The 229,010-nt window shown below is 71.8% G+C and carries 187 protein-coding genes, 7 tRNA genes, 3 rRNA genes, 2 pseudogenes and 1 riboswitch (1 of these 200 running past the window's edge); of the genes and pseudogenes, 76 read left to right on the top strand and 123 right to left on the bottom strand.

What is annotated here, in order from left to right:
• Positions 1-12: 12 nt before the first annotated feature.
• From ACR68M_RS23325 to rimP, 7 genes are all read right to left on the bottom strand, one after another.
• Positions 13-1,113, bottom strand: a complete 1,101-nt coding sequence (locus ACR68M_RS23325; RefSeq protein ID WP_441246053.1) for a DHH family phosphoesterase — start codon at positions 1,111-1,113, stop codon at positions 13-15.
• 2 nt (positions 1,114-1,115) lie between these two features.
• The gene (rbfA, locus tag ACR68M_RS23320; protein WP_441246052.1) at positions 1,116-1,556 is read right to left on the bottom strand and encodes a 30S ribosome-binding factor RbfA; all 441 of its coding nucleotides are present in this window, start codon (positions 1,554-1,556) and stop codon (positions 1,116-1,118) included.
• 150 nt (positions 1,557-1,706) lie between these two features.
• On the bottom strand, positions 1,707-2,000 hold the full coding sequence (locus ACR68M_RS23315; RefSeq protein ID WP_441246051.1) for a DUF503 domain-containing protein: 294 nt from the start codon (positions 1,998-2,000) through the stop codon (positions 1,707-1,709).
• Positions 2,001-2,131: 131 nt separating this feature from the next.
• The gene (gene infB, locus ACR68M_RS23310; RefSeq protein ID WP_441246050.1) at positions 2,132-5,335 is read right to left on the bottom strand and encodes a translation initiation factor IF-2; all 3,204 of its coding nucleotides are present in this window, start codon (positions 5,333-5,335) and stop codon (positions 2,132-2,134) included.
• Positions 5,336-5,543: 208 nt separating this feature from the next.
• Positions 5,544-5,837 (bottom strand): YlxR family protein, encoded by a 294-nt coding sequence (locus ACR68M_RS23305; RefSeq protein WP_441251692.1) that lies wholly within the window; start codon positions 5,835-5,837, stop codon positions 5,544-5,546.
• Positions 5,838-5,904: 67 nt separating this feature from the next.
• Positions 5,905-6,921, bottom strand: coding sequence for a transcription termination factor NusA (gene nusA, locus ACR68M_RS23300; RefSeq protein WP_441246049.1), 1,017 nt, complete (start codon positions 6,919-6,921; stop codon positions 5,905-5,907).
• Positions 6,922-6,973: 52 nt separating this feature from the next.
• Positions 6,974-7,522 carry a ribosome maturation factor RimP gene (rimP, locus tag ACR68M_RS23295; RefSeq protein ID WP_441246048.1) on the bottom strand — a complete coding sequence of 183 codons (549 nt, stop codon included), beginning with the start codon at positions 7,520-7,522 and terminating at the stop codon, positions 6,974-6,976.
• Between the two features lie 288 nt (positions 7,523-7,810).
• Between rimP and ACR68M_RS23290 the strand changes: the two genes are divergently transcribed.
• Positions 7,811-8,764 carry a ferritin-like domain-containing protein gene (locus tag ACR68M_RS23290; RefSeq protein WP_441246047.1) on the top strand — a complete coding sequence of 318 codons (954 nt, stop codon included), beginning with the start codon at positions 7,811-7,813 and terminating at the stop codon, positions 8,762-8,764.
• A gap of 191 nt (positions 8,765-8,955) precedes the next feature.
• Positions 8,956-9,855 (top strand): aminoglycoside phosphotransferase family protein, encoded by a 900-nt coding sequence (locus tag ACR68M_RS23285; protein WP_441246046.1) that lies wholly within the window; start codon positions 8,956-8,958, stop codon positions 9,853-9,855.
• Here ACR68M_RS23285 and ACR68M_RS23280 read toward each other — a convergent pair.
• The 11 genes from ACR68M_RS23280 to ACR68M_RS23230 form a co-directional block, all read right to left on the bottom strand.
• Positions 9,828-10,394 (bottom strand): GNAT family N-acetyltransferase, encoded by a 567-nt coding sequence (locus ACR68M_RS23280; protein WP_441246045.1) that lies wholly within the window; start codon positions 10,392-10,394, stop codon positions 9,828-9,830. The genes ACR68M_RS23285 and ACR68M_RS23280 overlap by 28 nt on opposite strands.
• A gap of 32 nt (positions 10,395-10,426) precedes the next feature.
• Entirely contained in the window at positions 10,427-11,302 is an 876-nt protein-coding gene (locus tag ACR68M_RS23275; protein ID WP_441251691.1) for a GNAT family N-acetyltransferase, read from the bottom strand.
• A gap of 120 nt (positions 11,303-11,422) precedes the next feature.
• Complete coding sequence (gene ispG / locus ACR68M_RS23270) at positions 11,423-12,583, bottom strand: flavodoxin-dependent (E)-4-hydroxy-3-methylbut-2-enyl-diphosphate synthase (protein ID WP_441246044.1); 1,161 nt, start codon at positions 12,581-12,583, stop codon at positions 11,423-11,425.
• A 142-nt stretch (positions 12,584-12,725) separates the two neighbouring features.
• Positions 12,726-14,030 carry a M50 family metallopeptidase gene (locus ACR68M_RS23265; protein ID WP_441246043.1) on the bottom strand — a complete coding sequence of 435 codons (1,305 nt, stop codon included), beginning with the start codon at positions 14,028-14,030 and terminating at the stop codon, positions 12,726-12,728.
• A gap of 37 nt (positions 14,031-14,067) precedes the next feature.
• A complete protein-coding gene (dxr, locus tag ACR68M_RS23260; protein ID WP_441246042.1) occupies positions 14,068-15,297 on the bottom strand; it encodes a 1-deoxy-D-xylulose-5-phosphate reductoisomerase in 1,230 nt (409 codons plus the stop codon).
• Positions 15,298-15,352: 55 nt separating this feature from the next.
• Entirely contained in the window at positions 15,353-15,718 is a 366-nt protein-coding gene (locus ACR68M_RS23255; RefSeq protein ID WP_441246041.1) for a hypothetical protein, read from the bottom strand.
• 108 nt (positions 15,719-15,826) lie between these two features.
• Positions 15,827-16,237, bottom strand: coding sequence for a hypothetical protein (locus tag ACR68M_RS23250; protein ID WP_441246040.1), 411 nt, complete (start codon positions 16,235-16,237; stop codon positions 15,827-15,829).
• Between the two features lie 14 nt (positions 16,238-16,251).
• A complete protein-coding gene (locus tag ACR68M_RS23245; RefSeq protein WP_441246039.1) occupies positions 16,252-17,229 on the bottom strand; it encodes a hypothetical protein in 978 nt (325 codons plus the stop codon).
• 229 nt (positions 17,230-17,458) lie between these two features.
• Positions 17,459-18,901: an aldehyde dehydrogenase family protein gene (locus ACR68M_RS23240; RefSeq protein ID WP_441246038.1), complete on the bottom strand. Its 1,443-nt coding sequence runs from the start codon at positions 18,899-18,901 to the stop codon at positions 17,459-17,461.
• A 194-nt stretch (positions 18,902-19,095) separates the two neighbouring features.
• Positions 19,096-20,661 carry a PucR family transcriptional regulator gene (locus tag ACR68M_RS23235; protein WP_441246037.1) on the bottom strand — a complete coding sequence of 522 codons (1,566 nt, stop codon included), beginning with the start codon at positions 20,659-20,661 and terminating at the stop codon, positions 19,096-19,098.
• Between the two features lie 163 nt (positions 20,662-20,824).
• Positions 20,825-22,999: an ATP-binding protein gene (locus ACR68M_RS23230; RefSeq protein ID WP_441246036.1), complete on the bottom strand. Its 2,175-nt coding sequence runs from the start codon at positions 22,997-22,999 to the stop codon at positions 20,825-20,827.
• A 282-nt stretch (positions 23,000-23,281) separates the two neighbouring features.
• On the opposite strand from ACR68M_RS23230, the gene gabT reads away from it, so the two are divergent.
• Both gabT and ACR68M_RS23220 read left to right on the top strand, forming a co-directional pair.
• The gene (gabT, locus tag ACR68M_RS23225; RefSeq protein ID WP_441246035.1) at positions 23,282-24,622 is read left to right on the top strand and encodes a 4-aminobutyrate--2-oxoglutarate transaminase; all 1,341 of its coding nucleotides are present in this window, start codon (positions 23,282-23,284) and stop codon (positions 24,620-24,622) included.
• 300 nt (positions 24,623-24,922) lie between these two features.
• The gene (locus tag ACR68M_RS23220) at positions 24,923-25,570 is read left to right on the top strand and encodes a phosphatase PAP2 family protein (protein ID WP_441246034.1); all 648 of its coding nucleotides are present in this window, start codon (positions 24,923-24,925) and stop codon (positions 25,568-25,570) included.
• On the opposite strand, the gene ACR68M_RS23215 is transcribed toward ACR68M_RS23220, so the two are convergent.
• The gene (locus ACR68M_RS23215; protein ID WP_441246033.1) at positions 25,571-25,933 is read right to left on the bottom strand and encodes a DUF2218 domain-containing protein; all 363 of its coding nucleotides are present in this window, start codon (positions 25,931-25,933) and stop codon (positions 25,571-25,573) included.
• 167 nt (positions 25,934-26,100) lie between these two features.
• Here ACR68M_RS23215 and ACR68M_RS23210 point away from each other — a divergent pair, with 167 nt between their 5' ends.
• Positions 26,101-26,562 (top strand): MarR family winged helix-turn-helix transcriptional regulator, encoded by a 462-nt coding sequence (locus ACR68M_RS23210; RefSeq protein WP_441246032.1) that lies wholly within the window; start codon positions 26,101-26,103, stop codon positions 26,560-26,562.
• Here ACR68M_RS23210 and ACR68M_RS23205 read toward each other — a convergent pair.
• Positions 26,544-27,530, bottom strand: coding sequence for an EamA family transporter (locus ACR68M_RS23205; RefSeq protein WP_441251690.1), 987 nt, complete (start codon positions 27,528-27,530; stop codon positions 26,544-26,546). The two genes, ACR68M_RS23210 and ACR68M_RS23205, sit on opposite strands and share 19 nt — an antisense overlap.
• 115 nt (positions 27,531-27,645) lie before the next feature.
• On the opposite strand from ACR68M_RS23205, the gene ACR68M_RS23200 reads away from it, so the two are divergent.
• Entirely contained in the window at positions 27,646-28,539 is an 894-nt protein-coding gene (locus tag ACR68M_RS23200; RefSeq protein ID WP_441246031.1) for a LysR family transcriptional regulator, read from the top strand.
• Positions 28,540-28,573: 34 nt separating this feature from the next.
• Here the strand turns inward: ACR68M_RS23200 and ACR68M_RS23195 are convergent, their stop codons facing one another.
• The 14 genes from ACR68M_RS23195 to ACR68M_RS23130 form a co-directional block, all read right to left on the bottom strand.
• A complete protein-coding gene (locus ACR68M_RS23195; protein ID WP_441246030.1) occupies positions 28,574-29,332 on the bottom strand; it encodes a ZIP family metal transporter in 759 nt (252 codons plus the stop codon).
• A gap of 128 nt (positions 29,333-29,460) precedes the next feature.
• The gene (locus tag ACR68M_RS23190; protein ID WP_441246029.1) at positions 29,461-31,227 is read right to left on the bottom strand and encodes a restriction endonuclease; all 1,767 of its coding nucleotides are present in this window, start codon (positions 31,225-31,227) and stop codon (positions 29,461-29,463) included.
• A gap of 179 nt (positions 31,228-31,406) precedes the next feature.
• Complete coding sequence (locus ACR68M_RS23185; protein WP_441246028.1) at positions 31,407-33,299, bottom strand: hypothetical protein; 1,893 nt, start codon at positions 33,297-33,299, stop codon at positions 31,407-31,409.
• A gap of 205 nt (positions 33,300-33,504) precedes the next feature.
• A complete protein-coding gene (locus ACR68M_RS23180) occupies positions 33,505-33,855 on the bottom strand; it encodes a cupin domain-containing protein (RefSeq protein WP_441246027.1) in 351 nt (116 codons plus the stop codon).
• A 134-nt stretch (positions 33,856-33,989) separates the two neighbouring features.
• Positions 33,990-34,637, bottom strand: a complete 648-nt coding sequence (locus ACR68M_RS23175) for a YigZ family protein (RefSeq protein WP_441246026.1) — start codon at positions 34,635-34,637, stop codon at positions 33,990-33,992.
• Between the two features lie 102 nt (positions 34,638-34,739).
• The gene (locus ACR68M_RS23170; RefSeq protein WP_441246025.1) at positions 34,740-36,029 is read right to left on the bottom strand and encodes a DUF6986 family protein; all 1,290 of its coding nucleotides are present in this window, start codon (positions 36,027-36,029) and stop codon (positions 34,740-34,742) included.
• Between the two features lie 123 nt (positions 36,030-36,152).
• Positions 36,153-37,676, bottom strand: coding sequence for a DUF2637 domain-containing protein (locus ACR68M_RS23165; RefSeq protein ID WP_441246024.1), 1,524 nt, complete (start codon positions 37,674-37,676; stop codon positions 36,153-36,155).
• 155 nt (positions 37,677-37,831) lie between these two features.
• A complete protein-coding gene (locus ACR68M_RS23160; RefSeq protein WP_441246023.1) occupies positions 37,832-38,482 on the bottom strand; it encodes a response regulator transcription factor in 651 nt (216 codons plus the stop codon).
• Positions 38,434-39,771 carry a sensor histidine kinase gene (locus ACR68M_RS23155; RefSeq protein WP_441246022.1) on the bottom strand — a complete coding sequence of 446 codons (1,338 nt, stop codon included), beginning with the start codon at positions 39,769-39,771 and terminating at the stop codon, positions 38,434-38,436. The genes ACR68M_RS23160 and ACR68M_RS23155 overlap by 49 nt, the downstream gene beginning before the upstream one ends.
• A gap of 245 nt (positions 39,772-40,016) precedes the next feature.
• Positions 40,017-40,133 (bottom strand): 5S ribosomal RNA (gene rrf, locus ACR68M_RS23150).
• An 83-nt stretch (positions 40,134-40,216) separates the two neighbouring features.
• Positions 40,217-43,339: ribosomal RNA gene (locus ACR68M_RS23145) — 23S ribosomal RNA — on the bottom strand.
• A gap of 287 nt (positions 43,340-43,626) precedes the next feature.
• Positions 43,627-45,146 (bottom strand): 16S ribosomal RNA (locus tag ACR68M_RS23140).
• Together the 16S, 23S and 5S rRNA genes form the textbook arrangement of a ribosomal RNA operon.
• A gap of 530 nt (positions 45,147-45,676) precedes the next feature.
• The gene (locus tag ACR68M_RS23135) at positions 45,677-46,390 is read right to left on the bottom strand and encodes a nucleoside/nucleotide kinase family protein (protein ID WP_441246021.1); all 714 of its coding nucleotides are present in this window, start codon (positions 46,388-46,390) and stop codon (positions 45,677-45,679) included.
• 33 nt (positions 46,391-46,423) lie between these two features.
• Positions 46,424-47,368: a S66 peptidase family protein gene (locus ACR68M_RS23130; RefSeq protein WP_441246020.1), complete on the bottom strand. Its 945-nt coding sequence runs from the start codon at positions 47,366-47,368 to the stop codon at positions 46,424-46,426.
• Positions 47,369-47,730: 362 nt separating this feature from the next.
• On the opposite strand from ACR68M_RS23130, the gene ACR68M_RS23125 reads away from it, so the two are divergent.
• Positions 47,731-48,468, top strand: coding sequence for a hypothetical protein (locus ACR68M_RS23125; protein ID WP_441246019.1), 738 nt, complete (start codon positions 47,731-47,733; stop codon positions 48,466-48,468).
• Positions 48,469-48,510: 42 nt separating this feature from the next.
• Here ACR68M_RS23125 and ACR68M_RS23120 read toward each other — a convergent pair whose 3' ends face one another.
• On the bottom strand, positions 48,511-49,011 hold the full coding sequence (locus ACR68M_RS23120) for an NUDIX hydrolase (RefSeq protein WP_441246018.1): 501 nt from the start codon (positions 49,009-49,011) through the stop codon (positions 48,511-48,513).
• 128 nt (positions 49,012-49,139) lie between these two features.
• Between ACR68M_RS23120 and ACR68M_RS23115 the strand changes: the two genes are divergently transcribed.
• Positions 49,140-50,018 carry an ATP-grasp domain-containing protein gene (locus tag ACR68M_RS23115; RefSeq protein WP_441246017.1) on the top strand — a complete coding sequence of 293 codons (879 nt, stop codon included), beginning with the start codon at positions 49,140-49,142 and terminating at the stop codon, positions 50,016-50,018.
• A gap of 9 nt (positions 50,019-50,027) precedes the next feature.
• Here the strand turns inward: ACR68M_RS23115 and ACR68M_RS23110 are convergent, their stop codons facing one another.
• From ACR68M_RS23110 to ACR68M_RS23100, 3 genes are all read right to left on the bottom strand, one after another.
• The gene (locus ACR68M_RS23110; RefSeq protein WP_441246016.1) at positions 50,028-51,314 is read right to left on the bottom strand and encodes an MFS transporter; all 1,287 of its coding nucleotides are present in this window, start codon (positions 51,312-51,314) and stop codon (positions 50,028-50,030) included.
• 161 nt (positions 51,315-51,475) lie between these two features.
• Positions 51,476-55,432 carry an ABC transporter ATP-binding protein gene (locus tag ACR68M_RS23105; RefSeq protein WP_441246015.1) on the bottom strand — a complete coding sequence of 1,319 codons (3,957 nt, stop codon included), beginning with the start codon at positions 55,430-55,432 and terminating at the stop codon, positions 51,476-51,478.
• 183 nt (positions 55,433-55,615) lie between these two features.
• The gene (locus tag ACR68M_RS23100) at positions 55,616-56,266 is read right to left on the bottom strand and encodes a TetR/AcrR family transcriptional regulator (RefSeq protein WP_441246014.1); all 651 of its coding nucleotides are present in this window, start codon (positions 56,264-56,266) and stop codon (positions 55,616-55,618) included.
• Positions 56,267-56,395: 129 nt separating this feature from the next.
• On the opposite strand from ACR68M_RS23100, the gene ACR68M_RS23095 reads away from it, so the two are divergent.
• The 4 genes from ACR68M_RS23095 to ACR68M_RS23080 all read left to right on the top strand — a co-directional run bounded on the left by ACR68M_RS23095 (position 56,396) and on the right by ACR68M_RS23080 (position 62,779).
• Positions 56,396-58,117: a carboxyl transferase domain-containing protein gene (locus tag ACR68M_RS23095; RefSeq protein ID WP_441246013.1), complete on the top strand. Its 1,722-nt coding sequence runs from the start codon at positions 56,396-56,398 to the stop codon at positions 58,115-58,117.
• A 110-nt stretch (positions 58,118-58,227) separates the two neighbouring features.
• Positions 58,228-60,510: an acetyl/propionyl/methylcrotonyl-CoA carboxylase subunit alpha gene (locus ACR68M_RS23090; protein WP_441246012.1), complete on the top strand. Its 2,283-nt coding sequence runs from the start codon at positions 58,228-58,230 to the stop codon at positions 60,508-60,510.
• On the top strand, positions 60,507-61,493 hold the full coding sequence (locus ACR68M_RS23085) for a hydroxymethylglutaryl-CoA lyase (RefSeq protein WP_441246011.1): 987 nt from the start codon (positions 60,507-60,509) through the stop codon (positions 61,491-61,493). Before ACR68M_RS23090 ends, ACR68M_RS23085 begins: the two co-directional genes overlap by 4 nt.
• 92 nt (positions 61,494-61,585) lie before the next feature.
• Positions 61,586-62,779 (top strand): acyl-CoA dehydrogenase family protein, encoded by a 1,194-nt coding sequence (locus ACR68M_RS23080; RefSeq protein ID WP_441246010.1) that lies wholly within the window; start codon positions 61,586-61,588, stop codon positions 62,777-62,779.
• Positions 62,780-62,809: 30 nt separating this feature from the next.
• Here the strand turns inward: ACR68M_RS23080 and ACR68M_RS23075 are convergent, their stop codons facing one another.
• The 3 genes and pseudogenes from ACR68M_RS23075 to ACR68M_RS23065 all read right to left on the bottom strand — a co-directional run.
• A complete protein-coding gene (locus ACR68M_RS23075) occupies positions 62,810-63,634 on the bottom strand; it encodes a hypothetical protein (protein WP_441246009.1) in 825 nt (274 codons plus the stop codon).
• Between the two features lie 50 nt (positions 63,635-63,684).
• The gene (locus tag ACR68M_RS23070; protein ID WP_441246008.1) at positions 63,685-63,834 is read right to left on the bottom strand and encodes a hypothetical protein; all 150 of its coding nucleotides are present in this window, start codon (positions 63,832-63,834) and stop codon (positions 63,685-63,687) included.
• Between the two features lie 1,625 nt (positions 63,835-65,459).
• Positions 65,460-65,894, bottom strand: a pseudogene (locus tag ACR68M_RS23065) (universal stress protein); the annotation flags it as partial.
• Positions 65,895-66,763: 869 nt separating this feature from the next.
• Between ACR68M_RS23065 and ACR68M_RS23060 the strand changes: the two are divergent.
• From ACR68M_RS23060 to ACR68M_RS23035, 6 genes and pseudogenes are all read left to right on the top strand, one after another.
• Positions 66,764-67,534, top strand: coding sequence for an HAD family hydrolase (locus ACR68M_RS23060; protein WP_441246007.1), 771 nt, complete (start codon positions 66,764-66,766; stop codon positions 67,532-67,534).
• A 993-nt stretch (positions 67,535-68,527) separates the two neighbouring features.
• Positions 68,528-69,523 (top strand): annotated as a pseudogene (locus tag ACR68M_RS23055) (helix-turn-helix domain-containing protein); the annotation flags it as partial.
• Between the two features lie 545 nt (positions 69,524-70,068).
• Positions 70,069-70,671: an oligoribonuclease gene (orn, locus tag ACR68M_RS23050; RefSeq protein WP_441246006.1), complete on the top strand. Its 603-nt coding sequence runs from the start codon at positions 70,069-70,071 to the stop codon at positions 70,669-70,671.
• Positions 70,672-70,807: 136 nt separating this feature from the next.
• Positions 70,808-70,883, top strand: a tRNA-His gene (locus ACR68M_RS23045).
• Positions 70,884-71,073: 190 nt separating this feature from the next.
• Positions 71,074-71,520, top strand: a complete 447-nt coding sequence (locus tag ACR68M_RS23040) for a DUF4442 domain-containing protein (RefSeq protein ID WP_441246005.1) — start codon at positions 71,074-71,076, stop codon at positions 71,518-71,520.
• A 251-nt stretch (positions 71,521-71,771) separates the two neighbouring features.
• Complete coding sequence (locus tag ACR68M_RS23035) at positions 71,772-72,533, top strand: hypothetical protein (RefSeq protein WP_441246004.1); 762 nt, start codon at positions 71,772-71,774, stop codon at positions 72,531-72,533.
• Positions 72,534-72,569: 36 nt separating this feature from the next.
• On the opposite strand, the gene ACR68M_RS23030 is transcribed toward ACR68M_RS23035, so the two are convergent.
• The gene (locus ACR68M_RS23030) at positions 72,570-73,508 is read right to left on the bottom strand and encodes a spermidine synthase (protein ID WP_441246003.1); all 939 of its coding nucleotides are present in this window, start codon (positions 73,506-73,508) and stop codon (positions 72,570-72,572) included.
• 108 nt (positions 73,509-73,616) lie between these two features.
• Entirely contained in the window at positions 73,617-74,018 is a 402-nt protein-coding gene (locus ACR68M_RS23025; RefSeq protein WP_441246002.1) for a hypothetical protein, read from the bottom strand.
• A 306-nt stretch (positions 74,019-74,324) separates the two neighbouring features.
• Between ACR68M_RS23025 and ACR68M_RS23020 the strand changes: the two genes are divergently transcribed.
• Positions 74,325-75,908 (top strand): tetratricopeptide repeat protein, encoded by a 1,584-nt coding sequence (locus tag ACR68M_RS23020; RefSeq protein ID WP_441246001.1) that lies wholly within the window; start codon positions 74,325-74,327, stop codon positions 75,906-75,908.
• A gap of 45 nt (positions 75,909-75,953) precedes the next feature.
• Here ACR68M_RS23020 and ACR68M_RS23015 read toward each other — a convergent pair whose 3' ends face one another.
• Positions 75,954-76,598, bottom strand: coding sequence for a histidine phosphatase family protein (locus ACR68M_RS23015; protein ID WP_441246000.1), 645 nt, complete (start codon positions 76,596-76,598; stop codon positions 75,954-75,956).
• Positions 76,599-76,809: 211 nt separating this feature from the next.
• Here ACR68M_RS23015 and ACR68M_RS23010 point away from each other — a divergent pair, with 211 nt between their 5' ends.
• From ACR68M_RS23010 to ACR68M_RS22980, 7 genes are all read left to right on the top strand, one after another.
• Positions 76,810-78,069 (top strand): hypothetical protein, encoded by a 1,260-nt coding sequence (locus tag ACR68M_RS23010; RefSeq protein WP_441245999.1) that lies wholly within the window; start codon positions 76,810-76,812, stop codon positions 78,067-78,069.
• Entirely contained in the window at positions 78,066-79,751 is a 1,686-nt protein-coding gene (locus ACR68M_RS23005; protein WP_441245998.1) for a hypothetical protein, read from the top strand. Before ACR68M_RS23010 ends, ACR68M_RS23005 begins: the two co-directional genes overlap by 4 nt.
• A gap of 4 nt (positions 79,752-79,755) precedes the next feature.
• Positions 79,756-81,099: an AAA domain-containing protein gene (locus tag ACR68M_RS23000; protein WP_441245997.1), complete on the top strand. Its 1,344-nt coding sequence runs from the start codon at positions 79,756-79,758 to the stop codon at positions 81,097-81,099.
• 188 nt (positions 81,100-81,287) lie between these two features.
• Positions 81,288-81,695: a hypothetical protein gene (locus ACR68M_RS22995; RefSeq protein ID WP_441245996.1), complete on the top strand. Its 408-nt coding sequence runs from the start codon at positions 81,288-81,290 to the stop codon at positions 81,693-81,695.
• Positions 81,696-81,834: 139 nt separating this feature from the next.
• Positions 81,835-82,395, top strand: coding sequence for a bifunctional DNA primase/polymerase (locus tag ACR68M_RS22990; RefSeq protein WP_441245995.1), 561 nt, complete (start codon positions 81,835-81,837; stop codon positions 82,393-82,395).
• Between the two features lie 66 nt (positions 82,396-82,461).
• Positions 82,462-82,535, top strand: a tRNA-Lys gene (locus ACR68M_RS22985).
• A gap of 144 nt (positions 82,536-82,679) precedes the next feature.
• A complete protein-coding gene (locus ACR68M_RS22980) occupies positions 82,680-83,729 on the top strand; it encodes an aldo/keto reductase (RefSeq protein WP_441245994.1) in 1,050 nt (349 codons plus the stop codon).
• 63 nt (positions 83,730-83,792) lie between these two features.
• Here ACR68M_RS22980 and pgi read toward each other — a convergent pair whose 3' ends face one another.
• Both pgi and ACR68M_RS22970 read right to left on the bottom strand, forming a co-directional pair.
• Positions 83,793-85,454: a glucose-6-phosphate isomerase gene (pgi, locus tag ACR68M_RS22975; protein WP_441245993.1), complete on the bottom strand. Its 1,662-nt coding sequence runs from the start codon at positions 85,452-85,454 to the stop codon at positions 83,793-83,795.
• A 210-nt stretch (positions 85,455-85,664) separates the two neighbouring features.
• Entirely contained in the window at positions 85,665-87,245 is a 1,581-nt protein-coding gene (locus ACR68M_RS22970; RefSeq protein WP_441245992.1) for a Na+/H+ antiporter, read from the bottom strand.
• 182 nt (positions 87,246-87,427) lie between these two features.
• Between ACR68M_RS22970 and ACR68M_RS22965 the strand changes: the two genes are divergently transcribed.
• The 3 genes from ACR68M_RS22965 (at position 87,428) to ACR68M_RS22955 (ending at position 89,716) form a co-directional block, all read left to right on the top strand.
• Entirely contained in the window at positions 87,428-88,348 is a 921-nt protein-coding gene (locus ACR68M_RS22965; RefSeq protein WP_441245991.1) for an NADP-dependent oxidoreductase, read from the top strand.
• Between the two features lie 52 nt (positions 88,349-88,400).
• Positions 88,401-88,474, top strand: a tRNA-Lys gene (locus ACR68M_RS22960).
• Between the two features lie 162 nt (positions 88,475-88,636).
• Complete coding sequence (locus ACR68M_RS22955; RefSeq protein ID WP_441245990.1) at positions 88,637-89,716, top strand: acyltransferase family protein; 1,080 nt, start codon at positions 88,637-88,639, stop codon at positions 89,714-89,716.
• 56 nt (positions 89,717-89,772) lie between these two features.
• On the opposite strand, the gene ACR68M_RS22950 is transcribed toward ACR68M_RS22955, so the two are convergent.
• Positions 89,773-91,440, bottom strand: a complete 1,668-nt coding sequence (locus ACR68M_RS22950; RefSeq protein ID WP_441245989.1) for a chitinase — start codon at positions 91,438-91,440, stop codon at positions 89,773-89,775.
• 231 nt (positions 91,441-91,671) lie between these two features.
• Between ACR68M_RS22950 and ACR68M_RS22945 the strand changes: the two genes are divergently transcribed.
• Positions 91,672-94,887: a S41 family peptidase gene (locus ACR68M_RS22945; RefSeq protein ID WP_441245988.1), complete on the top strand. Its 3,216-nt coding sequence runs from the start codon at positions 91,672-91,674 to the stop codon at positions 94,885-94,887.
• 128 nt (positions 94,888-95,015) lie between these two features.
• Here the strand turns inward: ACR68M_RS22945 and ACR68M_RS22940 are convergent, their stop codons facing one another.
• Positions 95,016-95,219 carry a hypothetical protein gene (locus ACR68M_RS22940; protein ID WP_441245987.1) on the bottom strand — a complete coding sequence of 68 codons (204 nt, stop codon included), beginning with the start codon at positions 95,217-95,219 and terminating at the stop codon, positions 95,016-95,018.
• Between the two features lie 305 nt (positions 95,220-95,524).
• Here ACR68M_RS22940 and adhE point away from each other — a divergent pair, with 305 nt between their 5' ends.
• Together adhE and pflB are read left to right on the top strand one after the other, a co-directional pair.
• Positions 95,525-98,149: a bifunctional acetaldehyde-CoA/alcohol dehydrogenase gene (gene adhE / locus ACR68M_RS22935; RefSeq protein ID WP_441245986.1), complete on the top strand. Its 2,625-nt coding sequence runs from the start codon at positions 95,525-95,527 to the stop codon at positions 98,147-98,149.
• Between the two features lie 61 nt (positions 98,150-98,210).
• Positions 98,211-100,478 (top strand): formate C-acetyltransferase, encoded by a 2,268-nt coding sequence (pflB, locus tag ACR68M_RS22930; RefSeq protein WP_441245985.1) that lies wholly within the window; start codon positions 98,211-98,213, stop codon positions 100,476-100,478.
• Positions 100,479-100,671: 193 nt separating this feature from the next.
• Here pflB and ACR68M_RS22925 read toward each other — a convergent pair whose 3' ends face one another.
• The 4 genes from ACR68M_RS22925 to ACR68M_RS22910 form a co-directional block, all read right to left on the bottom strand.
• Positions 100,672-102,726 (bottom strand): phosphocholine-specific phospholipase C, encoded by a 2,055-nt coding sequence (locus ACR68M_RS22925; RefSeq protein ID WP_441245984.1) that lies wholly within the window; start codon positions 102,724-102,726, stop codon positions 100,672-100,674.
• Between the two features lie 179 nt (positions 102,727-102,905).
• Positions 102,906-103,568 carry a pentapeptide repeat-containing protein gene (locus ACR68M_RS22920; protein WP_441245983.1) on the bottom strand — a complete coding sequence of 221 codons (663 nt, stop codon included), beginning with the start codon at positions 103,566-103,568 and terminating at the stop codon, positions 102,906-102,908.
• 53 nt (positions 103,569-103,621) lie between these two features.
• Positions 103,622-104,812, bottom strand: a complete 1,191-nt coding sequence (locus tag ACR68M_RS22915; protein WP_441245982.1) for a low temperature requirement protein A — start codon at positions 104,810-104,812, stop codon at positions 103,622-103,624.
• 391 nt (positions 104,813-105,203) lie between these two features.
• The gene (locus ACR68M_RS22910) at positions 105,204-106,904 is read right to left on the bottom strand and encodes an ABC transporter family substrate-binding protein (protein ID WP_441245981.1); all 1,701 of its coding nucleotides are present in this window, start codon (positions 106,902-106,904) and stop codon (positions 105,204-105,206) included.
• A 371-nt stretch (positions 106,905-107,275) separates the two neighbouring features.
• On the opposite strand from ACR68M_RS22910, the gene ACR68M_RS22905 reads away from it, so the two are divergent.
• The 4 genes from ACR68M_RS22905 to ACR68M_RS22890 all read left to right on the top strand — a co-directional run bounded on the left by ACR68M_RS22905 (position 107,276) and on the right by ACR68M_RS22890 (position 111,872).
• Positions 107,276-108,259, top strand: coding sequence for an ABC transporter permease (locus ACR68M_RS22905; protein ID WP_441245980.1), 984 nt, complete (start codon positions 107,276-107,278; stop codon positions 108,257-108,259).
• 14 nt (positions 108,260-108,273) lie between these two features.
• The gene (locus tag ACR68M_RS22900) at positions 108,274-109,206 is read left to right on the top strand and encodes an ABC transporter permease (RefSeq protein ID WP_441245979.1); all 933 of its coding nucleotides are present in this window, start codon (positions 108,274-108,276) and stop codon (positions 109,204-109,206) included.
• Positions 109,203-111,218, top strand: coding sequence for an ABC transporter ATP-binding protein (locus tag ACR68M_RS22895; protein WP_441245978.1), 2,016 nt, complete (start codon positions 109,203-109,205; stop codon positions 111,216-111,218). Before ACR68M_RS22900 ends, ACR68M_RS22895 begins: the two co-directional genes overlap by 4 nt.
• A 580-nt stretch (positions 111,219-111,798) precedes the next feature.
• Positions 111,799-111,872 (top strand) — tRNA-Lys (locus tag ACR68M_RS22890).
• Between the two features lie 93 nt (positions 111,873-111,965).
• Here ACR68M_RS22890 and ACR68M_RS22885 read toward each other — a convergent pair.
• From ACR68M_RS22885 to ACR68M_RS22875, 3 genes are all read right to left on the bottom strand, one after another.
• Complete coding sequence (locus ACR68M_RS22885) at positions 111,966-112,856, bottom strand: hypothetical protein (RefSeq protein ID WP_441245977.1); 891 nt, start codon at positions 112,854-112,856, stop codon at positions 111,966-111,968.
• A 199-nt stretch (positions 112,857-113,055) separates the two neighbouring features.
• A complete protein-coding gene (locus tag ACR68M_RS22880) occupies positions 113,056-113,511 on the bottom strand; it encodes a hypothetical protein (RefSeq protein WP_441245976.1) in 456 nt (151 codons plus the stop codon).
• Positions 113,508-115,412 carry a thiopeptide-type bacteriocin biosynthesis protein gene (locus ACR68M_RS22875; RefSeq protein ID WP_441245975.1) on the bottom strand — a complete coding sequence of 635 codons (1,905 nt, stop codon included), beginning with the start codon at positions 115,410-115,412 and terminating at the stop codon, positions 113,508-113,510. Before ACR68M_RS22875 ends, ACR68M_RS22880 begins: the two co-directional genes overlap by 4 nt.
• Positions 115,413-115,911: 499 nt before the next feature.
• Between ACR68M_RS22875 and ACR68M_RS22870 the strand changes: the two genes are divergently transcribed.
• Together ACR68M_RS22870 and ACR68M_RS22865 are read left to right on the top strand one after the other, a co-directional pair.
• Positions 115,912-116,592, top strand: a complete 681-nt coding sequence (locus ACR68M_RS22870) for a sensor histidine kinase (protein ID WP_441245974.1) — start codon at positions 115,912-115,914, stop codon at positions 116,590-116,592.
• A gap of 18 nt (positions 116,593-116,610) precedes the next feature.
• Positions 116,611-117,216, top strand: a complete 606-nt coding sequence (locus ACR68M_RS22865) for a response regulator (RefSeq protein WP_441245973.1) — start codon at positions 116,611-116,613, stop codon at positions 117,214-117,216.
• 34 nt (positions 117,217-117,250) lie between these two features.
• On the opposite strand, the gene ACR68M_RS22860 is transcribed toward ACR68M_RS22865, so the two are convergent.
• The 6 genes from ACR68M_RS22860 to ACR68M_RS22835 all read right to left on the bottom strand — a co-directional run bounded on the left by ACR68M_RS22860 (position 117,251) and on the right by ACR68M_RS22835 (position 123,743).
• A complete protein-coding gene (locus tag ACR68M_RS22860) occupies positions 117,251-117,901 on the bottom strand; it encodes a response regulator transcription factor (RefSeq protein ID WP_441245972.1) in 651 nt (216 codons plus the stop codon).
• The gene (locus tag ACR68M_RS22855; RefSeq protein ID WP_441245971.1) at positions 117,901-119,127 is read right to left on the bottom strand and encodes a sensor histidine kinase; all 1,227 of its coding nucleotides are present in this window, start codon (positions 119,125-119,127) and stop codon (positions 117,901-117,903) included. Before ACR68M_RS22855 ends, ACR68M_RS22860 begins: the two co-directional genes overlap by 1 nt.
• Before the next feature lie 123 nt (positions 119,128-119,250).
• Complete coding sequence (locus ACR68M_RS22850) at positions 119,251-121,533, bottom strand: TOMM precursor leader peptide-binding protein (protein WP_441245970.1); 2,283 nt, start codon at positions 121,531-121,533, stop codon at positions 119,251-119,253.
• Positions 121,530-121,988: a hypothetical protein gene (locus ACR68M_RS22845; protein ID WP_441245969.1), complete on the bottom strand. Its 459-nt coding sequence runs from the start codon at positions 121,986-121,988 to the stop codon at positions 121,530-121,532. Before ACR68M_RS22845 ends, ACR68M_RS22850 begins: the two co-directional genes overlap by 4 nt.
• Positions 121,989-122,149: 161 nt before the next feature.
• A complete protein-coding gene (locus tag ACR68M_RS22840; RefSeq protein ID WP_441245968.1) occupies positions 122,150-123,010 on the bottom strand; it encodes an alpha/beta fold hydrolase in 861 nt (286 codons plus the stop codon).
• Between the two features lie 13 nt (positions 123,011-123,023).
• The gene (locus ACR68M_RS22835) at positions 123,024-123,743 is read right to left on the bottom strand and encodes a DUF998 domain-containing protein (RefSeq protein ID WP_441245967.1); all 720 of its coding nucleotides are present in this window, start codon (positions 123,741-123,743) and stop codon (positions 123,024-123,026) included.
• A gap of 102 nt (positions 123,744-123,845) precedes the next feature.
• Here ACR68M_RS22835 and ACR68M_RS22830 point away from each other — a divergent pair.
• Positions 123,846-123,919 (top strand) — tRNA-Lys (locus tag ACR68M_RS22830).
• 116 nt (positions 123,920-124,035) lie between these two features.
• Here ACR68M_RS22830 and ACR68M_RS22825 read toward each other — a convergent pair.
• Positions 124,036-125,991: a phosphocholine-specific phospholipase C gene (locus ACR68M_RS22825; protein WP_441245966.1), complete on the bottom strand. Its 1,956-nt coding sequence runs from the start codon at positions 125,989-125,991 to the stop codon at positions 124,036-124,038.
• A gap of 286 nt (positions 125,992-126,277) precedes the next feature.
• Here ACR68M_RS22825 and ACR68M_RS22820 point away from each other — a divergent pair, with 286 nt between their 5' ends.
• A complete protein-coding gene (locus ACR68M_RS22820) occupies positions 126,278-127,267 on the top strand; it encodes an EamA family transporter (protein ID WP_441245965.1) in 990 nt (329 codons plus the stop codon).
• On the opposite strand, the gene lepB is transcribed toward ACR68M_RS22820, so the two are convergent.
• Positions 127,230-127,889 (bottom strand): signal peptidase I, encoded by a 660-nt coding sequence (lepB, locus tag ACR68M_RS22815; protein WP_441245964.1) that lies wholly within the window; start codon positions 127,887-127,889, stop codon positions 127,230-127,232. The genes ACR68M_RS22820 and lepB overlap by 38 nt on opposite strands.
• A 159-nt stretch (positions 127,890-128,048) precedes the next feature.
• Positions 128,049-128,384, bottom strand: coding sequence for a chorismate mutase (locus tag ACR68M_RS22810; RefSeq protein WP_441245963.1), 336 nt, complete (start codon positions 128,382-128,384; stop codon positions 128,049-128,051).
• A 243-nt stretch (positions 128,385-128,627) separates the two neighbouring features.
• Between ACR68M_RS22810 and ACR68M_RS22805 the strand changes: the two genes are divergently transcribed.
• Positions 128,628-129,053, top strand: a complete 426-nt coding sequence (locus ACR68M_RS22805) for an OsmC family protein (protein WP_441245962.1) — start codon at positions 128,628-128,630, stop codon at positions 129,051-129,053.
• 226 nt (positions 129,054-129,279) lie between these two features.
• Positions 129,280-131,289 (top strand): putative bifunctional diguanylate cyclase/phosphodiesterase, encoded by a 2,010-nt coding sequence (locus ACR68M_RS22800; protein WP_441245961.1) that lies wholly within the window; start codon positions 129,280-129,282, stop codon positions 131,287-131,289.
• A 22-nt stretch (positions 131,290-131,311) separates the two neighbouring features.
• Here the strand turns inward: ACR68M_RS22800 and ACR68M_RS22795 are convergent, their stop codons facing one another.
• Positions 131,312-132,442: an LLM class flavin-dependent oxidoreductase gene (locus ACR68M_RS22795; RefSeq protein WP_441245960.1), complete on the bottom strand. Its 1,131-nt coding sequence runs from the start codon at positions 132,440-132,442 to the stop codon at positions 131,312-131,314.
• Between the two features lie 491 nt (positions 132,443-132,933).
• On the opposite strand from ACR68M_RS22795, the gene ACR68M_RS22790 reads away from it, so the two are divergent.
• From ACR68M_RS22790 to ACR68M_RS22775, 4 genes are all read left to right on the top strand, one after another.
• The gene (locus ACR68M_RS22790) at positions 132,934-133,533 is read left to right on the top strand and encodes a DedA family protein (protein WP_441245959.1); all 600 of its coding nucleotides are present in this window, start codon (positions 132,934-132,936) and stop codon (positions 133,531-133,533) included.
• A 331-nt stretch (positions 133,534-133,864) separates the two neighbouring features.
• Positions 133,865-135,145 carry a hypothetical protein gene (locus ACR68M_RS22785; RefSeq protein WP_441245958.1) on the top strand — a complete coding sequence of 427 codons (1,281 nt, stop codon included), beginning with the start codon at positions 133,865-133,867 and terminating at the stop codon, positions 135,143-135,145.
• A 396-nt stretch (positions 135,146-135,541) separates the two neighbouring features.
• Positions 135,542-137,437 carry a glycosyltransferase family 2 protein gene (locus tag ACR68M_RS22780; protein ID WP_441245957.1) on the top strand — a complete coding sequence of 632 codons (1,896 nt, stop codon included), beginning with the start codon at positions 135,542-135,544 and terminating at the stop codon, positions 137,435-137,437.
• Entirely contained in the window at positions 137,434-139,389 is a 1,956-nt protein-coding gene (locus ACR68M_RS22775; protein ID WP_441245956.1) for a galactose oxidase-like domain-containing protein, read from the top strand. Before ACR68M_RS22780 ends, ACR68M_RS22775 begins: the two co-directional genes overlap by 4 nt.
• A gap of 3 nt (positions 139,390-139,392) precedes the next feature.
• Here the strand turns inward: ACR68M_RS22775 and ACR68M_RS22770 are convergent, their stop codons facing one another.
• The 4 genes from ACR68M_RS22770 to ACR68M_RS22755 form a co-directional block, all read right to left on the bottom strand.
• Entirely contained in the window at positions 139,393-140,364 is a 972-nt protein-coding gene (locus ACR68M_RS22770) for a glycoside hydrolase family 6 protein (RefSeq protein WP_441245955.1), read from the bottom strand.
• Between the two features lie 135 nt (positions 140,365-140,499).
• A complete protein-coding gene (locus tag ACR68M_RS22765) occupies positions 140,500-141,231 on the bottom strand; it encodes a uracil-DNA glycosylase (RefSeq protein WP_441245954.1) in 732 nt (243 codons plus the stop codon).
• Between the two features lie 82 nt (positions 141,232-141,313).
• Complete coding sequence (locus tag ACR68M_RS22760; RefSeq protein WP_441245953.1) at positions 141,314-142,426, bottom strand: low temperature requirement protein A; 1,113 nt, start codon at positions 142,424-142,426, stop codon at positions 141,314-141,316.
• Between the two features lie 120 nt (positions 142,427-142,546).
• On the bottom strand, positions 142,547-143,326 hold the full coding sequence (locus ACR68M_RS22755) for an HAD-IIA family hydrolase (RefSeq protein WP_441245952.1): 780 nt from the start codon (positions 143,324-143,326) through the stop codon (positions 142,547-142,549).
• Between the two features lie 290 nt (positions 143,327-143,616).
• Between ACR68M_RS22755 and ACR68M_RS22750 the strand changes: the two genes are divergently transcribed.
• The 4 genes from ACR68M_RS22750 (at position 143,617) to ACR68M_RS22735 (ending at position 146,832) form a co-directional block, all read left to right on the top strand.
• Complete coding sequence (locus ACR68M_RS22750) at positions 143,617-144,543, top strand: lytic polysaccharide monooxygenase auxiliary activity family 9 protein (protein WP_441245951.1); 927 nt, start codon at positions 143,617-143,619, stop codon at positions 144,541-144,543.
• Positions 144,544-144,580: 37 nt separating this feature from the next.
• Entirely contained in the window at positions 144,581-145,654 is a 1,074-nt protein-coding gene (locus ACR68M_RS22745; RefSeq protein ID WP_441245950.1) for a Gfo/Idh/MocA family oxidoreductase, read from the top strand.
• A gap of 95 nt (positions 145,655-145,749) precedes the next feature.
• The gene (locus tag ACR68M_RS22740; RefSeq protein ID WP_441251689.1) at positions 145,750-146,037 is read left to right on the top strand and encodes a DUF6412 domain-containing protein; all 288 of its coding nucleotides are present in this window, start codon (positions 145,750-145,752) and stop codon (positions 146,035-146,037) included.
• Between the two features lie 72 nt (positions 146,038-146,109).
• Positions 146,110-146,832, top strand: coding sequence for a YidC/Oxa1 family membrane protein insertase (locus ACR68M_RS22735; protein ID WP_441245949.1), 723 nt, complete (start codon positions 146,110-146,112; stop codon positions 146,830-146,832).
• A gap of 21 nt (positions 146,833-146,853) precedes the next feature.
• Here the strand turns inward: ACR68M_RS22735 and ACR68M_RS22730 are convergent, their stop codons facing one another.
• The 7 genes from ACR68M_RS22730 to ACR68M_RS22700 are packed head-to-tail and all read right to left on the bottom strand — an operon-like array spanning position 146,854 to position 154,451.
• Positions 146,854-147,891, bottom strand: coding sequence for an adenosine deaminase (locus ACR68M_RS22730; protein ID WP_441245948.1), 1,038 nt, complete (start codon positions 147,889-147,891; stop codon positions 146,854-146,856).
• 54 nt (positions 147,892-147,945) lie between these two features.
• Positions 147,946-149,259 carry a DUF445 domain-containing protein gene (locus ACR68M_RS22725; RefSeq protein ID WP_441245947.1) on the bottom strand — a complete coding sequence of 438 codons (1,314 nt, stop codon included), beginning with the start codon at positions 149,257-149,259 and terminating at the stop codon, positions 147,946-147,948.
• A gap of 36 nt (positions 149,260-149,295) precedes the next feature.
• Positions 149,296-150,585 carry a nucleotide sugar dehydrogenase gene (locus ACR68M_RS22720; RefSeq protein WP_441251688.1) on the bottom strand — a complete coding sequence of 430 codons (1,290 nt, stop codon included), beginning with the start codon at positions 150,583-150,585 and terminating at the stop codon, positions 149,296-149,298.
• Between the two features lie 5 nt (positions 150,586-150,590).
• Complete coding sequence (locus tag ACR68M_RS22715) at positions 150,591-151,718, bottom strand: glycosyltransferase family 2 protein (RefSeq protein WP_441245946.1); 1,128 nt, start codon at positions 151,716-151,718, stop codon at positions 150,591-150,593.
• 52 nt (positions 151,719-151,770) lie between these two features.
• Positions 151,771-152,730 (bottom strand): ABC transporter ATP-binding protein, encoded by a 960-nt coding sequence (locus tag ACR68M_RS22710; RefSeq protein WP_441245945.1) that lies wholly within the window; start codon positions 152,728-152,730, stop codon positions 151,771-151,773.
• Positions 152,731-152,761: 31 nt separating this feature from the next.
• Positions 152,762-153,625, bottom strand: a complete 864-nt coding sequence (locus ACR68M_RS22705; protein WP_441245944.1) for an ABC transporter permease — start codon at positions 153,623-153,625, stop codon at positions 152,762-152,764.
• Positions 153,618-154,451 carry an ABC transporter permease gene (locus ACR68M_RS22700; protein ID WP_441245943.1) on the bottom strand — a complete coding sequence of 278 codons (834 nt, stop codon included), beginning with the start codon at positions 154,449-154,451 and terminating at the stop codon, positions 153,618-153,620. Before ACR68M_RS22700 ends, ACR68M_RS22705 begins: the two co-directional genes overlap by 8 nt.
• A 240-nt stretch (positions 154,452-154,691) precedes the next feature.
• On the opposite strand from ACR68M_RS22700, the gene ACR68M_RS22695 reads away from it, so the two are divergent.
• Both ACR68M_RS22695 and ACR68M_RS22690 read left to right on the top strand, forming a co-directional pair.
• Complete coding sequence (locus ACR68M_RS22695) at positions 154,692-157,016, top strand: transglycosylase domain-containing protein (RefSeq protein WP_441245942.1); 2,325 nt, start codon at positions 154,692-154,694, stop codon at positions 157,014-157,016.
• A 90-nt stretch (positions 157,017-157,106) separates the two neighbouring features.
• Complete coding sequence (locus ACR68M_RS22690; RefSeq protein WP_441245941.1) at positions 157,107-159,950, top strand: AfsR/SARP family transcriptional regulator; 2,844 nt, start codon at positions 157,107-157,109, stop codon at positions 159,948-159,950.
• Between the two features lie 9 nt (positions 159,951-159,959).
• Here ACR68M_RS22690 and ACR68M_RS22685 read toward each other — a convergent pair whose 3' ends face one another.
• Positions 159,960-160,313 (bottom strand): GroES family chaperonin, encoded by a 354-nt coding sequence (locus ACR68M_RS22685; protein ID WP_441251687.1) that lies wholly within the window; start codon positions 160,311-160,313, stop codon positions 159,960-159,962.
• Between the two features lie 118 nt (positions 160,314-160,431).
• A complete protein-coding gene (locus tag ACR68M_RS22680; RefSeq protein WP_441245940.1) occupies positions 160,432-160,770 on the bottom strand; it encodes a DUF3618 domain-containing protein in 339 nt (112 codons plus the stop codon).
• Positions 160,771-160,916: 146 nt separating this feature from the next.
• On the opposite strand from ACR68M_RS22680, the gene bcp reads away from it, so the two are divergent.
• On the top strand, positions 160,917-161,390 hold the full coding sequence (bcp, locus tag ACR68M_RS22675; protein WP_441245939.1) for a thioredoxin-dependent thiol peroxidase: 474 nt from the start codon (positions 160,917-160,919) through the stop codon (positions 161,388-161,390).
• 82 nt (positions 161,391-161,472) lie between these two features.
• Here the strand turns inward: bcp and ACR68M_RS22670 are convergent, their stop codons facing one another.
• From ACR68M_RS22670 to ACR68M_RS22655, 4 genes are all read right to left on the bottom strand, one after another.
• The gene (locus tag ACR68M_RS22670; protein ID WP_441245938.1) at positions 161,473-162,528 is read right to left on the bottom strand and encodes an ABC transporter permease; all 1,056 of its coding nucleotides are present in this window, start codon (positions 162,526-162,528) and stop codon (positions 161,473-161,475) included.
• A complete protein-coding gene (locus ACR68M_RS22665; protein ID WP_441245937.1) occupies positions 162,525-164,066 on the bottom strand; it encodes a sugar ABC transporter ATP-binding protein in 1,542 nt (513 codons plus the stop codon). Before ACR68M_RS22665 ends, ACR68M_RS22670 begins: the two co-directional genes overlap by 4 nt.
• 15 nt (positions 164,067-164,081) lie before the next feature.
• Positions 164,082-165,131, bottom strand: coding sequence for a substrate-binding domain-containing protein (locus ACR68M_RS22660; protein WP_441245936.1), 1,050 nt, complete (start codon positions 165,129-165,131; stop codon positions 164,082-164,084).
• A gap of 304 nt (positions 165,132-165,435) precedes the next feature.
• Complete coding sequence (locus tag ACR68M_RS22655; protein WP_441245935.1) at positions 165,436-167,928, bottom strand: chitinase C-terminal domain-containing protein; 2,493 nt, start codon at positions 167,926-167,928, stop codon at positions 165,436-165,438.
• A gap of 304 nt (positions 167,929-168,232) precedes the next feature.
• Between ACR68M_RS22655 and ACR68M_RS22650 the strand changes: the two genes are divergently transcribed.
• Together ACR68M_RS22650 and ACR68M_RS22645 are read left to right on the top strand one after the other, a co-directional pair.
• Positions 168,233-169,078, top strand: coding sequence for an HNH endonuclease signature motif containing protein (locus ACR68M_RS22650; protein WP_441245934.1), 846 nt, complete (start codon positions 168,233-168,235; stop codon positions 169,076-169,078).
• Positions 169,079-169,152: 74 nt separating this feature from the next.
• Positions 169,153-169,226 (top strand) — tRNA-Leu (locus tag ACR68M_RS22645).
• 69 nt (positions 169,227-169,295) lie between these two features.
• On the opposite strand, the gene rdgB is transcribed toward ACR68M_RS22645, so the two are convergent.
• The 4 genes from rdgB to ACR68M_RS22625 form a co-directional block, all read right to left on the bottom strand.
• On the bottom strand, positions 169,296-169,907 hold the full coding sequence (rdgB, locus tag ACR68M_RS22640) for an RdgB/HAM1 family non-canonical purine NTP pyrophosphatase (RefSeq protein ID WP_441245933.1): 612 nt from the start codon (positions 169,905-169,907) through the stop codon (positions 169,296-169,298).
• A gap of 37 nt (positions 169,908-169,944) precedes the next feature.
• Entirely contained in the window at positions 169,945-170,334 is a 390-nt protein-coding gene (locus ACR68M_RS22635; protein ID WP_441245932.1) for a hypothetical protein, read from the bottom strand.
• 165 nt (positions 170,335-170,499) lie between these two features.
• A complete protein-coding gene (gene rph / locus ACR68M_RS22630) occupies positions 170,500-171,231 on the bottom strand; it encodes a ribonuclease PH (RefSeq protein ID WP_441245931.1) in 732 nt (243 codons plus the stop codon).
• A gap of 102 nt (positions 171,232-171,333) precedes the next feature.
• The gene (locus ACR68M_RS22625; RefSeq protein WP_018517946.1) at positions 171,334-171,567 is read right to left on the bottom strand and encodes a glucose PTS transporter subunit EIIB; all 234 of its coding nucleotides are present in this window, start codon (positions 171,565-171,567) and stop codon (positions 171,334-171,336) included.
• Between the two features lie 351 nt (positions 171,568-171,918).
• Here ACR68M_RS22625 and ACR68M_RS22620 point away from each other — a divergent pair, with 351 nt between their 5' ends.
• The 5 genes from ACR68M_RS22620 (at position 171,919) to ACR68M_RS22600 (ending at position 179,211) form a co-directional block, all read left to right on the top strand.
• Positions 171,919-173,208, top strand: coding sequence for a PTS transporter subunit EIIC (locus ACR68M_RS22620; protein WP_441245930.1), 1,290 nt, complete (start codon positions 171,919-171,921; stop codon positions 173,206-173,208).
• Between the two features lie 264 nt (positions 173,209-173,472).
• Positions 173,473-174,720, top strand: coding sequence for a PTS transporter subunit EIIC (locus ACR68M_RS22615; protein WP_441245929.1), 1,248 nt, complete (start codon positions 173,473-173,475; stop codon positions 174,718-174,720).
• 251 nt (positions 174,721-174,971) lie between these two features.
• Positions 174,972-176,246: a PTS transporter subunit EIIC gene (locus ACR68M_RS22610; protein WP_441245928.1), complete on the top strand. Its 1,275-nt coding sequence runs from the start codon at positions 174,972-174,974 to the stop codon at positions 176,244-176,246.
• Between the two features lie 157 nt (positions 176,247-176,403).
• Positions 176,404-178,557: an RICIN domain-containing protein gene (locus ACR68M_RS22605; protein WP_441245927.1), complete on the top strand. Its 2,154-nt coding sequence runs from the start codon at positions 176,404-176,406 to the stop codon at positions 178,555-178,557.
• A 66-nt stretch (positions 178,558-178,623) separates the two neighbouring features.
• Positions 178,624-179,211, top strand: coding sequence for a hypothetical protein (locus ACR68M_RS22600; RefSeq protein ID WP_441245926.1), 588 nt, complete (start codon positions 178,624-178,626; stop codon positions 179,209-179,211).
• 15 nt (positions 179,212-179,226) lie between these two features.
• Here the strand turns inward: ACR68M_RS22600 and ACR68M_RS22595 are convergent, their stop codons facing one another.
• Together ACR68M_RS22595 and ACR68M_RS22590 are read right to left on the bottom strand one after the other, a co-directional pair.
• On the bottom strand, positions 179,227-179,973 hold the full coding sequence (locus tag ACR68M_RS22595; RefSeq protein WP_441245925.1) for an MBL fold metallo-hydrolase: 747 nt from the start codon (positions 179,971-179,973) through the stop codon (positions 179,227-179,229).
• Between the two features lie 172 nt (positions 179,974-180,145).
• Positions 180,146-180,340, bottom strand: coding sequence for a MarR family transcriptional regulator (locus ACR68M_RS22590; RefSeq protein WP_441245924.1), 195 nt, complete (start codon positions 180,338-180,340; stop codon positions 180,146-180,148).
• A gap of 214 nt (positions 180,341-180,554) precedes the next feature.
• Between ACR68M_RS22590 and ACR68M_RS22585 the strand changes: the two genes are divergently transcribed.
• Positions 180,555-180,986: a type II toxin-antitoxin system PemK/MazF family toxin gene (locus ACR68M_RS22585; protein WP_441251686.1), complete on the top strand. Its 432-nt coding sequence runs from the start codon at positions 180,555-180,557 to the stop codon at positions 180,984-180,986.
• 132 nt (positions 180,987-181,118) lie between these two features.
• Here ACR68M_RS22585 and ACR68M_RS22580 read toward each other — a convergent pair whose 3' ends face one another.
• The 7 genes from ACR68M_RS22580 to clpS form a co-directional block, all read right to left on the bottom strand.
• The gene (locus ACR68M_RS22580) at positions 181,119-182,087 is read right to left on the bottom strand and encodes a PLP-dependent cysteine synthase family protein (RefSeq protein ID WP_441245923.1); all 969 of its coding nucleotides are present in this window, start codon (positions 182,085-182,087) and stop codon (positions 181,119-181,121) included.
• Positions 182,088-182,165: 78 nt separating this feature from the next.
• The gene (locus tag ACR68M_RS22575; protein WP_441245922.1) at positions 182,166-182,444 is read right to left on the bottom strand and encodes a MoaD/ThiS family protein; all 279 of its coding nucleotides are present in this window, start codon (positions 182,442-182,444) and stop codon (positions 182,166-182,168) included.
• Between the two features lie 116 nt (positions 182,445-182,560).
• Positions 182,561-182,677, bottom strand: a complete 117-nt coding sequence (locus tag ACR68M_RS22570) for a putative leader peptide (protein WP_441245921.1) — start codon at positions 182,675-182,677, stop codon at positions 182,561-182,563.
• Between the two features lie 171 nt (positions 182,678-182,848).
• Entirely contained in the window at positions 182,849-183,280 is a 432-nt protein-coding gene (locus tag ACR68M_RS22565; protein WP_441245920.1) for a Mov34/MPN/PAD-1 family protein, read from the bottom strand.
• A gap of 43 nt (positions 183,281-183,323) precedes the next feature.
• Positions 183,324-184,769 carry an amino acid permease gene (locus ACR68M_RS22560; RefSeq protein ID WP_441245919.1) on the bottom strand — a complete coding sequence of 482 codons (1,446 nt, stop codon included), beginning with the start codon at positions 184,767-184,769 and terminating at the stop codon, positions 183,324-183,326.
• A 185-nt stretch (positions 184,770-184,954) separates the two neighbouring features.
• On the bottom strand, positions 184,955-185,530 hold the full coding sequence (locus ACR68M_RS22555; protein ID WP_441245918.1) for a DUF2017 domain-containing protein: 576 nt from the start codon (positions 185,528-185,530) through the stop codon (positions 184,955-184,957).
• Between the two features lie 48 nt (positions 185,531-185,578).
• The gene (gene clpS, locus ACR68M_RS22550; RefSeq protein ID WP_441245917.1) at positions 185,579-185,872 is read right to left on the bottom strand and encodes an ATP-dependent Clp protease adapter ClpS; all 294 of its coding nucleotides are present in this window, start codon (positions 185,870-185,872) and stop codon (positions 185,579-185,581) included.
• Between the two features lie 151 nt (positions 185,873-186,023).
• Between clpS and ACR68M_RS22545 the strand changes: the two genes are divergently transcribed.
• Both ACR68M_RS22545 and ACR68M_RS22540 read left to right on the top strand, forming a co-directional pair.
• On the top strand, positions 186,024-187,337 hold the full coding sequence (locus ACR68M_RS22545; protein ID WP_441245916.1) for a nicotinate phosphoribosyltransferase: 1,314 nt from the start codon (positions 186,024-186,026) through the stop codon (positions 187,335-187,337).
• 124 nt (positions 187,338-187,461) lie between these two features.
• Positions 187,462-188,052, top strand: coding sequence for an isochorismatase family protein (locus tag ACR68M_RS22540; RefSeq protein ID WP_441245915.1), 591 nt, complete (start codon positions 187,462-187,464; stop codon positions 188,050-188,052).
• On the opposite strand, the gene ACR68M_RS22535 is transcribed toward ACR68M_RS22540, so the two are convergent.
• Positions 188,042-189,067 carry a hypothetical protein gene (locus ACR68M_RS22535; protein ID WP_441245914.1) on the bottom strand — a complete coding sequence of 342 codons (1,026 nt, stop codon included), beginning with the start codon at positions 189,065-189,067 and terminating at the stop codon, positions 188,042-188,044. The two genes, ACR68M_RS22540 and ACR68M_RS22535, sit on opposite strands and share 11 nt — an antisense overlap.
• A 315-nt stretch (positions 189,068-189,382) precedes the next feature.
• Between ACR68M_RS22535 and ACR68M_RS22530 the strand changes: the two genes are divergently transcribed.
• The 3 genes from ACR68M_RS22530 to ACR68M_RS22520 all read left to right on the top strand — a co-directional run bounded on the left by ACR68M_RS22530 (position 189,383) and on the right by ACR68M_RS22520 (position 191,652).
• Positions 189,383-189,904, top strand: a complete 522-nt coding sequence (locus tag ACR68M_RS22530; protein WP_441245913.1) for a hypothetical protein — start codon at positions 189,383-189,385, stop codon at positions 189,902-189,904.
• Between the two features lie 149 nt (positions 189,905-190,053).
• Positions 190,054-190,491, top strand: coding sequence for a hypothetical protein (locus tag ACR68M_RS22525; RefSeq protein WP_441245912.1), 438 nt, complete (start codon positions 190,054-190,056; stop codon positions 190,489-190,491).
• 90 nt (positions 190,492-190,581) lie between these two features.
• Positions 190,582-191,652, top strand: a complete 1,071-nt coding sequence (locus ACR68M_RS22520; RefSeq protein WP_441245911.1) for a DUF2332 domain-containing protein — start codon at positions 190,582-190,584, stop codon at positions 191,650-191,652.
• Here the strand turns inward: ACR68M_RS22520 and ACR68M_RS22515 are convergent.
• The 6 genes from ACR68M_RS22515 to ACR68M_RS22490 all read right to left on the bottom strand — a co-directional run bounded on the left by ACR68M_RS22515 (position 191,649) and on the right by ACR68M_RS22490 (position 196,751).
• Positions 191,649-192,191, bottom strand: a complete 543-nt coding sequence (locus tag ACR68M_RS22515; RefSeq protein ID WP_441245910.1) for a DinB family protein — start codon at positions 192,189-192,191, stop codon at positions 191,649-191,651. The two genes, ACR68M_RS22520 and ACR68M_RS22515, sit on opposite strands and share 4 nt — an antisense overlap.
• A gap of 144 nt (positions 192,192-192,335) precedes the next feature.
• The gene (locus ACR68M_RS22510; RefSeq protein WP_441245909.1) at positions 192,336-192,506 is read right to left on the bottom strand and encodes a hypothetical protein; all 171 of its coding nucleotides are present in this window, start codon (positions 192,504-192,506) and stop codon (positions 192,336-192,338) included.
• Positions 192,507-192,611: 105 nt separating this feature from the next.
• Positions 192,612-193,838 (bottom strand): S8 family serine peptidase, encoded by a 1,227-nt coding sequence (locus ACR68M_RS22505; RefSeq protein WP_441245908.1) that lies wholly within the window; start codon positions 193,836-193,838, stop codon positions 192,612-192,614.
• An 82-nt stretch (positions 193,839-193,920) separates the two neighbouring features.
• A complete protein-coding gene (locus tag ACR68M_RS22500; RefSeq protein ID WP_441245907.1) occupies positions 193,921-195,303 on the bottom strand; it encodes a WXG100 family type VII secretion target in 1,383 nt (460 codons plus the stop codon).
• A 61-nt stretch (positions 195,304-195,364) separates the two neighbouring features.
• Positions 195,365-195,874, bottom strand: a complete 510-nt coding sequence (locus tag ACR68M_RS22495) for a hypothetical protein (RefSeq protein ID WP_441245906.1) — start codon at positions 195,872-195,874, stop codon at positions 195,365-195,367.
• Positions 195,875-196,007: 133 nt separating this feature from the next.
• Positions 196,008-196,751: an endonuclease V gene (locus tag ACR68M_RS22490; protein WP_441245905.1), complete on the bottom strand. Its 744-nt coding sequence runs from the start codon at positions 196,749-196,751 to the stop codon at positions 196,008-196,010.
• Between the two features lie 187 nt (positions 196,752-196,938).
• Here ACR68M_RS22490 and ACR68M_RS22485 point away from each other — a divergent pair, with 187 nt between their 5' ends.
• Complete coding sequence (locus tag ACR68M_RS22485) at positions 196,939-197,187, top strand: hypothetical protein (protein WP_441245904.1); 249 nt, start codon at positions 196,939-196,941, stop codon at positions 197,185-197,187.
• A 17-nt stretch (positions 197,188-197,204) separates the two neighbouring features.
• Here the strand turns inward: ACR68M_RS22485 and ACR68M_RS22480 are convergent, their stop codons facing one another.
• Together ACR68M_RS22480 and ACR68M_RS22475 are read right to left on the bottom strand one after the other, a co-directional pair.
• A complete protein-coding gene (locus tag ACR68M_RS22480) occupies positions 197,205-197,900 on the bottom strand; it encodes an RDD family protein (RefSeq protein ID WP_441245903.1) in 696 nt (231 codons plus the stop codon).
• 62 nt (positions 197,901-197,962) lie between these two features.
• Positions 197,963-199,177 (bottom strand): RDD family protein, encoded by a 1,215-nt coding sequence (locus tag ACR68M_RS22475; protein ID WP_441245902.1) that lies wholly within the window; start codon positions 199,175-199,177, stop codon positions 197,963-197,965.
• A 216-nt stretch (positions 199,178-199,393) separates the two neighbouring features.
• Between ACR68M_RS22475 and ACR68M_RS22470 the strand changes: the two genes are divergently transcribed.
• Positions 199,394-199,810, top strand: coding sequence for an SsgA family sporulation/cell division regulator (locus ACR68M_RS22470; RefSeq protein WP_441245901.1), 417 nt, complete (start codon positions 199,394-199,396; stop codon positions 199,808-199,810).
• Between the two features lie 36 nt (positions 199,811-199,846).
• On the opposite strand, the gene ACR68M_RS22465 is transcribed toward ACR68M_RS22470, so the two are convergent.
• From ACR68M_RS22465 to ACR68M_RS22450, 4 genes are all read right to left on the bottom strand, one after another.
• A complete protein-coding gene (locus ACR68M_RS22465) occupies positions 199,847-201,208 on the bottom strand; it encodes a glycosyltransferase 87 family protein (protein ID WP_441245900.1) in 1,362 nt (453 codons plus the stop codon).
• 131 nt (positions 201,209-201,339) lie between these two features.
• Positions 201,340-202,878, bottom strand: coding sequence for a glycoside hydrolase family 18 protein (locus ACR68M_RS22460; protein ID WP_441245899.1), 1,539 nt, complete (start codon positions 202,876-202,878; stop codon positions 201,340-201,342).
• 152 nt (positions 202,879-203,030) lie between these two features.
• Positions 203,031-204,392, bottom strand: a complete 1,362-nt coding sequence (locus ACR68M_RS22455) for a HAMP domain-containing sensor histidine kinase (protein ID WP_441251685.1) — start codon at positions 204,390-204,392, stop codon at positions 203,031-203,033.
• Positions 204,393-204,406: 14 nt separating this feature from the next.
• Positions 204,407-205,159 carry a response regulator transcription factor gene (locus tag ACR68M_RS22450; RefSeq protein WP_441245898.1) on the bottom strand — a complete coding sequence of 251 codons (753 nt, stop codon included), beginning with the start codon at positions 205,157-205,159 and terminating at the stop codon, positions 204,407-204,409.
• 133 nt (positions 205,160-205,292) lie between these two features.
• Between ACR68M_RS22450 and ACR68M_RS22445 the strand changes: the two genes are divergently transcribed.
• Positions 205,293-205,823: a hypothetical protein gene (locus ACR68M_RS22445; protein ID WP_441245897.1), complete on the top strand. Its 531-nt coding sequence runs from the start codon at positions 205,293-205,295 to the stop codon at positions 205,821-205,823.
• 22 nt (positions 205,824-205,845) lie between these two features.
• On the opposite strand, the gene ACR68M_RS22440 is transcribed toward ACR68M_RS22445, so the two are convergent.
• On the bottom strand, positions 205,846-206,388 hold the full coding sequence (locus ACR68M_RS22440; RefSeq protein WP_441245896.1) for a VOC family protein: 543 nt from the start codon (positions 206,386-206,388) through the stop codon (positions 205,846-205,848).
• 180 nt (positions 206,389-206,568) lie between these two features.
• Between ACR68M_RS22440 and ACR68M_RS22435 the strand changes: the two genes are divergently transcribed.
• From ACR68M_RS22435 to ACR68M_RS22425, 3 genes are read left to right on the top strand one after another with little or no spacing between them, the layout of a single operon-like run.
• A complete protein-coding gene (locus ACR68M_RS22435) occupies positions 206,569-207,051 on the top strand; it encodes an Lrp/AsnC family transcriptional regulator (protein ID WP_441245895.1) in 483 nt (160 codons plus the stop codon).
• Positions 207,052-207,068: 17 nt separating this feature from the next.
• Entirely contained in the window at positions 207,069-207,473 is a 405-nt protein-coding gene (locus tag ACR68M_RS22430) for a helix-turn-helix domain-containing protein (protein WP_441245894.1), read from the top strand.
• A 17-nt stretch (positions 207,474-207,490) separates the two neighbouring features.
• Positions 207,491-208,276, top strand: coding sequence for an IclR family transcriptional regulator (locus ACR68M_RS22425; RefSeq protein WP_441245893.1), 786 nt, complete (start codon positions 207,491-207,493; stop codon positions 208,274-208,276).
• Between the two features lie 9 nt (positions 208,277-208,285).
• Here ACR68M_RS22425 and ACR68M_RS22420 read toward each other — a convergent pair whose 3' ends face one another.
• The 4 genes from ACR68M_RS22420 to ACR68M_RS22405 all read right to left on the bottom strand — a co-directional run bounded on the left by ACR68M_RS22420 (position 208,286) and on the right by ACR68M_RS22405 (position 211,588).
• A complete protein-coding gene (locus tag ACR68M_RS22420; protein WP_441251684.1) occupies positions 208,286-209,077 on the bottom strand; it encodes a hypothetical protein in 792 nt (263 codons plus the stop codon).
• 69 nt (positions 209,078-209,146) lie between these two features.
• The gene (locus ACR68M_RS22415; protein ID WP_441245892.1) at positions 209,147-209,797 is read right to left on the bottom strand and encodes an IclR family transcriptional regulator; all 651 of its coding nucleotides are present in this window, start codon (positions 209,795-209,797) and stop codon (positions 209,147-209,149) included.
• 304 nt (positions 209,798-210,101) lie between these two features.
• Positions 210,102-210,746, bottom strand: coding sequence for a response regulator (locus ACR68M_RS22410; RefSeq protein WP_441245891.1), 645 nt, complete (start codon positions 210,744-210,746; stop codon positions 210,102-210,104).
• Between the two features lie 56 nt (positions 210,747-210,802).
• Positions 210,803-211,588, bottom strand: coding sequence for a sensor histidine kinase (locus ACR68M_RS22405; RefSeq protein ID WP_441245890.1), 786 nt, complete (start codon positions 211,586-211,588; stop codon positions 210,803-210,805).
• Between the two features lie 242 nt (positions 211,589-211,830).
• On the opposite strand from ACR68M_RS22405, the gene ACR68M_RS22400 reads away from it, so the two are divergent.
• On the top strand, positions 211,831-212,337 hold the full coding sequence (locus ACR68M_RS22400; RefSeq protein WP_441245889.1) for an SsgA family sporulation/cell division regulator: 507 nt from the start codon (positions 211,831-211,833) through the stop codon (positions 212,335-212,337).
• 21 nt (positions 212,338-212,358) lie between these two features.
• On the opposite strand, the gene ACR68M_RS22395 is transcribed toward ACR68M_RS22400, so the two are convergent.
• On the bottom strand, positions 212,359-214,182 hold the full coding sequence (locus ACR68M_RS22395; protein ID WP_441245888.1) for a DEAD/DEAH box helicase: 1,824 nt from the start codon (positions 214,180-214,182) through the stop codon (positions 212,359-212,361).
• Between the two features lie 351 nt (positions 214,183-214,533).
• Here ACR68M_RS22395 and ACR68M_RS22390 point away from each other — a divergent pair, with 351 nt between their 5' ends.
• Positions 214,534-214,965, top strand: a complete 432-nt coding sequence (locus ACR68M_RS22390) for an SsgA family sporulation/cell division regulator (protein WP_441245887.1) — start codon at positions 214,534-214,536, stop codon at positions 214,963-214,965.
• 41 nt (positions 214,966-215,006) lie between these two features.
• On the opposite strand, the gene ACR68M_RS22385 is transcribed toward ACR68M_RS22390, so the two are convergent.
• From ACR68M_RS22385 to ACR68M_RS22370, 4 genes are read right to left on the bottom strand one after another with little or no spacing between them, the layout of a single operon-like run.
• The gene (locus ACR68M_RS22385; protein WP_441245886.1) at positions 215,007-217,532 is read right to left on the bottom strand and encodes a phosphatidylglycerol lysyltransferase domain-containing protein; all 2,526 of its coding nucleotides are present in this window, start codon (positions 217,530-217,532) and stop codon (positions 215,007-215,009) included.
• Positions 217,529-218,848 (bottom strand): alpha/beta hydrolase, encoded by a 1,320-nt coding sequence (locus ACR68M_RS22380; protein WP_441245885.1) that lies wholly within the window; start codon positions 218,846-218,848, stop codon positions 217,529-217,531. Before ACR68M_RS22380 ends, ACR68M_RS22385 begins: the two co-directional genes overlap by 4 nt.
• 40 nt (positions 218,849-218,888) lie before the next feature.
• Positions 218,889-219,509: a class F sortase gene (locus ACR68M_RS22375; protein WP_441245884.1), complete on the bottom strand. Its 621-nt coding sequence runs from the start codon at positions 219,507-219,509 to the stop codon at positions 218,889-218,891.
• 30 nt (positions 219,510-219,539) lie between these two features.
• Complete coding sequence (locus ACR68M_RS22370) at positions 219,540-222,101, bottom strand: phosphatidylglycerol lysyltransferase domain-containing protein (protein ID WP_441245883.1); 2,562 nt, start codon at positions 222,099-222,101, stop codon at positions 219,540-219,542.
• 272 nt (positions 222,102-222,373) lie between these two features.
• Between ACR68M_RS22370 and ACR68M_RS22365 the strand changes: the two genes are divergently transcribed.
• A complete protein-coding gene (locus tag ACR68M_RS22365) occupies positions 222,374-223,678 on the top strand; it encodes a hypothetical protein (protein ID WP_441245882.1) in 1,305 nt (434 codons plus the stop codon).
• On the opposite strand, the gene ACR68M_RS22360 is transcribed toward ACR68M_RS22365, so the two are convergent.
• A complete protein-coding gene (locus tag ACR68M_RS22360) occupies positions 223,658-225,100 on the bottom strand; it encodes an MFS transporter (protein ID WP_441245881.1) in 1,443 nt (480 codons plus the stop codon). The genes ACR68M_RS22365 and ACR68M_RS22360 overlap by 21 nt on opposite strands.
• An 89-nt stretch (positions 225,101-225,189) precedes the next feature.
• A complete protein-coding gene (locus tag ACR68M_RS22355; protein ID WP_441245880.1) occupies positions 225,190-225,504 on the bottom strand; it encodes a DMT family transporter in 315 nt (104 codons plus the stop codon).
• A 63-nt stretch (positions 225,505-225,567) separates the two neighbouring features.
• A riboswitch (guanidine-III (ykkC-III) riboswitch) is annotated at positions 225,568-225,624 on the bottom strand.
• A 223-nt stretch (positions 225,625-225,847) separates the two neighbouring features.
• Between ACR68M_RS22355 and ACR68M_RS22350 the strand changes: the two genes are divergently transcribed.
• Positions 225,848-225,922: transfer RNA gene (locus ACR68M_RS22350), tRNA-Cys, on the top strand.
• A 132-nt stretch (positions 225,923-226,054) separates the two neighbouring features.
• On the opposite strand, the gene ACR68M_RS22345 is transcribed toward ACR68M_RS22350, so the two are convergent.
• The 3 genes from ACR68M_RS22345 to ACR68M_RS22335 form a co-directional block, all read right to left on the bottom strand.
• Positions 226,055-227,566 (bottom strand): WXG100 family type VII secretion target, encoded by a 1,512-nt coding sequence (locus ACR68M_RS22345; protein ID WP_441245879.1) that lies wholly within the window; start codon positions 227,564-227,566, stop codon positions 226,055-226,057.
• A gap of 1 nt (position 227,567) precedes the next feature.
• A complete protein-coding gene (locus ACR68M_RS22340; protein ID WP_441245878.1) occupies positions 227,568-227,903 on the bottom strand; it encodes a hypothetical protein in 336 nt (111 codons plus the stop codon).
• Between the two features lie 143 nt (positions 227,904-228,046).
• A protein-coding gene (locus tag ACR68M_RS22335) for a S8 family serine peptidase (RefSeq protein WP_441245877.1) crosses the window boundary here: on the bottom strand, positions 228,047-229,010 show its 3' portion. It continues 398 nt past the right edge of the window; only the last 964 of its 1,362 coding nucleotides appear in the window; the start codon falls outside the window, past its right edge; its stop codon occupies positions 228,047-228,049.

The raw sequence follows: 229,010 nt of genomic DNA, 5'->3' as shown, positions 1-229,010 counted from the left end.
GGGCAGCGGGAGTCAGCAGGACGGCAGCGCCGCGCGGAACCGCCCGACCACCGCCGGTACGTCCTCGCGGACGGCGAAGCCCGCCGCGAACTTGTGGCCGCCGCCGCCGAGCTCGGCGCAGACGGCCGCGACGTCGACGGCGCCCTTGGCCCGGCAGGAGCCGCGCAGGGTGCCGTCCGGGTCCTGCTTGAGGACGAGCGCGACCTCCGCCTCGGCGGGCCTCCGCAGGACGTCGATCAGGCCCTCGATCTCCTCGACGGTGACGCCGAACAGCGCCAGGTCCTGGTAGGGCACCCAGGTCCACACCAGGCCCCGCCCGCCGGCCGCCTCGGGCTCGTACACGGCGCGCTCCAGCGCACCGGCGAGCACCTTGAGGTAGCCGAAGGAGGAGGTGTCCCAGAGCTGTCGGGAGATCAGGTCGTGCCGGATGCCGGTGGCCAGCAGGCGCCCGGCGAGTTCGTGGGTGGCGGGGGTGGTGCCCGCGTACTTGAAGGAGCCGGTGTCGGTGGCCACGCCGGTGTAGAGGCAGGTGGCGAGCGCCTGGTCGAGCGGCACCTGGAGGCGCCGCAGCAGTTCGTCGACCAGGACGGCGGTGGCGGGCGCGCCCGGGTCGATCAGGCGGTGGGTGCCGAAGCCGGGGTTGGAGGCGTGGTGGTCGATGACCACCAGCGCGGGGGCCGCGAAGGCCTTCGCGTGCAGCAGGCCGAGCCGCGACTCGGCGGCGACGTCGAAGCAGAGCACCAGCTCGGGCCGGTCCGGCACCTCGGCGGCGGGCACGATCAGCTCCTGGCCGGGCAGGAAGGCCAGCGACTCGGGGATGACCTGCGGGTCGTCGCCGAAGGAGACCCGCACCCGGTGGCCGAGCGAGCGCAGTGCCAGCCCGGCCGCGAGCGCGGAGCCGAGGGCGTCGCCGTCCGGGTTGATGTGGCAGATCAGGTCGATCTCGGAGGCCGAGCCGATCAGCGCGACGACGCGCTGCCACTCCAGCTCGAAGCCTTCCGAGGAGTGGGCGAGGGGTGACTCGCTGCGAGGCCCGGGAAGCACCGCGAGGGCACCCTCCACCGTGTCGGTGGAAGATGCCCCCTGGCCGGTCCGGGCCGGCTCCGCGGTCATGCTTACTCGTCCCCGTCTTCGGCTTCACCGGGGGTGCGGTACGGGTCCGCGTCCCCGGCGTAGGTCGCGCCGGCGGCGGCCGTGCGGACGGCGGCGTCGGAGAGCCGGGCCTTGTCCAGCAGGTCGTCGATGTTCTTGGCGTTGTCCGGCAGGGCGTCCGCGACGAAGGTCAGCGTCGGGGTGAAGCGCACCCCGGTCTGCTTGCCGACCTCGGAGCGGAGCACGCCCTTGGCACTCTCCAGCGCGGCGGCCGTGGCCTGCCGCTCCAGGTCGTCGCCGTAGACCGTGTAGAAGACGGTGGCCTCGCGCAGGTCCCCGGTGACCCGGGTGTCAGTGATGGTGACGTAGCCCAGGCGCGGGTCCTTGACCCGCCGTTGCAGGGTCTCGGCCACGACCACCTTGATGCGGTCGGCGAGCTTGCGCGCCCTTGCGGTGTCGGTCACGTTGCCTCCTCGTGCAGTGAGCGCGGTACCCGGGTCACGTACGCACCCGGTGGGGCCCATGCCCCAAAATACCTGCCCGCGCCCAGCCTTGTGGGCGCTCTCGGTCCTCGTCGGTGTGACGGTGATGACGTACCACCACCGCCCCCGCTCTCAATCATCGTCGCCGTGGTAGCGCCTCCTCGCGGAGAGCAACTGCACCTCGGGGCGGCCGGCGACGAGCCGCTCACAGCTGTCCAGGATCTCGGTGACGAACCCGGCTTCGCCGGACACCACCGCCAGGCCGATCTCGGCCCTGCGGTGCAGATCCTGGTTCCCGACTTCCGCCGCGCACACGCTGTACTTGCGCTGCAGCTCGGCCACGATGGGCCGCACGATCGAGCGCTTCTCCTTCAGCGAGTGGACGTCGCCGAGGAGCAGGTCGAAGGTGAGTGTTCCTACGAACATGTGTGACAGGTCTCGCCGACCTGAGGGCCTCGTAGAGATCCCCTACCGGGGAACGTACGGCGACCCTACACAGCGAGACCGGGGCCGGTCGACGGGAATTCCCCCGTCGACCGGCCCCGGGCAGCCGACGCTTACGCGCGCGGCTTCTCGCGCATCTCGTACGTCTCGATGACGTCGTCGACCTTGATGTCGTTGAACGACCCCAGGGTCACACCGGCCTCGAAGCCCTCGCGGACCTCGGTCGCGTCGTCCTTGAAACGACGCAGACCCTCGATGGTGAGGCTCTCCGTGATGAGCTTGCCGTCACGGATGAGGCGCGCCTTGGCGTTGCGGCGCAGCAGGCCCTCGCGGACGATGACACCCGCGATGTTGCCGAACTTGGAGGAGCGGAACACCTCGCGGATCTCTGCAGAACCGAGGCGCACCTCCTCGTACTCCGGCTTGAGCAGACCCTTGAGGGCCGCCTCGATCTCCTCGATCGCCTGGTAGATGACCGAGTAGTACCGGACGTCCACGCCTTCCTTGTCGGCCGCAGTACGGGCACGGCCTTCGGCGCGCACGTTGAAGCCGATGATGATGGCGTCCGAGCCCATCGCCAGGTCCACGTCGGACTCGGTGATCGCACCCACACCGCGGTGCAGGATGCGGAGCTCGACCTCCTCGCCCACGTCGAGCTTGACGAGTGCGTCTTCCAGGGCCTCGACGGAACCGGAGACGTCACCCTTGACGATGAGGTTGAGCTGCTGGATGCCGCCCGCCGCGATCGCCTGGTCCAGGTTCTCCAGGGAGACCCGCATCGGACGCTTGGCGAACATGGCGTTGCGGTCACGCGCCGAACGCTTCTCGGCGATCTGACGCGCGGTGCGGTCGTCGTCGACGACGATGAAGCTGTCGCCGGCGCGGGGCACCGAGGTGAGACCGAGCAGCAGGACGGGACGGGACGGACCCGCCTCCTCCACGTTGTTGCCGTTCTCGTCCAGCATCGCGCGGACGCGGCCGTGGGCGTCACCGACGGCGATCGAGTCGCCGACGCGGAGGGTACCGCGCTGGACGAGGACGGTCGCCATGGCGCCGCGGCCCTTGTCGAGGTGGGCCTCGATGGCAATACCCTGCGCGTCCTGGTCCGGGTTGGCGACCAGGTTGAGCGAGGCGTCGGCGGTGAGGACGACGGCCTCGAGCAGCGAGTCGATGTGCAGACCCTGGCGCGCGGAGATGTCGACGAACATGGTGTCGCCGCCGTACTCCTCGGCCACCAGACCGAACTCGGTCAGCTGACCACGGACCTTGACCGGGTCCGCACCCTCGACGTCGATCTTGTTGACCGCGACCACGATCGGCACACCGGCGGCCTTGGCGTGGTTCAACGCCTCGACCGTCTGCGGCATGACACCGTCGTTGGCCGCGACCACCAGGATCGCGATGTCGGTGGACTTGGCACCACGGGCACGCATGGCGGAGAACGCCTCGTGACCCGGGGTGTCGAGGAAGGTGATCCGACGCTCTTCGCCGTTGACCTCGGCCGAGACCTGGTAGGCACCGATGTGCTGGGTGATGCCACCGGCCTCGCCGGCCACGACGTTGGACTTGCGGATCGCGTCCAGCAGTCGGGTCTTACCGTGGTCGACGTGACCCATGACGGTGACGACCGGCGGGCGAGGCATGAGCTCGTCCTCGTCGCCCTCGTCGGCACCGAAGTCGATGTCGAACGACTCCAGCAGCTCGCGGTCCTCGTCGTCCCGGCTGACGATCTCCAGGATGAAGCCCATCTCCTGGGCCAGCATCTCAAGGGTCGCGTCGGAGACCGACTGGGTCGCGGTGACCATCTCACCGAGGTTGAACATCACCGAGACGAGCGCGGCCGGGTTGGCGTTGATCTTCTCCGCGAAGTCCATCAGCGAGGCACCACGCGACAGGCGCACGGTCGCACCGTTGCCGCGGGGCAGCATCACACCGCCGACGGACGGAGCCTGCATCGACTCGTATTCCTGACGACGCTGGCGCTTCGACTTGCGGCCACGCGCCGGGCGACCACCCGGGCCACGACCGAAGGCACCCTGCGTGCCACCACGGGCACCCGGGCCGCCGGGACGGCCGCCGAAGCCACCGGGACGCGGGCCGAAGCCACCGCCGCCACCGGCGCCGCCACCCGGACGGGGGCCGCCGAAGCCGCCGCCACCGGCCGGACGCGAGCCCGGACCGGCCGGACGACCGGCGAAGCCGGGACGGGCGCCACCGGCACCAGCGCCGGGACCACCCGGACGGCCACCGGGGCCACCCGGGCCACGGCCGCCGGGGCCGGGACGCGCGCCGGGGCCCGGGGCGGGCCGCTGCGGCATCATGCCCGGGTTCGGGCGGGGCATACCGGACGGGCTCGGGCCACCGGGGCGCGGGCCGGCCGGACGGGGCATGCCGTCGGGGCGCGAGGCACCGGCGGGACGCGGGCCGCGGTCGGCACCGGGGGCACCGGCGGGACGCGGACGGTCGCCACCGGGACGCGGAGCGCCACGGTCAGCACCCGGAGCACCAGCCGGACGGGCCGGACGGTCACCACCGGGACGCGGAGCGCCACGGTCAGCACCCGGAGCACCAGCCGGACGGGCCGGACGGTCACCACCGGGACGCGGAGCGCCACGGTCAGCACCCGGAGCACCAGCCGGACGGGCCGGACGGTCACCGGCACCGGCAGCAGCCGGACGGCGCTCGCCGGGGCGGCCCATGCCGGTCGCACTGCCCGAGGTGAACGGGTTGTTGCCCGGACGCGGGCCGGCCGGACGCGGGCCCGGACGGGCACCCGAGGACGGCGCGGCGGCAGCCGGACGGGCGGCCGGAGCAGCAGCCGGGCTCGCCGCAGCGGGCTTGGCCGGAGCGTCGGCGGCCGGAACGGCCGGGGCCGGGGAGGAGAACTCGGCGGCCGGAGCAGCCGGAGCCGGCGCAGCGGGACGCGCGGCCGGGCGGGGGCCCGGGGTCGCGGCGGCCGGCTTGGCGGCGGCGGGGGCGGCCGGAGCGGCGGGAGCCGCAGCGGCCGGGGTCGGACGGGGACCCGGGGTCGCGGCAGGGCGCGGACCCGGGGTGGGGGCACCCGGCTTGGGTGCGGCCGCACCGGCGGCAGCGCCACCGGTGGGCTGGGGCGCCGCGGGCTTCCGCGGGCCAGGCTTTGCAGCGGAACCACCCGTAGGTGCCACTCCAAGAGCGTCAGTCAACTTGCGCACGACCGGCGCCTCGATCGTCGAGGACGCCGAACGGACGAACTCACCCAGCTCGGTCAGCTTGGCCATGACGGCCTTGCTCTCCAAGCCAAGTTCCTTGGCGAGCTCGTATACCCGGACCTTAGCCACTTCACTCCAGTCTATGAGTCCGGGGCAATCGTCCGCCGGACTGTCGCTACTTCATGGGCGAACCCATCGCGTACTCATCGCGTACTCATCGAGGGGTGCTCATCGCAATCTCGACCTACTTCCAACTCGCGAGGTATTTGATGTGGCGCACGGCGCGTGACGATGCGCACGCCGTGCTGTCTTCTACGGTGGTGCCGCGCCTGAAAGCTCAGGGCGCAGGTGTGCCGCCTGCCGTCGCCTCCACGAACGAACGCAGAGCGTCCGTGCCGAGCGCTCCCTGGAGCCGGAAGGCCCTGGGGAACGCCTTGCGGCGGACCGCGAGGTCGAGACAGGCCAAGTCGGGGTGCAGATGTGCGCCCCGGCCGGGCAGTGCGCCGCGAAGGTCGGGGACGCACTCGCCCTCGACCGCCACGACACGCAACAGCTGGTGCTTGGCCGCTCGCTTGCGGCAGCCCACGCAGGTGCGTTCAGGGCATGCTCGGACATGCGTCCGGCCAGACAACCTCAAGTCTACCCCTCCGGAGGGACCTGGCGCCGCCCTGCCTGATCCGGCAGGACGACGGACCGGGTCAGTAGTCGTTGTCCGACCGGTCGTCCCGGTCACCCTCGGGGGCCTCGGTGTCCGGACGGATGTCGATCCGCCAGCCCGTCAGGCGGGCGGCGAGGCGGGCGTTCTGGCCCTCCTTGCCGATCGCCAGCGAGAGCTGGTAGTCCGGCACGATCACCCGGGCGGAGCGCTGGGCGTAGTCGACGATCTCCACCTTCGTCACCCGTGCGGGGGACAGCGCGGCGGCGACCATCTCGGCCGGGTCCTCCGACCAGTCGACGATGTCGATCTTCTCGCCGTGCAGCTCGGCCATCACGTTCCGCACCCGGCCGCCCATCGGGCCGATGCAGGCGCCCTTGGCGTTCAGGCCCTGACGGCGGGACCAGACGGCGATCTTGGTGCGGTGACCGGCCTCACGGGCGATCGAGGCGATCTCGACGCTGCCGTCGGCGATCTCCGGGACCTCCAGCGCGAACAGCTTGCGCACCAGGTTGGGGTGCGTCCGGGAGAGCGTCACCGACGCACCACGGACACCCCGGCGGACGGCGACCACGTAGCAGCGCAGGCGGGTGCCGTGGCGGTAGTCCTCGCCCGGGACCTGCTCCTGCGGCGGGAGGATGGCCTCCAGCTTGCCGATGTCGACCAGGACGTTCTTCGGGTCGTTGCCCTGCTGGACGACACCGGTGACGATGTCGCCCTCCTTGCCGGCGTACTCGCCGAAGGTCTGGTCGTCCGCGGCGTCCCGCAGGCGCTGCAGGATGACCTGCTTGGCCGTCGAGGCGGCGATCCGGCCGAAGCCGCTCGGGGTGTCGTCGAACTCCTTGGGCTCGACGCCCTCCTCCAGCTCGGCGGCGTCCTCCAGCGCCCAGACCGTCACGTGACCGCTCTTGCGGTTCAGCTCGACGCGCGCGCGGCGGCGCGAGCCCTCGGTGCGGTGGTACGCGATGAGGAGGGCCGACTCGATCGACTCGACCAGCAGCTCGAACGGGATGTTCTTCTCGGTGACAAGCCCACGCAGGGCGCTCATGTCGATGTCCACAGCTACGCCTCCTCTTCTCTCTTCAGGTACTTCAGGTACATGGTGCAGATGATCATTCGTCGTCGTCGTCGGAGTCGTCGGAGGCGTCGACGATGTCCTCGGTCAGGTCGAGGAGTTCCTCGTCCTTGCGGTTGAACTCGACCTGGACCCGGGCACGGGCGACCTCGGTGTAGGCCAGGCGGCGCTCCTTGGGCTTGCCGCGGCCCTTCACCGGCTGCACCTCGATCAGCGCGCCGTCCTCGTCGCTCTCCAGCACCCGGGCGACGATCTCCCCGCCGTCCACCAGGTGGATCTTGGCCAGTCGGCCCTCGGCCCGGTGCCAGTGCCTCGGCAGCGACAGCAGCCGCTCGGCCCCCGGCGAGCCGACCTCCAGCACGTACGGGGCGCTGCCCATCACGTCCGACTCGTCGAGCGCCTGGCTGACCAGGTGGCTGAAGTCGGCGATCGCGTCCAGGTCCACCCCGCCGTCCGCGTCCACGTCGACCTGGACCTGGCGGCGGCTGCCCTGCTGGGTGACCTTGATCTCTTCCAGATCGAGCCCGGACTCCGTGGCCAGCGGCTCCAGCAACTCGCGCAGCCGGTCGGTGGGGTTGGTGCTCATCCGGGTGACTCCTCGGCGCCGCGTGTGCTGTTGTCGGAAGGTGCTGGCCGCCTGCCCCTCCGGGGCCGATCACGGGGATCGCACGGCACAGGGGTCACAGCGGCTCGGCCGAAATCCTAACCGGTCAACCCCCGAACCGCCGATTCCAGGCGAGTCGGACACCGCCCGGTGGGCTGCTCGCCCCGGTGAGCCGCCCCGTCGGTGCTTTCTGTAATGATTCACGGCAGCGGGGGCTGGCCGGCCACCGCCTTCCCGTGGCCCCCACGCCACCTCTCTCCGGAGCGTTCGATGCTGTCGCCCACCCGGCGGACCTTCCTGGCCCTCGGCGCGTTCACCGGTGCCCTGCTGGTCTCCGGCTGCACGGACGACAGCGGCCCCGCCGCCGCCGACCACAAGCGACCCGACCCGGATCTGCCGCTGCGCACCCGCGCCGTCGCCACCACCGACCAGCTGCTGGCCGCCTACGACGCCGCCATCGCCGGGCCCGGCGCCGCCCAGGCCGCACTGCTGACGGCCCAGCGCGCCGACGTCGCCGCCCACCGCACCGCACTCGCCACCGGCCTCCCCACCCCGTCCGCCTCCCCCTCGGCCCCTGCCACCACGTCGACCGTGTCCACGGTCGCGGCGCTGGCCACCGCCGAACGGGAGGCCGCCGCCGCCCGGCTCGCCGACCTCGACGCCGCCTCCCCCGCCCTGGCCAAGCTGCTCGCCGCCGTCTCCGCCTCGGACGCGCTGCACGCGGCCGCCCTCGGCGACACCGGCCCGATCACGGCACCCACCGCCTCCGCTTCTCCCTCCGCGTCGCCGTCGTCCTCGCCCTCCCGCCCGCCCTCGGGCTCCACGGCCGTGCAGAGCGCGCTCGCCGCCGAACACGCCGCCGTCTACGGCTACGGCGTCATCGGCGGCCACCTGCCCGCCGGCCCCCAGCGCGAGGACGGCCACGCCTCCTACGCCGCTCACGAGGCCCGCCGCGACGCCTGGCAGCGCCTGCTCGCCACGGGCGGCGCCACCCCCGCCGCAGCGGCCGCGGGCTACCGCCTCCCCTTCGCCGTCACCAACCCCGCCACCGCGGCCGACCTCGCCGTCCACATCGAGGCCCAACTCACCGCCGTCTACGCCGACCTGGTCGCCGCCACCACCGGCCCGCTCCGCAGCACCGCCGCCGAAACCCTCCGCGACAGCGCCTTCCGCGCCCGCCACTGGGGCGGCACCCTCCCGGCCCTGCCCGGCATCCCGGCCTGAGGTTGCACCATCCAGGGGCGCGAGGAACTGCGCGCTGCGGAAGGCACCGGACCGTCTCTCCCGTTTCGCGCACGCAGTGAATCAAGCAGAGCCCCGCGCCCCTGGGCTCACCTGTTGCGTGCGCCTGACCAGCGGGTTCCGGCGGATGGCTGACAATGGGCGGGCACGGAACGACCGATCGAAGGGCCAGCATGCCGGCTGCAGGGCAGTTCACCGTCCCCGACCGTCTTGCGGCGCACGTCCGTGAGGACTCCCGGGGCGCCGCCTGGCTCGCCGCGTTGCCGGAGCTGGTCACCGAGCACCTCACGCAGTGGGGCCTCACGTTGGAGCGGGTCTGCCTGCCGGGCGGCCGCCGCAGCTTCACGGCCTGCGTGCGCCGGGCCGACGGCAGCCCGGCCGTGCTCAAGGTCACCCCGGACGGCGCCGCCGCCGAGGCTGCTGCGCTGGACCGCTGGGCCGGCCAGGGCGCAGCCCAGCTGCTGGCCGCCGACGCAGCAGCAGGGGTGCTGCTGCTGGAGCGCCTGCACGGCGACATCCCGCTGCGCTCGCTGCCCGAGGCCAAGGCGATGCTGGAGGCCACCAGCCTGCTCCGCCACCTGTGGGTGGCGCCGGCCGACGGCCATGCCCTCCCCCGGCTCGCCGACCGCGTCGCCGACGCCACGGCGATGCTGCGGCAGACCCCTGCGCTGCCCGAGGCCGCGCCGCTGGTCGACGAGGCGCTCGAAGCGGCCGCCGGGCTGCTGGCCGACCAGCCGGAGGAGCTGCTGCTGCACGGCGACTTCCACCACGGGAAGGTCCTCGCGGCGGAGCGCTCGCCCTGGCTGGCGGTCTCCCCCGAGCCGCTGGTGGGCGAGCGCGCCTACGACCTGGCATGGCTGGCGCGGGACCGGCTGGACACCCTGGCCGGGTCTCCCGGGCCGAAGGGCGCCGCCCGCAGGCGGCTGCACCGGCTGGCCGACGACGTCGAGGTGGAGCACGACCGGCTCCGGGGCTGGACGCTCTTCCGGGCCGTCGAGGCCGGCCTGCGCAGCTTCGCGGCGGGTGACGGCGCCACCGCCGAGCTCTACCTGGGGTTCGCCGACTGGCTGTGACCGCCGAGCAGCGGCAGCCGGGCCCCCATCACGGCGTACGGGCGCACGGTGTTGGGGAAGCGCACCGGGCGGGCGAGGTCGCGGTAGCCGAGCGAGCGGTAGAGCCGCCGGGCGGGTGTCTCGGCGTCGATCGCGGAGAGGATGCTGCGCGGGCGGCCCGAGCGTTCGCAGAGGGTGCGGATCAGTGAGCTGCCCAGGCCGAGGCCCTGGAACTCGGGCAGCACGTGCAGCTCGGTGACGGCGAAGACGTCGTCCAGCCAGTCACCGTGGCCCTGTGCCTCCAGGTGCGGCTGGATGACGGTGCTCCACCAGTGCTCGCGGCGGTTGGGCATGCCGTAGCCGAAGCCCACCAGCCGCCCTTCGCTCAGCGCGCCGAGCGCGATCACACCGGGCTGGAGCGCGTGGCGGACGACGATCTGCAGACGGACGGCCACCTCCTCCGGGGTCAGCCCGAAGGCGACCGCCTGGACGTCCAGGGCGTACGGCGCCCAGGCCGCGAGGTCGATGGCCTCGATCGTCACCTCGGTCAGCTGCTCCATGCCCCCGGACGTTACTACTCCGGGGCCCGCCACTAGAACAGGACGCTCATGAAGGCGCCGACCTCGCGGAAGCCCACCCGGCGGTAGGCGGCGCGGGCACGGACGTTGTAGTCGTTCACGTATAGCGAGACGACGGGGGCGACATCGGCCAGCGCGAAGTCGAGGACGGCCGCCATGCCCGCTTCGGAGATCCGCCGCCCCCGGTGTTCCGGGGCCACCCAGACGCCCTGGATCTGGCAGGCGCCGGAGGTGACGGCGCCGATCTCGGCCTTGAAGACGACCTGCCCGTCCTCGTCGAAGCGGGCGAACGAGCGGCCGGCGCCGATGAGTTCGGCGACCCGGGCCTGGTAGAGCAGGCCGCCGTCGCCGGCCAGCGGGGAGATGCCGACCTCCTCGGTGAACATCGCCACGCAGGCGGGCATCAGTGCATCGATCTCGATGCGCCGGACGCGTCGCACCAGCGGGTCGGGGGCGACCTCGGCGGCGGAGGTGGTGGTGGAGAGCAGCGGCTGGTGGGCCCGCACCTCGCGGGCCGGGCCCCAGCTGCGCTCCAGCAGGGCCCAGAGGGTCGCGGTGGCCTCGGCCGGGCCGACGATCGAGGAGCAGCGGCGGCCCTGGCGGCGGGCCCGCTCGGCGAACGCCCGGACCGCCTCGGGGCCGGCGTTGACGAGGACGAGGTTGGCTCCGGCGTAGCAGAGCGACTCCAGCCGCCCGTCGGCGTCGAACCAGCCCCACATCTCGCCGCCGAGCCGCCACGGGTCGAGCCCGACGGCCTCGACCCGGGTGGCGACGAAGGCGTTGGCCACCGGGTCTCGGTGGAGCACCTCCAGGGTGTCGGCCAGATCCGGGCTCTCGAGCACCCGGGTGGTTGCCAGGGCGCGGGCGACCGCGAAGGGGCCGGGCAGCATCACACCTCGATCGAGCACAGACACCTCACCAATCGGAACTCCTGCCGCACCCTACTCCGCCCCTCCCCGGGAGCAAGGTTCGAGGCCGTCCGCTCACGGACGGCCTCGGACGAGCCCTGATCAGTCGGCGGCGACGACCGTCGGCGCGCCGGCCTCGACGCCCTCGGCCTGCATCTGCTCGGCGAGCTTCAGGGCCTCCTCGATCAGCGTCTCGACGATCTTCGACTCGGGGACGGTCTTGATGACCTCGCCCTTGACGAAGATCTGGCCCTTCCCGTTGCCGGAGGCGACCCCGAGGTCGGCCTCGCGGGCCTCGCCGGGGCCGTTCACGACGCAGCCCATGACGGCGACGCGCAGCGGCACCTCCATGCCCTCCAGGCCGGCGGTGACCTCCTCGGCGAGCTTGTAGACGTCGACCTGGGCGCGGCCGCAGGACGGGCAGGAGACGATCTCCAGGCCGCGCTGGCGCAGGTTCAGCGACTCCAGGATCTGGTTGCCGACCTTGACCTCCTCGGCCGGCGGGGCCGAGAGGGAGACCCGGATGGTGTCGCCGATGCCCTCGGAGAGCAGCGCGCCGAAGGCGACGGCGGACTTGATGGTGCCCTGGAAGGCGGGCCCGGCCTCGGTCACGCCGAGGTGCAGCGGGTAGTCGCAGGCGGCGGCGAGCTGGCGGTACGCGTTGATCATCACGACCGGGTCGTTGTGCTTGACCGAGATCTTGATGTCGCGGAAGTCGTGCTCCTCGAACAGCGAGCACTCCCAGAGCGCGGACTCGACCAGCGCCTCGGGGGTGGCCCGGCCGTACTTCTCCAGCAGCCGCTTGTCGAGCGAACCGGCGTTGACGCCGATCCGGATCGGGACACCGGCGTCCTTGGCGGCCTTGGCGATCTCGCCGACCTTGTCGTCGAACTGCTTGATGTTGCCCGGGTTGACCCGGACGGCCGCGCAGCCGGCGTCGATCGCCGCGAAGACGTACTTGGGCTGGAAGTGGATGTCGGCGATCACCGGGATGCCGGACTTCTTGGCGATGATCGGCAGCGCGTCCGCGTCGTCCTGGGTCGGCACCGCGACCCGGACGATCTGGCAGCCGGAGGCCGTGAGCTCCGCAATCTGCTGCAGTGTGGCGTTGATGTCGGCCGTCACCGTCGTCGTCATGGACTGGACGGAGACCGGGGCGTCACCGCCGACCAGGACACTGCCGACCTTGATCTGCCGGGAGACCCGACGGGTGGCCAGCGGCTTGAGCGGCAGGGACGGAATACCGAGCGAGATCGCGGTCATGTGCGCAGGGTTCCCCAAGTGAGGTGAGTGGGCCGGCCGACGGGGCCGGGCGGGCCGCCTACTTCAGGCTCGGCCCGGCCTCCAACGGTACGCCACGGCCGGTGGGCCGAGCACACTCGGCCGACCCGCCACCCCGTCCGGGTCAGTTGATCTTCACCGGGTTGACGACGTCGGCGACCATCACCAGCGCCGTGAAGCAGATGAAGATGCCCGCCACCACGTACGCCACCGGCATCAGCTTCGCGACGTCGAACGGGCCCGGGTCGGTGCGGCGGAAGATCCGGGCGGCATGGCGGCGCAGCGACTCCCAGAGCGCACCGGCGATGTGGCCGCCGTCCAGCGGCAGCAGCGGCAGCATGTTGAAGAGGAAGAGCGAGAGGTTGATGCCGGCGAGCAGCTGGATCATGAAGGCGAGCTGCTGGGTGGCCGGCAGGTCCATCGCGAACACGTCGCCGCCGAGGCGGGCCGCGCCGACCATGCCCATCGGGGAGTCCACCGGGCGCGGGTCGTGGCCTACGATCGCGTGCCACAGGCCCGGGATCTTGCCCGGCAGGGCGGCCAGCGAGGAGACGCCGTGCTCGGCCATGTCGTACATCTGCGAGGCGCTCTCGCCCAGGCTCAGGTGCACCACGCCGACGGCCGGGGAGAAGCCGAGGAACCCGGCGGTGACGGGCGAGCCCGGGACGGGGCGGCCGTCCTTGTCGACCCGGCTGACGGTGTTGCTGGTGATGTTCGCGGTCAGCGTCTGCTGCTGTCCGCCGCGCTCCACCACGATCGGCACGCTCCGGCCGGGCGACTTCCGGATGTCCGCCTGGAGCTGCTTGTAGCTGGAGATCGAGTCGCCGTCGAAGGAGACGATCCGGTCACCGGCCCGCAGGCCCGCCGCGTTGGCGGGCGACGGGGCGGCGCCCGTCGGGCAGGTGTCGGTCGCCGTCGCGGCCGGGACGACGCACTGGCTGACGGTGGAGACCGTCGGCACCGACATCTGGAGGCCGATGCCCATGAACCAGCTCAGGTAGAGCGCGACCGAGAGGATCAGGTTCATGAACGGCCCCGCGAACATCACGATGACGCGCTTCCAGGGCTTCCGGGTGTAGAACAGCCGGTGCTCGTCGCCGGCCTGGAGCTCCTCGTAGGAGGCCTCCCGGGCGTCCTCGATCATCGAGCGCCAGGGCGAGCTGCTGCGCTTGGCTATCCGGCCGTCCGCACCCGGCGGGAACATCCCGATCATGCGGATGTACCCGCCGAGCGGGATCGCCTTGATCCCGTACTCGGTGTCGCCCTTCCGGCGTGACCAGACGGTCTTCCCGAAGCCGACCATGTACTGCGGCACCCGGATGCCGAAGAGCTTGGCCGTCGAGAGGTGGCCCAGCTCGTGCCAGGCGATCGAGAACAGCAGCCCGACCAGGAAGAGCAGGATGCCGAGCACCCACATCAACGTTGACACTGCTCGTCCTCCGTCATACCGCTCCTAGTCCGTCCGGTCAGCCCGCCGCGAGCTGCCGTGCCCGAGCACGGGCCCAGCCCTCCGCCTGGAGGACGTCCTCCACCGTGAGGGAAGTTCCCGGCGCCGGGCGGCCGTGCTCGGCGACCACCTTCGCCACAGTGTCCACGATCGCCGTGAAAGCGAGCCGCCCGTCCAGGAAGGCGTCGACGCACTCCTCGTTCGCGGCGTTGAACACGGCGGGTGCCGTCCCGCCGAGACTACCCACCTCGCGGGCGAGCGAGACGGCCGGGAAGGCCTCGTCGTCCAACGGGAAGAACTCCCAGGTCGCGGCCTTCGTCCAGTCGCACCCGGGAGCGGCGTCCGGGACGCGCTCGGGCCAGCCGAGGCCGAGCGCGATCGGCATCCGCATGTCCGGCGGGCTGGCCTGGGCGAGGGTTGAGCCGTCCGTGAACTCCACCATCGAGTGGACGACGGACTGCGGATGGACCACGACCTCGATCCGGTCGAACGGGATGTCGTAGAGCAGGTGCGCCTCGATCACCTCGAGGCCCTTGTTGACCAGGGTCGCGGAGTTGACCGTCACCACCGGGCCCATCGCCCAGGTCGGGTGCGCCAGCGCGTCCTCGACCGTCACCGCCGCCAGCTCGTCCCGGCTGCGGCCCCGGAAGGGCCCGCCGCTGGCCGTCACGACGAGCTTGCGGACCTCCGCCCGGGTGCCGCCCATGAGGGCCTGGAAGAGCGCGGCGTGCTCGGAGTCCACCGGCACGATCTGGCCGGGCTGCGCGACGGCCCTGACCAGGGGGCCGCCGACGATCAGCGACTCCTTGTTGGCCAGCACCAGCACCCGGCCCGCGCGCAGCGCGGCCAGCGTCGGGCCGAGGCCGATCGAGCCGGTGATCCCGTTCAGCACCGAGTGGCACTCCAGCCCGGCCAGCTCGGTGGCCGCCTGCGGGCCCGCCACGATCTCCGGCAGCAGCCGGCCCGCCGCGCCCTGCGCCAACGCCTCGCGCAGCGCCGGGACGGCGGCCTCGTCGGCGACGGCGACGGTGTGCACGCCGAGCGTCAGCGCCTGCTCGGCCAGCAGCCCGACCCGGCCGCCGGCCGCCGACAGGGCGACCACCTTGAACCGGTCCGGGTTGCGCAGCACCACATCGATGGCCTGGGTGCCGATCGATCCGGTCGAGCCGAGGATGACCAACTCCCGGGGGCCGCCGGGGGCCTTGACCTTCGGGGTGAAGCGAGTGTGGGGGTGGGCGAGCTCGTTCATGGGCTCCATTGTGGCGTGCCCGGACGGCCTTGGTGCACTCCCCCACGGATCGGGCCTACCGCCAGGCCCAGATCTTCCCGTCGACCGTCCCGTCCGCACCGTTCTCCCACTCGAAGACCCCGACGAGGCCCCGGAGCCCGGCGAAGGCCGGCGAGTCCGACTCGTAGACGATCGAGCCGACCCAGTGGATCGATCCGCCCTCGCCGAAGGTGCCGACGGCCTGGCCCCGCCAGCTCGCGTTGGCGCCCGTCGGACTCATCAGGATGCCCTGCCCGGCGCCGGTCAGGGTGCCGTCGGCCCGCATCCGGCCCTCGTACGTCCCTCGGTCGAACAGCTCGACGCCGAGCAGTTCGCCGGTGGCGGTGTACGTGCTCTCGATCCACGGGGGCAGGCCGTGCTCGCCCGCGATAACCCGCTGCACCGCTACCCGTCCATGCTCCTGGCCTATGAGGTCACCGATGGCCATGACACTCTCCGTTCCTCGCCCCCTCCCCCCTTCCCTCCGGACTACGCCCGGCCCGGCGCGATGTCAATCCACCACCACCGTCACCCGCCAGCTCCGCCCGGTGGCGTCCTGGCTGCTCAGCTCGGCGGTGCCCCGAGCGGCGGCCCGGAACTGACCCGGGGTCACCCCGACCGGCGCGGTGAGCCGGGCGGTGGAGGCCGTTGCCAGGACGGCGGGCGCGGAGCTGACGACGCCCGCCCACCGGCCCGGCCCGTCTGCGTGCAGGAAGACCGCGAGCTGCGCGCCGACGGCGAGGCAGTACGCGCCGGAGTCGTTCTCCCCCAGCGTGCCCGCCGTCTGCGGGACGACGGCCTCGGCGAGGGCCCGGCAGGCGGGCGGCGGCGGGGCGGCCTGCGCGGCCGGGGCAGGTGCGGCACAGCCCGCCGCCGCGAAGGGGAGGAGGAGCAGGGCGGGGAGGGTCGGGCTGCGCCGCACGTCGTCGCCTTTCGTCAGTGCTGGTTGGCGGCGCTCGTGTACGAGATCACGCAGCCCCCGGCGTTGCTGTTGAAGTTGTTGCTCCACAGCGACTGCACGGCGTAGTTGGCGCCGTTCATGGCGACCACGGCGGAGGCGCCCTGACCGCTGGAGACCCAGGCGCACTTGTCGCCGTTCTCCGCCCCCACCGAGTCGAGCCAGCCGCTGCTCGGGGCCGGGTCGCTGACCGTCTCGGCGTACTCGTGGCCGCCGACGATCGTCACGCCCTCGGTCGCGCCGTTGACCCCGCTGCTGCCGGTGGCGACGAAGTTCGCGCCGCAGCCGGCGCCCGCGTCGGGGACGTACGGCATGTTGGTGTAGGGCAGGTCGGCGCCACCGGCGGTGGTGGTGTGGTCGTGCCAGGCGCAGTACTGCGTCTTGAAGCCCTGCGGGACGATGCCGTGCGGCACGTCGACGATGATCTCGACGTTGTCGCCGGAGACGCCGAAGTGGGCGGCCGCCTTGACGGCCTCGGCGGCGATGGACGACTGGTTGGGCTTGCTCGGCGTCTTGACCGAGCTGTCCAGCCAGGTGCCGCCCACCGGGTCGGCGGCCGGGTGGCCGACGTGGGTGCCGGAGCTGCCGCACTGGGTGGTGCCGACGGCGACGCCCTGGCAGTACTGGGTGACGGAGTTGGACCAGGTGTCGCCGCTGCCGTAGGCGTGCTGGAAGAAGGAGAGCTGGAGCGGCACCTCGCCCGAGGGGTCGTTGGTGACGGTGGAGCCGGTGCCCCACTGGTTGCCCCAGTAGACGATGTAGATCTTCGGGTTGGTGACGACGTTCCCACCGCCGTAGGAGAGGTTGCCGCCGGTCACGGCGGGGGACGCCGCGCGGCTGTGCATGGCGTGGGTGGCCGTCTCGGGGGTGTGGGCCATCGCCGGGGAGGCCGTGAGCAGCGCGGCGGCGGCCAGCGCGGCGGCGGGCCCGGTGAGGTGCTTGATCGGACGCAGCAAGGGAGTGCCCTTCGATGAGGGGGTCGACGGGACTTGCGAGAGGCGCTGATCCGTGGGGGTCACGGGCCCGGTGGTGCCGAGCCGCCGCGAGCGTAGTGAAGCTGACGCGAGAGGGTCAATAGAACCAACGAGTAGGGAAATTCCGGGAGTTGGAGCCGTCCGGGCATGACAGGACCCCCGCCTCCGAAGCCGGTGGCGGGGGTCCTGGGTGAGCTGGGTCGGGCTGAGGTCAGAGGTCGAGACCGGTCAGCACGAGCACCCGCTCGTAGGTGAAGTCGTCCATCGCGTACTTGACGCCCTCGCGGCCGACGCCGGAGTCCTTGACGCCGCCGTACGGCATCTGGTCGGCGCGGTAGGACGGGGCGTCGCCGATGATCACGCCGCCCACCTCCAGCTCGCGGTGCGCGCGGAAGGCCAGCTGCACGTCACGGGTGAAGACGCCGGCCTGGAGGCCGAAGTTCGAGTCGTTGACGGCGGCAAAGGCCTCGTCGGTCGAGTCGACCTTGTGCAGCGACAGGACCGGGCCGAAGACCTCGGCGGTGGCCAGGATCGCGTCGTCCGGCACCTCGGCGAGCACGGTCGGCGCGTAGTTCGCACCGTCCCGGGTGCCGCCGGTGAGCACCTTGGCGCCCTTGGCGACTGCGTCCTCGACCCAGGCCTCGACGCGCTTGGCGGCGTTCTCGTCCACCAGCGGGCCGACGTCGGTCGCGTCGTCGGCCGGGTTGCCGGTGACCTGCGTCTGCACCTTGGCGACGACCTTCTCCGCCAGCGCGTCGTAGACGGACGCGTCGGCGATGACCCGCTGCACCGAGATGCAGGACTGGCCGCCCTGGTAGTTGGAGAAGGTCGCGATGCGGGTCGCGGCCCACTCCAGGTCCGCCTCGGAGGACCAGTCGGCGAGGACGACGGCCGCGGCGTTGCCACCGAGCTCCAGCGTGACGTGCTTGCGCGGCACCGAGTCCATGATCTGGTAGCCGACCTTGTCCGAACCGGTGAAGGAGATCACCGGCAGGCGGCTGTCCTGGACGAGCGCGGGCATCTTCTCGTTCGGCACCGGGAGCACGCTCCAGGAACCGGCCGGGAGGTCCGTCTCCGCCAGGATCTCGCCCAGCACCAGCGCCGAGAGCGGCGTCGACGGCGCGGGCTTGAGGATGATCGGAGCGCCGACCGCGATCGCCGGGGCGACCTTGTGCGCGACCAGGTTCAGCGGGAAGTTGAACGGGGCGATGCCGAGCACCACGCCCTTCGGGAAGCGGCGCACCACCGCGAAACGGCCCACGCCGCCCGGGTCGGTGTCCAGCCGCATGGTCTCGCCGTTGGTGCGGCGCGCCTCCTCGGCGGCCCAGCGGAAGACCGAGGCGGCCCGGCCGACCTCGCCACGGGCCCACTTGATCGGCTTGCCGTTCTCGGCGGTGATCAGCTGGGCGATCTCCTCCGCCCGCTCGGTCAGGCGCTTGGACACATGGTCCAGCGCCGTCGCACGGACGTGCGCCGGGGTCGCGGCGAAGGCCGGGGCGACGGCGACGGCGGCGTCGAGCGCCTCCTCGACCTGCGCGTCGGTCGGGATGCTCACCTTGCCGACCAGGCGGCCGTCGAACGGGTGGTGGACCTCGAAGTCCCCGTCGCCGCTCGCGCGGCGGCCGGCCAGCCAGAAGTCATGCGTGGTGGTCACGGTCTTACCGGCCCTCTCGTCGTCGCTACGCCCCCCGGAAGCGTGGAGGCTCGATCACCACGGTAGGGCGCCCCGGACCCGAAACGGATTGGCCACGGCGTAGGGGTCGGTCGATTCACTTCTACACCTTGGCCATCCGGAGCGCGGTCCGTCGAGGCGTGGTCCGAGGGGCGCGGTCCGAGGGGCGCGGTCCGTCACTCCTCGCCGGCGCGGAGGGCGAGCCAGAGCTCCATCCGGACGTCGGTGTCGTCCAGCGAGCGGCCGAGCAGCTCCTCGACCCGCCGCATCCGGTAGCGCAGGGTGTGCCGGTGCACGCCGAGATCGGCGGCGGCCGCGTCCCACTGGCCGTGTCTGGAGAGCCAGGCCCGGAGCGAAGCGACGAGATCGCCGCGCGAGGTCCGGTCGTGGTCCCGCAGGGGCCGGAGCAGGCCCTCGGCGAAGGCCGTCACGGCCTCCTCCCCGAGCAGCGGCAGCAGCGAGCCCGCACCGACCTCCTCGTGGTCGACGCTCCGCCGACCGCCGCGGAGCGCGACCGCCAGGGCCCGCTCGGCCTGGGCGGCAGCGACCCCGGCCTCCTCGGGGTTCGCGGGGGCGGAGACACCGAGCGCCAGGCCCTCGTGCTCCTCGACGGCACCGAGGCAGGCGCGGTGCGCGGCGCCGTTGTCGACGGCCAGCACCACCAGCCGGGCCCCCTGGGCGCCCTCCTCGCGGGAGACCAGCACCCGCTCGCCGACCCGCCCGGCCGCCTGCTCGGCGCGGTCGCCGAGCTCACCGACCGCCTCGGTGGCGTCCGTCCCCGGCGCCGCCCCGGCGACCAGCACCCGGACGGTGCCCTCCGGCAGACCGCCGAACAGCCCGGCCGCGACCTGCCGCGCGGTGGCGACCTCGCCCGCCAGCATCATCTTGAGCAGTGCGGCGCCCATCCGCTCCTCCGCCTGCCGCAGCTCACGCGAGCGCTCCAGGGTGAGGGTGAGCAGGGCGACGGCGGCGTTCAGCACGTACCGCTCGGTCGGGGTGATCCGGTCCTCGGTACCGACCGCGAGGAAGCCCCGGGCCCGGCGGTCCGCGCCCAGCGACTGGACGACGACGTAGTCCTCGTCCGCCGTGTCGATGCCCGGCGCCCGGCCCTGGAGGGCGGCGCTGGAGGGGGCGGGGCGGCGGCGCAGCCGGTCGACCTCGGCGGCCAGCCGCCCGGCCCGGCGGGCGGCCCAGTCGGGTGCGACGGCGGAGAGCGCGCCGGAGCCGTCGTACAGCGCGGCCCAGCCGCCGAGGCGGGCCGCCAACTTGCGGACCACGGCGGTGGTGCCGTCCTTGCCGAGGGCGGCCCGGGTCAGCTCCTCCTGGGCCTCGAAGCTGGTCGTCACGGCCTCGTACTGCTCGGCGGCGAGCGAGGCCGAGACGGACTTGCTGATCGCGATGAACGGCGTCGCCTCCGGCACCCGCAGCAGCGGCAGCCCGCGCTGCGCGGCGGCGTCGACCAGCGGCTGCGGCACCTCGGTGTGCGAGAGCCCGACACCGAGGGCGAGCCCGACCACGCCGGCGTCGGCCAGCCGGTGCACGTAGGCCTGCAGCTTGGCGGCGGTCTTGCCCAGCTTGATGCCGGTGGTGAGCAGCAGCTCACCACCCTCGAGGAAGGGGGTGGGATCGTCCAGCTCGCTGGTGTGCACCCAGCGGACGGGCCGTTCGAGGTGGTCCGCGCCGGCGAGGACCGTCAGGTGGAGCGAGCTGTTGCGGACGACGGAGGCGAGAGTGGGGGGCATGGCACCTTCGTTGGTTCGACCTGGTCGCCCCGTTGCGACCGGCGAGGGCAGAGCATCTCACCCCATTATGTACGCGCCGGACAACCCGCAAGACCTAATCCACCGCTGCGTCAGGCTGGGCAGCGGCGCTGCCCTGCCCGAAGGGCGTACCGACCGGGCGGGGTCAGGACCGGAGGTCCACCAGGACGGGCGTGACCTGCTCGCCGTCCACCGTGGTCAGGGAGATGACCGCGTGGCCGGTCGGGAGGGCGTGGGCGAGGTCGGAGGGTGACCAGCGGTGCCGTTCGACGTCGCGGGTGGTGATGCTCGCGGTCTGCGCGGTGGTGCCGGAGAGCGCCTTCCGGCCGGCCCGGCCCATGCGGCGGAGCAGCCCGCCGGAGGTGTCCGGGGCGTGGGTGACGGCGGTCTCCTGGACGAGGTGGGTGCCCCAGGCCTCGGAGAACAGCCTGCCGTCCCAGGGGGCGATCCCGGGGAAGGCCATCCGGCAGCCGACCGCGCCGAACAGCGGCGTCCGCAGTGCCTCGGGCAGGTCGACCAGCGTCCGCAGCAGCAGCACCGCGCCCGCGTTTCCGCGCCGCATCCGCTGCAGCCCCCGCACGGTGTGCGCGTCCAACGCCGCCGAGGCGTCGTCCACCACCAGGCCGGCGAACAGCGCCCGCTCCTCCCGGACGGCGGTGGCCTGCACGAACTGGCCGACCACCAGGCGGGAGAGGATGCGGGCGGCCTCCGGGTGGCTGCTCTCGGGCAGCTTGACCCGCACCCGCAGCGGGTGGTCCAGGGCCCGCATCGCGAACGCGGGCTTGGCGCCGGTGCCGGGCGCGGTGTCGTTGGCGGTGACACTGGCGGTGACGTTGCCGGTGTCGTTGGCGGTGTCAGGCCCGGGGAAGCAGCCCGCGAAGGCCGGGCGGTCGAGCAGCGCTAGCCGGTCCGCGAGCAGCGCGCCGGGGTCGTCCGCGCGGCCGTGCTGGCGCTCCCGGTGGCGTAGGTCGGGCTCGTGAGCCGCGTCCTTTCCGGCCTCCCGCAGGGCGGCTTCGAGCGCCGCCCAGCTCCCGGCGTCACCGCTCAGCAGCGTGCGCAGCTCGCGCACGCCCGGGTAGCGGCGGTACGCGGCGTGGAAGGGGCCGACGGTCTGCTGGAGGGCGATCCGGGCGCTCTCCGCCCTGGCCGCCAGCTCGTCGGGCAGCAGGGCGTCGGCGAGCCGGGCGGCGGCCTCGTCCACGTCCTTGGCCGCCCCGCACAGGTCCAGCCCGTAGGCGGTGCCCGGGTCTCCGGGGGCGATCACCACGTCGTACCACTCGTCCGGGCCGAGATCCGCGTCGGCGGAGCCGATCACCACGGCGCAGGCGGTGCCCGCGAGCGCCTGGAGACAGAGCGCCTCGGCGACCGGGCGAGCCAGCCGGGTGGTCTTGCCGGTGCCCGCCGGGCCGACGGCCAGCAGCGAGGTCCCCAACAGCGCCGGGTCGAGGGCGAAGGCGGCCGCACGGTGCGCGAGCGGGTTCTTGACGACGTCCTGGGCCGTGCCGAGCCGAACCTGCCGCGTCAGCAGGTCGTGCCGGGCGCTGCGCCCCGGCAGGTCGCGGGCCTCGGAGGGGTGCGCGCAGGCGGCGCCGCCCCGGGCGGTGACCTCCTCGGTGAAGGCGGGCAGCAGCGCCGGGTCGGCCTGCACCGTCTCCCAGGCGCGCTGGATGCGGACGTAGTCGACGTCCCCGACGGCCGCCGCGTCGAGCCCGGCCGCAGCGAGGTGGGCGCCGCCGTGGCGCAGCCCGGACCAGGGGTCGGCGTGCGCGGGGGCGGGCTGCGCCCCTGCCTTGGCGCCTGCCTGGGCCCCTGCCCTGGCCGCGGCCGCCGTCGGCTCCTCGTGGGTGACGGTGCGGGCGAGCAGCGGGGCGACCCAGCGGCGCCAGACCTCGGCCCAGCGGCCCATCCGGCCGAAGAACCGGATCGCCAGGGTGAGCGCAACGGCGTGCAGCAGGAGCAGCAACAGCAGCGCCGGGGCCTCGGTGCTGGGCTTGGGCAGGCCGAACAGGTCGATCAGGTAGTAGGCGAGCCAGACGCCGTAGATCTCCGCGGGCCAGGCGACCAGCAGGTTGAGCCCGGCGCGCAGCAGCAGCGGCCCGGCCGGGACGTCGGCGTCCTTGGTGCGGGCCGGGTCCAGCGGGCGGTAGCCGTAGCGGAAGACACCGGGCGCGGCCTCCGGGCGCGGCTCGTCCACCCAGGCCGCGAGGTCGAAGGGGACACCGCGCTGCGGCGGGACGGCGGCGCTCCGACCGGCCTGCGCGGTCCGCTGCTGCCCGTACGTGCCGTCCAACCCCATCGTGGCCCCGTTCGCTACGCCCACCCGGCACATCGTCGTCCGATGCGGCAGATACCCATGCCACCCGTCCGGCGACACGCCCGCGCTCAATGTAGTGGAGCGTGGGCCCTCGGTAGCCGACCCCTGCTGCTGGCCGTGCCGGACAAGTCGGACGGCGCACTGCTACCGAGTGGCGCATGCCCGGCCGCAGCCCGCCGCCGTAGCCTGCGAGGACCGCGCCTTGACACTGTGCAATGACATCCTGAACCGCCAGCACGCCGGTGCAGTACCTGACGAACCGCGCCTTGTTAGAAACTGGAGAACGCCATGAGCGCTGTCACCCCGCTCCCGCAGGAGCGCCGCCTGGTCACCGCCATCCCCGGCCCGAAGTCGCAGGAGCTGCAGGCCCGCAAGCTCGGCGCGGTGGCCGCCGGTGTCGGCACCACGCTGCCGGTGTACATCACCCGCGCCAACGGCGGCGTGCTGGAGGACGTGGACGGCAACTCGCTGATCGACTTCGGCTCCGGCATCGCCGTGACCAACGTCGGCAACAGCGCCGAGGCCGTCGTCGCCAAGGCGAGCGAGCAGCTGGCCGCCTTCACCCACACCTGCTTCATGGTGACCCCGTACGAGGGCTACGTCGCCGTCGCCGAGCAGCTCAACGAGCTGACCCCGGGTGACCACGACAAGCGCACCGCGCTGTTCAACTCGGGCGCCGAGGCCGTCGAGAACGCGGTGAAGATCGCCCGCGCCTACACCAAGCGCACCGCCGTCGTGGTCTTCGACCACGGCTACCACGGCCGCACCAACCTCACCATGGGCATGACGGCGAAGAACATGCCGTACAAGCAGGGCTTCGGTCCGTTCGCCCCCGAGGTCTACCGCGTGCCGGTGGCCTACCCCTACCGCTGGCTGACCGGCGCCGAGAACTGCGCCGCCGAGGCCGCCGCGCAGGCGATCGACATCATCAACAAGCAGATCGGCGCCGACAACGTCGCGGCGATCGTGATCGAGCCGATCCAGGGCGAGGGCGGCTTCATCGAGCCGGCCAAGGGCTTCCTGCCCGCGATCGTCGAGTACGCGAAGGCCAACGGCATCGTCTTCGTCGCGGACGAGATCCAGACCGGCTTCTGCCGCACCGGCCAGTGGTTCGCCTGTGACGACGAGGGCATCGTCCCGGACCTCATCACCACCGCCAAGGGCATCGCCGGCGGCCTGCCGCTGGCCGCCGTGACCGGCCGCGCCGAGATCATGGACGCCGCGCACGCGGGCGGCCTGGGTGGCACCTACGGCGGCAACCCCGTCGCCTGCGCCGCCGCGCTGGGCTCGATCGAGACGATGAAGGAGCTGGACCTCAACGCGAAGGCCCGGCACATCGGCGAGGTCATGCTCGGCCGTCTGTACGCCATGGCGGAGAAGTTCGACATCATCGGTGACGTGCGCGGACGCGGCGCGATGATCGCCGTCGAGCTGGTCAAGCCGGGCACCAAGGACGCCAACCCCGAGATCACCGCCGCCATCGCCAAGGCGTGCCACGCCGAGGGCCTGGTCGTGCTGACCGCCGGTACGTACGGCAACGTGCTGCGCTTCCTGCCGCCGCTGGTCATGCCGGAGCACCTGCTGGCCGAGGGCCTGGACATCATCGAGAGCGCCTTCGCGGCGGTCTGATCGCGCGTCCTTCTCTACGGCACCTCGCGTCTCATGTGCGGGGTGCCGCACAGGGTGAAGATGCTGTGCGAAACCTTTGAAGTCGCTGGGAGTCACCGGGCGACTGACGTAGTGTCGTCACAGATGGACAGCGAGCTGACACCCTCAGCGACACCCGCCGTCACTCCGCGAGGAGCGACGGCAGCCGAGGACCGATCGGCCGACCGTCCGGCCCACACCCCCCGGGCCGCCCGGACCGGCGATCTTCCCAGCCGCCCTGGAGCAATCCCCCCTGCTCCGGGGCGGCTCTCGCATGCCCGGGTGCCGGTGGCACTGCTCGTACCGCTGACGCTGCTGGCTCTTCTCGCCGTGATCTCCTGGCAGGTCGCCGTCGACGGCCCCCTGCTGGCGGTGGACACCGCCACCCGCTCGGGGGTGCACAGCCTGCGGCACTGGCTGTCGAGCCCCGCCCTGGACGCCTTCGCGCGGGCCCTATCCGATCTCGGCGGAAGCGTGCCGGCCATCCCCGTCCTGCTGGGCGCGGGCGCCCTGGCCGCCTGGCGGGAGTGGCGCGAAGGCGGGCGCCGTTGGTGGCTGCCACTGCCGACCGCCGCGCTGACGGCGCTGCTCATCCCGCTGCTGGTGCTCCCCGCCAAGTACTGGTTCGCCCGCCCCGGCCCACTCGGCGACCCGCTGCTCCCCGGCCAGTGGGGCTGGTACCCCTCGGGTCACACCGCCACCTCCGCCATCGCGTACGGCACGGCGGCCCTGCTGCTCGGCCGGACGCTCCCCCGGGCCCGCCGGCCGCGCGCCATGTACGCCGCCACGGCAGTGGTCTGCCTGGGCGTCGGGGCCGGGCTGGTCTGGAGTGACTACCACTGGCTGCTGGACGTGACGGCCAGCTGGTGCCTGGCCGGGCTGGTGCTGTGGTGCCTGGCGAGGCTGCGGCGCCGGCCGACGCCGGCCTGACTACTTCTGCGCGCCGGACTCGGTGTCGGGCTCGCTTTCGGGTTCTTCGTTGCGGTGGACGAGGCCGGGCTCGCCGTTGTCGCGACGCCACTCGACCACCAGCTCGTCGCGGGCACCGAAGCGGACCAGGTGACGGCCCACCACGTCCTCCAGGCCCGCCAGATCCTCGGCCGCGCCCTCGACAGTGAGCAGCAGAGCCCCGGGCTCGGCGACCAGCGTCGCCGTACCCGCGCGGAAGGCGAGCTCGCCACGGCCGGTCTCCTCCGACCAACCACCCTCCACCTTGCGGCTCATGTGGGCGGCGAGCTGCTTGCCGTAGCGGGCCGGGCGGTCGGTGCTGACGCGTGCTTCGGAACGGGACATGTGCACTCCTGGGTCTGATGGTCCGGCTGAGGCCGATGGTCCGGCCTCCACCGTAGTCCTAATGCTGAGCTAAGCTCAAGGTGTTACTGGATCTGTACTTGGTCGGGCCATGGCCACCCCGGACCCGGGCGATAGCCTTGGCCCACCTACTGCCCAGGAGCCCGCCCATGACCACCCCGTCGACCGAAACCGCCGCGGAGCTCGCCGACGCGCTGACCCGGGCGATGAAGCGGATCCGACGGCAGACCATGCAGCGCCTGGAGCCCTACGGCATCACCCCCGGCCAGGCGCGCGCCCTCCGCACGCTCGGCCACGCCCCCGGCTGTGAGGGCCCCGAGGCCATCCGGCTCAGCGACCTCGCCGAGCGGCTGCACATCGCCCCCCGCTCCGCCACCACCGTGGTGGACGCCCTGGAGGAGGCCGGTCTGGTCGAGCGGACCCCCGACCCGGCCGACCGCCGCGCTGTCCGCGTGGTCCTGACCGCCGCCGGGCACGCGGCGCTCGAACGGATCAGCCAGGTCCGCCACGAGGTCGCCCAGGAGTACTTCGGCCCGGTCGACGCAGGCCAGCAGGAGGCCCTGCTCCGCGCCCTCCGCACTGCCGAGCAGTCCTACGAGGGCTGCCGCTGACACCACCCGCTCCACCGGGCCGCCGCCCACTCCGGCCCGGTTCGGTCGGCGAGCCCGATGCTCCTGGCGGGCCCGGCGCTCCCGCCGGGCATGGTGCTTCCGGCGGGCCAGAGACGCAGCCGGGGCAGTGCCGTGAGGCCGATCCCGGCGATCACCAGGGCTGCCGCCGCACCAGCCGACGAGGTGATCCGCTCGCCGAGCAGCAGCCAGGACGAGGACATCCCGAACACCGGGACGAGCAGCGAGAAGGGCGCAACTGCCGAGGCGTCGTAGGTGCGGAGCAGAAAACTCCAGGCAACGAACCCGAAGAGGGTGGCACCCAGGCCGACGAAGGCGATCGCGCCGATGCCCGAGGCCGTGATCCCGGCCAGCGCGTGCAGATCGGCCGACGGGCCCTCGACCAGCAGCGAGAGCGCCAGCAGCGGCAGCGGCGGGACGACGCTGACCCAGACCATCCAGCGCAGCGCGTCCGGCGGGGACGCCTTACGGGTCAGCACGTTGGACAGGCCCCAGAACGCCGCCGAGACGATCACCAGGGCGAACGCCCCGATCGGCCCGCTCGTCCCCCGGGCGAAGGCCGCGAGGCAGATGCCGCCGAAGGCGATCGCCAGGCCGGCGATCCGCTGCCCGCCCGGCCGCTCACGCAGCATCAGGGTGGCGAACAGCGCCGTGAAGATCGCTTGGCTCTGCAGCACCAGCGAGGAGAGCCCGGCAGGCATCCCCGCGTGCATCCCTAGGAAGAGCAGCCCGAACTTCACCACGCCGAGCGTGCAGCCGACCAGCAGCACCCACCGCCAGGCGACGCGCGGTCGGCCGACGAAGAACACCGCCGGCACCGCCACCACCGTGAAGCGCAGCGCGCAGAACAGCAGCGGCGGGAAGTTCTCCAGGCCGACGTGGATGACGACGAAGTTCAGGCCCCAGACGGCGGCGATCAGCACGGCGAGGGCGATGTGACGGGGCGACATGGCGGCGGAGGCGGCCGTTGCGGGAGCGGTTCTCAGTGGCATGGGTCGAGCATGGCCGAGGCTTATCGTGTAGCACCAGCGACGAATACTGAAGGCCATGGTTTAGCATTGCTACATGATGGATCTGGGGCGGTTGCGGGCGTTGCGCGCGGTGGCGGTGCACGGTTCGGTCGGCGGGGCGGCGGCGGCGCTCGGGTTCACGCCCTCGGCGGTCTCGCAGCAGATCTCCAAGCTGGAACGGGAGACCCGCACGGTGCTGCTGGAACGCCAGGGCCGGGGGGTGGTGCTCACCGACGCCGCCCGCCAGCTCTCCGAGACGGCGCAGCGGGTGCTGGCGCTGGTCGAGCAGGCCGAGGTGACCTTGGAGGAGCAGCGCGGGCAGGCCGTGGGCCGGCTGCTGATCGCGGCGTTCGCGACGGGCGCGCGCGGCCTGCTGCCCGGGACACTGGCCGACCTGCGGGTGAGCTGCCCAGAGCTGGACGTACGGCTGCTGGAGACCGACCCCTACCTCGCGGCCGACCTCGTCGCCCGCGGCGAGGTCGACCTCGCCCTCGTCCAGGACTGGCCGACCGTGCCGCTGCCCGTCCAGGACGGCCTGGCCCGGCTGGATCTCGGCCTCGACCCGGTCGACCTGCTGCTGCGCGAGGAGGATCCGCTGGCGGCGCTCGCGGTGGTGCCGGTCGCCCGGCTCTGCGGGCAGCGCTGGATCAGCGTGCCACCGGGGAACATCTGCCACGACTGGCTGGTGCGGACGATGCGGGAGGCCGGCGAGGAGCCCGACGTGCACTACCAGGTCGGCGAGTTCGAGACCCAGATCGCGCTGATCGAGGCCGGTCTCGGCGTCGGCCTGGTGCCCCGGCTCGGCCGTGGCCCGCTACCGCCCGGCGTGGTCGCCCGGCCGGTGGTGCCCGAACCCGCGCGCCGGGTCTTCCTGCTCTGGCGCACCCAGGCCTCCCGACGGCCCGCGATCACGGCCGCCCTGGCGGCTGTGCAGGCGCGCTGGTCCTAGCGCGCTCGTCCTGGAGTCCGGCCGTGCGGGCGGTTCAGCCCGCAAGGCCGACCACCAGCCACATGAAACCGACGCCCAGGAGCGTGCAGAGCAGCGTGGTGCGGGACGGGTGCGGACTGTGCGCCTCGGGCAGGATGTCGGAGGTCGCCAGGTAGAGCAGGAACCCCGCGAAGAAGCCGAGATACAGCCCGAGCACCTGCTCCGGGATGGTGAACAGCAGGGTGATCCCGGCCCCGGTGACGGGCGCCAGCGCGTCGGCCCCGAGCAGGGTGAGGGCGCGGCGGCGGTCGTTCCCGTACATCCGGGTGATGGTGTACGTGTTGAAGCCGTCCGCGAAGTCGTGTGCCACGACGGCGATCGCCACCACTGTCCCGACGGTACTGCCCGCCTGGAAGGCCGCGCCGATCGCGAAGCCGTCCATCAGGCTGTGGCCGACGAGTGCCGAGGCGGCGGCCAGACCGACCCCCTCCCGGCCGGGCCCGTGGTGGTGCGCGTGCCCGTGGGTGTGGGTCGCGTACTCGCCCTCGTGGCCCCGGTGGATGGCCACCGCCCGCTCCACGATGTGGATCGTCAGAAAGCCCGCCGCGAACATCAGCAGCGCCTGCGGCACGCCGTGCAGTTCGTCCGGCGCCGCGTGGATCGCCTCGGGCAGCAGGTCGAAGGCCACCACACCGAGCATCAGCCCGGCGGCGAAGCCGAGCACCAGATGCCGCCGGTCTCCCGTGCGCTGGGCGACGAAACCGCCGAACAGCGTCATCAGGAAGGCCCCGGCGGCGACGAGTATCGCGGTCATCGACATCCCTCCCGGGCCCGGTCACGGCAGGCCCCCGGTCACGGCAAGCCTCTGCGGGCGGGCCGCCGGACGCGCGCGGGCAGGGCCGACAGGGTGACGGCCGGGCGGGTGGACGCCCTGCCCCGGGGTCAGTCCTTCGCGGTGAACGCGAGGCCGAGATGGGTGCGGGTCAGCTCCTGGACGCCGTCCCCGTCGACCAGGTGGATCTGCGCGTACGCCGCCTCGCCCGCCAGGTCGAGCGCCGCCTCCGCGAACCGTCCGCAGGTCAGCCGCAGGCCACGGTCGGCGCCCTCCTCGCGCACCGCCTCGGCCAGCGTCCGGAGCTCCTCCGCACCGACCGGCTCGGCCCCGCGCGACGCCCACACCACCCAACGGCCCGGCAGTGCACTGCCCGGCCCGCCCTCCCCCGTGGCCACCAGCCCGGCCGGGCCGCGAAGCCGGACGCTCCACTCCGCCAGACCGCCTCGGGTCAGCAGCTCCCGGACCAGTTGGAGGAACTCGTTCGAGGACAGCTCCGCCGCCACCGGGACGGCCAGGCTCGCCGTACCACTGGGCTCCACGCCCACCGGCGCGTACGGGTCCGGCGTGACGACCGCCGACAGCTCGCGCAGGCGGACGAGTGCCTCGTCCTGCTCGGCGTCGGCGTACACCCCGTCGCCGGACCGGTCTGCGGGCCGTTCAGCGGACGGCTCGCCGGGGTCGGAGATGGGTGCGGCGGGTGACTGGGGCGACTGGGGTGACTGGGGCGAGGGTGACTGGGGCGGCTCGGGCGGGAAAAGGCGGGTGCGGGCGAGGGCGTTGCGGTCGGCGTCCACGCTGAGCAGGCAGAGGGGTTCCGTGGGGGCGCTTGAGGTGGACGGCTCCGTCAGCCAGCCGTTGAGGACGACCCCGGCCAGGACGCCGTCGGTGTCGACGGCGTCGGCGGCTTGCAGGGCTCGCAGGGCCAGCCGGGCGGCGAGCCGGAGATAGTCGGCCGCGCGGTCCGCCGGCGGGCGGGGAACCGGGGAGATCTCGCCGTCCGGGCTGAGGCGGTAGCCGGAGAGGGAGGGCACCACGTCGAGCGGCGGCAGGTCGAGGTCGAGGATCGCGGTGCGGGTGAGCGGGCGGAAGACGGCACGGCACGGTGCCGGGAGGTCCTGGGTGGCGCCCTCGGCGGCAGCGAGCGCCCGTTCGAGCAGCGACTCGACGGCGGCGGGCTCGGCCAGCCGGTACGCCCGGCGGCACTCCTCCAGGCTGTCGTTGTACTCACGGACGGCGCGAGCCCGCGCCTGCTCCGTCTCCTCGTGCGCCTGGCGAGCTGCCAACAGGCCGGAGTCGGCAGCCTCGGCCTGCTTTGTGCGCCATTCGCGAAGGTCGCGCTGGTGGCGCAGCCGGGCCTGGGCCAGCTCCCGCTGGTACCCCGAATCCAGCAGCCGCCGTGACGGCGCCTCGGGGTCGGCCGTCTCCGGCCCGGCCGGCGCGTAGTCAACCCAACGGGGCTCCGGGCCGTCGGGCGCCGTGTCGTCACCGACCGGGTACGGGCGAGGCTCGTAGGCGCGCAGCTGGCTCTCGAAATCCATCGCGGACACGGGCAGCGCGGACCGCCGCAGCAGGTCGGCGAGCCGCTCGTGCTCCGCCTGGACCGTCAGCGTCCGATGGTGTGTCAGCGCGGCCGCCCGGCCGTGGGCCGCCACGCTGTCGTCAGCCTCGTCCGGGTCGTCCGTCCCACCGGTGCCACCGGTGCCACCGATCCCGCCCATCCCGCCCGTCCCGTCGGCGTCGGCGGCCTTCATGCTGTCCGACGCCGGACGCTGCTCCGGGACGTCCGCTCCGAGCTCGCGGAAGAGCGATGCCAGGAAGCCGGGTTGGGACACCGTGGCTGCGCCGTCCGCCTGACCCTCGGGTGAGTGCTGCATCGGCGGTCGTTCCCCCATGCTCGTCCGGTGTGCTCGGCGGGTCGGCTCGCCCCCGCCCGGCATCATTGTCCACCGTGCGGGCGTCCCCGGTCTGCCAAGCTCCGTAGTTGGGTCCGCTGGGCTGCTCCTTCCGCTCGCCGCAGTAGTTCTGACGGCCTGTCGGTCAGTTGGTCAGTTGGTCAGTTGGTGCGGGTGTTGGTCAGGTGCAGGCCGATGTAACCGACGTAGATCCGGCCGCTGCCGGAGCAGTCGTCGAGGTAGTGCAGCCGGGGCGCCGTGCGCCCGCCGCCGATCCTCAGGTGCGCCCCCATGAACGCGCGCCGGGAGGAGTCGACACACTCCGGCACCGGGAGCATCCGCTCGCGCTTCCACTTGGTGTGGCTCTCCACCGTGCGGGACTCCCCCCGGACGGCTTTGCGCGGCGGGAAGCGGTGGCAGCCGGGCGGGGTGTGCTCGCACCACTGCTTGAAGTCGCCGTGCGCCTCGCCGCGCACGGACGCGGCCGCGTACTCCTGAAGGGCCGTCAGCCCCTCCCAGGTCAGCTTCGCCCAGCCCGTGCCCGCGAACTGGCCGTCGAGCGCGAGGGTCTCCTTCTGGTCCCCGGTGAACTCCAGCAGCGGGAACTCGTCGAAGCGGTGGACCAGATCCCCGAAGTTGACCGGCGCGGCGGCCTCGTCGGCAAGGACGTCGGCCGTCAGCCGCACGAAGTCCACGGCATCCGGGCCGGCCACCGCGCGGAGCTGCTCGGTCAGCGCCCGGACCTGGGCATTGACGTGGCGCAGCGCCGCGTACTGCTCGTCGTTCTCCGCCAGCAGGCGCCGCTCGCGACGACGGGCGTGGTAGAGGCTGCGCCTGATCCGCTGCAGCTCGTCGGCCCGGGACTGACGCTCGGCCTGATCGGTGGCCTCGGTTCCGGCTCCGGCCCCTGCTCCGGGCCTGGCTCCGGCTTCGGGGGTGGTGGAACGCCGGGCGGGTACGGGGGTGGGCTGGGCCGTATCGGTAGGCGGCGTGCGGCGGGGCCGGTGCTTGGCCTCGGACGGCAGCTGGAGGACCGGCACGGCGGCCAGCGGTGCCGGGAGCGGCAGCTCGGCAGCCGCCTTGCGGGGCTCGCGGGAGATCAGGGCTGCGGCCCGGCGGACATCCTCCTCGATCCGGTGCCGGGGCATCACCGGGTGCCTGGCACTGTCGCTCCGGGACGCGGGGTCGACCTCGGGGAGGTAGGTGCGGACTGCCCCGCCGTAGACCTTGTGGTACTCCAGCGCGACGTTGAAGAGCGGCAGTGCGGCGTGGTCGAGCACGTACAGCACGGCCAGGCCGGTGAGCTGGCGCATCAGGGGACGGACGGTGTCGGCCTGCCAGCTGTCCAGCGGGGCGGACGGCGGCACGCTCGCGACGACCACCGGCAGGCTCCGGTCCGGATCGCAGAGTTCGTCGATCAGGGTGTCGACGTCGGCGGCCGCGACGAGCCTCGGCAGCGGACCCACGGCCGCGGAGCCGTCGGTGGCATCGATCAGGGCGAACAGCGCACGGGCAAGGTCGGGCACCGGGACTCGCCCGGCCGGACGGACACCCGCGCCCGCAGCGAGGTACTCGGCCTCCAGCCGGACCCAGGTCTGCCCCGCTCCGCCGCCAGGGGACGGATCGGCGACCGGGGTGGTGTGCCGGGCGGCGACCGGGGTGGCGATGGTGACGGTCAGCTGGTGGGTGCCGTGCGGCACCGGCGTCCGGAGGCGGCGGCGGCTGTAGTGGCCGGGCTCGGTTGGCAGGCCTGCGGGCGGATCGTCGGGCTCGGGGCGGTTCGCCCGCAGCGGGCCGTTGTCCCGGTCGAGCAGGATGCGCGGCCCCAGGCGGAGGCGCTCGGCTCCTGGACCGGCCCCGGCCGGCGGGGGCTCCTCGCCGCCTTCCTGTTTGAGCCAGGCGGTGAGCAGCTGGTCGACCAGGGCGACGACGTCCTGATGCGGGCGGGCGGTGGTGACCGTCGTGCGATAAGGCTCGGAACAGCCGAACTGGCCTGTCAACTGCCCTGTCGTGTCGAAGGTCTGACCATGGGACGAGGTGTACTCCGAAGTCATGCGCGGTACCTCCCGTGGGGCGGCGGTGGGGTCTGAAGTCCTCCATCGATGGGTCGGGTCGGTCGGCCCCGCCGGGCTCACGCCGAGCGGGATTCCTTGTCCGGGAAAACGCAAGAGCCCGGAGTGGAAGTTCCAACTCCAGGCATGGTTAATTCGTTCGAGTGTCACTCGGGCTTCGGAAACCCCGTTTCGACGCCTCCGGCGCTCAGCAGCCGCCGCACCGCGACGGGCCGGGTATCTCGGCCACGGCGGTGCGCTGCGGCGCGATCCGCGCCCAGCGGGGTACCGGCACCTCGACCGCCAACGGTCTGCCCTCCGGGGCCTGGTACGTCGCGACCAGCACCACCGGCTCTACGCCGAGATTGCGCCCGACATGGACGAACTCCGGTCCGCCCTCCTCGACCAGGCTCTCCCCCGCGCCGCTCACCACGACCGACCGGTCCGCCAGCGTCCGGGTCAGGACACCGGAGAGCACCACCACGTCGACCCTCCCGGGGTGGTAGTGCCAGCCCGTACTGACCCCGGGTTCGAGCGTGATGGTCTGGACGACGGGCATGTCAGTTCCGCCTCCTGAGTCGATGGCGGGCCAAGGCTATCCAGGGGCCGGACCACCTCGAAACCTCGGAGACCGGCTTGCCGATATTTGTCCGACTATTGCTCGTCCAAGACCCGGTAGACAGCCGAGAACGGTCAGACCGGCACCTCGACGAACGTGCGCCCGGACGCCACGGCCTCGGCGCCCCCACCCGTCGCCTCCGCCAGCCAAGCCTGAAAGGCCGTCACCTCAGTCTCCGGCACCCCGACTTCGATCAGCACACCGCTCGCCTCGTACGTCAGGCCGCGCACCACGTACCCGGCCGCCCGCAGATCGTTCTCCAGCCGCCCGGCCCGGGTGTGGTCGGCGGAGACCACGAGCAGCGCGACCGGCTGCCGCTCCAGCAGCCCGACCGCGTCCACCGCCTCGGACACCGCGCTCCCGTACGCCCGCACGAGCCCGCCGGCGCCGAGCTTGATCCCGCCGAAGTAGCGGGTCACCACGGCGGCGGTGTCGGTCAGCCCACGGCGGCGCAGCACCTCCAGCATGGGAACCCCGGCCGTGCCGCCCGGCTCACCGTCGTCGCTGGACCGTTCGCGCGGACTCTCCCCGCCGACCACGAAGGCCGTGCAGTTGTGGCGGGCGTCCCAGTACTGCTTGCGGACTCCGGCGATGAAGGCCTGCGCCTCCTCCTCGTCCACGACCCGCGCGAGATGGCAGATGAACCGCGACTTCTTGATCTCGATCTCGTGGCTGCCGGAGCTCCGGATGGTGAGGTACGGCTTCGCGCTCGGCTCCGACATGGCGCGGTGACTCTCCAAACATGCGGAAGGCTGGCGGGGTCGTGATCGACCCCGCCAGCCTAACCGCCGTCAGCCTGACAGCCGTGACTGCACGCCTTCCGGTCAGCGCCCGGCGAGCGCGTCGAGCTGCGCCCGGCTCAGGCCGGTGAGCCCGGTGACCTCGGCCAGGTCGACGGCGCCGCAGTCGAGGCCGCGCAGCACGTACCCGCTCAGCGCCTTGGCGGTCGCGGGCTCGTCCATCACGTCCCCGCCGGCCTTGGCGACGTAGGCCGCCAGGCGGGCGGACGCGGCCTGAAGGCCCTCGCGGTAGAAGGTGTAGACGGCGACGTACCGGGTCGGCAGGTGCGCCGGGTGCATGTCCCAGCCCTGGTAGTAGGCGCGCGCCAGCGAACGGCGGACCAGGTCGTGGTGGAGCTTCCAGGCCGCGTGCACCTGCTCGCGGGTGCCGGTCGGGATGACGTTGGTGGAACCGTCCGAGAGGCGCACACCGGTGCCCGCCGCCGCGACCTGCATGACGGCCTTCGCGTGGTCGGCGACCGGGTGGTCCATGCTCTGGTACGCGGCGCTGACGCCGCAGGAGGCGCTGTAGTCGAAGGTGCCGTAGTGCAGGCCGGTCGCCCGGCCGTCGGCCGCCTCGATCATCCTGGCCACCGTGGCCCGGCCGTCGGCGCCCAGGATCGCCTGGGTGGTCTCGATCTGGATCTCGAAGCCGATCCGCTTCGCCGGGAGCCCGGCCCGCTGCTCGAAGTCCTCCAGCAGCTGGACCAGCGCGGTGACCTGCTCGACGTAGGTGACCTTTGGCAGCGTGAGCACCAGGCCGTCCGGCAGACCGCCCTCGGCGATGAGAGTCGACAGGAAGAGTTCGAGGGTGCGGATGCCCCGGTCGCGGACCGCGGCCTCCATGCACTTGATCCGGATGCCGATGTACGGCGGCGCCGTACCGGCGGCCACGGTCGCGGCGACCAGCTGCGCGGCCCGGACGGCGGCGGCATCCTCCTCCGCGTCCGTACGCGGGCCGTAGCCGTCCTCGAAGTCGATCCGCAGGTCCTCGACCGGCTCGCGCTCCAGCTTGGCGCGCACCCGGGCGTGGACGTCGGCGAGCAGCTCGTCGGCCGGGACACCGAGGGCGGCGGCCAGGTCGGCGGGGGTACCCGCGTGGGTGTCGAAGACCTCCAGGGCCTCTCGGCCCCAGGTCTGCACGGTGTCGGCCTCGAAGGCGTCCGCCGGCACGTAGACCGTGTGGACGGGCTGACGGGTGCCGGACTCCCCCGGGTACCGCCGGGCCAGCTCGGCGTCGACGGGCGCCAGCAGCGCATCCACGGCAGCCCGAGCGGCGGACGAGAACGACGCTCCGCCCCCGGCCTTGCTACCGTCCACCTCGACCTGCGACATCCGGACTCCTCCACCGCACAGCGCTTCAACAGTTTGTTGATGCATTCTGGAGGTGAAGGTAACGGCGGTAGGCACGGGCCGTCAATGCCTGCCCACAGGCCGAACCCCTCTCACCCGAGCCGGTCAGTCCCGGCCGGACGCCACGTACTGCTTCTGCAGGCGCTCCCAGATCCGGTTCAACTCGGCCGGGCTCACCGAACCGTCGGGCCGGGAACCGACGATGCCGTACTCGCTGGTCAGGTGCTCGGCGAGCGCCTGGACGTCCGGCTGCCGACCGTACTGGTCGATGTAACTGAGCAGCGCGTCGAAGCAGACCTCGGGGTCCAACGGCTCCACGGCGCCTCGGCGCCCGGCGAGGTCGCCGTGCACCGCCGCACGGTCGTGACCGCTCTCGGGAGCGAACTCCTCAGCGAGCTGGGTGTCGGCCTGAGCTGCCGTCGGCCGCTGAGCCTCCTCGGGTGCGAGCTGCTCGATCCGGACCGGCCGCGGACCGACCAGCCGCTGGGCGGCGGGTACCGCAGGGGTGGGCACGGGTACGGGCATCGGTTCAGGCATCGGCGCGGGCATCGGCGCAGCTGCAGCTTCAGCTGCGGGACCGGGCGCCGGGCGCGGTACCCGCGGGGGCTTGAACCACGGCGACATCTGGCCGGGCACCCGGACCGGGTAGCCCACCGGCGCCTCGGTCTGCGGAGCACGCGCCATCCAGACGTTGAGCTCCGGCTGCTGCCCCTGGCCCGGGGCGGCCTCGCCCTCGTGCGCCGGCTCCTGCGCATCGCGCAGTCGCACCGCCGCCAGCTTCGCCAGCGTCGGCACCGCCACGGCAGCCGTCACGGGTGCCTGGTCCGCCCCAGCCGCCTGGGCCTGGGCGTGCACGTGTGCTTGGGCCTGGGCCTGGGCCTGCATCTGGGCAGGCTGCGCGATCTCGCCGATGGCCGTCCCCACCGGCTGGGGGAGCTGCGCCGCCTCCAGCGGACCGTCGATCCGGTCCAGGATGCCCGGATCCAGCGGCACCCCGTACTTGGCCAGCTTCAGCGGCAGCAGTGCCTGGAACGGCGCGGAGCGACGCCAGCCCCTGCCGTACCGGAAGCGCAGCTGCGCCCGGTAAACCAGCCGGTTCTGTTCCAGCCGCACCGTCTCGTCGTACGAGCGCAGCTCCCAGAGCTTCATCCGGCGCCACAGTCGGAAGGTGGGCACCGGTGAGAGCACCCAGCGCATCAGCCGCACCGACTCCATGTGCCGGTCGGCGGTGATCGCCGCGATCCTGCCGACGGCGTGCCGCGAGGCCTCGACCACGACGACGAAGAGCACGGGGATGACGGCGTGCATCGCCATGCCCAGCGCGTCGCCCCAGGAGGCCGCCGCGTTGAACGCGATGGTGGCGGCCGTCAGCACCCAGGCCGTCTGGCGGAGCAGTGGGAACGGTATCCGCAGCCACGTCAGCACCAGGTCGAGCGACAGCAGGACGACGATGCCCGCGTCCACCCCGATCGGGAAGGCGTAGGAGAAGGCACCGAAGCCCTTCTCCATCGCCAGCTCACGCACGGCGTTGTAGGAACCCGCGAAACCGATACCCGAGATCAGACAGGCACCGGCCGCGACCACACCGAGCAAGGCCCGGTGAGCGCGGGTGAGAGATGGACGTGCCATTTCGTTGATCAACCCCTGGGACTCGGCTGGTGCCGTACGCGACCGCTGTGCTGCCGAATCCGCCTCTGTCGAGGCGCCGGATCACCACGCCCACGACCGTCTCGGCCCACCGGATATTACTCGTACGCGGGTTCGGACACCGCGCCAGCCCGGGGCTACGACGACTGTGCAGGGGCTCCGTTGAGGTGTGCCAACACCGCCAGGACACGGCGATTGGCATCGTCCGCAGGGGCCAGTTCCAACTTGGTGAAGATATTGGCAATGTGTTTGGCGACAGCCCCGTCACTGACCATCAGACGGGCACCGATCGCCGAGTTCGAACACCCCTCCGCCATGAGCTCCAGCACCTCCCGTTCCCGAGGTGAGAGCTGCTGGAGAGGCTGTGAACGGGATCTGCTCTGCATCAACTTGGCAATGACATCAGGGTCCATCGCGGTGCCACCCGCCGCCACCCGCCGGACCGCGTCGATGAACTGGTCCGCGTTGAACACCCTGTCCTTCAGGAGATACCCGACGCCACCGGAGCCATCGGCCAACAGCTCCCGCGCATAGAGCTGCTGAACATGCTGCGAGAGCACCAGGACCGGCAGCCCCGGGATCTGACGCCGCGCCGCCAGCGCCGCCTGCAGACCCTCGTCCGTCAGTGTCGGCGGCAGCCGGACGTCCACCACCGCCACATCCGGCCGGTGCTCCAGCAGCGCCGGGCCCGTCTCCACCGCCGCTGCGATGGTGAACCCGTGTGCCTCCAACAGCCGGATCAGGCCCTCTCGGAGAAGGTAGAGGTCCTCGGCGAGGACAACGCGCACGGCAGCTCCATGGTGATGGTCGTCGGCCCGCCCGGCGGACTGCTGAGCGAGAGTGAACCGTCGAAGGTAGCCAGCCTACGTTCGATACCCCGCAGCCCACTGCCCCGCTCGGGAGCTGCACCACCCCGCCCGTCGTCCGTCACCGTGATCCGCAACTGGCCGGCCCGGAACAGGATGTCCACCCAGACCTGCTGCGCGCCCGAGTGCTTGGCAGCGTTGGCCAGCAACTCGCTCACACAGAAGTACGCCGCGGACTCCACCGAGGCCTCCGGCCGGGAAGGCAGACTGACCGTCACCTCGGTGCTCAACGCACCGTCCAACGCCAGCTCCCGAACCGCGTCGCCCAACCCCCGCTCGGCCAGGACCGGCGGGTGTATCCCTCGGACCAGATCGCGCAGCTCCTGGAGTGCCTTGGCGGACGACTGCCGCGCCTCCACCAGCAGCTGCCTGGCCGCCGACGGATCACTGTCCATCAGGTGCTCGATCGTCCCCAGAGTCATACCGATCGCCACCAGCCGGGCCTGCGCACCGTCGTGCAAGTCCCGCTCGATCCGGCGAAGCTCGGCCACCTGGCTGCCGACCGCATCGGCACGGGTGGTGGTGAGGTGCTCGACCCGCTGGGTGAGCCGGGCCTTCTCCAGCTTGGCGGACGCCTTCGGGTCCAGTGCGCGGTGCATCCACTCGCCGTAGACGCGAACGGCCAGCGGAGCGACCAGCAGCCCGAGGAACATCGCACCCAGTGCGAACACCATGCTGACCAGTGAAGCGAGCGAGCGTTCGAAGTAGACCGCGAACAACTGGGTCATCGCCATCAGGCCGCCGCCGACGAGGAGGCCGACGCTCGGGAGCGCCAGCAGAACAGCACTGGCGACATCGCCAACCAGCCACCTGACATCCCGCCAGGTCTCGGGGTCTCCCACCACCTCACGCACGACGAGCGACGCCTTGGCCGTCCGACGGTCACGGAAGTACGAATGACCCGTCCACCAGTGACCGCGCTCGTCCTGCACCGGCTCGGGAACAACGCGATACCGCTCGGGGATCACCAGCCCGAACCAGGAGTGTGCCTGACGCCTCGACATGGACGCATGCACCCGACTCCAGCCGAGAAAGGCGACCGGCCATGCGACGGCGGCCACGAGGCCGAACAGCGGTATCAGCAGGCCTCTCTCCATGCCGGAGGTCACGAAGACCACGGACAGCACGGCCCAGAAGCACAGCACCATCGGCCCAGTGCCGGCCTGCACGATCACCCGTGCACATCGCAGCTGCGCCTTCAGGCCGACCACGGCCCGCTCCTGGAACTGCCCCATCCAACGCGTGGCAGCGGGCAAGCTCTGACTCACCATGTCCATCTCTTCACCTCGCGGACTTCTGATCTGGTGACCAGTCTGGCTGGACCACGAGGTAGAGGCAGTAGCCCTGGGGCCCGACTTTGAGGTGGACCTAGCACTACCTGTAACCGTGGAGGTTCGGCTCTGGAAATGCGAAAGGCCCCCATCCGTTCCCGGATGGGGGCCTTTCGTGAATGATTGTTCGGCGGCGTCCTACTCTCCCACAGGGTCCCCCCTGCAGTACCATCGGCGCTTTGAGGCTTAGCTTCCGGGTTCGGAATGTAACCGGGCGTTTCCCTCACGCTATGACCACCGAAACACTATGAAACCAGATGACCGCACCACCCCTGGCCAGGGATGGGGTCGTTGTTTCAGAACAACACAGTGGACGCGAGCAACTGAGGACAAGCCCTCGGCCTATTAGTACCGGTCAGCTCCACCCCTTACAGGGCTTCCACATCCGGCCTATCAACCCAGTCGTCTACTGGGAGCCTTACCCTCTCAAGGAGGTGGGAACATTCATCTCGAAGCAGGCTTCCCGCTTAGATGCTTTCAGCGGTTATCCCTCCCGAACGTAGCCAACCAGCCATGCCCTTGGCAGGACAACTGGCACACCAGAGGTTCGTCCGTCCCGGTCCTCTCGTACTAGGGACAGCCCTTCTCAATATTCCTACGCGCACAGCGGATAGGGACCGAACTGTCTCACGACGTTCTAAACCCAGCTCGCGTACCGCTTTAATGGGCGAACAGCCCAACCCTTGGGACCTACTCCAGCCCCAGGATGCGACGAGCCGACATCGAGGTGCCAAACCATCCCGTCGATATGGACTCTTGGGGAAGATCAGCCTGTTATCCCCGGGGTACCTTTTATCCGTTGAGCGACGGCGCTTCCACAAGCCACCGCCGGATCACTAGTCCCTGCTTTCGCACCTGCTCGACCCGTCGGTCTCACAGTCAAGCTCCCTTGTGCACTTACACTCAACACCTGATTGCCAACCAGGCTGAGGGAACCTTTGGGCGCCTCCGTTACTCTTTAGGAGGCAACCGCCCCAGTTAAACTACCCACCAGACACTGTCCCTGATCCGGATCACGGACCCAGGTTAGACATCCAGCACGACCAGAGTGGTATTTCAACGACGACTCCACAACAACTGGCGTTGCTGCTTCAAAGTCTCCCACCTATCCTACACAAGCCGAACCGAACACCAATATCAAGCTATAGTAAAGGTCCCGGGGTCTTTCCGTCCTGCTGCGCGAAACGAGCATCTTTACTCGTAATGCAATTTCACCGGGCCTATGGTTGAGACAGTCGAGAAGTCGTTACGCCATTCGTGCAGGTCGGAACTTACCCGACAAGGAATTTCGCTACCTTAGGATGGTTATAGTTACCACCGCCGTTTACTGGCGCTTAAGTTCTCAGCTTCGCCACACCGAAATGTGACTAACCGGTCCCCTTAACGTTCCAGCACCGGGCAGGCGTCAGTCCGTATACATCGCCTTACGGCTTCGCACGGACCTGTGTTTTTAGTAAACAGTCGCTTCTCGCTGGTCTCTGCGGCCGGCCCCAGCTCACCGAGTAAATCGGATCACCAGTTCCGGCCCCCCTTCTCCCGAAGTTACGGGGGCATTTTGCCGAGTTCCTTAACCATAGTTCACCCGAACGCCTCGGTATTCTCTACCTGACCACCTGAGTCGGTTTGGGGTACGGGCCGCCATGAAACTCGCTAGAGGCTTTTCTCGACAGCATAGGATCATCCACTTCACCACAATCGGCTCGGCATCAGGTCTCAGCCTTAATGAGTGACGGATTTGCCTATCACTCGGCCTACACCCTTACCCCGGGACAACCACCGCCCGGGTTGGACTACCTTCCTGCGTCACCCCATCGCTCACCTACTACCCTGTTGGGTCAGCGGCTCCACCACGTCCCATTGTCCGAAGACTCCGGGCCGGCTTCACGGCTTTAGCATTCAGAGGTTCGACGTTGGCGCTTCAAAGCGGGTACGGGAATATCAACCCGTTGTCCATCGACTACGCCTGTCGGCCTCGCCTTAGGTCCCGACTTACCCTGGGCAGATCAGCTTGACCCAGGAACCCTTGGTCAATCGGCGCAAGAGTTTCCCACTCTTGTATCGCTACTCATGCCTGCATTCTCACTCGTGAACCGTCCACAACTGGATTCCTCCGCTGCTTCACCCGGCACACGACGCTCCCCTACCCATCACAGCCCCCGTTGGGGGTATTGCTGCAATGACACGACTTCGGTGGTGTGCTTGAGCCCCGCTACATTGTCGGCGCGGAATCACTTGACCAGTGAGCTATTACGCACTCTTTCAAGGATGGCTGCTTCTAAGCCAACCTCCTGGTTGTCTCTGCGACTCCACATCCTTTCCCACTTAGCACACGCTTAGGGACCTTAGTCGGTGTTCTGGGCTGTTTCCCTCTCGACCATGGAGCTTATCCCCCACAGTCTCACTGCCACGCTCTCACTTACCGGCATTCGGAGTTTGGCTAAGGTCAGTAACCCGTTGAGGCCCATCGCCTATCCAGTGCTCTACCTCCGGCAAGAAACACGTGACGCTGCACCTAAATGCATTTCGGGGAGAACCAGCTATCACGGAGTTTGATTGGCCTTTCACCCCTAACCACAGGTCATCCCCCAGGTTTTCAACCCTGGTGGGTTCGGTCCTCCACACGGTCTTACCCGCGCTTCAACCTGCCCATGGCTAGATCACTCCGCTTCGGGTCTTGGGCGTGCAACTCACTCGCCCTATTCGGACTCGCTTTCGCTACGGCTACCCCACACGGGTTAACCTCGCTACACACCGCAAACTCGCAGGCTCATTCTTCAAAAGGCACGCAGTCACGAGACAGATAGGCAAGCCCACTGTCCGACGCTCCCACGGCTTGTAGGCACACGGTTTCAGGTACTATTTCACTCCGCTCCCGCGGTACTTTTCACCATTCCCTCACGGTACTATCCGCTATCGGTCACTAGGGAATATTTAGGCTTAGCGGGTGGTCCCGCCAGATTCACACGGGATTTCTCGGGCCCCGTGCTACTTGGGAGAAGCTCAAGCAAGCCGTACAGATTTCGTCTACGGGGGTCTTACCCTCTACGCCGGACCTTTCGCATGTCCTTCGACTACCCATACGGTTTCTGACTCGCCGACCGGCCGGCAGACCGATCAAGAACTTTCCCACGACCCCGCACTGGCAACCCCTGCCGGGTATCACACCAGAACGGTTTAGCCTCATCCGGTTTCGCTCGCCACTACTCCCGGAATCACGGTTGTTTTCTCTTCCTGAGGGTACTGAGATGTTTCACTTCCCCTCGTTCCCTCCACACACCCTATGTGTTCAGGTGCGGGTGACAGCCCATGACGACTGCCGGGTTCCCCCATTCGGAAACCCCCGGATCAAAGCCTGGTTGACGGCTCCCCGGGGACTATCGCGGCCTCCCACGTCCTTCATCGGTTCCTAGTGCCAAGGCATCCACCGTGCGCCCTTAAAAACTTGGCCACAGATGCTCGCGTCCACTGTGCAGTTCTCAAACAACGACCAGTCACCCACCCTCAGACCCTCAACTGAAGACCCTCGAGTAGGACCGGCATCTCTGAAGCAACAACCACCGAAGTGGCCGTTCCCTCAGGACCCAACAACGTGCCCGACACACCCGACCGATAACCCGCCTTCCACGCCCCGAAGGACAGTACTAACGGAACCAACCGTGTGTGCCGAATAGTCAACGTTCCACCCATGAGCAACCGTGCGAGACATTCGCTCGCATCCGGCTATGTGCTCCTTAGAAAGGAGGTGATCCAGCCGCACCTTCCGGTACGGCTACCTTGTTACGACTTCGTCCCAATCGCTGGTCCCACCTTCGACGGCTCCCTCCCAAGGGTTAGGCCACCGGCTTCGGGTGTTACCGACTTTCGTGACGTGACGGGCGGTGTGTACAAGGCCCGGGAACGTATTCACCGCAGCATGCTGATCTGCGATTACTAGCAACTCCAACTTCATGGGGTCGAGTTGCAGACCCCAATCCGAACTGAGGCCGGCTTTTTGGGATTCGCTCCGCCTCGCGGCATCGCAGCCCTTTGTACCGACCATTGTAGCACGTGTGCAGCCCAAGACATAAGGGGCATGATGATTTGACGTCGTCCCCACCTTCCTCCGAGTTGACCCCGGCAGTCTCCTGTGAGTCCCCATCACCCCGAAAGGCATGCTGGCAACACAGAACAAGGGTTGCGCTCGTTGCGGGACTTAACCCAACATCTCACGACACGAGCTGACGACAACCATGCACCACCTGTATACCGACCACAAGGGGGCGACCATCTCTGGCCGTTTCCGGTATATGTCAAGCCTTGGTAAGGTTCTTCGCGTTGCGTCGAATTAAGCCACATGCTCCGCTGCTTGTGCGGGCCCCCGTCAATTCCTTTGAGTTTTAGCCTTGCGGCCGTACTCCCCAGGCGGGGAACTTAATGCGTTAGCTGCGGCACCGACGACGTGGAATGTCGCCAACACCTAGTTCCCACCGTTTACGGCGTGGACTACCAGGGTATCTAATCCTGTTCGCTCCCCACGCTTTCGCTCCTCAGCGTCAGTAATGGCCCAGAGATCCGCCTTCGCCACCGGTGTTCCTCCTGATATCTGCGCATTTCACCGCTACACCAGGAATTCCGATCTCCCCTACCACACTCTAGCCTGCCCGTATCGAATGCAGACCCGAGGTTAAGCCTCGGGCTTTCACATCCGACGTGACAAGCCGCCTACGAGCTCTTTACGCCCAATAATTCCGGACAACGCTCGCACCCTACGTATTACCGCGGCTGCTGGCACGTAGTTAGCCGGTGCTTCTTCTGCAGGTACCGTCACTTGCGCTTCTTCCCTGCTGAAAGAGGTTTACGACCCGAAGGCCTTCATCCCTCACGCGGCGTCGCTGCATCAGGCTTTCGCCCATTGTGCAATATTCCCCACTGCTGCCTCCCGTAGGAGTCTGGGCCGTGTCTCAGTCCCAGTGTGGCCGGTCGCCCTCTCAGGCCGGCTACCCGTCGTCGCCTTGGTAGGCCATTACCCCACCAACAAGCTGATAGGCCGCGGGATCATCCTGCACCGCCGGAGCTTTCCACCAACCCCCATGCGGAGGAAGGTCATATCCGGTATTAGACCTCGTTTCCAAGGCTTGTCCCAGAGTGCAGGGCAGATTTCCCACGTGTTACTCACCCGTTCGCCACTAATCCACCCGAAGGCTTCATCGTTCGACTTGCATGTGTTAAGCACGCCGCCAGCGTTCGTCCTGAGCCAGGATCAAACTCTCCGTGAATGTTTTCCGGATATCCGGTAGCACTCGCGTTGAGCGGCACGGCGACCCACCGGAATAGGGTGGCCCCGTGCACTGCGTCCTCGCTGTGTTTTGTTACTAAAGGAATCTCCAACCCGGAACGCCGAAACGATCCAGGCCAGGGATGTCAACATATCTGGCGTTGACTTTTGGCACGCTGTTGAGTTCTCAAGGAACGGACGCTTCCTTCAAGCCGCTCTCGCAAGCTCTCCGGGCGCTTCGTTCTTTCGTGTTTCCAGCTTAGCAGATGATTTCCGCTTCGCTTTCCACTTGGTTTTCCCTGCCGGACTGCGACCTGACGGCCTGTCCGACGTTTCAAACCTTAGCCGATCCCCGCTCCGAAAAGCGAATCCAGCCCCAATCCGATAAACGCACACGTCAATTCACACCCAGCCGCGACAAAGCACGACTCGATGATCGAGAAGAGAGGTTCAAAAGGATTGGCCGCCCCGGGACCGTCCGCGCCGATGCGTGTCCGGTGCTCCCTGCCGAGCGACTAGGAAACACTACGCTCACTCTGGCGTCTCAGGCAAATCGCCTGGCAGGACGACCCGGTCGCAGGCTGCGCGGGCGGCCTTCACGTACTCAGCGTTCGGCTGGTCGTTGGCGCTGATCCGGTCCCGGGCTGCTGCTGTGTCCTGTCCGCCGGAGGTGTGGCGGTGCATCAGCCGGGTGTCGCGGACGGTGTCGTCGATGTGGAGGTACCAGAGCTCGTGGAGAAGAGCGCGGGCCTCGGGCCAGGGCTGCTCGGCATTGGCGAGGTAGTTGCCCTCGGTGATGACCAGGCGGGCGTGCGGGTGGATGACGTGGCGGGCTGCGACAGGTTCGTCGACGGCCCGGTCGAAATCCGGTACGTAGATGTCGTGGAAGCGCTCGGCCACGACTCGGCGCAGCAGAGCGACGTAGCCCCAGCTGTCGAAGGTCGCGGGGGCGCCCTTCCTCGTGCGGAGGCCGAGGCGGTCCAGCTGGGGGTTGGCGAGGTGGAATCCGTCGAGCGGGAGGTAGGCGGCTGTGCCGGGGCCCTCCCGATGGTTGATCGCACTGATCAGGTGGTGTGCCAGGGTCGACTTTCCGGCTCCGGGTGGGCCGGTCAGGCCGAGGATGGTGCGGCCGGTGCGCGTGCCGTGACGGTGCAGCATCGCGACCGCGTCGGAGACCAGGGCGCTCGGGTCATCGGCGGGGGCGGAGAGGGCGGTCGATGGTGTGGTGGGGCCATCCGCATGCATGGGCCGCACCTTACTCACGACTCGGCCGCCCCGTCAGACGAGTGCGGGCTGGTCGAAGGTGAGCGTGCCCGCGTCGGCGTCGAGGACGGCGGAGAGGCCGAGCGGCACGGTGAGGCTGGACGGGCCGTGGCCGAAACCCAGTTCCCAGAGGACGGGGACGCCGAGCGGTGCGAGGCGGTCGTGCAGCAGCTCGCGGACGCGTTCCAAGGGGCCGCAGCCGGCCCAGGAGCCGAGGGCCACGCCTGCGACACCGTCCAGTCCGCCTGAGCGGAGCAGCTGAGTGACGATGCGGTCGAGTTGGTAGGGGTGCTCGTTGGTGTCCTCGAGGAGCAGGATCTTTCCGGCGAACGAGGCTCGGCCGGTCGGGGTGCCCCTGTCTGCGGCGAGCACAGCGGCGCAGCCACCTGCGGTGATGCCGTGGGCGGTGCCGGGCACCAGGGGGGCTGCGGTGGGTGAGCTGAGCACGGTGGTCGCGGCCGGGTCGAAGAGGGTGCGGCGAAGGTGGTCGGCGGTCGCGGCGTCGGCGATGAACGACGTGGCGGAGGCCAGCGGACCGTAGAGGGTGGCGACGCCGAGCTGGGTGGCGACGGCTTCGTGCAGGACGGTGACGTCGCTGAATCCGATCAGGGCCTTGGGGGGTGCCGTGCGGAGGAGGTCCCAGTCGAGAAGGTCGACCATCCGCTGGACGCCGTAGCCGCCACGGGCGCAGATGACTGCGGCGATGGTCGGATCCAGCCAGGCGCGCTGGAAGTCGGCGGCTCGGGCAGCGTCGGTGCCGGCGAGGTAGCCCAAGGCGGGGTGGATGTCGAGCAGGTGCTCGCCGGGGACTGCCTCGAGCCCCCAGGAGTTGAGGATCCGGATGCCGGTGGCGAGGCGGTCGCGGTCGAGGGGGCCGCTCGGCGCGACGATCGCCATCCGGTCGCCGGGGACGAGTCGGCGCGGGCGGTTCAGCGGGAGGTGCGGGTGCTGGCTTGCCATCGGCGGGGTCCTTCCGGTGGGCTCGGCGGCTTACGCGGGCAGAGGCGGGGCGCGGGCGGGTCACGGACGTCCTGATCGGTCTGCCCAAGGTATCCCCGGGTATCCCCCGGTATCCCCCTCGCCGGGAGCGGCGGGGGGCCTGGAGAGCGTCTGGCAGTGACGTTGGCAAAGGCAGCCCCATGAGCTCGTCAGGCTTGGGTCAGGGTCGAGCACGAGGAGCGGGTACGTACGGCCCCTGGTGCGCAAGGGTTTTGGGTCGTCAGGTGGCGGGATGGGCGGGTTTCGGTGGCATGGACACCCCTTGGCCGCCGTGCACTTGTGCGGGAGGATCATCCGAAAGACATCTCGGAGGGCCCGTACCGATGACCTCGCTCGACCGGACCGCGCGCGACATCTCGCCGGGTGAGCCGTCACCGGCTGCCCGGCACCGGGTGGACGCCGAGACCGCCACGGCGGCCAATCTGCTGTCCGGGCTGGCCGCCCGGCTGCGCGCGGCGTACGAGCGTGGGGCGGACATCAACGGTCTGGCCCTGGCTTCTCGTCAGTCTGCAGCCGATGTCCGGGAGTTGCTGCGCTCTGCCGGGGCGGTGGTCCCGGCGGACGACCAGGAGCTGCCCGCCGCCCCAGCTCTGGAGCAGCTCCGCCGCGCCAGGCGGCCGACTCCCTCGCGCAGGCTGAGCCGTCTGCACCCGAGGATCGAAGCCGACGGCGCCGCTCCGGCGAAGAAGTCGCAGGCACAGACACTGACGCCCGTTGAGCCGGCGACGGCCTCGACTCCGCTGGGCATCCTGATCGGGGCCTCACCTGCCTACACCGAACCGGCGGTCCAGCCGGAGGGCCGAGGACCGAGGCGGGTACCGGCCCGCGTCCTCCGGACCGGGCGTGGGACGAGCCTGGTGGTGCTGCCGTCCTGGCGGGCCTCGATCGCCGTGTCGGTGCCGACCGACCTGCTGCTGCGCGAGACGGGCCTTCGGCAGGAGCAACTCGGCGACGCCCGCCTGACCGTACGGATGAACCCCGAGGCGCTGCACGACCGTGAGCTCGACCTGGCCGAGTGGCGGTCCGAGGCTCTCGGGCGCCGGGCCCGGAACGACCTGTGACGCGATAAGCAGAGCAGGGCAGTGCAGACCTGGCGCGAGGCGTCAGGTGACGTTCGGGACGTACCCGAGGTGCACCGGGGTCGGCGTCTCCTCCCCCGCGAGCCGGCTCTGCCGGACGCCGGACAGCAGTGTGGGCAGTTGCGGCGGCCAGAGCGGCTCGGCGTCCGGGGAGGTCAGCTCGGCCGGGGTCCACCAGCGCCAGCCGAGGATCCGGTCCGTCAGGTGAGCCTCGCTCAGATCGCCGATCGGGGCGCGGTGCGGCCCCTGGGTGAGGTAGATGTGCTCGTGCTGGCGCACCGGGGTGCCGTGCCAGGTGAAGTCGTGCTCCCAGGTGCAGAGCAGCGGGCCGGGCGACAGGTCCTGCCAGCCCGTCTCCTCGGCCAGTTCGCGCCGGGCGGCCTCGGTGGGGCTCTCGCCGGGCTCGATGCCGCCGCCGGGCATCGTCCAGTGCGGGCCGACCTCGATGTTGTCGGATCTCAGCAGGAAGACGGCGCCGTCGGGGGCCAGTACCACGGTCCGGGCGGCTGCTCTCGGAGTACGCATCGGGCCACCCTCGCAGAGGTCGGCGCGGGGTGTCGAGGTCTCCGTGAGCAGCGGAAGGGCGTCGCAAGGGGGCGCAGGGGGGATGAATTCACGGCTGGGCCGGGCCTGTTCGTCCTACCCTGGGGCGCATGCCCGTACCGCTGATCCTGCTGCCGTCCGATCCGCTCGCACCCCGGCGACCCGACCCGCACTACGTGTGGGAGGCGCAGCAGGTGCGGGAGCTGGGCGGCGAGTACGCCTTGGTCGACCATGACGCGCTGACGGCGGGTGCCGTCGCCGAGGCTGTCCGGCGGGTGCCGCACGGGAGCGGGCCGCTCTGGTACCGGGGGTGGATGGTCTCCGCGTCGGCGTACGCCGCGCTGGCGGTGGAGCTCGGGCGGCGGGAGTGCGCGTTGCTGACCTCGCCGTCGGCATACGCGGACGCGCACGAGCTCCCCGGTTGGTACTCGGTCTTCGAGGGTGCGACGCCCGCGAGCGCGTGGATCGCCGGGGGTGCGCCGGATTCGGGGGCGCTGGCCGAGGCGGCTGCGCGGCTGGGCGGGCGCGGGCCCGCCGTGGTGAAGGACTACGTGAAGTCGCGTAAGCACGAGTGGTTCGAGGCGTGTTTCGTACCGGAGCTGGGTGATCTGGCAGCGTTGGGCCGGGTGGTGTCGCGGTTCGTGGAGCTGCAGGGCGACGGTCTGGCCGGGGGTGTGGTGCTGCGGCGGTACGAGGACTTCGTTCGCGACGCGGCGGGCCGGGCCCTGGAGGCGCGGGTCTGGTGGGTCGACGGGGAGCCTGTGCTGGTGGGGCCGCACCCGGACTCCCCTGGGAGTGATCCGGAGCCGGACCTCTCGGAGGTGCAGCCGCTCGTACGGGCACTCGGCTGTCGGTTCGTCACCACCGATCTCGCGCGGCGGGCGGACGGGCCGGGCTGGCGGGTGGTCGAGGTCGGGGACGGGCAGGTGAGCGACCTGCCGCGCGGGGTCGACGTCAGCGGGCTGCTGTCCTCGCTGATCGCCGCCTGAAGCTGCCGGTCACGGGGCGGCGAGCGGGGTCATGGCCACGGCTATGCCCGTTCCGGCGCCGCCGACGGGCCCGACCGAACGCTGCCGCGGGATGGTGGCCCCGGCGGTCGGCTCGGCAGCCGGGGCGCCGGCCGGGGACGCGGTCTCGCCGGTCCGGCGGGCGACGGCGGCGAGCGGGAGGGCGACGGCCGCGAGCAGACTGCCGAGCAGCAGGCCGGTCGCCGGGAAGCCGGCTGTTGCGGCCAGCGCGGCGCCGACCACCGGCCCGCAGGCGACGCCGAGCGAGGAGGCCGCTCCGGCCAGCACCGCCCACCGGCCCCTGGGGTCGAGTGCGGCGGCGACCCCGATCAGGTAGGTGAGCACGAGGGGGTAGAGGGTGTTCCAGAGCACCTCGCCCGCCGCGAACGGTGTGGGCGCGTGCGCGCTTCCGGCGCCCGCGACGCAGAGGCCGATCGCGGCGGTGCCGAGCCCGATCGGCAGGGCCTTCCGGGGCCGCGAGCCGAGCGCCGCTGCGGCCGCCACACCGAGCAGCCCACCGCCGAGGGCCGTCGCGAGGACCAGGCCGAGCACGGATTCGCTGAGCCCGGCCCGGTGCAGGCCGATCTGGCCGCTGATGCCCCAGAGGGCGTTCTGCGCCATCGACCAGAGCATCATGCCGGCGGCCAGCACACCGCCCGCAGCCCGGTGGGGCAGCGGGTGGGAGTGCGTCGGCGACACGGCGCCCGGCTCCGGCAGCCCGCCGAGGGTGCACCAGGTGACGGCACCGTAGGCGGCGAGGGCCGCGAACGGGAGCGCGTGCCCACCGCCGAGCCGGGGCAGCGACAGGAAGAGCGCCCCGGCCGTGCCGGAGGCGGCGAGCAGCCCGAGGGCCGCGAGCCGGTGCGACTGCCCGGTGGCGGCGACCCCGACCCCTGCCACGGCGGCGACCGTTCCCGTGCCGAAACCGCCCAGCACGCAGCCGAGGACGAGCAGCGGCAGCTGGCCGGCCGAGGCCACCGCGGCGACGGCACAGCCGAGCACCAGCAGGGCGAGGCCGACGCGGGCGAGCCGCGCGGAGCCGATCGTCCGGACCCTGCCCGCCAGCAACAGCCCGGCGGAGGCGGAGGCGAGCAGCAGGGCGCTGCCGACGGCACCGGCCTGAGTGGGTGTCACCTCCAGGTCACCTGGGACCCGGCCGACGACGGCGGGCAGCAGGTAGGCCGGGAGGTAGCCGGTGGAGCACAGGGCCACCAACGGCAGGGATGTACGGGTGTGGCGCGCAGTGCTGCGCCCCGTCTCGCTGCAGCGCGAAGACATGGGCATGGCCTCTCGACCGGGAGCCTGTGGGGGATGCTCCCGGCGTCATGCGCGAGTGCACGCACTGTTTATCAGGCCGTCCGGCCGTTCGGCCGGGTTCTGGGCGCTGAGCTGCGCAGTTGCGTCCCAGCCGATATCGCTCCGTGATCGAACGACCCTGCTCAGAGCAGCTTTTCGGCAGCGTGGCCGTCCGCCGTGAAGGCCTGCCAGAGCTTTGCGTACGCACCGCCGCGCGCCAGCAGCTCGCCGTGCGCGCCGTCCTCCACCACCCGGCCGTGCGCCAGCACGACGATCCGGTCGGCCCGTTGCGCGGTGGTCAGGCGGTGGGCGATGACCAGCGTCGTACGCCCGCCGCTGAGCCGGTCGGCGGCGTTGTTGACGGCCGCCTCCGTCGCGAGGTCGAGCGCGGCGGTGGCCTCGTCGAGGAGCAGCAGGTCCGGGTCCACCAGCTCGGCGCGGGCCAGCGCGATCAGCTGGCGCTGACCGGCGGAGAGGTTCCGGCCACGGCCGCTGACCTCGTGACGGTAGCCTTCCGACAGTCCGACGATCATCTCGTGCGCCCCGACCGCGCGGGCCGCTGCCTCGACCTCGGCGTCCGTCGCCGTCGGCCGCCCGTAGGCGATCGCGTCCCGGACCGTCCCGGCGAAGAGGTACGCCTCCTGCGGGACGACACCGAGCCGGTGCCGGTACTGCGCGAGGTCGTACCGGGTGACGTCGGTGCCGTCGACGCTGACGGTGCCGCCGGTGGCGTCGTAGAACCGGGCCACCAGCTTGACCAGCGTCGACTTGCCCGCGCCGGTCTCACCGACCAGGGCGACGGTCTGGCCCGGTGGGATGTGCAGGCTGATCCCGGAGAGCACGTCCGGGCTGCCGCCGTCGCCACCGTTGTAGGCGAAGCTGACGTCGGTGAACCGGACCTCGCCGCGCAGCCGCTCCACCGCGACCGGCTGCTCGGTGTCCGGCGTGCTGGTCGGCGTCCGCAGCAGCTCCCTGATCCGGCCGAGGCCGACGGACGCCTGCTGGTACCCGTCGAAGATCTGCGAGAGCTGGTTGACGGGGGCGAAGAAGAGGTCGATGTACAGCAGGTACGCGACCAGCGCGCCGATGGTCAGCGTGCCCGCGTCGACCCGGGAGGCGCCCACGATCAGCACCAGGGCGGCGGCCACGCTGGACAGGAACTGCACGAACGGGAAGTAGACGGATATGTACAGCTGCGCCTTGACCCGGGCGTTGCGGTAGTCGGTGCCGGCCGCGAGGAACCGGTCGGTGTTGAGCTCCTGGCGGCGGAAAGCCTGGACGATCCGCATGCCCGCCACGTTCTCCTGGAGGCTCGCGTTGACCGTGCTGATCAGGTCACGGGAGATCTGGTACTGCGCGGTCGACTTGCGGCGGAACACCAGGGTCGCGACGACCAGCAGCGGCAGCACGCCGAACACGACGAGCGCCAGGCCCGCGTCGATCACCAGCAGGGCCCCGAAGATCCCGAAGAAGGTCAGCAGGCTGACCACGGCCGTGACCACACCGGTCTGCAGGAAGCTGGAGATCGAGTCGACGTCGGTGGTCATCCGGGTCATGATCCGGCCGGACAGCTCGCGCTCGTAGTAGTCCAGCCCGAGCCGGTTGAGGTGCCCGAAGATCTTCAGGCGCAGCGTGTACAGGACCCGCTCACCCGTACGGCCGCTGACCCGCGCCTCGGCGCCCTGCACCAGCCAGTCGAGCAGGACGACGGCGAGCGCGCCCAGCGAGGCGACGGCGACGCCGGAGAACGCGGCGCGGCTCACGCCGTCGTCGATGCCGTGCCGGATCAGGACGGGGATCGCAAGCCCGGCTGCGGCGTCCAACGCCAGCAGCAGCAGGGCCAGCGCGAGCGGGCGACGGAAGGGCGCGAGCAGCCGGGCGAGGCTGAAGTCGGGGTCACCGGCCTCGGCGGCGGCGAGCGGGATGTCGGGCGTGTCGACGGCCGGGGGGAGCGCCGCGACCTTCTCCAGGAGGTCGGGGGCGGCGTCGGTGGCCTTGGGCGCGGGGGCCGTCAGCGGTGCGGCGGGCGTCGCCGAGGCGGTGGCTCGTGCGGGCTGCTTCTGGAGCGCAGGCTGTTGCTGAGGGGCGGGCTGGGCGCCGAGCTGGGTGTCGGGGGCCGGGGTGCCTATCCCGCCGTCCGGGTCGGTGATCAGCGCACGGTACTGAGGACATCGGGCTTCGAGCTCGGCGTGCGTGCCGATGTCGATCAGCCGACCGCGCTCCAGGACGGCGATCCGGTCGGCCAGCTGGAGGGTCGACTGCCGGTGGGCGATTAGCAGAGTGGTGCGGCCAGCCATCACGCTGCGCAGCGCCTCGTGGATCTCGGCCTCCACCTGCGGGTCGACGGCCGAGGTCGCGTCGTCGAGCAGCAGGAGCTGCGGGTCGCTGAGGATCGCCCGCGCCAGGGCTATCCGCTGCCGCTGGCCGCCGGAGAGGGTGAGGCCCTGCTCGCCGACCTTGGTGGCGTAGCCATCGGGCAGCGCCCGGACGAAGCCGTCGGCCTGGGCCGCGCGGGCGGCCTCCTCGATCTGCTGGTCGGTCGCGTCGGGGCGGCCGTAGGCGATGTTGGCACTGACCGTGTCGGAGAAGAGGAAGCTCTCCTCGGGAACGATGCCGATCGCCCCGCGAAGCGATTCGAGGGTGAGATCACGCAGGTCGTGGCCGTGCAGGCGGACGGTGCCCGCCGTGGGGTCGTAGAACCTGGGTACGAGCTGCGCCACCGTCGACTTACCGGAGCCGGAGCTACCGACCAGCGCCAGCGTCTCGCCCTGGGCCAGCCGCAGACTCAGCTGCTCCAGGACGAGCCGCTGCTCCGGCGCATCCGCCGTACCGCCGTGGTAGCGGAAGTCGACCCGGTCGAACTCCAGGGCCGGAGCCCGGTCGGTGACAGGAGTGGCGGAAGCGGAGGTGGAAATAGGGGTGGTCGCCAGATCGACCGCGCCGGGGCGCTCCTGGACGAGCGGACGCTGGTCGACGAGCTGGAACACCCGCTCCACACCCGCCCGCGCCTGCTGGCCGACGGTGATCAGCATGGTCAGCATCCGGACCGGGCCGGTCATCTGGGCGACGTATGTGGAGAAGGCGACGAAGGTGCCGAGCGAGACCTGCCCCTCCACGGCCAGCCAGCCGCCGAGGGCGAGGACCGCGACCTGCCCGAGGGCGGGGATCGCCTGCATGGCCGGGGTGTAGCGGCTGTTGAGGCGGATCGAGCGGAGCCGGGCGCCGAAGAGTGCGCGGGAGGCGCGTTCGAGCTTCGCGCGCTCCTGGGCCTCCTGGCCGAAGCCCTTGACCACCCGGACACCGCCGATCGCCTCGTCGACGACGCCCGCGACGACGGCCGCCTCCTGCTGGGCGGCCCACGTCGCGGGGAAGAGGCGCTTGCGGCTGAGAGTGGCGAACCACCAGAGGGCCGGGCCCATGACCAGGGCGATGAGCGTCAGCGGCGGTGACAGCCAGAGCATCACCAGGACGGACGTGCCGAACATCAGGAAGTTGCCGGTCATCATCGGCAGCATCGAGAGCAGGCCGTTGACGAGTTGCAGGTCGGAGGTCGCCCGGCCGACCACCTGGCCGGTGTCGAGCGAGTCCTGTCGGGCGCCGTCCAGACGGGTGAGCGAACGGAAGAGGTCGGCCCGCATGTCGTGCTGGACGTCCAGCGCGAGCTGCCCGCCGTAGTAGCGGCGGATCTGGGTGCAGAGGAACACCACGGCGGCGGCAGCGAGAAGCGCCACGGCCCACGGCATGAGCGGGCGGGTGTGGTTGGTGATGACGTCGTCGATGATCAGCTTGGTGATCAGGGGGACGGCAGACGTGACCGTCATTCCGACCAGCGACGCCCCGAAGGAGAGCAGGACGTTCTTCCGGTACCGCCAGCAGTAGCCCACGAGCCGACGCAGCCAACCGGGCGGCGTCTCGCCGGGAGCGGTGGGGGTGGCGAGCGCGGCGGGAGCGGCGGTTGGGGTGGTGGGGGTGGTGGGGGTGGTGTCGCCGACTGGGGCCGGCGCGGTCGTCGGCCGGAGCCTCGTGGCGCGGTCGGACACATCGCCTGCGGCGCTGGCACCGGAGGTAATCTCCGCCGTAGAACCTTGAGTCTCAGCCATATTTAGGGATACTAACCATTCGGTCGCGGTGTAGTCCATCGTGATTCGACGGGCCCGACAGTGACTCGAACAGCACCTGGCCGCGTGAGCTTCCCGCCGATCACCAGCCTGCCCCGCACGGCCGGACCACCGCACCCGCCCCCGGACCCGACGGGCTCCCCCGTTGGTCCTACGCCCAGACGCTCAGGCGGCGTCCGCGGCGGCCTCCGCCGTGACGGCCGCTGCCGCGAAGGCCCCCTGGGCCAGGTCGTGGAGCAGCGAGGCCATCGCGTCGCGCGGCAGGCCGCCACGGTCGCCGTCGGCGGACTGCGGGCCCGCGCTGTGCGGGGTCGAGTTGAGCAGGCCGAAGACCGCGTGGACGGCGGCGCGGGCGAGGGGGGCGGCCTCGGGGGTGGCGAGCGGCGGGAAGGCCTCGCGGACCATCTCGACCCACAGTTCGACGTAGCCGCGCTGGAGGCGGCGCACCCGGCGGCGGTCCTCCTCCTTGAGATGGAGCAGTTCGCGGTCGTGCAGGATGATCAGATCCCGGTCGTCCAGCGCGAAGTCGACGTGGCCGCCAATGAGCGCGTCCAATGCGCCGGTGGCGCTGTCGGCCTCGCCGACCCGCTGGCGGCCCGCGTCCAGGAGGCGTTCACTGATCCCGACGAGCAGGTCCGCGAGCATCGCGTCCTTGCCGGAGAAGTGGCGGTACAGCCCTGGGCCGCTGATGCCGACGGCCTTACCGATCTCGTCCACGCCGACGCCGAGGAAGCCCCGGGCGGCAAAGAGCCGGGCGGCCTCCCGCCGGATCTGGTCGCGGCGTGGGAGTGCGGAGACAGGCTGCACGTTCGACATGACATCCATCGTAGACACCTGGGTTATCGAGCGTTAACCTGGCAACAGGAGTTAACGCTCACTAACTTTGGGGTCGCGGGTCATCCGTCCGCGTACCCGCCTGGCTCCGAGGGCAAGGGAGCTCTTGGGATGGTCCCCACATTCTTCGGACCGACCGCCGGCACGGCCGCAGGTCCCGGCGTGCTTCCGTCCACCGGTCAGGGCGCTGCTCTGCCCCGGTTCGACGGCGCGGCCGCGCCCGCACCCCGGCTGGAGACGGCCGTCGACCCCGGCTCGGACGCGTTCGCGGCGAACACCGCTGCGCACCGGGCCCTGGTCACCGAACTCCGCGAGAAGCTCGCGGCAGCCGCACAGGGCGGCGGTGCCAAGGCCCGCGCCCGGCACACCGCCCGCGGCAAGCTGCTGCCCCGGGAGCGGGTCGACGCACTGCTCGACCCCTCCTCCCCCTTCCTCGAGCTCAGCCCGCTGGCCGCCGACGGCCTCTACGACGGGGCCGCCCCCGCCGCCGGGGTGATCGCCGGGATCGGCCGGGTCGCCGGGCGCGAGGTCGTGGTGGTCGCCAACGACGCCACCGTCAAGGGCGGTACCTACTACCCGATGACGGTCAAGAAGCACCTCCGGGCCCAGGAGGTGGCGCTGGAGAACCGGCTGCCCTGCCTCTACCTGGTCGACTCGGGCGGTGCCTTCCTGCCGATGCAGGACGAGGTCTTCCCCGACCGCGACCACTTCGGCCGGATCTTCTACAACCAGGCCCGGCTCTCCGCCGCCGGCATCCCGCAGCTGGCCGCCGTGCTCGGCTCCTGCACGGCGGGCGGCGCGTACGTGCCGGCGATGAGCGACCAGGCCGTGATCGTCCGCAACCAGGGCACGATCTTCCTGGGCGGCCCGCCGCTCGTGAAGGCCGCCACCGGTGAGGTCGTCACAGCGGAGGAGCTGGGCGGCGGTGACCTGCACTCCCGTACCTCCGGCGTGACGGACCACCTCGCCGACGACGACGCCCACGCGCTCTCCATCCTCCGGACGATCGTCGCCGGTCTCGGCCCGCGTGCTGCCAAGCCGTGGCCGCTCGGCCCCGCCGAGCCCCCGGCCGTCGACCCCGCCGGGCTGTACGGCGCGGTGCCCGTCGACCCCCGGACTCCGTACGACGTCCGCGAGGTGATCGCGCGGCTGGTGGACGGCAGCCGGTTCGCCGAGTTCAAGGCCGAGTACGGGACGACGCTGGTCACCGGCTTCGCGAAGATCCACGGGCACCCCGTCGGCATCGTCGCCAACAACGGCGTGCTGTTCGCCGAGTCGGCTCTCAAGGGCGCCCACTTCATCGAGCTGTGCGACCAGCGGGGCATTCCGCTGCTGTTCCTCCAGAACATCACCGGCTTCATGGTCGGCCGCCAGTACGAGGCGGGTGGCATCGCCAAGCACGGCGCCAAGATGGTCACCGCCGTCGCCTGCACCCGGGTGCCCAAGCTGACGGTGGTCATCGGCGGCTCGTACGGCGCGGGCAACTACTCGATGTGCGGACGGGCCTACTCGCCTCGCTTCCTCTGGATGTGGCCCGGGGCGAAGATCTCGGTCATGGGCGGCGAACAGGCGGCCTCCGTGCTCGCCACCGTCCGCCGGGACCAGTTGGAGGGGCAGGGCGAGGAGTGGCCTGCCGAGGCGGAGGAGCAGTTCAAGCGCCCCGTCCGCGAGCAGTACGAGCGGCAGGGCAACGCCTACTACTCGACCGCCCGGCTCTGGGACGACGGCGTGATCGACCCGATGGACACCCGCACCGTCCTCGGGCTGGCCCTCACCAGCTGCGCGAACGCCCCGCTCGCCGAGCCGCAGCCGTACGGCGTCTTCCGGATGTGACCGACGGCAGGTCGGTGGTTCCCACTCGTTCGCCCTGGCTCGTTCTCGTCCCACCTCTCGTCCCACCTCTCGTCCCTCGTTCTCGTCCTCGCTCTGGAGGAACGCCTCCCATGTTCGACACTGTTCTGGTCGCCAACCGAGGCGAGATCGCGGTACGGGTGATCCGGACCCTGCGGCAGCTCGGCGTCCGGTCCGTCGCCGTCTTCAGCGACGCGGACGCCGATGCGCCGCACGTCCGCGAGGCCGATGTCGCGGTGCGGCTCGGCCCTGCCGGGCACAGCGACAGCACCGCTGTCGAGACCTACCTGCGCACCGACCAGATCCTCGCGGCCGCCCGCCGCACCGGTGCCCAGGCCGTCCACCCCGGGTACGGCTTCCTCGCCGAGAACGCAGCCTTCGCACGGGCGTGCACGGACGCGGGCCTGGTCTTCATCGGCCCGCCGCCGGCCGCGGTCGAGCTGATGGGCGACAAGATCAACGCCAAGGAGGCCGTCCGCACCGCCGGAGTGCCGGTGGTGCCGGGCAGCCAGGGCGGCTCGCCGACCGATGCGGACCTCACCGCTGCGGCGACCGAGATCGGCTACCCCGTGCTGCTCAAGCCGTCCGCCGGTGGCGGCGGCAAGGGCATGCGGCTGGTCCGCGACCCGGCCGACCTGCCCGCCGAGCTGGCGGCGGCCCGACGGGTCGCCCGGACCTCCTTCGGCGACGACACCCTGCTGCTGGAGCGCTGGGTCGACCAGCCCCGGCACATCGAGGTGCAGATCCTGGCCGACACCCACGGCCGGACCGTCCACCTCGGTGAGCGCGAGTGCAGTCTTCAGCGCCGACACCAGAAGCTGATCGAAGAGGCACCCTCCGTCCTGTTGAACCCGGAGACCCGCGAGGCCATGGGCGCGGCAGCCGTCCGCGCCGCCGAGGCCTGCGGCTACACCGGGGCCGGCACGGTGGAGTTCATCGTGCCGGGCATCGACCCCTCGGGGCCCGCACCCGAAGGTGTCCTGGACTTCTTCTTCATGGAGATGAACACCCGCCTCCAGGTCGAACACCCCGTCACCGAGCTGGCCATCGCCGTCGGGGCCGACACGCCGCACCCGCAACGCCTGGACCTCGTCGAGTGGCAGCTCCGCGTCGCCGCGGGCGAGAACCTCCCGTTCGAGCAGTCGGACATCTCCTTCCTGGGCCACGCGATCGAGGCCCGGATCTGCGCCGAGGACCCCGACCGGGACTTCCTCCCCACCGGCGGTCGCATCCTCGCCCTCGACGAACCGCGCGGCAGCGGCATCCGGGTGGACTCCGGCGTGACCGCCGGTACCGAGATCGGCAGCCTTTACGACCCCATGCTGGCCAAGGTCATCGCGTACGGGCCCGACCGCCCGACCGCGATCCGCCGCCTCCGGGCCGCGCTCGCGGAGACCCAGCTGCTCGGGGTGACCACCAACGCCGGATTCCTCCGACGGCTGCTGGCCCACCCCGACGTCGCCGCCGGTCGGCTCGACACCGGCCTGGTCGAGCGGACCGTCGAGCAGCAGCCGGAGCTGCTGAGCTCTCCGTACGCCGCTGGTCTTCCTGCTGCTGACGTTGATAGCACTGACGTAAACGGTGCTGACATCAACGGTGCTCACGTTGATGGTGACGAGGGGCGCGCTCCCTCCGCCTCGGCCGTGGAGGTGCTCTACTTCACCGCCGCGCTGACGCGGCAGCTGGCCCTGACGCCGACCGCCGGCGCCGACGGGTGGACCGACCCGTTCTCCGTGCCCTCCGGATGGCGGCTGAACGGCGAGGCCGCGTGGACCACCCACCGGCTGCGCCTCCCGGGCCGCGACCCGGTCTCCGTATTCGTCCGACCCGCTGACGCGAGCACCGTATCCGACGGCACTGACAGTCACTCAGGGACCAGCGCCGACCTGCAGGTACGTCTCGACGACGGCCTCGTCCGGACGGCTCGGGCCACCCTCGCCGCCGACCGGGTGCACGTCACTGTCGACGGCCTGCAGACGACCTTTGCACATGCCACTGACGACACCTCCGCGGCCGGCCCCGTCACCTGGTTCGGGATCGACGGAGATGCCTGGGCCGTCCACCCGTACGACCCACTCGCCGACCGGAGTTCCACCGGTACGGCCCATCACGGCGCACTCACCGCACCGATGCCGGGCACGGTCACCGTGGTCAAGGCCGCGCTCGGCGAGCAGGTCAAGCGCGGGCAGGCCCTGCTCGTCCTGGAGGCGATGAAGATGGAACACGTGATCACCGCGCCGCACGACGGCACGGTCACCGAGCTGCGGGCCAGCACCGGCGGGACGGTCGCGATGGACGAGGTGCTGGCCGTGGTCACCCCGGTAGAGGACGAGGACACGTCCGACGCCGGCACCTGTACGGAGGTGGCGTCATGAGCAGTGGTCAGTCGCACGAGCCGGACGCCCTGGAGCTGGGGCTTCCCGCACCCGTCACCGCGCCGGGCCTGCCCGCTCACGTGAGGATTCACGAGGTCGGGCCCCGGGACGGGCTGCAGAACGAGAGCTCGCTCGTCCCGGTCGAGGTGAAGGCCGAGTTCATCGCCAGGCTGGCGGCGGCCGGGCTCGGCACCGTCGAGGCGACCAGCTTCGTCCACCCCAAGTGGGTGCCGCAGCTGGCCGACGCCGAGGAGCTGATGCCCCGGCTCGGCGGGCTCCCCGACCGGCACCCGGGGCTCCGGTTGCCCGTGCTGGTGCCGAACGAGCGCGGTCTCGACCGGGCGCTGGTGCATGGCGTCACCGACATCGCGGTCTTCGCCAGCGCCACGGAGACCTTCGCCCGGCGCAACCTCAACCGCTCGGCCGACGAGGTGCTGGAGATGTTCCGCCCGGTCGTCCGGCGCGCGGCCGACGCCGGCGTCCCGACCCGCAGCTACCTCTCGATGTGCTTCGGCGACCCGTGGGAGGGGCCCGTCCCCGCCGCGCAGGTGATCGACTTCGGCGTCCGGCTGCTGGAGCTCGGCTGCACCGAGCTGAGCCTCGGCGACACCATCGGCGTCGCGACTCCCGGCCAGGTCACAGCACTGCTGGAGGGCTTCGACCGGGCAGGCGTACCCGTCGAGCAGATCGCCGTGCACTTCCACGACACCTACGGCCAGGCGCTCGCCAACACCCTGGCCGCCCTGCGCTGCGGCGTGACCACGGTGGACGCCAGCGCGGGCGGCCTCGGCGGCTGCCCGTACGCCAAGAGCGCCACCGGCAACCTCGCCACCGAGGACCTGGTCTGGATGCTGCACGGCCTCGGCATCAGCACCGGTGTCGACCTCCGCGCGCTGGTCGCGACCAGCGGCTGGATGGCCCGGCAACTCGGCCGCCCCAGCCCGTCCCGCGCCGTCCAGGCCCTGGTCGGCACCTCCGCCTGACACCGGCCACGACCTGGCGGGCGCCCCGGCCCGCCCGGCACTCCCTCCCCGTTGCGGCATCGGCCCTGCGGGCCTCGACCGAGGAGATCACCATGCTCGACCACCGCTTGGACCGCGAGTACGAGGAACTGCGGCGCACCGTCGCCGAGTTCGCCCAGGACTTCGTCGCACCGAAGATCGGCGAGTTCTACGAGCAGGGCGAGTTCCCGTACGAGATCATCCGCGAGATGGGGCGGATGGGGCTCTTCGGTCTGCCGTTCCCGGAGGAGTACGGCGGCATGGGCGGCGACTACTTCGCGCTCTGCCTGGTGCTGGAGGAGCTGGCCCGCGTCGACTCGTCGGTCGCCATCACCCTCGAAGCCGCGGTGTCGCTGGGCGCGATGCCGATCTACCGCTTCGGGACGGAGGAGCAGAAGCGGGAGTGGCTGCCGAAGCTGACCTCCGGCGAGATGCTCGGCGCCTTCGGCCTGACCGAGCCCGAGGGCGGGTCGGACGCGGGGGCCACCCGCACCACCGCGCGCTACGACGAGGCCACCGACGAGTGGGTCATCAACGGCACGAAGTGCTTCATCACCAATTCGGGTACGGACATCACCGGCCTGGTCACCGTCACCGCACTGACGGAACCGATCGCTCGTTCGAGTGAAGACGGCGGAAAGGTCTCGCCAACGCGGGAGATCTCCTCCATCATCGTGCCTACCGGAACCCCGGGGTTCCAGGTGTCGAAGAAGTACTCGAAGGTCGGGTGGAATGCATCCGACACCCGTGAACTGTCCTTCACCGAATGCCGTGTCCCCGCCGCCAACCTCCTCGGAGAGCGCGGTCGCGGATACGCCCAGTTCCTGCGGATTCTCGACGAGGGCCGCATCGCCATCGCAGCCCTGGCCACCGGCCTGTCCCAGGGTTGCGTCGACCAGTCCGTCCAGTACGCCAATGACCGCCGCGCTTTCGGGCGGACCATCGGCGCCAACCAGGTCATCCAGTTCAAGCTGGCCGACATGGAGACGCGCGCACACATCTCCCGCATCGCCTGGCGGGACGCCGCCTCCCGGCTGCTGCACTCCGAACCGTTCAAGAAGGAGGCCGCCATCGCGAAGCTCTACTCCTCCGAAGCGGCCGTCGACAACGCCCGCGAGGCCACCCAGATCCACGGCGGCTACGGCTTCATGAACGAGTTCCCCGTCGCCCGGTTCTGGCGCGACTGCAAGATCCTCGAGATCGGCGAGGGCACGTCCGAGGTCCAGCGGATGCTGATCGCCCGGGAGCTGGGCATCACCTCCTCCTGAGCACCGATCGCGGGCGCCGCCGGTCCGGCATCAGTGGACCGGCGAGCCTGCGACACCCCCGGTGCCGGCAGTGCTCGCAGTGCCGGCAGCGCCCGCGCCGGAGTCGATCTGGTCGTACCGGACCAGAGCCAACTGGAATGCGGTCGGATCCACTTTCACCACTCCCGAGAAAGGACCACTGAACTCGACGACAAGACTCACCCCGAAAGCAACGGAGGCGCCGACAAAGGCCATCAGCATCAGATTACGGACATTCGCCGTCAGCCCGATCATCGGTGGCGTCGCGACGACGAACACCGCCCCCACCAGAAGGCCGCCCAGGGCAATACCCGGCACCACTGCCCTGATGTCCGCGAGACGAGAATTCCGCTTCGCGTAGACATCCGTCAGATTCCGCAGCACGTCGCTCTTCGCAGTGACCTCTGCCGGCATCTCCACGTGAACAGCATCGGCAGTCGACCGGGCCCGGTCGATCGCCTCCCAGGCCGTGACACTTCCGCGCCCCCGTGCCATCTCCGACCACTCCTCGTCCACCACCAGCCGGGTGTAGCCCCGCAGGTGGTCCCGCAGCACGGTCCGCCCCGCCTCCGGTAGATCCCTTGTCGACCAGTACACCTCTGTGAGGGCCCGGGATTCCTCATAGGTGTGCTGGCGTGCGGAGTTCATCTGCTGCCAGGCCCCGGCGATGCTGAAGCCGGTGAACAGCGCGAAGAAGCCGAGCACTGCCGCACCCGCGAACGCCAGAGCCTGCGGCGAGGTGCTGCCGTCCCGCGATCCCCTGCTCCGGCCGAGCACGATGCCGATGGCCAAGGCCAACAGGCCACCGGCGAGCGCCACCAATCCGATTTTCCACACCGTCGCTGCTCCTCATCCTCTGCGGTTCCTCGCCTCCACCCGACTGACCGTCAGTTCGGCGTGCGCGGGCGGACGGTGAAGGCCGCTGCCAGCACGCACAGCACCGGAAGGAGAATCGCCAGCAGCATGAGCATCACCTCGTCCGCGCCCCAGGTGTCCTCGTCATCGCTTCCGAAAGGAGACCCCTCGACGGCGGGCATCCCACCCGCACGCGCTACCGCACCGGTCGGCGCCGCGCTCGCCGCCCGAGCACTGGCGCCTGCCGCCGGGCCGGCACTCTGCCCTGGCACGGGAGTCCGGCCGGCTGCCGGATTCGTGCCCGCACCGGCACCCGAGACCCCCGCCGCTCCCCCGGGAAGCACAGCCCCGGCCGCAGATGCGACGGCTGCAGCGAGCCCGGCGCGTACGGCTGCCGCTCCACCCTGGGCTGCGGTCGAGTTGCCAGGCAGTCCGGCGGGTAGTCCGCCAGGCAGTCCGCCCGGCGGGACAGCAGCGAACGGGCCACCAGGCAGCGGAGCCGGTCCAGCACCCGGGCGGTAGGGAACCACGACGCTCGACGCCTGCCCGGTTGCCGACGCCTTGTCCTGCGCCGGGCCCTGGCCCTGTGCTTGCGCTTGGCCCGCCCCCGGACCCGCTCCCTGCCCCTGCCCCTGCCCCTGCCCCTGCCCCGAGCCGGCCCCAGCGCCGCTGCCTCCGCTACCGCTGCCACTCCCACCGTTCCCACCACTACTCCCACCGGTGCCGGTACCTCCACCGCCGGATCCGGGGACAGCGCCGTCGTAGCTGCCCGGGGCGTCAGCGCTCAGCCGGCGCCCCGGAAGGCGGTGGCCGTCCTCCCCGACCACCGCGTCGTCCGCGAAGCCCACCGCGTGAGCCGTCCCCTGCTGACGCCCGGCCTTGGCCGAGCCGGCTGCGGCGCAGTCGGCCGGGTGGCCGGGCACCAGGAGTTGCCCACCCGCCAGCCCCGGGCAGGAGGCGGCCCCGAGGCCGGGAAGGTCGTCGACGACGCTCACTCTGCCGACGGGTACCTCTCCGACGGCCTCGACCCGGTAGCGGGCCTCCATCGATCCGCCCGCCCGGTGCGCCGACCCTGCCCTGCCGACACCCGCGTCGGGGACGGGGACGGCACTGTCCTCCGCCATCGCCCTGGTACGCCGCCCGACACCGCTCCCGGACACCACTCCGACCCGAGAGAGCGCCAGCCCGGCGGTCACTCCGTGATACCCGACCTGCTCCGATGCCACAGCCCTGGGGAGCCCCGCCGGAGCCACCGCATCAACCGCTGCCGACCCCGTTCGAACGCCTGGAGCCGCCGTGATCCGCACCGCGCAATCGACCGTGCCCAGCGCGGGCACCGTGACCGGCCCGCTCCGGCCGCATGCCACCACCCCGCCCGCCACCTGCGAGTCGGTCAAGGTCGCGGCCAGCCCGTACTCCGCCCGGTTCACCAGGCGGTACGTGCGCAGCACCGGCTCGCCCGCTCGTACCCGGACGTCCACTCCCGCGACCGAGTTGGTCCGCACCGTCAGCACCAGTGCGTCGCGGGCTTCGCCACCACGGTGCTCTCCGCCGGGCGACGCCTGCGGCGCCTGTGCGCCTCCGGCCGCCGCGCCGACCAGGAACGGCACCAGCAGCGGCACTACCAGGGGCACGAGCAGTACAGCGGCCAGTGGCCGCCCGGGAGCCTGCAGTGCGTCGGCGGTCCGACTGGTCAGTCCGGTGGAATGTTGAATGCGCACATTTCATTCATCACCGGATGCACCCACCCGCCAATCGGCATGACTGATCATCAGTGGAAATGATGACTCGATCAGCTCAGCCGATGTCAGGGGATGACGATGACCGGCCGGTTGGCCCGGCGGGCGAGTCGGCCGGAGACCGACCCGAAGAGCTTGCCGAGGATGCCGTGGGTGCTCCCGACCACGATGGCGTCGGCGGCGTACTCCCGGCCGACCTCCTCGATCTCGTGGCAGATGTCCCCGCCGCGCTCGACCAGGATCCACGGCACTCCCGACAGGTAGTCGGCGCAGGCCAGTTCCAGGCCGAGGATCTCGGTCCGGTGGTCGGGGAGGTCGACGAAGACGGGTGGTTCGCACCCGGCCCAGACCGTCGTGGGCAGCCGGTTCGCGACGTGCACGATCACCAGCCCGCAGTGGGAGCGGCGGGCCATCCCGACCGCGTAGGCCAGGGCCCGTTCGCTCGACAGCGAGCCGTCGAAGCCGACCACCACGCCGTGCTGGAACACCGGGTCGCAGGACCGCACGGCCTGGCCTTCGAGCACCGGATCACCGGCTCCGCCCGTCCCACCGATCCCGCCCGCCCCGCCGGACCGGCCGACCGCCGATCCCGTACCGTCCGTCACCGCACCCTCCGTGCGCTCGTCCCCGTGCTCCCCTCTCCGCTGTCGTGGCCTGGGCCAGCCACGACGCACCACGTCCCGACCGAACGCGGCAGCAGGCCGACGGTCGCGCGGGACGGCAAGGGGAAACGCTTCGACCGGTCCGGCAGCATCTGCGCCGACCGACCTGGGGGGCTCAAAACCAGCCATGGCTCAAAGCTCTTCGAGTGAGATGGGCCGACAGGGAAGGACAAGGCTGCCCAGGCAACAGGTCTACCCACGACACCGAGCCGGTCTTCGCCGAGCACCACCGATGTGACCTGTTCCTTTCAGAGTACGACGAGGGCAGGGCCCCGCCCAGCAGTGAAGCCCAAAAACGGCCACTATCCCGCTAACGGGGGATGCGTGCGCCGCGCTGTTCACGCCCCTCCCGCAGGCGGAGTGCGCTCGCCCGATCGAGGAGGTTCCCTGGAGCTTGACCGAGGAGACCCATCTGCGCAACAGGGCAACCACACAACGTGATCCGACTGTCATCGATCAGCCGCTCCCGTCACACCAGCACCTTTCGCACCATCTCTCACACGGCTGACAGCGCACCCCTCCAGTACGCGCCTGCACCACCGAGTCACCCAGCTCCCTACCCGTCCACCTGCCCCGATCCGCCGCGTCCGCTGTATCCGACAACATCCCGCACCATCCGTGATGCACCGGTTTCGGCCACTTCCCACAGTTCGGGCCGTGAGCTGGCAAATGCCTGATGCATAGGCTCGGCCGCTGGCACCATGCAGCGCATGCCGCTGCTCCTGCTCGACCTCGACAACACCCTCCTCCCCCGGGACGCCGCCTTCCTCGGCTGGGCACAGGACTTCCTGGACGACCACCGACTGCCGTCCGACGACCTGCACTGGTTCGCCGCGATCGACGGCGGCGGCTACGTTCCGCGCAGCACCGTGCTGGGTGCCGCGAAGCGCCGGTACGGCCTCGACCACTCCCTCGACTTCCTGCTCGCCCACTACCGGCGAGGGATCAACTCGCACATCCAGTGCCCGTCGGCACACGTTGCGGCACTCCACGCGGCACGGGCCGCCGGCTGGACCATCGGCATCGTCAGCAACGGGAACACCCGCCCCCAGCTGGAGAAGATCCGCCGCACCGGCCTCGTCCCGCTGGTCGACGGCTGGGTCATCTCGGAGGAGGCGGGCTGCCTCAAGCCCGACCCGCTGATCTTCGAGATCGCCGCACAGCGCTGCGGAGTCCCGCTCACGCGCGACTGGACCTCGCACACCTGGATGGTCGGCGACTACGCCCCCGCCGACATCGCCGGAGCGGAGGTGACCGGTCTGCGCAGCGTCTGGCTCCACCACGGCCGCCCCTGGGCCGAGCCCGGGTACCGGCCGACGCTGAGCGCGGCGGGGCTGCCGGAGGCCGTCGGTCTGGTGCTGTCCGCACGCAGCGCGCCGGGCGCGCGTGCCCGGGAGCGCGCGCAGGCCACCGCCGGCTCCGCCGCCGCGGGCGCGTCCTCCATCGCACCGATCAGCGGCCTCCGGGCCGTCTCCCCTTGACGGCAGGGCTCGGGGTGGACGGCCGGGCTGCCGCGCGGTGGCCTGTTCGAGTCGGCTGTGCAGGGCAGCGCGCCGGGTGGGTCGAAGTCGGCCAGGAGGGCCCTGAGGGCCTGCGCACCGCGCTGCGGGGGCTCACAGAGGCGCACGACGCTACCTCGCGCGCCCTCCCGCGAACCGCTCATTTTCGGTCAATCTCGCTTCGGAAGCACCACGTTGGGGAAAGCTGCAGCCCAGACCACTCGGCAGGGCGCAGCGTGCCGGGAGGGTCTCGGGTGGGTCGTACAACAACAAGCCACCGTTACTCAGGCCCCCTTCCCAGAGGGGTCGACGGGTGCCACGCTTCGTGATCGAATGCATCACGCCAAATTGCCATGTCGACATAGCGTCGGATGGTGAACTTGTCACAACGGGAACGGTCCACCCAGTAGATTCGATCTTGGCGAGCAGTGCGGCACCACCACACCACACCACCGAGGGGGCTGGAGCGCCTTGAGCAGGGTGAGCAGGAGCGACGCGGGTCCTGACGGCCAGTCGCCGACCGGCCCCGCGGGTCGGGACCCAGGAGGCACGACGCCCGTGCCCCGAGTCGAGACCTCCTCGGCACTCAGACTGCCGCGCGGCCCGCAGAGCACCCCCGGCACTCCGCTGTACCCGCAGAGCCTGTCCCCCGCCCGGACGGCCGGCCCGTCGGCTGCCAACTCGCCCAGCGGTCATCAGAGTTTTTCGCCTACCGGCGGTGGCGGAGGGATCGCAGCCGGCCACACGCACGCCCAGGTCCACACTCAGCCGCACGTTCAACCACACCCCCATACTCACCCCCACCCCCACGCCCAGCTCCACGCCCAGTCCCCGGCGTACGCAGCGTCGGCCGGTCCGCAGCACGCGACCGCGATGGCCGCTCTGTCCGGGGCGCCCGGCCAAGGCGCGGGTGCTGTCGGTGTGTCAGCCGGGCTGTCGGGCACGGCAGGTGGCTCCGGTGCGACGAGCCAGGGCCTGCTGACCGTCCCCCGGAAGCTCTCGGGGCGGCGGCGGCGCGAGACCGTCGCCGTGCTGATCTTCGGTGGGGCCCCCATCTTCGAGAGCTCGATCCCGCTCTCGGTCTTCGGGGTCGACCGCCAGGACGCCGGTGTGCCGCGCTACCGGCTGTTGGTCTGCGCGGGCGAGGACGGCCCGCTCGCGACCACCGGCGGCCTGACCCTGAGCGCCCCGTACGGCCTGGAGGCGCTCGCCCGAGCGGGCACCATCGTCGTGCCCGCCTGGCGCTCGATCTCGCAGCCGCCGCCCGTCGAGGCGATCGCCGCGCTGCGCAAGGCCCACCACGAGGGCGCCCGGATCATCGGCCTCTGCACCGGCGCGTTCGTTCTGGCGGCGGCCGGTCTGCTGGACGGCCGTCCGGCCACCACCCACTGGATGTACGCACCGACGCTGGCGAAGCGGTACCCGCGCGTGCACGTCGACCCCCGCGAGCTGTTCGTGGACGACGGCGACGTGCTGACCTCGGCCGGCACGGCGGCGGGCATCGACCTCTGCCTGCACGTGGTGCGCAGCGACCACGGCGCCGAGGCCGCGAACGCGCTGGCCCGTCGGCTGGTCGTGCCGAGCAGGCGTGGCGGCGGCGGGCAGGCGCAGTACATCGACCAGTCATTACCGGAGGAGATCGGCAACGACCCGCTCGCCGAGGTGGTGACGTGGGCCCTGGAGAACCTCAACCAGCAGTTCGACGTCGAGGTGCTCGCGGCTCGCGCCTACATGAGCCGACGCACCTTCGACCGCCGATTCCGTACGCTCACCGGCAGTGCGCCGTTGCAGTGGCTGATCACCCAACGGGTGCTGCAGGCCCAGCGGCTGCTGGAGACCTCGGAGCTGTCGGTCGACGACGTGGCGCGACGTTGCGGGTTCCGTTCGCCGGTGGCGCTGCGCGGGCACTTCCGCCGCCAGCTCGGGGTCTCCCCGGCCACGTACCGGACGAGCTACCGCGCTCGGCGGCCGCTTCCCGCTGCCGCAGTACCGGCCCAGGCCCTCGCGGGTGAGCGGTCGGCGGCGGCATCGGCGTCGTCGTCCGAGCGGCATCCGGCTCCGGGCGGCGCAGGCGGCCACTCGGGTGCCGGAGCGAGCACGTTCGGCCCGAGCGGTACGCCTACGGATCGGGGCGCGGACCGGAGTGCGGACCGGGCGGCGGCAGGCCCGGCGCAGGGCTCCGCCGCTCAGCACGGGAAGAACCGGGCCAGGCCGCTCGTCCCGCCGCAGTCCGGCCCGTCGGCCCGGCGGCCGCTCACCGGCACTCAGGCAGGCGGACACCAGGCTGCCGGGCATCAGGCAGGCGGACACCAGGCCGTCGAGCACGCGGTCGCCGAGGAGGAGGGGCACGGGCAGCCCACTGCCCGGGGCCTCGGCCAGGGGCACCGGGCGGACGGCCCGGGGCTGCCTGCCGGCTTCGCCGGGCAGGACGCGGCCGGTGACGACTCGGCGGAGCGGCCCGCCGGTGAGGGCCGGGAGCTGTCCGGTTCACGGGATCGCGCCGTAGGGTGAGTGACGTGAACGACCGTTTGGTATGGATCGACTGTGAAATGACGGGGCTCGACCTCGACCGGGACGCCCTGGTCGAGGTCGCGGCACTCGTGACCGACTCCGATCTCAACATCCTCGGCGAGGGCGTTGATGTGATCATCAGGCCACCGGCCGAGGCGATCGAGGGCATGCCGGAGTTCGTCCGCGCCATGCACACCTCCTCCGGGCTGCTCGACGAGCTCGAAGGCGGCGTCACCCTCGTCGAGGCCGAGGCCCTGGTGCTCGCCTACATCCGCGAGCACGTGCCGGAGGCCGGGAAGACCCCGCTCTGCGGCAACTCGGTGGCGACGGACCGTGGCTTCCTCTCCCGGGACATGCCCGCCCTCGAGGGGTACCTCCACTACCGGATCGTGGACGTCTCCTCGATCAAGGAGCTGGCCCGCCGGTGGTACCCGCGCGCCTACTACAACAGCCCGCAGAAGGGCGGTAACCACCGCGCTCTGGCGGACATCCGGGAGAGCATCGCCGAACTCCGTTACTACCGCGAGGCGGTGTTCGTCGCGGCCCCCGGCCCGGACACCGACACCGCCCGCGCGATCGCGGCGAAGTACCAGCTGCCCACCGGCTGACACCCTCCGGCGCCCCCCGACACACCCTCCGGCACACCCCCTGGGCTCGATCGGAGCCGAGGTCGAAACCCTGGCGCGAGCACCCTCTCCGATCCTGTAGAGTTCTTCTTGTCGGAGCGGGAACGCCCCGAAAATGGTGGGTGTAGCTCAGCTGGTAGAGCACCTGGTTGTGGTCCAGGGGGCCGCGGGTTCAAGTCCCGTCACTCACCCCAACGGCCTTGAGGGCCTGATCTCTTGAGATCAGGCCCTCAAGGCTTTTCTGCGTTTTCGGCGCCGCCGACTCCGAACCCCCGTGCGGCGGCAGGGACTTCGCGCCGCCCGGCACCATCGGCCGGCCGGACACCCGGACGAATTCCGGCCGCCCTCTCCCCCTGATAGCTACCGACTAGTAACATCGCTCGTATGACGACACCTTCGATCGGCCAGCTGCTCGACTCCACCGTGCCGATGGCCCACACGCTGAAGCTCGAGTACCTGGAGACCAGCGCCGAGCGCGCCGTGCTGCAGCTGCCGGACCAGGCCGAGTTCCACAACCACGTCGGCGGCCCGCACGCCGGTGCGATGTTCACGCTGGCCGAGTCCGCCAGCGGCTGCATCGTCCTGGCCGCGTTCGGCGACCAGCTCTCGCGCGCCGTGCCGCTCGCGGTGAACGCCGAGATCGCGTACAAGAAGCTCGCCATGGGTGTCGTCACCGCGACCGCCACCATCGGCCGCCCGGTCGCCGACATCGTGGCCGAGCTGGACAAGGGCGAGCGCCCCGAGTTCCCCGTCACCGTGGAGATCACCCGCGCCGACGGCGCCATCACCGGTGTGATGACCATCACCTGGACGCTGCGCCCGAACTCCTGAGCCACCGCCACCGCCGGTCCGACCTCGCCCGCCCAGGTCGGACCGGCGGTGGCATCGGGAGGTGCGCAAATGCGTCCGGAGGCATTCGGACGGCCCGCACGCCGCCCGCCGCTCCGCCCGCCCGGCAGAACCGATTCGGCCGAAAAGCGCGCGCCCGGAGCCGGACGTACTCCGGAAGCCTGACCCGTCATGTTGACACCCCGTCACTCCTCGGCGTGACTTCCCGCCCCCACCGCTCGTTCTCCCCTCACGTGCGAGCCAATCACGCGACACACTCCCAGCCCGAAGCCACCGCTACGCCGCGCCCCGGCCGTACGGGCACCTGGCTGCCCCGCCCACGGACGCTGGCGGCCGGGGGTGCGGTGCTCGCCCAGGTGTGGGGGCTGAGCCTCGGCATGACCAGCGCGTACGCGGCGGCGACCGACCCCGGCACCGATCTGGTCAGCCGGTCGGAGGCGCCGGCCCTGCTCGAGCAGCTCACCGGCACGGTACCGCTGCTGGAGCATCAGGCGGCGCCAGTCGGCCGGGTCCTCCAGGAGCGGATCCGCTCAGGTGGGCTCCCCCTGCCCGGACAGGCGACCACCGTGCCCGACGCCTTCGCCATCGCGGCCGTCCTGCTCCCGTCCGTACCGCCGCAGCCCCGAGGGGACGACGCGCAGCGGGCCTCCCGTTCGCTGCCGGGCGGCACCGGCGAAGCCCGGAAGCCGACCGGCCTGACCGCCTCCGCATCGGGCGGCGCGAGCGCCGACGGCAGTGACCGGGCCCACCCCGCCGTCAACGGACAGCAGCCACCCGGCGTCGGCGGCCCCGGCGGGAGTGGGCAGGCTTCGCCACTGGTCCCGGCCGACCAACTCACCGGCCAGGACCCCGGTGCGCAGGACCTCACCCTGACCTCCGCCGCTCCCGTCGGGGGCGGCGACGACTTCACCGCCGTCCTCGTCCCGATCACTGCCGGGCTGCTGCTCACCGGTGCGGCGATGTACAAGCACCGCGGTCTCCCGCGCGGCCACTGACGCGGCGCGGCACCGACACCGGAACCGGGAGACTGCTCAGCGGAAGACGCCGGGCGGTGGCGCGGGGGACGGACCTGCGGTCCCGTCGGTGGCGGGGGCCGCGCCGGCGGTGAAGTCGGCGAGAGCCCGGCCGTGTTCGATGCGGCCGAGGTAGGAGTCGGAGGCCACCCGGCGGGCCAGCTCCTCGACCGGGAGGGGCTGCTGGGCGGCGGCGAGTATCAGATTGCCGAACCGCTTGCCCCGCAGCACCGCCGGGTCGGCCACCAGACAGACCTCGGGGAACACCGCCCGCAGCGTGGCGACCTGGGAGCGGGCGAAGCCGAGCTGGCCGCCGTCGGCGATGTTGGCGGCGTACCGGCCGCCGGGGGCGAGCGCGCGGGCGGCCAGGGTGACGAACTCGACCGTCGCACAGTGGGCGGGCACCCGGGCTCCGGCGAAGACGTCGGCGATGACCAGGTCGACGGTGCCTTCGGGGGTCCGCTCCAGCACCGCGCGGGCGTCGGTGCCGCGCACCTTGATCTGCCAGCCGCGCTCCAACGGCAGCTCGGCCCGCACGAGTTCGGTCAGCGCGGTGTCGATCTCCGCGACCTGCTGCCGGGAGCGCGGACGAGTCGCCGCGACGTAGCGGGCCAGGGTGAGGGCGCCACCGCCGAGGTGCAGCACGGTGATCGGCTTGCCCGGCTGGGCGGCGAGGTCGATCAGGTGGCCGAGCCTGCGCTGGTACTCGAAACCCAGGTGGGTCGGATCGGCCAGGTCGACCAGGGACTGCGGGGCGCCGTCCACCAGGAGGCTCCAGGCCCGTGGCCGGTCACGGTCGGGAACGAGCTCGGCCAACCCGGAGTCGACGGGGCGCGCGAGCGGGCCTTCGGCGTGGGTGCGGCCGCCGTCCGCCCGGGGGCCGTCGGGTCGGGTGGCTGCGGCGGGCGTCGGCTCTGCTTCGGTGCGAGCCCTGCCGGCCCTGTTGCTGCGTCCCATACCGACCATTATCGCCGGGCCGTGCGGCCGCGTCGGGCCGTGTGCACGGACGGGTAGGGGTGCGGGTACGAGGAGGGGTGCGGGGGACGAGTGCGGGCAGGTGCGAGGTCAGAGCGGCCCGAGGCCGCTGGCCGTGAGGGTGCAGGCCGCCTCGCAGAGGGCCGAGCGGAGCACCCAGGCGTCCGTCGGGCGGGCCAGGGCGTTCGGCCCGGCAGGCGGCATGACCCAGCGCGGGTCGGTGGGCGGGAGCGCGGGCGCCCCCGTCGTACAGGTGCTGCCCGGGAGGTGCCAGCGGTCCGCAGTGCCGGCCGGCACCAGGAAGGCGATCGCCGAACCGCCGGCGCCCTGCATGACCGAACCGCAGGCGCGGCGGAGCCGCAGGATGTCCACCGTCTCCAGGCCGAGCCGGACCGCGACGGTCACGGTGTCGTACCGCACCAGGGCCGGGGCGATCCCGGGGAGCACACCTGCGGCACCCGGGCGGCTGTACTGCGGCACTCCGACGGCCATGAGGGCTTCTCCTGTCGCTTCGTCAACCGGAAGGCCTGCCCGCATCGATCGGGTGGGGGTGCGGACAGGACCTTCCACGTATCAGGACAACGCAGATGGTGCACGGGAGGCCACGGGGAGGTGTACAGCAAGCCATGGCATTTCATGGCAGAACTCGGCAAGAGTGCCCGAAATATACCTGATTGACCATACATCATCCGGAAACACGCTGTGGTTGATCGGTGACTCCGGGTACTGTCACCCGACAACAGCAGACAGGCATACCAAGGCACGGACTCCACCAGGCACGCACTCGGAGCGCAGATCATGGCAGCCACGAGATCAGCCGGGCCCCCGCCCGCCCCTACCGCCGCCGCACCCGCAGCCACACCCGCAGCGACACCCACGGCCACGCCGAACGCTGCGATGCGCGAGCTGCGCGGTGACCGCTCACCGGGCGAGTTCGCCACCGCGATCCGGCGGGCGGCTCGGGAGATCGGCGAGCACGTGTCCTGCGACGCCCGGTACGTCGGGCGGGTCGAGACGGGCGAGATCCGTTGCCCCAACTACGCCTACGAGCGGGTGTTCCGGCACATGTGGCCCGACCGCTCGCTGGCGGAGCTCGGCTTCGCGCCCCGCACCGAGGTCCGCCGGCGCACAGGTGCCGGGGCCGCCCCGCCGCCCGACGCCCAGCCCAGCTCCGGTCTGCCCAGCTTCGGTCTGCCCAGCGTCGGTCTGCTGCCGCACGACGAGGCGCTTCCCCTCAACGATTCGCACCATCCCGACGAGGAGAACGACGACGTGCGTCGCCGTACGTTCCTGAGCGGCGGCCCGACCGCCCTGGCGGCGGTGATCGGCCTCGACCGGCCGGCCCGAGCCGCGAGCCACCCCACCCACCTGCCCGTCCAGACCGCCAGCAAAGGCGCCACCGCCAGTACCGACGGCGGCGACTCGAGCGCCGGGCCCGCCGCACTGCCGCTGCTCCAGCAGCCGGTGCCGCCGCCGCGCAAGGTCGGCGCCGCCGAGGTGGACAGCGTCGAGCAGGCCGTCCGGGACATCCGGATGCTCGACGACGCCCGAGGCGCCGACGCGCTCTTCGAGTTGGCCGGGCAGTCGCTGCGCAGCGCGTACGTACTGCTGAACGACGGCGAGTACAGCGCCGCGACCGAGCGTCGGCTCCAGGCCGGGGCCGGCGAGTTGGCGATCTCGGTCGGCTGGCTCGCCCACGACTCGAACCGGCTGGCCGACGCCCGCTCGTTCTACTCCGAGGCGCTCGCCACCGCGCGGATGGCCAACGACTCGGCCCTGGAGGCGCACGTCTTCTGCAACAGCGCCTTCCTGGCCCGCGACACCGGGCGGCCCCGCGAGGCCCTGCGCGCCGCCCAGGCCGGGCAGGCCGCCGCCCGCCACCTCGACTCGGACCGGCTGCTCTCGCTGCTGGCTCTGCGCGAGGCCGGCGGCTGGGCCCTGATGCGGGACAGACCCGGGTGCGAGCGGGCGCTCGCCCGCGCCCGGACGCTCTTCGAGCGGGGCGAGTCGGAGGCCGACCCGGAGTGGATGTCCTTCTTCGGCGAGGCCGAGATCGCCGGGTTGGAGGCCCAGTGCTGGTCCGCGCTCGGCGAGTGGGACAGGGCCAGCGAGCGGGCCGAGCGGGCCATAGAGCTGCAGGACCCGCACTTCGTCCGCAACCGGGTGCTCTACACCGCCGAGCTGGCCCACGACCGGCTCGGCCGTGGTGACTTGGCCGGGGCGGCGCAGCACGCGTCGACGGCCGTGACACTGCTCGGCGAGGTCCGCTCGGCCCGCATCCGGGGCATGATCGCCGACACCGCGGGCCACCTGCGGGGCCACCGCGCGGTGCCCGAGGTCGGTGCGTTCCTCGCCGAGTACGACGCGGCGTCGGCGGCTTAGCCGGCCCGCCGGCAGGGCCCGCCCGTGGGGCACCGCTCGGTGGAGTCAGCCGTTCTGGAGGTGGCTGTGGTCGTTCCAGATCTCGACGGCGGGCAGGCCGTACTCCCAGGAGAGGACGGAGAGTGCCGCCGTGCCGAGCTTGAAGCGCTGGGCGTACTCGGGCGGCAGGCCGAGCCAACGGGCCGTCAGGATGCGCAACAGGTGGCCGTGGGCGAAGAGCACCACGTCGCGGTCGGCGCCGTGCATGGTGGTGGTGTCGGGGTGCGGCGTGCCATGGTCGGCGTTGAGCTCGGCGAGGAAGCCGTCGATGCGGGCGGCGACCTCGGCGAGCTTCTCCCCGCCGGGCACGCCGTCGCGCCAGATCAGCCAGCCCGGGTGGTCGGTGGCACGGATGTCCGCGCCGGTGCGGCCCTCGTACTGGCCGTAGTCCCACTCCAGCAGTTCGGTCCGCTCGACGGCGCGGTCACCGAAGCCGGCGAGCTCGCAGGTCTCCTTGGCGCGCGAGAGCGGGCTGGTGTAGACGATGGCGTCGGGCAGGCCCTGCCAGGGCGCCTTCGCGAGCCGGGCACCGAGGGCGCGGGCCATCGCCCGGCCGTCGTCGGTGAGCGGGATGTCGGTGCGGCCGGTGTGGCGGCCGGAGGCCGACCAGTCGGTCTCGCCGTGTCGGACGAGCACGATGCGGGCGGGCATGAGGGACTCCTCGCAACTGGGGTGGCGGGTGGCCAGAGGCGGCGGGCTCACCATTGAGTGCCGCCCCCATGATCCCCCACCACCGGCCCCTCCGGCGCTGCCGCCGGGAAACTCGCCGCAGTCGGCGCCCGCACCCCTGGCCCCGTCGGTGTGCGCTCCCTGCGGCGAACGCCCCCGGTTGTCGGTGCCGGATGCGACACTGGGCCGCACCATGAACGTCTCGCACCTCGGGCAGGCCCGGCCGCTGCCGCAGCGGCTCGCCGAACTGCGCGGCCCGGCGCCGCAGCGCAGTCTCGACGCCCGTGCCCTCGCCGCTCTTGCCGCCAATCCCGGTTGCCGTCGCCGGGCCGTCCTCGATGCCGCCGGGGTCGACAAGGCCGCCGTCGCGCAGCGGCTCGGCCGCCCGGCACCCTTCGGTCAGTCGCCGTTCGCGATCGCCCGTGGGAACGTCTTCGAGTTCCGGTTGAAGGAGAACGGCTACGCCGCGCTGCTGGAGCCGCTGCGCCGTCGGCTGGGCATTCCTGCCGACGGCGCGGCGGACGCTCCGCTCGCCGTGCCCGATCTCCTGCACCGGTCGGGCCCCGCTGCTCGGGCGGAGCGGACCAGGCAGGTGCTGGCCGAGGCGGCCGCCGATCCGGACGGCTGGACGCTGCTGGACCACCCGATGCTGCGGCTCGACGTCGCCGGGAGTCCGGCCTATCTGGAGCCGGATGCCGTGGTGGTGCACGGCGGCCGCTGCACGGTGGTGGAGATCAAGTCGTTCCCGATCCTGGACGGCTCGGCCGACCCGGCCAAGGTCGGCGCCGCCGCCCGGCAGGCCGCCGTCTACGTGCTGGCGCTCCAGGAGACGGCCGCCGCGCTGGCGGGCCGGCCGGTGGAGCTGTCGCCGTACGCGGTCGCCGAGCTGCCCGGCAGCCCCGAGCTGAGCGTGCTGCTGGTCTGCCCGAAGGACTTCAGCAACCGCCCGACTGCGGCGGCTGTGGACGTCCGCCGTGAGCTGGCCACGACCCGCCGCCAGCTCTCGCTGATGACGCGGGTCGACGAGCTGCTCGGCGCCCTCCCGGCGGGGACGACCTTCGATCTCGCGCCCGACGCCGCCGGCAGCCCGACCAGGCCCGCCGACGAGCTGGCCGAGGCCGTCGAGTCGGTGCCCGCCGCGTACCGGCCGGACTGCCTGTCGACGTGTGAGCTCGGCTTCCACTGCCGGGCCCAGGCCCGTTGCGGCGACTCCGTCGAGCAGCTCGGTCCGGGCGTGCGGGGGGAGTTGGGCAGCATCCGTACGGTCACCGAGGCGCTGGCGGCAGCAGCGGGCAGCACCTCGCAGGAGACCACGGTCGAGGACGAGGCCGCCGAGCGGCTGGCGTACGCAGCGGCCCTCCGACGCGAGGCGCTCGGGCATGAGGCAGTCGGCCATCAGGCGCTCGGGCACGAGGCAGTCGGGCATCAGGCGTTCGGGCGGGCCGCCGGATGAGCCTGCTCAGCACCCTGGCCCGGCTGGAGGCCGTCCGCAGTGGGCGGGCCGAGCCGCTGGCGACCGTACGGCACCGGCATCTGGCCGAGCGGCCGATGGTGGTCGTGCCGCTGGCGGCGGCCGGTGAGGCGGGGGCTCCGCTCGCCGTGCTGCTCGGCACCGAGCGGGAGGCTCCTCGGCTGCACCTGGTGCCGCAGCCGCTGAACCGGGCGCAGCGGTTCGACTTCCTGGCCCGCTTCGCGGCCGAACTGCTGCCGTATCTGGAGCAGTTCGGTGCGGACGTCGAGCAGATCGAGGCTTCGGAGAAGGACCCGGAGACGGGCGAGAAGACTCAGGTGTTCCGCGAACTCTGTTTGGACGCACCGCAGTTGATCGTGCCGAACACGGGATCGATCCGGCATCTGTCCCTGCTCGGGCGGTCCACCCGGTTCCGCCGTACGGTGGCGGACGCCGACCCGGGTCTCTACCCCGCGCCGACGCAGGTGCCGTTGCTGGGGCGGTGGTTGACGCATCTGACCGAGCGCGCGCAGGTGCCGGGCTCCAGTCTGCTGCTGCCGATGACCGGGCTGCTGGCCCGGCACTGGGCGACGGGGCAGAGCCATCTGGAGGACCAGCATCTCGGCGCGCAGCTCGGCTGGCACCACCCGGCGCCGGGGCTGACGGGCGCCGGGACGGCCGAGCGGGCGGAGACGGAGCGGGACGCGTACGGGCAGCTCACCCACCCGCCGGCCGGGCCGGTCACCGATCCGCGCTTCGACGAGCTGGTGCTCGCCCCGGCGATCACCCGGCACGACGCCGCGCTCGCCGCGCTGCACGACGCGACCGCCCGGACAGGCACCCACGCGACCGCCCGCACGGGCACCGACACGGCCACCCGAGCGGGCACCGACACAGGCCCCGAGCACGAGGTGCGCGTGCTCAAGCTGGCGGCCGAGCAGCTGCACGACGTGCTGGAGCGGGTGCTGCTGCCGACCTGGCACGACGTCTGGCGCGGGATCGACCTGCTGCGCGCGCTGCCGCCCGCCGCGCACCTGGCCGAGCGCTGGGAGAGCGACCGCTGGTCGTACACCGGCCACCGGGACCGGCTGGCGGCCGGGGAGCCGCCGCAGCCGAAGCAGGACGACGCGGTGACGGCCGCCCGAAAGCTCGCTCAGCGTGAGCGGGAGCAGGCCCGGGTGGAGGTCCAGGAGGCGCTGGACGATCCCCTGGCGATGGCGGAGCGCCGGCTCGCCGGGGAGGCGTTCAGCGGCGTGGTGACGGAGGTGACGCCCGCGTACGACACCTCCGGGCGCTCGCCGAAGCCCCGCCCGCTGGTGACCGTCCGCACCACCGACCGGCCGCACGCCGACGCCGGGCGGGAGGTGCACCGGGCCGGTGGCCCGGCGGCGCAGCGGGCCGTGGTCGTGGGGGCCGATCAGGGCGCGGGGACGGTGACGGTGCGGGTGGTGTCCGGGATGGGCCGGAAGAAGGAGCCGGAGCCGGGGAGTCTGCCGGAGCCGGGTGAGGTGGTGACGTTCACGCTGTTCGAGCTGACGCCGCGCCAGTCGGCGCCGCTGCCCGAGCCGGACGACACCCCGTGGACGCACGGCGGCCCGCCGGGGTCGGCCGCGCCGGCCACCGGCAACGGCGCCGCCGCCAACGCCAGCGCCAGCGCCAGCGCCAGCGCCGAAGAGTGGGAGTAGCGGGATGAACAGCACGCCCGGGGCCGCCGCCGACGCCGCGGTGGCCGAGATCCTGGCCGCGGTCTCCCGGCCCGCGCCCGGCAGCCCGCGCGGGGTGGTGGTCGACTCCCCGCCGGGTGCGGGCAAGTCGACGCTGGTGGTGCGGGCGGCGAGGGAGTTGGCGGCGGCGGGTGAGCGGCTGATGATCATCGCGCAGACCAACAGCCAGGTGGACGACCTGGTCGACCGGCTGGCCGAGAAGGGCCCGGAGCTACGGATCGGCCGTCTGCACGCGAGCGAGTCGCGCCCGGCCGCCGAGGCGCTGCGGCACGAGCACGTGACCGCCTCGGCGAAGGTCGCCGAGCTGATGGAGCAGGACGTGGTGGTGTCGACCGCCGCGAAGTGGCAGTGGGTGAAGACCGAGGCGCCGTGGCGGCACGCGATCGTGGACGAGGCCTACCAGATGCGTTCGGACGCGCTGCTCGCCGTGGCGCGGCTGTTCGAGCGGGCGCTGTTCGTCGGTGACCCGGGGCAGCTCGACCCGTTCACAGTGGTCGGTACCGAGCAGTGGGCGGGGCTCAGCTACGACCCGTCCAGCAGTGCGGTCGTGACGCTGCTGGCGCACAACCCCGAAATCCGGCCGCACCGGCTGCCGGTCTCCTGGCGGCTGCCGCACTCGGCCGCGCAGTTGATCTCGGACGCCTTCTATCCGTACACGCCGTTCCGTTCGGGCACCGGGCCGGGTGAGCGTCGGTTGGAGGCGGGCGTCCGGGCGGACGGTTCGGCCGTGGACGCGGCGATCGACGTGGCGGCCGAGCACGGCTGGGCCCTGCTGGAGATGCCGGCCCGGCACACCGTGCGGACGGACCCGCAGGCGGTGGCCGCCGTGGCGGAGACCGTCCGCCGACTGCTGGAGCGCGGGCTGACGGCGCACTCGGAGCTCGGCGAGGCCCCGCTCACTCCCGGGCGGATCGCCGTCGGGACTGCGCATCGCGACCAGGCGGCAGCCGTCCGGGCCGCGCTGGCGGCGCTCGGCGTGCCGGTCGACGAGACGGCCGGGCCCGCCGTGACGGTGGACACCGCCAACCGCCTCCAGGGGCGGGAGTACGACGTGACGGTCGTGCTGCACCCGCTCTCCGGGCGGCCGGACGCCACCGCCTTCCACCTGGAGACGGGCCGGCTCTGCGTGCTCGCCTCGCGGCACCGGCACGCCTGCATCGTCGTCGCCCGTGCCGGCATCGCCGAGCTGCTGGCCGACCACCCGGCGGCGGAGCCGGTCTCGCTCGGGGTCACGGTCAAGTTCCCCGACGGCTGGGAGGCCAACCACGCCGTGCTGGCGCATCTTGCGCAGCACCGCGTCCGGCTCTGAGCCGGCTGCTCCCTCCTGGGGTCGGCCCGGTGCACAGATGTGGGGAGGGGCGCACGGGGCGGGAATAGCGCTCGCACGCGCACCGTTCCGTTACCGGATGTCGCCGCGCAACAATGGACGGCGGCCCAGTTGTGCTGCCCGGTCCCCCGTGGCGGCCCCACCAGCCACCACACCGGAGGTGCCCACCCATGCCCGATCGCCAACCCCAGCTCTCCGACCAGAGCGGCGGCCCCGCCGTACCGGCCGCCTCGGGCCCTGGCACTCCCGCGCGGCGGCTGCGCCCGGCGCAGCTGCTCTTCGAGCCGCAGGCCGAGACGCCCGAGCCGGAACGGTTCTTCGATCTGGAGTCCATCGACGACCCGGCGGTGCTGCTGCGCCGTTCGACCGAGCTGACGTTGGCCTTCCGGGCCGCCGCCGAGCGGGCGGCGGACTTCCAGGCGGTCGCCGCCGCGCAACTGGCCGACCCGCGCCGGTTCGACGCCCTCTCGCCGGCCGAGCTCGCCGAGCGGGCCGACTGGGCGCCCGACTACGCGCTGCGCATGATCGAGCACGGCCGTGGCCTGCTGCGGCAGCAGCGCACCAGCCCCGACCACTGACCCACGCCGGGCAGCCCGCTGCGGCTTTCGATCGCCAGTGGCATATGCAGGTGGGGAGGGTACGCCCCCGGGCCCGGCCGCGTCCGGCAAACCGGGTTTTCGCTCCTACCGGCGGGCCGCGCGCGCCAATCTGCTGGGCGTGGACATCTGGACGTATCAATCCGTGGAGTACGTCACCGTCGCCGGGGAGGCCTGGCTGGCGTCGGCGAGCGAGTACCCGCGCAGCATGCGCGCCCTCTGGCAGTCCCGCCCGTGGGCACCGACCGTCCTGCCCTGCGGCCGCGTCTTCGACGTGATCAGCATGCCGTCGCTGTTCGGCCGCAGGGTGCTGGACGAGATGTGGGCCTCGGGGCCGGGCTGCGGCCCGGTCGCCTCCTACCGGGGCCGCACCCTGCTCTTCGTCCAACCCGGCGCCGCGCCCCGGCTGCGGACGCTGCTCGCCTGGGAGGAGTGGGCCCGCGAGGTGCCGCCGGTGCTCTGCCACGGGCGGGGCGACGCGGTGACGGTGCCGCCGGTACAGCGGATGATGGACGCCCCGGAGTCCCCCGGGCAGGGCGCCGGGCGCTGGATCGTGGCGCCGGACAGCAAGGAGCCCTGGCTGCCGGGCGCCGCGGTGGTGCTCTGGGCGGCAGTCCGGGCGTCCCGTACCTCGCGCGTGCAGGCGGCCTCCCCCGGACAGCAGCCCGTCCCGCCGGCCTGACGGCCCTCGGCAGTATTCGATTTTGGCTGCGCCCGGAGCCGCTGCTAAAGTCTTCTCTGTCAGCAGGCGCCGCTAGCTCAGTTGGTTAGAGCAGCTGACTCTTAATCAGCGGGTCCGGGGTTCGAGTCCCTGGCGGCGCACAGACAGACTGTAGGCCCTTCGCGAGAGCGAGGGGCCTACAGTCATTTCCCGGGGCCGCCGAAACCCCTTGCCTTCGAGTGGACTCCAAGCTCTAGGGTGCGGCGCGAAGACATTCCTCCGTCCACCTGCAAGGGAGCAGCACCGTGCGCTACCGCATCCTCGGCGGCACCGGCATCGAGGTCAGCGTCCACTGTCTGGGCACCATGATGTTCGGCGCCGTCGGCAACCCCGACCACGACGAGTGCGCCCGGATCATCCACTCCGCGCTCGACCAGGGCGTCAACTTCGTCGACACGGCCGACATGTACTCGGGCGGTGAGTCGGAGGAGATCGTCGGCAAGGCGCTGCTCGGCCGCCGGGACGACGTGGTGCTCGCCACCAAGGTGCACTTCCGGATGGGCGAGGGCCGCAACCGCAGCGGCAACTCGCGGCGCTGGATCGTCAAGGAGGTCGAGGAGAGCCTGCGGCGACTGCAGACCGACTGGATCGACCTCTACCAGGTGCACCGGCCGGACCACACGACCGACATCGAGGAGACGCTCTCGGCGCTCACCGACCTCGTCCAGCAGGGCAAGATCCGCGCCTTCGGCTGCTCGACCTTCCCCGCCGAGGAGATCGCCGAGGCGTACCACGTGGCCGAGCGGCGCGGTCTCCAGCGCTTCCGGAGCGAGCAGCCGCCGTACTCGCTGCTGGCGCGCGGGGTCGAGACGGCGGTGCTGCCGACGGCTCAGCGGTACGGGATGGGAGTGCTGACGTGGAGCCCGCTCGCCTCCGGCTTCCTCTCCGGCAAGCAGCGCAAGGGGCTGCCCACGGATATGACGACCGGTCGGGCCGCGCTCACGCCGGGCCGCTTCGACCCGTCGATCCCGGAGAACGCCGCCAAGCTGGAGGTGGTGGAGCAGCTGGTCGAGGTCGCCGAGCAACTCGGCTGTTCGCTGCCGGAGCTGGCGTTGGCCTTCCCGGCGGCGCACCCGGCGGTCACCTCGGTGATCATCGGGCCGCGCACGATGGAGCAGCTCGACTCGGCACTGAAGGGCGCTGCGGTGGCGCTGGACGACGCGGCGCTGGACCGGATCGACGAGATCGTGCCGCCGGGCACCAACTGCTACCAGCCGGACGGGGCTTGGCGTTCGCCGGTGCTGAGCGAAGCGGCACTGCGTCGGCGCCCGGTCGCGGAGCGCGCGGCGGGCTGAGCCCAGCGGGCCGACCGGCGGGCCCGGGGCTTCCAACCCCCGGGCCGGTCAGCCTGTCAGTCCTCAGCGGCCGCGCAGCGTACGGTAGTTGGCCACCAGCGCAGCGGTGGAGCTGTCGAGTTCGGCGGCGCCCTCGCCGGTGAGCAGCACCGGCTCGATGCGCTTGGCGAGCACCTTGCCGAGCTCGACGCCCCACTGGTCGAAGGAGTCGATGTTCCACACCGCGCCCTGGACGAACACCTTGTGCTCGTAGAGGGCGATCAGCTGGCCGAGCACCGAGGGGCTGAGCTCGGTGGCGAGAATGGTGGTGGTGGGGTGGTTGCCGCGGAAGGTCTTGTGGGCGACGAGGTGGGCGGGCACCCCCTCGGCGGCGACCTCCTCGGGGGTCTTGCCGAAGGCGAGGGCCTGGGTCTGGGCGAAGAAGTTGGCCATCAGCAGGTCGTGCTGGGCGACCAGGCCGGGCTGCAGGCCCTCGACCGGCTGGGCGAAGCCGATGAAGTCGGCGGGGATCATCTTGGTGCCCTGGTGCAGCAGTTGGTAGTACGCGTGCTGGCCGTTGGTGCCGGGCGTGCCCCAGACGACGGGGCCGGTCTGCCAGTCCACGGGGTTGCCGTCGCGGTCCACGGACTTGCCGTTGGACTCCATGTCGAGCTGCTGGAGGTAGGCGGTGAACTTGGAGAGGTAGTGCGAGTAGGGCAGCACCGCGTGCGCCTGGGCGTCGAAGAACGCGCCGTACCAGACGCCGAGCAGGCCGAGCAGCAGCGGGACGTTCTGCTCCGCCGGGGCGGTGCGGAAGTGCTCGTCGACGAGGTGGAAGCCGTCCAGCATCTGCCGGAAGTTGTCCGGGCCGACGGAGATCATCAGCGACAGGCCGATGGCGGAGTCGTAGGAGTAGCGGCCGCCGACCCAGTCCCAGAACTCGAACATGTTGGCCACGTCGATGCCGAAGTCGGCGACGCCGGTCGCGTTGGTGGAGAGGGCGACGAAGTGCTTGGCCACCGCGTCGGTGTCGGCGCGGAGCTCGGTGAGCAGCCAACTGCGGGCGGAGGTCGCGTTGGTGATGGTCTCGATGGTGGTGAAGGTCTTGGAGGCGACGACGAAGAGCGTCTCGGCGGCGTCCAGGCCGTACAGCGCCTCGTGCAGGTCGGCGCCGTCGACGTTGGAGACGAAGCGGACGTCGATGCCCCGGTCGCCGTAGGGGCGGAGCACCTCGTACGCCATCGCGGGGCCGAGGTCGGAGCCGCCGATGCCGATGTTGACGACGGTGCGGATGCGCTTGCCGGTGTGGCCCGTCCACTCGCCGGAGCGGACGCGGTCGGCGAAGGCGGCCATCCGGTCGAGGACGGCGTGCACGGCGGGGACGACGTTCTCGCCGTCGACCTCGATCACGGCCTCGCGTGGGGCGCGCAGGGCGGTGTGCAGGACGGCGCGGTCCTCGGTGATGTTGATCTTCTCGCCCCGGAACATCGCGTCCCGCAGCTCGGCCACGCCGGTCGCGGCGGCCAGGTCGCGCAGCAGCGCGAGCGTCTCGTCGGTGACGAGGTGCTTCGAGTGGTCGACGAGCAGATCCCCGACCCGCAGCGCGTAGCGGCTGCCGCGCTCGGGGTCGGCCGCGAACAGCCCGCGCAGGTGCTGCCCTGCGAGCTCCTCCCGGTGCTTGGCCAGGGCCTCCCACTGCGGCAGCTGGTTGAGCGGGGCGCGGCCGCCGGGCTGGGTCTGCGACATTCGGTGTCTCTCCTTGAGTCATCCGGTGCGAGGGTTACCGGCAGGGCCCTGCGGGGAGGGTCACGCGAGGTCCAGCGGTAAGAAGAGGCCGGCCGACTCCGTTGACGGCCAGTACCCCGGCCAGCCTACGCGGCACCGGCACCCCCGACGTGCCGTCAACTCGCGCAAGCAGCCACCCCGCGCCCCTGGGGCCGGCCTGACGCGTGACGTTCACTTGCGCGCCGACCGCAGGTCGAGCCCGCGCAGGACCTCGTCGGCGATCTCGGGGTCGGCGCCGGTCTCTCCCCGGGCGAGCAGCACCTCCCGCCGGGAGGCGGCGATCATCTCCTGCTCGATCTCGACCGCGGCCTTCCACTGCCGCAGCCGCAGCTTGGCCTCGGCGGCCTCCTGCTCCTCGTACCTCTCGGGGCAGAGCCGGGCCAGCCGGTCGTGCTGGCGCTCGCGCAGCCGCTCGACCAGCTCGGCCGGGAGCTTCTGCTGCTCCTCCAGCTCGGCGAGCCGCCCGAGCCCGGCCCTGGCGGAGCGCCACCAGAGCTGTTTGACGGCCTCCTCGTGGGTGTCGTGGCCGCTGTCCAGGCTGAGCCGCCGGACCAGCCACGGCAGGGTGAGCCCCTGCACGAGCAGGGTGAAGAGCACGACGCCGAACGCAACGAAGACGATCTCGCTCCGCCCCGCGAACGGCTCGCCGGTGTGCACGGTGAGGGGGATGCCCAGGGCGAGGGCGACGGTCGCCACGCCGCGCATCCCGGACCACCAGAGCACCACCGTCTCGCGCCAGGTGAGCGGCGTGTCCTCCTCGCCGCGCCTGACGCGCCGGGAGATCCAGGCGGCGGGCAGCAGCCAGAGCAGCCGGACGAGCACCACCGTGGCGATCACCCAGGCGGCGTCGCCGAGCATGTCGCGCCAGCTCGCGCCGACGTCCCTGAGCACCGTGGCGAGCTCCAGCCCGATCAGGCCGAAGGCGATGCCGGTGATCAGGATCTCGACGATCTCCCAGAAGGCGTTGCCGACCAGCCGGTAGGCGACCTCGTCGGCGTCGGCGGCGCGGTCGGCGAGGTAGAGGGCGCAGACCACGACGGCGAGCACGCCCGAGCCGTGCGCCTCCTCGGCCAGCGTGTACGCGGCGAAGGGCACCAGCAGGTTGAGTGCGACCTGCTGCGTCGGGTCGTCCAGCATCCCCGCCAGCTTGGCGTTGAGCCAGCCCAGGGCGATGCCGATGACGACGGCGAGGACGGCGGAGAGCACGAAGCGGACGAGCGCGTCCGCCACCGAGAAGTCGCCGCCGACGACCGCCTCGACGGCCAGCGAGTAGATCACGATCGCGGTGACGTCGTTGAAGAGGCCCTCGCTCTCCAGTACCGCGACCAGCCGCCGGGGCAGGCCGATGCTGCCCGCCACCGCGACGGCGGCGACGGGGTCGGGCGGTGAGACGAGCGCGCCGAGGGCGACGGCGGCGGCGATCGGCAGAGTCGGTACGAGCCAGTGGAACACCCCGGCGACGGCGGTGGTGGTGACGATCACCAGGGCCACCGCGAGCAGCAGGATGGAGCGGATGTTGGCCCGGAAGTACCGCACCGAGGAGCGCCGGGCGACGGCGAAGATCAGCGGCGGCAGCACCAGCGGCAGGATCAGCCCGGGGTCGACGGTCACGTCCGGGATCTGCGGCACCACGGCCATCACGAGCCCGATCAGCGTCATCAGCACGGGCTGCGGCACGCCGGTGCGGCGGGCCAGCGGCATCGTCACCACCGAGGCGAGCAGCACCAGGAAGAACAGCGACAGCTGTGCCACGGAGGGGTCCTCTCAGAGTGTTCCCGGCTCAGCATAAATGTGACAAAACGTCACCCCGGGTCCGGCGCGCCGGACGGCCCTTGACTTCAAGCGCCCTTCAACTTGCAGAGTGGGGGTCAGCGGACGACAGCGTCCGGGGAGACAGGCCGGAGAGTCGGGCCGAGAGACAGGGGAGCCACGAGATGCTCGCATCGGTGTTCGCACGGCCGGGCGGTCCGGAGGTCCTGGAGGTGACCGAGCTGCCCGTGCCGAAGCCGGGGCCCGGCGAGGTGTTGGTGCGGGTGCTCGCCGCCGGGCTCCAGCCGTCCGACACCGCCGTCCGCCGCGGCTGGACCCCGCCGGGGGCGGTCATCACCCTGCCGGCCGTCCCGGGCAACGAGTTCGCGGGGGTGGTCGAGCAACTGGGCGCGGGCAGCTACGGCTGGGAGAAGGGCGACGAGGTGCTCGGCTTCCACCTGCTCGGCGGGCACGCCCAGTACGTCGCCGTCCCCGGCGACCACCTGGTGGCCAAGCCCGCCGCGATGAGCTGGGAGGCGGCCGGCTCACTCTCCGCCTCCGGGCAGACGGCCCACCTCGCACTCACCGAGCTCGGCGTCGGCGCCGGGGACACCCTCCTGGTCCACGGCGCCTCGGGCGGCGTCGGCACCGTCGCCGTCCAACTCGCCCGCGCCTGGGGCGCCACCGTCATCGGCACCGCGAGCGAGGCCAACCACGACTACCTGCGCGAGCTGGGCGCCACCCCGGTCGCGTACGGCCCGGGGCTGGCCGAGCGCCTGCGCGAGGCCGCCCCCGACGGCGTGGACGCCGTGCTCGACGCGGCCGGCCGCGGCGCCCTCGACGCCTCCCTCCCGCTCGTCGCCGACCGCTCCCGGATCGGCACCATCACCGACTACCCGGCCGCCCAGCGGCTGGGCGTGCGCGGCCTGCGCGGCCCCCGCACCGCCGCCCGCCTCGCCGAGCTCACCGAGCTCTGGTCCGCCGGCGGCCTCCGCCTGGAGATCGCCGCCAGCTACCCCCTGTCCCACGCCGCCGAGGCCCACCGCCTGGTCGAGGCCGGCCACGTCCGCGGCAAGATCGTCATCACCCCCTGGGCCACCACCTGACCCGATTGTGAGTTTCGGCCGCTGACCAGGTAATGTTCTCGACGTCAGACAGGCGCCGCTAGCTCAGTTGGTTAGAGCAGCTGACTCTTAATCAGCGGGTCCGGGGTTCGAGTCCCTGGCGGCGCACCGACAGACTGAAGGCCCCTCGCGAGAGCGAGGGGCCTTCAGTCGTTCCCGGCGCGCCCATCGGGCGAGTCCCCCGCTCGGAGCGACCGGCGACGCCTCTGTACTATCTACCGACATTCACAGCACCCGTAGCAGTGCGCACGTCCGCATCGAGGAACCCCCATGACTGATCTGGCCACCGCGCGCACACCGGGCCAACGTGAAGCCCCCCGGCCGGCCACCCATAAGGGCCGGGACGCCTACCTCGACAACGCGAAGTTCCTGGCGCTCCTGCTGGTGGTCTGCGGGCACACCTGGGGCACGGTCTCCGGGCACTCCCGGGCCCTGACGACGGCCTACGAGTTCGTCTACCTCTTCCACATGCCGGTCTTCATCGTCGTCTCCGGCTACCTCTCCAGGAGCTTCAGCGGTCGGCCCGACCAGTGGAAGCGGCTGGTCACCGGCGTGTTCGCGCCGTACCTGATCGTCCAGGTGCTCTTCACCCTCTGGTCGAACCAGCTCTCCGGGACGCACACGCCGTTCTGGCTGCTGGACCCGAAGTACCACCTGTGGTTCCTGCCCGCGCTACTGGTCTGGCGGGTCACCACCCCGCTGTGGAAGGCGCTGCGACCGCCGCTCGGCCTGGGTCTCGCGCTAGGCGGCGCCCTGGTGTCGGGCACCTACGAGCTGGGCCCGACCTTCGACGGCGCGCGGATCCTGCAGTTCCTCCCCTTCTTCGTGCTCGGCCTCTACCTGCGCCCCGAGCACTTCCAGCGCCTCCAGGCCTTCCGGGCCGGCCGCCCGGCAGCGGTCGTCCTGTTCGCGGCCACCGCCGCTCTGCTGTACTGGCGCGGCCGCCACCTGAACCTGAACTGGCTGCTCCACAACTACGACCACCATGCTCTGTACGTCAGTTACTGGAAGTGGGCGGCGGGCAGCCTCGGGCTCACCGCGGTCGCGCTCGTCCTCGGCGCAGCCTTCCTGGCGCTGGTGCCGACCCGGCACACCTGGTTCACCGGGATGGGCAGCCGGAGCCTCTGCACCTACCTGCTGCACCCCTTCGTCACCGTCGGCGGCGGCCTCCTCGGTTGGTGGGCCCATCCGTTCTGGTGGACGGCACCGGGCAAGGTGCTGATCACGGGCATCGCGTTCGCCCTCGCGACCGTCCTGTCGACCGTGGTGGCGCAGCGCGTCCTGCGCCCGGTGCTGGAGCCGAACCTCTCCTGGATGTTCACCCCGGCGCCGAAGGCACCGATCGGCTGACCCCGCCGTGACCGGAAGGGCCCTCCCGAGCGTGCTCGGGAGGGCCCTTCCGTCGGTCAGCCGAAGTAGCCGTGGAAGGTGGTGGAGAACTCCCGGCCGCTGTACTGGTCCCAGTTGACGGACCAGGTCATCAGGCCGCGGAGGGTCGGCTGGGGGCCGCTGCGGGGGGTGTAGGTGCCGCAGTTGGTGGCCTTGGTGAGGCAGTCGAGGGCCTTGGTGACCTCGCTGGGGGTGACGTAGCCGTTGCCCGCGTAGGAGCTGGCGGGCATGCCGATGGCGACCTGGGAGGGGGCCAGCGGCGGGAACATGTTGGCGGTGTTGCCCGCGACGGGGAAGCCCTTGAGGAGCATGTCGGTCATCGCGACGTGGAAGTCGGCGCCGCCCATCGAGTGGTACTGGCCGTCCAGACCCATGATGGAGCCGGAGTTGTAGTCCTGGACGTGCAGCAGGGTGAGGTCGCCGCGCATCGCGTAGATGACCGGCAGGAAGGCCCCGGCGCGCGGGTCCTGGCCGCCCCAGGGGCCGGACCCGTAGTACTGGTAACCGAGTTGGACGAAGAAGGTCTCGGGGGCCATGGTCAGCACGAAGCCGGAGCCGTACCGGGCCTTGAGGGTCTTCAGGGCGGAGATCAGGTTGACGATGACCGGCGAGGTCGGGTTCTTGAAGTCGGTGTCACCGGTGTTGAGCGAGAGCGAGTGGCCCTCGAAGTCGACGTCGAGACCGTCCAGGCCCCACGTGTCGATGATCGCGGCGACCGAACTGACGAAGGTGTCGCGGGCGGCCGTGGTGGTGAGCTGCACCTCGCCGTTCTGCCCCCCGATGGAGAGCAGCACCTTCTTGCCCTTGGCCCGCTTGGCGGCGATCGCCGCCTTGAAGTCCGCGTCCGACTCGACGCTCGGGCACTCGCTCACCGAGCAGCGGTTGAAGCGGATGTCGCCGGAGGTGACGGAGGTCGGCTCGCCGAAGGAGAGATCGATGACGTCCCAGGCGTCCGGCACGTCGGCCATCTTCAGGTACCCGGCGCCGTTGGCGAAGCTCGCGTGCAGGTAGCCGACCAGCGCGTGCGCGGGCAGCCCACCGCCCGGCGGGGGCGGCGGAGTGGTGGAGGGCGAGGAGGACGGGGACGACGACGGGCTGGAGGACGGGGAGGGGGAGCCGGAGGGCGAGGTGGACGGCGAGGACGAGGGCGACGGCGAGGGGGCGCCCGGCCCGTCCAGCGAGACGTCGTCCGCGTAGTAGGTGCCCTGGCCGTACCAGCCGTGCGTCCAGACCGTCGCGCTGGTCTGGCTCGCGCCGGTGGTGAAGCTGACGGAGAGCTTCTGGTACCCGCCGCCGGTGCCGGGCGTCCAGGTGCTGCCGGCGCCGTCGACGCCGAGGTAGACGTACGCGCCGTTGACGTACGCGCTGAGCGTGTACGTGGTGCTGGGGGCGACCGTGACGGTCTGGCTGCACTGGGCCGAGTCGCTCGCCGAGGCGGCTCCGGCGAGGGCGTAGCTGCCCGCGTGGGCGTGGCCGGTGACGATGCTGCCGGTGCCGCCGGTGCAGCCCCAGGGGGCGAGGGCGCCGCTCTCGAAGCCGCCGTTGGCGAGGCTGTTCACCAGCTCACCGGCCCCCGCCGAGGCGGCGGGGGCGAGGCCGAAGCTGAGGGCGGCCGCACCGGTGGCGGCGACCGCCCAGGCGGTGGCGGCCGCGACGGTGCGTCTGGTCATCAGGGGAGTACGCATGTGGGGGTGTGCTCCTACCGGAAGAGAAGCGGGGCATGGGGGTGCCCAAGGTGCCGGTGGGGGCCGGCCGGGCGCGCCAGGGCGCCCAGTTGGACTAGACCTTGGACTAGACCACTGAAGCGAACCCGCCAGGTGGTGTCAATGGGCGTGTCACGTCCTGAGCGCCCGTCAGGGTCTGACGCGGCGTGAGCCCGGGTTGCGGGCCGCCCGCCGTCGCCGAACCATGGAGAGGTGACCACGCCCGGCTATCTGAGGTACCCCCACCTGCGCGGCGGGCTGCTCACCTGCACCGCCGAGGACGACGTCTGGGCCGCCCCGCTGGCACCGGACGGCACCGTCGGCCGCGCCTGGCGGGTCAGCTGCGACCGGACGCGCGTCAGCCACCCCCGCCTCTCCCCCGACGGCGCGACCATCGCCTGGACGAGCTGGCAGACCCTCACCCCCGAGGTGTTCACCGCCCCCTCGGCAGGTGGCGAGGCCACCCGGCTCACCTACTGGGGCAGCCAGGACACCCGGGTGCGCGGCTGGCTGCCGGACGGCGAGGTGCTCGCCGTCACCTCGTACCACGAGCCGTTCGCCCACTACACCTGGGCGTACGCCCTGCCGCCGGACGGCTCGCCCGGCCGCCGGATGCCCTGGGGGCCGGTCAACGACGCCCAGGCGAGCAGCGAGCACACGGTGCTGCTCACCGCCGCCGCCCCGCACGAGCCCGCTGCCTGGAAGCGCTACCGGGGCGGCGCCACCGGGCGGCTCTGGCTCGACCGCACCGAGCTGCTGCCCGGCCACCCGGGCCATCTGGCCTCACCGATGCCGGTCGGCGGCCGGGTCGCCTTCCTCTCCGACCACGAGGGCATCGGCAACCTCTACTCCTGCCGCCCGGACGGCACCGACCTGCGCCGCCACACCGACCACGCGACGTACTACGCCCGCGAGGCCGCCACCGACGGCACCCGGGTGGTCTACCAGCACGCGGGCGACCTCTGGCTGCTGGAGAGCCTGGACGCCCCGGCGCCGCGCCGGCTCAGCGTGCCGCTCGGCGGGGCCCGCGCCGGGCGGCGGCCGTACCCGGTCTCGACCGCCGGGCAGGTCAAGGACCTGATCTGCGACTTCACCGGCCGGGCCAGCGCGATCACCGTCCGGGGCAGCCTCTACTGGCTCTCCCACCGCGACGGGCCGGCCCGGGTGATCGCCGACACCCCCGGCGTCCGGGTCAGGCTGCCGGTGCTGCTCGGCCACACCGGCCGGCTCGCCTGGCTCACCGACGCCGAGGGCGAGGACGCGATCGAGCTGGCCCCGCTGCCGGGGCGCGGCGCCCCCGAGAGCGCCGCCACCCGGCGGATCGCCGCCGGGCAGCTCGGCCGGGTGCTGGAGCTGACCGCCACCCCCGACGGGCACACCCTGGCCGCCACCACCTCGGACGGCCGCCTGCTGCTGGTCTCAGCCGAGGAGGGCACCGTCACCGAGGTCGCCTCCTCCCCGTACGGGCCGGTCAGCAGCCCGGCCTTCTCGCCGGACTCGCGCTGGCTGACCTGGTCGCAGCCGGTCGCCGGGCGCTCGCTGCGCAGCATCAAACTGGCCCGGTTGGACGCCCCGGCGCTGCACATCGACGTCACCGGCGGCCGCTTCGAGGACGAGCACCCGGCCTTCACCCGGGACGGCCGCTTCCTGGTCTTCCTCTCCTGGCGCGGCTTCGACCCGGTGCACGACGTGCACACCGGGGACATGTCCTTCCCGCTCGGCTGCCGCCCCTACCTCGTCCCGCTGGCCGCCGGCACCCCCTCGCCGTTCGCCTCCCCCGCCGAGGGGCGGCCGCCGGTCGGGCTCGACCCGGAGGAGGCCGGGGGCGACGGCACCGTCACCGTCGACCCTCAGGGCCTGCCCGAGCGGCTGGTGCCCTTCCCGGTGATCGCCTCCAAGTACTCGGCGACGGCGGCCGTGCGCGGCGGGGTGGTCTGGCTCCGCTGGCCGATCTCCGGCGCGCTCGGCCAGACCTTCGCCAACCCGGCCGACACCTCGGGGCGCCCGGCCCTGGAGTACTTCGACCTCGCCCACGGCACCCGCACCACCCTGGTCGACCGGCTCGACGGCTTCTCCGTCTCCGGCGACGGCTCCTGCGTCGCGGTGTTCTCGGCCGGCGCCCTGAAGCTCTACCAACTCCCCTCCGCCAGCAACCCGTTGACCGTCGACCTGCGGCGGATCACGCACACCGTGCACCCCGCCGAGGAGTGGCGCCAGTCGTACCTGGAGGCCGCCCGGATCGTCCGGGGCGAGTTCTGGGACGAGGGGATGTGCGGCCTGGACTGGCCCGCCCTGACCGCCCAGTACGAACCGCTGCTGGAGCGGATCGCCGGGCCGGACGACTTCGCCGACCTGCTCCGCGAACTCCTCGGCGAGCTGGGCACCTCGCACGCGTACGTCACCCCCGCCCGGCGCGGCGAGGGCCCGCAGCCGTTGCAGCAGCCGCTCGGGCTGCTCGGCGCGGCCGCCCACCGCGCCCCCGACGGCCGGTGGCTGGTGCGGCGCATCCTCCTCGGCGAGTCCTCCGACCCCCGGGCCCGCGCCCCGCTCGCCGGGTACGGGCTACGCGACGGCGACGAGTTCCTCGCCGTCTCCGGCCGCCCGCCGGATCCGGTGCGCGGGCCCGGCCCGCTGCTCGCCGGCGCGGGCGGCACGACCGTCGAACTCACCTTCCGCAGCGCGGAGTCGGGCCAGGTGCGGCGGATCGCGGTGACGCCGCTGACCGACGAACGGCCGATCCGCTACCAGGACTGGGTGGTCGAACGGCGGCGGCTGGTCCGGGAGTTCAGCGGCGGCCGGTGCGGCTACCTGCACATCCCGGATCTCGGTGGATCCGGCTGGGCGCAGTTCAACCGCGACCTGCGGCGTGAACTCGCCTTCGACTCCGTGGTGCTGGACGTCCGGGGCAACGCGGGCGGCAACGTCTCCGAGCTGGTCCTGGAGAAGCTCGGCCGCCGCGTCCTGGCCTGGGACTTCGCCCGGGGCCGGCTGCCCGTCCGCTACCCCCGGGACGCCCCGCGCGGCCCGGTGGTCGCCCTGGCCGACCACGCCACCAGCTCGGACGGGGACGTGATCATCGCGGCCGTCCGGCTGCTCGGGCTCGGGCCGGTGGTCGGCACCCGCACCTGGGGCGGCGTCGTCGGCATGACCGGCCGCCACACCCTCGGGGACGGCACCCAGATCTCGGTGCCGAAGAACGCCTCCTGGTTCACCGGCGGCATCGGCTGGTCGATCGAGAACCACGGCGTCGCCCCGGACGTGCTGGTCAGTCGCACCCCGCACGACTGGGCCCGCCGCTATCACGCCGACCTCGAGGCGGCCGTCCGGCTCGCCATGGAGCTCGCCGCCACCACACCCCTGGCCGGACCCCCGCCCCCCGGAACTCCCCGTCCGGACCTGCGGCGGCCGCCGCTGCCGCCGCGCGGCTAGCTACGAGGCCCGGCCACGCACGACCCAGGGGCGCGGGAAACTGCGCGAAACCGGAAGGCGCCATCACCGCACCTTCCGCCTCGCGCGGTTCCCCGCGCCCCTGGTGGCCAACGCCCCAGTACGTGAGCTCAGTCCCAGGGATCGCCCTCGGCGGTCATGTCGGAGGCGGCCTGGCGGTCCTGTTCGGTCATCGGCGGGGGTGTCGTGCGTTCGGCGGCCTTCTCGACGTCGACGGCGAAGGCGTCGGCCGCCTCGTCGTGGGCGAGCGCCGCGCGCTGGGCGGGGTCGACCGTCTCGTGCGGGCGGTGCAGCAGCCTGTCCAAGATGCCCATGTCTCCTCCTTGGGGTGCGAGTCCTTGCGGTCCGAAACGGACTGTGGGCCACCCCCTCTGTCACAGTACGTCGCCGAGGGTGCCGGCGCAGCGCTCACCCTTACGCCGCCGCAGCGCTCACCCTTACGGCGCAGCGGGCGGCCGGGGCCCGGGTGCGGGCCGAAGTCCTTGCCACCCGGGGGCGTTGGGGCTTTGGTCCCCGGACGACGCGTCGTACGGCCGTGGCCGCCTGATCCGGGCCCGACGGAGGGTGGAGCTGTCAGCCGTCCCGGCACACAGCCGCACTCTCCCCGAGGTGAGCGAGAATGGCCCGCCAGCAAGCCGCAGCACCCGACCCGACTCCTGCCGCCGCAGCCGTGGACGCGCTGGTCCGCAACGGTCGGAAGGCGCTCCAGGAGTACGCCGGGTTCACCCAGGAGAAGGTCGACCACATAGTCCGCAAGGCCTCGCTGGCCGCCCTCGCCGCGCACACCCGGCTGGCGGTCATGGCGGTGGAGGAGACCGGGCGGGGGGTGTTCGAGGACAAGGCCGTCAAGAACGTCTTCGCCTGCGAGCACGTCACCCACTCGATGGCCGGGCTGCGGACCGTCGGCGTCGTCCGGCGGGACGAGATCGACGGGATCGTGGAGATCGCCGAGCCGGTCGGTGTGGTGGCGGGCGTGACGCCGGTGACCAACCCGACCTCGACGACGATCTTCAAGGCGCTCATCGCGCTGAAGACCCGCAACCCGATCGTCTTCGGCTTCCACCCCGCCGCGCAGCGCTGCTCGGCCGAGGCGGCCCGGATCGTCCGGGACGCGGCGATCGCGGCCGGGGCACCCGCGCACTGTGTGCAGTGGATCGACCGGCCGTCGATGGAGGCGACCGGCGCGCTGATGAACCACGAGGGCGTGGCGACCATCCTGGCGACCGGCGGCAACTCGATGGTCCGGGCCGCGTACAGCTGCGGCAAGCCCGCGCTCGGGGTCGGGGCCGGCAACGTGCCCGCGTACATCGAGAAGAGCGCGGACCTGCAGCGGGCCGTCAACGACGTGGTGCTGTCGAAGTCCTTCGACAACGGCATGGTCTGTGCCTCCGAGCAGGCCGTGATCCTGGACCAGGAGATCTACGGGCCCGCGCTGGCGGAGTTCCGCAGGCTCAAGGCGTACCTGGCGACCGAGGCCGAGAAGGCGCTGCTGGAGAGTTACGTCTTCGGGGTCGGCGAGGACCGCGACTGTGCGGGGGCCAGGCTCAACGCGGCGGTGGTCGGGCAGAGCCCGGTGCGGATCGCCGAGGGGGCCGGGTTCGAGGTGCCGGCCGACACCTCGATCATCCTGGTGGAGGTCGGCTTCGTCGGCGAGGGCGAGCCACTGACCCGGGAGAAGCTCTGCCCGGTGCTGGCGGTGCTGAAGGCGGAGACCAGGAGCAGGGGCCTGAAGCTGGCCACCGAGATGGTGGAGTTCCACGGGCTGGGTCACTCGGCGGCCGTGCACACCGAGGACGAGGCGTTCGCCGAGGAGTTCGGGCACGCGGTCAAGGCCTGCCGGGTGATCTGGAACGCGCCGAGCTCGCAGGGCGGCATCGGTGACATCTACAACGCGTTCATGCCCTCGCTGACGCTGGGCTGCGGCTCCTACGGCCACAACTCGGTCTCCGGGAACGTCTCCGCGCTGCACCTCGTCAACATCAAGCGGATCGGGCGGCGCAACACCAACATGCAGTGGTTCAAGATCCCGCCGAAGGTCTTCTTCGAGCGGAACTCGATCAAGTACCTGGCCGACATGCGCGGAGCCCGCAGGGTCGTCATCGTGACCGACCGGACGATGGTGGAGATCGGGCACCTGGAGCGCGTCCGGGCCATCCTGCAGCGGCGCAGCGAGCCGGTCGAGGTGCGGGTGATCGACTTCGTCGAGCCGAACCCGAGCATCGACACCGTGGAGAAGGGCGCCGAGCTGATGCGCGGCTTCCGGCCGGACACCATCATCGCGCTCGGCGGCGGCTCCCCGATGGACGCGGCCAAGGTGATGTGGCTGATGTACGAGCACCCGGAGACGGTCTTCGCGGACCTGAAGGAGAAGTTCTTCGACATCCGCAAGCGCGCCTTCACCTTCCCCGACCTGGGCGAGAAGGCCAAGCTGGTGTGCATCCCGACCACCTCGGGCACCGGCAGCGAGGTCACCCCGTTCGCGGTGATCACCGACTCGGAGACCGGCCAGAAGTACCCGCTGGCGGACTACGCGCTGACGCCGAGCGTGGCGATCTGCGACCCGGCGCTCACCACCCACCTGCCGAAGGACGTCACGGCCGACTCCGGCTTCGACGCGCTGACGCACTGCATCGAGACCTATGTGTCGGTCTACGCCAACGACTTCACCGACGGCCTGGCCCTCCAGGGCATCCGGCTGGTCTTCGAGCACCTGGAGCAGGCCGTCACCGACGGCCCGGCGAGCCCGGTCGCGCGGGAGAAGATGCACAACGCGGGCACCATCGCGGGCATGGCCTTCGGCTCCGCCTTCCTCGGGGTCGTGCACGCCATGGCGCACACCCTCGGGGCGACCTTCCACATCGCGCACGGCCGGACCAACGCGGTGCTGCTGCCGCACGTGATCCGCTACAACGGCGCCGCTCCGACGAAGGTCACCAGCTGGCCGAAGTACCGGAGTTACGTCGCCCCCGAGCGGTTCCAGGCGATCGCCCGGATGCTCGGCCTGGACGCGGCCACCCCGGAGCAGGGCGTGGAGTCGCTGGCCAGGGCGGTGGAGGAACTGCGTGACCGGGTCGGCATCCCGCAGTCGTTCAAGGCGGCCGGGGTGGACGAGACGGCCTTCCTCCGGGCCCTCCCGCAGCAGGCGATGAACGCGTACGAGGACCAGTGCGCGCCCGCCAACCCGCGGCTGCCGATGATCGAGGACATGCAGCAGCTGATGCGCCAGGCGTACTACGGCGAGTAGGGCATCCGAGCGAGGCAGCAGCACCAGAGGCGGCAGCAGCAGAGGCAGGAGCGGCAGCAGCATGAGCACCCAGCAGTTCGAGAGGACCGGCAGCGGGGCCCGGGACGGTTTCAGGGGCGGCCTGTGGCGGGACGCCGTCGACGTCCGCGACTTCATCCAGCAGAACTACACGCCGTACGAGGGCGACGCCGCCTTTCTCGCCGGGCCGACCGAGCGCACCAGGGCGGTCTGGCAGCAGATCACCGACCGCTTCCCCGAGGAGCGCGCCAAGGGTGTGTACGACGTCGCGTACGACGTGCCCTCGACCATCACGGCGCACGCGCCGGGCTGGATCGACCGGGGCAGGGAGCTGATCGTCGGCCTCCAGACGGACGCCCCGCTGAAGCGCGCGATCATGCCGAACGGCGGCTGGCGGATGGTCGCCGGGGCGCTGGAGACGTACGGCTACCCCGTCTCCGCCGAGCTGGAGAAGGTGTTCACCGAGTACCGCAAGACCCACAACGCCGGGGTCTTCGACGCCTACACCCCCGAGATCCGGGCGGCCCGCAAGGCGGGGATCGTCACCGGGCTGCCGGACGCGTACGGGCGGGGCCGGATCATCGGCGACTACCGGCGGGTGGCGGTCTACGGCGTCGACCGGCTGGTCGAGGTGAAGCACGAGGAGAAGGCCGGGCTCGACGCCATGCCCGCCGACCCGGCGCTGCTGGAGGAGGTCATCCGCGAGCGCGAGGAACTCGCCGAGCAGATCCGCTCGTTGGGCGAGCTCAAGCAGATGGCTGCCGCCTACGGCTACGACATCTCCGGGCCGGCCCGGACGGGGCGGGAGGCCATCCAGTGGCTGTACTTCGGCTACCTGGCCGCCGTGAAGGAGCAGAACGGCGCGGCGATGTCGCTCGGCCGCACCTCGACCTTCGTCGACATCTACCTGCAACGTGACCTGGCGGCAGGGCTGTTGACCGAATCCGGGGCCCAGGAGCTGGTCGACGACTTCGTCGTCAAGCTGCGGATCGTCCGCTTCCTGCGTACCCCCGAGTACGACGAGCTGTTCTCCGGCGACCCGACCTGGGTCACCGAGTCGATCGGCGGCATCGGCGAGGACGGGCGCCCGCTGGTGACGCGGACCTCCTTCCGCTACCTGCAGACCCTCTACAACCTCGGGCCCGCGCCGGAGCCGAACATGACGGTCTTCTGGTCACCCCGACTCCCGCAGGGCTTCAAGGAGTTCTGCGCGAAGGTGTCGATCGACACCTCCAGCCTGCAGTACGAGTCGGACGAGCTGATGCGCCCGCGCTTCGGCGACGACACCGCGATCGCCTGCTGCGTCTCGGCGATGGCCGTCGGCAAGCAGATGCAGTTCTTCGGGGCCCGGGTGAACCTCGCCAAGGCCCTGCTCTACGCGATCAACGGCGGCCGGGACGAGAAGTCCGGCGCCCAGGTCGGCCCGCGCACCGGCGCGCTGACCGACGAGGTGCTCGACTACGACGCCGTGCTGGCCAAGTTCGACCAGCAGCTGGACTGGCTGGCCGAGACGTACGTGCACGCGCTCAACGTCATCCACTTCATGCACGACAAGTACGCCTACGAGCGGATCGAGATGGCGCTGCACGACCGCGCGGTGCGGCGCACGCTGGCCTGCGGCATCGCCGGGCTGTCGGTCGCGGCGGACTCGCTCGCGGCGATCCGGTACGCGAAGGTGCGGCCTGTCCGGGACGAGACCGGCCTGACCGTCGACTACCTGATCGAGGGCGAGTACCCGGCGTACGGCAACAACGACGACCGGGCCGACGGGATAGCCGTCCGGCTGGTCGAGGACTTCATGCGGAAGGTGCGCAGGCACCCGACCTACCGGGGCGCCGAGCACACCCAGTCGGTGCTGACCATCACCTCCAACGTCGTGTACGGCAGGAAGACCGGCAACACCCCGGACGGCCGCCGGGCCGGGGAGCCGTTCTCGCCGGGCGCCAACCCGATGAACGGCCGGGACCGGCACGGGTACATCGCGAGCTCGCTCTCCGTCGCCAAGCTGCCGTACGAGCACGCCGAGGACGGCATCTCGCTGACCAACACCGTCACGCCCGACGCCCTGGGCCGCACGCCCGAGGACCGGATCAGGAACCTGGCGGGCGTGCTGGACGGCTACATGGCCGCCGACGGCTTCCACATGAACGTCAACGTGCTGGGCCGGGAGACCCTGCTCGACGCGATGGACCACCCGGAGAACTACCCGCAGCTGACCATCCGGGTCAGCGGCTACGCGGTCAACTTCGTCCGGCTGACGCGGGAGCAGCAGCTCGACGTGCTGAACCGCACCTTCCACGGCTCGCTGTAGCCCCCACGCTCCGGGCCCCCACGCTCCGGGCCCCCACGCTCCGAGAAGGCCCCCGCCAGGAGGCACTGCCATGGCCGTACTGCTCGGCGCCGACATCCAGGTCGCCGCCGCACGCGGGATCTTCGCCCGGCACGGGCTGGCCGCCGTCCGACCAGCACGGCGACCGGCCCGGCCCGGACGTGGGGGGTGCGACTCAGCCGCTGATGCTGGGGGCGCCGGTCTCCAGGTGGCCGGAGAAGCGCTGGGACCAGCTCGGGTCGGAGGAGACCGTCAGGGTGAAGTCGTACCAACCGTTCTGGTACGCCACGGCGTTGAAGTAGTCGCTGGTGCTGCCACCGGCGGGGACGGCGTACGTCCAGGGGCCGTCGGTACGGTAGTTGTTGGAGGTGATGGTGAACGTGACCGCCGACGTGCCGGTGTTGGCCATTGCGAACCAGACGGCGAGCTTGCCGGTGGTGGGGGCGTTCGCGTAGGAGGCGGTGACGCCCACGGTCTTGCCGGGCTTGGTCGCGTCGCCCTTGAAGCGGCGCAGGAAGCGGTTCGGGCCGGTGACGCTGAGGTCGTAGGGGCCGTTGCCGAAGTTGGTGCCGCAGTTGAAGAAGTCGCTGGTGTTGCCGCCCGGGTCGACGGTGTACTGCCAGGGGCCGCCGCTGCGGTAGGCGTTGGCATAGGCCGCGAAGTGCGCCGAACTCGTACCGGTGGCACCCTCGTTGGCCATCTTCAGCCAGACCTTCATGACACCGCCGGAGCCGAACTCCAGGTGGTCGAGGTTGGCGTTCGGCTGGTAGGGCAGGGCGCGGGCCGGGCGGGTGCCCGACTCCTGGGCCGGGAGGGCGTTGTCGGCCGGGGAGGGGTTGCCCAGCGGGCCGCAGGTGGCGAGGCCGATGGTCTGGGAGGTGTCGGGCAGCGCGGGCATGCCGTAGACCGGGTTGGCGAAGTCGAAGACGCTGGTCAGGTCACCACAGACCTTGCGGCGCCAGGCACTGATGTTGGGGCAGTTGGCGGGGCGGCCGATGGCGGCCGTCCACTTCTCCAGGAAGCGCAGCACCGAGGTGTGGTCGAAGGTCTCGGAGTTGACCCAACCGCCGCGCGACCAGGGCGAGATGGCGATCATCGGGACGCGGAAGCCGAGGCCGATCGCGGTGTTGCTGTAGAACTCGCCCGCCGTGCCGGCCGGGGGCGACGGCGGCGGGACGTGGTCGAAGAAGCCGTCGTTCTCGTCGTAGTTGAGGAACATGACGGTGGAGTTGAAGACGTTCGGGTCGGCGTTGAGCGCGTCCATCACCATGTGGACGAAGTGCGCGCCGTCCTCAGGGGTGGCGTACGGGTGCTCGGAGGACTGCTGGTCGGCGACGATCCAGGAGACCTGCGGGAGCGTGCCGCCGAGCACGTCGGCGCGGATCGCGGCGGCGATGTCGTCGGGGGTGCGGCCGGTCTTCTTCGGGACGGAGCCCATGCCCTTGACGGCCAGCGCGCTGCCCGCGGGGGCGCCGGAGAACTGGGTGAAGTAGGCGAGGGCGTTGTCACCGAAGTTGTCGGCGGCGTTCTGGTAGACCTTCCAGCTGACGCCCGCCGTCTCCAGGGCCTCGGCGTACGTCTGCCAGCGCAGCCCGGACTCGTCGCCGCCGTCGTAGGCCGGGCCGCCCGCCGTGCCCGCCGGGTCGATCATGCCGCTCCAGTGGAAGGTGCGGTTCGGGCCGGTCGCGCTGAGGGTGGAGCAGTGGTACGCGTCGCAGATCGTCCAGTTGTCGGCGAGGGCGTAGTGGAACGGGATGTCGGCGCGCTTGAGGAAGCCGAGGGTGCGGACGGTGCCCTTGGCGGACACCCAGGAGTCCATCTTGCCGGTGTTCCAGGCCTTGTGCTGGTCGGACCAGGAGTGCGAGAGGTCGCCGTTGCACTGGGCGGTGGTCTCGGTGCTGCCGGAGGCGCCGCTGGGGTTGAAGGCCCAGGGGTACTGACGGCTGAAGAGGCCGTTCGGCTGGTTGAAGACGCTGTAGCCGCCGGCTATCTGGATCGCGCTGCGGTCGGCGAAGCCCCGGACACCGTTGAGGGTGCCGAAGTAGTGGTCGAAGCTGCGGTTCTCCTGCATCAGGATGACGATGTGCTGGGCGTCCGTGATGGTGCCGGTCGAGCTCAGCGTCACGGCCGAGGCCGGAGCGGCACCCTCGGTGACCGTGCCGGCCACCGTGGCGCCCGCCGCCGCGCTCGCCGACAGTGCCATGAACTTTCTACGACTGAGCTCAGCCATCGGCCCGCCCGTCCCTTCGCTAGCGATGCTGTGCACACACGTTGTGTCCACGACACCGGTCGCGGAGCATCTTTGCGCAGCTCCGAGCGGGGGGCCATAGCCTTGCAGCAAGGTTTGTCGGAGTGTTCAGCGACGCTTCGCAGAGCGACGGCCAGATGAACAGCCGGCGGGGCCGCTGATCAGGAGTCCTTCACAGTGATCCCCAGGGCGTGTGCGAACTGAGGCGCCAGGTCGAAGAGTTGGGATGTCCCGAGGATCGCGCCGCGCAGCCCGTCCGGGCCGTCCGGCAGCCCGAGGCTGACCGCCCCGCGCAGGTCGACGCCCCGCAACTGGGCGCCGTGCAGCCGGACTTCCTCCAGCGTCGAGCCCGGCACCGAGACGTCGGTGAGCTTCGCGCCACCGAAGTCGACGTCCCGCAGCAGGCAGTCCTCGAAGACGACGTCCCGCAGCACCGCGCCGCGCAGATTGACGGCCTCCAGCTTGCACTGGCGGAAGACCACCCGGCGCAGCGCCGAGCCGTACCCGGAGATGCCCGCCAGCACGCTGGAGACGAAGCCGCTGTCCTGCCACTCGCTCTCGGAGAGCTCGACGGCGACCCAGCGGCTGCCCTGCACCCACACCTCGTTGAAGCGGGCCTGCCGCAGCTTCGCCCCGCTCAGCTGCACGCCGGTGAAGGCGCACTCCAGGAAACTCGCGCCGTTCGCCGGACCGTCGAAGGCGGTGCCGTCGAAGAGCGCGGTGTCGTACCGCTCGTCCCGCCGCAGCGGGCCGGTGTGCGGGCGCAGCAGGTGCGCGTACGGCAGCTCGGCGAGTTGGTCGGGCACGGCGGGGACGGACGGCATGCGCTGCTCCTGGACATAGGGGATCACTCAGCCTCGCACAGGGCGCTGACAGGTCAGGCCTGGCGGGAGTGCAGGGCCAGCCCGGCGGCGACGGCGGCGGCGAAGACCAGGCCGGCCAGCAGGACGGCGTGCTGCCCGGCGGCGGTGCAGGCGAGGGTCGCGGCGGCGGCGAGCGGCAGCACCCACTGGGCGGCGCCGGTCTTGACGTGCCGGGAGTGCAGCAGCCAGACGGTGAACAGGTACAGCGCGGCGGGCACGGTGACGGCCGCGGCGGCGGCCGTCGCGGAGACGTGCGCCTTGCCGCCCGCGTACTCGACGGCGACCTCCAGGCCGGAGCCGATCGCGGCGGCGGCGAGGAAGACCAGGTAGTGCCCGTAACCCCAGACGAACGCCTGGCGGTTGGAGCGCAGGTGGTCGTGGATCGGCCGGGCGAAGTAGATCCACCAGGCGCCGAAGCAGATCAGCAGGCCGCCCGCCGCGACGGCGAGCAGCTGCCCGAGCGCCTCGTGCTCGTCGAGGCCGGACTGCACGGCGACGGTGGCGGCGGCGACGGTCTCGCCGAGCACGATCAGGGTGAACAGGCCGTAGCGCTCGGAGATGTGGTGCGGGTGCCAGGTGGTCTGCGCCCGGCGCTCGGCGAAGACCGGGACGGACAGCTCGGCGACGATCATGACGAGGGTCGCGACGTCGCGCGCCGCGCCGTCGAGCACCAGCAGGGCGGGCCACCAGCCGAGCTGGCAGACGGTGATCCCCGCGGCGTAGCGCAGTGTCATGGTGCGTTCCGGCCCGGCGCAGCCCGCCGCCGCGCGCAGCCACTGGGTGACCAGGGCGAGCCGCATCACGGCGTAGCCGATCACGAACAGCGCGAAGTCCTGGCTCTCGAAGGCCCGGTGGACCCCGGCCGCGATGATCAGGACGCCGGTGATCTGGACCAGCGTGGTGACGCGGTAGGGCACGTCGTCGACGTCGTAGGCGGAGGCGAACCAGGTGAAGTTCATCCAGGCCCACCAGATGGCGAAGAACGAGAGCAGGTAGCCGGGCAGCCCGACGCCGTAGTGGCCCTCGGCGAGGGTGACGGCCAGCTCGCGCCCGGCGCCGCCGACGGCGACCACGAAGCACAGGTCGAAGAACAACTCCAGCGGAGTGGCCACCCGGTGGGATTCGCTCCGGTCCCGCGCGGTCATCCGCCGGACGGTGCCGGTGCGGGCCCGGTGCGGGCCGGGCAGGGCTTGCTCGCTGGTCATGGTGCCGCCTTCGGGTGTCGCGCCTGCGGGGGCCGGACGCGGGGTCGGGTCCTCGCGATCCTGGCACCGGGCGGGCCGAGGTGCACGTAACCTTCGGGCGGGTTGCGCCCCTTCGGGGCTTTTGTCAGCGAGAGTTGACGGCGCAGTGCGCGAACCGGGTGACAGCGCGCGCCACCCGGTCGCGGCGGTCCGGCCGCTCCTGGCCGGACGGCTAGATTCACCGGTGAACGACGACGCGGGCGGTCTGCGGGCAAGGCGGAAGGTCAAGGCCGGTGGCGGGCAGTGGGGGGCGGTTCGTCCGCACCTCCGCCGCCTGCCACCGGTCTCGTGATCACCGCGGTGCCCGCCAGTGCCGCCTGCCGTTCGTCAGACCGGCGCCACCGGAGGCCGGTTACTTCTCCCAGCCGACCTTGAGGATCTCGGTGTCGGCGAGGCTGCCCGCACTGAAGTTGGCCAGGCCCTTGCGGACGGCGACGATGGCCGGGCGCTGGTAGAGCTCGATGGTGTGGCCGAGCTCCCAGATCTTCGCGTCGGCCTGGTTGTAGAGCTTGGCGGCCTCGACCGGGTCGATCGTCCCGGCGGCCTGCTTGAGCAGCGAGTCGATCTCCGGGGTGCTCAGCTTGGAGTAGTTGCCGAACACGTTGTCGCCTTCCGGGGCACGGAAGTTGGTGACGCCCGCGGAGAGCGGGAAGGAGCCGGTGTTGCGCCAGCTGGCGAGGTCGAACTTGCCGACGTTGATGTACTTGGTGAAGTACTCCTTGCTCGGCACCTTGTCGATGTCGACCTTGATGCCGACCTGCTGGAGCATGTTCTGCACCGCCGTCGTCATGTCGAGCTGCGCCTGCGCGGAGGAGTCGGTGAGCACGAAGTGCAGCTCCAGCGGCTGACCGCCCTTGGTGCGTGGCTGCCCGGCCGTCGTCTCCTGCCAACCCGCCTTGTCCAGCATGGACTTGGCGGTGGCCGGGTCGAACTTCACCCAGTCGCCCGAGTTGTTCTGGTAGCCGGCCTGGTTGGTCATGAAGAGGTGGTTGTCGAGCGGCTTGAACGTCACCGGCACGCCCTGGTTGGCGATCTTGATGAGTGCGCTCCGGTCCAGCGCCTTGCCGATCGCCTGCCGGACGGTCTGGTCGGCCAGCGCGCCGTTGCCGCCGAAGGAGATGTGCACCTCGTCCCAGGGGGTGCCGGTGCGGATCACGCCGCCCTTGGCGTCCTTGAGCTGGCCGTAGCTGGTCGCGGAGCCCGCACCGGCGTAGTCGATCTCGTTGTTGAGGAAGGCCTGGGTGATCGCGGCGGGGGCCAGCACCCGGTAGGTGATCTTGTCGAGCTTGGGCCTCGGGCCCCACCAGGCCGGGTCCGGCACCACGGTGATGGTCTGCGCGGACTTGTCGATGTTGCCGATCTTGAACGGGCCGCCGGTGATCGGCGTCTTCTCGATCCAGCCCTTGTTGAAGTCGTCCGGCGCGGTGAGCCCGGCGGCCGGCATCAGCGGGTTGAAGAGGTTCTGCCAGTCGGCGTACGGCTTGCTGAAGGTGACCTTCACCTCCTGCGCGTCCGCCCCCTGCTCGACCCCGGAGATCTGCTCGTAGCCGGAGGAGTCGGCGATGTTGTACGCCGGGTTCTTGCCGTTGGAGGTCTCCCAGACGGCCTTGAAGTCGAGGTAGCTGATCGGCTTGCCGTCGGACCACTTGGCCTTCGGGTTGATCTTGTACGTCACCACCTGCGGCGACTGCGAGGTGACCTCGGCCGAGGTGAGGTACTCGGGGACGGGGTGGAAGACACCCTTGGCGTCCGAGCGGAAGATCTTCGCCTCGATGTACGTCATGATCTCGACGGCGTCGCCGTACCGGCCGTCGACCTGGTACGGGTTCCACTGGGTGATCCACTGCTGCAGCGGCGCGCGCAGCTCCCCGCCGTCCTTGACCTTGTCCAGCGGCTGCGGGTTGTTGTCGTCCGCGTCCTGGGTCGGCACGACGGTCTTGGGCACATCGCCGGAGCCCGAGCTGCCGGAACTGCAGCCGGTGACGGTCAGCGCCAGGGCGATGGCGACGACGGCGGCCCGGCCGAGACCTCGGGCTGTGGTGGATGCGTCCATGAGGGGTGCCCCCAGTTGGGTTCGAAGGTTTGATCGCCGCCAGATGTGGCAGCAGTTGAGCATGGGCAGCCAAGTCGCTGCCCCAGCGAGCAGAACGTAACAGCGCATCAACCGCTCCACCAGGGTTCGGTGTTCACATCTGATCGAAACGAAACGGCAGGCAATGTAGCCGCAATACTCCGTCAGTAACTCGCTGGAACACTCTGACCTGCGGATTCGTGTGCGACAACGGACCCGTTCACTCCGGACCCCTGGACTACCGACCGTCCGGTCGCGTAGAACTGGCGCTCGAAGTTGTGTCAACTCCCCCCGAAGCGAAGGCTTGTGATCATGTCCTCCAGGCACCCGAACCACTCCCCCGGCGGTGGGCGGTGATCCGGTACCTGGCCAAGCGCTTCGGCTACTACGCCGCGCTGCTGCTGGTCGCGGTCTTCCTCGCCTTCGCGCTCTCCTCCTCCGCCCTCGGGCCGAGGGCGTACTTCGAGGCCAAGCAGCCCCGGCCGTCCGCCGCCTCCGTCGACCGCCAACTCACCGCGCTCAACATCAACGACCACACGCCCGTGGTCGAGCGGTTCGGCCACTGGGCCTCCGGCCTGGTGCTGCACGGCGACCTCGGCCGGACGATCCACGACACCTCCGTCAACGACGACTTCGGCCGCCGGATCTGGGTCTCGCTGCGGCTGCTGCTGGTCGGCAGCCTGCTCGGCATGGTGCTCGGCGTCGCGGGCGGCGCCTGGAGCGCCGTCAAGCAGTACAAGATCACCGACCGCACGCTGACGCTGGCCTCCTTCGTGCTGCTCTCCACCCCCGTCTTCCTGCTCGCGCTCTTCCTGAAGAACGGCGCGATCGCCGCCAAGGACGCCGCAGGCCACGAGGTCATCCCGTTCACCGGGTACGAAACCCCCGGGCTCGCAGGCGGGTTGGGCGCGCACCTGGCCGACTGGTCGCTGCACCTGCTGCTGCCGACGCTCTCGCTGGCCCTCGGCGGCCTCGCCGTCTACAGCCGCTACCAGCGCGGCACCATGCTCGACGTGCTCGGCTCCGACTACCTGCGCACCGCCGAGGCCAAGGGGCTCACCCGCAACCAGGCACTGCTCAAGCACGGGCTGCGGACGGCCGTCATCCCGATGGCGACGATGTTCGCGTACAGCTTCCTCGGCATCTTCACCGGCGCCGCCTTCACCGAGACCATCTTCGGCTGGCACGGGATGGGCGAGTGGTTCATCCAGGCGATCAACGAGCAGGACATCAACTCCGTCGTCGCCGTCAACCTGTTCGCCGCCGTGGTGGTGCTGGCCTCCGGCTTCCTCGCCGACGTGCTGACCGCCGCGCTCGACCCGCGCGTGCGGTACTGAGAGGGCCTGCCGACATGACTGCGCTACCGATCGAGGCGAGCCCCCTCGCCCCCGCCCAGGACGCCGCCCGCACCGGACGGCTGCGGCTGGTGCTGACCCGGCTGCTGGCCGCGAAGGGGGTGCTGGTCGGCGGCGTGATCGTGCTGCTGCTCTTCCTGCTCGCCTTCGGCGGCCCGCTCGTCACGCACTGGGACTACGCCACCCCCGACTACCTGGCGATCCGCCAACCCCCGTCCGGCACCCACTGGTTCGGCACCAACGGGATCGGCCAGGACGTCTTCGCGCAGACCGTGCGCGGCCTGCAGAAGTCGCTGATCATCGGCCTGCTGGTGGCCCTCTTCTCCACCGTCGTCGCCTCGCTGGTCGGCGCCTGCGCCGGGTACTTCGGCGGCTGGACGGACCGCGCGCTGACCTTCCTGGTCGACCTGCTGCTGGTCTTCCCCAGCTTCCTGATCATCACCATCATCTCGCCCAAGCTGAAGGGCGCCGGCTGGATCGCCTTCGTCGTCCTGCTGGCCGCCTTCAACTGGATGATCACCGCCCGGGTGGTCCGCTCGATGACCCGCTCCCTGCGCGAGCGCGAATTCGTCCGCGCCGCCCAGTTCATGGGCGTCCACCCGCTGCGGATCATCCTGCGGCACATCCTGCCGAACGTCGCCTCCTTCCTGATCACCGACGCCACCGTCGCCGTCGGCGGCGCCGTGATGAGCGAGACCGCGCTCTCCTACTTCGGCTTCGGCGTCCGCTCCCCCGACGTCTCGCTCGGCACCCTGCTCGCCGCCGGGACGGACCAGGCCCCCGTCTTCCCCTGGCTGTTCTACTTCGCCGCCGCCCTGCTGGTGCTCTTCGTGCTCGCCATCAACCTCATCGGGGACGGGCTGCGCGACGCCCTCGACCCCACGACCGAGGCGGCCCGCCCCGCCCGTACCTCCCGGAGCAAGAGTTGAGCACCGACCTGCTGACCGTCAGCGAGCTGGCCGTGGACTTCGGCGCCGCACCGGCCGTACGCGGCGTCGACCTGCGGCTGAAGCGCGGCGAGACGCTGGGCATCGTCGGCGAGTCCGGCTCCGGCAAGTCGGTGACGGCGCTCGCCGTGCTCGGGCTGCTGCCCGGCAGCGCCGCCGTGCGCGGCTCCGTCCAGTTGGAGGGACGCGAGCTGGTCGGGCTGCCGAACCGGGAGATCGCCAAGATCCGTGGCAACAAGGTCGCCATGGTCTTCCAGGACCCGCTCTCCGCCTTCACCCCCGTCTACCGGATCGGCGACCAGATCGTCGAGGCGCTGCGCATCCACCAGAGCCTCGACCGGGCCGCCGCCCGCGCCCGCGCCGCCGAACTCCTCGACCTGGTCGGCATCCCCGAACCCGAGCGGGCCCTCGACAGCTTCCCGCACGAGTTCTCCGGCGGCATGCGGCAGCGCGCGATGATCGCCATGGCGATCGCCAACGACCCCGACATCCTGCTCGCCGACGAGCCGACCACCGCGCTCGACGTCACCATCCAGGCCCAGGTGCTGGACGTCCTGCGGCGGGCCCAGCAGGAGACCGGCGCCGCCCTCGTACTGGTCAGCCACGACCTCGGCGTGATCGCCGGGATGGCCGACCGGGTCGCCGTCATGTACGCCGGGCGGGTCGTCGAGACGGCGCCCGTGGATGAACTCTTCGCCCGCCCCCGCCACCCCTACACCCTCGGCCTGATCGGCGCCGTCCCCCGGCTCGACACCGACGGCGGCCCGCTCGTGCCCATCCCCGGCAGCCCCACCCCGCTCGCCGAGCTGGGCCCCGGCTGCCCGTTCGCCGCCCGCTGCCCGCTGGTCGAGGACCGCTGCCGCAGCGCCGAACCCCCGCTCGCCGGCAGCGGCGACCACCTCGCCGCCTGCGTCCGCGCCGACGAACTCGCCGAGCGCGGGCCCGCCCCCAGCGAGGTCTACCCCGTGCCGACGGTGCCGCCGCCCGCCGTCTCGGTGCCGCGCGAGGAGCGCGAGCAGGTGCTCCGCGTCACCGGCCTCGGCAAGACCTTCCCCGTCCTCAAGGGCACCGTCTTCAAGCGCCACGTCGGTGACGTCTACGCCGTCGACGGCGTCGAACTCGACATCCGGCACGGCGAGACGCTCGGCCTGGTCGGTGAATCCGGCTCGGGGAAGTCCACCACCCTCTTCGAGATCCTCCGGCTCGCCGCCCCCGAGACCGGCCGGATCGAAATCCTCGGCCAGGACACCGCGCAGCTCGACCGCTCCGCCGCCCACCGGCTCCGCTCCGACCTGCAGATCGTCTTCCAGGACCCGATGGCCAGCCTCGACCCCCGGCTCCCCGTCAGCGACATCATCGCCGAGCCGCTGCTCGCCCAGCGCGCCCCGCGCGAGCTGATCGACCGCCGGGTGCCGGAGCTGCTGCGGCAGGTCGGGCTCGAACCGGCCCACGCCGCCCGCTACCCGCACCAGTTCTCCGGCGGGCAGCGGCAGCGGATCTCCATCGCGCGGGCGCTCGCCGTGCAGCCCCGGCTGCTCGTCCTGGACGAACCCGTCTCGGCCCTGGACGTCTCCGTCCAGGCCGGTGTGCTCAACCTGCTGCAACAGCTCAAGGCCGAACTGGGGTTGGCGTACCTCTTCGTCTCCCACGACCTCTCGGTGATCCGCCACCTCTCCGACCGGGTGAGCGTGATGTACCTGGGCCGCACGGTCGAATCGGGCGCCGCCGCCTCGGTCTTCTCCAGCCCCCGCCACCCCTACACCCGGGCGCTGCTCTCGGCCGTCCCGCTGCCCGACCCCGCCGCCGAACGGGCCCGCACCCGCGTCCTGCTCGCCGGCGACCCGCCCTCACCCACCGTGCGGCAGACCGGCTGCCGCTTCCGCACCCGCTGCCAGGTCTACGCCGCGCTGCCCGAGGCCGACCGCGCCGTCTGCGACCGGGACGCCCCGCCTCTCACCGGCTCCGACGAGCACGCCGCAGCCTGCCACTACTGAAGCCGTCGCCACGGCGTACCTGCGCAGGACGAGGCGGGCCACCAGCGGGTGGTCGGCGAGCGGCTCGGAGACGGCCCAGGCGCCCGCTGCGGCGAGCGAGTCGGCGTACCGCCCGGGGGTCAACAGGTAGGTGGCGACGGCGACCCGTCGGTATCCCCGAGCCCGGAGGCCGGCCACGGCCTCCGGCACGGACGGCGCGTGGGAGCCTGCAGGGCCGGTGGAGCCGCAGTACGCCGTCCGTACCGGGACGTCACCCAGCAACTTCCGTAGCAGCTAGCTGACTTGCCGAGCACCGTAGTCGCCGCCCGGCGGGCCGGCCCCTGCGGCGGCGACCACGACCGCGTCCGCCCGGCCCCCGGCCCGGCACCGCCGTGGACGGCGAGCACCAGCGGTGGCAGCGACACGTCCAGCGGGACGGGCATCGGCACCGGGTTGAACCGCCTGGCACACCACCCGTGGACGTGCCGTCGAGCTCGCCGGCACGCGCGAGTAGCCCCGCCGACGGCGCCCACCGACCGCTACGGCGTGACCACGATTCGGAGATCCGGACGGAGTCGCCTATAGTTCTCCAGGTCAGCAGGCGCCGCTAGCTCAGTTGGTTAGAGCAGCTGACTCTTAATCAGCGGGTCCGGGGTTCGAGTCCCTGGCGGCGCACAGACAGACTGAAGGCCCCTCGCGAGAGCGAGGGGCCTTCAGTCATTTCGAGCTGTCGGTCAGCGCCCGGTCAGCGCCCGGTCAGCGCGTCGGTCACCGCTCGGCCGTCGGCGGCGTGCCTCGGCGGCCGCCCGCGCACTGGGTGCAGCCGGGAGTCGGGGTGATGCCGAGGATGCGCGTCCGCCCGGTGCCCGGGGTGTGCTCGACCACCAGGCCCGGCCGGGCGCCGCGGCCGACGCCCGCCGCCGTGTGCACCAGCTCGGCGACCACCAGCGCGGCCTGCAACTCGATGTCCGTCCCCGCCAGGGCGGGGGCCGGCACCGCCATGCCCGCGGGCCGGGCCGCGCGGGCCAGCCGGGCCGTGGCGCAGGGCGGGCAGGGCGAGACGCCCGGCTCCGTCCAGGGGCCGACGGCGACGGTCGTGCCCCGGGTGGTGACGGGGAGCTGGGCGCGGGACTCGTGGGGCTCCGGCCTGCCGTCGACGACCACGAGCAGCTCGCGCGCCTCCGGCACGGTGGCGGGCCAACTGAGGGCCAACTCCCGTATCAGCGCACGGGCGAGGGCGGACTCCCCGACCACGACCGGCCGCAGCTGCCGCCATGCCTCGACGGCTGCGGCGCCCGAGGGGTGCCGCCGGGTGGTCGGCGCCCAGCGGCCGCAGAAGCGGAGTGCGCCGGAGAGGGTGTCCGGATCGGCGAAGGACTCCCGCTGCGCGGAGGCCAGCTCCGGGTCGGCGGCCTCCCAGAGCCCCAGTGTGTGCAGCAGCTCGGCCTCCGAGTCGTCCGCCGCCGCCTGGCCGAGCAGGATCTCGCCCAGCCGGGTGCCTGCACTGCCGCTGAAGCGCCAGGTGCGCGGGCCGCCGGTGACCACGGCGCCGGACGGGTCGTACTGGATGCCGAGCCCGGCGGAGGGCCGACCGGAGGCAGGCCGAGGCGGCAGGGCGGCGCGGCCCTCCTCGGTGAGCAGCGAGGGCGACGGCTGCACAGCCCGGATCTGCGGGGGCACGACCGGTGCGGGACCGACCGGTGCGGGGCCTGCTGGAGGGCTTGTGAGCCGTGGGACGGTGAGTGGCGCGACGCCGAAGCGGCTGGCCGCGACAGGTGAGGCCCCGAGGCGTGGGCGCGGAGCGGCGCTCGGCGCGGGCGGAGCGGACGGTGCAGCCGGTGCGGCTGCGACCTGATGGTCAGCGGAGATCCGGGACACCCTGGCCTCCTCTCAGGCACTGGCCGTCCAGGTCGAAGGCGTACCAGGCGCCCGGGTGGCCGGTGGCCAACTGCCGGAGCAGCCCGGCCGCTACGGCGGCGTGGTGCGGCAGGGCACCGGTCGGCACCGGTGCGCCGTCCTCGGCGAGCACGGCGTCGCCGACCAGCAGCCAGCCGGACCGCTCGACGACCGCGAGGTGGGCCTCCGCCCGGCGCTCCCGGCCGACGAAGCAGTGGCCGCCCGCGCGCTCGGCGAGCAGGGCGCGCAAGTCCGGGTTCGGGACCACGACGGTGGCGGGGGTGGGTATGACCTGGGGCTTGGCGGTGCCGGTGCCCCGGGCGGCGGTGGGCCGCCTGGGGAGGGGTTTCCTGACGGCGGACCTACCGACCGGGGGCTTCGCGGCGGGGGCGGACGTCCTGGTGATGGTGGCGGTCATGGGGCGGCTCCGATCGCGACCAGGCAGAGGGGCTGGGTGAGGGCTTCGCCGTGGCCCGAGGCCACGGCGAGTTCGTCGTAGCCGCCGCAGACCGTGGCGGCCCGGAGGTCGAGCGCCGTCGCCGTGAGCAGCAGACTCTGCGTCAGCCGCCCGGCTTCGAGCAGCGCCGACCGGGCACCGCGCGGGCCGTACCGCAGGGTGCTCACGCCGGGCGCCGTGCCGAGCAGCAGCAGGACGGGGGCCTCGGCGGCGGCTGTCGGGCGGTGCCAGGCGGGGCGCGGGGCCGCGTACGGCACGGCGGAGAGCAGGGTGCCGGTGTCGACGGCCGGGCACGGCGCGAGCGCGTGCTCGTCGGCGAGGTAGCGGTAGTTGCCGGCCGGGATGCCGGGCACCCGGCGCACCAGGACGTCGACCAGCAGGGGGCGCAGCTCGGGGGCCGGGTGCTCTCTGCCCCCGAAGCCGACGGCAGCGGCGGCGGGCGGCGCTGCCGCCACCCTGGCCGCGAGACCCAGCAGGGTGCCCAGCCGGGCCGCGTCGACCACGCCGGTGCACCCGCCGAGATCACCGACGGCCGGGCTGCCGAGGAGCTCCGCCAGGGCCGGGGCCGCCAGCAGCGCCGGGTCGGCCGCCGGAAGCCGGTACGGGGCGGTGCGGGGCTGTGCGTCGTGCGAGGCGGCCGGGCGCGGCACAGAGTGCAGGGGGGCGGGCGGGTAGGACTCGCCGTCGCCGACCGGGTGCGGGCGGGCGGACTCACGGCGCTGGGTCCGACTGCTCATCGCGTCGCGTTGGAACTTGACGGCTTGCAGGAACTCGCCCGTCGCGTGGGCGTTGCGCCCTGCGGTGTGGCCGGTGATGTGGGTGGCGGTGTGGAGGGTGACGCGAGGGCGGGCGGCGGTCTCGGGAGGAAGGGGCGTGACGGGGGCGAGCGGGGTGGTCGGGTCGGCCTGAGCCTCCGGCACGCCCTGCGCGTCCGGGCCGGTCAGGCTGCCGGAGAGGGTGAGCCCGGCCAGCCAGGTGAGGAAGGACTCCCCGGACACCGAGACGCCCAGGCGGTTGGCGAGCATGTGCCACTGGCTGGTCAGGGCGGGCCACGGGCCTCGCTGGAGATCCGGCCCGAGGGCCTGCAACTGGCGGGCGTAGTCGTGCACCGCGGCGGCCCAGCGGCCGGGCAGCCCGGAGAGCCGGCCCGCCTCGGCACGGAGTCGGCCGACCGCGGCGCGGAACTGCTCGGGCTGCTGCTCGTACTCGCACTCGGCGCGGGCCCGTGCGGCGGGGACGTCGGCCCGGGGCGCGCCGGGGCGGGCGGCGGCGGCGAGCGCGGACCGGCGGAGCGCGGTGCCGATGGTGACCTCGTCGAAGCCCGCGTCCAGCAGCCCGGCGACGTGGGCCGCGAGCAGCTTGAGCGCGGTGCCCGTGCGGGAGGTGCCGGACAGGATGTCGGGGAGGGCCTCGGCGGCGATCTCGCTGGAGAGCTGGAAGAGGTCCTCGCCGAGCGGCATCGCCTCCGGCCCGCCGTACCGGGCGGTGTCGGGGCGGTACCCGGGGCGCAGCACCGTACCGGTCGGCTGCCAGCCGAAGGCCTCGACCGTGCTGGGGCTGCCCGCCTGGTTCGGGAAGGCGACCCCATCGAACGGCTCGGTGCCCGGCAGGGTGCCCGTCCGGGCCGCGAGCCGCTCGGCCACCGCGTCGGCCAGGCCCGGCCGGGTGTCGCGCAGCCGCAGGCGGATGTGCGGCCCGCCCTCCCAGTACCGCAGGGCGAACCAGCCGCTGGCGAGACCCTCGCCGATGGCCCGGCGGCCTTCCTCGGCTGCCGCGAGGTAGAGGTGGTCGGCGGTGCTGCGGTCGCCGTGCGCGAAGACGTGCAGCGACTCCCACTCGGGCGCGATCGTGGTGGTGGACATGGGCTTCCTCTGGAACGGCAGGAGGGCCGTGGAAGGGAATTCGGGAGATCAGACCCGCCTTCTTCGATCGACCGGTGGGCTATTTCTCGCACCACTTCCGAGCACGCGTCAAGCGTTCGAGAAATAGACGTGACAACTGTCAGACCCCCCTGGTGACAGACCATCCATCCACCGGCCGCCGACCATGACAACTGTCACCGTCGACCCGGATTTGGGCCGCCACAAGGGCCCACCCACGCAGTGGAGTTACCGCTGACCACCGCAGCGTCATGACAACTGTAACGATGGATCAGCGACAAGTAACCCTGGGCACGCACGGTCCGGCCCGAATAGGATCACAACAGTTTCAGCCGGCGCGTTCAGAACGGAGCATCGGAATGACGTCGACGGCCTCAGCACGCAGGAGAGAAAAGGCGGTCCGGGCATCCGGAATTCGGCCGCACCACCTGACGTCCGCTCACCTGACGGACCGTTGCCGGTCCGTCCGAGGGTGGTGAGGATGGCACGGTACGCACTCTGGCCCCGCCGTCCCGCCGCCTCGACGGCCACCCTCGACGACACCGCGGGCCACCGCCTCGGCGTTCTCGGGGAGCGGCTGCGCGAGTTGCAGGCGCAGGACGAGCAGGCGGATCTCTTCTCCCTGGAGCGGGAGCTGAGGGCCGCGCTGCACGAGGTGCGGTTCACCACCCCCGGGTACCGGCCGCTCCCGCTGAGCGCCGCCCTGGAGCGCACCGCCGAGACCCTGCGCGCGGTGGGCATCGAGCTGGAGATCGTCTCGGCGGTGGCAACGGCACCTGGCCTCGGCACGGCACCGGGCATCGGCGCGGCACCGGACGACTGGGCGCCGCAGGTGTCCGCCGCGCTGGGCTGGGTGCTGCGCGAGTGCACCGCGAACATCCTCCGGCACAGCACCGCCCGCCGGGTGTGGATCTCGCTCACCCCGACTTCCGAGGGCCTCCGGCTGGCCATCCGCAACAACGGAGTGGCCAAGATCCGCCCCGGCACCTGGAACAAGGCCTCCGAGCCCGGAAGCGGAAGCGGTATCCCCAGTATGCTGGCGCAGGTCTCGGTCATGGGTGGGACGCTGCGGGTCGACCGCACGGACACACGCTTCGAGCTCGTCGCGGTGGTCCCCACCAACCCGCGGCCGAGCATGCACACCCAGGCAGGGCGTCGCTGACGAGAGGGGGACGGTCCCATGATCACCGTGGTTCTGGCGGACGACCAGCGAATCATCGCGGACGCGCTCGGTCGGCTGCTCGCGCTGGAGGAGGACATCGAGGTCCTCGCCGTGGTCGGCGACGGCAACCAGGCCCTGGCGGCGATCCGCCAGCACCGGCCCGCCGTCGCGCTGCTCGACATCGACATGCCCGGCCAGGACGGCCTCGCCGTGACCGCCCAGGTCAAGCAGGAGATGCCGCAGTGCCGGGTGGTCATCCTGACCTCCTTCGGCCAGCCCGGCTATCTGACCCGCGCGCTGAACGCGCAGGCCGACGGCTTCGTCGCCAAGAACTCCCGGGTCGAGGAGATCATCGAGACCATCCGTCAGGTCTCGGCCGGCCGCCGGGTGATCGACCCCGCCCTCGCCGTCACCGCCCTCACCGCCGCGCCGAACCCGCTCACCGGCCGGGAGCGGGAGGTGCTGGAGGCCGCCGAGTACGGCGCCCCGCTCTCCGACGTCGCCTCACGGCTGCACCTGGCCCACGGCACCATCCGCAACCACCTCTCGGCGGCGATGGCCAAGACCGGTACCCGGACTCGGGTCGAGGCCGCGAAGGCCGCCCGCGAGCGCGGCTGGCTCTGAGCAGAGCCTCAGCGCGGCCGGCGGCAGGGCGGTGCTAGGAGATCCAGCCCGCGTCGCGGGCGATCCGGATGGCGTCGATCCGGTTCCGGCCGCCGACCTTGACCACGATGGAGGTCAGGTAGTTTCGCACCGTCCCCTCCGACAGGTGCAGGGTGCGGGCGATCTCGCCGACCTCCGCGCCCGGCGAGGCGAGCTGCAGGACTTCTCCCTCACGCGCGGTCAGGGGGCTCTCCCTGCTCTCCCAGACCGACATCGCGAGCTGAGGGTCGATCACCCGCTGGCCGGCGGCCACCGAGCGGACGGCCGCCGCGAGCTGCTCGGGCAGCGCGTCCTTGAGCAGGTACCCGCTCACCTTGGCGTCCAGCGCCCGCCGGAGCGTGCCCGGACGGCCGAGACTGGTCAGCATCAGCGCACGGCAGGAGGGGAGCTGCTCTGCCAGCAGAGCAGCAGCGGCCAGCCCGTCCATCCCGGGCAGGTCGACGTCGAGGATGGCCACGTCCGGCCGGTGCTCCAGGGCGGCGGGCAGGATCGCGTCACCCCGGTCGACATCCACGACGACCTCGATGTCCGGCTCCAGCTGGAGCAGTGCGACCAGCGCACCCCGGACCATATGGGCGTCCTCGGCCAGCAGGACACGGAGCTTGCGCTCCCCGGCCACCGGTACCGAATCGAGCTCCGGCGACATCAGGCGGCAACCCTTCTGGACAGCTTGCGCAGGGCCTTGAGCGGCTGGAGCTCCGACCCGGAGGAGTCGGGCGCGGCTTCGACCGGCACGGTGGCGACGAGGTGGAAGCGGCCGTCCGTGCGCAGCCCGGCGCTGAGCGTGCCGCCCATCGCGCGGACCCGGAGGGTCAGATTGCCCAGCCCGCTGCCGCCGTGCGGGTCGACGGTGCCGACCCCCGGCTCGACCCCGTCGTTGACGACGGAGAGCCGGACGCTGTCGCCCTCCTGCACCGCCTCGATGGTGCAGCTGCGCACCCGGCTGTGCCGGAGCAGGTTGGTCATGCCCTCGCGCAACACCGTGGCGAGGACGGTGTCGACCGCAGGCGGCAGCTCGCCGACCGAGACCGTGAGCGCAGCATCGACCTCGGCGGCCCGGAGCACCTCACGGGCCGACGCGCACTCCTGGACGAGTGACATGTCGCGGTAGCCGCTGGCGACGAGGCGTACGTCGGCGAGGGCCTGCCGGGAGATGTCGAGCACCTCGGAGACCTCCTCGCGGGCCCGGTCGGGGCTGGCGGGGAGGAGGCGGCGGATCAGCTCGCTCTTGAGCGAGATCGCCGAGAGGCTGTAGCCGAGAAGGTCGTGAAGGTCACGCGCGAATCGCAGCCGCTCGTTGGAGACCGCCATCCGGGCCAGCTCGCCCCTGGTCTCGTGCAGCACGGAGACGTACTCGGCGAGCCGGGAGATCCCGTACACGACAAGTCCGCCGAGCAAGGTGGACTGGCCCATATAGACGACCTGGATCAGTGGCATTCCGCTGTAGGCCGTGTAAACACTCATGCTCAGGCCGGTCAGGCCATAAAGCGTCCAGCCCCAGCGAGCGGGCAGGATAAGAAGGCAGGACCCGCCGAAGAATGTCCCCATGCTGCCCCACACCCCGTGGAAAACCAGGAACGGAAGGAACGTCAGCAGGGCCTGGACACCGAGGGTCAGCGCCTTGAGGCGCCCGGTCGCCTGCCGCATGCGGGGGTTGGAGTGCAGCAGCTGGAACATGAACATGCACAGCACGCCGACCATGCCGAGGATTACTACGGCGATATTTTTGATCTCGTTGAAAATATTGATCAGAGTGATCACGAGATAGGAGGCGAGAACCGCGTAGAGAATGACCTTGGCCAGCCTCGGGGCGAGCACCTCTGCCGCATCCGCCAGTCGCTGCGGCGGCTGGGCGGGCTGACTATCCCTCATACCGGCTCCCCATGGGTCCTACTCGACTCCGGACGGAGCATATGACATCGACCCCGTCCAAGGAAAGGATGATATCTCTATCCTTTCCGCCCCCCTGACCAGGGAAGTCAGTCCGAGCTGCACCTAGACAAAAAGCGGGATCGGATTGAGCTCCTCGTAGGGCGTGGCGCTCTTCAGCCGGCCGAGCGCCACCGGCACGTCGTAGAGGCGCCCCGGGCCGAACCGGGCCCAGAAGTGCCGCAGGCCGGGCACGATCACCCGCACCACCGGCAGGCCTATGTCCGGCCTGGTCTGGTCGAGCACCAACAGTTCCATGCCGTGACGGCGGGTCAGTTCCGTGATGTCCTCGATGTCCTCCTTGAGGTCGGTTCGTGGCTGATAGCCCCAGGAGTCGGGCCGACGCGGCGCGAGCTCCTCGTCCGGCCACAGGTACGGCTGCCGGGCCACGGTCTCGGTGCTCCACCAGGAACGAGCCGTCCGGTCCTCCACGGCGTAGCCGGTGCCGTCCGCCGTGGCGTCAATCACAGCGGGGAGCAGCTGGCCGAGCTCCGTCAGCGCCCGGCGCAGGGCCACCGCCGGGTCGAGGTGGGCGCCGAAACCGAAGAGCACGTCCTCGGCCGGCTTGTCGGTGCGCCGGGAGAGCGCCGCCATCACCGGGATGCCGAGGTCGGCGGTGAGGTCGAGCACCCAGACCTCGCGGCCGATCTTCCGGTACTCCTCGCGCAGGCCGGGCAGCCACGGCTCGGTGGCGGCGAAGGCGTCGAGGTCCACGGCCGGCTGCCGGGTGCGGTTGTACCACCAGAGGGCGACGGCGTCGCGCTCCACCAGCTCCAGGAAGCCCTGAAGGACGGCGTCCTCCAGGCTGCTCCCCGCGGCGTTGCCGTTGGAGTCGGCCGTCGGCAGGCCGCCGTCCTGGACTGCGGAGAAGTAGAGCAGCGAGGTGGGCACCAGGCGCCGCTCACCCGCGGCGAGCGACCACACCGGTGTCCAGTCGACCACCTGTGCCTCGTCGAAGGTCGACGGCACCTGCTGGAACGGCGAGTCGTGGTGCTCGGCGTTCCACCGCTCGCGGTCCCGGTGCTGACGTTCGTCGAAGTGCTGGATCTCGTGCGGGTGCACCGCCACCTTGCCGAGCTCCCGGTAGCTGGCCCGGACGACCGGCTCGTCGCCGTGCCAGGAGCCGCAGTACCGCTCGACCGCTTCGCAGAGTGCGCTGACCCGGGCCTCCTCGGCGGTCAGCCCCTTGCCTCCGGAGAGTGCGCGCAGCCCGGCGCGCAGCCCTCCGAGGGTGGTGGGGGCGAGCGCGAGGTTGTGGCCGGACACGTAGTTGTGGACGAAGCCGGGGCTGCGTGGGTCGCGCCAGATGTCTTTCACCACCCCGGTCACCGGGTCGATGAGGTGCCCGTATGTCTCCAGCATCCGGCGCGGGGTCAGCGCCCGGTGGCCGTTCGCGGCGCCGGGAGCCTTGGGGCGCGAGGTGATCTGCACCGGGCGGCGCACCAGCCGTGCGACGAGGGCGCCGTCGCCGCACTCCGGGCACTGCGGGCGGCGGCTGACTGGGTGGGTCTCGCCGCGCAGGGTGAGGGTGTCGAGGGTGTGCACGGCGTCCTGGCCCTCGTGCCGCATCCCGGCCAGCCACTTGGCGGCCTCCAGGACGGCGGTCTGCAGGCCGATGGCGCGTCCGGCGGCGAGCGAGGCCTCGGGGCGTTCGAGCGGCCGGGCGGTGCCGAGTGCCCGCTGGAGCGGGATCTCGGAGCGGCGGTGGCCGCGCAGCCGGACGGCGAGGCAGTGCCAGCAGGCGTTCTCGCCGGGGCGGAAGACCGGGCCCGTCCACGGGTCGGCGCCGACCGGGCGGGCCAGCAGCCAGGGCCGCCGGGCGGCGCGGTGCCGGGCGTCGACGACGGCGAGCGCCGGGTCGAGGTAGTCGGTGCAGAGCACCAGGGTGAGTGCGGCCGTCCGGCCCTGGACGACCTTGAGCCCCGAGTCGTGGCAGGCCTGCTCGGCCGCCTCGGCGTCGGTGTCACCGAGGGCCAGCACCCGCACTCCGGCCCTGGCCAGATCGGCCGCCGCCTGGCCGCCGTTCAGCCCGGCGAGGTCCCAGTACGCCTCCGCCGCCGGATCGGCCGCGTGGGTGCGGGTGCGCACCAGACCGGCCGAGACCAGCGCGCGCAGGCCCGCCACCGCCTGGTCCGGCGGCAGCGTCTCGGCGGCGGCCCGGACGATCTCGGGGCAGGTGCGGGTGCCGTCCAGCAGTGGCACCAGCGCCTCTGCCTGCGGCCCGCGCAGTGCCGTCACCGACCGGGGCGAGACCAGGTAGGCCGCCTCCCCCGGCACCACCTCTGCCCGGAGGTGCGTCTTGAGACCGAGCTGTGCCTCAGCGGCTGCCGTCCCCTCGGCGGCAGTCATGCGGCGAACTCGACGGGCCGATTCCCCTCGGAAACGATGAAGCAGATGTAGGTGGAGGTGACGATGCGCGGGTCAGCGGCATCCAGGTCTTCCAGGACGAACGCGGCGGCGGCGTGGGCAGTCCCCTCCACTGCCCGCACCGCCGCTCTGCGCGCGCCCGGAATGCCCGTGCCCGCCGGGCGCGCGTCGAGGACGCGTGCGCCGGTGATGCCCAGGTCGTCCAGCAGCAGGGCGTCCATGCCCTGCTCGATCAGGCCCAGCTCGCACGGGGCCGCCCCGGTGATGCCCAGGCCGTCCAGCAGCAGCTCGTCCAGGGCGGGGTCGTCCTGGGCGCGGGTGCCCCACGACAGCGAGTCCAGCGACAGGGCGTCCAGGAGCTCGGACGCATCGGGGGCATAACGGTCGGCAGCCTTCGCGGCCCGCGTCGAGGCGGCGAAAGGCGTGTGGTCGTTCATGTGTGTGTCCCCCAGATGGCGGTGGCATGCCGGGCTGCAGGCCGTTGTCTCTGTGCTCCCGGAGAGTCTTCACGATGGGCGGTGACCGTCACCAGTTCATCCGCTCACCACTCCGGTATGAATTCCTCATACTTTCGCAGCACCGGCTCGGGCCCGACCAGTCAGGGGAGCTCGAGCACTGCCCGCGCCACCGCGTCCGGCCGATCGGCCATCGCCAGGTGCCCGGCGGGCGCGACCGTGCGGTACCGGGCCCCGAGCAGCTCGGCCAGCTCGCGCTGGCGGTCGAGCCAGCGCGCCGACCGGCGGGTGCCCCGGCCCGCGTCGGCCGCCATTACCGTGACCGGGATCTCAGGGAGCGGGGCGCGCTCGCGCAGCTCGGCGAGTTCGGCAGCGACGTCGAGGTACCGGGAGTTCTCCCGTAGGGCGGCGCGCAGCGCCCGCCGGGGGCGGTAGCAGCGGCGGACCAGCTCGGCGGGGGCGAGGTCCTCGCGGCGTACGGTGCTCGCCCGCGCCACCAGGCGGCGGCCGAGCGGCCCGCACAGGTACGGCACGGCGAGCGCTCCGGCCGCTGCCGCCGCCGTTCGGGCCGCCAGGTCGCGCAGGGCGGGGGCCGGGCGGGGGTGGGGGGCCGGTTCGGTGCTGGCGTCCAGCAGCAGGAGGCCGGCGGCGCGGCCGGGGTGGAGGCGGGCGAACGCCTCGACGTGGAAGCCCGCGATCGAGTGGCCGACCAGGGTGCACGGCTCGGTGAGCCCGAGGGCGTCAAGGAGCAGCCGGATGCGTTCGGCCTCGCCGGCGGCGCTCGGGGCGGGGCGGGCGGGGGCGCTCAGCCCGTACCCAGGCCGGTCGAAGCGGACCACCGTCCGGTGCGGGGCGAGCAGCCCGACGACGAGGTCCCAGTCGAACCAGCTGCACCCGAGGCCGCCGCTGAGCACGCAGACCGGCCCCTGGCCCTCCCGGCGCACGTGCACCGGGCTGCCGTCGATGCGGAAGAAACGCTGCGTCGTCCCCGGCTGCCCCGTCACTCCAACCGCCCCGTCATCCCGGCCGCCCCGGCGCCAGGTCACGGGCGGCCGTCCGGGGCAGGTCGGGCGCCGCACCACGAGCCACGCCCCCGGCCAGGACGGCGAGCCCGGCCGCGACCAGCAGGACCTGGAGGCGTTGCCCGGCGCCGAGCGACCAGGTGCCTCGGCCGGCCTCGAAGGCGGCGATCGCGCCGAGGCTCCAGGCCGTGGCGAGCAGCTCGGCCGCGAGCAGCCAGGGGCCCAGTCGGGCGAACGGCGGCCACCAGCCGTACCGACGGGCGGCAAGCGTGAGGGCGGCCAGGGCGCCGAGCGCGCCGACCATGGCGAGGCTGCTGCTGACGGCGTGGGCGGTGTGCGTCGCGGGGACGAGCCCGGCCGTCTCGCGGGCGGCGCACTCCACGTCCTGGGTCGGCGCGCAGCTGAGCGGCAGCCGGGAGTCGGCGGCCGTCGCGGCGCCGAACAGGGCGAGCGCGGACCAGCCGGTCACCGACCACGGGCGCCGTTCCAGGGTGACCAGGGCCACCAACGCCGCCGCGAGCACCGCCAGCCCGGCGGCGAGGTCGGTGGCCCGGAAGAGGCCGCCGAGCGGTTGGTCCTCGGCGGCCAGCTCGCTGACGTACGCCTGGACCGGGTCGAGGCCGGTGCCGATCACCACCTCCAGCACCCAGGCGGTGTAGGCGAGCGCGCTGAGCAGCAGCAGTGCGGCGGTGAGGCGGCTTCGGGTCCGGGGCACGGATCAACCCTAACCGGGACAAGCCGGTCATTTGATGCATCGGCACGGGTGGCGGGTGCGTGCCACCCCTGCGGAGCGTGTATTGTTCTCCGGGTCAGACAGGCGCCGCTAGCTCAGTTGGTTAGAGCAGCTGACTCTTAATCAGCGGGTCCGGGGTTCGAGTCCCTGGCGGCGCACCGACAGACTGAAGGCCCCTCGCGAGAGCGAGGGGCCTTCAGTCGTTCCCCGGCCGTCCGGGGCTCCCTTAAAAACACCGGAAGGGGGACGCGACCGGGCCGCGTCCCCCTTTCCGCTACGGCTGGAGGCGGCCGGCGAAGCGGCGCTCGAAGCCGTCGCCGGAGTCGGCGGTGACGGTGTAGTCGTAGCGGCCGGCGGCGGTCGGCGCGAGCACGGCCGAGGCCGTGCCGCCGGGGGTGACGGTCAGGGCCTGCAGGGCCTGGGCGGCGGGCGCGCCGAAGGCGGTGTTGACCGAGACGGTGAAGACGGCGGCCTTGGCACCCTGGTTGCTGAGGGTCAGGTGGAGGCCGTCGGGCTGCTCGACCGCGGCGGCCTCGGGGTGCGCCTTGGCACTGTTCGTCCAGGTGCGGACATCGCCCTTGTAGCCGCGCAGGAAGCCGTCGGGGCCGTGCGCGTCGATGTCGTACGGGCCGCCGCTGACGCCGAGGGCGCTGAAGTAGTCGGTGACCTGGCCGCCGACCGGCAGGGTGTACTGCCAGGCGCCGAACTTGCGGAAGTTCACCGTGTACATCGAGATGCCCGCGCCGAGCCGGCCGAGGTTGTCGAGGGTGATCCAGAGCCGGCCGGTCGCCGTGTCGGTGTGCGAGGAGGAGCCGAAGCGGTAGCCGGTCGGGAGCGCCGGGCGGTCGCCGGGCTCGATCTCGGGGGCGTGCTGGATCAGCGGCGGGAAGAGCGGCGGCAGCAGCTTCTTGTCCTGCTCGGCGAGGTCGGCGAGCAGCTTCTTGGTGTCCGGCAGCGCGGGGAAGGTGCGGTTGCTGGTGGTGAAGTCGAAGGCCGACATCAGGTCACCGCAGACGGTGCGCCGCCAGGCGGAGATGTTGGGCTCGCGGACGCCCGTCCAGTTCTCCAGGAAACGCAGCACCGAGGTGTGGTCGAACACCTCGGAGTTGACCCGGCCGCCCCGGCTCCACGGGGAGATCACGATCATCGGCACGCGCGGGCCGAGCCCGATCGGTGCGCCGTTGATGAACTCGTCGGGGGTGCCGTCGGGGGCGGTCGGCGGGACGACGTGGTCGAAGAAGCCGTCGTTCTCGTCGTAGTTGAGCAGCACGACGGTCTTCGCCCAGACCTCGGGGTGCGCGGCGAGCGCCTCCAGCACGTAGCTGGAGGTGAAGTCCGCACCGGCGGCCGGCGGGTGGTTCGGGTGCTCGGACTGCGCCTCCGGGGCGACAACCCAACTGACGGCCGGGAGACGCCCGTTGGCGACATCCTGGGCGAAGTCGTCGGCGCCGCGCTTGGCCATGCCGTTGACGTAGAGCGGCGAGTCCTGCGGGGCGGTCTGGAAGGACTTGAACCAGGCGAGGGCGTTGTCGTCGTAGTTGTCCTGCTGCTGGTAGACCTTCCAGGAGATGCCCGCCGCCTGGAGGCGCTCGGGGTAGGTCGTCCAGGTGAAGCCGGTCTTGCTGTTGTCGATGACGGGGCCGCCGCCGGTGCCGTGCGGGTCGATCATGCCCGACCAGAGGTAGAGCCGGTTGGGGTCGGTGGAGGCCATCGTGGAGCAGAAGTACTGGTCGCAGACGGTGAAGGCGTCGGCGAGGGCGTACTGGAAGGGGATGTCCTGGCGGCGGTAGTAGCCCATCGTGTACCAGCTCTTGGCCGGGATCCAGTTGCTGTACTGGCCGTTGGCCCAGGCGCTGTGGGTGCCGCCCCACGAGTGGTCGAGGTCGAAGATGCGCTGGGCGTCGCTGGTGGAGGTGTCCAGGTGCCAGGGCTGGAGGGTCGTCCCGCCGACGGTGCCGAGCATCCGCTGCTGGAGCACGTCGGAGCCGCCGGGGAAGCGGACCCGGGAGGTGTCACCGTAGCCGCGCACGCCGCCGAGGGTGCCGAAGTAGTGGTCGAAGGACCGGTTCTCCTGCATCAGGACGACGACGTGCTCCACGTCGTCCAGCGTGCCGCGCACCGCCGGGGCGGCCAGGGCCTGCTGCAGCGAGCCGGGCAGTGCGCCGACACCGAGGGCGGCGCCGGAGGCGACGGCCGAGCCCAGCAGAGCGCGGCGGGAGATCGGGGACATGAGGTCTCCTGATGAGGGGTGGGGTCACGGAGGAACTGAGGCGGCTTCAGCTCCTACTGGCGAGTAGGGATGATTCCAGCGACGGGTGAACATGGGAAGCCCCCGGAGCGGACGTCGAGGTGTCCGGATGCCCCCAGCGCGTACGCCGGCCCGCCCGGCGGTGATCCGGCCAGGTCACGGGCATCGGGCGGGCAAGCGCCAACTTGGACAGAGTGGCCACATGGCCAGTACCAAACGGTGAGATAGCCCCTTACTCCTCCTGTCGATGAGCTGACACAATGCCTCGATGCACAGCTCACAACCCCGCGTGCGAAGCACGGCGCGGGCGCTCGGACTGCCCCTCGCGCTGGTCTCCGCGCTCGCCTTCGGCGGGTCCGGCACGGCCGCCAAACCGCTGATCGAGGCCGGGCTCTCACCCCTGCACGTCGTCTGGCTCCGGGTGACGGGCGCGGCCGTGGTGCTGCTGCCGCTGGCCTGGAAGCACCGGGCAGCCGTCCGGCAGCGGCCGGGCCTGCTCATCGGCTTCGGCCTGCTCGCCGTCGCCGGGGTCCAGGCCTGCTACTTCGCGGCGATCTCCCGCATCCCCGTCGGTGTCGCCCTGCTGATCGAGTACTTCGGGCCGCTGCTGCTGCTCGGGTACGTGAAGTTCGTCCAGCGCAAGCCCGTCACGCGGGCGGCGGCCGTGGGCGCCGCCGTCGCCGTGACCGGGCTGGCCTGCGTGGTCGAGATCTGGAACGGGCTGAGCTTCGACGCCCTCGGGGTGCTGTTCGGCCTCGGCGCGGCCTGCTGCCAGGTCGGCTACTTCGTGCTCGCCGACGCCGGGCGCCAGGGCGACCGGCCGGTCGACCCGATGGCGGTGAGTGCGTACGGGCTGCTCACCGGCGCGGTCCTGCTGACCGTGGTCACCCGGCCCTGGGAGGCCGACTGGAGCCTGCTCGGCGGCCAGGTGATCATGAACGGATACTCGCTGCCCGCGCTGATCCCGGCCGCCTGGATGGTGCTGGTCGCGACCGTCCTCGCCTATCTGACCGGCGTCATCTCCGTGCAGTACCTGTCGCCGCCGGTGGCCGCAGTCGTCGCCAACCTCGAGGCCGTGGTCGCGACCGTCTCCGCCTGGGTCCTGCTCGGCGAACACCTCGGCACGCCCCAGCTGATCGGCGGCCTGTTCGTCCTGGTCGGCGCCTTCGCCGCCCAGACCAGCAGGCTCACCCGCCCGGACGAGCCGATACCCGAGCTGGTCAGCGCCCCGACCAGCCGAACCAGTCGAGATGGTTGAGCGGCCACACCACCGCTGCCGCCGGGCCGACCAGATCCGCGACCGGCACCGCACCGCCACCGGGCTCCTCCCGGTGGTAGCGGGAGTCGGCCGAATCGCTGCGGTGGTCGCCCTCCACCCACACGTACCCCTGCGGGACGGTCACCGGGCCGAAGTCCATCCCCGCGCAGGAGTCGTCCCCCGGGTGCAGATACGGCTCGGCGACCGGGCCGCCGTCCACCCGGAGGGTCGTCCCGCCGCACTGGACGGTCTGGCCGCCCGTCGCGATCACCCGCTTGACCAGGTAGTTGTCACCCTTGGGCGGCAGCAGGCCGACGAAGCTCAGCACCTCCCCGACCGCACCTGACGAGTCACCGTCGGCCCCCACGCCCGGCGGCAGCCAATCGCCCGGGTCCTTGAAGACCACCGGCTCCCCCGCCTTCGGCTCCCAGCCCAGGATCGGCGCCAGCTTGTTGACCGCCACGCGGTCGCCCACCTGAAGGGTGTTCTCCATCGAACCGGACGGGATGGTGAACACCTGGAACAGGCACGTCTTCACGACGAGGGCCACCGCCAGCCCCACTGTCACCATCACCGGGAACTCGACCCACCACGGCCAGCGCCGCCGCTGCCTGCGTGACATCGCTGCGCCGCCTCTCCGGGCCACACGGTCGTCGGCCGAGGACAGCACGCTAGCTCGGCCTGCGAAGCCTCGCGAAATCAGACATTTAGCTACCGCTCACATCGCCCGTGCGTCGCTTGCGACCGACTGCACCAGGATCCGCACCGGGGGCCCGGCCGTTCAAGCGCGGGCGATCGCCTCGTGGTGGCGGATCACCTCGGCAATGATGAAATTGAGGAATTTCTCGGCGAACACCGGGTCGAGGTGCGCCCCGGCCGCCAGCTCCCGCAGCCGCATGATCTGGTCACGCTCCCGCTCCGGGTCCGCCGGAGGGAGCTTGTGCTCGGCCTTGAGCCGACCGACCCGCTGGGTCGCCTTGAAGCGCTCCGCCAGCATGTGGACGACGGCGGCGTCGATGTTGTCGATGCTCTCGCGCAGGCTGCTCAGCTCCGCCCGGACGACATCGTCGACCTCGTCGAGCGAAGAAGCGGCGGAGTTCGTGGGCTGATCAGTCATCGAAAAGGCTCCGGGGCTGGCTGATTGGAGGGCACCCGGACGACCCGCGGGCCGGGCTCGGGCCTTGGCAAATCTAACAGGAGGGTCGCCATGAACTCCCCATATCCAGCGCACTTGTCCGATATCTGGACAGCCGATCCGGACGGTCGGTGCGGCTCGGCGGCGATCGTGGCCCGTAGGCTTGCCCTGGCATGACCGGACGTGACGAAGCAGCAGTTCCCCCATCACAGGAGGTACCTGATCGTGGCAACCACCCGTACCGCACACACTGCCTGGGAAGGCAACCTGGTCGACGGCAAGGGTCTGGTGACCTTTGACTCTTCGGGCATCGGCGAGTACCCCGTGTCCTGGCCGGCCCGCGCGGAGACGGCGAACGGGAAGACCAGCCCCGAGGAGCTCATCGCCGCCGCCCACTCGGCCTGCTTCTCGATGGCGCTCTCGCACGGCCTGGCGGGCGCCGGCACCCCTCCCACCAAGCTGGAGACCAAGGCGGACGTGACGTTCCAGCCCGGCACCGGCATCACCGGCATCCACCTCACCGTCATCGGTGAGGTCCCCGGCATCGACGAAGCCGGGTTCGTGAAGGCCGCGGAGGACGCCAAGGCGAACTGCCCGGTCAGCCAGGCCCTCACCGGCACCACGATCACGCTGACCGCCCAGCTCGGCTGACTCCGGCCGGGCCCCCGGTACTCGTCCCACGACGCGTACCGGGGGCCTTGTCACGTATGTGCACGGTTGCTGACGAAACCTGGCGAATCACCCTGGCGGCGGTCGCCGCCCGCCAGAACCGCGTCCTATGATCAGCGGCAGTGCCCTGCGCTCTGCCGGACGTTGCCTTCCGAACGTTCTCGGCCCGAACCCCGGGGACTTCGACAGCAACGGACGGGAGCCTGCCGTGCCGGGCCGGAACGAGGGGGCCGACTCACATCACCGGCGCGCGCGAACCGGTGAGGCATCCGCCGACGGGCCCGACCCGTCCCACCACGACGGCCACGGGCCCGACAACGCCCACGACCACGGGCACTCGTACCAGCAGGACCAGGACCGGGACCACGAGTGGCAGCGCGGCCCCGGGGCGGGCCAGGACCATCCGACCCAGGCGGCGACAGCCTGCCCGGTGTGCTCGGCGCCGACGAACGGCGGCACCGAGCAGCTGCTCGCCGCCCTGCGGGCGAGCGAGTCCCGCTTCCGGGCCGCGTTCGCGGACGCCGGGATCGGCATGCTGCTGGTGGACCCCGACGACCGCATCATCGAGGTCAATCCGGCCTTCGCCGCGATGATCGGGCACGAGGTGCCGGATCTCGTCCGGACTCACATCCACGAGATCATCGACCCCGAGGACACCCCGCGCAGGCTGTACCGGGAGCTCGTCCGGGGCGAGCGTGAGCGCATCCGCCTGGAGAAGCGTCTCAAGCACCGCGAGGGTCGCGAGGTGTGGAGCAACGTGACGATCTCGCTGATCCGCGACGGCGCCGGGCGGCCGATGTACACCCTGGCGATGGTCGAGGACGTCACCGAGCAGCGCCTGCTGGGAGACCGCCTGGCGTACCAGGCCATGCACGATCCGCTGACCCGGCTGCCCAACCGCGCGCTGTTCTTCGAACAGCTCAACGCCGCCTTCACCGCGTCGGCCGAACCGGCTGTCGCCCTCGCGCCCCGGCGGGTGGGGCTCTGCTACGTGGACCTGGACGGCTTCGCCGCGATCAACGAGACGCTGGGGCACCATGTCGGCGACCAGCTGCTGGTCGCCGTCGCGGCCAGGCTGGAACGCGGCTTCGCGCGCGGGGAGGACCGGCTGGTGGCCCGGCTCGGCGGGGACGAGTTCGCCGTCCTGGTCCCGGACAGCGCCGGAAACGACCAGCTCACGCTGCTCGCGGCCGAGTTGATCAAGGCACTCGAGCAGCCCTTCGACATCGCCGGCCAGCAGCTGGCGGTGACCGCCAGCGTGGGCGTGGTCGAGCGGTCGGTGTTCGACACCACCCCCACCGACCTGCTGAAGGACGCCGACGCGACGCTGTACTGGTCGAAGGCCGACGGGCGGGCCCGGTGGACCCTGTACGACCCGGCGCGCGGGGCCCATCAGCTGACCCGGCAGCGGCTGGCGACCTCACTACGGCCGGCGCTCGAACGCGGCGAGTTCACCGTCGAGTACCAGCCGCTGGTCGGGCTGGCAGACGGGGCGGTGCACGGCGTCGAGGCACTCGTCCGCTGGCGCCACCCGCGCTACGGGACGCTCTCGCCCGACCGCTTCATCCCGCTCGCCGAGGAGTCCGGCGCGATCGTGCCGCTGGGCAAGTGGGTGCTTGAGGAATCGTGCCGTCAGGCGCAGCGCTGGCTGGACGAGTTCCCGGCGGCGGAGGTCTTCGTCAGCGTCAATCTGGCGGCGCGTCAGATCTGGGACTCGGACGTGGTCGCCGATGTCGCCGAGGTGCTCGAGCGGACCGGCCTCCCGGCCCGGCTGCTCCAGCTGGAGCTGACGGAGAGTGCGGTGCTGGGCCCGGGTGGCCGGCCCGTCCAGGCCCTGCAGGCGCTGGCCGACATGGGCATCCGGATCGCGATCGACGACTTCGGCACGGGGTACTCGAACCTGGCGTACCTCTCCCGGCTGCCCGTGCACGTGCTGAAGCTCGACGGGAGCTTCATCGAGGGCTTCCGCGACCCGGCGCCCGGCGGTCGTCCGGACAACCGCTTCCGCCGGGCCGACGCGGACGAGCAGATCGTCGGCGCCATGGTCCAGCTCGCGCACGCCCTCGGGCTCACCGTCACCGCCGAGGGCATCGAGAACGCCGCCCAGGCGGAGCGGCTGCGCCAGACCGGCTGCGACACCGCCCAGGGCTGGTACTTCGCCCGCCCCGGCCCGGCGGAGGCCGTCGCGGCGATACTGAGCGAGCGCCACCCGCGCTGAGCACAGGCGGCGCCCGGAGCTGTCAGCTGCCGACGGTCAGGCCGTACGCCTCGGCGATCAGCTGGTACGAGCGGTGCCGCACCTCGTGGCCGTGGATGTGCGAGGTGACCATGAGCTCGTCCGCACCGGTCCGCTTGCGGAGTGCCTCCAGGCCGTCGGCGACCTCTCCGGCCGTGCCCAGCACCAGGTTGCCGATCCAGGAGTTCATGAAGTCGGCCTCGGGGGCGCTGTACTGGTGGGCCTCCGCCTCCTCCGGGGTCGGGATCGGGCCGGGGACGCCGAGGCGCAGGCGGAGCATGCCCAGCGCGGCGGTGCGGGCGAAGCGGTGGGCCTGCTTCTCGTCGTCGGCGGCGACCGCCCCGACGCCGATCAACGCGTACGGCTCGTCGAGGACGGCGGACGGCCGGAAGCTGGACCGGTAGAGGTCGAGCGCGGGCTCGGTGTTGGTGCCGCTGAAGTGGTGGGCGAACGCGAACGGCAGGCCCAGGTGGCCGGCCAGCTGGGCGCTGAAGCCGGACGATCCGAGCAGCCAGACGGGCGGGCGGCCCTCACCCTTGGGCACGGCGCTGAGCCGCGCGTAGGGGTGTCCGTTCGGGAAGCTGCCGTCCAGGAAGCCGGTCAGCTCGGCCACCTGCTGCGGGAAGTCCTCCGCGCCGTCGGCCACGCCCCGGCGCAGCGCGCGGGCGGTCGCCTGGTCGGTGCCGGGGGCGCGGCCGAGGCCGAGGTCGATCCGGCCGGGGTTGAGGGCCTCCAGCAGGCCGAACTGCTCGGCGATGACGAGCGGGGCGTGGTTCGGCAGCATCACGCCGCCCGAGCCGAGCCGCAGCGTGCTGGTGTGGGCGCCGAGGTGCGCCAGCAGCACGGCGGGGTTGGAGCTGGCCACACCCGGCATGCCGTGGTGCTCGGCCACCCAGAAGCGGTGGTAGCCCCACTGCTCGGCGCTCTGCGCCAGGGTCGTGGTGGCCTCCAGGGCCTGGGAGGGCGTGTACCCCGCCCCGACGGTGGCGAGGTCCAGGATGGAGAGCGGGGCGGGTGCGGTGCCGCGGACCACGCCGCGGACCGGGTCACCGGCGGTACGGGTGCTCCGGTCGGTGGCGGGCCCTGCTGCGCTGGACCGTCGTGCGGCGCGCGCCTGCGCGTCCTTGCTGGCCATGCGGTATGTCCTCCTCGTCGGCGACGGGAGTCCGCTCCCGCTCGTCCGTAGACAATCAACCGATGATCTGCCGTGTTCCCGTTTTCCCGGGAGTTCGGCGAGCTGACACACAGCGGGATCGACCCCGTCACTTCTCCGTCGTCACTTCTCCGTCGTCACGGAACGCCTCGGGCCGGTGTCACCGCGTGGCGAAATGCCGCCAGCGCCGGAAGTCGCCAGGCCCAGACCTCGCGCAGCGCACCCGACTTCCGGCAGCCTTACGACCAGCGGCGGCCACGTACCGAGGCCGCACTCCGAGCAAGGCCGACGAGCTGGACCAGCGTCGCCCGGCCCTCGCGAGCCCCTGGAGCGGCACCCCGCTCCAGGGGCTTTCGCACGCCCTGTGACCTCGGCCATACAGGGGGTCCTTAATGGCATGAAAGGTCCAGGGGATAGCGTTGTCCTCTGCAGCCACCTGAGTCTCTCCCGGGCGGCCTGGAGGGAGTAGCTGTATGGAAGCCGCATCGATCATCGGCCCAGCCTGGATCTGCGGCCTGGCGCTGTGCGCCGTGCTCGGCGACGCCTTCCTGCCCTTCCTGCCGAGCGGGACGCTGGTGATCCTGGCCGTTCTCCGGACCTCGCAGTTCAGCGGAGCTCCGGTGCTGCTCGCACTCGGGGTGGCGCTGGCCTCCTTCCTCGGCGATCTGGCGCTGCTCAGCCTCGCCCGCAAGGGAGCCCCGGTGGTGTACCGCCGCCTGGAGCACCGGCCGCAGCTCGCGGCGAGCGTCGAGAGGCTCCAGGCGCACCTCTCCGGCAAGACCAGCCGGGCGGCCGCCACCGTGGTGATCATCGCCAGGTTCGTCCCCGCCGGGCGCACCGTGCTCGACCTCGCCATGGGCCACTCCCCCGACCACCCGCGCACGTTCCTCCGCTGGTCCGCCCTGGCGGCCGTGGTCTGGGCCGCCTACATCGTGACCTTGGGCTGGCTCAACAGCCACTGGTTCAACACCGCGTGGCTCAGCTTCGCCGTCTCCTGCACCGCCGCGACCGCGATCAGCTCCGCCGTCGCCCAGCTGGTCCGCAGACGCCGTCGGCTGGCCCCGGCGGTCTGACCTCTTCCGCGCCGTACGCAGCCCGGCGCACGCGGGGCTGCGGGCGCCCCCGTACGGCGAGGAGCTGCTGAACAGCAGGTCAACAGTGGCCGGTCGGGGAACCGGGCGCAGTAGTGTCTCAGGACAGCAACAGACAGCAGAAACGTGCAGCCGTTCGACTGTTCCGCCGCGTCTTCGAGGGCAGCGGGAGGGGGCTGCGACGCACCCCTCGCCCATGACATGCTGAAGATGAAATACCTAGCAAATGTCCGTTTCCTCCTTCGCGTCCGGGTGCCCCTCCCAGGGTCTCCGGACGTTCTGTGAGACCGGACTCGACCTGGCAGGGGAGACCATGAGCAGGATCTCGCGCAGGACCGTGCTGAGCGCTACCGCGGCCACTGCGGCCCTCGGGGCGGTCGCCGCCTGCGGGAGCGGCAAGTCCGGTTCCGGCGACTCCGGATCGAAGTCCGGGAGTGCGGACTCCGGCGGCAGCGGCAGCGGCAGCCCGACAGCCGGCGGTACCGGTCACCCGGGGAAGGGCACGCCGATCGGCGACGGCTCGACCTCGGACACCGGCGCCCAGCCGAACCAGCCCAAGCCCGAGAAGCTCAAGCCCGGCGAGCGCCCGCCCCAGTTCGTGGTGTTCTCCTGGGACGGCGCAGGCGGCACCGACGACGGCCAGTTCCCCCGGTTCCTCAAGCTCGCCGAGCAGTACAAGGCCTCGATGACCTTCTTCCTGTCGGGCATCTACACCCTCCCGAAGGGCAAGGCGAACCTCTACCACCCGCCGAAGCACTCCGTCGGCGCCTCGGACATCCCCTTCCTCTCCGAAGGCGCGGTCAAGAGCACGATCAAGCTGATCAGCCAGGCCTGGCTGGCCGGCCACGAGATCGGCACCCACTTCAACGGGCACTTCTGCGCCAGCCGCTCGGACGGCAACGGCGTCGGGAAGTGGAGCCCGGAGGACTGGCAGAGCGAGATCGACCAGGCCGTCTCGTTCGTCACCCAGTGGCGGACCAACACCGGCTTCACCGACGTCGACCCGTTCCCCTTCGACTACAAGAAGGAGCTCATCGGCGGCCGCACGCCCTGCCTGGAGGGGCAGAAGGCGCTGCTCCCGACCGCCGCCAAGCTGGGGTGGAAGTACGACGCGAGCTCGCCAGGCGGGCTGCAGATCTGGCCGCAGAAGGTGCAGGATGGAAAGCTCTGGGACTTCCCGCTCCAGGGCATCCCCTTCCCCGGGCACTCCTTCCAGGTGCTGTCGATGGACTACAACATCCTCTTCAACCAGTCCGGCGGCAGCACCAAGGGCGACGCCGCCAAGTACAACGACTGGCGCAACCAGGCCCGTGACTCGTACCTGGCCGGCTTCGACCGCGCGTACAACGGCAACCGGGCGCCGTTCTTCATCGGCAACCACTTCGAGCAGTGGAACGGCGGCATCTACATGGACGCCGTCGAGCAGACCCTCAAGACGATCGCGGGCAAGCCCGAAGTCCGGCTGGTCTCATTCCGCCAGCTGGTGGAGTGGCTCGAGGTGCAGGACGAGTCCACTCTCCGCAAGCTGCGCACGCTCGGCGTCGGCAAGGCCCCGACCGGTGGTTGGGAGACCTTCCTCGGCGCCGCCGGCTGACCCCGGTCGGCCGGGCGCGTTCGCGGCGCCCGGCCGATCGCATTCACGTCAATCGAACTCACGACCGTTCAATATCACTTATCGGTCGACCCGCACGCCTATTGCGCCACACCCTCACTCCCAGGGCCTGATCATTTCCCAGATCGGTTGCAATCACACCGCAGCTTCGGGACAGTTGAACATCAGGGATCAGTCGGCAGGGGAGAGCTGACGCCGATTCGAAGGTTCACCCAGCGGTACTCCGAGCTGGGGATCGGCACATCCGGGGGGACGGCCGAACTACCGAGCACTGCACGTGCACGTGGGGGCATGCGGCGCGCGGACCTCCCCCGACCCAGCATGCAGGGCAGAGACGGGCCGGGCTCAACGCCAGGGCCCGTGGGGGGAGTTGCGGCCATGGCCAAGACGGACGCGTTCGTCGACACGATCACCGTGCAACCCCGGGGGCTCGCATCCCCGGAGACAGCCACCGTCCCGGCCCCACGAATACCCCTGGCACCCGTACCCCCGAACGACACCTCGCCGCTCCCCGCGTACGACTACGCACGCTTCAGCCACCTCGCCGGCCCGCTCACCCAGCCACCCCCCGCACCGGCCAACTACCGTGTCCAGTACCGGAGTCTGCTCAGCAACGAGCCGCACCGCCTCCGCGCCGCGCTGCTCATGGTGTCGGCGCCGCTGGTCGAGGCAACGCTGCTGGTGTGGCTGCTCCAGCCGGACCACTGGCCGCTGCGGCCCGGCGAGACGCATCCGTGGCTGCTGGCCGCCGACAAGGTGATGATCGGGATCATCGCGCTGATCGAGGTCTTCCGGCTGGTCACCGTGGTGTCCAACGCCCATGCGACGCTGGTCGCCCGTGACCCCGTGCCGGTGCTGCCGGAGACCGGCACCCGGGTGGCGTTCCTGACCACCTGCGTGCCGGGCAAGGAACCCCCGGAGATGGTCCGGGCGACGCTCGGCGCCGCGCTCGCCGTCCGGCACGACGGCCCGTACGACGTCTGGCTGCTGGACGAGGGCGACGACCAAGAAATGCGGCTGCTCTGCGCCGAGTTGGGCGTACGGCACTTCACCCGGCGGGGCCAGGAGCAGTGGAACCGGCCGAGCGGGCGGTTCCGGGCCGGGACGAAGCACGGCAACTACAACAGCTGGCTGCAGGCCTTCGGCGACGGCTACGACTACTGGGTCTCGGTCGACACCGACCACGTCCCGCTGTCGGACTTCTGCGAGCGGATGCTCGGCTACTTCCGCGACCCGGACGTCGCGTTCGTCGTCGGCCCGCAGGTGTACGGCAACTACCACCGCTCGGGCTCGTCCGTCACGAAGTTCTCCGAGAGCCAGCAGTTCCTCTTCCACGCCCTGATCCAGCGGGCCGGGAACCGGTACGGCTCACCGATGTTCGTCGGGACCAACAACGCCGTACGGATCAAGGCGCTCCAGTCGATCGGCGGGCTCTACGACTCGATCACCGAGGACATGGCGACGGGCCTGGAGTTCCACCGCCGACGCAACCCGCTGACCGGCGACCGGTGGAAGTCCGTCTACACGCCCGACGTGCTCGCGGTCGGCGAGGGGCCGACCTCCTGGACGGACTTCTTCTCGCAGCAACTGCGGTGGAGCCGGGGCACGTACGAGACCGTCCTCACCCAGTACTGGAAGGCCGTCTGGCGACTGTCCCCCGGCCGGGCCCTCAACTACTCGCTGCTGGTGTGCTTCTACCCGATGGCCGGGCTCACCTGGCTGCTCGGCGGCCTCTCCAGCGTGCTCTACCTCGGCTTCGGGGCGTCCGGTGTGCACGTCTCCTCGGAGATCTGGATGATGCTCTACAGCGACGCCGCCGCGCTCCAGGTGCTGCTCTACACCTGGAACCGCAAGCACAACGTCAGCCCGCACGAGCCCGAGGGGTCGTCGGGGGTGGCGGGGATGGTGATGTCCGCGCTCTGCGGCCCGATCTACGCAGCCTCGCTCCTCCAGGCCCTGGTACGGCGCCGGAGCCGTTTCGTCGTCACCCCCAAGGGCGGCTCGGCCAGCGCCGACCGGATCGGTGCCTTCCGGATCCACCTGTTCTGGGTGCTGGTCTTCGGCGGCGCACTCGGCGCCTCCTACCTCACGGGCAACGGCCATGTGGCGATGCGCTCCTGGGCCTGCATCGCGCTGTTCTTCAGCCTCCTGCCGATGCTCATCCGGGCCGTGGACGCCGTGCGCCGGCGCCGGGCCGCCGCCGGCCCCACCACAGGCCGCAGCACAGGCCGCAGCACAGGCCGCACCGACCAGCGGGAGGTCACCCAGCCATGAGGAACCGTACGAGGATCAGCAGCCCCGGCCGCACCCGGCGCTTCGCGATGGGCAGCACCGTCGCCCTGGTGGTCGCGAGCATGAACGCCCCGGCCGTGCTCGGCTTCGCCGGCAGCCAGTACCACCACTACGTCATCAACCAGGCGGGCTACAAGGCCGAGTACGGGCACTGGCAGACCGTCACCCTGCCCACCGAGTTCCGGATCAACGCGATCCACGCGACGCTGCTCCGCACCGGGAAGATCCTGATCATCGCCGGCTCCGGCAACGACCAGCAGAGCTTCGACGCCAACACCTTCAAGAGCCTGCTCTGGGACCCGGTCAAGAACACCTACAAGCTCGTCCCGACGCCGAAGGACATGTTCTGCGGCGGCCACACCGCGCTCCCCGACGGCCGCATCCTGGTCGCCGGGGGCACCCTGCGGTACGAGGCGCTCGACGGCGCGGTCAAGAAGGCCGCGGGCACCATGCGGGTCCGCAACGAGAACCCGGACGGCCCTCGCACCTTCCCCAAGGGCACCACCTTCACCGCCCCGGACGGGCGCGAGTACGTCAGCACCGCCGACGTCACCGTCCCCGCCGCCACCAAGAGCACGCCGACCACCCCCAACGGCACCGGCGTCACCGTCACGGCCGGTGAGCAGCACGTCTTCGTCGAGGCGGTCGCCCCCGGCGACTCGTACGTGAGCGAGAAGCCGGCCCAGTACGGCATCAAGGGCCTGACGGGGGTGGACGCCCGGAACCTCTACGGCATGGCCGACCGGATCTCGCTGGACAAGCAGGACTTCCAGGGGCTGCGCAGCGCCTACGAGTTCAACCCGGACACCGAGAGCTACGAGCAGGTGCCGGACATGGCGTACGCGCGCTGGTACCCGACGCTCACCGGGCTCGGAAACGGGGACGTCGTCACCGTCTCCGGGCTGGACGACACCGGGCAGATCCTCACCGGCAACGACAACGAGACGTACCATCCGGCCACCAAAACGTGGTCGAAGGCGCCGGACCGCTACTTCCCCACCTACCCGTCGCTCTTCCTCACGGCAGCGGGCAAGCTCTTCTACTCCGGCTCCAACGCGGGGTACGGCCCGGCCGACAAGGGCCGGGCGCCTGGGCTGTGGGATCTCCGGGACAACAGCTTCCAGGCCGTCCAGGGGCTGCGTGACACCGACCGGTTGGAGACCTCGTCCTCGGTGCTGCTGCCACCGGCGCAGGCACAGAAGGTGATGGTGCTCGGCGGCGGCGGGGTCGGCGAATCACCCGCCTCGACGGCGCGGACCGGGATCGCGGACCTGACGGCCGCGCAGCCGAAGTTCGTACCCGGCCCGGATCTGCCGGCCGGGGGCACCCGGTACCTGAACAGCGTGATCATGCCCGACGACACGGTCTTCACGACCGGTGGCTCGGCCGACTACCGGGGCAAGCACCGAAGCGACCTGCTCAAGGCCCAGACGTACCACCCGGACACCAACAGCTTCACCCTCGACGCCGAGCCGACCGTCGGGCGCGACTACCACTCGGAGGCGCTGCTGCTGCCGGACGGGCGGGTCGTGGTACTCGGCTCGAACCCGCTCTTCGCCGACAAGGCCGACACCGAACCGGCCCCCTTCGAGCAGCGGATCGAGATCTACACCCCCGCCTACCTCTACCACGGCGCCCGCCCGGAGATCACCGCCGCTCCCGGTGACGCCGGGCTGGGCAGCACCATCACCGTCGCCACTCCGGACTCCTCCGCGATCGCCGACGCCAGGCTGATCAGGCCGAGTTCGGTGACGCACGCCACGGACGTCGAGCAGCGCTCGGTCGCCCTGGGCGTGGTGTCCCGTACGGACGGCGGCGTCAGCCTCGCCCTCCCGAACAACCCGAATCTGCTGCCGCCGGGCTGGTACATGCTCTTCGCCACCGACCGCAACGGGACGCCGTCGGTGGCCCGTTGGATTCAGATCACGCCCTGAGGCCTAGGAGTCGTGTCCGGCCAGCCCGAGGGCGTACGGGAGCCAGAACCGGCCGGGGGCGGGCTCGCCCCGGCCGCAGTCGCCGTCGGACTCGCCGGGGTTCTTGATCCAGAGGTAGGCGTCGACGCCGGGGCGGCCGGTCGCCGTGGTGGGGGGCTCGCCGAGGGACCGGCCGGGTGGGTTGCACCAGTCCTTGTCGCTCAGCGGGCCGTTGCCGTTGCGGCTGGTGTCGATGACGAAGTGCTTGCCGCCGAGCGCCGCCGACAGGCTGCTTCCGAAGGCCGAACTCTGCTCGGTGGTGTAGAAGTTGGAGACGTTGACGGCGAAGCCGTCGGCCGCCTCGATGCCCGAGCGCCGCAGGGCGTCGGCGAGCAGCCCGAGGTCCTTGACCCACCCGGCGTTGCCCGCGTCGAGGTACACCCGTACCTTCGGGTGCTTCTTCAACTCCTGCACGGCATGGGCCAGTAGCTCGTACCGCTCGGCGGCCTCGGCCGGTGGCACGGCGCAGCTGTCCAGCGTGTGCGCGACGGCGTCGGGCTCCAGCACGATCCAGGCCGCCCGGTCGGCCAGGGCGGCGGCGAGGTCGGCCGTCCAGGCGCGGTAGGCCGCTGCGTCGGCGGCTCCACCGGCCGAGAACTGGCCGCAGTCGCGGTGCGGTATGTCGTAGGCGACCAGCAGCGGCGTGCGGCCGGCCGCCGCCGCTCGCAGGGTGAGGTCCTCCGCCTTGGCGCGGGCGTCGTCCCCGGCCAGCCAGAGCGCGGAGGGCTGGTGGGCGATCCGGCCGAGGGCGGCCGCGTCGGCGCCGGTCAGGTGTGCCAACTGCTGGGCGGCAGAGCTCTGGTCGGACACGTAGAAGGTCTGCCCGGCGGGCTGGGCCGGGGCGGCGTCGGCGCCAGGGCCGGACGGCTCCGGCGCGACGGCCGGTGGGTGTGCGGCGCACCCCGCGAGCACCGCGACCAGCCCGGCCGCTGCCACGCCCCGCCACCACCGGCGCACAGAATCGCCTCTCCCCCAGCCGTCACGGCCAGCCCCGTCACGGTCGGCCCCCAGCTAAGCACAGTGCACGCCGGGGGGCCGACCGATCTCCCTTGCGGGAGCTGGCACTTGGGGTCAGGAGGACTTCACGTCCGGCACCCGCCAGTCGATCGGCTCGGCGCCGAAGCCCGCCAGGGCCGCGTTGATCTGCGAGAACGGGCGGCTCCCGAAGAAGAGCCGCGCGGAGAGCGGCGAGGGGTGCGCACCCTCGACGACCACGTGCCGGGAGGTGTCGATCAGCGGGAGCTTCTTCTTGGCGTAGTTGCCCCAGAGCACGAAGACGCAGGGCTCCTCGCGGTCACTGACGGCCTTGATCACGGCGTCGGTGAACTTCTCCCAGCCCTTGGCCTTGTGCGAGTTCGCCTCGTGCGCACGGACGGTGAGCACCGCGTTGAGCAGCAGGACACCCTGCTCGGCCCAGTGCATCAGGTAGCCGTTGTCGGGTGCGGGCACGCCGAGGTCGGCGTCCAGCTCCTTGAAGATGTTCCGCAGCGACGGCGGGGTCTTGATGCCCGGCAGCACGGAGAAGCTCATGCCGTGCGCCTGGCCGTCGTCGTGGTACGGGTCCTGCCCGAGGACGAGCACCCGGACGCGCTCGTACGGCGTCGCGGCGAGGGCGGCGAACTCCTGCCCGCTCGGCGGGAAGACCTGGTGCTCGGCCCGCTGCGCGGCGACGAAGGCCGCCAGCTGGGCGAAGTAGGGCTTCTCCAACTCGCCTGCGAGCGCGGCCCGCCAGGGCTCGGGCACCTCGAACTCCGTACCCACGCCGACCCCTGCCAACTCCGCCGACTGCGTCAGCTCCGTCACGACCCACTACCTCCCACCGGGCGGCGGCACACGGCCGCCGGACCGGGATGCACCCACTCGTCCACTCCGAACACCCCGAACGCTACACAGCCGCACCGACAGCGCGCCGGACACGGAGGTACTCGCCCAGGTTCAGCGCCCCGAGGACGGCAGCCAGCACGGCCAGTGCACCGAGCGCGGGCATCCGCACCATCAGCGGCAGCAGGGCCAGCACGACGGCGGCGGCCGCCAGCCTGGTCGGCGAGACGGCGCGGAACATCATCCACCGGGTGTAGCTGAAGCTCAGCAGGTAGAGCGCGCACCCGCCGTACAGCAGCCCGAGCGGCCCGACGGCGAGGGCGCTGCCCGGTTCGGCGACGGTCTCGCCGAAGCCGACCGCGACGGCGATCACCCCGGCGATCAGGGCGAGGTGGCCGTAGCTGAAGACCCGGCGGATGACGTCCCGCCGGGAGTCGGCCGTCTCGATCGCGAACCGCATCGCGTCCGAGGCGTAGCCGAAGTAGAGCCACCAGAGTTCGCAGGAGATCACGAACGCCGTGGCGACGGAGGCGAGTTCGGCGACGCCGAGGTGGGCGGCCGAGACGGGTGCGCCGATCCCGACGATCGACTCGCCGAGCGCGATCAGCAGGAACAGGCCGAACCGCTCGGGCAGGTGCGCCGGGTGGTAGGTGACCTTGGCCAGCCGCCGCCGGAAGACCACCGGCGCGGTGAGGTCGCAGAGTGCGGCCAGCGCCCACAGCGCCGTCCGGGCCCAGCCGTCGAGCAGCCCGCCCGCGAGCAGCAGCGGCCCGCTGACGGCCGCGCCGACCCCGTACGGCCCGAGCCAGACGCCCCGCACCCGGCCCCTCCCCAGGGCCAGCAGCCCGAGCAGCACCAGCCGCGCGTACCAGTACGCCGCGCCGAACAGCAGCCCGCGCGGGCCGTCCGTCCCGGGGATCGCGAGTGCCATGAAGAGACCACCGAGACCTACGGCGAAGATCCCCAGCCGGTCCCTCGGGTTGTCGACGTCACGGATGTTGGCCTGCACGGTGGTGCCCACCCAGCACCAGTACACCGGGACGAACACGACGACGGCGCGGGCGAGTTCGGGCCAGCCGTGCCGGTGGTGCAGCAGCGCCGACACCTGCGTGACGGCGAACACGAAGACCAGGTCGAAGTACAACTCCGCCCAGGTGACCCGCTTCTCCTCGACCATCGGCCTTCCACTCCCCCGAAACCGAACCCGAGCCCGACCTGTGCCTGTGGCTCTGCCCATGCCTGTGCGAAAGCCCCGCCCTCCGTCGGGAGAGGCGGGGCCGGAGCACCGTACCGGACCCTAGATCAGCTCGATCAGGTCGGCGATCGACTTGGCGACCCGGGTCGGACGGTACGGGTACCGCTCGATGTCGGCCGCGCCGGTGAGACCGGTGAGCACCAGGATGGTCTCCATGCCGGCCTCCATGCCCGCCACGATGTCGGTGTCCATCCGGTCGCCGATCATCACGGCGGTCTCGGAGTGGGCCCCGGCCGTGTTGAGCGCCTCGCGCATCATCAGCGGGTTGGGCTTGCCGACGAAGTACGGGTCGACGCCGGTCGCCTTGGTGATCAGCGCGGCGACCGAGCCGGTGGCCGGGAGGACGCCCTCGGTGGAGGGGCCGGTCTCGTCCGGGTTGGTGCAGATGAAGCGGGCCCCCGCGTTGATCAGGCGGATCGCCTTGGTCAGCGCCTCGAAGCTGTAGGTGCGGGTCTCGCCGAGCACCACGTAGTCGGGGTTGTTGTCGGTCAGCACGTAGCCGGCCTGGTAGAGCGCGGTGGTCAGGCCCGCCTCGCCGATGACGTACGCGGTGCCGCCGGGGCGCTGGCCCTTGAGGAACTTCGCGGTGGCCAGGGCCGAGGTCCAGATGCACTCCTCCGGCACCTCCAGGCCCATCCCGGCGAGGCGGGCGGCCAGGTCACGCGGGGTGTAGATGGAGTTGTTGGTGAGGACGAGGAAGGGCTTGCCGGACTCCCTCAGGCGCTGGATGAACTCCTTGGCGCCGGCGATCGGCGTGCCCTCATGGATGAGGACGCCGTCCATGTCGGTCAGCCAGGACTCGATGGGCTTGCGTTCTGCCACGTGCGTGTCTCCCGAAGTCGTGCGGTGGTCGTACTGAACGTGCTGCCCCACCGCCCGTACGCACCGGTCGGCCGGGGTACTGCTGGCTGCCCCAACGCCCTCAGCCTAATCCGCACGCCTGCCCGACGGGAGCATGTCCCGCCCACCGGACTGCGCCTCGAACCGCTCGCACAGAGGGTCAACGGCTCCTTAAGGCGCCCCTAACCGCACTGATTGTCCGTCAAGCGGACTGGCTAGCAGGGCTAGCGTTCCCAGCGCACCCACCCTCAAGCCCGCCCAGGAGCTCCGCCATGCCCTCCGCCCGACGCACCACAGCAGCCACATCAGCCGCAGCCGTCGCTCTCACCGCCGCCCTCGCGGGCCTCGGCACCGGCACCGCGTACGCGCACGGCTCCATGCAGAACCCCCTCAGCCGGCTGGAGGGCTGCTACCTGGAGGGCGCCGAGCACCCCGTCTCGGCCGCCTGCCGGGCCGCCGTCGCGACCGGCGGCACCGCAGCCCTCTACGACTGGATGAGCCTGCGGATCGGCGACGCCGCCGGACGCCACCGCGAGCTGATCCCGGACGGCAAGCTGTGCAGCGCCGGGCAGGACACCTACCGCGGCCTCGACCTCCCGCGCGCCGACTGGCCCGCGACCAACCTCACCTCCGGCGCCGCCTACACCTTCACCTTCCGCGCCACCGCCCCGCACAAGGGCACCTTCCAGCTCTACCTCACCAACGCGAGCTACTCCCCCACCAAGCCGTTGACCTGGGCGAATCTCGACGCCACCCCCTTCCTCACGGTCACCGACCCACAGCTGGCCGACGGCAGCTACCTCCTCCCCGGCACGATCCCGGCGGGCCGGACCGGCCGTCAGCTGCTCTACGCGATCTGGCAGCGCTCGGACAGCCCGGAGGCGTTCTACTCCTGCTCCGACGTGGTCTTCGACGGCTCCGGCCGCACCGGCAGCTCGACCCCCGTCCCGTCCGGCGCGCCGAGCATGAACCACTCGCACTCGGCACCTCCCGTCGTGCCCGCAGCCGCAGCCGTCACCGTGACCACCACCGCCCAGCCCCCTACCGCCCAGCCCCCCGTTGCCCGGTCCCTGGCACAGACCGGCAGCGGCCGCGCCACCGCGCTGCTCACCGCCGTCGGCGCCGCGTTCGTGCTGGCGGGTGCCACCGTCACGGTGCTGCACCGCCGTCGCCGCTCCGGCGGCGCCCACGCGCGCTGACCCGGGAGGCGCGCCCGGCCGTGATTGAGTGAGGGGCATGAGCTCCGAGCCCCGCACCCCGTTCCGCGTCGGCCTGATCGGCTACGGCCTGGCCGGCTCCGCCTTCCACGCCCCGTTGATCGCCACCACCCCCGGTCTGCGGCTGGACGCGGTGGTGACCGCCAACCCCGAACGCCGCGCCCAACTGCACCAGCAGCACCCGGACGCACGACCGCTCGACACCCCTGAGCAACTGTTCGAGCAGGCCGACAGCCTCGACCTCGTCGTGATCGCCTCGCCCAACCGCACCCACGTGCCGCTGGCCCGCGCCGCGCTATCGGCCGGGCTCGCGACGGTGGTCGACAAGCCGCTCGCCGCCACGGCGGCCGAGGCCGCCGGGCTCTGCTCGCTCGCGGAGCAGCGCGGCACGCTGCTCTCGGTCTTCCAGAACCGCCGCTGGGACGGCGACTTCCTCACCGCCCGCCGGCTGGTCACCGAGGGCGCGCTCGGCCGGGTGCACCGCTTCGAGTCCCGCTTCGAGCGCTTCCGCCCAAAGCCGAAGGCGGGCTGGCGCGAGCTGGCCGACCCGGCCGAGGTCGGCGGCACGCTCTACGACCTGGGCAGCCACCTGGTCGACCAGGCCCTGAGCCTGTTCGGGCCGGTCGACTCGGTGTACGCGGAGATCGACGTCCGCCGCGACGGCGCGGTCGTCGACGACGACGCCTTCCTCGCCCTCACCCACGCCTCCGGCGTCCGCTCCCACCTCTGGACGAGCGCGATCACCCCGCTGATCGGGCCCCGCCTGCGGGTGCTCGGCGACTCCGCCGGGTACGTCAAGCACGGCATGGACCCGCAGGAGGCGGACCTCCGCAACGGCCGCCGTCCGGGCGACGGCACCCCGTGGGGCGCGGAGGACGCAGCCGCCCACGGCACGCTCGGCACCGACGAGTCCGCCGTCCGCACCCCCACCGACCCCGGCGACTACCCGGCCTACTACGCGGGCATCGCCCGCTCGCTCGCCACCGGCACACCGCCCCCAGTCGACCCGCGCGACGCCGTCGCGACCCTCACCGTCCTCGAAGCCGCACACGGTTCGGCCGCGACCGGCACCACCGTTCGCCTCGCCCCCTGACAGCACGGCCCCGGCGCCACGACCCTTGACGCCGCGCGTACGATCGGCGCAGTGGAGCTTGACACCCGAGACCCGAGAGGAGCCCCGCCGTGCCGATGATCGCGATGCTGCTCGGGCTGCTCCGGGTCCTGACGGGTGATCTGCTGGCCGGGCCCGCCGGGCTGACCACGGTCGCGGCCGCCGCGACCCTGGTGCTGCTGGCGGGCGTCGTCGCGGGCACGCTCGCGACCGCCCGGCTGCTCGGGGCGCGGGCCCCGGCCTTCGTCCGCGACGGGGCGCTGCGAAGGCGCGCGTTCCGGACCGCCTTCCTCCCTCAGCGTGATCCGGATGCCCGGGGCCGTCGGCGCCCCAGGGCCCCGGGCGCGGCCCTGGCGGCCGCGTAACACCGCACTTCCCGTACGCGGCCGTCCTCCGCCGAAATCTCACTCACGAGACCCCGGAGGGCTCGCTTCACCATGTCTGTCTTCGCCGTGCTCGACCCCGCCGTCCACCTGGCGCACGACGCCGTGTCGGTGCTCGCCCAGCTGCTGCCGACCGCGCTCGCGATCATGCTGTTCACCGTCTGCGTCCGGCTCGCCCTGCACCCGCTCGCCCGCGCCGCCGCGCGTGGGGAGAAGACCCGGCAGCGGCTCGCCCCGCAGGTCGCGGAGCTCCAGCGCAAGCACAAGGGCAAGCCCGAGAAGCTCCAGGCGGCGATGACGGAGCTCTACCGCGCCGAGAAGTCCTCGCCGTTCGCGGGCTGCCTGCCGATGCTGATCCAGATCCCGTTCTTCTCAGTGATGTACCGGCTGTTCACCACCCCGAACGACCTGCTCGGCCACACCCTGTTCGGTGTCCCGCTCGGGCAGCACGTCAGCGGGGCGCACGGGGCCCAGCTGCTGGTGTTCGGCGCCCTGTACGCGGCGCTGGCCGCCGTCGGCTGGGTGACCTTCCGCCGCGCCCGCCGGACGGCGGCGGCCGCCGTCACCCCGACCCCGACCCCAGGTGCAGCCTTCCTGCCGTACCTCTCCTTCGGCACGGTCCTCTTCGCCGCTCTCGTCCCGCTCGCGGCCGGGCTCTACCTGCTCACCACCACCGCCTGGACGGCGGCCGAACGCGGTCTGCTGCACGGCGACGTGAAGCTCCCGCGCCTGGCCGCCCTCAAGGAGCGCCGGGCGGAGCCGAGGCAGGTCGCATGAGCGCCCAGGGCCTGTCCGGCCCTAGCGGCCCCAGCCCGCCAGGTAGGTGTCGATCTCGCCGGTGAGGCGGGCCTTGCCGGGGGCGTCGAGGAAGGAGGCTTCCACGGCGTTCCTGGCGAGGGCGGCGATGCCGGTCTCGTCCAGGCCGAGGAGGCGGGCCGCGACGGCGTACTCGGTGTTGAGGTCGGTGCCGAACATCGGCGGGTCGTCGCTGTTGACGGTGACGAGGAGACCCGCGTCGACCATCTGCCGGATCGGGTGCTCCTCGATCCGCTCGACCACGCGGGTGGCGAGGTTGGAGGTCGGGCAGACCTCCAGCGCGATGCGGTGCTCGCCGAGATGGTCGAGCAGGGCCGGGTCCTTGACGGCCTGCGTGCCGTGGCCGATCCGCTCGGCGCCGAGGACGCGGATCGCGTCCCAGACCGTCTCGGGGCCGGTCGACTCGCCCGCGTGCGGGACGCTGTGCAGGCCGGCCGCTCGGGCGCGGTCGAAGTACGGCTTGAACTGCGGGCGCGGGACGCCGATCTCGGGGCCGCCGAGACCGAAGCTGACCAGGCCCTCGGGGGCCAGGTCGACGGCGAGGCGGGCGGTCTCCTCGGCGGCGGCCAGCCCTGCCTCGCCGGGGATGTCGAAGCACCAGCGCAGCACGACCCCGAGGTCCTTCTCGGCCGACTTCCGGGCGTCCTCGATGGCCTCCATGAAGGCGACGTCCGGGATGCCCCGGCTGACCGAGGAGTACGGGGTGATGGTCAGCTCGGCGTAGCGGATCTGCTGCCGGGCCATGTCCTCGGCGACGCCGTACGTCAGCGCACGGACGTCCTCGGCGTCGCGGATCAGGTCCACCACGCTCAGGTAGACCTCGATGAAGTGGGCGAAGTCGGTGAAGGTGAAGTACTCGGCGAGCGCCGCCGGGTCGGTCGGCACCTTCGACTGCCCCCGGTGCCGGGCGGCCAGCTCGGCGACCACCCGGGGCGAGGCCGAGCCCACGTGGTGCACGTGCAGCTCGGCCTTGGGCAGGCCCGCGATGAACGCCTCGATCCCGTACTTACCTTCAGACACGCCGTACTCCCTGGTCACTTCGGGTTGACTTCGAATCATCGCACGGCCACCGGCCTAGGCTCCGAAGGCCGTCGCCACCGTGTGGATGAGCAGCCCCGCGAGGGCGCCGACGACGGTGCCGTTGATCCGGATGAACTGGAGGTCGCGGCCGACGTTGGCCTCGATCTTGCGGGAGGCGTCGTCCGCGTCCCAGCCGGCCACCGTCTCGGAGATCAGCGAGGTGATCTCCTCGCGGTAGGTCTCGACCACGTACTGGGCGGCGTCCTGGAGCCAGCCGTCGGTCTTGGCCTGGAGTCGGGGGTCGGTGGCGAGGCGCTGCCCGAAGGTGCGCAGGCCGTCGCGGATGCGCCGCCGCAGCTCGCTCTGTTCGTCCTCGGCGGCGGTGACGACGAGGGTGCGGACGGCGGCCCAGGAGGAGGCGATCAGCTCCTGCACCTCGGCGCGGGCGAGCAGTTCGGCCTTGGCGCGCTCGACCCGGGCGATGGTCTCCGGGTCCTGCTGGAGTTCGGTGGCGAAGTCGGCGAGGAAGTTGTCGACGGCGCCCCGGGCGGCGTGCTCCGGGTCGTCACGGATGTCGGTGACGAAGCGCATCAGCTCCTTGTAGACCCGCTCGCCGACCTGGTGGTCGATGAAGCGGGGTGTCCAGCCGGGCGTCTTCTGGGTGACGCGCTGGACGACCTCCTCGTGGTTCTCGGCCAGCCAGTCGTGGGCCCGGACGGCGATCAGGTCCACGACGCCCCGGTGTCCGCCGTCGGCGACCACCTTGCCGAGCAGCCGCCCGGCGGGTTCGGCGACGGAGGTGGCGGCAGCGCGACGGGTGACGGCCTCGCTCACCACGGCCTGGACGTCCTCGTCGCGCAGCACCGCGAGCACCCCGCGCAGGGCGGCGGCCGCCTCGGTGGTGACGCGGTCGGCGCTGCCGGGGGCGGCCAGCCACTCGCCGAGCCGGCGGGCGATGCCGATCCGGGCCAGCCGGCCGCGCACCACGGAGGCGGAGAGGAAGTTGTCACCGACGAAGTCGCCGAGCGACTTGCCGAAGGCGTCCTTCTTCGTCGGGATGATCGCGGTGTGCGGGATCGGCAGGCCGAAGGGGCGGCGGAAGAGCGCGGTGACGGCGAACCAGTCCGCGAGCGCGCCGACCATCCCGGCCTCGGCGGCAGCGGCGACGTACCCGGCCCAGGCACCCCAGCCGGAGGCCCCGGCCCAGGTCGCCAGGGCGTAGATCACGGTGGCGAGGGCGAGCAGCCCGGTGGCGATCCGCTTCATCCGCCGGACGCCCTGGCGCTTCTCCTCGTCCGCTGCGGTGAAGCTCACGCCGACGCCGCGCGGCGCCTCGGTCTCCGGTCCGACTTTCTCATCGACAGTCACTCAGACAGTCTGCCCCGCCGACCCGCCGGAGCAGCGTCAACCCCCGCCGCCGAGCACCAGGTGCCGCACCTCCGCCCAGCGGGCCGGGTCGGTGCAGCGCCGCCCATCGAGCAGCACCCGGACGCCCGGCAGGTCGGCCGGGCCGAGGTCGCGGTACTCGGGGTGGTCGGCCTGGAGGACGGCCGCGGTGACGGGCTCGCCCCGGTGCGGGGGGAGACCGAGGGCCGTCAGCTCCTCGACGGTGTAGAGCGGGTCGCTGACGTACGGCACGCCCCCGGCCGCCCGGACGGCCTCGACCAGCGGGAAGACGCCGGAGTACGCGGTCTCCTTGACCCCGCCCCGGTACGCGGCGCCGAGCACCAGCACGCCCGCGCCGGCCAGGCTGCCGAGGGCGCCCGCGAGCAGGCCGACGGCGTAGGCGGGGACGGTCTCGTTGGCCTCGCGGGCGGCCCGGACGACGGTGGCCTGCGGGTCGTTCCACAGGTAGAGCCGGGGGTAGACGGGGATGCAGTGGCCGCCGACGGCGACGCCGGGGCGGTGCAGGTGGCTGTAGGGCTGGGAGTTGCAGGCGTCGATGACCTCGGCGAGGTCGACGCCGCAGCGGTCGGCGTACCGGGCGAACTGGTTGACCAGTGCGATGTTGACGTCCCGGTAGGTGGTCTCGGCGAGCTTGGCGAACTCGGCGGCCTCGGCGGAGTCGAGCGCCCAGACTCCGTTGCCGCGCTCCAGGTCGGGGCGCGGGTCGAAGTCGAGCACGGCGCGGTAGAACTCGACGCCCTGGCGGGTCGAGCGCGGGTCGATGCCGCCGACGAGTTTGGGGTAGCGGCGCAGGTCGGCGAAGACCCGTCCGGTGCGCACGCGTTCGGGGCTGAAGACCAGGCCGAAGTCCCGCCCGGCGACCAGGCCGGAGCCCAGCTCCAGCCGCTTCGCCCAGCGGCCCCGGGTGCTGCCGACCGGCAGGGTGGTCTCGTAGGCGACCAGGGTGCCCCGGCGCAGCCCGGCGGCGACGGCGTCGGTGGCGGAGTCGAGCATCGAGAAGTCGGGGGTGCCGTCGGCGGCGGTGACCAGCGGGACGACGATGACGACGGCGTCGGCGCCGTCGACGGCCGCCGTGGTGTCGGTGTCGGCCCGCAGCCGCCCGTCGGCGACGACCTCCTTGAGCAGCTCGTCGAGCCCGGCCTCGCGGGGGAACGGCGGACGGCCCTCGTTGACGGTGTGCACCACCTCCGGTGAGCAGTCGGCGCCGGTGACGTGGTGGCCCTTGGCGGCGAACTGCACCGCGAGCGGCAGGCCGAGCTTTCCCAGCCCGACCACGCAGATCTCCATCGTGCTCATCTCTTCTCCGCGGCTCTCGGGTGGGCGAAGAGCCCGTCCGGCAGGCCGAGTTGTGGGTTGCGGAAGGCGGGGTACCGGGCGTACTCGTGTGCCCCGTGCCGGAGCACCGGGGGGTCACCGTGGGCCAGCTCGTACTCGATCAGACCGCAGAGGGCGGCGAGCCGACCCCGGGTGGCGAGGGCCAGCCGGAGGCGGTCGGGGACGGGCAGGGCGGCCAGCAGCACAGGGTCGGTGTGAGCGCGGACGAGGTGGCCGACGCCCGCGCAGACGCGCTGTTGGGTGGGCCGGTCGAGGCCGAGGAAGCCGGCCTGGAGCAACTGCGGCACCTCCCAGCCGAAGTGCCGGGCGCGGATGGCGTCGCGGCACGGGCCGGGGGTGGTGAGCCGCTCGACCACCTGCTGGACGGCGGCGATGCCGTGCAGCCGCTCCAGCGGCCCGGCCCGGTGGGTGACGTTGCCGCCGTCGGCCCGGCGGACGAGGTGGTAGTAGTCGTAGTCGGCGAGCACGGAGACCCGGCGGGCGCGCAGCAGCGCCTCCAGCGTGAACGGCTGGTCGGAGTGGACGGGGAGGTCCTCGCGGCGGCGCAGCCGGTGCCGGAGCAGCAGCTCGCGGCGGAAGAGCTTGGTGTCGGCGAGCGCCCAGGGCAGGGCGGAGTCGGTGAAGCCGATCTCGCGGGCCGTCCGGTCGAAGATGCCCTGCGGTACGAGGCGTCCGTTCTCGCCGACCTGCCGGGGCAGCACGACGTCGGAGTGCCAGTGGTCGGCGGCGGCGACGAGGCGCTCCAGGGCCTCGGGGCCGAGCCAGTCGTCGGCGCCGAGGTAGAGCACGTACCGGCCCCGGGCCGCGGCCGTCCCCCGGTTGGTGGGGGCGGCCGGGCCGCCGGAGTTGGGTTGGTGGAGCAGCCGGAAGCGGCCCGGGTGCAGGGCTGCCCAGCGGCGCAGTTCCGCGCTGCTGCCGTCGGTCGAGCCGTCGTCGACGGCGACGATCTCCACCCGCGCCGGGTCGATGCTCTGCCCGACGAGCGAGGCGAGGCAGGCGGTCAGGTACGGCATGGTGTTGTAGACGGCGATCACGACGCTGACGTCGGGTGCGGCACCCCTCGTCTCCGGCCCTCGTAAAGTCACGAGGTGTCAACCGTGCTTGCCGCACTTGGGTTACTCGCTTAACCCACACGAGCTAACCGATGGGGACTTCGGCGTACATCCGGGCGATCACGTCCTCGATGGCGGGTTCGCGGACGGAGAGGTCGGCCAGCGGGTAGCCGGCGGCGACGGCGGCGACGATCGGGGCGGCGCTGTGCTGGGCGGGGAAGGCCAGCCACTGGCGCGGGCCGTCGACCTTGACGACGCGGGCGCCGGGCACGTCGATCGGGGGGTGGGTCTCGGCGAGGTCGACGACGAGGGTGCGTTCGCTCTCGCCGGCGGTGTGCAGGCCGTCGAGGCCGCCGTCGTAGACCACCCGGCCGTGGTCGATGACCATGACGCGGCCGCAGAGCTGCTCGATGTCGGTGAGGTCGTGGGTGGTGAGCAGCACCGTGGTGCCCTGCCCGGTGTTGACCTCGCGGAGGAACTCCCGGACGCGGCCCTTGCTGACGACGTCGAGGCCGATGGTGGGCTCGTCCAGGTAGAGCACCTGCGGGTCGTGCAGCAGGGCGGCCGCGAGATCGCCGCGCATCCGCTGGCCGAGCGAGAGCTGCCGGACGGGGGTGTCCAACAGGGCTGCGAGGTCGAGGAGTTCGACGCACCGGTCGAGGTTGGCGCGGTAGCGGGCGTCGGGGATGCGGTAGATCCGGCGGGCGAGTTCGAAGGAGTCGCGCAGCGGGAGGTCCCACCAGAGAGTGGTGCGCTGGCCGAAGACGACGCCGATCCGCCGGGCGAGGGCGGTGCGTTCTCGGGCCGGGTCGACGCCCGCGACGCTGAGCCGTCCGCCGGTGGGGACGAGGATGCCGGTGAGCATCTTGATGGTGGTGGACTTGCCGGCGCCGTTCGGGCCGATGTACCCGACGCATTCGCCCGCGTCGACGGTGAAGGTCAGGCCGTCGACGGCGCGCACCTCGCGCTTCTCGCGGCGCAGCCGGCCGGTCTTGGCCCGGACGGTGAAGGTGCGTCGTACGTCGTCGAGTTCGATGAGTGCCATGGGGTGTCTCCTGGGAAGGTCGGTGGGGTGGTCAGCTGCCGGTGCCCCGGTAGGCGCGCAGCCCGGCGCGCCAGGCGTACCCGGCGGCGGCGACGGCGAGGGCGGCGGCGACCGGGGACGCGTACTGGAAGGCGGTGGGAAGGCCGAGCGGGTCGGGGTGGCCGAGGATGCGCAGGGCGGGCAGCCAGTTGACGAAGGCGAGCGGGACACCGAAGACGACTCCGGCGACGATCTCCTTGGCGAAGATCGTCGGCGGGTAGTGCAGCAGGGTGGCGCCGCCGTAGGTGAAGGAGTTCTGGAGCTCGCGGGCCTCGCCCCACCAGAACTGGAGGGTGGCGAAGCCGATGAAGACGGCGGAGAAGATCACCGTGCCGCTGACCAGCATGGCCGGGACGAGCAGCAGGCGGTCGGGCGTCCAGTCGGCCTTGATCGCGTCGAGCGACCAGCCGAGGACGAGGACGGACTGGATCGGCCGCCCGAGCCGGCGCAGCGAGAAGCGTTCGGCGCAGAGCTGGGCGAGGGCGGGTGCGGGGCGGATCAGTACGGTGTCGAGGGTGCCGCTGCGGATGCGCTCGCCGAGCGCGTCGATGCTGCCGACCAGCAGGTTGGCCATGCCGAGGGGGAAGGCGGAGGTGCCGTAGAGGAAGGCGAGTTCGGGCAGCCGCCAGCCGCCGAGCTGCCCGGTGTGCTGGAACATCAGCACGATGACCACGAAGTCGAGCGAGGTCACGGCGATCGAGGCGAGCACCGAGAGCGCGAACGAGGCCCGGTACGCCATCAGGGCCCTGGTCCACATCCCGGCGATCAGCAGCCAGGAGCGGACGGCCCAGCGGGCGCGGGCGGCGAGGGTCTCGGCCACCCCGAAGTTCTCAGCCACCCTGAGGTTCTCAGCCACCCTGCACCACCACCTTGCGGGTGGCGAGGCTCTGGGCGAACCGCCCGGCGGCCAGCAGGGCGACGGCCCAGAGGAGTTGGAACCCGAGACCGCCGAGCAGCGCGCTGCCGGTGCGGCGCCCCAGGAAGACGTCGGTGGGGATCTGGATCAGCGCGGCCCAGGGCAGCAGCGGCGCGAGCTCGCCGAGCCAGCCGGGGAAGAGGCTGATCGGGAGCAGCATGCCGGAGAAGAACATCGCGACCACCAGCATCACGGCGCGGATGCCCTCGACGTCGTGCAGCCAGAACCCGGCCAGCGAGACGAGGAAGCGCAGCCCGAAGCTGACCACGACGGCGAGCAGGACGGAGAGCAGGAAGACCACCCAGGTCAGCGGGCTGTGCGGGATCCGGGTGTGGAAGAGGAGCATCCCGGCCAGGGTCGGCGCGATGCCCCGGGCGAGCAGGTGGAAGGCGGCCCGGCCGAGGTCGGTGGCGAGCCACCAGCCCTGGAAGTCGACCGGCCGGTAGAGGTCGACGGCGATGTCGCCGGTGCGGAAGCGCTCCTGGACGTCGTCCTGGAAGCCGCCGCCCCAGACCGCGACGGTGACCAGCAGGGCCTGGCTGACCCAGATGTAGGTGACGGCCTGCGCGGTGTCGTAGCCGCCGAGGCCGGGGCGGGCCTGCCAGAGGGCGAGGAAGGTGGAGGCCAGGATGCAGCCGAAGACCGTGTTGGTGAAGGCGCCCGCGAAGGTGGCGGCGCGGTAGGTGGAGAAGCGGCGGAAGGCTCCGGCGGCGACGGCCAGGTAGAGCCGGGCGGCGCCCGGTGGGAGCGGTGATGCTGTCACCATATTGTCTCCTTGTCGACTTGTTCGGGCTGACGGGGCCGCATGCGGGCAGGGCTGAGCAGCCCCGACCGGCGTGCCCCCCGGGGGTACGGGGGCGGCGGGCGGGGCTCTCTGACGCTGCGTTCGCTATCCGGTTGTCACCTTTCACCGTAGCGCCGTGAGCTTCGGGTCACATCCGTATTTTCTTCGCCCCGGCGGGCCGTGGAACCGCTCATTCCGGGCGAAGTCGCCCATAATCACCCCATGAGCGAGGAGCCTCCCCCCGACCAGCAGCCCACCCGGGAGAACCGGCCGCCGGACGGCCCGCCCGCCGCCGACCTGGAGGCGGAGGAGGGCTCGCGCCGCGACCGCCGCCGCGCGGCCCGCGCCGCCCGCCGGAGCCGCCGCCGCGCGATGCCCTGGTGGCGAAGGGCGGTGCCGACCTGGCGGATGACCCTCGGCGGGCTGCTCGGGCTGCTATTGCTCGGCATCGCCGCCTTCGTGACGCTCTATCTGCTCGTCTCCGTCCCCGATCCGAACGCCCACGCGGTGGCCCAGAGCAACGTCTACTACTACGCGGACGGCACCACCGAGCTGGCCCGCACCGGCTCCGTCAACCGCGAGGACGTGCCGATCCAGCAGATCCCGCTGGACACCCAGCACGCCGTGGTCTCCGCCGAGGACCGCAGCTTCTACCGGAACAAGGGCGTCGACCTCAAGGGCATGATCCGCGGGGCCTGGAACAGCGCAACCGGCAAGGGCCTGCAGGGAGGTTCGACGATCACCCAGCAGTACGTCAAGAACTACTACCTGACCCAGGAGCAGACCTACACCCGCAAGATCAAGGAGTTCTTCATCTCGCTCAAGGTCGACCAGCAGGAGAGCAAGGACGACATCCTGGCCGGCTACCTCAACACCAGCTACTTCGGCCGGGGCGCGTACGGCATCGAGACCGCCGCGAACGCCTACTACGGCGTGGACGTCTCCCGGCTGACGACGGCCCAGGGTGCGTACCTGGCCACCCTGCTGCAGGCGCCGAGCGCGTTCGACGTCAAGACCGCGAGCACGGCGGGCCGCGCCAAGGCCCTCGCCCGGTGGAACTACGTGCTCGACGGCATGGTCTCGCTCGGCTTCCTCGACGCGACCACCCGGGCCTCCCTCACCTTCCCCGAGCCGATCGACCCGCAGCCGGTCAAGGGCCTCAGCGGGCAGGCGGGTTATCTGGTCGACATCGCGGACGACTACCTCTCGGACTCCGGCGTGCTCGACGCCGCCACCCTCAAAGCCGGCGGCTGGAAGATCACCACCACCTTCGACAAGACCAAGCAGGACGCCTTCGTCGCCGCCGTCAAGGACGAGCTCACCTCCGAACTCGACACCGCCGCCCGGCCGAAGACCGACACCGACGTCCGGGTCTCCGGCGCCTCCGTCGAGCCCTCCACCGGCAAGGTCGTCGCCGTCTACGGCGGCCCGGACTACGCCAAGCAGCCGTTCAACGACGCCACCCGCCAGGACAACCAGGTCGGCTCCACCTTCAAGCCGATCGACCTCGCCGCCGGGCTGGACGGCCGCCACACCACCCAGGACGGCCGTGTCATCACCACCCAGACGCTGTACGACGGCACCAGCCGCCGCCCGGTGGTCGGCGGGCCGACACCGTACGCGCCGCCGAACGAGGACGACGTCAACTACGGCTCCATCACGCTGCGGTACGCGATGGTGAAGTCCGTCAACTCGGTCTACGCCCAGGAGGGCGTGGACGCCGGGCTCGACAACGTCCGGCAGACCGCGATCAAGCTCGGGCTGCCCGACTCGATCGACGGGATGGCCACCGGCAACACCTCGATGACCCTCGGCACCGCGACGCCGAGCGCACTCAACCTGGCCGCCGCCTACGCCAGTCTCGCCAACCACGGCCAGTCGCACACCCCCTGGGCCGTGCTCAAGCTGGAGAAGCCGGGCCTGTCCGATCTCCCCGCGCTGCCCCAGCACCCCTCCGCGACGGCGATCGGCCGGAACGCGGCGGACGCCGTCACCGGCGTGCTGGAGGACGTGATCGGCTCCGGCACCGGCGCCGCCGCACAGCGCCTGAACCGCCCGGCGGCCGGGAAGACCGGCACCACCGACAGCAACCTCTCCGCCTGGTTCGCCGGGTACACCCCCGAACTCACCACCGTCGTCGGCCTGTTCCGGGAGAACCCGCAGACCCACGCCAAGGAGTCGCTGGCCGGCACCGCCGGGTTCTCCCGGATCAACGGCGGCGCCTTCCCCACCGCGATCTGGACCTCCTACATGCGAGGCGCCCTGCGCGGCACCCCCACCCAGGACTTCGACCTCCAGACCGGCAACGACAACACCCAGCCGAGCACCCCCACCCCGACACCGACCCCCACGCCCACCCAGACCCGCACCCCGACGCCCTCCCCCTCCCCCACCCCGACGCCGACGCCCACATCCAGGCCCACCCCGACCCCCACTCCCACTCCCCCCCCGACGCAGACCCCGACGCAGACCCCGACGCCACCCTCCAGCAGCCCGGCCGCCGTCACGCCGTCGCCGAACACCGCCACCCCTCCCACCTCGCCCTGACGTCGGCTGACCAGGTCCGACACTCCCGTACCCCCCTGTCGGCCACCGACCCCCGATGGTCTAGCGTCTCCCCCGGTATAGGAGGCGATCTTGAGCGCGGGTTTGCTGTTCGGGGTACTGGGGCCCGTCCGGGTCTGGGTCGACCACGGCGGGGCGGACCACGGCGAGCGCGGCGTCTCCGCCGCCAAGCTGCGTAGCCTGCTCGCCCTGCTGGTCCTACGGGCGGGCGGCGCCGTGCCCGTCGACGAGTTGTACGAAGTCGCCTGGGAGGGACACCCGCCGACCCGGGCCCGCGCCGCGCTGCACACCGCGATGACCAGGCTCCGCCAGAGCATCGGCCCCACCGCCGGGGCGCTGCTCGTCAGCACCAACCCCGGCTACCTGCTCGACACGACCCCCGAGCAGACCGACTGCGGCCGCTTCCTGCTGGAGTGCGAGCGCGGGCGCGCGGCGCTGCGCGAGGCCCGGCACCAGGACGCCGCCGAACTGCTGGAGCGGGCTCTCGGCCGCTGGCGCGGCGCCTTCCTCGCCGACGTACCCGTGCAGCACCTGCACGACCAGTACGGGCGCCACCTGACCGAGGCCCGGCTCCAGGCCCTCGAATGGTCCGGCGAGGCGGAGCTCGCCCTCGGCCGCCAGGAACGGCTGCTGCCCACCCTGCGCAGACTCGCCGCCGAGCACCCGCTGCGCGAGCGTTTCCACGGCCAGCTGATGCTCGCGCTCTACCGCTCCGGGCTGACCGCCGAGGCCCTGGAGGCCTACCGGCACGCCCGAGCCGCCGTCCGCACCGAGCTGGGCGTCGAGCCGGGCCCGCAGCTGCGCGAGCTGCACCAGCGCATCCTCGCCGCCGACCCCGGGCTGGCCCTCCCCACCTCCGGCCCCGTCCCCAGCCTTTCCGCCGCCAGAGCCGCCGTCCGCCGCTCCCGCGAGCTCCCCACCCCGGCCCAGCTCCCCTACGACCTCGCCGACTTCACCGGCCGGCAGACCCACGTCGAGCGGCTGCGCGCGGAGCTCGGCCGGAGCAGCGGCCCGGTGATCGCCGTCATCGCCGGGGCGGGCGGGGTCGGCAAGACCAGCCTCGCCGTGCACGTCGCCCACCTGACCAGCCGGAGCTTCCCCGACGGGCAGCTCTACCTCGACCTGCGCGGGGTCAGCGCCGAGCCGCTCACCCCCGCCGACGTCGCCGCCCGGGTCATCCGCAGCCTGGGCCTCGGCCCCGGCGCCGTGCCCGCCGACGAGGCGGAGTGCCTCGCGCTCTACCGCAGCCTGCTCGCCCAGCGGCGCGCCCTGATCGTCCTCGACAACGCCCAGGGCACCGGGCAGGTCCGCCCGCTGCTGCCCGGCGGGTCGTCCAGCGCCGTCCTGGTCACCAGCCGCAACCGCCTGGCCGGGCTCCCCGCCACCCACCGGATCGACCTCACCGTCCTCGGCGAGGACGGCGCACGGGCGCTCTTCGCCCGCATCGTCGGCGCCGACCGCACCGCCGCCGAACCCGCCGCGACCGACGAGGTGCTGCGCGCCTGCTCCGGCCTACCGCTCGCCCTGCGGGTCGCCGCCTCCCGACTCACCGCCCACCCAGCCTGGAGCATCGGCACCCTCGCCGAACGGCTCGGCGACCACCTCCGTCGGCTCGACGAACTCCAACTCGACGACCTCGCCGTCCGGGCCAGCCTCGACCTCGGGTACGCGCACCTCACCGGGCCCGGCCCCGACGACCCGGCCCGCGCGCTGCGGCTGCTCGGCCTCTGGGACGGCGCAGACCTCGCCCTCCCGGCGGCGGCCGCCCTGCTCGGCGAGCCCCTCCGGCAGGCGGAGCAGACCCTCACCCTGCTCACCGACGCCCACCTGCTGGAGGAGAGCTCCCCCGGCCGGTACCGCTTCCACGACCTCGTCCGCCTCTACGCCGCCGAACGCGCCCACGCCGAGGAGCCCGAGAGTTCCCGCCGGGCCGCCCTGCACCGCCTCAGCTCCTGGTACCTGCGGACCTCGGCCGCCGCCGCCCTCACCCTGAAGCCCGGCCGCCGCCTCCCCGACCTGCCGCCACCCGTCGAGGCCGAGCCCGAGCCGCTCACCCCCGGCGGCTACGACGAGGCGCTGGCCTGGTACGACGCCGAGCGCGGCAACCTCGTCGGCGCCGTCCAGCACGCCGCCGAAGCCGGCCACCACGACCTGTGCTGGAAGCTCCCCGTCACCCTGCTCAACTTCCACCAGCTGCGCCGCAGTTGGTCCGAGTGGTTGGTAATGTACGAGCTGGCCCTCGGCTCGGCCCGAGCCCTCGGCGACCCGGCGGCCGAGGGCCGGGTGCTCAACGGGCTCGGCCTGGCCTACGAGGACCTGCACCAGTTCGAGAAGGCCGCCCCCTGCTACGAACGCTCAGTGCAGATCGCCCACGGCGCTGGCGACCGCGCCGCCGAGGGCTCGGCCCTCAACAACCTGGCGAACTGTCTGCGCAGCCTCGGCCGGCCCGAGGAGTCCTTCGGCTACTACGAGCGCAGCCTGGAACTCACCCGCTCCCGCGGCAGCCTGAACGAGGAGGCCTCCGGACTGAGCAACTTCGCCAACCTCCTGCAGGAGGTCGGACGGCTGGAGGAGGCGATCGACGTGCTCGGCCAGGCCCTCACGATCAGCCGGAAGCTCCCGCACCGCCTCTACGAGGGGATCATCCTCTCCAACATCGGCAACGTGTACAACGACCTGGGCCAACTCGTCCCCGCCGAACGGTACCTGCGCGAGGCGCTGGACATCGTCCGCGAGATCGGCGACCACCACGCCGAGGCCGTCACCCTCGGCCACCTCGCCCACACCCTCACCGACACCGGCCGCCACGACCAGGCGAAGGCCCTCCTGCAGGACTCCCTCGCCATCTTCGAGGACCTCCAGGCCCCCCAGGCCGCCGAGATCCGCGCACGCCTCGGCCGGCACGCCGACAGCTGACACCGAGCCTCAGAGATACAACCCCGTCGAGCCCTCCGCGTCACCGAACCGCATCCCCGCCACCGCGTGCAGGTCACGCTCGCGCAGCAGCACGTACGTCGCACCCCGCACCTCGACCTCCAGCTTGTCCTCCGGGTCGTACAGCACCCGGTCACCCGGCTCCACCGCACGCACGCTCTGGCCCACGGCCACCGCCTCCGCCCAGGTGCACCGCTTGCTCAGCTCGGCCGTCGCGGGGATCAGGATGCCCCCGGTCGAACGGCGCTCACCCTCGCTGCCCTCGGTCTTCACCAGGACGCGGTCGTGCAACATCTTGATCGGCAGCTTCTCGCCCAGCCGGTCGTGGCGCGGAGCCTCGTGCATCTGCTTGTCGTCGGTACTCACGCCCCCGACGGTACCGGGCCCGGCCCGCCCGCGTGACGCTGGCCCGGCATGCGGAAGGGGCCGGTGGCGCAGGCCCCGGCCCCTCCAGTACGACCACTCAGCCCCGGCGGCGCTTGCGAGCGGAGGCCACCAGCAGCAGCACCCCGGCACCCACCAGCGCGGCGGGCACGACCCGCTCCTTGCGCGGCCGGCCCTTCTCGTCCGTGAACTGCGCCTTGACCTGCTCGACCGCGCCACTCGCCGCGACGTACGCCCGCGCGGCCTTCTGCTCCACCGAAGCGCGCAGCTTCGCCTTGGTCTGGGCCGCCACCGTGCTCGGGTGCACCCGCACGGCGAGCTCGTCCAGCGTCACCGCGAGCTGCTCACGCGTCCGGGCGATGTTCGCCTCGATGTCGGCGGTCGTCCGCGCCTTGTCGTCTGTGCCGGCCTTGCCCACTCGGGCCACCCCTTCGCTGAATGTTGTCCTGTGCGACAAGGCCCAGTCTGTCAGTTGCCCTCCCCGCACGCGCGGCCCCACCCACCAATGGCGGTAGGTTTGCGGCGGTACGACCACCAGTCCACGCACGAGGAGAAGAACCCACCGTGAGCGAGCGCCTCAAGACCGGTGACACCGCCCCCGCCTTCACCCTGCCCGACGCCGACGGCCGGCAGGTGTCCCTCGCCGACCACCTCGGCCGCAAGGTGATCGTCTACTTCTACCCGGCCGCCCTCACCCCCGGCTGCACCACCCAGGCCTGCGACTTCACCGACAACCTCGAGGTCTTCGCCGGCGCCGGGTACGACGTCATCGGCATCTCCCCGGACAAGCCCGAGAAGCTCGGCAAGTTCCGCGAGGCCGAGGACCTCAAGGTCACCCTCGTCGCCGACCAGGACAAGTCCGTCCTGGAGGCCTACGGCGCGTACGGCGAGAAGAGCCTCTACGGCAAGACCGTCGTCGGCGTGATCCGCTCCACCGTCATCGTCGACGAGCAGGGCAAGGTCGAACACGCCCTCTACAACGTCAAGGCCACCGGCCACGTCGCCAAGCTGCTCCGCGACCTCAAGATCGAGGCCTAGCAAGAGCTGTCGGTGCCCCTGGCCCGTCCGCCAGGGGCACCGACCCCACAAACCCGGCGCCCCTACGCCGGGAGTCCACCGGTCAGGCGGGCAACCCGATCGCCCGCTCCCCGCTGCGCCGCTGCTGGATGACCACGGCCACCACCAGCAGGCAGCCCTGCGCGACGTTCTGCCAGAAGGCGTTGATGTTCTGGCCCGTCAGGCCGTTCTCCAACGCCCCCAGCAGCGCCACCGCCAGCAGCGTGCCGCCGATCCCGCCCTTGCCGCCGCGCAGCGCACAGCCGCCCAGCGCCGCCGCCGTGATCGCCTTCAGCTCCAGGCCCTCACTCCCGGACACCGGCTGCCCCGACCCCGTCCGGGCCGTCAGCAGGATGCCCGCGACCGCCGCCACCGCGCCGATCAGGCCGTACACCGCCACCAGGTACTTGTTGATGGAGATGCCCGCCAGCCGGGCCGCCGTGTCGTTGCCGCCCAGCGCGTAGATGTTGCGGCCGATGTCCGTGTACTTGAGCATCACGTGCACCGCCGCCGCGACCAGCAGCAGGATCCAGATCATCACCGGCAGCCCGGCGATCTTGCCCCGGCCGAGGAAGACGAAGAGGCCGTCGTTCATCACGTAGCCCTGCGCCCGGCCGTCCGAGACCAACTGCGCCACACCCTTGTACGCGGCCAGCCCGGCGAGCGTCGCAATGGTCGGGTTCACCCGGCCGTAGACGATCACCACGCCGTTCAGCACCCCGACCAGCACCCCGACCCCGACGGCCGCACCCATGCCGACCAGCGCGTTCGACCCCGCCGAGGTGAACGCCATCGCGCTCACCACCGAGGCGAGACCGGCCTGCGAGCCCACCGAGATGTCCAGGCCGCCACAGATGATCACCACGGTCTGGACCACCGCCAGCAGACCCGTGATCGTCACCGCCTCGCCGATCACCTGCACGTTGTTCCAGCTCAGGTAGTTGTCGTTGAGCGACCCGAACAGGATCAGCACCACCGCCAACGCACCGATCAGGCTGAGATTCTGACCGCCGATCCGGCCGACCCAGGAGGCCGCCTTCGCCGACGCGCTCTCGCTCTTCCCGGAGTTGCCGGTCTTGCCGGTCTCCCCGGTCTTCCCGGTCAAGGTGCTGCTGGTCATGCCGTCCTACCTTCCTGTGCCGACCCAGCCAGGTCGTCCACCATCGCCAGCGAGAGGATCGCCTCCTCGGTCGCCTCCGCCCGGCCCAACTCACCGGTGACACGGCCGTTCTGCATCACCAGCACCCGGTCCGACAACCCGATCACCTCGGGCAGCTCGGAGGAGATCACCAACAGGGCCACACCCTGCTGCGCCAGGTCGGCGATGATCTGGTAGATCTCCGCCTTCGCCCCGACATCGATACCCCGGGTCGGCTCGTCCAGGATCAACACCTTCGGCTTGCGCGCCAGCCAGCGGGCCAGCACCACCTTCTGCTGATTGCCCCCGGACAGCTTGCGCACCTCGTGCTCCACCGACGGCGTCCGCACCCGCAACCGGGCCACGTACTCCTCGGCCACCTCCCGCTCCGCCGCCCGCCGCACGAACCGCGCCCGGCGCAACCGCTCCAGCACCACCAACGCGATGTTGTCGCGGATCGAACGGTGCAGGAACAGCGCCTGCGCCTTGCGCTCCTCCGGAGCCAACCCGAGGCCCGCCCGGATCGCCGCACCCGGACTACCGCCCTTCAGCGGTACACCGTCCAACAGCACCCGGCCGCTGCGCACCGGCAGGTCACCGGCCAACGCCAACGCCAGCTCGGAGCGCCCGGCCCCGATCAACCCGGCCAGACCGACCACCTCACCGGCCCGGATCTGCAGGTTGATGCCGTGCACCTCGTCGGTGTGCAGCTCCTGCACGTCGAGCACCACCCGGTCGGTGGCGACATCGCCCTGCCGGACGAACATCGCCGACAGGTCACGCCCGACCATCATCCGGACGATCTCGCCCTCGTCGGTGTTCGCCGCCTCCAGCACCCCCGCCAGCGTGCCGTCCCGCAGGACGGCGATCCGGTCGGCGAGCTGGAAGATCTCCGCCATCCGGTGCGAGACGTAGACCACCGCGACACCCTGCTCACGCAGCCGACGGATCAGCGCGAACAGCGCCTCCACCTCCTGCTCGGAGAGCGAGGAAGTCGGCTCGTCGAAGGCGATCACCTTCGCCTCACCGGTCAACGCCCGCAGGATCTCCACCAACTGCCGCTGCGCCGGGGTCAGCTCGGAGCCGAGCAGCTCCGGGTCGAGCACCCGGTCGAAGCCGAGCCGGGCGAGGTCGGCGCGGATGCGCCGCCCCAGCTCGGCCCGGTCCAGCCGGCGCCCGGCCCGGCGGGGCAGGGCGCCTGCGTACACGTTCTCGGCGACCGAGACGTGCGGGATGATCTCGGGCTCCTGCGGGATGATCCTGATGCCCGCCGCCTTGGCCTGGGCCGGCGAGTGGAGCTCGACGGGCTGGCCGTCGACCACCACCTGCCCCTGGCTGGGCGGCTGGACCCCCGCGAGGATCTTGAGCAGGGTGGACTTGCCGGCCCCGTTCTCACCCATCAGGGCGGTCACCTGACCGGCCGGGAAGTCCAGCGTCACCCCGTCGAGTGCCTGGACGGCGCCGAAGCGCTTGCCCAGATCGCGCACCCCGGTACTGGACGGAGTGCTCTCACTGCTCATGGTCGTCATGTCAGCTCAGCTGCACTTGACGCCGGAGGCCTGCCAGTTGGAGGCATCCACCATCTTGGTCGGGGCGAAGGCCTCCTTGGGGAAGTCCTTGGCGTTCTTGAGCTTGTCGTACATGGTCTGGACGGCCAGCGCGCCGACGTCGCTGCCGTTGATGAACAGCGCGGCCTTCATGCCGGACGGCTTGCCCGCACCCCAGCTCTTGCAGGCCAGGTACGCGCCGAGGCCGACACCGATCACGTTGTCGGCGCTGAAGCCCGCATTCTGCAGCGCGGTGACGCCACCCTGGACGTTCTCGTCGTTGCAGCCCCAGACGACCCAGTGCTTGACGCCCGCGTTGGCCGTGACGGTCGCGGCGATCTTGTCCTGGGCGCCGGTCGGGGTGTTGTCGGTCGCCACGTCGATGTTCTGGACGGTGGCACCCGCCGCGCCGTTGAAGGCGTCCTTGGCGGCCTTCACGCGGTCACCGCAGACGGTGACGTCCTGCTTCCAGGCGGAGATGACGCGGGTGTCCGCGGCGCTCCAGCCGGCCTTCTTGAACTCCTCGGCGGCCCGCTTGCCGACCTCGCCGCCCATCTGGGCACCGCTGAAGCCGATCCGCGCGACCAGGCCGTCGGCGGCGCACTTGGACGGGTCCGGGCCGGAGGTGCAGATCTGGTCGTCCGAGGTGAGCAGCGGGGTATTGGCGTCCTTGGCGGTCTGCGCGACCTGCGGGCCGACGGCCGGGTCCGGCACGACGATGATCAGGCCGTTGGACTTCTGCGCGATGGCGGACTGCACCTCGCTGACGGTCTTGTTCGCGTCGTTGCCGAGGTTCACCACCTTGAGGTCGACGCCCAGCTCGGCGGCCTTGGCCTTGGCACCGGCGGCCTCGCCGATGAAGTACTCCTGGTCGCCCTGCTTCTGCAGGTACGTCATCGAGATCTTGCCGCTGACGGTGCTCGGAGCGGCATCGGCACCGGTGGTGGACTCCCGGCCGGTCGAACAGGCCGTCAGGCCGAGGGTCAGGACGAGGCCGACGGCGGCGGCGGCGCGGCGGCTGAGACGCGAACTGGACATGCGGGGCTCCCCTTGGAGACGCAGAGGGTGGTGCCTGAGCTAGGGCTCAGAATCCATCAAAATCAAACAGGATCGAACTCGCTGGTGGATATGACACCCCTGGGGGCATTGCTCCGTCAAGGGCTTCGAAGGACACATCTCGGCTACGTCTGCGACATCCCGGCAAAACATCCCACCCCGCGTGCGCCCGGAAAAACGCAGAGGCGGTGGCGGCACACCCCCCGACCGGGTGCACCGCCACCGCCGCCTGATACCTCTGCGACCTGCCGCTATGTCATGTTCTGTGGGCTCACATCATGACAGCTCAGCACGGCCCGAGGTCGTTCCACACCCCCCACGCACCCGTGGTGCTCGGGTCCTCGCCCGTGGTCCACCACTTGTTGCTGTAGTTGTGGCCCTTCCAGGACACCTTGGTGCCCGTGGTGGCGTAGACCGCCCCCGCGCTCCAGCTCGGGGCCGTACAGGCGCCAGGAGGCGTGCTGGGGCTCGTGCTGGGGCTGCTGGACGGGCTGCTGCTGGGGCTGGAGCTCGGGGAACTGCTCGGGCTGCTGCTCGGCGAGCTCGACGGGCTGCTCGACGGGGAGCTGCTGGGGCTCGAGCTCGGGCTGCTGCTCGGGCTGGGGGACGAGGTCCCGCCGCCGCTGATCGCGCCCCGGGCCAGGTCGCCGGTCAGGCCGTACAGCGTGCCGCCGACGTTGACCGTCCAGTTGGACGGTGTGGAGACCGGCAGGTAGTAGACGAAGTCGATGTCCACCGAGGCGCCCGGCGCCAGCGACTGCCAGGCCGGCAGCTTCACCGAGGCACGGTTGTAGGTGCCCTTGAGGCCGCCCACGTTGCCCGGCCCGGGGTTGTCCTGCCGGATGGTGGTCAGGCCGAAGCCGGACTGGTCCTTGGCGTTGCCCGGGGCCGAGTTGGAGTAGTCGAACTGGAACTCCGTGCCGCCCGGCAGGGTCACCGTCGAGTTGTTGACGATGTGGATCTTCGGGTTGATCGGGTAGTTCGAGTCACCCAGCGCGAAGTTGGTGAACGAGACGTCGACCGGCAGCGTCTGCGTCGGCAGCGTGGTGGTCGAGCGGATCGCACCGTACGGCGAGGCCGCCTTGAACTTGTCGTACATCAGCGAGGTCAGGGTCGACCCCTGGACGTACTCGCCCTTGCCGCCGTTGGCCGCCGCGTCCCACTTGTAGTCGCCCGCCAGCTCCCAGATCATCGCGCCGCCGGCGCCCTGGTTGACGAGGTAGTCGGCCTTGGCGCCGACGGACTGCTCGTCCTCGGTCGACAGGAAGACCTTCTTGCTGTCGTTCCACAGCCACGGCGCACCGAGCGCCGAGCTGTAGTTGCGGGCGTAGCTACCCTGCAGCGAGGTGTCGGTCAGCCCGTACTTGGAGAGGTAGTCGGGCACGACGCCCTTCTCCAGGTTCTTGGCGTGCCACATCGGGTTGGAGCCCGCCGGGGCCTCCTTGCCGTTGGTGTCGAGGTCGTGCCAGAGGTTGTCGATCCCGACCGCGCCGTCACCACAGGTGGTCAGCCCCGAGCCCGCCGGGCAGCTGGACGTCTGCGAAGTCCCCCAGAGGCCGTTCGTCCCGCCGCTGACGTTCTTGAAACCGCGGGTGTAGTACGGCAGGCCGATGTTGATCCGCCCGGCCGGCATCGCGCCGCGGAAGTAGTGGTACGCCCAGTCGGCGTTCAGGTAGCCGATGCCGCCGTACTGCGAAGTCCCGTAGACGTTCGCGGCCTTGAGCTCGGCGTCGTTGCCGTCGTCGTAAAGCGAGGCGTTCGGCCCGACGTACTGGTTCCACGCGCCGTGCAGGTCGTACGACATCACGTTCACGTAGTCGAGGTACTGGGTGACCGGGAAGGTCTCCATGCCGCGCAGCAGGTAGCCGGAGGAGGGCGAGGCGATCGACAGCAGGTAGTACTTGCCGTCCGCCGCGCTGGCCCGGTCGAGCTTCTCGCGCATGGTCTTCAGCAGGGCCGCGTAGCCCTTCATCAGCGAGCCGCGCTTGGCGTTGGCCGTCGTCCAGTCCAGCGGGTTGCCCGCGTCCTTCATCGAGGTCGGGTACTCGTAGTCGAGGTCGACGCCGTTGAAGCCGTACTTCTGGATGAACGCGACCGAGGAGTCCGCGAAGGTGTTGATCCCGGCCTGGTTGACGCTGCCGTCCGCGTTCGTGGTCATCGAGTAGAAGCCACCCGAGCCCACCCGGTTGCCCGAGTCGTCGAAGTAGCCGCCGGTCTCGGCCCAACCGCCCACCGAGACCATGGTCTTGACGTTCGGGTACTGCTTCTTGTACTTGCTCAGCAGGTTGAAGTGCCCCTGGTACGGGAGCGTCGGGTCCATCTCGGCGCCCGCCACCCCGGGGAAGGTCATCCCGGTCGCGGCGTTGTTCGGGCCGTCGGAGCCGACCGAGATCTTGTTGTCACTCCCCACGTGCCCGAAGGCGTAGTTGAGGTGGGTGACCTTGTCCCAGGGGATGTTGTTCACCAGGTAGGCGGGGGTGCCGTCCTTGCCGGTGCGCCAGCCCGTGAAGTACCCGATGATGCGGCGCTGGTGGTCCGCGCCCATCTTCTCGCGGCCCGCACCGTCGTAGACGTTGCAGTACGGCACGTCCACACCGGGCGTCGTGTACATCCCGTCGGGCCGACAGGACTGGTTGTCCACGGCAGCCGACGCCTGCGAGGGCGTCGCCCCGAGCGTGGCCACCAGCAGACCGGCCAACCCGGCGGCGGCAACCGAGGCAAAAGCCACCCGGACACCGGACTTCTTGCGGCTGGCAGCGGTGGGACGCTGCGTCGCCATGGATCGGATCAACACTCGGTCCTCCAGGAGAGAGTGCCGTCGCACGCTGTGGGAAGCGCACTGTGGGGGAGGTCGGACACCCCGCAGCCGACGCCCGGTCAACCCCCGACCGCCACTCTGCAGGTTGGCGAGAAGCTATGTGGTCTGAACCACATAGGTCAATAGGTCTGTACCAATCGGCACCCAACCGACACCCGCCGACCCCCCTCACAACATCGTGATCCGTACACCACGTACCCCTCCCCCCAACCCCTCGTTAGCCCGTCCGGGGGACCGGTGAACCACAGGCCCAGGAGGGGCGAACATGCCGATCAAGTACACCCGCGAGCTACTCAGCGCGCTGGCCGCCGAGTCGAGCAGCGTGAACGACATGATGCGTCGGCTCGGCGTGCCGCTGGCAGGCGGCACCCACAGCTACCTGAGCAGGCGGCTGAAGTTCTACGGGATCGACACCTCGCACTTCAACGGAGGTCGTCCGGACTACGGGCGCCGCCGCTACACGAGGGAGCAGCTCGCGGAGGCCGCCGCCCACAGCACCAGCATCAATGAGGTGCTCGGCTACATGGGCATCACCCCGTACGACAGCATCTACTCGTACTTCAAGAAGCGGCTCCGCGACTTCGGCATAGACACGTCGCACTTCTGCTTCCGAGGCGACGGCAAGCGCCGGACGAGGCTGGTCTCCAAGGACGTGCTGGCCGAGGCTGTCGCCGAGCACCACAGCCTCGCCGGCGTCATCCAGGCCCTCGGCCTGACCGAGGGCGGCTCCGCCCGAGCCCAGGTGAAGGAGCACATCACGCTGCACGGGCTCGACATCAGCCACTTCACGGGGCAGGCGCACAACAAGGGCAAGAAGACCGGCCCTCGCCGGAAGCCCGAAGAGCTACTCGTCCGGCTCCCGCCAGGCAGCCACCGAACCCCCGGCGACCGACTCCGCGCCATGCTGGTCCACATCGGCCGCCCCGACCGCTGCGAAGAGTGCCACACTCCACCGAGCTGGCGCGGACTGCCGATGACGCTGGAGGTGGATCACGTCAACGGGGACTGGCTCGACAACCGCGCCGACAACCTGCGCCTGCTCTGCCCGAACTGCCACGCCGTCACCCCGACCTACTGCGGTCGCAACAAGCGACAGCTCTCCGCCGCCTGATCTCCCGGCACCCGTTCCGGCGGCAATTCTCGTTACCCAGGCACGATTCACAGACGGTAGGCTGGCTTCGGCATGCGCCCGTACTCCAGCTGGTAGAGAGCTATGTCTTAGGAACATAGGGTCGTGGGTTCGAGTCCCACCGGGCGTACAGAGCAAAGTGGCCCTTCCTCCTTCGATTCGAAGGCGGAAGGGCCACTTGCTTTCAGCGGACGATCCGTCAGCTCAGCAGGTCGCGGACGATCGGGGCCAGGGCCCGGAAGGCGTGGCCGCGGTGGCTGATGGCGTTCTTCTCGGCGGGGGTGAGTTCGGCGCAGGTGCGGGTCTCGCCGAGGGGCTGGAGGATCGGGTCGTAGCCGAAGCCGCCTTCGCCGGCGGGGGTGGTGCGCAGGGTGCCGAGGAGGCGGCCCTCGACGACGCGTTCGGTGCCGTCGGGGAGGGCGAGAGCGGCGGCGCAGGCGAAGTGGGCGCCTCGGTGCGGGTCGGCGATGTCGGAGAGCTGGGCGAGCAGGAGGTCCAGGTTGGCGCGGTCGTCGCCGTGCTTGCCGGCCCAGCGGGCGGAGAAGATGCCGGGGGCGCCGTGCAGGACGTCCACACAGAGGCCGGAGTCGTCGGCGACGGCGGGCAGGCCGGTGGCGCGGGCCAGGGCGTGGGCCTTCAGCAGGGCGTTCTCGGCGAAGGTGACACCCGTCTCGGGCACGTCCGGGATCTCGGGGTACGCGTCGGCACCGACCAGGTCCCAGCCGTCCCCGTCCACGCCGCCGAGGATGGCGCGCAGCTCGGCGACCTTGTGCTGGTTGCGGGTGGCGAGGACGAGGCGTCGGGTAGTCATGTGTCCCACCCTACTGAGCCGGAGGGGGCGGGCCGCGTCAGCCGGTGCAGATCTTGCTGAGGTTGGCGGCGGCGTCACCGAGCGGCTTGAGGTCGGGGGTCTCCTTGGCGTCGATCGCCTTCTGGGCCTTGTCGACCTGGGTCTGGAGGTCGGTGACGGCCTTGGCGACGTCGGTGTCGCTGGAGTTGCGGCCGAGCTGGTCGAGGTCCTTCTTGAGCTTCTGAAGGGCCTGTCCGGCGGCCTGCGGGTTCTTGTCCGCGTTGTTGAAGGCGGTGCCTGCGTCGGCGATGTCGCCGGCGACGCGGGCGGCGGTGGTGCCGCAGTCGATCGCCTTCTGGGCGGCGGAGCAGCTCACCGCGCTGAGCGGGAGGACGAGGATGAGCGCGGCCACGGCGAGAGTGGTGGAGCGGTTGATGCTGTTCGGCATCGGGAGTCCTCCGGTGAAAGCTCTTGGCTGGTCCGGTAGGGAAGGACGGCGCACGGGGGTGCGCCGGTTCCCGTACGGGACGTCTGCGCGGAACGGTACGGGCTCCGGCCCCCGCCTGTACAGCGTTGGCGGCCGGAGCCCGTAGCAGGCCGGGCAAGGGCCGGGCTAGAGCGAGGCTTCGAGCACCTTGCGCTGGATCTCGTCGAGCTCGGCGCAGCCGAGGGTGCCGAGGTCGAGGAGCTGGTCGAGGAGGGCGCGGTCGAAGGGGGCGCCTTCGGCGGTGCCCTGGACCTCGACGAAGCGGCCGTCGGCGGTGCAGACGATGTTCATGTCGGTCTCGGCGCGGACGTCCTCCTCGTAGCGGAGGTCGAGCATGGGGGTGCCGTCGATGATGCCGACGCTGACTGCGCTGACGCCGCCGGTGATGGGCTGGCCCTTGGCGCGGAGGATCTTCTTCTCGCGGGCCCAGGTGACGGCGTCGACGAGGGCGACGTAGGCGCCGGTGATGGCGGCGGTGCGGGTGCCGCCGTCGGCCTGGAGGACGTCGCAGTCGAGGACGATGGTGTTCTCGGCGAGGGCGCGGTGGTCGATGACGGCGCGCAGCGAGCGGCCGATGAGGCGGCTGATCTCGTGGGTGCGGCCGCCGATCTTGCCGCGGACGGATTCGCGGTCGCCGCGGGTGTTGGTGGCGCGGGGGAGCATGGAGTACTCGGCGGTGACCCAGCCTTCGCCGGTGCCCTTGCGCCAGCGGGGGACGCCCTCGGTGACGCTGGCGGTGCAGAGCACCTTGGTGTCGCCGTAGCTGATCAGGACGGAGCCTTCGGCGTGCTTGCTCCAGCCTCGTTCGATGGTGATGGGCCGGAGCTGTTCGGGGGTGCGGCCGTCGATGCGTGACATAGCTTCCGAGCGTAGTCGCTCGGGGGTGGGGCCCGCGTACGCGAGGGCCCGCCGACCGGGGGTGCGGTGGGCGGGCCTCGGTGGGGCGACCGTGGGGTCAGCTCACATCATGTCTTCGATGTCGGCGGCGATGGGGTCGGCGTCGGTGCCGATGACGACCTGGATCGCGGTGCCCATCTTGACGACGCCGTGGGCGCCGGCGGCCTTGAGTGCGGCCTCGTCGACCTTGGAGGGGTCGATGACCTCGGTGCGGAGGCGGGTGATGCAGCCTTCGACCTCTTCGATGTTCTCGATACCGCCGAGACCGGCGACGATCTTCTCAGCCTTGCTGGCCATGTCTTTCTCCTCTGTCTCGGCGCTCCGACAGCGTTGCCGGGTGCCGTCCTTGCTCGGTGCAGGGGGTGCCCTCTGCCGGGAGGTGACGCGGGCTCAGGTGCCGCGCTGTGCAACAGCGCGACAAGCATCGCCCGACTCCCGACGGTTTGCCACGTTAGTCCACTTTTGGCCCATTTCGGCGCGCGCACTCCCGATCATCACCCGAGGATGACGATCAATGGGCTCAGGACCCGACGCGCCCCGGCATTGCCATTCAAGTGGTCTACACCAATATTAGGTGCACTTCGGACAACGCCGGACCCGCCCCCGGTGTTCCGCGGCCGCCGCACGAGGCACCCGGAGGGCGAAGAGATGAGTTCGGCAGGCGCCGCACAAGTGCAGGCACCGTGGTGGCACGGCTTCTACGGCGGGCTGCAGAAGATGGGCCGCAGCCTCCAGCTCCCGGTCGCCGTCCTCCCGGCGGCCGGCATCCTCAACCGCCTCGGCCAGCCGGACGTCTTCGGCAAGGACGGCCTGGGCTGGGACAACGTCGCCGCGGCGGTCGGTGCAGCCGGTGGCGCCCTGCTGAACTCCTCGCTCGGCCTGCCGCTGCTCTTCTGCATCGGCGTCGCGATCGGCATGGCCAAGAAGGCCGACGGGTCGACCGCCCTCGCCGCGGTCGTCGGCTTCCTCGTCTACTACTCCGTGCTACAGGCCTTTCCCGACAGCTGCTCGGGCGGGACGGTCCTGAAGGGCAACCAGTGCGTCGACTTCGCGGCCCAGAAGGCGAGCCCGGTGACGTACCAGAACCCCGGGGTGCTCGGCGGCATCCTGATGGGCCTGATGTCGGCCTGGCTGTGGGTCCGCTACCACCGCGTCAAGCTGGTCGACTGGCTGGGCTTCTTCAACGGCCGACGCCTCGTCCCGATGATCACCGCAGTGGTCGGTCTGCTCCTCGGCGCGCTGATGGTGTGGGTCTGGTCGCCGATCGGCACCGGCCTGACCGACTTCAGCAAGTGGCTCTCCGACCTGGGGGCCTGGGGCTCCGGCATCTTCGGTCTGGCCAACCGCTCGCTGCTGCTGATCGGCATGCACCAGCTGCTGAACACCTTCGTCTGGTTCCAGTTCGGCTCGTTCACCAAGCCGGACGGCACGGTCGTCAACGGTGACATCAACCGCTTCCTGGCCGGTGACCCGACGGCCGGGCAGTTCACCTCCGGCTTCTTCCCGATCATGATGTTCGCGCTGCCAGCCGCCGCGCTGGCGATCGCCCACTCGGCCAAGCCGCACCGCCGCAAGGAGATCTACGGCCTGATGACCTCGGTCGCGCTGACCTCCTTCGTCACCGGCGTGACCGAGCCGATCGAGTACTCCTTCGCCTACATCGCCCCCGCCCTCTACGCCGCGCACGCCGTGCTGACCGGCGCCTCGATGGCCGTCACCTGGGCGCTCGGCGTCCACGACGGCTTCAGCTTCTCGGCCGGCCTGATCGACTACGTCATCAACTGGAGCCTGGCGACCAAGCCCTGGATGATCATCCCGATCGGCCTGGTCTTCGCGGTCGTCTACTACGTGACATTCCGTTTCATCATCGTCAGATTCGATCTCAAGACCCCCGGCCGGGAGGACGAGGACGAAGTCGAGGACGTCACCAAGGCCTGACCGACCCAAACCTCCTCTTCGTACTCGATCCACCCCTCGAAAGGCCCTCGGACCCTATGGCCCGGGGGCTTTCGGCATGCCCGGAAAGGGACCATCGACCCTGTCACAATTCCGTTCCCCCTGGGCCGGCTGACCCCGCGTCGGATTCATTTCGGCGCAATGTCGGAAGCGTGTTAGAACAGTTCTGCACCCCCTAGTGGTGTAGACCAATCGGTGCTCAGCCGATCGGTGCGCGACGTGGCCCACCGCCGAAGGACGAAGCCCATGAGTACGACGACCGCCCCTGCGGCCGCCCCAGCCAAGAAGCCAGGTGCCGGCCTGTTGCAGGGCCTGCAGAAGATCGGGCGCAGCCTCCAGCTCCCGGTCGCCGTCCTCCCTGCGGCGGGCATCCTGCTGCGGCTGGGCCAGGACGACGTGTTCGGCAAGGACGGCCTGCAGTGGGGCAAGGTCGCCACCGTCTTCGCCACGGCGGGTGACGCCGTCTTCGGCAATCTGCCGCTGCTCTTCTGCGTGGGTGTCGCGATCGGCTTCGCCAAGAAGGCGGACGGCTCGACCGCGCTCGCCGCTCTCGTCGGGTACCTGGTCTTCCACAACGTGCTGACCGCCTTCCCGATGGCGGGCACCGTCACCGAGGCGCTCCCGGCGGGCAAGCCGCAGAATCCCGGGGTGTTCGGCGGCATCGTGATAGGCCTGCTGAGCGCGGTGATCTGGCAGAAGTACCACCGCACCAGGCTGGTCGACTGGCTCGGCTTCTTCAACGGCCGCCGCCTCGTCCCGATCATCATGGCCTTCGTCGGCACCGCCGTCGGCGTGCTGGTCGGTCTGATCTGGGGGCCGATCGGCACCGGCCTGACGAACGCGAGCGACTGGCTGACGGGCCTCGGCGCGGCGGGCGCGGGCATCTACGGCGTGGCCAACCGGCTGCTGATCCCGGTCGGCATGCACCAGTTCCTGAACACCTTCTTCCAGCAGCAGGTCGGCAGCTTCACGGACTCCTCCGGCCACACCTGGATCGGCGACATCCCGCGCTTCTTCCACGGTGACCCGACGGCCGGTCAGTTCATGTCCGGGTTCTTCCCGATTATGATGTTCGGTCTTCCCGCCGCGGCCGTCGCCATCGCGCACTGCGCCCGCCCCGAGCGCCGCAAGGCGGTCCTGGGCATGATGATCTCGGTCGCCCTCACCAGCTTCATCACCGGCGTGACCGAGCCGATCGAGTTCTCGTTCATGTTCATCGCCCCGGCGCTGTACGTGATCCACGCGCTGCTGACCGGCCTGTCGATGGCCGTCACGTGGGCCCTCGGGGTGCACGACGGCTTCGCCTTCTCGGCCGGTCTGATCGACTACGCGCTGAACTGGAACCTCGCCACCAAGCCCTGGATGGTGATCCCCATCGGGCTGGTTTTCGCGGCGCTCTACTACTCGCTCTTCCGCTTCGCGATCATCCGGTGGAACCTCACCACGCCGGGCCGCGAGCCCGAGGACGAGATCGAGGACATCACCAAGGACTGATCCCGCCCTGCTCCGGGGGCCCGTCCAGCCGTGCACCGACGGCTGGACGGGCCTTTTGTTGCGCAACTCTCCAAAAACTCAACAAGGTTTCGATTTCATAGCGCTTCCCAGCTGCGCGGCATTCAGGGGTTCCCCCCCTTCTCGACGCGTGCTAAAAACTGGTCTACACCACTAGTGGTGTAGACCAGTTCGCGGTTCGGCCCCCGATGCTCCGCCCCGACCGACCCGCCCTGCCGTTAGGAACCACCCCCATGAGTACGACTGCGCAGGCACCGGCGCCCGCCGCGGCGCCCACTCCCAGCCCCGGCAAGAAGTTCGGCCAGAGCTTCCTCCAGGGTCTGCAGAAGATGGGCCGCAGCCTCCAGCTGCCCATCGCCGTCCTCCCCGCGGCGGGCCTCCTGCTGCGTCTCGGGCAGGACGACGTGTTCGGCAAGGACGGCCTCGGCTGGCTCAAGGTCGCCGCGGTCTTCGCCACGGCCGGCCACGCCGTCTTCGACAACCTGCCGCTGCTCTTCGCGGTGGGCATCGCGATCGGCTTCGCCAAGAAGGCCGACGGCTCCACCGCGCTGGCCGCACTGGTCGGCTTCCTGGTGTACAAGAACGTCCTGACGGCCTTCCCGATCACCGCGGCCCAGGTCCTGCCCGGCAAGGACGCCGCCGCCACCTACCAGGACCCGGGTGTCCTCGGCGGTGTGGTCATCGGCCTGCTGAGCGCGGTGATCTGGCAGAAGTACCACCGCACCAAGCTCGTCGACTGGCTCGGCTTCTTCAACGGCCGCCGCCTCGTCCCGATCATCATGGCCTTCGTCGGCACCGCCGTCGGCGTGCTCTTCGCCTACACCTGGGGCCCGGTCGGCGACGCCATCGGCCACCTGAACAACACCCTGATCGGTGCCGGCTCGCTCGGCGCCGCCGCGTTCGGCCTGATCAACCGCGCACTGCTGCCCGTCGGCATGCACCAGTTCGTCAACTCCTACGCCTGGTTCCAGGCCGGTGACTACACCAAGGCCGACGGCACCGTCGCGCACGGTGACATCACCCGCTTCTTCGCCGGCGACCCGACGGCCGGGCAGTTCACCTCGGGCTTCTTCCCGATCATGATGTTCGCCCTCCCCGCCGCCGCCCTGGCGATCGCGCACTGCGCCCGCCCGGAGCGCCGCAAGGCCGTGATGGGCATGATGATGTCGCTGGCGCTGACTTCCTTCGTCACCGGTGTCACCGAGCCGATCGAGTTCGCCTTCGTCTTCATCGCCCCCGTGCTGTACGCCATCCACGCCGTCCTGACCGCCGTCTCGATGGCCGTCACCTGGGCGCTCGGCGTGCACGTCGGCTTCAACTTCTCCGCCGGTGCGATCGACTACGGCCTGAGCTGGCACCTCGCCACCAAGCCGTGGCTGATCGTCCCGATCGGCCTGGTCTTCGCGGCGATCTACTACGTGGTCTTCCGCTTCGCGATCACAAAGTTCAACCTCCCGACCCCCGGCCGCGAGAGCGACGAGGAGATCGAGGACATCACCAAGGCCTGAGCCCCGGCCGCCCGGCAGCTCGAGCAACCCCAAGGGGCCCTGTGCCCCTTGGGGTTCAGGCCTGCCCGGATTCGCTGCCCGAATCTCTGCGCGAATTTCTGTTATCCGACGGTCGCCCCCGGATCTCCCAGGTACCAGCTACCAAGGGGAGACCTGCATGGGAGTCAGGAAAGCCACCCACCACCGCCGCGCCAGGCGCGGCCGCCGTGGTCTGATGGTCACCGCGGCGGCCCTGGCCGCCGGGGCGCTCGCGGCCGGGGTCGGCATCGGCGCGGTGACCGAGGGCGACACCGCGCAGCCGGTCGCGGCAGCGCGGGCCGCCACCCGGGCCGTGGCGGCGGTGGCCTCCTCACCCGCCGCCGCGCCGCAGCACAACGAGCCGCCGACGCCGCTGCACGGCACGCCCAGCAGCGACCCGGCCCGTGGGCTGGTGTACTCCGGGCTCGTCCCCGCCGCCAAGGGCGACAAGTGCGAGGGCGTGTACCAGGTCTCCTCGGCGGCGCTCTGCACCCACGGGCCGGACGTCGCGCCCAAGGGCGTCGACATCCACAAGACCACTCCCCCGGCCGTCGCCGCGGCCCAGGCTCCGGACCTGACCGTCGGGGCCGGCGGCACGCCGTCCGCCGGTGACCTGCTGACCGACCAGCAGCCCGTCCTCGACGCCGCCGCGCCCCAGCAGGCCGTCGCGGCCGCCACCACGCAGACCCCCTCCCCGCAGACCGCCGACCCGCAGGCCTCCGCCGCGCCGCACCAGGCACCGGCCGCCGCCGGAGCGGCCCTGGTCTGCGACGGCGACGGGACGACCGGCAACCGCGTCCAGGTGCTGTACGTGCACGCGCCCGGCCAGGACCGGTTCGGCGAGTACCTGCCGTCCTTCCGGAAGTGGGCGGCCGACGCCGACACCATCTACAACGCGAGCGCCCAGGAGACCGGCGGCACTCGGCACATCCGGTTCGTCACCCAGCCCGACTGCACCGCCGCCGTGCTCGACGTGGAGCTCCCGGCCGGCGCCCTCCAGCAGTTCGGCACCAGCAACGACGCGCTGGCCAAGCAGGGCTTCAACCGGCGCGACCGCAAGTACATGATCTTCGCCGACGCCCAGGTCTACTGCGGCATAGGCACCTTCGCCGGCGACGAGCGCCCCGGCCAGGACAACATCAGCAACTTCGGCCCCTCGTACGGCCGGACGGACAACGGCTGCTGGAGCGGCTCCACCAGCGCCCACGAACTCGGCCACAACCTCGGCGCGGTGAACAACAGCGCCCCCAACAGCAGCAAGGCCGGCCACTGCGTCGACGAGTGGGACATCATGTGCTACTCCGACTCGCCGTCCTACCCGCAGATGCAGATCCACTGCCCGGACCGCACCCACGACGACCGGCTGGACTGCAACCATGACGACTACTACAACACCAGCCCCAAGCCCGGTAGTTACCTCACCACGCACTGGAACGTCGCCAACAACCAGTTCCTGATCGCCGGGAACGGCAACGGCGGTGGCGGCAGCACTCCCACCCCGACGCCCACCCCGACGCAGAAGCCCACGCCGACGCCGACCGCCAGCCACACCGCGAGCCCGACCCCGACGCCCACCTCGACCACGCCGACCGGCACCGGGCCCGAGGCGACGACCAGCCAGCTCACCGCCGACTCCGTGGTGGCCAGCTGGCCGCAGGCCGACGGCGCCGCCGGGTACGAGATCCGGCTGAACGGGCGCGCCATCAGCGTCGTCCGGTCGACGGTCGTCCGCATCGTCCGGCTCCGGCCCGACACCGCGTACACCCTCGCCGTCGCCGTCCGCGACGGCTCCGGGCAGACCTCCGCGCCCGGCAAGGCCACCGCCTTCCACACCCCGGCGACCGGCGGCTCGGGTGCCCCGACCAAGCCCGGCACGCCGTACCAGCTGCTCAACAGCCTCACCGGCCAGGCCGCCGACCTCTGGGGCAGCTCCGCCAACGACGGCACCGTGCTGATCGCGTACCAGAGCACCGGCTACGCCAACCAGCAGTGGCTCTTCGACGACGCCGGGTCCGGCTACCTGCGGATGCGCTCGGCGCTGACCGGCAAGTGCCTGCAGACCGGCGGCGCGGCGCTGCCCGGCCAGTACGTCGCGCAGCGGCCCTGTGACGGATCAGCAGCCCAGCAGTGGAAGTTGACGGCCGTCGGCAGCCGGTACGCGCTCTCCGCGAAGGGCTCCGACCTGGTGCTCGGCGTCAGCAAGCGCTGGTACTACGGGGGTTGGCTGCTGGAGCTTCAGCGACCCGCCGCCGATGCCGATTATCAGCAGTGGGCCGTGCAGCCCGTCTCCTGACCCACCCGTCCGTCGAAAGGGTGCGGCCCCACCGGGCCGCACCCTCTTTCTGGCAGGAGCTGTCCGATGCGAATTGCCCTTCTCCCGGCCACCGTTGCGCTCGCCGCCGGGCTCACCCTGGCGGGCGCCGGGCCCGCCCTCGCACACGGTGACTCGATCCACCTGGCGGTCGCCAACCGGGGCGGCGGCCAGCCGAGCACGGTGGCGACCTGGGAGGCCGACGGCGACCCCGTCACGGAGACGCTCGCCGCGACCCTGAGCGCGGTCTCCGCCGACGGCCACCGGGCCGGGCCATGGCAGTTGGAGCCGGTGCCGGGCAGCCCCGCGACCTTCGCCACCGCCGAGGCACTGCCCGTCGGCACCTGGCACGTCACCGTCGAGGCCGGCTTCCCCGCACTCGGACGGGAGGAGGCCGACATCACCGTGGGGCCGCCGGTCGCTGCACCGGCAGTCGCAGCAGGTCCGGTCGCCGCAGCGGGGCCGGTCACGGCAGGGCCGGTCGCCGCAGCATCCGCGCCCGCAGCACCGGTTGCCGCAGCGCCTGCCGGCCGGCCGACCGACCGGCTCGCCCTCGTCGTCGGCGGCATCCTCGTCGCCGCGGTGGCGGCGGCCTTCTGGGCGTGGAAGCGCGGACTTCCCCAGCAGGCGCGGTAGTTCAGACAGGGGCCGCTAGAGGTCGTAGACGGCGCCGGGCCGGGCCACCTCGACCGGGCCGTCGTACACAGCCGCCGCGTCGCGGAGGTTGCAGGCGGCGTCCGTCCACGGCGGGATGTGGGTGAGGACGAGGCGGCGGGCCCCGGCGGCGGCGGCGTGCTCACCGGCCTGACGGCCGTTCAGGTGGACCGCCTCGAACTGTTCACGGCCGTGCGTGTAGGCGGCCTCGCAGAGGAAGAGGTCGGTGTCCTGGGCGAGTTCGACCAGCTCGGGGCAGACGCCGGTGTCGCCGGAGTAGACGAAGCTGCGGCCGTCGTGTTCCACCCGGAAGGCGTACGCCTCGACCGGGTGGTTGACGGGGATCGCCGTCACCCGCAGCGGGCCGAGGTCGAAGGTGCCCTCCGTCAGGGTGTGGAAGTCGAAGACCTCCTTCATCCCCGGGTCCTCCGGCATGTCGTACGCGCGGGCGAGGCGGCCCGGGGTGCCGTGCGGCCCGTACACGGGCACCGGGTCGGGGCAGCCCTCCAGCCGGTAGTTGCGGGCGACCCAGTACGCGCACAGGTCGATGCAGTGATCGGCGTGCAGGTGGCTGAGCAGCACGGCGTCGACCTCGTACAGCCCGCAGTAGTTCTGCAGGGCACCGAGCGCGCCGTTCCCGAGGTCGATGACGGCGCGGTAGCCTTCCGCCTCCACCAGATAGCTGGAGCAGGCCGAGTCGGTGGACGGGAAGCTTCCCGAGCACCCCACCACGGTCAGTTTCATGCCGAGCCCCTCCGCCCCACTGGGTCATGGTCCGCACCTGCCGGACGCTACCTGTCGGTAGCGCTGTCTCCGCGAGACGAGAGTAAGGGCGGAGGGGCACTTTGCCCCCGTCTCCGTGCCGTGCTGTGGCTGGAATCACCAGAACGGGGCGGGGCCGGCGGGCCGCTTGCGGTCAGCGGTGGCCGGGGCGGTTGCGGGCCCAGCTGCGGATGGTGTCCGCGTACCACTTCGGGTGGCCGTTGGCGTCCGTCAGGTCCGGGTCGGGCAGCAGGCCGTGGCGGCGGTAGTTGCGGACGGTCTCGGGCTGGACGTTGATGTGGCGGGCGATCTCGGCGTATGACCAGAGTTCGGTGCTGCGAGAGGTCATCGGGGGCCACCTTCGGGCGAGGGTTCCGAGCCTCGGCTCGGGTGCTGCGGCCAGCTTTTTACGGCTCAACGACGACCTTTAGGACAGAACCGGCTTCGTGGTCGTTCCGTGACGAAGCGGCAGCCCGGAACGGACAAATCCCCGAATGTCACGGCGCCGCGTGCTCAGCGGATACGGTCTGCCGTACGAATTCGGACAGCTGGAGGAGAGCGGCATGCACGGCAACTGGGGCTGGGTGGCGGCGGGGCTCTTGGCAGCCCTCGCCCTGGTGGCGGCGGTGGCCCGCACCCGTCGGCGGCCGACCCCGAGGCCGACTCCGACCCGGACCCGGCCCGCCGGGCGGGGGCCCGCGCCCCGGGAGATCTGGTGGGCCGAAGTCCCCTTCGAGGACGGGCCCGGAGCGAAGGACCGCCCCTGCCTCGTCCTGCGGGTCAACGGCCGCACCGCGACCGTCGCCAAGATCACCAGCAAGCACCACGCGGAACGGCCTGGCGTTCTCCCGCTCCCGCCCGGCGCCGTCGGCGACCGCCAGGGCCGCACCAGCTGGCTGGAGACGGACGAGCTCCGCGAGGTCCCGCTCGCCGACTTCCGCCGCAGAATCGGCCCGGTCGACCCCCAGACCTGGGCCAAGGTAGCTGCTCGCTAAGGCCGGCCCCAGGAGCGCGGGGCTCTGCTTGATTCACTGCGTGCGCGAAATCGGAAGAGACGGTCCAGCGCCTCCCGCAGCGCGCAGTTCCCCGCGCCCCTGGATAGTGCAACTGGCCCTTGGCGGGCTGCGTCAGGCCCAGAGTTGGCCCTGGAGGGCTTCGACGGCTTCTTCGGTGGTGGCGGCGGTGTAGATGCCGGTGGAGAGGTACTTCCAGCCGCCGTCGGCGACGACGAAGACGATGTCGGCGCGTTCGCCGGCGGCTGCGGCCTTGCGGCCGACGCCGATAGCGGCGTGCAGGATCGCGCCGGTCGAGACGCCCGCGAAGATGCCCTCCTGCTGGAGGAGTTCGCGGGTGCGCAGCACTGCGTCGGCGGAGCCGACGGAGAAGCGGGTGGTGAGGACTTCGGCGTCGTAGAGCTCGGGGACGAAGCCCTCGTCGAGGTTGCGCAGGCCGTAGACCAGGTCGTCGTAGCGGGGTTCGGCGGCGACGATCCGTACGCCGGGGACCTTCTCGCGGAGGAAGCGGCCGACGCCCATCAGGGTGCCGGTGGTGCCGAGTCCGGCGACGAAGTGGGTGACGGTGGGGAGGTCGGCGAGGATCTCGGGGGCGGTGGTGGCGTAGTGGGCGCCCGCGTTGTCGGGGTTGCCGTACTGGTAGAGCATCACCCAGTCGGGGTGCTCGGCCGCGATCTCCTTGGCGATCCGGACGGCGGTGTTGGAGCCGCCGGCCGCCGGGGAGGGGATGATCTCGGCGCCCCACATGCGGAGCAGCTCGCGCCGTTCCTCGCTGGTGTTCTCGGGCATGACGCAGACCATGCGGTAGCCCTTGAGCTTGGCCGCCATGGCGAGCGAGATGCCGGTGTTGCCGCTGGTGGGTTCGAGGATGGTGCAGCCGGGGGTGAGCCGTCCGGCGGCCTCGGCGCGTTCGATCATGTGCAGGGCCGGGCGGTCCTTGATCGAGCCGGTGGGGTTGCGGTCCTCCAGCTTGGCCCAGAGGCTGACCTGTCCGTCGGCGTTGCCGGGGATGGCTGCGGAGAGGCGTGGCAGCCGGACCAGCGGGGTGTTGCCGACGGCTTCGAGCGGACTGTCGTAACGCAAGGCAGCCTCCGGCTGTGAGCGGGGAGTGGCAGGGGTGAGGGCGGCTCCCGTCGGGGAGCCGCCCTGGTCACACAACGATCAGCGGGAGCCGCCGGCCACGGCCGGGAGGATGGTGACGCTGTCGCCGTCGGTGACGGCGGTGGTGATGCCCTCCAGGAAGCGGACGTCCTCGTCGTTCAGGTAGACGTTGACGAAGCGGCGCAGCTCGCCGCCGTCCAGCAGGCGGTCGGCGATGCCGGGGTGGCGGGTTTCGAGGTCGGCGAAGAGCTCCTCAAGGCTGCTTCCGCTGCCCTGGACGGCCTTCTCGCCGTCGGTGTAGGTGCGGAGGATCGTGGGGATGCGGACCTCGATGGCCATGGCTGCGCTCCTGTGGGGTGGTGTCGGGTGGCCGCTCTGGCGCGGCTCGGAAAGCCTGGTGGATGCATGCCCCGGCGGGCGGGGCGACGAGCGGGTCGGCGGGGTGTCGCCGGAAGTCAGCGCGCGTCCGCCGTGCCGGGACAGATGGAGCTGGCGAGCCGGCACAGGTCGACGTGCAGGCGCGCCACGAGGCGGATGCCCGGGGCCTGGGTGCTCACATCGACGGAACGCATGCGCTCATCGTATAGATTCCCGCCCCCGCTCCGACATCTCCGTCTCGCGATCCGGATGATTCCGTCTCGCATTTCGTCATACCGGGTGCCCCGAGTTGCGCGGTGGGCGCAGCAGAGAGCCCGCCGCCCGCCCGGTGGGCAGTGCGGCGGGCTCCTCGGCACGCGGTCTGATCAGGCGGAATACGTCTCGACGACCTTGACGTCTTCCTCCGTGATCTCGCCGTCCACGATGCGGAACGATCGGAACTGGAACGCGTCCTCCGGGGCGGTGCCCTCGGCCGTCGAGACGAGCACGTAGTGCGCCTCGGGTTCGGAGGCGTAGCTGACGTCGGTGCGCGAGGGGTAGGCCTCGGTCGCGGTGTGCGAGTGGTAGACGATCACGGGCTCCTCGTCCCGGTCGTCCATCTCGCGGTAGAGCTTCAGCAGGTCACCGGAGTCGAACTCGTAGAAGGTGGGCGAGCGCGCCGCGTTGAGCATCGGGATGAACCGCTCGGGGCGGCCGGTGCCCGCCGGTCCGGCGACCACGCCGCACGCCTCGTCCGGGTGGTCGGCCCGCGCGTGGGCGACGATCGCGTCGTGCAGTTCTCGGGTGATGGTCAGCATGCGGTCATGGTAGCCAGGCCCGTAAGCGGCCCAGTCGTGGCGCTCACTGTGCGGACGGCGGCACGTGCAGGTGGTCGTGCGCCTTGCCGTGGACGGCCTCGGGGCGGCGGCGCTTGAGCACCTGGTACCCGATCACCAGCAGGGCGGCCCAGACCGGGAAGACGTACAGCGAGATGCGGTTGTCGTCGTCGAAGGCGATCAGCACCACGACCAGGCCGAGGAAGGCGAGCGCGGCCCAGCTCGTCCAGGCCCCGCCGGGGGCCTTGAAGCTCGGCGGCGGGAGGTGCCCGGCGCGCCAGGCGGTGCGGTAGCGGATCTGGCAGACCAGGATGACCGCCCAGGTCCAGATGCCGCAGACGGTCGCGACGGAGGTGACGTACGTGAACGCCTTGCCGGGGGCGACGTAGTTGAGGATCACGCCGAGGCCCATCAGCAGGGCGGAGACGGTGATGGCCAGGGCGGGGCTCTGGTGCCGGTTGAGGCGGGTGACGCCGCCGGGGGCCTGGCCGCGCAGGGCGAGGTCGCGGAGCATCCGGCCGGTGGAGTACATGCCGGAGTTGCAGGAGGAGAGCGCGGCGGTGAGCACCACGAAGTTGATGATCCCGGCGGCAGCGGGGATGCCGATCTTGGCGAAGGCGGCGACGAACGGGCTGACGCCGGGTTGGAACTCCGTCCACGGCACCAGCGAGAGGATGACCACCAGGGCGCCGATGTAGAAGAGCACGATGCGCAGCGGCAAGGTGTTGATGGCGCGCGGCAGGGTCTTCTCGGGGTTCTCGCTCTCGCCTGCGGTGACGCCGACGAGTTCGACGCCGAGGTAGGCGAACATGACGATCTGGAGGGTCATCAGCGTCGCGCCGATGCCCTTGGGGAAGAAGCCGCCGTCCTGCCAGAGGTGGGTGACGGAGGCGGTGTCCCCGGCCTTGCTGAAGCCGATGGTGAGCACGCCGATGCCGATCAGGATCATGCCGATGATGGCGGTGACCTTGACCATGGAGAACCAGAACTCGATCTCGCCGAAGAGCTTCACCGAGATCAGGTTGGCGGCGTAGAGGATGACCAGGAAGGCCAGTGCGCTGAGCCACTGCGGGAAGCCGGGGGCCCAGTACTTGACGTAGACGGCGGCGGCGGTGGTCTCGGCCATGCCGGTGACGACCCAGAACAGCCAGTACGTCCAGCCGGTGACGTACCCGGCGAAGGGGCCGAGGAACTCGCGGGCGTACTCGGCGAAGCTGCCGGAGACCGGGCGGTAGGTGAGGAGTTCGCCGAGCGCGCGCATGATCACGAAGATCACCACGCCGGCCACGGCGTAGCTGAGGATCAGGCTGGGGCCGGCCTTGGAGATGGCCGTGCCGGCGCCGAGGAAGAGGCCGGTGCCGATGGCGCCGCCGATGGCGATCATCTGGATCTGACGGCTGTTCAGCCCGCGGGCGTAGCCCTCGTCGTCGGGTTTGGCGTCGACGACCTCGTCGTACGTGGGGTCGGCCATGGCCACCGTCCTTGCTTCGTGGGGTGAGGAAGTCCTACCACGCTGTAACCGGAGAGCGGTGCTCGTCTGAGCGTTATTTGAGCATGTGATGCACCGCTCTGCCATGATTCGCCCGAAATGACCAATCCCCCTGTCCACCAGGTGGACAGGGGGATTGGGGGATTGGGGGCCGGCGAGGGGTCGGGTCAGCCCGTCATCGCCTCGATCAGCGACTCCTGCATCCCGCCGAGCCAGAGGTACGCCATCACCAGCGGCTTGCGCTGGTCGCTGTCGGGCAGCTGGTAGAGCCCTTCCTCGTCCTCCTCGGTGACCTCCAGGCGGGTGCCGAGCGTCAGCCGCAGGTCGTTGAGGGCGCACAGCCAGCGCGGGCAGTCGGCGGCGGCGACCTTGACCTCGCCGCCCGCGCCGCCGAGGCCGTCCAGCGCCCGGACGACGCTCAGCGCGTCGTCGCGCTTGCGGGCCCGCAGGTCCAGCTCGGTGTAGCGGCGGAACTCGGCGGCCGAGGCCTTCGTCTCGTCGTCCGCCACCGCCCCGGGCTCGCCGTACGCGTCGGGGAAGAGCCGCGCCAGCGCCGGATCCTCGGGGGCCTCGCTCGGACCCTCGGCGAACAGTGCGGCCAGCGGGTCGTCGCTCTCCCCGCCCGGCCCCGGGCCGATCAGCTCCAGCATCTGCACTTCCAGCGAGCGCAGGATGGACGCCTCCAGCTCGTCCAGCACGATCGCCGCACTGCCGCCGCCGGTGCTCTCGAACAACCCAGCCATGAGTCTGTGTCAGCCTGTCTTCGTCGGTTGGTGGTTCAGGTTCGGGTGTCAGTCGTGCTGGAGGGTGGCCCACAGGCCGTAGCCGTGCATCGCCTGCACGTCCCGCTCCATCTCCTCGCGGGAGCCGCTGGAGACGACGGCCCGGCCCTTGCCGTGCACCTCCATCATCAGCTGCCTGGCCTTCTCCTTCGGGTAGCCGAAGTAGGCCTGGAACACGTACTGCACGTAGCTCATCAGGTTGACCGGGTCGTTGTGGACGATGGTCACCCAGGGTGTGTCCGGCTCCACCGACGGGAGGCTTTCGACCTCCGGGCGCTCGATCTCCACGGGCGCGACACTCACGGCTGACACTCCTCGCTGGGGCACTCTCGAAGCACGGATTCCGTCTCTCATGCTTCCATCCGAGCGACGTCGGAGCGAATCCGGGTGGACGTTCCGGCTTGCCGCACGAGAAATCGTCACTCTGACGCTAAGTGGTAGTAGCATCATCCCCATGGACGCCATCACCGCGCGCCGCTCCACCGCGCTGCTCACCGACCGTTATGAGCTCACCATGTTGCAGGCCGCGCTGCGCAGCGGCGCCGCGCACCGCCGTTCGGCCTTCGAGGTGTTCACCAGGCGCCTCCCGAACGGCCGCCGCTACGGGGTGCTGGCCGGTACCGGACGGCTGCTGGACGCGATCGAGGACTTCCGCTTCACCAGCCACCAGCTGGACTGGCTGGCCGACCAGGAGGTGGTCGACGAGCCGACGCTGCGCTTCCTCGCCGACTACCGCTTCACCGGCGACATCCACGGCTACCCGGAAGGCGAGGTCTACTTCCCCGGCTCGCCCGTGCTCACCGTCGAGGGCACCTTCGCCGAGTCGGTGATCCTGGAGACGCTGATCCTCTCGATCCTCAACCACGACTCGGCGATCGCCGCCGCCGCCTCCCGGATGACCAGCGCCGCCGGGGAGCGCCCCTGCATCGAGATGGGTGCCCGCCGGGCGCACGAGGGCGCCGCCGTGGCCGCCGCTCGCGCCGCCTACGTCGCGGGCTTCACCGCGACCTCCGACCTGGAGGCCGGGTTCACCCACGGCATCCCGACCACCGGCACCGCGGCGCACGCCTTCACCCTGCTGCACGACAGCGAGCGGGATGCCTTCACCGCGCAGATCGAGTCGATGGGCCGGGGCACCACCCTGCTGATCGACACCTACGACCTCGCGGAGGCCGTCCGCACCGCCGTCGAGGTCGCCGGGCCGACGCTCGGCGCCGTCCGGATCGACTCCGGCGACCTGACCCTCCTCGCGCACCGCGTCCGCCGCCAGCTCGACCTGCTGGGGGCCGAGAAGACCCGGATCATCGTCACCTCGGACCTGGACGAGTACGCCATCGCCGCGCTGGCCTCCGCCCCCGTCGACGGCTACGGCGTCGGCACCAGCCTGGTCACCGGCAGCGGGCACCCGACCTGCGCCATGGTCTACAAGCTGGTCGCCCGCGCGACCGCCGCCGGCGGGCCGCTGCTGCCCGTGGCCAAGCGCTCGGCCGGGGCCAAGTCGAGCGTCGGCGGCCGCAAGTGGGCCGCCCGGCGGCCCGACGAGGAGGGGGTGGCCGAGGCCGAGGTGGTCGGCACCGGCGCGCTGCCCGCCGAGCTCGCGCCGCACCTGCTGCAGGTCCCGCTGGTCCGGCACGGCGAGATCGTCGGCCGCGAGCCGCTCACCGCCGCCCGCGACCGCCACGTCCGGGCCCGCGCCGGGCTCCCGCTCTCCGCCACCCAGCTCTCCAAGGGCGAGCCGGTGCTCCCGACCGAACTCGTCCTGCGCTGACGGCCGACGACTGACGCCCGACGGCCGACCCGGGGCGCGGGAAACCTTCCGCCTACGCGCGTCACTCCCTAGAGTTGAGCCCACCGCGCCCCCGCACCCTCCCCACCGACAAGGAAGCACCCCCATGCACCGGGCACTCATCATCGTCGACGTGCAGAACGACTTCTGCGAGGGCGGCAGCCTGGCCGTCGCCGGGGGCGCCGAGGTGGCCGCCGCGATCACCGACCTGATCGCCGAAGCGGCCTCCGGCTACACCCACATCCTTGCCACCCGGGACCACCACATCGACCCGGGCGGGCACTTCTCGACGGAGCCGGACTACCGGGACTCCTGGCCGGTGCACTGCGTCGCCGGTACGGAGGGTGTCGGCTTCCACCCCAACTTCGCGCCCTCCGTGACCTCGGGCGCGATCGAGGCGGTCTTCGACAAGGGTGCGTACTCGGCCGCGTACAGCGGCTTCGAGGGCACGGACGAGAACGGCGGCACGCTCGCCGAGTGGCTGCACGCCCGCAACGTCACCGAGGTCGACGTGGTCGGCATCGCCACCGACCACTGCGTCCGGGCCACCGCCCTGGACGCCGCCCGGGAGGGGTTCACCACCCGGGTCCTGCTGGATCTCACGGCCGGGGTCGCCGCCGCCACCACCGAGCACGCTCTGGTGGAACTCGCGGCGGCAGGGGTCGAGTTGACCGGCACGCCGGTCGTCAGGAGCTGACGAACAGCTCGATCACGTCCTCCCCACCGGCCCGGAAGGCCTCCCGCAGCTCGCCGCCGACCACGTCCGGTTCGGCGGCGACGCGCTGCCCGGAGACGTACACCACCCGGACCCCCAGGTACTCCATCCGGTGCTGGCCGCCCCGCACCCAGGCGGCCTCGCCCTCGCTGACGCAGCGCAGCTCGGAGTCGACCTCGACGGCGACACCCGCCTCCGGCCAGTAGAGATCCGGCACCGCGACGTACGTACCGCCCTTCATCCGCAGCTCGGGGCCGGTCACCGGCACCGGGAGCAGCCACTCGTCGATCAGCTCGCCCAGCCGGCCGAGGACCAACTCGCGCTGCGCCGCAAGCAGTTCGTCGAGGGCGGCCCGCACTCGCTCCTCCTCCAGCAGCTCGGCCTCGCCCAGCTCGGCGATCAACTCGGCGACGGTGCAACCGGCTTCGCCCCGGCCGACCGCCTCGACGAGCACCCGGCGCACCAGCGCGGGTGGCACCAGGCCGAGCTCGAAGGCACCCTCGGCCGCCCACTCGCGCAACGCGTCCGCCACCGCACGGGCGACCGGGGCGCAGGCCAGCCCGTGCACCGAGCGCGCCTCCAACTCCCGCCCGGTGCGCCGGATCCGCACCTCGCCCGCATCCTTCAGGCGGCGCTGGCGTGGCACCAGCACGTCCACCTCGGTCACGGCCGGGAGCCGGGGCACCGAGGTGAAGCCGTAGAGCGCGAGGGCAGCCGTGCCGGTGATCACCGCACCCTCCCGACGGCCCTCCTCCCGGCCGTCCTGCGCGGCGTAGAGCAGGGCGGCCCACATCCGCTGCTCGGGGGTCGGCTCGCCGCCCTGGAGCAGGTAGACCCGGGGCAGCAGCCGCTGCCAGGGGCCGCCGCGCCGGCAGTACTCGCTGACCACCCTCGCGGGGACTCCCCGGGCGCGCAGCTGGCTCGCGGTGATGACGTTCTGCTGGCGCCGCGCCAGCTCCTGGAGGGACGGGGCGGGGGAAGGGGCCTGGTAGCTCATGCCGACACCTTCCCCAACCGGCCCACTCCCGCATCCACGACCTGACGCACCGTTACCCAACCGTCGCGAAACCGGGACTGGCCTGCACTAAAGTCCCCATACCCTCACTCATAAGGCGTAAGGGATGTTCAGCCAGTTGCCGGATTCGGCCGGAGTTGGCCTGTACCATCCGATATTCCGCATTTCATCGGGGCCGTCCGGTGCCCGGTATGTGACCCCTTGATCAGCGGCTTCTGACCGAGAGTGACGAGCGCCATACTGAGAAGCACCGTCCGGGAGTCACAGCAGCCCCTCCGGATTGCCTACCATCGGCACATGTCTCGTGACGACTCCACCGGCCTGCGTGCCGCCCAACTGCGTCTCGGCCGCCTGCCCGGCTACGTCCGCCAGCCGGACCTGGCCCGCCGCAACGGCGAGGACGGCCACACGTACAAGAAGGGCTGGGAGGTCCGCTTCACCGCCCGGAACGAGCAGGAGATAGCCGAGATCCGCGAGGTGGTGACCGCTGCGGGTTTCGCCCCGGCGCGGCCGTTCTTCAAGGGCCACCAGCTGATCCAGCCGGTCTACGGCATAGCCGCCGTCCAGGCGTACCTGGCGGCGCGCGAGGCGGCCGAGGAGCTCGGCCGTGGCCGCCGCACCCTCCCCCAGCCTCCGGCCATCCCCGAACAGGCCGGCCCGGACCGCAGCACCGTCGACCGCAGCACCCTCGACCGCAGCACCCTCGACCGCAGCACCCTCGACCGCAGCGCCGCAGCCCCCGCCGCGGCAGCCGCAGCCGCCTCGGCCGCCGCCGTCGCCGCGCAGCGCGCACGGGAGCGGGAACGCTCGGCCCAGTAGGTCGGGCTCGCGAGCTGACACCCAGTCATATATCGTCTCAATCACACCCCTCGCACACTCTTCGACACGACATTGTCACTCAAAGCGTCCGCCCAAGGCCCTAGAGTGAGCATGACCCCGCTGCCGAGACTCCAGATCGCGAGGCTGATGTGACCAGTCGTCATGTCCGGCCCATCGACCTGGGTGCCCAACCTCCGCACCTGTCACTGGAGTTCGTCGCCTTCCGGGAGCTGCACCTGCCCCGGTACCTGAGCTACGCCAAGGTGTGGTTCCGCGAGCCCGGCCGGGCGGCCGAGGCCGTCGAGCTCGCCTTCCGGGCACTGGCCGCCGTCTGGCCGGAGATCCTCGGCAGCCCCAACCCCACGGCGGCGGCCTGGCAGATCGTGCGGAGCACCGTCACCGCGCGGACCGCCCCACCGGACGCCACTCCCGCCCCACGCGCCACTGCCGAGGACGAGGATCTGGCCATCCTGCACTACGTCGTCGGCCTCGCCACCCCCGAGATCGCCGACGTCGTCGGGGCCGACACCGCGAGCATCGCCAGCCAGCTCCGGCACGCCCTGCGGAGCGACATCGGCGAGTGGTGACGGCAATCACCCGGGTGGCCACTTCTCCCCCACCTGCCACAGGCGAATGATGATCACTGATCGGACCGCCTGGAACACCGGGAGAAGACCTTGCCACGCGAGCACGCCATCGCCATGATCGACCACCAGGCCGATGCCTGCGCCGAGTTGGGCTCCCCGCTGTACGCGGCCCTGCTGCACCGCGCCGCCCGCGACGTCGCCGAGGGCGGCCCCTGCGCCGAGGCGCTCGCCGGGTACGAGGACGCCCCCGGCCCGGCCGCGATCGCGCTGCGCCTGCTCGGCGCGGTGCACGGGCTCGTCCTGACCGGCCGCGCCCCCGAGCTGGCCGCCCACTACCCGAGCGCGGGCGGCAGCTTCGACCCCGCCGGGGCGGACGCCGCCTGGTCCGCCTTCCGAGCCACCGTCGCCGCGGGGCTCCCCTGGATCCGGGAGTGGATGACCAGGCCGCCGCAGACCAACGAGACCGGCCGGGCCAATCTGCTGGTCACCGGCCTCCTGCGAGCCCTCGCCGAGACCGGCCCGCTCCCCGTCCGGCTCTTCGAGCTCGGCTCCAGCGCCGGGCTCAACCTGCTCGCCGACCACTTCCGGCTGACCGCCCCGGGCTTCGCGTACGGCCCGGCCGACTCCCCCGTGCTGCTCGCGGACGCCTGGCGCGGCACCCCGCCCGGCTGGCTCACCGGCCCCCAGCCCGAGCTGCGCTTCACCGAACGGCGCGGCTGCGACCCGACGCCGATCGACCCGCGCTCCGCCGACGGCGCGCTGGCGCTGCGCAGCTACGTCTGGGCCGACCAGCCGAGCCGGGCCGCCCGGCTGAACGGCGCGCTGGCGCTGGCCGCCGAGCTGCCGACGCAGGTCGAGGCCTCGGGCGCCGGTGACTTCCTCGGCCAGGTGCAGCCCGCCGAGGGCGCCCTGACGGTGGTCTGGCACTCGATCATGCGCCAGTACGTCCCGAAGCCCGAATGGGCTCGCGCGGAGGCCGAGTTGACGCGCCTCGCCGAGGCGAGCACGCCCACCGCGCCCGTCGCCCACGTCGCCTTCGAGCCCCGCCGGGTCGGCGAGGAGCACCGCTTCCTGCTCACCGCACGGGTCGGCTCCGGCGCCGAGCAGGTCGTCGCCGAAGCCGCCCCGCACGGCGTCCCCGCCTGGGAGACAGACGTCTAGGCGTCCTGGAGCTTCACGCCCGTCACATCGAAGAGGTGGTGCACCGGGTCGTGGACGAGGTACTGCGCGAACGTCTCGACCGTGAACCGGGCGCCGTCGCTGCGGCCTCCGGTGCGCAGCCACTGCTCGCCGCCGACCGTGTCGAAGGCGGCCGCCAACTTCTCGGCCGCCTCGGCGAGTTCGACCGCGACGACGGCCGGGTCCTGCTCGCCGTAGCGTTCGGCGAGAGCCGTCTCGTCCTGGTCCCAGTTGGCGAAGCCCGGGTCTTCCTGGGTGAGCATCAGGTCGAGGCGGAGGTCGAACAGGCGGAAGACGTCCCGCACGTGGCAGGCGTACTCCAGCTCCGACCAGACCTCCGCGCTCGGGCGGCGGCGCACGTCCTCCGCCGAGCCGACGGTGAGGATCGCGATCCAGCTGGCCGCGTTGGCCCGGATCATGGCGGCGACGTCCTCGCGGAGGACCGCCGGGGTGTCGAGGCCGCAGTCGGCGCAGGCGCGTTCGAGCACCCACGTCCAGTCCTTGGTGTCAGGAGTGATCATGCCCCAAGGATCCGCCGCCCCGGCCGCCCCGGACCACCCTCCGGACCGCCAGCCTGCGCCAAGATGCTGCCAGACCGGGCTTTCTCCCGCGAAAGCCCGGCAGCCCGGCGGCCCAGCAGTTCGGCGGCCCAGCAACTCAGCAGCTCAGCCCTTGGTGCCCTGCACCGTGCAGACCGCGCCGAGCGTGGTCGGCGTCAGGCCGACCCAGCCGAGCAGTTGGCTGCACACAGCGGCCTCCTGCTGGTTCTTCGGCCCGTCGGCCGAGGCCGACCCCGCTCCCAGCGTCCCGACGGCCACCAACGCAGCACCGAGCACAGCCAACTTCCTCAACACGGCAGACCCTCCAAGCAGTAGACGGACGGACCATCCCTACCCGAAGGACCCACCGGCCCCAAGGACCATCGCCCATCCGTGGGCGCGTCACCCCTGCCGGCGGCGCACCACCAGCACGACACCGACGACCGCCAGCAGCACCACCGCACCGCCGACCCCGTACACGTACCCGGGGATGCCACCGCTCGCGGCCTTCGCCGTCGGCTGCTGGGTCCTGTCCGGGGCCGGGGTCGCCGAGCCAGGGGCGGACGCCGCTGCCGAGGGGCTGTTGGTCGCCTCCGGCGCGCCCTGGGCCTCCGTCCGGGCCAGCAGCGGGTTGTCGCGCGGGCCGTTGTCCACCGCCGGGTTGGCCGCCAGTGCCTTGGACGGCGAGGCGATCCCGTAGCCGTAGCCGGTGTTGGGCACGGCGGACTTGTCGGGCGGCGCCACCGCCGAGCTGATCATCCGGTTGATGACCTGACCGGCCGACAGCTGCGGGTACTTCGCCCGGATCAGGGCGGCGATGGCGGAGACGTACGCGGTGGAGTCCGAGGTGCCGGTGCCCTTGCCGTAGCTGCCGGCGGACTGCGCCGTCGCGCGGTAGACGTCGACACCGGGCGCGACCAGGGTGACCTCGGGGCCGCGGTTCGACTTGCTCCACAGCGCGCCGGACTGGTCGATCGCGCCGACCGCCACCACGCCGGGGAAGGCCGCGGGGTACAGCACCGGGCTGTTCACGTCGCCGAGGTTGCCGACGCCGGCGACCAGCACGACGTCCTTGCTGACGGCGTACTTCACGGCCTCGCGGGCTGCGTCGTCGTGACCGAGCGAGCCCGCGATGGACATGTTGACGACCTTGGCGCCCTTGTCGACCGCGAAGCGGATGGCGTCGGCGATCTTGGTCTCGGGGCCCGAGCCGATGTTGCCGTCCTCCGTCAGACCGACCTTGATCGGGAGGATCTTCGCGTGCGGAGCCAGGCCCATGATCCCGGAGCCCGAGCCGGCGCCGTGGCCGTGCCCGGCGATGATGCTCGCCATCCCGGTGCCGTGGCCGGTCGCGTCATCCTTGCCCGACGAGTTGCCGCCGGAGAAGTCCGCGCCCGGCAGGAGCTGGCCGGTCAGGTCCTGGTGGTCGACCACACCGCTGTCGATCACGGCGACGATCACGCCCTCACCCGTGCTGACCGGCCAGACGTCGCGGGCCGCCGCGTACTTCCCCAGCGGCCACTGACCGTCCCGGATGTTGTCCGCCGCAGCGGGCCCGACGCAGACCACACCGAGCAGAGCCCCTGCGGCCAGCACTGCCATCCCACGCACCGGTCGGCCGATCGTCAAGCCTCGTCACCTCATCGTCGAAGGGGGCGGCCGGTGCACGACCGGCCGCCCCATCAGTTCGAACTGCCCTACGGACAGCGCGTCATTCCACCACGTCGGGGTTGGCCTCCCGGCCCGACTCCCAGGTCTCCTGGTCCTCGACCAGGTAGCCGGGACGCGCCTTGTCGGCCTTCTTCTCCTTCTTCCGGCCCTTCGCGCCGCCGGGCCCGCCCTCGGCTTGGCCCTTGCCCTGGCCCTTGCCGCCGGCCCCGTGGCCGTCGGCGCCCTGCCCGGCCTGCCCACGGCCCCGGCCGAGGCCGGACCCGCCCTCGGTGAAGCTGCGACGGCTCGAACCCTCGCCGCTGCCGCCGATCGCGGTGCCCGCGCGCCCGGAGCCGGACCGACCGGCCCGGCCGGCGCCCGTGCTGCCCTCGCCGCCCTCCAGCCCGCCCGAGCCGAAGGTGGCGCCGCCACGGCCTGCGCCGCCGCCGAGCCGGGCCGTGCCGCCGGAGACGCTGCCGTCCCGGCCGCCACCGGCCCCGAACGTCCCGCCGCCCTGGCCACCGCCACTGAGCCAGCTCTCGCTGCCGGGCCCGCCCGAACCGCCGCCGGTGCCGCCCGTCACCGGGCCGAGCCCGCCACCGGGCGGCCTGGTGCCGAGCACCACGCCGTCGAGCCCCGTCCCCGGGCCGGACTTGCCCGGGGCGAGCGGCTTCGGCACCGGGTTCGCCAAGCCGCCCTTGATGTCCGGGTCGGTGGTCGCCGAGGTGGAGTACTTCGCCGACTGCGGAGACTTCGGCGACTGCGCCGACCGCTCCGGTTCGGTCGCCATCCGCTGCATCGTGGTGCCCGACTGCCGGGACTGCGAGCCACCGGCCAGGCCCATCCCGCCGCCCATGATCAGCGCACCGATGGCCGTCGCCCCGGAGGGCTCCCCCGGCGCCGGGATGTCGGTGACGTCGTCGACCTGCCCGCCGAACGGCGGCGGCTTCAGGTACGAGGTCGCCGAGCGGTACTTGGTGGCGAGCGTCTGCATCACCGCGACGGCCTTGGCCTTGCGCTCGTCGGTGACGGTCGTGCGGGTGTTCTCGTTGTCGACGCCCACGGCCGACTGCGCGGTGTCGCCGACCGCGTCACCGACCTTGTCCCAGAAGTCCGGCTCCTCGGGCATCTCGCGCTTGGCCTGGTCGATCGCCTCCGACATCATCGACATGGTGATGGCGGCGTCGTTCGCGTAAGCGGCGATGTTGTTGACGCTGGTGGCGAGCTTGGTCATCTTCGCGTAGAAGGCGTCGCTGCTGGAGCCCTCCCAGGTCGACGTGGCGTCGCCGGAGGCCGAGTCGAGGGTGGTGCGGATCTGCTTCAGCGTGTCGGCAGCCCGGCGCCAGGGGTCACCGGCCGACATCACGCCGCCGGAGTCCATCCCCTGGACCATGTTGCGCAGGTCGCCGTGGCTGTAGCCGTTGAAGTTCGTGAAGCCGCTCATGGGCGGACGCCTCCCGTCGCCGTATCAGGGGTCGCCGTGTCGGAAGTCGGCATGTCCGGGGTCACCACGTCTCGTGCGGATCGCCGCCGCCGACCGGCGAACTGCCGGTCGGGGGGCCCGGCGTGGGGACGGGGCCGGTCACGATGCCGGGCGGCCTGGGAGCAGCGGCGTAGCTGACCCGGGTGGTGACCGGCGGCAGCGGACTGCCCACGGACCAGCCGTCACCTGCGACCTTGAGATGGTGGGTGGTCTCGTGCTCCTGCTCCTCGTAGTTGGTCGCAGTGAGGTCGGCCTTCCGCTGGGCCTCGTCGATCGCCTCGTGCAGCGCGTTCAGGACGTCCCGCAGGCCGTCCCGCATCACCTCGTACCTGTCGTGCAGCTCCTGCGCCTCGGCGAAGGTGCCGAAGGCCGAGCGCCCGATCCCACTCTGGATGTGCGCCTTGCTCCCGTCCGCATTCGCCTGGAACTCGTCGAGCAGTCTCCGTACCTGCGTGGCGAATGCCCGCAGACTGTCGACCTCGACGCGGTACCCGGCGCCCGAGCCGCCGCTCGACCCGCTCCCCGTACTCACGACTTCATGCCCCCGTAGTTCTGGTCTGCCGTGCATCAACTCGCCCGAACAGCTCTAACCCACATGTCTAACACATGCGTCTGCCCGCGTGGACACCCCCGGGTGCCCCCGAGTGCAGTCCCGTACCCCTGTTCTACCCGCGTCCGGTTGACGGAACCTCACCCAGTGCCTGGTCAAGGGCCCAGCGGCAGAGCGAATCGGCCCGCCGGGTGGTCTCCGGCTGGCGGAAGCCGTGAGCCAACTGCAACGTCACCTCCACAGCCTCCGCAAGACCGATGCGGTGCCCGACCGAGACGAAGACCGGCTTCACCCCCGCCCTGGTCCGCACCGCCCGGCCGACCTCCTCGCCCGTGACGGCGTCCGACAGCGGGGCGGTGCAGCCGCGTTCGGCCCCGGGCTGCTCGTACGTGAAGGTGAACGGGGTCTTGGCGACGCCGAGCGTCGGCAGGCCCGTCAGCACGCCGAGGTGACTGGCGAGCCCGAGCCGCCGGGGGTGCGCGAGGCCGTAGCCGTCGCAGACCACCAGATCCGGCCTGCGGCTCAGCGCGGCCAGGGCGTCGAGCACGGTGGGGAGTTCGCGGAACGCGAGCAGCCCGGGGACGTACGGGAAGCTGATCCGGCCGACGGCGGTGGTCTCCTCGACCAGCTCCCGGGTGCGGAGATCGAGCAGCACGGCGGCCGCGACCACCAGATCGCGCTCGTCGTCGTACGCAACGTCGACGCCGGCCACCACGGCGCCCTCGCCCGGCACCGGGCCGTACGGCTCGACGAGGGGCCGCAGGCGCTCCTGCTCGGCGACGGCGGCGGCCTCGGTGGTCGGCCAGTCGTCGGTGGTGGGCCAGCTGTCAGCGGTGGGCCAGTTGTCAGGCACGGGCACGGCTCGCTCCCCCGGAGAAGTACGGTCCGCCCACCGTACCGACCGTCAGGTGGCGGCCCGCACCCGGGAAGTGAGCCTGTGCGCCCCCCGTGCCCCGCCGCCACCGGGTTAGGCTGTACTTACCGGGCTGCCTTCCTGGGTAGACCTTCGGTTACGACACCGACCCTCGTGCGAAGGACGGACCGCCATGCCGCGCCCCACCATCGCCCAGCTGTGCACCGGTACGTTGACCGTCGTCGCCGCCGCCGTGGCGCTGCTCGCCGTCTCGGGCGCGACGGGGGTGCTCCAGATCGCCGTCCTGGTCGCCTTCGCCCTGGCGCTCGGCACGCTCGCCACCGCGCTGCAGATGGCCGCCGCCCACCGGAGGCCGTCGGCCCCCGCCGCTGCGCCGGCCGCCCCCGCACCGGCCCGGCCGGAGTACGCCCGCCAGCTCTGACGGGCGTACGGCTGGGGTCAGAGATCGGTCGACACCACCACGGTCTTCGCCGCCTTGTCGTGGATGCACTGGCGGTACGGCTTGTCGAAGACCCCGAACAGGCCGTCGACCGGCCACCACAGAGCGCCGCAGCAGAGCAGCGCGGGGACGACGAAGGTCGCCGCCCGCGTCCAGGCCGCCGAGCCGGCCGGCGCGCTGCCGTCGACCAGCATCGCGACCCGCACCTTCATGACCTTCTTGCCGATGGTCTGCCCGTCCCGGCTCAGCATCAGGCCCTCGTAGACCAGGTAGAGGCCGTAGCCGAGCCAGGCCGCGCCGACCCAGCCGTTCTGGCTGCCGAGGCTGACGAAGGGCAGCACGATCAAGGTCGCGATCGCCTGCACGAGCACGAAGTCGATCACGCGCGCGACGATCCGGTTCAGCCAGCTGCCGATCGGCGGCATCCCGGGCACCGGGCCGGGCCCGGCCGTGTACGGGGCGCCGGGCTGCTGGTAGGGCGTGCCGTACGCGGGGGGCGGGGCGCCGTAGGGAGCGCCATACCCGCCGGGGGTCTCGTACGGGCTGCCCGGCGGCGGAGGCGGGGGCGTGCCGTGCGGGTCGGACGGGGTGCCCGACGGCCCGTTCGAGGGCCCGCCCGCCGGTGGAGGCTGCTTCTCGAAGGAGGGCTTGCCGCCCCCGTCCGGCTCGTTGCCCGAGGGGTCATAGGTGCTCATGCACCGAGTAGAACATCATTAATTGTACAAGTCTGGGATATTTAGTCCGTTTTGACCGACTCTCAGGCCCGGACCACCCGGGTCCGCGCCATCCGGTCCTGCCAGCCCCGCCGCAGGCCACGGTCGGCGAACGGCCAGAGCGCGCCGACCACCAGCAGGACGGCGAACTGCCCGACCAGCCAGCGCACCGCCGAACGCCCGAGCGCCGGAGGCTCGGTGCCGTCACCCCGGGTGCCGACCACCCGGACACCGGCCAGCCGCTTGCCGAAGGTCTGCCCCGTCCGCGCCGTCGGCAGCACCTCGTACACCACCCCCACCAGCACCAGCACGGCCAGCAGCACCCCGAGCTTGCCGAGCACCACGCCGTCCACCAGCCAGACCTGCACCCCGCGCCCCGTCAGCTCCGCCGACGACCGGGCCTGCTCCAGCTTCAGCTGCACGTGGTCGGCCACGGCCGAGACCAGCGGCACCCCCGCCCCCACGGCGACCACCGAGACCACGGCACCGTCCACCAGCCGGGCGGCGAGCCGCCGGCCCATCCCCGCCGCCGCACGCTGCGCCGGCCGCCGGGCCGCCACCGGGCCCGGCACGGCCCGGCGGGGCGCCGGAAGCGCGGCGGGCACCGCCGGAGGCGTCGGCACAACAGCGGGCAGGACGGCAGTCAGGGCGGCGGGCACAACAGCGGGCAGGACGGCGGCCACCGGCTCGGGCACAGGCACAGGCACAGGCACAAGCACGGCTGCCGCAGCCCCGGGCTCGTCCGGGGTGGCGGGTGCGTCCGGGGTGGCGCCCCAGGAGACCCAGCGCGGCGCGTCCTCCGCCTCCAGCAGGCCGCGCTGCGCACGCGGGTCGACCTGCCAACCGGTCGGCGTGTGCGCGACGGTCTGCTCCACCGCCGCGATCGGCTCGGCCTCGGGCTCGGGAGCCGTGGAGAAGGTGAAGGAGGCCCCCGCCGAGGTCTGGTCGAAGTACACCGGCCCGGTCTCGGCGGCCTGCACCGGCTCGACGCGGGCAGCTGGAGCCTGGGCGACCACCGGGGCGGCCTGGGCGACGACCGGCGGCGGCATGTACCGGGCGGGCGCCGGCCCGGCCTGGCGGGCGGCGAAGCGCGGGGGTTCCAGCACCTCCCCCTCGCGCGGCGCCGGCCTGCTGGTGCCGGGCACCCAGGCGGCGCCTCCCCAGTAGCGGACGAAGCCGGGCACGGAGGGGTCGGGGTAGTAGCCCGGCGTCGGGCCAACGGCGGTGGACGCGCCGCCGACGATGGGCCGTTCCGTCATGTGGTTCTTCTTTCCTGCTTTCGCGCACAGTCGCGGGGCAGTCACAAAGGGTAGTGCCTGGCTGGTGCGACGGGTGGCAGATCGGGAATCGCCACCGGTTTCGGCGAAACTCCGCGAACGTCCGCGAAAAGGCGTGTAAGACCCACCGGCCTCCGCACTCTCCCTCTCCGAAGGGCCCCGGCAGGGCGGGCCCGGCGAGACCGAGAGGAACCGGTCATGGAGAGCTCCACGAGCGTCGTCGAGCACGAACTCGATCTGAATCTGGTGCTGTCGCCCGAGCGCAGCGTCCCCGTCCCGGCCCGGCTGTCGTACGGCATCCACGACCCGTTCGCCGTGCACATCACCTTCCACCTGGACAGCGGCTCGCCGGTGACCTGGGTGTTCGCCCGGGAGCTGCTGGTGGAGGGCACCTTCCGGCCGTGCGGCCAGGGGGACGTCCGGATCTGGCCGACGCGCTCCGGGCGCACCAGCGTGCTCTGCATGGCGCTCAGCTCCCCGGCCGGGGACGCGCTGCTGGAGGCGCCGCTCCCGGCCGTGGCGTCCTGGCTGGAGCGGGCCCACCGCCTGGTGCCGCCGGGCGCCGAGCTGGCCGCGCTCGACCTCGACCACTCGCTCGCCGAGTTGCTGGCCTGAGCGGCCAGGCCGAGCCAGGCCCGGCCGGGCCCGGCCCTAGCGGCTGCCGACTCGCGCCAGGTCGTCCGACGTGGCCTCGGTACGCGGCTGCGGCACCCGGACGAGTGGTGCGCCACCGGCGAGTCGACGCGACCGGATGCGCAGGGCGGCCAGCGCCAGGAAGCAGAGGCCGACCGCCGGGTAGACCGAGGCGGGGAGCTGGTGGGCGGCGGGCAGGTGCAGGTCGAGCGGCCACTTGTGCGGCACGATCCACATCGCGAACGAGAGGAAGGCGAGCAGCGTGGCGGCGAACACGGGCCGCCAGCGGAGTCGACGTACGAGAGCCGGGCGGGAGCGCTCGTGCGCGGCCTCGGCCGCGAGCAGGACGAGCATCGGCACGCACCACACCCAGTGGTGGGTCCAGCTGATCGGGGAGATCAGCACGGCGGTGACAGCGGCGCAGCAGATGCCCCAGGCCTCGGCGCGGGGCAGCCAGCGGGCGCTGCGGTGGGCCCAGACGGCGGTGGCCAGACCGGCGACGGCGACGAGCGCGGAGCCCGCGGTCGCCAGGGTGCCCGGGTCGGCGGTGTGCAGCAGCCGGGCGAAGGCACCGCGGATCGACTGGTTGTCGACGATCTCGGTCTTGCCGACCCGGGCGGAGTCGTAGAGGTACTTCGTCCAGAAGCCCCAGGTCGCGTCGGGCAGCACGACCGCCCCGAGGGCGAAGGTCGCGAGGAAGGTGAAGCCCGCCACGAAGGCGGCCCGGACACGGCCGGTGATCAGCAGGTAGACCGCGAACAGGCCGGGGGTGAGCTTGATGCCGGCGGCGATGCCGATCGCGAGGCCCTTGCTGCGGCGGCCGTCCGGCCGGGTCAGGTCCCAGAGGATCAGGCAGGCCAGCACGAGGTTGATCTGCCCGTACCGCAGCGTGGTGAAGACCGGCTCCAGCCAGACGCCGAGGCCCGTGACCAGCACCACCCCGACCGGCCTGAGCTCACGGCGCGGCCAGCCGGTCAGCCTGAACGAGAGGTGGGCCAGCAGCGCCAGCAGGCCCAGGTTGCCCGCTGTGACGACGACCCGGAGCACCCCGACCCCCAGCCAGGTGGTCGGCACGAAGAGCATCGCGGCGAACGGCGGGTACGTCGCGGGCAGGTTCCACTGGGTGACCCGCAGCGCGTACAGGTCGTTCCCGTTCGCGACGGCCGCGCCCTCGGCCCGGTAGACCACCATGTCGACCATCGAGGTGCCGACGAAGTGCCGCACCAGCGCGTACGCGACCAGCGAGAACAGCGAGACGGCCCCCGCGACGACCATCGCCCGCCGTGGCGCCTCCCGCACCGACCGCAGCGCCTGCCCCGGGAGCTCCGCCAGTCGGGCAGCACTCCCGGCCTTCTCGACCTGCGCTTGCGCCGCTGTCACGTTCCGCTCCGTCCGCCGGTAGACCAGCTAGCGACACTACCTGACACCGTCGGACGGAGCTCAGCCCAGCGATGCCCCGGGGTGCACGTACGAGAGCGTTGACGACAAGGGGCGCGGGCCCCCAGCGCGTTTCAGCCGGTGTAGCTGCTGAATGCGCGCGTGAAGTCGAGCGGCTGCTGCGCGATGCTGCTGCAGGTCGCGTCCGCGTACGGCTTGGCGCCGCCGTCGCAGGCCTTGTCGCGGGTGCCGGACCACATGGCGAGCCAGCCGAGGTGCTTGGTCCTGGCGAAGTCGGCGAGCTGGGTCGCGTCGGCGACGGTGAACACCTCGGTGGAGACGTCGTTGACGCCGATCATCGGGGTCACCGCGACCTTCGCCCAGGCGGCGCTGTCGCCGAGGCCCAGCACGCTCTTGACCTGGGCCTGCGTCGCGGTCGCCGCGTCGATGGCGTACTTGCCCATCTGGCCCTTCGGGTTCGGCGCGACGCCGTCGCCGAAGTCCATCGCCATGATGTTGACCGCGCCGACGGCGACACCGGCGGCCTTGGCGTTCGCGACGAGGTTGACGCCGTCCTGGGTCAGGCCGCTGGGCAGGGCGGGGAGGGTGAAGGAGACGTCCAGCGTGCGGCCCTTCGCGGCGGCGTTCTGCTGGAGCTGCGTGATCGCCTGGGCGCGGCGGCCGTTGGCGGCGGTGTCGCCGAGCGCGCCGCCCTCGATGTCGAAGTCGACCTTGGTGAGACCGTACGCGTCGACGGCCTTCTGGTACGCGGCCGCAAGCTCGGCGGAGGAGGAGCAGACGGTGGCCAGCTCACTTCCGTTGGCCCCGCCGAAGGAGACCCGGACGTCACCGCCGACGGCGCGCAGGGCGCCGATCTGGGCGGCGACGGCGTCGCTCGCCAGGTCGCTGACCCCGCCCCACTTCGGGGTGCAGCCGCCACCGGAGACGACGAACGCCAGGTTGAAGTCCTTGACTCCGCTCGCCTTGGCCGTGCCGACCAGGTCGTACGCCGGGTAGAGCGAGGTGTCGACGTACGGGGCGAAGTGCGAGCCGGTCGCCGGAGCGGGCGGGGCAGTGGTCGGCGTCACCGTCGGCGTCACTGTCGGCGTCGGCTTCACGGTCGGCGTCTGCGACGGCTTGGCGGACGCCGAGGGGGACGCGGAGGCCGTCGGGGTCGGCGCCGTGGTCGGGCGGCCGGACGGGGTCGGGGCCGGGCCGGTGCCCGCCTTGCAGGAGACGTTGTTGATCAGACAGTTGCCGGGCTCGGCCTGGGCGGCGCCGGTCGCCTGGACGACGAACCCGACGTCCAGCGAGCGGCCGGCCTCGATCCGCTTGCTCCAGTCCGCAGGCTTGACGGTGATGTGCTGGCCGCTGGCGGTGAAGGTGGCGTTCCAGAGCGAGTCGATCTTCGCACCGGTCGGCAGGTCGAAGGTGAGCGTCCAGTCATCGATCGGGCCGGAGTCGGTGTTGGTCACCAGGTACTGCGCGGAGTAGCCCGACTGCCAGGTGCTGGTGGCCGTGTAGACGGCGCCGAGCGAGGCGGCGCTCGCGGAGGAGGCCAGGGCGAAGACGCCACCGGCGGCGACCGCCACGGCGAGTGCGGACGCCCCGAGGACGGTGCCCTTACGGCTGCGGCGGCGGTGTCCTGCTCGTCGGCTGGGCTGGGTCGTCATAGCGCAACTACCTCCACGGAGTGACTGGACTCCGGCAGACGCTAGACCCACAGCAGCCCCTCAACGGGGCTCCTGAGCCAGCCGAACACCTCCCTTAGGCCCCCGTTAAGGAACAGCTCACAGCAACCACCTCAGGGGCTGGCCCACTGCGTTCAGCTGGTGCGCCGCAGCCTGCGGCGGCTGCGGGTCGGGCCGCCGTCGGGGTGGGTCTGGAGGCGGAGGCGGAGTTCCGCGCCGCCGAGGACGGCGCTGCGGCCGAGGGCGAGGTCGCCGCCGGTGGCCTCGGCGAGTTTGCGGACGATGTCGAGGCCGAGCCCGGTGGAGCCCTCGCCGCCCTGGCCCTCGCCTCGCCGCAGGGCCGCCGCAGGGTCCGCGAAGCCCGGCCCGGCATCGCCGACCAGGACGATGACCGAGGAGGCGGTGGCGAGGACGTCGACCGAGAAGGCGGTGCCGACGGCGGTGTGCCGGAAGACGTTGCCGAGCAGGGCGTCGACGGCTGCCGCGAGGTCGCCGCGCTGGACGGGGACGGGGGCAGGGCCCTCCGCGCCGGCGAGCTGCCAGGGGCGGCTCTCGTCCTCGGCGAGGGCGGACCAGAAGCCGGCCCGCTCGCGGATGACCTCTGCCGCGTCGCAGCCGACCGCGACCACCGGGGTGTCGTCCGGCGTCCGGCGGGCGGAGCGGATGATCTGGTCGACCTCGCGCTCCAGCTGGGCGACGGCGTGCCGGGTGGCGTCGGCGGCGTCGCCGTCCCCGAGCGAGGCGGTGTTGAGCCGCAGCACGGTGAGCGGGGTCCGGAGGCGGTGCGAGAGGTCGGCGGCGAGTTCCCGTTCGGCGGCGAGCAGGTGGACGACGCGGTCGGCCATCGCGTTGAAGGCGAACGCGGCCTCGCGGAGCTCGTCGGGGGCGCCGTCGGCCTGCCGCCCGTGGACGGGGACGCGGACGGCGAGGTTGCCGTTGCCCAGCGAGCGGGCGGCAGCCGCCAGGCGGCGGGCGGAGGCGACGATCCGGGCGCCCATCCGGTCGGCGACCAGCACCGAGATGGCGACCAGTGCGAGGGCGACGAGCGAGAGCACCAGCCAGGCGGTGCCGACGCCCCGGGTGAGGTCGCCCTCGGGGACGTACACCTCGACGACGGCGACCCGCCCGCCGTCGACGGTGACGGGTTGGAGCAGGGCGAAGCCGCCGGGGGCGTGCACGGTGAAGGAGCGGTTCTGCCCGCCTGCGGTGGCGACGGAGGCGGCGTCGGCGCGGGCGTCACCGACGAGCGCGTCCGAGGGCAGGTGGACGGCTATCCGCTCACGGGCCCCGGCGTCGGTGCTGGCGAGCGCGCGGGCGATGGCGTCCTGGTCGGTGGTGATGGCGAGGGCCGGGCCGAGGGCGGCGGCCTGCCGCTCGGCGGCGGTGAAGGCCCGGTCCCGAGCGGTCTGCTGGACCATCAGGCCGAGCGGTATCAGGAAGGCCAGCGCGACCATCGTGGTGCCCGCGACGGCCGCCTTGACCATCGCCCAGCGCAGGGGCTGCCGCTGCCTCATGTCCGACCGTCACCCGGCAGCCGACCGTCACCCGGCAGCCGCGCGTCCCCCGGCGGAGCCTGCTCCGGCAGCGGCGCCTCCAGCCGGACGCCGACGCCGCGCACGGTGTGCAGGTAGCGCGGCTTGGAGGCGGTCTCGCCCATCTTCCGGCGCAGCCAGGACAGGTGGACGTCGATGGTCTGGTCGCCCCCGTACGTCTGGCGCCAGACCTCGGCGAGGATCTCCTTGCGCGGTACGACGACGCCGGGCCGGGCGGCGAGGAAGGTGAGCAGGTCGAACTCGCGGCGGGTCAGGTCGAGCGGGCGGCCGTCGAGGACGGCCTCGCGGCGCTGGACGTCGACGGCCAGGCCGCCGACCCGCAGGATCTGCGGCGCGGGCGCGCTGCCGCCGCCGAAGCGGCGCAGCACGGCCGCCATCCGGGCCGTCAGGTGTTCGACGGAGAAGGGCTTGACGAGGTAGTCGTCGGCGCCGTCGTTGAGCAGCCGGACGATCTCGGCCTCGTCGTCGCGGGCGGTGGAGATGATGACGGGGACGTTGGTCAGGCCCCGGATCATCTTGAGCGCCTCGCTGCCGTCCAGATCGGGCAGGCCGAGGTCGAGGATGACGAGGTCGCAGCCGATCTGGGCGACCTCGCGCAGTGCTTCCAGCGCGGTGCCGACGCTGCGGACGGCATGGCCGGATTCGGCGAGGTGCCGGATGAGGGCGGAGCGTACGAAGGGGTCGTCCTCGACCACGAGCACTGTTGCCATGGGGCTGCACGGTACGCCATCCGGTCGAATTGGTCTGTACCTCGGGGTCAGGAACGGCCATTGTGCAAGCCTCCTGCCGATTTCCCGGGTCACTGACCTGCTGCTCGCCGGAGTACGGCAGGATGTGCACGCGATGCGGAACGGACTGGTACAACTCGGCGCCTGGGCGGCGGCCACCGGGGCGGCGGTGCTGCTGTCCTGGCTGGGCGTGCACGCCGTGCTGACGGACGCCTCCTCCGCCCACCCGCTGCCGCTGCCACTCCCCTCGGCGGGCCGCCCGACCACCCCGCCCGCGTCGCTACCGTCCGGGGACACCACCCGGCCGAGCCCGGGTGCGACCTCCGCGACGCCGAGCCCGACCGGCCCGAAGCCCAGCCCGCACCCGTCCACGGCCTCCGCTACCAGCGCCTCCGCCACCACCCGCCCGGCGAGCCCGCAGGCCGGCTCGGTGCACAGCTACCTCGTCCCGGGCGGCCGGGTGGCGCTGGACATGAAGCCGGACGTGGCGAAACTGGTCTCGGCGACCCCGGATCCGGGCTGGCGGCTCCAGTACTGGCTGGAGGACCAGTGGATGCGCTTCGACTTCTCCAAGGACGGCAGCACCAACTCGGTCTTCGTCACCTGGAACGGCCACCCGCCGGACGTGCAGACCGCAGTCGGCTGAGCAGTCGGCTGAGGGGCGCCGCTCAGACCAGCACGCCGGGCGGCGGCGGCACGTACCCCGGCAGGTAGAGCCCCGGGTAGGCGGTCCGCTCGACCAGGGTGTGCCGCCCGGCGGCGGTGCCGATGACCGCGAGCACCACGGTGCCGTAGCGGTCCTCGATCTCGTACGGCTCGGTGACCGGCTCGGCGCCCCGGTCGACGGCGTAGTCGTACGCGGCGTAGGCGTCGGGCACCTCGACGGCGAGGTCGAGGACGGCGTCGCCGTGCGCGGCGACGTGATCGGCGATCAGGCGGCCGTGTTCACCGAGCACTTGGACGACCGAGGTGACGACGAAGCGGACCCCGCCGGACTCCAGGACGTAGCTGACGGTCTCGGGGTTGCCCGTCTCGGGGCCCGAGTAGGCGGTGCAGCGCAGGGCCAGGGTGGTGACGTAGTGGCGGGCGGTGCGGCGGGCGTCGGCGACGGCGAACACCATGGCGTCGGTGCGGGTGGCCGGGAGGGGGCCGGACTCGCCGGGGTGGGTGGCGAGCGGCCCGGTGAAGAGATCGGCGAAGACGTCGGTCAAGAGAACCTCCCCGGTTGGACCCTGCGTACGGCGTGGGGGCGCGCGGCGCAGGGTGCTGCAGGGAGCGTGGCCCCCATCACATCGATGCGCAACTGTTCCGATTCCTGCTGGGCAAGCTGCCCCGCCGGGCCGGAAAATGGCAGTCCCAGCTGTGCAGATTGCCCATCGGACGGAGCCGCCGTGCACTCACCCAACGACGCCATCGACGCGCTCGACGGCAAGTTGATCAGACTGCTGAGCGCCGAGCCGCGGATCGGCGTGCTGGAGTGCTCGCGCCGCCTCCAGGTCGCCCGGGGCACCGTGCAGGCCAGGCTGGACCGGCTCCAGGCCCGGGGGGTGATCGGCGGCTTCGGCCCACAGGTCGACCCGGCGGCGCTCGGCTACCCGGTGACGGCCTTCGCCACCCTGGAGATCTCGCAGGGGCAGGGCGCGGACGTGCGGACTCACCTGGCCTCCGTGCCGGAGGTGTTGGAGCTGCACACCATCACCGGGCAGGGCGACATGCTGGTCCGGATCGTGGCCCGCTCCAACGCCGACCTGCAACGGGTGATCGACCGGGTGGTCGACTTCGACGGGATCGTCCGGGCCTCGACCGCGATCGCCCTGGAGAATCCGGTGCCCTACCGGGTGTTGCCGTTGGTCGAGCAGGCAGCCGGGGAGTGAGATGTATGCATATGCCAATGACGTATGCACGTAAAGATCACGGCCACCAGACACCAGCCAACGCCCCCACCCTGATCGCCTCCGCCCAGCGCGCCCTGCGCCTGCTGGAGGCGGTGGCCCGCTACCCCCGTGGCGCCACCGCCAAGCAGCTCGCCAGGGACACCGGGCTCGCCCTCGGGACGGCCTACCACCTGCTGCGCACCCTCGTGCACGACCGCTACCTGGAGCGCCGCGAGGGGCACTACCTGACCGGCCCCGCCGTCGCCGGACTCACCCGGGAGGAGAGTCCGACGGCCGGTCGCGGCCGGCTCGACCGGGTGGTCGACTTCGACGGGATCGTCCGGGCCTCGACCGCGATCGCCCTGGAGAATCCGGTGCCGTACCGGGTGTTGCCGTTGGTCGAGCAGGCAGCCGGGGAGTGAGATGTATGCATATGCCAATGACGTATGCACGTAAAGATCACGGCCACCAGACACCAGCCAACGCCCCCACCCTGATCGCCTCCGCCCAGCGCGCCCTGCGCCTGCTGGAGGCGGTGGCCCGCTACCCCCGTGGCGCCACCGCCAAGCAGCTCGCCAGGGACACCGGGCTCGCCCTCGGGACGGCCTACCACCTGCTGCGCACCCTCGTGCACGACCGCTACCTGGAGCGCCGCGAGGGGCACTACCTGACCGGCCCCGCCGTCGCCGGACTCACCCGGGAGGAGAGTCCGACGGCCGGTCGCGGCCGGCTCGACCGGCTGCTGCGGAGGCTCTCCTACGAGCTCTCCGCCGCCGTCTACTTCTCGCGCTACCACCAGGGTGAGGTCGAGTTGGTGGCCGCGCTGGCCGCGCCCGGGGCACCGACGATCGACCCGGCGGACTTCCGGTCCGGCGCGCACGCCCACTCGGCCGGGAAGACCTTCCTGGCCCTGCTGTCCGCCGACGAACGCCGGGCCCACCTCGCCCGGCACCCGATGGTCCCGCTCACCCCGTACACCCTGCTCGACCCGGCGGAACTGCCCCTGCTGCCCCGGCAGGGGCCGCACCGGGCGGTGCCGATAACGCAGTACGAGGAGTACGCGATCGGCACCGCCGGGGCGGCCGTGCCGATCGTCGCGGGCAGCGGGCTGGCGGCGGTGTCGATCTCCGTCCCGATGAGCCAGGCCCACCGCTTACCGCAGATCGCCTCCGAGCTCCGCACCCGGCTGAGCGAGGACTTCGCGGCGGCCGCGTTCGGGCTCTGACCGACCGCTTCAGCAGCTCGGGACCTGGCCGCCGCTCTTCAGCGCCCTGAGCGCGTCGACCGAGCCGGCGAGCGTCGTGACCGGGATCAGCCGCAGCCCGGCGGGGGTGTTCACCTTCGCGTCCGAGCACTCGCCCCGGGGCACCAGGAAGACCGTCGCACCGTCCCGGGCCGCCGCCTGGGTCTTCAAGGGCACGCCGCCGACAGCGCCGATGGCGCCGCTGTCGTCGATCGTGCCGGTGCCCGCGATCACCTTGCCGCCGGAGAGGTCACCGCCCTGGCCGTCCCCCGCGAGGCGGTCGATGATCCCCAGCGCGAGCAGCTGGCCCGCGCTCGGGCCGCCGATGTCCCCCAGGTCGACCGTCACCTTGACCTGGCTCGGCGAGAGGTGCAGGTAGTTCAGCGCGGCGACGGTCGCACTGTCCTGGGACTGCGTCATCTGCTCGGCCGTCACCTCCTGCGCCTTCGCCGGGTCGGTCTGCGGGTAGACCGCGTCGGAGGGCAGTACGGCCTCGCCCGACTTCCACCAGGCGCCGACCGCCGTCCACAGGCTGGCCCGCTCCCCCGGGTTGGTCGCCGAGATGGTGACCATCCGCAACTGCCCCTGGGTCTGCCGGGCCGGCGCCCCGGTGACGGTCAGCACCTCCCGGCCCTGGTACGTGCCGAGCACGTCGGCCGTCGTCCCCGGCCAGGTCAGGGTGTACGGCAGCGGCACGAAGGCCGCCACCGCGAGCAGCGCCCCCACCACCACTCCGCAGAGCGCGAGCACCCGGGCACGGGCAGAGGTCGTAGCAGCAGGCAGCTTCACATCGGAGAACTCTACGCAGGTGGCCGACCGCAGGTGTTCAGCGCAGCGGTTCGGTGCAGGCGTTCAGCGCAGGGCGTCGGCGACCTCCGTCGCCGCCTCGACCACCCGGGGCCCGACCCGCTCGGGCACCAGCCCGTTGAGCATCACCACACCGACGCTGCCCTCGATACCGCTCAGGCCGATCAGCGCCGCCGCCGCGCCACTCGCGCCGGACTGCTCCTCCGCCCGGGTGATGACGAAGCCCTGCTCCGGCCGCCGCTGCCCGGGGAAGCCGCGCGCCTCCAGGATCGCCCGGCCCGCCGCGCTCTCCTCCAGGGGGTGCCGCAGGCCCGTCCGGTACGCGACGTGGAAGTCCGTCCAGCTCGGCTCGACCACCGCGACGGCGAGCGCCTCGGCGCCGTCGACCAGCGTCAGGTGGGCCGTCGCCCCCAGGTCCTCGGCGAGGCTGCGCAGCGCCGGCAGGGCCGCCTCGCGCAGCAGCGGGTGCACCCGGTGGGCCAGTCTCAGCACGCCGAGGCCGACGCGGGCCCGGCCGCCGATGTCGCGGCGGACCAGACCGTGCTGCTCCAGGGTGGCCAGCAGCCGGTAGACGACGGTGCGGTTGACGGCGAGCCGGGCGGCCAGCTCGGTGACGGTCAGGCCGCGTTCGGAGTCGGCCAGGAGTTTGAGGACGCGCACTCCGCGGTCCAGCGTCTGGGAGGTCTCGGCAGTCACGACGCGCGTTTCCTTTCTGCGGCGGTCGCGGCCGGGGCAGGGCATGCCGGGGCCGGGACAGGGGTGGCGCGCAGGGGGGTGGCTGCGAAGGCCCGTCTCGGAGCGGGGGGTGGTCGTTCGAGAGAGCGTGGGGAGAAGGTAGTGAACGGGAGGCACACAGCGGAAGTAGTTGTCCAAAATTCGGGCGCGATCATGGCAAGTTCGTTCCGCAAACCGGGGCAAGACACCCATATTCGAGGGGCATCATCAAACATCAGTTCGAATAAATTCCGGAGTGCGGACACCGGTGGAAATCCCGGTGGGGTCAGCCGACCCGCAGCAGCCCGTCCCGCAACGCCGCCGCGACGGCCGCGCCCCGGCTCTCGACGCCGAGCTTGGTGTAGATGTTCGTGAGGTGGCTCTTCGCCGTCGCCTCACTGATGAAGAGCTGGGCCGATATCTGCCGGTTCGACAGCCCGTCGGCGAGCAGCTGCAGCACCTCGACCTCGCGCCGGGAGAGCGCCGGGGCCCCCGCCCGCATCCGCCGCAGCAGCCGCCCGACGGCCGCCGGGCCGAGCACCGACTCGCCCCTGGCCACCGCACGTACCGCCGAGACCAGCTCCTCGGCGGCGCTCTCCTTGCCGAGGAAGCCCATCGCACCGGCGTCGATCGCCGCGAAGACGTCCTGCTCCGAGCTGTAGGCACTCAGCACCAGCACGGCGGGTGGACGCTCCCGGTCGACCAACGCCCGGATGAGGTCGGCCCCCTGGAACAGCCCCGCACCCAGGTTGAGGTCGAGCAGCACCACGTCCGGCCGGTCCTGCGGCGCGGCCTCGGCCAGCTGCCGCAGCGCCGCGTCGTCCCCGGCGGCCTCGCCGACCACCCGCAGATCGGGCTGGTCCTCCAGCATCATCCTGACCCCGAGCCGCATGGCCGGGTGGTCGTCCACCACCAGCACACGAACCGTCATGCCCACTCCCCCAGGTCAGGGACTCAGTATGCCAGTCCCGACAAACCGGACAGGTCTCAGCCCTGGAACTCCACCGTGACGACCGTCCCGCCGCCCGGCGGCGACTCCACCAGCATCCGCCCGCCGAAGCGGCCGACCCGCTGCGCCATCCCGGCCAGCCCGAGCCCCGACCCGCCGCCGCCACCGCTGCGGCTGCCGGGCCGGGCCGCCATGCCCGCGCCGTCGTCCCGGACGGCGACCCGCACCCGGTCGGCGAGGTGGCGGAGTTCGACCGTGATCGTCGCCGCACCCGCGTGCTTGACGGCGTTGGCCACCGCCTCGTGCACCATCCGCAGCGCCGCGCTCTCGGCGGGCAGCGCCAGCCGCCGGGCCACCCCGACCACCCGCAGCCGCAGCTCCGGCACCGCCGCGTACCCGCCGACTCCCCCCTGCCGGGCCTCCCGCAGCTGCCGCAGGGCGGTCAGGTGCCGCCCGGACAGCCCGACGAACCGCTCCAGGGCCGGGGCGAGCCCGCCCTCCAGCAGCTGCGAGGCGGCGATCCCCCCGATCAGGTCGTGCGACTGCCCGAGGCCGAGCACCGCGGTCTCGTACGCCGCGCCCAGCCGCTCCCGCACCCGGCGCTCCTCCGCCGGGAGCGCGTGCTCGGCCGCCCGGATCATCAGGGTGAGCGCGGAGAGGCTCTGGGCGACGGTGTCGTGCACGTCCCGGGCTACTCGGACCCGCTCCTCCAGGCGCCCCTGCTCGCGCAGCCGCTCGGCCTGAGCGGGCGTCAGCCCGAGCCCTTGCCAGGCCTTCACGGAGCCGAGCGAATCCCGCACCGCCACCCTGACGGCCCGTCGCACCTGTAGAACCTTTACCCGCATATCACTTGACATGGCCTGGAGTCCACCGCCATACGATTGGTTTTCTTCCATCTTAAGTGGCGAATCACAGGCCCGACCGACGGCGGTTGTGATCGGGCGACGCAGGCGAGATCCTGGACGCGCGACACTGCGCGACAGCGCCTCCACAGATTTCACACGGTCAGAACACAGTCAGCACACGGGACATCGACACCGCAACGAGCGCCACGACGGGGGACACCATGCGATACACCGACATGCCGGAAGACTTCGACGGCCACGAAAACCCACTCGGGCACCACGGCGACGATCTCGCCGACAGCTTCTCCGACAGCGGCGTGCGAGCCCGGCTGGCGATGGAGCTGGAGGGCGGCCCAGGGCTGAGCTACCAGCTCCGGGCCGACGTCGAGTACCGGACGGCCGACCCACTCGTGCTCGGCCTCACCTTCCACCTCCCGGGCGACACCCCGGTCACCTGGACGGTCTCCCGGGAGCTGCTGCTCGACGGGCTGTCCGCCCCCGCCGGGGAGGGCGACGTACGCGTCCGCCCGCACCCCGACTCCCCCGACCACGCGCAGCTCCAACTGCACGCCCCCGGCGGCTCGGCCCACCTCTCGGTCACCCGCGGCGCGCTGCACGAGGTGCTGCTGCGCACCGACCTCCTGGTGCCGTTCGGCGAGGAGTTCACCGACGGCGGCCTGGAGCGGGCCGTGGCCGGCTGGCTGGAGGCCGCCGCCAGCGAGAACTGACGGAGCGAACCGACCGGGCGGTCAGCTGTTGGCCCACTCGCGGATCTTGGTGATCCGGGCCTTCAGCTGATTGGCCGTCGCCTGGGCGGTGAGCGGGCCGCCGCACTGGCGCCGCAGCTCGTTGTGGACGGTGCCGTGCGGCTGGTTCGTCCGGTGGTGCCAGGCGGCGACCAGCGCGTTCAGCTCCTTGCGCAGCTCGCGCAGCTCCTGATGGGTCACCACCGGGCGCTGCTCGGCGGGCAGTTCCAGCAGGTCGGCCTGGTCGGCGGGCTTGGTCTTCGAGCGCTGGATCTGCCGGGTCTGCCGCTTCTGCAGCAGCATCTGCACCTGGTCGGGCTCCAGTAGGCCCGGGATGCCGAGGTAGTCGTCCTCCTCCTCGCTGCCCGGGTGCGCCTGCATGCCGAATTCCATGGCGTTGTAGAGCACCCGGTCGAAGACCGCGTCCGAGCCCAGCGCCTCGTAGCTCAGCTCGTCGCCGCCCGCGCCGTCCGGCCCGTCGTTGGCCCGCTCGGCCTCGGCGAGCAGCCGGTCCTCCTCGTCGAAGAGCCCGTCGCCCTCCTTCTTGGGCCGGTCGAGCACGTGGTCGCGCTGGAGCTCCATCTCGTTGGCGAAGCCGAGCAGCATCGGCACCGAGGGCAGGAAGACGGAGGCCGTCTCGCCGCGCTTGCGGGCTCGCACGAAGCGGCCGACGGCCTGCGCGAAGAAGAGCGGGGTGGAGATCGAGGTGGCGTACACGCCGACGGCCAGCCGGGGCACGTCGACGCCCTCGGACACCATCCGGACGGCGACCATCCAGCGGTCGTCGTTGGCGGAGAAGTCGGAGATCCGCTGCGAGGCCTCGACCTCGTCGGAGAGCACCAGCGTCGCCTTGGTGCCGGTGATCTCGCGGATCATCTTGGCGTAGGCGCGGGCGGTGTTCTGGTCGGTGGCGATGACCAGGCCGCCGGCGTCCGGGATGCCCTTGCGGACCTCGGTGAGCCGCTTGTCGGCGGCCCGCAGCACGTTCGGGATCCACTCGCCCTGCGGGGCCAGCGCGGTGCGCCAGGCCTGGGCGATCAGGTCCTTGGTCATCGGCTCGCCGAGCCGGGCCTCCAGCTCGTCGCCGGACTTGGTGCGCCAGCGCATGTTGCCGCTGTAGCTGAGGAAGATCACCGGGCGGACGACGTGGTCGGCGAGCGCGTGCCCGTAGCCGTAGGTGTAGTCCGCGACGGACTTGCGGATGCCGTCACTGCCCGCCTCGTACTGGACGAACGGGATCGGGTTGGTGTCCGAGCGGAACGGCGTACCCGTCAGCGCGAGCCGCCGGGCGGCCGGCTCGAAGGCCTCGAAGCAGGCCTCGCCCCAGGACTTCGAGTCTCCGGCGTGGTGGATCTCGTCCATCACGACGAGGGTCTTGCGGGCCTCGGTCCGGTTCCGGTGCAGCATCGGGTTCACGCCCACGCCCGCGTACGTCACGACGATGCCGTGGTAGTCCTTCGACAGCGGGCCCGACGAGTACGCCGGGTCCAGCCGGATGCCTATCCGGGCGGCCGCCTCGGCCCACTGCTTCTTCAGGTGCTCGGTCGGCGCGACGACCGTGATCTGCTGCACCAGGTGGTTGTGCAGCAGGTACGAGGCGAGCGTGAGCGCGAAGGTGGTCTTGCCTGCGCCCGGGGTCGCGACGGCCATGAAGTCGCGGGGCTGCTTCTCGATGTACCTGTCCAAGGCCCCCTGCTGCCACGCTCGCAGCTTGCCCGCCGTGCCCCAGGGGGCGCGGCCGGGGAAGGCCGGGGAGAGGTGGTGCGAGGGTGCGGCGGAGGCACGCACGACGGAGTGCGGGTCGGCATCCGAGAACAGCGGAGCCATCGGGGAAGCGGGGGCAGTACTCACGGTCTCCGAGGGGGGTTGTCGCAGGTCAGGGGTACTTCTGAGGCCCCGACCCACAGGCGGGCAACGGTCGGACAACCCGCCTAGCCTACCGGCCCGCCCCCGCCCGCGGCTTCCGACACGGCCCCCGCGGGCCCCCGCGGACGCGTCTCACCAGGCCCCGCACCGGACGCGCCGCGAGGTGATTCAGGTCACACCGGAAAAGCGGGTAAGACTTGGCGCGACAGCGACTCTCCATGCTGCGAGAGCACCACCCGGCGCAGCTGCCACAGCGGCGCGCGGCGGGTGGGCCGCAGTCGTCGAGGCGTTCGCGCCACCGGGAGGAAGCTCATGTCCGTAGCCGTCGAGCAGGTCGTGCAGGCCCGTCTGATTCTCTCCGCCCAGCGGTCGGCGCTGCTGCGGGTCACCCTGCGGTACCGGGTCGACGACCCGCTCGCCGTCCGGATGGCCTTCCCGGCGGAGTACTCGCTCGACGCGGAGAGCAGCAGCGGGCCCGGAGACCCCGAGGTCGAGTGGGTGTTCGCCCGCCAGCTGCTCGCCGCCGGGCTGGACCAACCGACCGGCGAGGGCGACGTGCACATCCGGCCGACCCTGGGCCGCCGCGCGATGGTCGAGCTGCGGGCGGCCGAGGGCGTGGCCCTGCTCCAGTTCGACGCCGGCCAGCTCCGGCGCTTCCTCTGGCGCAGCCACCTGGCCGTCCCGGAGGGCCAGGAGTTCAACCACCTCGACGCCGACCGTGCCCTCGCCGAACTGCTCGGCTGAGCTCACGCAAAGAACCAGCCCCCAGGGGGCTGGCCATTACGTCATGACGAGAGCCGCCGCATCAGCCGGACGCCCTGGGACGGCGTGAGGTGCGGCAGGTACGCCTTGCCGATCGCGCGGGTGATGCTGCCGAGTGCGGCCGGGTCGGGGTAGACCATGTACATCGGCCGGTACTCGGGCTGGAACTTGGCCTTGAAGGCGAGCAGCGAACGGAAGCCGTAGACCGGCTCCAGCACCTTGCCCATCCAGTCGAGCATCCGCTGCAGCGCGGCCTGCGGCTCACCCCGGTCGGCGCGGGCCAGCGGAGCACCGGAGAGGCTGAGGAAACGCGCCCCCTCCTCCTTGAAGCCGAGGGCGGCCGAGGCGATCAGGAACTCCATCACGCCCCGGAAGCCCTCGGACCGGCGCCGCATGAAGTCGAGCGTCCAGCCGACCGGCTCGCCGTTCTCGTACACCGGCATCCAGCTGGTCAGCCCGTGCACGGTGCGGTCGGCGTCGACGGCGACCAGCACCCGCACGGCCGGGTCGTCGAGCTCGGCCAGGCCGCCGAGGGTGAAGCCCATCTCGGGCAGGCCCTTGTCGGAGACCCACTCCTCCGAGATCGAGCGGACCTGCTCCTTGATGGCGATCGGCGCCTCCGGGTAGCTCCACCACTCGGCGGTGATGCCCTGCTTGCCGGCCTTGTTCAGCGAGGTGCGGATGTCCTGCCACTTCTTGCCGGTGAAGGCCAGGTCGGGCAGCGGCACGACGGTGTCCTCGGCCACCTGGAGCGAGCGCCAGCCGAGCTGCTCGGCGGCCTCCAGGGTCTCGGGGGTGACGCTGTAGAAGCAGGGCGTCCAGCCCCGGGTGTCGCAGTACCGGGCGAAGCCCGCGACGGCCCGCCGCCGCGCCGCGGGCTCGCCGAACGGGTCGCCGGTGGTGAGCGCCACCGTCGCGATCACCCGGTACGGCACCGCGGCCTCGCCCTGCTCGTCGAACCAGTAGTGGTTGCCGTCCCAGGTGCTGATGAAGGAGAGCGTGGAGCCGCCGTACCGGGTGAGCAGCTCCCGGGCGCGGGCGGCGGCCTCGGCGTCGACGTGCACCACGGGGCGGCGGAAGGCGAGCAGCAGGGCGATCAGCGCGACGGCCCAGAAGACCACCCCGCAGTAGATCTCCAGCGTCTGCGCCGTGCCGCCCGCCGCGATCGGGTAGCCGGGCAGCAGGTCGTTGTAGGCGGGCGGCAGCAGCTCCGAGGGCAGCCCGGCGAAGAGGGCGCCGATGGTGGCGTCGGGCTCGTACTGGTCCCGGACGAGCCAGCCGATGCCGACGTACGCGGCGCAGGCGAGCAGCAGGGTGCCGCCGACGACGACGGCCAGCCGGCGGGTGTCGCGGCGGGGCAGCCGTTGGTCGAAGCTGCGGCGGGTGCGCAGCAGCAGGGCGAGCATCAGGACGGGCAGCAGCAGCGCCTCGCCGATCAGCTCGTAGAGGTACTTCTCGCCGTTGTCCTGGGCGAAGTCGTGGTAGTTGAGCACCAGCAGCCAGCAGAGCACGCCGATCCAGAGCAGCTCCGTGATGGTGGTGATCCACCAGGCGAGCCGCAGGCCGCGCCGGAGGCCCTCGGCGAGCACCAGCAGCAGGAACGGCACCAGGGCGGCCATCAGCAGGCCGGGCGAGTGGAAGAAGCGCTGAACGGAGTGCGCGCGGGCGCAGGCCTGGACGGATTCCTCGCAGGCGAGCTGGACCTCGTCGGCGGAGGGCACGTGCGAGAAGTAGAGGTCGCCGAGGGTGTTGAAGGGGCCGATGGCGTCCTGGTAGAGCGAGGCGACGAGCGGGCCGATCGCGGTGGCGATCAGACAGAGCGCGACCAGCACCCGGGTCTCCGTACGGGAGACGTGGCGCGCGACCTTGGGCAGGCGGCGCTGGAGCAGCGCGCCGAGGGCGAACCCGACGGCGACGGCGGCGACCCGCTGGACGGACTGCAGGTGGCCGATGTAGAGCATCATCACCAGTGGGACGAGCACCACGAGCAGCCGCAGGCGGCGGCGCCAGAGCACCGTCAGCCGGTAGCTGAGCGCGGCGGCCAGCGCGAAGACCCCGACGGTCGGGCCGACGGCGGCCTGGTCCTGGATGGCCTGCGTCCAGCCGAGGTCGGCGGCGATGCCGAGCCGGACGAGGTAGGTGCCCAGCACGCTGCCGAACATCTGCCCGAGCAGCAGCACCAGGGCGCTGAGCGGGGAGCCGAGCCGCTGCTCGGCGGGCGGGCCGATCACCGCGATCAGCAGGGTGGTGACGACGTACGAGCCGATGCCGGAGCACCACAGCAGCGAGGCGGCCGGGGCCCACCAGTGACCGGCGTCGAGGGTGGGCAGGCCGACGCCGACCTGCTGCAGCAGGCGCGGGGACGGCCCCTCGCCGAGGCTGCCGGTGGCGGCGCCGACGACCCACAGCGCGGCGATCAGCGTCAGGGTCAGCGGGGCGGTGCGCAGCTGGGCCGCGAGCGGGGCGAGGGCCCGCAGCCAGCGGTGCCAGCCGCGCTCGGGGCGCGGGGTGGTCGGGACCGGCTCTGTGGCGGCCAGGCTCTCGGTCATCCGGTCAGTCCTGTCTGCTGGGCCAGCCAGGGGATGTTGTCACCGAGGCCCGCTCGGAAGGTGTTCCAGTCGTGCCCGCCGGGGACGGTGCCGGCTTTGGCCTTCATCCCGGCCTTGACGGCGGCGGCGTAGACCTTGGCCTGCTGCGGGCCGTACTCGCCGTCGCTGGCACCGACGACGAAGGAGGCGGCGGTGTCGGGGAAGCGCTGACGGGCCATCACGTGCAGCGGGTCGACGGCGTCGAAGGCCGCCTCGTCGCCGCCGAAAGCTTCCTGCACGGTCTTGTCGTGGCTGCCGAGGGTGGGCTCCTCCTGGCCGGAGATGTCCAGGAACGAGCCGTAGACCTGGGGCGCGTTGACGCCGAGTTGGAGGGAGCAGGTGCCGCCGAGCGAGAGCCCGCCGATGGCCCAGGAGGTGCGGCCGGTGGCGGTCTGGAGGTGGGTGTGGACCCAGTCGGGGACGTCCTGGGCCAGGTAGGTCTGGGCCTTGGCGATCCGGGAGTCCATGCAGAGGCTGTTGCCCCAGGTCGAGCCGGTCTGGTCGGCGACCACGACGATCGGGGCGAGCCCGTCGTGCTTGGCGGCGAACGCGTCCATCTGGTCCTGGAGCCCGCCGGAGTTGACCCAGTCGGCGGGCGAGCCGGGCTGACCGGCCATCAGGACGAGGACGGGCAGCAGCGGGCGCGGGTCGGCCTGGTAGGCGGGCGGCAGGTAGACGTACGCGTCCCGGGCGTTGAAGCCGGACTTCACGCCGGGCACCGGGGCGGTGGAGATGGTGCCCTTGGCCGGGAGGTTCGCGGGCCGGTGCCAGACCTCGGAGAGCGGGCGGCCGGGCGGCGCGGTGACGACGCTGCTCACCCTCCCGGTGGTCAGCTTCTCGGTCTTGCCGATCCAGGGGGCGAGCAGCACCCGCAGGGTCGGGTACTGGTCGAACTCCCGGTTGATCTGCGAGGCGGACATCAGCACCACCAGGGCGGCGGCGACGACGGCCCCGGCCCGCCCGCGCCAGCGCAGCGTGGGCATCCGGAAGGCGGCCAGGCAGAGCCCGAGGATGCCGACGCCGAGCCAGCCGGTGACCTCGTACGGCAGGCCGTCGGGGAGGACCTGCCACCAGTCGTCGACGGCGATCTGGATCAGTGTGGCGAGCGCGGCGGCGATCACCACGGCGCAGGGCAGCCTGCGGCTCCACCAGTGCCTGGTGCCGGAGACCGCGAGGGCCAGCAGGGCGGCACAGCCGATCGCCAGGATCGCGTACGGGATCACTCCGTGCGTCAGCGACCAGTCGATCGGATTCCACGCCGCTGTCGGCCGGCTCATGTCCTGCTACCTCCGGAGGTCTCGGGTGTCGGTTCGGGTGTCAGGCGGAGACGCCGCGCACCAGGTGGGCGTAGACCACGACGTTGCCGTCGTAGCCGTCCTGCTCGGTGTAGCCGCCGCCACAGGTGATGACGCGCAGCTGGGAGCCCCGGGCCGGGCCGTAGACCTTGGCGTCGGGGAAGTCCTTCTTGGTGTAGACCTCGACGGCGTCGACCACGAAGAACGCGGAGCCCCGGTCCGCTCCGGCCACTTCCAGCTGGTCGCCCCGGTGCAGGCTGCCGAGTCGGTAGAAGACGGCGGGGCCCTGCCTGGTGTCGACGTGTCCGGCGATGATCGCGGTTCCACGCTGGCCGGGGGTGATGCCCTCCCGGTACCAGCCGGCCAGGTTGCGGTCGGTGTCGTCGGGCGGCCGGATCCGGCCCTCGCCGTCCAGCCCGAGGCCGGTGACGGGTGCGTCGACCTGGAGGGTGGGGATCCTGATCCGGGTCGGCACGGCGCGTGGCCGGGGCGGCGCGAACACCTCGGACCCGACGGCCCCGAGCGCCTGGTCGGCGCCGGGCAGCGGGGGCAGCCCGTTGCCCTGGACCAGCCACGCGCCGAGCACCAGTGCCGCACCCGCCGCCAGTGCCCCCGGCCAGGGGCTGCGCGCGTCCTCGTTCACGTGTGCACCCCGTCTCGCGGCTGGTGGATCTCATTCAGTAGATCCGGCTTCGGGCCGGGCGGCATCCGCAGCCGCCCCTGAACGGGTGAGCGGGCGCAGCAGCCGAGGCCGCGTCAGGAAGCCCTCCGCCAGCCCGTTGGCGACGGCGATCGCGGGCAGCTCGGAGGACTTCTCGTAGAGCAGGAAGCGCGGCTCCCACTGCGGCTGGTACTTGGCGTTCGCCCGGTAGAGCGACTCCAGCTGCCACCAGCGGGAGAGGAACCGCAGCACCGCCCGCAGCAGCCGCAGCACCGGCCCGGCCCCGACCCGTGCGCCGCGCTCGAAGACGTACCGGAACATCGCGAAGTTCAGCGACAGCCGGACGACCTGCAGTTCGCCGGCGTGGGCCCGCAGCAGCAGTTCGGTGACGAGGTACTCCACCAGCCCGTTGTCGGACTCCCGGTCACGCCGCATCAGGTCGAGCGAGAGGCCGTGCGCTCCCCAGGGCACGAAGCTCAGCAGGGCGCAGGTGCGGCCGTCCTCGTCCCGGCACTCGGCCAGCAGGCAGTCGCCGTCGGCGGGGTCGCCGAGGCGGCCGAGCGCCATCGAGAAGCCGCGCTCGGTGCGGCCGTGCCGCCAGGCGTCGGCGAGCCGGACCAGCTCGGCGAGCTCCTCCGGCGGGATGTCCCGGTGCCGGCGCAGCACCGCCCGGTACCCGGCCTTGCCGACCCGGTTGTGGGTCTGGCGCAGGGTGCGCATCGAGCGGCCCTCCAGGGTGAAGCCGTCGGTCTCCACCACCGCCTCGTCGCCGAGCTCCAACGCCCGCAGCCCGGCCCGGCGGTAGGCCTCGCCGGCGCGCTCCCCCGCACCGGTGACGGCGAGCACCCAGCCGTGGGCACGGGCCTGCTCGCGCCAGACCTCGATCGCCTGCGGCCAGGCCTCCGGGTCGCCGAGGGGGTCGCCGGAGGCGAGGGCGACGCCGTTGACCACCCGGTGCAGCACCGCCGCCTTGCCCGAGGGCGACCAGCAGACCGACTTGTCGTGGCGCAGCGCGAAGTACCCGAGCGAGTCCCGGGCGCCGTGCCGCTCCAGCAGGGCCCGCAGCCGCTGCTCGTCCTCGGGGCCGAAGGCGTCGGCGGCGCGGGCGGAGCGGAAGAAGACCCGCAGGGTGAGCAGCATCAGGGCGGCGCCGAGGCTGTTGAGCGTCAGGTCGACCCAGCTGGGCACGTCGAGGTCGACGTACTCGACGATCCCGGAGAGGGTGACCAGCCGGAAGCCGACGTACGTCGCCGCGTCCCCCCAGTCGGGCGGCGGCCCGGCGTAGGTGGCCCGGACGAGGGCCGCGCCCAGGCCGGTGACGGCGGCGCCGCCGAGCAGCAGCACGGCCAGGCCGAGCACGACGTTGCCGGGCCCGCCCTTGGCGTGGAAGGCCCGGCGGCTGAGCAGCAGTGCGGCGAGGACGGCGAGGGTGAGGCCCGCCGAGACCCAGTTGAAGGGGTGCGCGCGGTCGTCCGGCAGAGCGGCCAGGGCGAGCGCGAAGACCCCGCCGTAGAGGGCGACGACGACGGTCGCGACGATCCAGGCGGCCCGCTTGCGGCGGCGCAGCATCACGGCGAGCAGCCCGGCGAAGAGCGCCGCGGTGAAACCCGCCGTCATCAGCACGGGGGTGAAGAACTCGCCACTGTTGGCGCGGTGCACCTGGTCGCGGAACGGCGCGATCAGCCCGGCGGCGAAGTTGAGCAGGGTCGCGATCCGCAGGTACCACTCGGCGACGCCGGCGCAGCGCCCGCGCCAGGCGGGCAGCGGCGGCGGCACGTACGGCTCGAACGGCTCGGGTTCGGGCACGACGACGGGCTCCGGGGAGAGGTCAGGGGTGCCCGCGAGCACGTCGTACACGGCGGTCTTGGCGGCGACCAGCCGTCGGTGGAAGCTGGCCTCGCGGCGTTCGGCGCGGGCCATCCGCTTGGGGCGCGAGCGGTAGCGCCAGCGTGACCAGGGGCTGCGCGGGCGGGCCAGCCGGACGGCGCCGACGGCCGCGAGCGGCCAGAACATCACCCCGAGCAGGCCGGTCCAGATCTTGCCCTTGACCAGGCAGACCACCACCAGCAGCAGCACCGCCCCGGCCACCACCAGCTGACCGGCGTTCAGCCCGCGCTCGAAGCCGCCGAACGGCAGTTCGCCGAGCAGCAGCAGCGCGATGAACGCGACGACCAGGATCACCGCGTCCACCGACTTGCGGCCCTGCTCGCTCCAGTAGACGTCCTCCAGGTGCAGCACCAGGGCGAACTCGTCCAGCACCAGCCCGCAGCCGGCGCCGAAGCCGAACCCCAGCACGTTGTGCAGCGCCCCGGTGTCGCCCCGGACGGCGAACGCGCCGACCCCGCAGATCACCATCAGCCCCTGGCCGAAGACCACGTGGTGGATGTGCAGCCCGCCGGGCGTGACGTTGCCCGGCCACCAGCTGGTGCCGCGCCGGATCATCCGGACGCTGAAGCGGATGAACAGGAAGGAGCTGATCAACCCGGCCAGCAGCAGGAAGAGCGGCTGCCGACCGGTGTCGACGATCCGCTCCCGGTACGCGTCGAGCACCGACTGCCACATCGCTGGGGGCACACTCCTCCGGATTCGGTACCAGCTGACGCCCGCTCAGCCCGGCCCGCCAGTCGTGTCCGCCGGCCGGGCGATGCGGCCCATGGGCCGAACGGACGTGCGCGCGGCGCGTACCGGGGACACCGCCCGTCGCGGCGGCCCTGTCGGACGGACTGACAGTCATACCCGTGGCATGCTGACCCGCATTCGAACGATTCGACGGCTCATCGGACTAGTCCGACCGCCTTGGACTGCTCGTACGGGACTCGCCGCGCTCCCCAGGAACGGATGTGACCATGGACGCTCTCTCCCGCCGGACACTGCTCGCCGCAGGGGCCGCCACCGCCGCCACGCTGGCCGCAGGCTGCGGCTCCGGTACCGGCAGTGAGGGCGAGCACGCGCCCGCGCCCCTCGCCGTCCCGTCCTCGGCGGCCCACCCGAACAGCCCGAGCCCCGCCCCCAAGCCGCCCGCGACGCTGATCGGCGACGGCTCCACCTCCGACACCGGCCCGCAGCCGGGCCAGCCGAAGGCCGTACCCCTGCCCCCCGGCGAGCGGCCCCCGCAGTTCGTGGTCTTCTCCTGGGACGGCGCGGGCGAGCTCGACAACCGGCTCTTCACCCGCTTCCGCCAGCTCGCCAAGGACCACAAGGCGTCGATGACGTTCTTCCTGAGCGGCATCTACACCCTCCCCGAGGGCAAGAAGGACCTCTACCGCCCGCCGCAGCACCCGATCGGCGCCAGCGACATCGGGTACCTGAGCGACCAGCACATCCACGACACGCTCCAGCAGATCGGCGCGGCCTGGCTGGAGGGCCACGAGATCGGCACCCACTTCAACGGCCACTTCTGCGGCGCCAACGGCGGCGGCAAGTGGTCACCCGAGGAGTGGGACAGCGAGATCGAGCAGGCGATGTCCTTCGTCATGAACTGGAAGACCAACACCGGCTTCACCGACCTCCCCGCGCTCCCCTTCGACTACCGCAAGGAGCTGATCGGCGGCCGCACCCCTTGCCTGGAGGGCCAGCGCGGCCTGCTGCCGACGGCGGCGGCGCGCGGCTGGAAGTACGACAGCAGCGGGCCCGGCGGGCTCCAGGTCTGGCCGCAGAAGTTCCAGGGCGGGGCGCTGTGGGACTTCCCGCTGCAGTCCATCCCCTTCCCCGGGCACAGCTTCCAGGTGCTCTCGATGGACTACAACATCATGTACAACCAGTCCGGCAGCAACACCAAGGGCGACGCCGGGATGCACCCCGCCTGGCAGACCCAGGCCCGCGACTCGCTGCTGGCCGGCTTCGACCGGGCCTACCGGTCCAACCGGGCGCCCTTCTACATCGGCAACCACTTCGAGCAGTGGAACGGCGGCATCTACATGAACGCCGTCGAGGACGTGCTCACCGCCATCGCCGCCCACCCCGACGTCCGGCTGGTCTCCTTCCGCCAGCTCACCCAGTGGCTCGACGCCCAGGACCCGGCGGTGCTCCGCAAGCTCCAGGCCCTCAACCCCGGCGAGGCCCCGACCGGCGGCTGGGAGACCCTGCTCGGCACGCCCGCCGCAGCGCCGTCGGCACCTGCTCCCGCTGCTTCAGCTTCGCGCGCGGCCTGAGAGCAGCGCGCCGAGCAGCGCCACACCCGTCATCACCACGAAGATCACCGCGAACGCGGCCGCCGGCACCGAGGACCCGTCGGCGGCGGCCGCCGCCGACCCACCGCCCAGCGCCGCGAACAGCACCCCCGCCAGACCGATCAGCAGGACGTTGCCCAGCGCGTCGCTCAGCTGGAGCGAGGCCGAGTTCGCCCCGGCCTCCTCCGGCGCGGACAGCTTCATCATCAGCACGCTGACCGTCGACACCGTCAGCCCCATCCCGATCCCGCCGACCCCCCAGGCCGCAGCCGCAGCCCACACCGGCGCGGCCGGTACGAGCACCAGCCCCGCCCCCGCGATCGCCACCGCCGTCAGCACGAAGCCGACCCGGATCAGCCCCTCCCGGTGGCGGTCCGCCCACGACCTCCCCTGGAGCCAGGAGCCCAGCGCCCAGGAGAGCCCGCCGCTGGTCAGCGTCAGCCCCGCCATCGTCGGGGACAGCCCCCGCTGAGTGACCATCATCAGCGGCACGAACGCCTCCGCCGCGAAGAACGCCCCCGCCGCCACCCCACGCAGCAGGATCACCACCGGCAGCCCGCGCGCCGCCCGCAGGGTGCCGGGCGGCAGCAGCCGCACCACCGCCGGGCCCAGCAACGCCGCACCCGCCACCGCAGGCACCAGCCCGAGCAGGTCGAGCCGCTGCCCCGCGTACTGCAACAGCCCCGCACCGACGGCGGCCATCGCCGCCAGCGCCGTCCGCCGCCGGTCGATCTCCGCCCCGAGCCCGCTCGGCTGCGCCCGCTCGGAACGGCGCAGCGCGGGCCCCATCACGGCGAGCGGCAGCAGGATCAGCACCGGGACGGCGAGGAACACCCACCGCCAGCCGAGATGCTGCGTGACGGCCCCCGCCACCACCGGCCCGACCACCGAGGGCAGCACCCAGGCCGCCGCGAACGCCGCGAACACCTTCGGCCGCAGCCGCTCCGGGAAGGCCCGTCCGACCACCACGTACAGCGCGACGATCACCAGCCCACCGCCGAGCCCCTGCACCGCCCGCCCGGCGACGAACAGCCACATCCCGACCGCCGTCCCCGCCACCAGCAGCCCGACCCCGAACACCGCTATCCCGGTGAACAGCGGCGCCATCGGCCCCCGCCGGTCGCACCACTGCCCCGAGACGACCAGCGCGAACAGCGTGCTGGTGAAGTACCCGGAGAAGGCGAAGGCGTACAGCCCCAGCCCGTCCAACTGCCGAGCCGCCACCGGCATCGCGGTGTTCACCGCCGTCGCCTCGAAGGCCAGCAGCAGCACCACGGAGATGATCCCGAGCGTCAGCGCCCGGTACGGGCCACTGAGGACACCGCCGCCGGCGTCACCGTCGTCGTCGTCCGTCGGGAGGTGGCCGGGAGCGCGGTCGACCGAGGTGGGGGAGGCTGTGGTCATGCCGTTCATCGTAAGGCCCTACCAGCCGGATGACTCCTGACCCGCAGACCGAACCCGACTACCTCTCCGGACCTACGCCCCGGCTGGTCTCAGTGCAGCACCTTGAGCCCCACGGCCCCGCCCACGATCAGCACCAGACAGGCGATCCGGGCCGTCGTCACCGCATCACCCATCGCCGCCATCCCGTACAGCGCCGTCCCGACCGCGCCGATCCCGACCCACACCGCATAGCCCGTACCGAGCGGAATGCTGCGCATCGCGTACGCCAGCCCACCCATGCTGAGCACCAGCGCCACCACGAACACCAGGCTGGGAACGAGCCGCGAGAAGCCCTTCGACGACTCCAGGGCGACCGCCCACACCGTCTCCAGGACACCGGCGATGATCAGAACGACCCAAGCCATGACGACAGACCCTCCGCAGTAGTGAGTCGGCAGTGGCTGCCGATCGCTGCCACTGCCGCTGTTCCTGCGCCGTCTTGTCGTGCCGGGTACGACGCGCTCGTCCGGAGGTGATCACTCACCTGTCTTCGACGGTAGCACACGACGAAACACAGAATTCATGAACGGATATTGACGCACCCCCCGAAGCCCCGCATAAGATGAATTCATCAGCAGGAGCACACAGGCGCACGACCGACAACGGGAGCAGATCATGGACAGGAAGACGGTGGCTGACGCAGCGCCCCGCACCTGTACCGCTCCCACCTGTTGTTGTCGCTGACCCCTCCCCACTTCTCCACCCCACGGCCGTGTGCCCGAGTGGTTCAGGGAACCGCCTGCAAAGCGGTTTACGCGGGTTCGATTCCCGCCATGGCCTCCATCGTCGAATTGCCGGACGGCGTTTCCGCCGTCCGGCAATTCGGCATTCCGTTTCGCATTTCCATTACCCTACGAAAAAGCCCGGCCGGACCGCTCTCGCGGCCCGACCGGGCTCATTCCGAACCTGGGACGACTACTCGATGACCGGCGGGTTGGCCCCACCGGTACGCCACGTGTCCTCGTCCTCGACCAGGTAGTCGGGGCGGTTGCCCTTCGTACCACCCTTCTTCTTGCCGGCCGCGCCGCCCATCCCGGGCGCACCGCCCTGGCCCGCGGCACCGCCGCGGCCCTTGCCAAGCCCCGAGCCACCCTGGGTGAACGCACCCTTGGAAGCCCCGCCCCGCGCACCGCCGACCGTGCCGCCGGCCTTACGGGTCAGCCCACTGCCGCCCTTGGCACCGGCACCCTTGCCGCCACCGGCACCACCCATGCCACTGGGGGCGTGCATCCCCCCGGCACCAGGCGCACCGGCCTTACCGCCACCCGCACCACCGGCCCCGCCGCCGGCCGCACCAGCACCCAGCCCACCGGCACCGCCCGGACGGGAAGCACCACCCAGGCCACTCTTGCCACTGCCACCGCTGCCGAGCCCGGCCAGGCCACCACCGGGAAGCCCGCCGAAGCTGCTGCCCCCACTGAGGCCACCGCCCCCACCGAGCCCACCGATGCTGCCGCCACCGCCACCACCGTCAAACCCACCGCCACCGAGCCCAGGCCCGCCGATCGGCGTAGGCGACACCACCGGAGGCGACACACCGTCAATCCCCAACTTCGGCGGGTCGATCGGCGGCACCGTCCCGATCGGCCCGACCGGCGTCACCGGCCCCGGGTGATACGGCGGAGTCGGCGTAATCGGCCCACCCGGACCCACCGGCACCGGCGCCGGGTGATACGGCGTCGGTGTCGGCCCCGGGTGGTATGGAGCAGGAACCGGCCCCCCACCCGGACCACCCGAGCCTCCACCAGGCGGGCTGACCGGCTGAATGTGCGGGTTGTTCACGGGCGTCACCGGGGTCGGGGACGTGCCGATCGGGCCCTGGTCAGGGGCAGGGGGGAAGCGCTTATCGCCACCACGGTCACCCTGCGGCGGGTCCATCAGCTGCGCAGCAGCGATGTACTGCGGCGAGAGGTTCTCCATCACGGCGATCGCGTTCTGGTGCGTGATCTCGCCGGCCGACAGCTGGTCCTTGTTCTTGTTCAGCGCTTCCAACCGGGGCATCCCGGACGCCAGGTCGGCCTTGAACTGCGCGTCCGAACGGTCTCCGCCATCGGTGACGAACTTCCACGCGCTGCCCAAGCTGCTGGGGTCGTGGATCGAGGACATCGCCGTCTTGGTCTGGTGCAGCGCCTCGCCCGCGTAGGCCATCGCCGAGCCCGTGTTCTGGGCATGCGCGGCCGTGTTGACCATGCTGACGTGGATGTCTTCGGCGCTCTTGGCGAAGCCCTCCGCAGAGCTGCCCTGCCAGTTCTGCATCGCATGCGCGACGGCGCTCTTCAGGTCCTCCGCAGCAGACTGCAGCTCCTCGTGGACACTGCTCCAGTGGGCGCCAACCTCCTTGAGCCGGTCGGGGCTCGAGTGACCGACCATGTCCCTGAGCGGGTGAAACGCGTACTGGTCGAAGTGGGTCTTGTCGGAAGCGGCCATGTCAGACGGCCCTCCTGTCCTGCTGCTGGGAGTTCATTGTGACCCTGCCCTGCTCCTCAAGGTCCTGGTACGAGGTAGTGACCGTGTGGGTCTTGTCACCGAACTCGCCGATCAACTTGTTGAGCTTCAGGCAGGTGTCGTCCAGGAAGCTCTTCATGGTGTCGTGGGCCATGGACAGACTGTGGGCCTCGACGAAGTCACCACCGAAGTCGTCCCGGCTGGTGACCGTGTTGTACTTCGACTTGTCCGCGGTCTGACCGAGGTTCTGCTGGAGGGCTCGCAGTCGTTTGACGACTGCCTCCAACTCGTCGGTGTTGACCCGGTATCCGTCGGACATGCGGCTCTCTCCCCCTGGAGTGTCGATACTTCCCCGTCTGGCACTGGCTCCGGCGGGTAGTGCGGGCGGCCCGGATGAGCGGGCCTCAGTTGGCTGGCAGGGCATTCGATCGTAGCGCTTGCAAGGCAGGTGCTGACACACCCTCAACGCTGATCGTTACCACCCTGACCGTACGGATTCTGGTACGGCTGCTGGGGCGGGTAGCCCTGCGGCGGCGCCTGGTTTCCGTACGGCTGCTGCGGCTGGTTCGGGTACGGCGGCTGGAACTGGTTCGGGTACTGCTGCGGTGCACCGTAGGGTGCAAGGCCGGGCTGCGCCGGAGGTGAGGTCTTGCGACGGCGGGCGACCACGATAACGATGATCACCAACAGTGCCAGGACCGCGAGCCCAACAGCCGCCCCAATGAACAACCCCTTCGAGCTTGAGCCAGTCGAGACTAGGGTCGGCGTCGTGCCACCCGGACCGGCGGTGCCGGGAGCAGCGCCCCCAGGCGTCGCAGCAGTCGAAGGCACAGAGGCGGACGATCCTCCATCAGTCTTGGCGAGCGGCCCTTGAGTCGATCCGGCTGGGATGTCCTGGGTAAGCGCCTCGTACGGCCGGAGGATCCCATAACCGTAATGCGGGTCTGGCAGCTTGGAGCCATTAAGTGCGGTGGGTACAAGCGCCGACTTGGTCAAGCGATTGGCCACCTGCCCCGCCGTCAGCTGTGGAAACCTCGCCCGCACCAGGGCTGCGGCCGCAGAAACATACGCCGTCGAGTCTGACGTGCCGTCACCAATACAGTACTGACCACCGTCGCAAGCGCCATCCCCGACGATGTCTACGCCTGGAGCCGCGATCATCACCTCGGGCCCGAAGTTGGACTTGCTCCAGATACTGTTGGTTTTGTCCACAGCGCCAACAGCCATGACTCCCGGCTCTCGACCCGGGCTTTCGACTGGAGCCGCACTGTTGCCGGCGGCCACTACTACCAAGACGTCATGCTGCGCGGCATACGCGATAGCGTCGTTGATCCCAGAGCTGCTTGTCGAAGAGCCCTGCGAAATGTTGATGACCTTGGCACCGTGGTCCACGGCCCAGCGAATGTCGTCAGGAACAGCATCGCTG

Source organism: Kitasatospora sp. McL0602, assembly GCF_052076145.1.
Classification (GTDB): domain Bacteria; phylum Actinomycetota; class Actinomycetes; order Streptomycetales; family Streptomycetaceae; genus Kitasatospora.
The sequence above is the reverse complement of the archived record's forward strand: the minus strand, read 5'-3'. Positions and strand labels throughout refer to the sequence as shown.

Bases quoted from the DNA above. Each gene is read 5' to 3' on its own strand.
- ACR68M_RS23325 (WP_441246053.1), bottom strand. From the start codon at position 1,113: ATGACCGCGGAGCCGGCCCGGACCGGCCAGGGGGCATCTTCCACCGAC.
- ACR68M_RS23315 (WP_441246051.1), bottom strand. From the start codon at position 2,000: ATGTTCGTAGGAACACTCACCTTCGACCTGCTCCTCGGCGACGTCCAC.
- rimP (WP_441246048.1), bottom strand. From the start codon at position 7,522: ATGAGCACCAACCCCACCGACCGGCTGCGCGAGTTGCTGGAGCCGCTG.
- ACR68M_RS23290 (WP_441246047.1), top strand. From the start codon at position 7,811: ATGCTGTCGCCCACCCGGCGGACCTTCCTGGCCCTCGGCGCGTTCACC.
- ACR68M_RS23285 (WP_441246046.1), top strand. From the start codon at position 8,956: ATGCCGGCTGCAGGGCAGTTCACCGTCCCCGACCGTCTTGCGGCGCAC.
- ACR68M_RS23280 (WP_441246045.1), bottom strand. From the start codon at position 10,394: ATGGAGCAGCTGACCGAGGTGACGATCGAGGCCATCGACCTCGCGGCC.
- ACR68M_RS23275 (WP_441251691.1), bottom strand. From the start codon at position 11,302: ATGCTGCCCGGCCCCTTCGCGGTCGCCCGCGCCCTGGCAACCACCCGG.
- ispG (WP_441246044.1), bottom strand. From the start codon at position 12,583: ATGACCGCGATCTCGCTCGGTATTCCGTCCCTGCCGCTCAAGCCGCTG.
- dxr (WP_441246042.1), bottom strand. From the start codon at position 15,297: ATGAACGAGCTCGCCCACCCCCACACTCGCTTCACCCCGAAGGTCAAG.
- ACR68M_RS23235 (WP_441246037.1), bottom strand. From the start codon at position 20,661: ATGCCCCCCACTCTCGCCTCCGTCGTCCGCAACAGCTCGCTCCACCTG.
- gabT (WP_441246035.1), top strand. From the start codon at position 23,282: ATGAGCGCTGTCACCCCGCTCCCGCAGGAGCGCCGCCTGGTCACCGCC.
- ACR68M_RS23215 (WP_441246033.1), bottom strand. From the start codon at position 25,933: ATGTCCCGTTCCGAAGCACGCGTCAGCACCGACCGCCCGGCCCGCTAC.
- ACR68M_RS23210 (WP_441246032.1), top strand. From the start codon at position 26,101: ATGACCACCCCGTCGACCGAAACCGCCGCGGAGCTCGCCGACGCGCTG.
- ACR68M_RS23205 (WP_441251690.1), bottom strand. From the start codon at position 27,530: ATGTCGCCCCGTCACATCGCCCTCGCCGTGCTGATCGCCGCCGTCTGG.
- ACR68M_RS23200 (WP_441246031.1), top strand. From the start codon at position 27,646: ATGATGGATCTGGGGCGGTTGCGGGCGTTGCGCGCGGTGGCGGTGCAC.
- ACR68M_RS23195 (WP_441246030.1), bottom strand. From the start codon at position 29,332: ATGACCGCGATACTCGTCGCCGCCGGGGCCTTCCTGATGACGCTGTTC.
- ACR68M_RS23190 (WP_441246029.1), bottom strand. From the start codon at position 31,227: ATGCAGCACTCACCCGAGGGTCAGGCGGACGGCGCAGCCACGGTGTCC.
- ACR68M_RS23185 (WP_441246028.1), bottom strand. From the start codon at position 33,299: ATGACTTCGGAGTACACCTCGTCCCATGGTCAGACCTTCGACACGACA.
- ACR68M_RS23180 (WP_441246027.1), bottom strand. From the start codon at position 33,855: ATGCCCGTCGTCCAGACCATCACGCTCGAACCCGGGGTCAGTACGGGC.
- ACR68M_RS23175 (WP_441246026.1), bottom strand. From the start codon at position 34,637: ATGTCGGAGCCGAGCGCGAAGCCGTACCTCACCATCCGGAGCTCCGGC.
- ACR68M_RS23170 (WP_441246025.1), bottom strand. From the start codon at position 36,029: ATGTCGCAGGTCGAGGTGGACGGTAGCAAGGCCGGGGGCGGAGCGTCG.
- ACR68M_RS23165 (WP_441246024.1), bottom strand. From the start codon at position 37,676: ATGGCACGTCCATCTCTCACCCGCGCTCACCGGGCCTTGCTCGGTGTG.
- ACR68M_RS23135 (WP_441246021.1), bottom strand. From the start codon at position 46,390: ATGCATGCGGATGGCCCCACCACACCATCGACCGCCCTCTCCGCCCCC.
- ACR68M_RS23130 (WP_441246020.1), bottom strand. From the start codon at position 47,368: ATGGCAAGCCAGCACCCGCACCTCCCGCTGAACCGCCCGCGCCGACTC.
- ACR68M_RS23125 (WP_441246019.1), top strand. From the start codon at position 47,731: ATGACCTCGCTCGACCGGACCGCGCGCGACATCTCGCCGGGTGAGCCG.
- ACR68M_RS23120 (WP_441246018.1), bottom strand. From the start codon at position 49,011: ATGCGTACTCCGAGAGCAGCCGCCCGGACCGTGGTACTGGCCCCCGAC.
- ACR68M_RS23115 (WP_441246017.1), top strand. From the start codon at position 49,140: ATGCCCGTACCGCTGATCCTGCTGCCGTCCGATCCGCTCGCACCCCGG.
- ACR68M_RS23110 (WP_441246016.1), bottom strand. From the start codon at position 51,314: ATGTCTTCGCGCTGCAGCGAGACGGGGCGCAGCACTGCGCGCCACACC.
- ACR68M_RS23105 (WP_441246015.1), bottom strand. From the start codon at position 55,432: ATGGCTGAGACTCAAGGTTCTACGGCGGAGATTACCTCCGGTGCCAGC.
- ACR68M_RS23100 (WP_441246014.1), bottom strand. From the start codon at position 56,266: ATGTCGAACGTGCAGCCTGTCTCCGCACTCCCACGCCGCGACCAGATC.
- ACR68M_RS23095 (WP_441246013.1), top strand. From the start codon at position 56,396: ATGGTCCCCACATTCTTCGGACCGACCGCCGGCACGGCCGCAGGTCCC.
- ACR68M_RS23090 (WP_441246012.1), top strand. From the start codon at position 58,228: ATGTTCGACACTGTTCTGGTCGCCAACCGAGGCGAGATCGCGGTACGG.
- ACR68M_RS23085 (WP_441246011.1), top strand. From the start codon at position 60,507: ATGAGCAGTGGTCAGTCGCACGAGCCGGACGCCCTGGAGCTGGGGCTT.
- ACR68M_RS23080 (WP_441246010.1), top strand. From the start codon at position 61,586: ATGCTCGACCACCGCTTGGACCGCGAGTACGAGGAACTGCGGCGCACC.
- ACR68M_RS23070 (WP_441246008.1), bottom strand. From the start codon at position 63,834: ATGCCCGCCGTCGAGGGGTCTCCTTTCGGAAGCGATGACGAGGACACC.
- ACR68M_RS23060 (WP_441246007.1), top strand. From the start codon at position 66,764: ATGCCGCTGCTCCTGCTCGACCTCGACAACACCCTCCTCCCCCGGGAC.
- ACR68M_RS23040 (WP_441246005.1), top strand. From the start codon at position 71,074: ATGACGACACCTTCGATCGGCCAGCTGCTCGACTCCACCGTGCCGATG.
- ACR68M_RS23030 (WP_441246003.1), bottom strand. From the start codon at position 73,508: ATGGGACGCAGCAACAGGGCCGGCAGGGCTCGCACCGAAGCAGAGCCG.
- ACR68M_RS23025 (WP_441246002.1), bottom strand. From the start codon at position 74,018: ATGGCCGTCGGAGTGCCGCAGTACAGCCGCCCGGGTGCCGCAGGTGTG.
- ACR68M_RS23020 (WP_441246001.1), top strand. From the start codon at position 74,325: ATGGCAGCCACGAGATCAGCCGGGCCCCCGCCCGCCCCTACCGCCGCC.
- ACR68M_RS23015 (WP_441246000.1), bottom strand. From the start codon at position 76,598: ATGCCCGCCCGCATCGTGCTCGTCCGACACGGCGAGACCGACTGGTCG.
- ACR68M_RS23010 (WP_441245999.1), top strand. From the start codon at position 76,810: ATGAACGTCTCGCACCTCGGGCAGGCCCGGCCGCTGCCGCAGCGGCTC.
- ACR68M_RS23005 (WP_441245998.1), top strand. From the start codon at position 78,066: ATGAGCCTGCTCAGCACCCTGGCCCGGCTGGAGGCCGTCCGCAGTGGG.
- ACR68M_RS23000 (WP_441245997.1), top strand. From the start codon at position 79,756: ATGAACAGCACGCCCGGGGCCGCCGCCGACGCCGCGGTGGCCGAGATC.
- ACR68M_RS22995 (WP_441245996.1), top strand. From the start codon at position 81,288: ATGCCCGATCGCCAACCCCAGCTCTCCGACCAGAGCGGCGGCCCCGCC.
- pgi (WP_441245993.1), bottom strand. From the start codon at position 85,454: ATGTCGCAGACCCAGCCCGGCGGCCGCGCCCCGCTCAACCAGCTGCCG.
- ACR68M_RS22965 (WP_441245991.1), top strand. From the start codon at position 87,428: ATGCTCGCATCGGTGTTCGCACGGCCGGGCGGTCCGGAGGTCCTGGAG.
- ACR68M_RS22955 (WP_441245990.1), top strand. From the start codon at position 88,637: ATGACTGATCTGGCCACCGCGCGCACACCGGGCCAACGTGAAGCCCCC.
- ACR68M_RS22950 (WP_441245989.1), bottom strand. From the start codon at position 91,440: ATGCGTACTCCCCTGATGACCAGACGCACCGTCGCGGCCGCCACCGCC.
- ACR68M_RS22940 (WP_441245987.1), bottom strand. From the start codon at position 95,219: ATGGGCATCTTGGACAGGCTGCTGCACCGCCCGCACGAGACGGTCGAC.
- adhE (WP_441245986.1), top strand. From the start codon at position 95,525: ATGGCCCGCCAGCAAGCCGCAGCACCCGACCCGACTCCTGCCGCCGCA.
- pflB (WP_441245985.1), top strand. From the start codon at position 98,211: ATGAGCACCCAGCAGTTCGAGAGGACCGGCAGCGGGGCCCGGGACGGT.
- ACR68M_RS22925 (WP_441245984.1), bottom strand. From the start codon at position 102,726: ATGGCTGAGCTCAGTCGTAGAAAGTTCATGGCACTGTCGGCGAGCGCG.
- ACR68M_RS22920 (WP_441245983.1), bottom strand. From the start codon at position 103,568: ATGCCGTCCGTCCCCGCCGTGCCCGACCAACTCGCCGAGCTGCCGTAC.
- ACR68M_RS22915 (WP_441245982.1), bottom strand. From the start codon at position 104,812: ATGACCAGCGAGCAAGCCCTGCCCGGCCCGCACCGGGCCCGCACCGGC.
- ACR68M_RS22910 (WP_441245981.1), bottom strand. From the start codon at position 106,904: ATGGACGCATCCACCACAGCCCGAGGTCTCGGCCGGGCCGCCGTCGTC.
- ACR68M_RS22900 (WP_441245979.1), top strand. From the start codon at position 108,274: ATGACTGCGCTACCGATCGAGGCGAGCCCCCTCGCCCCCGCCCAGGAC.
- ACR68M_RS22880 (WP_441245976.1), bottom strand. From the start codon at position 113,511: ATGACCGCCACCATCACCAGGACGTCCGCCCCCGCCGCGAAGCCCCCG.
- ACR68M_RS22875 (WP_441245975.1), bottom strand. From the start codon at position 115,412: ATGTCCACCACCACGATCGCGCCCGAGTGGGAGTCGCTGCACGTCTTC.
- ACR68M_RS22870 (WP_441245974.1), top strand. From the start codon at position 115,912: ATGGCACGGTACGCACTCTGGCCCCGCCGTCCCGCCGCCTCGACGGCC.
- ACR68M_RS22865 (WP_441245973.1), top strand. From the start codon at position 116,611: ATGATCACCGTGGTTCTGGCGGACGACCAGCGAATCATCGCGGACGCG.
- ACR68M_RS22860 (WP_441245972.1), bottom strand. From the start codon at position 117,901: ATGTCGCCGGAGCTCGATTCGGTACCGGTGGCCGGGGAGCGCAAGCTC.
- ACR68M_RS22855 (WP_441245971.1), bottom strand. From the start codon at position 119,127: ATGAGGGATAGTCAGCCCGCCCAGCCGCCGCAGCGACTGGCGGATGCG.
- ACR68M_RS22850 (WP_441245970.1), bottom strand. From the start codon at position 121,533: ATGACTGCCGCCGAGGGGACGGCAGCCGCTGAGGCACAGCTCGGTCTC.
- ACR68M_RS22845 (WP_441245969.1), bottom strand. From the start codon at position 121,988: ATGAACGACCACACGCCTTTCGCCGCCTCGACGCGGGCCGCGAAGGCT.
- ACR68M_RS22825 (WP_441245966.1), bottom strand. From the start codon at position 125,991: ATGTCCCCGATCTCCCGCCGCGCTCTGCTGGGCTCGGCCGTCGCCTCC.
- ACR68M_RS22820 (WP_441245965.1), top strand. From the start codon at position 126,278: ATGCACAGCTCACAACCCCGCGTGCGAAGCACGGCGCGGGCGCTCGGA.
- lepB (WP_441245964.1), bottom strand. From the start codon at position 127,889: ATGTCACGCAGGCAGCGGCGGCGCTGGCCGTGGTGGGTCGAGTTCCCG.
- ACR68M_RS22810 (WP_441245963.1), bottom strand. From the start codon at position 128,384: ATGACTGATCAGCCCACGAACTCCGCCGCTTCTTCGCTCGACGAGGTC.
- ACR68M_RS22795 (WP_441245960.1), bottom strand. From the start codon at position 132,442: ATGGCCAGCAAGGACGCGCAGGCGCGCGCCGCACGACGGTCCAGCGCA.
- ACR68M_RS22790 (WP_441245959.1), top strand. From the start codon at position 132,934: ATGGAAGCCGCATCGATCATCGGCCCAGCCTGGATCTGCGGCCTGGCG.
- ACR68M_RS22785 (WP_441245958.1), top strand. From the start codon at position 133,865: ATGAGCAGGATCTCGCGCAGGACCGTGCTGAGCGCTACCGCGGCCACT.
- ACR68M_RS22780 (WP_441245957.1), top strand. From the start codon at position 135,542: ATGGCCAAGACGGACGCGTTCGTCGACACGATCACCGTGCAACCCCGG.
- ACR68M_RS22775 (WP_441245956.1), top strand. From the start codon at position 137,434: ATGAGGAACCGTACGAGGATCAGCAGCCCCGGCCGCACCCGGCGCTTC.
- ACR68M_RS22760 (WP_441245953.1), bottom strand. From the start codon at position 142,426: ATGGTCGAGGAGAAGCGGGTCACCTGGGCGGAGTTGTACTTCGACCTG.
- ACR68M_RS22750 (WP_441245951.1), top strand. From the start codon at position 143,617: ATGCCCTCCGCCCGACGCACCACAGCAGCCACATCAGCCGCAGCCGTC.
- ACR68M_RS22745 (WP_441245950.1), top strand. From the start codon at position 144,581: ATGAGCTCCGAGCCCCGCACCCCGTTCCGCGTCGGCCTGATCGGCTAC.
- ACR68M_RS22740 (WP_441251689.1), top strand. From the start codon at position 145,750: ATGATCGCGATGCTGCTCGGGCTGCTCCGGGTCCTGACGGGTGATCTG.
- ACR68M_RS22735 (WP_441245949.1), top strand. From the start codon at position 146,110: ATGTCTGTCTTCGCCGTGCTCGACCCCGCCGTCCACCTGGCGCACGAC.
- ACR68M_RS22720 (WP_441251688.1), bottom strand. From the start codon at position 150,585: ATGGAGATCTGCGTGGTCGGGCTGGGAAAGCTCGGCCTGCCGCTCGCG.
- ACR68M_RS22710 (WP_441245945.1), bottom strand. From the start codon at position 152,730: ATGGCACTCATCGAACTCGACGACGTACGACGCACCTTCACCGTCCGG.
- ACR68M_RS22700 (WP_441245943.1), bottom strand. From the start codon at position 154,451: ATGGTGACAGCATCACCGCTCCCACCGGGCGCCGCCCGGCTCTACCTG.
- ACR68M_RS22695 (WP_441245942.1), top strand. From the start codon at position 154,692: ATGAGCGAGGAGCCTCCCCCCGACCAGCAGCCCACCCGGGAGAACCGG.
- ACR68M_RS22685 (WP_441251687.1), bottom strand. From the start codon at position 160,313: ATGCACGAGGCTCCGCGCCACGACCGGCTGGGCGAGAAGCTGCCGATC.
- ACR68M_RS22670 (WP_441245938.1), bottom strand. From the start codon at position 162,528: ATGACCAGCAGCACCTTGACCGGGAAGACCGGGGAGACCGGCAAGACC.
- ACR68M_RS22665 (WP_441245937.1), bottom strand. From the start codon at position 164,066: ATGAGCAGTGAGAGCACTCCGTCCAGTACCGGGGTGCGCGATCTGGGC.
- ACR68M_RS22660 (WP_441245936.1), bottom strand. From the start codon at position 165,131: ATGTCCAGTTCGCGTCTCAGCCGCCGCGCCGCCGCCGCCGTCGGCCTC.
- ACR68M_RS22655 (WP_441245935.1), bottom strand. From the start codon at position 167,928: ATGGCGACGCAGCGTCCCACCGCTGCCAGCCGCAAGAAGTCCGGTGTC.
- ACR68M_RS22650 (WP_441245934.1), top strand. From the start codon at position 168,233: ATGCCGATCAAGTACACCCGCGAGCTACTCAGCGCGCTGGCCGCCGAG.
- rdgB (WP_441245933.1), bottom strand. From the start codon at position 169,907: ATGACTACCCGACGCCTCGTCCTCGCCACCCGCAACCAGCACAAGGTC.
- ACR68M_RS22635 (WP_441245932.1), bottom strand. From the start codon at position 170,334: ATGCCGAACAGCATCAACCGCTCCACCACTCTCGCCGTGGCCGCGCTC.
- rph (WP_441245931.1), bottom strand. From the start codon at position 171,231: ATGTCACGCATCGACGGCCGCACCCCCGAACAGCTCCGGCCCATCACC.
- ACR68M_RS22625 (WP_018517946.1), bottom strand. From the start codon at position 171,567: ATGGCCAGCAAGGCTGAGAAGATCGTCGCCGGTCTCGGCGGTATCGAG.
- ACR68M_RS22620 (WP_441245930.1), top strand. From the start codon at position 171,919: ATGAGTTCGGCAGGCGCCGCACAAGTGCAGGCACCGTGGTGGCACGGC.
- ACR68M_RS22615 (WP_441245929.1), top strand. From the start codon at position 173,473: ATGAGTACGACGACCGCCCCTGCGGCCGCCCCAGCCAAGAAGCCAGGT.
- ACR68M_RS22610 (WP_441245928.1), top strand. From the start codon at position 174,972: ATGAGTACGACTGCGCAGGCACCGGCGCCCGCCGCGGCGCCCACTCCC.
- ACR68M_RS22605 (WP_441245927.1), top strand. From the start codon at position 176,404: ATGGGAGTCAGGAAAGCCACCCACCACCGCCGCGCCAGGCGCGGCCGC.
- ACR68M_RS22600 (WP_441245926.1), top strand. From the start codon at position 178,624: ATGCGAATTGCCCTTCTCCCGGCCACCGTTGCGCTCGCCGCCGGGCTC.
- ACR68M_RS22595 (WP_441245925.1), bottom strand. From the start codon at position 179,973: ATGAAACTGACCGTGGTGGGGTGCTCGGGAAGCTTCCCGTCCACCGAC.
- ACR68M_RS22590 (WP_441245924.1), bottom strand. From the start codon at position 180,340: ATGACCTCTCGCAGCACCGAACTCTGGTCATACGCCGAGATCGCCCGC.
- ACR68M_RS22585 (WP_441251686.1), top strand. From the start codon at position 180,555: ATGCACGGCAACTGGGGCTGGGTGGCGGCGGGGCTCTTGGCAGCCCTC.
- ACR68M_RS22575 (WP_441245922.1), bottom strand. From the start codon at position 182,444: ATGGCCATCGAGGTCCGCATCCCCACGATCCTCCGCACCTACACCGAC.
- ACR68M_RS22570 (WP_441245921.1), bottom strand. From the start codon at position 182,677: ATGCGTTCCGTCGATGTGAGCACCCAGGCCCCGGGCATCCGCCTCGTG.
- ACR68M_RS22565 (WP_441245920.1), bottom strand. From the start codon at position 183,280: ATGCTGACCATCACCCGAGAACTGCACGACGCGATCGTCGCCCACGCG.
- ACR68M_RS22560 (WP_441245919.1), bottom strand. From the start codon at position 184,769: ATGGCCGACCCCACGTACGACGAGGTCGTCGACGCCAAACCCGACGAC.
- ACR68M_RS22555 (WP_441245918.1), bottom strand. From the start codon at position 185,530: ATGGCTGGGTTGTTCGAGAGCACCGGCGGCGGCAGTGCGGCGATCGTG.
- ACR68M_RS22545 (WP_441245916.1), top strand. From the start codon at position 186,024: ATGGACGCCATCACCGCGCGCCGCTCCACCGCGCTGCTCACCGACCGT.
- ACR68M_RS22540 (WP_441245915.1), top strand. From the start codon at position 187,462: ATGCACCGGGCACTCATCATCGTCGACGTGCAGAACGACTTCTGCGAG.
- ACR68M_RS22535 (WP_441245914.1), bottom strand. From the start codon at position 189,067: ATGAGCTACCAGGCCCCTTCCCCCGCCCCGTCCCTCCAGGAGCTGGCG.
- ACR68M_RS22530 (WP_441245913.1), top strand. From the start codon at position 189,383: ATGTCTCGTGACGACTCCACCGGCCTGCGTGCCGCCCAACTGCGTCTC.
- ACR68M_RS22515 (WP_441245910.1), bottom strand. From the start codon at position 192,191: ATGATCACTCCTGACACCAAGGACTGGACGTGGGTGCTCGAACGCGCC.
- ACR68M_RS22500 (WP_441245907.1), bottom strand. From the start codon at position 195,303: ATGAGCGGCTTCACGAACTTCAACGGCTACAGCCACGGCGACCTGCGC.
- ACR68M_RS22485 (WP_441245904.1), top strand. From the start codon at position 196,939: ATGCCGCGCCCCACCATCGCCCAGCTGTGCACCGGTACGTTGACCGTC.
- ACR68M_RS22480 (WP_441245903.1), bottom strand. From the start codon at position 197,900: ATGAGCACCTATGACCCCTCGGGCAACGAGCCGGACGGGGGCGGCAAG.
- ACR68M_RS22475 (WP_441245902.1), bottom strand. From the start codon at position 199,177: ATGACGGAACGGCCCATCGTCGGCGGCGCGTCCACCGCCGTTGGCCCG.
- ACR68M_RS22470 (WP_441245901.1), top strand. From the start codon at position 199,394: ATGGAGAGCTCCACGAGCGTCGTCGAGCACGAACTCGATCTGAATCTG.
- ACR68M_RS22460 (WP_441245899.1), bottom strand. From the start codon at position 202,878: ATGACGACCCAGCCCAGCCGACGAGCAGGACACCGCCGCCGCAGCCGT.
- ACR68M_RS22450 (WP_441245898.1), bottom strand. From the start codon at position 205,159: ATGGCAACAGTGCTCGTGGTCGAGGACGACCCCTTCGTACGCTCCGCC.
- ACR68M_RS22445 (WP_441245897.1), top strand. From the start codon at position 205,293: ATGCGGAACGGACTGGTACAACTCGGCGCCTGGGCGGCGGCCACCGGG.
- ACR68M_RS22430 (WP_441245894.1), top strand. From the start codon at position 207,069: ATGACGTATGCACGTAAAGATCACGGCCACCAGACACCAGCCAACGCC.
- ACR68M_RS22425 (WP_441245893.1), top strand. From the start codon at position 207,491: ATGACGTATGCACGTAAAGATCACGGCCACCAGACACCAGCCAACGCC.
- ACR68M_RS22410 (WP_441245891.1), bottom strand. From the start codon at position 210,746: ATGACGGTTCGTGTGCTGGTGGTGGACGACCACCCGGCCATGCGGCTC.
- ACR68M_RS22400 (WP_441245889.1), top strand. From the start codon at position 211,831: ATGCGATACACCGACATGCCGGAAGACTTCGACGGCCACGAAAACCCA.
- ACR68M_RS22395 (WP_441245888.1), bottom strand. From the start codon at position 214,182: ATGGCTCCGCTGTTCTCGGATGCCGACCCGCACTCCGTCGTGCGTGCC.
- ACR68M_RS22390 (WP_441245887.1), top strand. From the start codon at position 214,534: ATGTCCGTAGCCGTCGAGCAGGTCGTGCAGGCCCGTCTGATTCTCTCC.
- ACR68M_RS22385 (WP_441245886.1), bottom strand. From the start codon at position 217,532: ATGACCGAGAGCCTGGCCGCCACAGAGCCGGTCCCGACCACCCCGCGC.
- ACR68M_RS22380 (WP_441245885.1), bottom strand. From the start codon at position 218,848: ATGAGCCGGCCGACAGCGGCGTGGAATCCGATCGACTGGTCGCTGACG.
- ACR68M_RS22365 (WP_441245882.1), top strand. From the start codon at position 222,374: ATGGACGCTCTCTCCCGCCGGACACTGCTCGCCGCAGGGGCCGCCACC.
- ACR68M_RS22360 (WP_441245881.1), bottom strand. From the start codon at position 225,100: ATGACCACAGCCTCCCCCACCTCGGTCGACCGCGCTCCCGGCCACCTC.
- ACR68M_RS22355 (WP_441245880.1), bottom strand. From the start codon at position 225,504: ATGGCTTGGGTCGTTCTGATCATCGCCGGTGTCCTGGAGACGGTGTGG.
- ACR68M_RS22345 (WP_441245879.1), bottom strand. From the start codon at position 227,566: ATGGCCGCTTCCGACAAGACCCACTTCGACCAGTACGCGTTTCACCCG.
- ACR68M_RS22340 (WP_441245878.1), bottom strand. From the start codon at position 227,903: ATGTCCGACGGATACCGGGTCAACACCGACGAGTTGGAGGCAGTCGTC.